Consider the following 225,696-nt stretch of genomic DNA (forward strand, 5'->3'; position numbering starts at 1 on the left):
GTCCGGGCGGTCGCGATCGGTCGCGTAGGACGCCAGACCGTCGCGCAGGAACTCCTGCCAGCGTCGCAGGGCCGCCGCCTCGCCCGCGGCGGGCAGGCGGACGTCGGTGGCCGCCGCGGGGAGACCGTCCGAGCGCAGGTGGGCCCACGGGCTGCCGGTAGGTCGGGGTGCCGGCGCAGCCCAGCCGTGGTCCAGCCACGCTCGGCGGAACGGTGTGAACACCTGGAACGGCGTTCCGCCTTGGGTCTGCACGAGCCCCGGGCCGACGGCATAGGGAGATCCGGTTCGGATCAGCGGGAGGCCCTCGTCGCGACGACGCCCGTACGGCTCGGTCGCGGCGGTGACGTGGACGGCGTCGGCCCCGACCTCGGCCATCACGGCGGGAACCACGTCCCGCGCGCGGCCGTTCCGCACCACGAGCCGCCCGCCCAGGGACTCGTCGAGCGCGCGCAAGGACTGCGCGAGGTAGGCCAGCCGGGGCGCGCCCGACGACGCCCACAGCGTGGGATCGACGACGAACAGCGGCACCACCGTGTCGTCGTCGACCCGCGCGGCCTCGACCGCGGCGAGCAGCGACGGGTTGTCCGCGAGGCGCAGGTCTCGGCGGAACCAGTGGATCGTCGGCACCCCGCGACGGTACCGGCGCTGTTTCTCGCCCGCGCGGTCTCGCGCTCGGTGCGGGTTCCTGCCACGGTAAAGCGATGAGCGGCATCGACGAGGTGGCTCCGAAGCGGGACACCCTGCCGCGCGACCGCGGGTTCTTCGGCCATCCGTTCGGGCTGTTCACGCTCTTCAACACCGAGCTGTGGGAGCGGTTCAGCTACTACGGCATGCGCGCCATCCTGCTGTACTACCTGACCGACCAGGTGGCCGACGGCGGGCTCGGCATCAAGGAGGCCTCGGGCGAGGCGCTCGTCGCCGTCTACGGGTCGTCCGTGTACCTGCTCTCAGTGCTTGGCGGCTGGCTCGCGGACCGCATGATCGGCGCCCGCCGCTCGGTCCTCTACGGCGGCATCGTCATCGCGGCGGGGCACGTCTTCCTGACGATCCCGGGTGCCGGGTTCTCGTTCGGCGGCGTCTGCCTGGTCGCCCTGGGCACCGGCCTGCTCAAGCCGAACGTGTCGAGCATGGTGGGCGAGCTCTACGACCGCGACGACCCGCGCCGCGACTCGGGCTTCTCGATCTTCTACATGGGCATCAACATCGGCTCGCTCGCCGCGCCGTTCCTGGTCGGCATCGCCCGCGAGTGGGGCGGCTACCACGCGGGCTTCGCCGTGGCAGCGGTCGGCATGGCCATCGCACTGGTGTTCTTCGTCGCGGGCCGCACGTACCTGGGCGGCGCGGGCGACGCCGTGCCGAATCCGCTCACCCCGGCCGACCGGCCCGGTCTGGTCCGGCTGGCGCTGCTCATCCTGGGCGGCATCGCGCTCGCGGTCGCGATCGCCGTGTGGGTGCGGGGTGGCTTCGGGCTCGCGACGATGGTCGACGCGATCTCCTACCTCGCGTTCGCGGCCCCCGTCGTGACCTTCTTCGTCATGTTCCGATCACCCAAGGTCACCTCGCACGAGCGCTCGCGCCTGACCGCCTACATCCCGCTGTTCGTCGCGGCGATGCTGTTCTGGATGATCTTCGAGCAGGCCGCCAACACGCTCGCCTCCTTCGCCAAGAACCGCACCGACCTGCACATCGTCGGGATCGCCATTCCGCCCGAGTTCTTCCAGTCGGTCAACCCGGCGGCGATCATCATCCTGGCGCCGGTCTTCGCGTGGCTCTGGATGCGGCTCGGCGACCGGCCACCCACGGCGGTGAAGTTCGCGCTGGGCCTGATGTTCGCCGCGCTGAGCTTCGTGTTCCTCTCGGTGGCGTCCGCCGTGGTGGGGGACGAGAAGGCGCCCGCGTGGGTGCTGATCGTGGTCTACGTGGTGCAGACGATCGGTGAGCTGTGCCTGTCGCCGGTCGGCCTCGCGGCCACCACCCTGCTCGCCCCGAAGGCGTTCCGAGGACAGGCGATGGCGCTGTGGTTCCTGGCGCCCGCCGCCGGCAACGCGATCACCGCGCAGCTGATCCAGAGCACCGAGGACGTGAGTGACACCTTGTACTTCGGCGTGATCGGGCTCGTCGCCCTCGCGTTCGCCGGCGGGATGTTCGCGCTGGCGCCGTGGGTGACGCGGCACATCGTGGCCGGCGCCGAGACACAGGGCGAGGCGGCCCGGCAGCACTGACGCGCGGTTGTCGGTGCCCGGTGGAAGGGTGGTGCGCATGGCTGAACGACTGAAGTGGTCCGTCGTGACCGACCGGGTGGACGAGCGCCACTGGCGCGTCATCGGGGGTCGGCTGCGGGCGACGTTCGGTGCCGACGACTTCGCCGCCGCCGCCGCGTTCGTCGCGCGCGTCGCCGAGGCCGCCGAGGCGGCCAACCACCACCCGGACGTGCTGCTGCGCTGGGGCGAGGTCGCGGTGACGACCGTGAGCCACGACGCGGGCGGCCTGACGCAGCGGGACGTCGACCTCGCAGCCGCGATCAGCGCCCTGGCCGACGAGCTGGGCCTGACGGGCAAGCCGCCCAAGAGCGAGGCGGTCGAGATCGCCATCGACGCGATCGACATCCCGGGCGTCCGACCGTTCTGGCAGGCCGTCCTCGCCTACGACGTGCGTCCGGTCGGCGACGACAGCGAGCTCGCGGACCCGGCCGGTGTCGGGCCCACGTTCTGGTTCCAGCAGATGGACGAGCCCCGTCCGCAGCGCAACCGGATCCACCTCGACGTGCTGGTGCCGCACGACGAGGCGCAGGCCCGGATCGAGGCGGCCATCGCGGCCGGCGGGCACATGGTCAACGACGGGTTCGCGCCACGGTTCTGGGTCCTGGCCGACAAGGAGGGCAACGAGGCCTGCGTCTGCACGTGGCAGGGGCGCTCCCACAGCTAGTGCGGGCTGCGCGGGTCCTGCTCCACGGTCCGGCACCGACGGAGGATCTCGTCCACCACGTCCTCGAGTGGCGCGGTGGCGTCGATGACGATGCCGTGCGCCGGAACGCCCTCCCTCGTCCCGTGCCATCGCTCGATGCGTGAGCGCGCCGTCGGCAGCCCGCCGCCCCACTCGTCGTCGGGACGCTCGTCCAGGCGGCGGTTCAGCGTGCCGAGATCGACCTCGAGGACGAAGACGGCGTCGAACAGGTCGATGAACTGCGGGTAGTTCCGGGAGCCCCCGCAGAAGAACGTCGCGTCGCTGTCGCGGTCGGCAACCAGTGCCCTGACCTTGCCGACGTCCCAGATGTGGTGCTCGTGCTGGACGCTCGCCGTCGGCTCGCCGGTCTCCGGGTCGCCCTGGTACGCCAGCTCCCGGTCGCCGTGGACGACGTGGTGGCCGCGCCGCTGCAGCTCCTCGGCGACCGAGGTCTTCCCGGTGCCGGACAGACCCTCGACCAGATAGTTCCTCCTGCCCATGCGCCGCAACCTAGCCAGCGCAGGGGCGGCGTTCGACCCTATTGATCGGCGGGGAGCGTGAACGACCAGCCCGCCTCGAGCCGTTCGGTGACCACGGCGGTGACCGCGGCGAGCGTGCCGTTGCGGTGGTCGCCGCCACCGTCGTGCGCGAGCACCAGCTCACCGGGACGGATCGCAGCGCGCAGGTTCTCGGTCAGCGCCCCCACGTCCTGCGTGGCCCAGTCGTCGATGGTGTTGAGCACGCCGAGCGGTCGCATGCCGAGCGACACGGCGACCTCGGCGGAGACGCCCCAGCTGCCGTACGGCGCGCGGTAGTAGGGCACCGGTGCGTCGGGTGCGGCCTCGTGGATGACCCGCAGGTTCTCGACGAGGTCGGCCCGGACGCGGTCGGCCGGCCACTGCCCGAGGTCGTCGTGGCGGGTCGTGTGGTTCCCGATCAGGTGCCCCTCGCGCACGATGCGCCGGAGCACCTCGGCGCCGCCGGGTGCGGTCACCTGCCGCCCGATCACGCAGAACACGGCGCGGATGTCGTGCGCGAGCAGGAAGTCCAGCAGCGCCTCCGTGGTCGCGCCGTTCGGGCCGTCGTCGAAGGTCAGCGCGGCGACCGGACCGGAGCCGGAGCCCGCGGCGCCGGTGACGTGCTCGGCGGTCACGCGCGGGGCGGGGCGCAGGACGCGCGCACGACGAGCTCGGTGGGCAGCCGCACGTGCGCGGGCCGCTCGCGTCCGTCGATGAGGTCGACCAGGAGTCGCAGCGCCTCGGCGCCCATCTGCTGCAGCGGCTGGTTGATCGTCGTCAGTGCGGGGGAGGCGAGCACCGACTCGGGGACGTTGTCGAAGCCGATCACGGACAGGTCGGCGGGGACGGACAGGCCGAGCTCCCGGGCGACGGCCAGCACCTGGATCGCGGACAGGTCGTTCGTCGCGAACAGGGCGGTCGGCGGGTCGGGACGGTCCAGGAGTGCCCGAGCCGGCTCGTCGGCACTCTCGCGCCGGTACCCGCCGACCCCGACGAGGGACTCGTCGACGGCGACCCCGGCCGCCGACATCGCCGAGCGGTACCCGGCCTCGCGCAGCCGGGAGGACTCGAGGTCGGGCCGGCCGCCCAGGAAGGCGATGCGCCGGTGCCCGAGGCCCAGCAGGTGCTCGGTGGCCAGGACCGCGCCGCCGAAGCTGTCGGAGTCGACCGTCGGCAGACCTGTCGGCCCGGTGTGCGGGTCGACGGCGACCACGGGGATCCCGGGGTTGGCCTCGACGACCGTCGGCGTGACGATGATCGCGCCGTCGATGAGCGTGCCCGACAGGCGCGACAGGTAGCGCCGCTCCCAGCCGACGTCCGCCCCGGGGGCGCCGCCGCCGGAGTACGCCAGGAGCTCGTAGCCCGTCGGGCCGACCGCCGAGGACGCGCCCTTGAGCAGCTCGGTGCTGAACGGCTCGAACTCCGCCACGAGGATGCCGATGACGTTCGTCCGGTGGCTGCGCAGGGAGCGCGCGCCGAGGCTCGCCTCGTACCCGAGCTCCTCGACGACCGCCTGGACCTTCGTCTGCGTGCTCTCGGCGACGCCGTACCGGCCGTTGACCACCTTGGACACGGTCGCGACCGACACTCCCGCCGCGCGGGCGACGTCTTCCATCTTCACGCGGTGCGTCGGGTACACGTGCGGATCTTATGGCATCCATCCGATAACGATTTCGACCCCGCGTGGCGCGTTGTCGAGGAAACCCGGACGGCCGCAGCCGGGCCCGTCGGCGGGCGTCCAGCATGTGGTTATCCGCAGGGTGACCCCCGCTCGGAGCAACAGGGCTGCGGTCATACACTCGCGAGCATGACCGTGACGTCGGACCGATCGAACTCAGCCCCCACCTCCAACGGCGTCGACATCAAGCCCCGCTCCCGGACCGTCACGGACGGTCTGGAGGCGACGGCCGCGCGCGGGATGCTCCGCGCGGTCGGGCTCGGTGACGACGACTTCGCCAAGCCGCAGATCGGCGTCGCGAGCTCGTGGAACGAGATCACGCCGTGCAACCTGTCGCTGCAGCGGCTCGCGCAGGCCGTCAAGAGCGGCGTGCACGCGGGCGGCGGCTACCCGCTGGAGTTCGGCACCATCTCGGTCTCCGACGGCATCTCGATGGGCCACGAGGGCATGCACTTCTCCCTGGTGAGCCGCGACATCATCGCCGACTCGGTGGAGACCGTCATGCAGGCCGAGCGCCTCGACGGCTCCGTCCTGCTGGCCGGCTGCGACAAGTCCCTGCCGGGGATGCTCATGGCCGCGGCCCGCCTGGACCTGGCGAGCGTCTTCCTCTACGCGGGGTCGATCGCGCCGGGCTGGGTCAAGCTCTCGGACGGCACCGAGAAGGACGTCACGATCATCGACGCCTTCGAGGCCGTCGGCGCCTGCGCCCGCGGGCTGATGAGCCGCGAGGACGTGGACCGCATCGAGCGCGCCATCTGTCCCGGCGAGGGCGCCTGCGGTGGCATGTACACCGCCAACACGATGGCCTCCGTGGCCGAGGCGATGGGCATGTCGCTGCCCGGGTCGGCCGCGCCGCCCAGCGCCGACCGTCGTCGCGACGCGTTCGCCCACAAGTCCGGCGAGGCCGTCGTCGAGCTGCTGCGCCGCGGGATCACCGCGCGCCAGATCATGACCAAGGAGGCGTTCGAGAACGCGATCGCCGTGGTCATGGCGTTCGGCGGCTCGACCAACGCGGTCCTGCACCTGCTCGCGATCGCGCACGAGGCCGAGGTCGACCTCACGCTCGCCGACTTCTCCCGCGTCGCCGCCAAGGTGCCGCACCTGGGCGACCTCAAGCCGTTCGGCCGCTACGTCATGAACGACATCGACCGCATCGGCGGCGTCCCCGTCGTCATGAAGGCGCTGCTCGACGCCGGCCTGCTGCACGGCGACTGCCTGACCGTCACCGGCAAGACCGTGGCGGAGAACCTGGCCGACGTGAATCCGCCGGACCCCGACGGCAAGATCCTGCGCGCGCTGTCCAACCCGATCCACAAGACCGGCGGAATCACGATCCTGCACGGGTCGCTGGCTCCCGAGGGTGCGGTCGTGAAGTCGGCCGGCTTCGACTCCGACGTGTTCGAGGGCACCGCCCGCGTGTTCGAGCGCGAGCGCCACGCGCTCGACGCCCTCGAGGACGGCACGATCGTCGCCGGCGACGTCGTGGTCATCCGCTACGAGGGCCCCAAGGGCGGCCCGGGCATGCGCGAGATGCTCGCGATCACGGGCGCGATCAAGGGCGCCGGCCTGGGCAAGGACGTGCTCCTGCTCACCGACGGGCGCTTCTCCGGTGGCACGACCGGCCTGTGCGTCGGCCACGTGGCCCCCGAGGCCGTCGACGGCGGCCCGATCGCGTTCATCAAGGACGGCGACCGGATCCGCCTCGACATGGCCAACGAGCTGCTCGAGGTGCTGGTCCCCGCCGAGGAGCTCGAGGCCCGCAAGGTCGGCTGGGAGCCGTTGCCCGCCAAGTACACGCGCGGCGTCCTGGCCAAGTACGCGAAGCTCGTGCAGTCCGCGTCGAAGGGCGCCGTGCTGATCTGATCGTCCGCCCCGAGACGCCCCGGACCCGCGAAGGTCGGGGCCGTCACGGGGTGGCGAGGCTCAGCTCGGGCTGGACGAACTGCTCGTCGGCGAACGTCAGCCACGGGCGGACGTCGCCCGAGCCGGGGTCGAGGAGGCAGAGCGTGCTCGCGCAGGGCGGGGATCCCTCTCCCCGGCGGACCAGCGCCAGGCCGTCGACGAAGCCGAGCCCGCTCAGCGTCGGGAGGCCCTCGACCGTGCCGTCGGTGAGGTCGGCCTCCAGCACGAACGGCTCGCCGCCCTGGGAGCCGAGCTCGTTGCCCAGCATGAGCCGGGTCCCGTCGCGCCACGCGTGCCCGCGCGAGACGAAGGTGTTCGGGTACTCGGCGGCGGGCGAGCCGTCGAGCGCGACCACGCGGGTGACGTAGCTGTAGGAGTCGATGAAGTCCGGCTCCTCGTAACGGATGAGGGAGTAGGCGATGTGCGCTCCGTCGGGCGCCCACGACACCGGCTCCGAGCTCTCGTCGTGGATCCCGAGCTCGTCGAGCAGGTTCGCGGAGCCCGTATTCGGGTCGACCGCGTACAGCCGGGTCCCGAGCTCCCAGCATCCCGAGGCGACCGCGAGCAGTGCGCTGTCCGGAGACCACGCGAGCTCGTGGGGTGTGCACTCGTCTGCCTGCCCGGGTGACGGCACGACCTGGACGGTGCCGGTAGCGAGGTCGACGACCTGGATCTGCGGCACGCCGCCGGGCTGGACGAAGACCTGGGCGATCCGCCGCCCATCCGGCGCCAGGGCGACCGACCAGGTGATCGGAGGGACCGTGGCGCGCACCCACTCCCGCGTCTCGGCGTCGAACGCCAGAAGGGCGAGCACCGGCGCGGTTGCCGACTCCGCCTGCGGGGGAGTCCACAGGGCGACCGCGAGCGCTCGCGGGACCGCGCGCTCCGGCAAGGCTGCCGGATCGATCGTCCCCGCGGGGATCTGTTCCGACAGGGGAGGGGTGTCGACGGGACCCGCGGACGCAGCAGCGGTCGGGAGCGCGAGGCCCGGCGCCTGATCGGCTCGACGGTCCGGGCCGACGACGAGCGCCACGACCGCAGCGAGCGCGCCGAGCACCACGAGCACGAGCATCGTGTGCGTGGCCAGGCGCGAGGTCATAGCGGAGCATCGGCGCCGGACGACGGACGACTTGAGCCGGTCAGCCGTGGTGCTCGCGGCGGACGCGTCAGACGGGGTACTCGATGAGCCGTCGCACCGCCGCCGTGAGCGCCGCGGAGTCCCGCACGACGACGAGGTAGGTGCGGCCGGTGGAGGTCTCGATCTCCGTCGCCGGACCGGCGCCGAAGAGCAGCGCGACGCGGTTGCCGGTGGCGAACCGCAGACCCGTCCCGCCGCCGACCATGCTGGGCGTCAGGCGCGGCTCGTCGCGGACGGACACGAGGTCGGGGACGGGGAGCCGCTTGCGGTAGACCGGCCAGAAGGCGACCAGCACGTCGGTCGCCCCGACCGTGACGGTGATCCGGCAGACCAGCAGCAGCCCCCCCGCGGCGATGCCGAGCAGCAGGGCCAGGACGGTCAGCACGGCCGCTACGGGCCCGGACGACGGCTCGGTGCTGAAGATGAGCACGGCGGCCGCCGCCATCGCCACGAGCAGCAGGATCCCGCCGACCCGCAGTAGCCGCGGTGCGGGCTCGTCGGCGACATAGGGCTGGAAGGTCGTCTCGTCGTCCATGGACGTCACGATAGGAGGCCCCGGAGGCGGGACTCGACCCGGGGCGCGACGATGGGCCCGTGAGCTGGAGCGTCGAGGATGCGCCGTGGTGGACCCGGGCCGTCGTCTACCAGGTGTACCCGCGGTCGTTCGCCGACTCCGACGGTGACGGGATCGGCGACCTGCGCGGGGTCCTGCAGCATCTCGACCACCTCGTCGAGCTCGGCGTCGACGTCGTCTGGCTCTCGCCGATCTACGCGTCCCCGCAGGACGACAACGGCTACGACATCAGCGACTACCAGGCCGTGGACCCGATGTTCGGCACGCTGCAGGACCTGGACGAGCTGATCGCGGCCCTGCACGAGCGCGGCATGAAGCTGCTGATGGACCTCGTCGTCAACCACACCTCCGACGAGCACCCGTGGTTCGTGGCGTCGCGGGACCCGACGAGCCCGAAGCGCGACTGGTACTGGTGGCGGCCGCCCCGTGCGGGCCTCGCCGCGGGGGCGCCGGGCGCCGAGCCGACCAACTGGGGCTCGTTCTTCTCGGGCCCGGTCTGGGAGCTCGACGCGGCGAGCGGCGAGTACTTCCTGCACCTCTTCAGCCGCAAGCAGCCGGACCTCAACTGGGAGAACGACGAGGTCCGCCACGCCGTCTACTCGATGATGCGCTGGTGGCTCGACCGCGGCGTCGACGGCTTCCGGATGGACGTCATCAACCTCATCTCCAAGGACACCGCGCTGCTCGACGGACCTGTGCACGGGGGCCTCTGGGCCGACGGCTCGGCGTCGTACGTCTGCGGCCCGCGGATCCACGAGTTCCTGGCGGAGATGCACCGGGAGGTGTTCGCGGGGCGTCCGGACCGGCTGCTGACGGTGGGGGAGATGCCCGGCGTCACCGTCGAGCAGGCCCGTGCCTTCACCGACCCGGCTCGCGCCGAGGTGGACATGGTGTTCCAGTTCGAGCACGTGGGCCTCGACCACGGCCCGGGCGGCAAGTTCGACGTGCGCCCGCTGCGGCTCACGGACCTCAAGGCGTCGTTCGGCCGCTGGCAGGCCGGCCTGTCCGACGTGGGCTGGAACAGCCTCTACTGGGACAACCACGACCAGCCGCGGGTGGTGTCGCGGTTCGGGGACGACGGCCACTTCCGACGAGAGTCCGCGACCATGCTCGCGACGGTCCTGCACCTGCACCGCGGCACGCCGTACGTCTACCAGGGCGAGGAGCTCGGGATGACGAACGCGCACTTCACGCGGCTCGACCAGTACCGGGACATCGAGACGTTGCGCCACGTGGAGGCGACTGGGTCGCTCGCGGGCGTCGCGCAGATGGGTCGCGACAACGCCCGCACACCGATGCAGTGGTCCTCCGAGCTGCACGGCGGGTTCACCACGGGCACCCCGTGGATCGGCGTGAACGAGAACTTCCGCATGATCAACGCTGCCGCGGAGCGCGCCGAGCCGGAGTCGGTGTTCCACCACTACCGCCGCCTGATCGCCCTGCGGCACGAGGACCCCGTGGTGGCGCTCGGGGACTTCACGATGCTGCTGCCCGACCACGAGCACGTCTACGCGTTCACGCGCTCCCTCGACGGCGTCACGCTGACCGTGCTCGGCAACTTCTCGGGGACGCTGCAGGAGGTGGGTCTCGACGAGGACCCGGGGGAGCTGATCCTCTCGAACTACTCGGCCCCGGCGACCGCGCTGCGCCCGTGGGAGGCCCGCGTCCACCGGCGGTCCGGGGGTCTGCCACCGTCGTAGGCCGTGGGGCGGCCCCAGAGACCCAACCGGGCGGCGAAACCTAGCGTCGAACCATGACGACGACCGCCGCCCCGCCGGCCCCGCAGGTCACCGCCGTCCGTCGCAGCCGGGTGGGCTGGCTCGCGGTCGTGCTCACGTCGCTCGGCATCGTCGCGTTCGCCGCGGTGCCGTACGCCACGGCGTCCCTGCAGGGCCTGGCCGCCAAGGACAGCGGACTCGCCTCCGCGTACGCCGGTCAGCCGGCGTTCGTGCAGGCCGCGCTGTACGTCCACATCACCGCCGCGGCGCTCGCGCTGCTGCTCGGCCCGTTCCAGTTCTCCGCCCGGCTGCGCCACCGTCACCGCCGCCTGCACCGCTCGGTCGGGCGCACCTACCTCCTGGCGGTCGCCGTCGGGGCCGTCGGGTCCCTGGTCATCGCCCCGTTCAACAGCGCCGGCATGGTCGGCTTCTTCGGTTTCGGCGCGCTCGGTGTGCTGTGGCTCTGGACCGGGTGGCGCGCCTACCGAGCGATCCGGTCGGGCGACGTGCCCGCCCACCAGTCGTGGATGATCCGCAGCTTCGCGCTGACGTACGCCGCGGTCACGCTGCGCCTGCTGACGATCACGCTCGTCGCGGTGCAGCTGGCGGCCGACCCCGACGCCTCCTTCGACGCCGCCTTCGACAACGCCTACAACGCGGTCCCCTTCCTGTGCTGGCTGGTCAACGTCGTCGTCGCGGAGTGGCTGATCCGCCGCCGCGGCCTGCCGTCGTTCCGCCTGGTGACCCTGTCCTGAATCGTGTGGACGCCCGGACGTAGGGTCGGAGGCAACCGAGAGGGGTGGCCGTGGGCAAGGTGCACGAGAAGATCGACGGTCGGCTGCGCGGGTTCATCGAGGCGCAGCCGATGTTCTTCGTCGCGACCGCCCCGAGCGGTCCGGACGGTCACGTGAACGTCTCGCCCAAGGGGATCGGCGGCACGTTCGTGGTGCTCGACGAGCACTCGGTGGCGTACCTGGACATCACGGCGAGCGGGTCGGAGACCATCGCGCACCTGCGCGAGAACGGCCGCATCACGATCATGTTCTGCGCGTTCGCCGGCCCGCCCAACATCGTCCGGCTGCACGGCCGCGGCCGCTTCGTCACGATCTACGACGACGGTTTCGACGAGCTGTCGGCGCTGTTCCCCCCGACGGCCGGTGCCCGTGCGGTCATCGTCGTGGACGTCGAGCGGGTCTCGGACTCGTGCGGCTACGGCGTCCCGCTGATGACCGTCGACGGCGAGCGTGACCTGCTCCCGCCGTACATGGAGCGCAAGGGTCCCGACGGGCAGGCCGAGTACCGGCGGCTGAAGAACCGCACGAGCATCGACGGGCTGCCCGCCTTCGACATGGACCCGGAGCCGGGCGCGCAGGGCGAGAGCATGTCCGCCCACTGATCACGTAAACCACGATGTGAGACGGCGTGACACATCGAAGACGTGGGCGTACTGTCGTCTCCGTGCAGATGATTCTCGTAGTACTTCCTGAGCGCGCCGGCTGAAGCCACCCGCACAGGCCTCGTCAGCGCGCTCGCCCCTCGTCCAGCCCGTTCCGTGGCTCGAGGGGCTTTTCTGTGTTCAGCACCAGTCCGGTTCGAGACGCACGACCCATGCAGCACCACCTCAGGGAGACATCGATGGTCCAGGGTCCACACCCGGCACCGCCGCGAACGCCCACGACCGCCCCGACGGCGGCCGCCCCCGTGAGCAGCCCCCGCGTTCCCGTCGCCACGACGAGCGCGATCGGTCCGGAGCACGTCACGGGTGCGAAGTCGATCGTCCGCTCCCTCGAGGAGGCCGGCGTCGAGGTCGTGTTCGGCATCCCCGGCGGTGCGATCCTGCCCACCTACGACCCGCTGATGGACTCGACGCGGCTCCGCCACATCCTCGTGCGCCACGAGCAGGGCGGCGGCCACGCGGCCGCCGGCTACGCCGCCGCGACCGGTCGGGTGGGCGTCTGCATGGCGACGTCGGGCCCGGGTGCGACGAACCTGGTGACCCCCATCGCCGACGCGCACATGGACTCGGTGCCGATGGTCGCGATCACTGGGCAGGTGGGTGCGTCGCTCATCGGCACGGACGCGTTCCAGGAGGCCGACATCGTCGGCATCACGCTGCCGGTGACCAAGCACAACTACCTGGTCACCAACCCGGACGACATCCCGCGCGTCATCGCCGAGGCGTTCCACATCGCGTCCACCGGTCGTCCCGGCCCGGTGCTCGTCGACATCGCGAAGTCGGCGATGCAGGCCAACACCACGTTCTCGTGGCCGCAGGACCTGGACCTGCCGGGCTACCACCCGGTGACCAAGCCCCACGCCAAGCAGATCCGCGAGGCGGCGCGCCTGATCGCGACGTCCCGCAAGCCGGTCTTCTACGTGGGCGGCGGCGTGATCCGCGCCCGGGCGTCGGCCGAGCTCAAGGCCCTGGCCGAGGCCGCGGGCGCTCCCGTCGTGACGACCCTGATGGCCCGGGGTGCGCTGCCCGACTCGCACCCGCAGCACCTGGGCATGCCCGGCATGCACGGGACCGTGGCCGCGGTCGCGGCTCTGCAGAAGGCCGACCTGGTCGTGGCGCTCGGCGCCCGGTTCGACGACCGGGTGACCGGCCTGCTGTCGAGCTTCGCGCCGAACGCGACGATCGTGCACGCGGACATCGACCCGGCCGAGATCGGCAAGAACCGCACGGCGGACGTGCCGATCGTCGGTGACCTCAAGGAGGTCATGGCCGACCTGCTGCCCGAGCTCGCCCGCGAGCACATCCAGCACGGCAAGCCGGACCTCGAGGCCTGGTGGCAGCAGCTGGACGAGTGGCGTGCGACGTTCCCGCTCGGGTACGACGAGCCCCTCGACGGGCACCTGTCGCCGCAGTACGTCATCTCGCGGATCGGCGAGCTGTCCGGGCCGGAGTCGATCTTCGCCGCGGGCGTCGGTCAGCACCAGATGTGGGCCGCGCAGTTCATCAAGTACCAGCGGCCCAACTCGTGGCTGAACTCCGGTGGCCTGGGCACCATGGGCTACGCGGTGCCGGCGGCGATGGGCGCCAAGGTGGGCGACCCGTCGCGCACCGTGTGGGCGATCGACGGCGACGGCTGCTTCCAGATGACCAACCAGGAGCTGGCCACCTGCGCGATCAACGACATCCCGATCAAGGTCGCGATCATCAACAACTCGTCGCTCGGCATGGTCCGCCAGTGGCAGACGCTGTTCTACGAGTCCCGCTACTCGAACACCGACCTGAACACGGGGCACGGCACCGTGCGCATCCCGGACTTCGTGAAGATGGCCGACGCCTACGGGTGCGCCGGCCTGCGCTGCGAGACGGCGGCCGACGTCGACGCCACCATCAAGCGCGCGCTCGAGATCAACGACCAGCCCGTGGTCATCGACTTCACCGTGTCGCGCGACGCGATGGTGTGGCCGATGGTCGCGGCAGGCGTCAGCAACGACGACATCCAGTACGCACGCGGGATCAGCCCCGCGTGGGACCGCGAGGAGTGACCATGTCCCGCCACACGCTGTCGGTCCTCGTCGAGAACAAGCCCGGCGTGCTCACGCGCGTCGCCGGCCTGTTCGCGCGCCGGTCCTTCAACATCCACTCGCTCGCGGTCGGTCCCACCGAGCACGACGAGATCTCGCGCATCACGGTGGTCGTCGACGTCGACGCCCTGCCGCTCGAGCAGGTGACCAAGCAGCTGAACAAGCTGATCAACGTCATCAAGATCGTCGAGCTCGAGGACACCGCCTCCGTGCAGCGCGAGCTGCTGCTGGTCAAGGTCAAGGCCGACACCGCGCAGCGCACCAGCGTGCTCGAGGTCGTCCAGCTCTTCCGCGCACACGTCGTCGACGTCGTGCCGGACACCGTCGTCATCGAGGCGACCGGTGGGCCGGGCAAGCTCGACGCCCTGCTCGCCGCGCTGGAGCCCTTCGGGATCCGCGAGATCGTGCAGTCCGGCACGGTGGCGATCGGGCGCGGCTCGCGCTCCATCACCGACCGCGCCCTGGAGCGGGTCAACCGCTCCGCCTGACGCTTTTCCCGTTAGAAGAGAACCCTTTACACCGAGGAGATTTCACCGTGGCCGAGCTGTTCTACGACGACGATGCCGACCTGTCGATCATCGCCAACAAGAAGGTCGCCGTCATCGGCTACGGCAGCCAGGGGCACGCGCACAGCCTCAACCTGCGCGACTCCGGCGTCGACGTGACCGTCGGCCTGCGCGAGGGCTCCGCGTCCCGCGCCAAGGCCGAGAACCAGGGCCTCAAGGTCGCCTCGATCGCCGATGCCGTCCGGGACGCCGACGTCGTCGTCATCCTGGCGCCCGACCAGTTCCAGCGCATCGTCTACCGCGAGGAGATCGAGCCCAACCTGAAGGACGGCGCCGCGCTGGTCTTCGGCCACGGCTTCAACATCCGGTTCGGCTACATCAAGCCGGCTGCCCAGCACGACGTGCTCATGGTCGCCCCCAAGGGCCCGGGTCACCTTGTCCGTCGCGAGTACGTCGACGGCCGCGGCGTCCCCGTGATCGTCGCCGTCGAGCAGGACGCGTCGGGCGAGGCGTGGCCGCTGGCGCTGTCCTACGCCAAGGCGATCGGTGGCCTGCGTGCCGCCGGCATCAAGACCACCTTCACGGAGGAGACCGAGACCGACCTGTTCGGCGAGCAGGCCGTCCTGTGCGGTGGCGTCTCGCAGCTCATCCAGTACGGCTTCGAGACCCTGACCGAGGCCGGCTACCAGCCCGAGGTCGCGTACTTCGAGGTCCTGCACGAGCTGAAGCTGATCGTCGACCTCATCTTCGAGGGCGGCATCACCAAGCAGCGCTGGTCCGTCTCCGACACCGCCGAGTACGGCGACTACGTCTCCGGCCCGCGCGTCATCACGCCGGACGTCAAGGCGAACATGCAGGCCGTCCTCGCCGACATCCAGTCCGGCGCGTTCGCCGAGCGGTTCATCAACGACCAGGACGCCGGCGCCCCCGAGTTCAAGGCGCTGCGCGAGAAGGGTCAGAACCACCCGATCGAGCCCGTCGGCCGCGAGCTGCGCAAGCTGTTCGCCTGGGTGAAGCCCTCGGACAGCGACTACGTCGAGGGCAGCGCGGCGCGCTGATCGCCCACCTCACCATGACGAACGGCACCGCATGGCGCGGTGCCGTTCGTCATTCGAGCGTCACCGAACGCTGTGTCGCGTCACCGAGCGCTGAGGCGTGGTGACAGCGCCGGGCGACGCGCGGGAGCGCTCGCGGACGAGCGGCCGCGCTCGCCGTGCTGGGTGGGTAGGGTCTGGCCCGTGGCGTGCGCGACGATGGGCGTACCGACGACGGAGGGACGACGATGACCGACGAGCAGGCACCGACGCAGGACGTGGCCGGGGAGGTCGAGGATCTGCGGATCACGGCGTTCTGGCAGGCAGCCCGCGGTCACGTCGGTCTCGGCAAGATGGACTCGGTCATGGGCGGCACCCCCGACGACGTCGTGCCGCCGCCCTCGTGGTCGTACGGCGAGGGGCCCGAGGCGGAGGACCTGCTCGGCCGCGTGCTCGACGGCTCGCGCACCGGCACGGCGACCGTGCTCGCGCAGCTGACGTCCGCGGGCCTCGACGTCCCGCGGGTCGGGGACCTGTCGATCGTCACCGACGCCGGCGGCGAGCCCAAGGCGGTCCTGCGGACCACCGAGGTCGAGGTCGTGACGTTCGACGAGGTGACGGCCGAGCACGCCGCCGCCGAGGGTGGCGCGGAAGCGACGCTCGAGTCGTGGGTCGCCGAGCACGAGGTGTCCTTCGGCGCGGTGCTGGGGGACGACTTCTCGCCGGCGTCCGAGGTCGTGCTCGAGCGGTTCGAGATCATCTACCCGACGACCGGCCCCACGCCCGCGGTCGACTGACCGTCCTTTGAGACACCCGTCCCGACCGGTGGGACGGGCGTTAGGCTCGGACCATGGTCGACACCACCGCTGCCCAGCACATCAACCTCGCCGTCGTGGCCGGGGACGGCATCGGCACGGAGGTCGTGGAGCAGGGCCTGCTGGCTCTCGACACGGCGCTGCACGGGGGACCGGTCACGGTGTCGACGACGGACTTCGACCTGGGCGCGCGCCGCTGGCACGCGACCGGCGAGACGCTGACGGACACCGACCTCGACGCGATCCGCACGCACGACGCGATCCTGCTGGGCGCCATCGGGGACCCGAGCGTGCCGTCAGGCGTCCTGGAGCGCGGGCTGCTGCTCAAGCTGCGCTTCGCGCTCGACCACTACGTCAACCTGCGCCCGAGCCGGCTCTACCCGGGTGTCGCCTCCCCGCTGGGCAACCCGGGCGAGATCGACTTCGTCGTGGTCCGCGAAGGCACCGAGGGTCCGTACGTGGGCAACGGCGGCGCGATCCGCGTCGGCACGCCGCACGAGGTGGCCAACGAGGTGAGCGTGAACACCGCGTTCGGCGTCGAGCGCGTGGTGCGCGACGCGTTCGCCCGCGCCGCGGCCCGCCCGCGCAAGAAGCTGACGCTCGTGCACAAGCACAACGTGCTGGTCCACGCCGGCCACCTGTGGCGCCGCACGGTCGAGGCCGTGAACGCCGAGTTCCCCGACGTCACCGTCGACTACCTGCACGTGGACGCCGCGACCATCTTCCTGGTGACCAACCCGTCGCGGTTCGACGTGATCGTCACCGACAACCTCTTCGGCGACATCCTCACCGACCTCGCCGCCGCGATCACCGGCGGCATCGGCCTGGCCGCGTCGGCGAACATCAACCCGGACCGCACGGCCCCGAGCATGTTCGAGCCGGTGCACGGTTCGGCCCCGGACATCGCGGGCCAGGGCAAGGCCGACCCGACCGCCACGGTGCTGTCGGTCGCGCTGCTGCTCGAGCACCTCGGCCTGACGGACGCCGCGGCCTCCGTCGAGAAGGCCGTCGCCGACGACATCGCGGAGCGCGGCACGAGCGAGCGAGTACGGTCGACGGCCGAGGTGGGCAAGGACCTCGCCGCGCGCATCGCCGGCTGACTCGTCCTGCTCCGCGGCGACGCGGTCCGTCGAACGGCACCGTCTCGCCTGTCCACCCGGCCGTCCTCACCGGTACCGTCGTTTCCGACTCTGGTGAAAGGCCCCCGAACATGAGCACCCTCGCACACCCCACGTCCACGGACCTCTTCGAGATCACGCGGACGGACACGCCCGTCCCCGACGCCCAGCGCGAGGCCGCCCTCGCCGCGCCGAAGTTCGGCACCGTGTTCACCGAGCACATGGCCCGCATCTCCTACTCGCAGGAGACGGGCTGGTCGAACCGGCGCGTCGAGAAGTACGGCCCGCTGCAGATGGACCCGGCGACGGCCGTCCTGCACTACGCGCAGGAGATCTTCGAGGGTCTCAAGGCGTACAGGCACCCCGACGGCTCGGTGTGGACGTTCCGGCCGCAGGCCAACGCCGCACGGTTCGCGCGCTCCGCGCACCGCCTCGCGCTGCCGCCGCTGTCGGAGGCCGACTTCCTGGGCGCCATCCAGGCCCTCGTCGCGACGGACCTGGCCTGGGTGCCCGGCGGCGAGGAGACGAGCCTGTACCTGCGGCCGTTCATGTACGCGTCGGAGACGTTCCTCGGGGTGCGCCCGTCGCTCGAGGCCGAGTTCCTCGTCATCGCGTCGCCCGTGGGTCCGTACTTCGCCGGCGGGGTGCGACCGGTGTCCATCTGGGTCGCCGAGGACTACCACCGCGCCGGCGCGGGCGGCACGGGCGACGCCAAGTGCGGCGGCAACTACGCCGCGAGCCTGCTGCCGCAGCAGGAGGCCTACGCCAAGGGCTTCGAGCAGGTCTGCTTCCTGGACGCGTCGACCAACACCTACCTCGAGGAGCTCGGCGGCATGAACGTCTGCGTCGTGTACTCCGACGGCAGCGTCGCGACCCCGCCCGTCTCGGGCTCGATCCTCGAGGGCGTCACGCGCTCGTCGATCCTGCGGCTCCTCACGGACGCGGGCCACGAGATCTCCGAGCGCCCGATCACGCTGGCCGAGCTCAAGAGCGGGCTGGCCGACGGATCCGTCAGCGAGGTCTTCGCGTGCGGGACGGCGGCCGTGATGACCCCGATCGGCCGGCTCGCGGGCGAGGGCTTCGACCTCACCGTCGGCGACGGCACGGCCGGTCCGATCACCACCCGGATCCGCGCCGAGCTCACCGACATCCAGTACGGCCGCGCCGCCGACCGGCACGGCTGGCTGCACCGGCTCGCGTAGCCCCGGACAGCCGAACGGCCGGTCACCCGAGAGCGGGGTGGCCGGCCGTTCGTCGTGGAGCGCGACTACTCGACGACGGTGCCGGGCCTCAGCGTCCGGGACAGCACGCCGGACAGCAGCGACCAGATCGCGATGCCGACGACGAGGTTGAGCGCTCCCGACGTGAGCGCCGACTTCGTGGAGTCGGTCCAGGTCAGCGGGATGAGCGCCGCGACGACGAGGGCCAGGAACATGATCCAGCCGAAGAAGGCGCGGGGGCGTGGCGTGGTCATCACGAGGAGCTGCAGCAGGGCGCCGGCGACGATCGCCGACAGGACGCCGCCCACCACGTAGGCCGCGCTGACCGAGTCCGTGCCGAACAGGTCCTTGACGACGAGGTCGATCTTGAGGATCTGGTCGATGATCAGCACGCCGACCAGCCCCACGAGGGCGGCGACGAGCGCGGTCGCGGCGACGCCGGCCCAGTACCGGCCGTTGTCCACGGACGGAGATGTGGAGCGCGGCGCGGCGGCAGCCACGGGGACCGCGGCGACGGCCGGGGCGACGGAAGGTGGCACGGCCACGGGTTGGGCGACCACGGGCTCTGCGGCCACCGGAGCGGCGACCGGAGGGAACGCGGTCGTCGGCGGCGCCGGCGCAGGCGGTGGGGCGGACGCGGCGTGCTGGCCGTGCGGCGGCTGCTCGTAGGCCGACTGTCGCTCGGGCGGCGGGTTGGGGATCGACATGCGGTCTCCTGGGTGCTCTTCCCACGTGTGGCCGGGCAGCCGCACAGGACCCACGCTAGCGAGGAGGGGACAAACCGTGCGTTCTGGCACGCGACGGGGATGGACGCGATGTCCAAGGGGTGGAACGCGTGACCGCGGGACGTGACGTGTGCCACGATGCGAGGGTGAACAGCAGCACCCTCATTATCGAGTAGCGCGTCGGCCCACCCGCTGACGCGCAGACCTCCCGTACCCCGGGGGGTCTTTTTGTTGGTCGAGGCACCACCTCCGCCCCGGCTACCGTCGACTGCACCGGCACACCCTCGCCGGCCGTACTGAGCACGAACCGACGTCGCAGCACGACGAAGAAGATCCCAGCACGACAGAGAGAGCACATCGTGTCCGTCCCCGCACTGAACTCGTTCCAGGTCTACGACACGACCCTGCGCGACGGCGCCCAGCAGGAGGGCATGAACCTCTCTGTCGCCGACAAGCTGCTGATCGCGCCGTTGCTCGACGAGCTGGGGGTCGGGTTCATCGAGGGCGGCTGGCCGGGCGCGGTGCCGAAGGACACGGAGTTCTTCAAGCGCGCGGCCAAGGAGCTGGACTTCCGCAACGCCGAGCTCGCGGCGTTCGGCAGCACCCGCAAGGCCGGGACGCGTGCGGTCGACGACGCCCAGGTGCGGGCGCTCGTCGACTCCGAGGCGCCGGTCGTGGCGATCGTCGCGAAGCACGACCTGCGGCACGCCGAGCGCGCGCTGCGCACGACGGGCGAGGAGAACATCGCGATGATCGCGGACACGGTCGCGTTCCTCGTGCGGGAGGGGCGCCGGGTCGTCGTCGACGCGGAGCACTTCTTCGACGGCTACCGGTTCGACCCGGCGTACTCGCGCGCGGCCGTGCTGGCCGGGTTCGAGGCGGGTGCCGAGGTCGTCGCCCTCTGCGACACCAACGGGGGCATGGTGCCGGCGTGGGTCGCCGAGATCGTGCACGAGATCCGCGGTGCCGTAGGGCCCGACGCGATCCTCGGGATGCACGCGCACAACGACTCCGGCTGCGCCGTCGCCAACACCCTGGCGGCGGTCGAGGCCGGCTGCTCGCACGTCCAGGGGACCGTCAACGGGTACGGGGAGCGCACCGGAAACGCCGACCTGCTGGCCGTCGTCGCCAACCTCGAGCTCAAGTACGACCTGCAGGTGCTGAAGACGACCGAGGGGCGCCCCGGCGGCCTGCGGGACCTGACGCGCATCGCGCACGCGATCAGCGACATCACCAACATCTCGCCGTTCGCGCGCTCGCCGTACGTGGGTGCCAGCGCGTTCGCGCACAAGGCCGGGCTGCACGCCTCGGCGATCCGCGTGGACCCGGACCTGTACCAGCACACCGACCCCGCCAACGTGGGCAACGACATGCGCATGCTCATCTCGGACATGGCCGGCCGTGCGTCGATCGAGCTGAAGGGCCGCGAGCTGGGCTTCGACCTCGCGGACCGCCCCGACGTGCTCGGCCGGGTGACCGACCGCGTCAAGGACGCCGAGGCCAACGGGTACACCTACGAGGCGGCGGACGCCTCGTTCGAGCTCCTGCTCCTCGAGGAGCTCAACGGGCAGCGGGCCCAGTACTTCACCGTCGAGTCGTGGCGCGCGATCGTCGAGCGGCGCGGACCGCGGGGGACCCCGGCGACCGCCGAGGCGACCGTCAAGCTGCACGCCGGCGGCGAGCGCATCGTGAGCACCGGCGAGGGCGTCGGCCCCGTCAACGCCCTCGACCACGCACTGCGCCAGGCGCTGCTCAAGGTGTACCCGGAGCTCGAGGAGTTCGAGCTCATCGACTTCAAGGTGCGCATCCTCGACTCGATGTACGGCACCGACGCGGTCACGCGCGTGCTCATCGAGATGAGCGACGGCCAGGACTCCTGGAGCACGGTCGGCGTCGGCCCGAACCTGCTGGAGGCCTCGTGGGAGGCGCTCACGGACTCCGCCATCTGGGGGCTCTACCACCACGGCATCGCGCCGCGCTGAGCTTTTCATCCCTGCGCCGGTCACCGGCGCGGCTAACCTCGGGATCTGACGGACGCGCGTGGCGGCCGATGCGGCGAGAGGGGGAGCGGTCGTGTCCGGCTCCGCCCCGCCCGCCTCCGATCCCGACGGTCCCGAGGGCGTGGAGACCGCCCCCCGGACCCCGACAGCGCGCGGTTGGTGGTGGCTCCTGGCGGCCCTCGGCGCGCTCGCCGTCCTGATCCTGCTCGTCGCCGAGCCGTGGTCGGTCGAGACCGAGCCGACGCCGACCCAGACGTACGTGCCCACGCCCACGCAGTCCGCCCCTTCGCCGTCGCCGTCCCCGTCGATCTCCGTCGCGCCGCCCGGCTCCGACGCGGTCTTCGACGCGACGACGAGCCTCGGCCTGTTCGTCACGGCCGCGGACCTCGTGGCCGACGTGCCCGCCGCCGACCCGGGCGTGGAGGAGCGGATCACCTCCGGGCAGAAGGGCTGGGGTCTGCCCGTCGGGACCGTGGTCGAGCCCGACTCCTGCGTGCTGGCGGTGACCGTCGTCGCCGCGCCGCCCGCGTTCTACGACGTCCGCAGCTGGGGCAACGAGGCGATGGACTTCCAGCAGGAGGTGACCGTCCTGACCGACCCTGCGGCGGCACGGGAGGCGTTCCGCGAGCTCGTCACGACGATCGACGCGTGCCCGACCTACCGCGAGGTGGACACCGGCGTCGAGGGGACGAGCTGGACCGCCCAGCCGGCCATCGAGGGCCAGGGCGTGTACCCGTCGATCGTGCTGGAGGTCGACCGGACCGTCGGGGGGACCACCATCCCCGCGTACGAGGGGCAGATGCTCGTCGGCAACACCATCGTGTCGTGGACGGCGCAGGCGCTGTCGGGGGGCACGTCCGAGACCGCTCTGGCGACGCTGGGTGACCCCGAGTCCCTGTCCGCGATGGTGCAGGGACGCGCCCAGCTGGCGGTCCGCGCGCTCGGATGACCGGGGAACGTGCATAGGCTCGTCGGGTGCACGGTGAGTACAAGGTCCCCGGAGGCAAGCTCGTCGCGGTCGACCTCGACGTGGTGGACGGGCTCCTGCGTGACGTGAGCGTGAGCGGCGACTTCTTCCTCGAGCCTGACGAGGCCCTCGACGTCCTGTCCGCGGCGCTCGATGGGCTCCCGCGGGACGCGAGCTCCGCCCAGCTCGCCGGTGCCGTGACGGACGCGCTCGAGCGGTACGTGCTCCCGGTGACGATGGTCGGCTTCGACGCCCGTGCCGTGGCGTCGGCGGTCCGTCGGGCGCTCGGCTACTCGACGACGTGGGCCGACCACACCTTCGAGCTGATCCATCCCGGACCGCTCCCGCCCGCGTTGCACGCTGCCCTGGACCAGGTGCTCACCGAGGAGCTCGCGTCCGGCCGTCGCGGGCCCACGCTGCGGTTCTGGGAGTGGGTCGAGCCGGCAGTGATCATCGGGTCGTTCCAGTCGCTGCGCAACGAGGTCGACCTGGCGGCCGCGGAGCACTACGGCATCACGGTCGTGCGACGGATCTCCGGCGGCGGCGCGATGTTCATGGAGGCGGGCAACTGCATCACGTTCTCGCTGGTGGTGCCCTCCTCGCTGGTCGACGGCATGACCTTCGAGGAGTCCTACGCGTTCCTCAACCAGTGGGTGCTCGGCGCGCTCGCGGACGTCGGGGTGCACGCCACGCTGACCGGGCTCAACGACATCTCGTCGCCCGCCGGGAAGCTCGCCGGCTCGGCGCAGAAGCGCGTGGTCGGCGGGGCCGTGCTGCACCACGTGACCATGTCCTACGACATCGACGCGGACAAGATGCTGCAGGTGCTGCGGATCGGGCGCGAGAAGCTGTCGGACAAGGGCACGGCCAGTGCCGCCAAGCGTGTCGACCCGGTGCGCTCCCAGACGCAGCTGCCCCGCGAGGCGGTCATCGACGCGTTCGTCGCCCACTTCCGGCGGCAGTACCCGACGGTCGACGGCGCGCTGCGGCCCGAGGAGCTGGCGCGGGCGGGCGAGCTGGTGGAGACCAAGTTCGGCGACCCGGTCTGGACGGCTCGAGTCCCCTAGGGGCCCTGGAGCAGGACGAAGGCGAGGGCGCCGACCCCGAGCAGCAGCAGCCCGCAGGAGCAGACGGCGACGAGGCGTCCGTCGATCTGGCTCCCGGAGCGGTTGCGCCGTCTCGAGCTGACCGCGAGGGCGGTGGCCACGATGGCACCGGCCGCGGCGATGCTCCACGCGGCGCCGCCGGCGAACGCCTGCAGGAAGTGCGCGGCGGCGACCCCGCCGGCGGTGAGGCCCAGCGCCGTGCGCCGCCAGGCCAGGTGCGTGCGCTCGGCGGCGAGGGTCGTCGGGGCCGGGTCGGTCACGCCGCGACCAGGCCGACGAGCACGAGCAGGCCGGCCACGAACACGCCGACGACGAGCAGCCCGAACGCCGACGGGGACGGCAGGCGGGTGCCGAGCCGGACGGCGCGCTCGGCCTGCGCCCAGCCGATCCAGGCGGTCACGGGCGCGACGAGCCCGACGACGACCAGGACGAGGGCCGCCGAGAACCGCAGGTGCTCCTCGATGGGCAGCTCGAGCGCCTCGAGCGCGACCCCGCCGGCGAGGAGTGCCAGCGAGGTGCGGATCCAGGCCAGGAACGTGCGCTCGTTGGCCAGGGAGAACCGGGCGTCGGGCTCGGTGCCGACCCCGTACACCCAGCGCGGGAACCTCTTGTCGTCGGCCACGTGTCCCATCTTCGCGTCACGTGCGGCGGCTGAGCACCACGAACGCGCCGACGAGCACGACGTAGACCACGAGCATGACGAGCTGGAGCACCAGCAGGGGGTCTGCGCCGAACGTCACGGCGACCGTCGCGACGCCGATCGCGAGGACGGCCGCGATGCCGGTCCACGCGAACGCGCCGGTCACGATCGCCCGGTCGCGCTCGTCGGGCTGGCCCGACAGGGTGCGGCCCGCGGTGCCGCTCGACCCGGGCCGGCGCCACGTGCGCCAGAGCGCGACGCCCGCCAGCACGAGGAAGGGCAGTCCGCCGACCACGGCGCCGGCCGCGGTGTCCGGCTCCCCGATCGCCAGGAAGTACGCCGAGATCGCCACGACGGCGACCCCGGCCGCCAGGAGGGGGATCGCTGCCCGCAGGGGGCTGCGGCGCTGGTCAGTCGTCGACATGGAAGATCTCCTCGATCGTGAGGTCGAAGTGGCGGGCGATGGCGAAGGCGAGCGGCAGGGACGGGTCGTAGCGGCCGGTCTCGAGGGAGTTCACGGTCTGCCGGGACACCGCGAGCGCCTCGGCGAGCGCCGCCTGGGACAGGCCCGACTCCTCGCGCAGCCGGCGGATCTCGTTCCTCATGCGGGCTCCGGCTCTGTGACGGGTGCGAGGCGGGCCAGGACGGCGAGATCGATCAGCACGTGCACGACCATCGGGATCAGCAGGGAGCCGGTGCCGAGGTAGAGGCTGACGAGGATGGCGCCGAGGATGCCCGTGCTCACCATCCCGAGGACGCCCTGGTACCAGTGCGCGAGCCCGAACGCGGCCGCGCCGACGACGACCACCACGGCCGGGTCCGTGCCCGGCAGCACCGTGGCGAGCGCCAGGACCACCAGACCGCGGAACGTGACCTCCTCCGTCACGCCGGMGCTGAGCGACAGCCAGGCCCAGCCTCGGCGGTCGGCGGCGGTCACCGGGTGCATCGGGTGCGGGGCCGGCCGCGGGTCGGCGGGGAGGCGGTGGCGCAGCAGGAACCCGGCGACGGCGACGATGCCGAGACCGATCAGCCCGCCGACGAGGACCGACGGCGCCCCATGGAGCCCCGACGGGTCCGGCAGGCGCAGGCCGAGATCGCCGGGTGCGACGCCGGGGAGCGCGAGCACCACCGCGACGACGGCCGTGCCGAGGAGCCAGCCCTGCCGCGTCCAGCGACGGTAGAAGCGGACCCGGGCGGCCGGATCGGTCTCCAGGCGCGTGAGGAAGGCACGGTACGAGCGGCGTCCTGCGACCGGGTCGAGCACGACCAGTGCGAGGGCGGCGCCGACGAGCACGACGGCGCTGACCGTCGGCAGGTCGAGCCCCTGCAGCGTGGCGAGCGTGGTGTCCATCGATCAGCCCCCGGGTCCGTAATGTGTCAAGCGACCTTGACGTGACAAGGGTGCTTGACATGGTCAGCGGGTGTCAAGGGACCTTGACGTATCAGGGTCCGGGTCGGCGGCTCCTCCTTGCGACGAAGGAGAACGAGATGACCACCGACACCGGCCTCGACCGCGAGATCCGCCGCATGAGCCTGCTGCACGCGCGCGAGCTGGCGAGCGCCCGACGGCGCGCGTCCGGTGCGCGGGCGAGCGCCACGCGCGTGGTGCTGCTGCGCGGCGGGGCGCGACCGACGGCCCGCCGCGGCGCCTAGGCCGGACGCGCCCCGAACAGGGCGCTGCCGACGCGCACGACCGTCGCGCCCTCCGCGATGGCGAGCTCGAGGTCGCCGCTCATCCCCATCGACAGCTCGTGCGCGTCCGCCGTGCCCGGTGCACCCGACGCGACGATCTCGTCGCGCAGCCCGCGCAGCAGTGCGTAGCCCGCGCGCACCACGTGGGCGTCGGGCGAGTTGGCGCCGACCGTCATGAAGCCGGTCAGGCGCAGGCCGTCCAGCGCACCGATCGCGCGCGCCAGGCCGGCCGCCTCCGACGGTGCCGCACCGTGCTTCGTCGGCTCGCCCGAGACGTTGACCTGCACGTACACCTCAAGCTGCGGCGCACGCTCCGCGAGGCGCTCGGCCAGGTCGAGCGACGCGACCGACTCGATGCACGACGCCCAGCGCAGCGCCGCGTTGACCTTGTTGGACTGAAGCGGGCCGATGAGGTGCGTCGTCACGCCCAGGTCCGCGAGCAGGGGGCCCTTGGCGACGAGCTCCTGCACCCGGTTCTCGCCAACGAGCAGCGGGTGCGGGCTCCCGGTGTCGGACTCGACCGCGGCCCGGATCATTGACGCGTCCTGGGTCTTGGTCGCCAGCAGCAGCCGCACGGACCCCGGGGGACGACCGGCCGCGATCTCGGCGGCGGCGATCCGGGCCCGCAGCGCGGCGAGCCGGTCGGCCACCGCGGCGGGGTCGACGGTCATGGGAGGCAGACTATCCGGCCGCCGTGGTGCACCCTGGACCAGTGAAGACGCTGCTCAACCTCATCTGGCTCGTGCTCGCCGGCTTCTGGCTGGCGCTGGGCTATGTGCTCGCGGGGATCATCTGCTGCATCCTCATCGTCACGATCCCGTTCGGCATCGCGTCGTTCCGGATGGCGAGCTACGCGCTGTGGCCGTTCGGGCGGACCGTCGTCGACAAGCAGACCGCGGGCGCGTGGTCGGTGATCGGCAACGTCATCTGGATCATCGTCGCCGGCTGGTGGCTCGCGCTCATGCACATCGTCACGGGCATCCTCGAGGCGATCACGATCATCGGGATCCCGCTGGCGCTCGCCAACTGGAAGATGGTGCCGATCTCCCTGGTGCCGCTGGGCAAGCAGATCGTCCCGTCGGACCGCGTGATGGCGGCCTACGGGCACTAGAGGCCGTGCGGATGCTCGGCGAGCCACTGGTCGGCGAGCGTCTTCGGCGCCGTCCTCAGCCACGCCTCCACGATCGCGTCCGACAGCTCCTCGACGTCGATGTCGTCGAGCCGGACGAGGACCGCGGGGTAGGCGTGGAAGTGCGGCGTGACGAAGTAGGCGTCGGGCCGCCGCGCGAGCATCTCGTCCTTGGTGACGAGGTCGCCGGTGTGCACCATGAGGACCGGCCCCTCGGGCACCGCGTCGCCCAGCGCCTTGAGGTCCGCCGGTCGCAGCCGTCGCTCCTTGACCACGACCTTGCCCCGCACCGACCAGACGAGCTCGTCCTGGGTCGTCTCGGGCAGCGCGAGAGCCACCGCGGCGACGTCCTCCCAGGTGGCCATCAGTCGCGCGCGATGTCCGCGACGGTCGCGGCGGTGAGCCGGACCAGGTCGTCGGGCGACAGCTCGACGTCGAGACCTCGTCGGCCCCCGGAGACGAACACCGTGTCGAAGAGCCACGCGGTCTCGTCGATCACCGTGGGGTGGGCCGCGCGCTGCCCGAGCGGGGAGATGCCGCCGACGACGTAGCCGGTGGCCCGCTCGGCGGCGTGCTTGTCCGCCATCGCGGCCTTCTTGCCGTCCACGGCGTGCGCGAGGGCCTTGAGGTCGAGCTGGCCGGTCACCGGGACGACGGCGACCGTGAGCGTGCCGTCCACGGTCGTCATGAGCGTCTTGAACACCTGCTCGGGCGGGACGCCGATCGCCGCGGCCGCCTCGAGGCCGTAGCCGAGGTCGGAGGCCGGGTCGTGCTCGTACGCGTGCGCGGTGTGCTCGACCCCGGCGGCGCTCAGGGCGACGAGCGCGGGGGTGCCGGTCGGTGCGTGCTTGGCCACAAGGGCCAGCCTGTCACAACGGTCCGACGGCCGTGATCCGCAGCTGGACCTCGCTCGTCTCGTCGGAACCCACCAGGTCCACCACCGCGTCGATGCGCCAGTCGTGGTCGCCCTCGGGGTCGTCGAGCAGCTGCCGGACGGTCCACGTGCCGCGTCCGGGCGTCACCTGGAAGAGCGCCGGACCGCGCGCGGGCGAGCCCGTGAGGATCTCGTCGTGGTCGTCGTAGAACGGGTCCAGGGCGTCGCGCCACCGGTCGACCGTCCACGGCTCCCCGTCGGCGTCCAGGTCCCCGAGCTGCGCGAGCCCGCCGTAGTACTCGCGGGCGGCCAGCTCGACGCGGCGGAACATCGCCCCGCGGACGAGGGCGCGGAACACCCGGGGATTAGCGGTGATCGGCTCCGGCACGTCCTCGTCCACACCGCCGGGGGCGTCAGCGCCGTGCTCGTCCAACGGGTTGGACAACCGCTCCCACTCGTCGAGAAGGCTGGAGTCGGTGCGGCGGACCAGGTCGCCCAGCCACTCGATGAGCTCCCAGAGCTCCTCGGTGCGTGCGTCCTCCGGCACGGTCTGACGCAGGGCGCGATAGGCGTCGGCGAGGTACCGCAGCAGCACGCCCTCGGTGCGGTCCAGCTGGTAGTAGGCGACGTACTCGGCGAAGCTCATGGCCCGCTCGTGCATGTCGCGGACCACGGACTTGGGGGACAGGGCGAGGTCGGCGACCCAGGGGTTGGTCTGCCGGTAGGTGACGAACATGGCCTCGAGCAGCTCGGCGAGCGGCTTGGGGTAGGAGACGTTCTCCAGCAGCGCCATGCGCTCGTCGTACTCGATGCCGTCGGCCTTCATGGCCGCGACCGCCTCGCCGCGCGCCTTGTTCTCCTGGGCGGAGAGCACCTGGCGCGGGTCGTCGAGCGTCGACTCGAGCACCGAGACCACGTCGTGCGCGTAGGCCGGGTCCTCCTGGTCGAGCAGGTCCAGGGCCGCGTACGCGAACGGCGACAGCGCCTGGTTGAGCGCGAAGTTGGGCGGCAGGTCGGTCGTGAGGTTCAGGCCCCGGTGGCGGTGCCCGTTGCCGTCGTCGATCCACGGGCGCTCGATCACCCCGGCGGCCTTGAGCGACCGGTAGACCGCGATGGCACGGCGGACGTGCCGGCCCTGAGCCCCCGGCGGCTCGTGGTTGTCGGTGAGCAGCCTGGTCATGGCGGCCACGGAGTCGACGCCGCGTGCCTGACGCGCCAGGACGTTCAGCACCATCGCGTGCGACACCGCGAAGCTGCTGGTCAGGGGCTCGGGCGGCGCATCGCGCAGGCGCTCGAACGTCTTGTCCGTCCAGTTGACGTGCCCCTCGGGCGCCTTCTTGCGGACGATCTTCTTGAGCTTCTTCGGGTCGTCGCCGGCGCGCTCGAGCAGCTTGCGGTTCTCGATCACGTGCTCCGGCGCCAGGATGATGACCTCGCCGACGGTGTCGAACCCGGCCCGGCCCGCACGCCCGGCGATCTGGTGGAACTCGCGGGCGGACAGGTGCCGCATCCGGACGCCGTCGTACTTCACCAGGCTGGTCAGCAGGACCGTGCGGATGGGCACGTTGATGCCGACGCCGAGCGTGTCCGTGCCGCAGACCACCGGCAGAAGCCCCTTCTGCGTCAGGCGCTCCACGACTCGCCGGTACTTGGGCAGCATCCCCGCGTGGTGCACGCCGACCCCGTGCCGCAGCAGCCGGTTCAGCGTCTTCCCGAAGCCCGGACCGAACCGGAAGCCCGCGATCTCGTCGCCGATGCGGTCGCGCTGCTCGCGGCTGGCCAGGGGGGTCGAGAGCAGGGACTGCGCGCGCTCGACGGCCTCCTTCTGCGTGAAGTGCACGACGTAGACGGGGGCCCGCCGGGTCTTGACCAGCTCGTCGAGGAGCTCGTGCAGCGGCTCGATCGCGTAGGTGAACGTCAGCGGCACCGGGCGCTCGGCGTTGGCGATGACGGCCACGGGCTGGTGCGTCCGCCGGGCCAGGTCCTCCGCGAAGAAGCCCACGTCGCCGAGCGTCGCGGACATGAGCACGAACTGGACCTTGCTCAGCTCCAGCAGCGGCACCTGCCACGCCCAGCCGCGCTGCGGGTCGGAGTAGAAGTGGAACTCGTCCATGATCACCTGGCCGACGTCGGCGTCGTCGCCGTCGCGCAGGGCGACGTTGGCCAGGATCTCCGCCGTGCAGCAGATGATCGGCGCCGTCGGGTTCACCGCCGAGTCGCCCGTCATCATGCCGACGTTCGCCGACCCGAACGCCTCGACGAGCGCGAAGAACTTCTCGCTGACCAGGGCCTTGAGCGGCGCGGTGTAGTAGGTGCGGCGGCCCTGCGCCAGCGCGACGAAGTGGGCGGCGACCGCGACGAGCGACTTCCCGGACCCCGTCGGCGTCGACAGGATCACGTGCGCACCGGTGACCAGCTCGAGCAGCGCCTCGTCCTGGTGCGGGTAGAGCGCGAGCCCCTGGTCCTCGGCCCAGCCGGTGAACGCCTCGTACAGAGCGTCGGGGTCGGTCGGGTCGGCGGGGATGCGTTCGGCGAGGCTGGCGGGCACGCCCGATCCTCGCACGCGAGGTCCTCGTCGCGACTCCGCCTGCCGCGCACACGACCCGGCCCGTGCGTACCTAGCCGCGCCAGGGACGGGAGTGCACGCGTGAGGCACCGGACGCGTCACCGTGGTGCGCACCCGTCGCAGGTGCGGCTAGGTGCACACGGTCGGGACCGCCGACGAGGGGCCGCCGGTGTCGCGCCGCCGCCGCATCGTCAGTCGACGGGCGTCGCGGTGCCCGGGGTGAGCCAGCGGACGTCTGCGCCCGTGTCGGCGAGGGCGGGCTCGAACACGTCGCGGTTCTCGCGGAAGTGGGACCAGCCCTCGTAGTGCACCGGGACGACGACGCGGGGCTTGAGCAGGTCCACCACCTCGACGGCCTCGGTCGTGTTGAACGTGAAGTGCACGGGACCCGTGACCCCGAACTTCACGGCGCCCAGGTGCAGCACGGCGATGTCGACGTCCATCCGGTCGATCGCCTCGCGCAGGGCGTCGAACATCACGGTGTCGCCCGACACCCACACGGCGACGTCGTCGGAACCCTCCACCCGGATGGCGAAGCCGACGGCGTCCCCGACGATCGGGTGGCTGAACCGCGGGCCGTGCCGCGCCGGGGTGGCCGTGATGGTGAGCGTCGGGCGTCCGGGTGCCTCCAGGACGTGGGTGTCCCCGGCCGTCAGCCCGACCGCGCCCGACCCGAGACGGCGCGCGCCCGAGACCGTCGTGAGCACGCGGCCCGCGGACGGCAGGAACGCGCGGCCGGCGTCGTCCAGGTTGTCGGCGTGGTGGTCGTGGGAGAGCAGGACCGCGTCGACCGTGCCGAGGTCCGACGGCTGCAGGGCGGGGCCCGCGACCTTGTGCGAGCGCGCACCCCAGCCGAACGAGTAGGTGCGACCGGGTGCCTCGAACGTCGGGTCGGTGAGCAGCCGCCAGCCCTCGATCTCGATGAGCAAGGTCGGTCCGCCGATGTGGGTCAACGTGGGCATGGCGGCATCGTCGCAGGTGAACCGGGCAAGAGGACAGGCCCGGTTCCGTTGGCCTCCGGTGACGCGGACCCGCTTCGCGTCGCGCCTCTGCCGCTGCGCCGGTGCGCGCGACGACGGTCGGCGACCTAGCATCGAGCGGTCGGACCGAGCCAGTGCTCCGACCCGGGCACGAGAGGCGGTGGGCCGATGCTGCAAGGCCTGTCGCGTCTGCGTGACCGCGCCGGGACCGAGCTCTTCCTGCGCGTCGCAGGTCCGGACGGCATCGCCCAGCGCGAGCGGATCCACCTCACGCCCGGCCCTCGCTGGTACCTGCCCGGCTCACCGATCCGCGCGGTGCACGGCGACGCCTCGATGTTCGTCGGCGGGATGCGCGCGCTGCTCCTGCAGTCCCTGCACCCGGCAGCCATGGCAGCCGTCGCGGCGCACTCCGGGTACAAGGGCGACCCCTGGGGCCGGCTCGCGCGGACCAGCACCTTCCTCGCGGTCACGACGTTCGGCACCGCCGACGACGCGCAGGCCGCCATCGACCGCGTCCGGGCCGTCCACGAGCGCATCAGCGGCACGACGCCCGAGGGCATCGCGTACGCGGCAGCCGACCCCACGCTGCTGCGCTGGGTCCACGTCGCCGAGGTGGACAGCTTCCTGCGGTCCTACCGGCTGTACGGCCAGCGGCACATCGACGCGGTCGACGCCGACCGGTACGTCGAGCAGGCCGCGCGGGTCGCGGTCGCCCTGGGGGCCGAGAACGTCCCGACCTCGGTGTCCGAGCTGGCGATCGCGCTGCGGGAGTTCCGGCCGGTCCTCGGCCCGTCCACCGCCGCCCGCGAGGCCGCCGACTTCCTGCTCCACGAGCCGCCGGTGCCGTGGACCCTGCGCCCCGCGTACGCCTCGCTCGCCCGTGCTGCCGTCGCGTCGCTGCCCCTGTGGGCCTGCGAGCAGCTCAGCGTCCGGCACCCCGGACCCGTGCGCCGCGCCGGTGCCCGGGTCGCGGGCGAGACCGTGACCCGCACGATCCGCTGGATGCTCGGTCCGGACGACGCCCGCCGCGTGTCCGGTACTCAGCGGTGAACGCCCCCGGACCGCTGGGAGTCAGCGGATCGTGCGACGCGGTGGGATGAGGCCCGATCTCACCCGCTCCCTCTGGTATCGCCGCAGACCGGTGCCGATACGGTCGATGTGCGGGGGTCGCGAGGGGCCGGGGCGTCCGCACACGTCGTGACGGACAGCCGGCTCCGGCGACGCAAGGAGGCGTCCTCGTGACGACCGATCCGAGCCTGCCCGAAGGTCAGCCCGTCCCGCCTGTACCCGCTCACGGAGCCCCTCCACAACCTCAGGCACAGCCTGTGGCTGCGCCGGCGGCCCCGCCCTACGCAGCTTCCACGGAGCCGCCGKCCGGTGTTCCGGCGGCGCCTCCGTACGGCCCACCGCCGCCGGTCCAGGGCGCGCCGGGCGGCTACCCGCCAACCGCGGCCTACCCGCCCGCCGCGTATGCGGCAGGGCCGTACCCGCCCGCCGGCTACGCGCAGCCACCCGGGGAGGTGTCCTCGAAGTCGTTCGTGCTGACGTGGCTGTTCGCTTGGTTTCTCGGCTTCTTCGGCGTCGACCGGTTCTACCTCGGCAAGGTGGGCACCGGCATCCTCAAGCTCATCACGCTCGGTGGGCTCGGGATCTGGGTCCTGGTCGACATCATCCTGGTGCTCGTCGGGGCGCAGCGTGACAAGCAGGGGCGTCGCCTGGCGGGATACGACGAGCACAAGAAGGTCGCCTGGATCGTGTCCGGTGTGCTCCTCGTCCTGGGATTGATCAGCTCGGCCATCACGGCGTCGAACGCCGGCAACGCGGCGCTCGACGACCTCGCCGACGTCCCGGTCGTCGAAGCGCCTGCCGAGGAGCCCGTCGAGGAGCCGGAGGCTGCCGCGCCCGACGAGGCCCCGGCGGACGAGGCGGTGACACCTCAGGCATGGGCCGACGAGACCTTCGGGACGTTCGCGCCACTGACCCAGTCGGGTACGGGCGACAGCCTCGTCCCGCTGCCCGCGGGCGCGCTGATCGGGATCGTGACGGCAACGCACGACGGGGCCAACAACTTCGCGATCTCCATGCTCGACGCCGCCAACGAGCCGACGGGTGACCTGCTGGTCAACACGATCGGCCCGTACTCCGGGTCGACGATCTACGGTCAGCTGGGGTTGGCAGATGCGGCCACCGTGCAGATCACGGCCGACGGGGCGTGGACCCTGACGGTCGCGCCGGTCTCGACTGCTCCGCCGCTCGCGCCCGCGGGCACGGGCGACGCGGTGTTCCTCTACGACGGACCCGCCGGGGCGCTCGCCGCCACCAACGCCGGCGAAGGCAACTTCGCCATCATCGAGGACACAGGCGACCCGTTCGAGTTCGGGCTGCTCGTCAACGAGATCGGTGCCTACCAGGGCACGGTCCCGCTGAGTGCCGGACCCTCGATCATCGCCGTCACGTCCGACGGAAGCTGGACGCTGACGGTCTCCTGACGCGAGGGAGCGCCGCGGCCCGAGTGTCGGCCGCGGCGATCCGCGCCGCCCGCGTTCCTAGTCCGTGCTGGGTAGCACGCCGTCGCAAACCGTGACCAGCCGGGCGCGCAGGACGTTCCCGCGCTCGGCGAAGCCCTTCTGCGCCGCGGCGTAGGCGGCTTTGCCCTCGGGCGTCTCGATGGCCACCGCCTCGAGGCCGTAGGAGGAGACGTCGTAGGGCGACGCCCGCATGTCGAGGGTGCGGATGTCGCGCGCGAGCTCGAAGCAGTCCAGGAGCAGGTCGCCGGGCACGACGGGGCCGAGCTTCGTCGCCCACTTGTAGACGTCCATGCACATCTATGTCGCAGGCAAGTCTCCTCGATTGTTGACCGTTGTAGGGAATCGGAAACGCCGCAATCTGCCACTTGACCTGCGCCAATGCGGTGCAGAGACCCGGCGCGGGCCCTCAGAACGACAAAAAGCGCCCCCATCCCAGGAGACCCCAGAATGAGGGCGTTCGTCGTGCAGGTCTGTCAGGCGGGCAGGTACGGGGAGCTGGCGCCCCGCGCGGCCTCGTACGCAGCGCCCCTGCGGGCGCCCTCGGCCTCGCGAGCTGCCGCCTCCTTCGCCTTCACCTCGGCGCGCTCGATGGCCCGCGCTCGCTCCTTCTGGTTCGCCTCGTGGTCGCGGTAGGACTGCTCGACCATCTGGCGTCGAACGTCAGAGTGGATGCTGTGTCGCAGCGACTCTCGCTCGGCATCGATGCGCGGACCGACGTCGCGGCGCTCATCGACCAGCCTGTCCAGGCGCGCCCGGATGCGCTCCGCGCGGTCCTTGGCCGCGACCAGCTCGACGCCGGTCACGTCTCCGCCCATGTCGTCGTACTGCTCGACCAGGCGCAGGTACGCGGCCTCGGCCAGCTCGTGCAGCTCCGTCACCGTGTCGGCCTCGCCGGGGAGCGCAGCGGCTCGCTCGTTCAGGGCGTCGATCTGGTGCACGCGCTCCAGGATCGGGAGCACCCAGAAGTCCCGCGCCCAGTGCTCGGGGACGGCAGGGGCGTTCAGCCTCAGGACCTCGACGAGCTCGGCAGGAACTCCGGCGTACAGGTCGGCGGCGTGGTCCGTGGTGGTCTTCTTGATGGCCACTGGGGCCCTCCTTCATGTTCGTGCGGCCGGTCGGCCGCGTCCGGCTCGGCGCCGGAAGCTTCTTGGTGGTGGATCGGGAGCAGGTGCTCAGCGGACCGTCTGGACTGCATCCCAAGCGGCATGACAGGACCGGCACATGGCCAGATACGCCCCGGGGTCAGTGCTGAAGCGGAGGAGTCGCGCGCCGTCGTTGTCCGGTGCCAGGTGCTCGTGCTCCGGTGAGGAGCCGATGAGGAGTCCCCACTCGTCGGCGGGCTCGGCACAGTCCGACCACCCGCAGGCCCGGTCGGCAGCGCGACCACGGCGGCGACGCACCTTCTTGTGCGCTTCGAAGTAGCTCCAGCGCCCAACCCCCAGACCATGGGCTGGCCTGCCTCCACTGCCGCACAGCCCACACGAGCTGCTGGCACCAGCGCGCAGGGCCCGTGCGCGCACGGCGCGCTCCGTCCCGCAGTCGCAGCGGCAGAGCCACGTGGCCTTGCCGCTCAGCGGCGGCGCGAGCTGGAGCACGGTCCAGCGCCCGTGCCGCTGGCCGGTCATGTCGATGAGCTTCACTAGGTTGTCTCCGCTTCTGCTCGGCCCGGTCGGCCGCGCTGGTCGTATGTTGGCTGACGTGTCGGAACCTTCAGATGCCCCGGAACCGTCTGACGCCGAAGAGGCCGTCCGAGATAGCACGATTGACCTCGCCCGACTCAGCGCTACGACTACCGCGAGCCTCGGCCGGATCCTTCGGCTGACACAGTCAGAAAGCCTCTTGGCGCCGAGCCTGACGGCCCTGCAAAGTCTGTTCGCATCTCAGACCGCCGCGCTTCGCCCGGGCCTGGCAGCCATCGCGGAACTGTCTCTCCCTTCCGAGCGAATGCGCGCCATGATCGCCACGGTCGCAGCGAGCTGGACCGCACCAAACCTGTCTTGGACCTGGCTGACGGATCTCGACCTAGGTCGCCGAATCCTCCCGCCGAACCTTGCTCGGCTGGACGTCGATCTGAAGCAGGTTGCAGTCCTCGCAGAGGAAGGGATTGGGCTGTACTGCGTTCCGAGCAGCCCTGTCGCTGATCGGCTCCTCCGCGCGCCCGATCGGGCATCGCGCCGGGCCTTGCTCGGTCGGTTCATGGAGCGCATCTGCCTCGATTGCGAAGCGATCCTCGATGAGTGCACCGCCCAGCGCACGCGCGAGTACGTCCCCTTCCTCCGGCAGGCCCTCAACGCGGCTAGCGATGGTCACGTCGCGGCGGCGCAGTCGCTCGCCAGTAACACTCTGGACTCGATGATGTACACCGCGTTCGATCAGCAGGAGCGGGCTTCGTACACGAGCCACAAGGCGACGAAACGTGAGGACGTCGACGGGTGGCCCTTGAGGACGTTCCTCGCGATGGCGCCGATCTGGCATGCGCACGAACGCTTCGAGCCGACTACGGCCCAGCTGATCCCGAGGTCGTATGTCCGCCACGCAACAACGCACGCGGTGTCTCGACGGCAGTACAGCCGACGAAATACGGCTCAGGCCTTGATCCTCTCGACGGGGCTCGCCGCCTACCTCAACGATCTATGACGGCACGGTTCGCACCAAACGCTGTCGCCCTTGCCGTTCGGCGGTCCAGGATGTCGACGTGAGCGAGCAACCGCAGACGTCGCCAGTCGAGATCGTGTGCGACGAGAGCGGAAGCGACGGCGAGAACCTCTTCGAGAGTGCGCACCGGGTATTCGCACACGGCAGCGTGGACCTCAGCACGCGAGAGGCCGGAGCCATCGTGGCCAACGTCCGTAGGCAGTTCCGGATCACCGGCCCCGAACTGAAGGCGAAACAGTTGCTGAAGGACTCAGCAATCGACGACGCGGCGGGCTTGTTCATGGCCGGCGGACCGCTTCACGGACGGGCACACGTGATGCTGATCGACAAGCTGTACTTTGCCGTCGGAAAGGTCATCGACCTCCTCGTCGAGGAAGAGATGTATGAGCAGGGTGTCCAACTCCATGTTGACGGATCAGCCCGGCAGATGGCGTCGGACCTGTTCAGGCATGGCCGCAAGGCGCTCGGAACTGTGAACTGGGATCGGCTGCTGGGTGCGTTCGTCTCGTTGATCCGGCGACGCCAGCGCACGGGCGAAAAGACGACACTCGACGAGTTCTTCGCGGTTATCGACGACCTCCGTCTCCGCAGTCATCGGAAGGACGTCGCTGACGTCCTGTCCCTGGTGTGGGCTGCGCGCGAGCAAGCGGCCCAATACGGCGATCCCGACCAGGCGATCTCCGAACAGCCCAATCTTGAACCCCTGGTCGCAGCGATTCACCCGACCGCGCTCTACTGGGCCGAGCAGTACGGGGGGCCCGTTCTCCTGATTCATGACCGCCAAACAATCCTGACCGACGAGCTCGTCCGCATCATCGTCGGCGTCGCAAACAACCCGCATCCGGACCTACCGGTATACGTGCCGATCGCCGGTATCGTGCAAGCCGACTCGAAGGCGGACCCACGTGTGCAGCTCGCCGACTTGGCAGCAGGTCTCGGCAGGCTCGCCGGTGAAAGAGCCCTCAGCCTCACGCTTACTCCGCGGCTTATCGACGCGACTCGACCGCTGATTGACGAGAACTGCATTTGGGACGATGAGCCCAGCTGGCGCATTCTCACGGGTCGAGCGGTAGGCAGCTGACGGTCCGCCGACATCGGTCCTTGCTGACTCGCCTTGTCCTTCGACCGATCTCGTCGACGTGTGCTGGTCGCGTCGAATTCGGACTCGTCCGAGACACGGCGACTAACGGTGACTAGTCCTGTGCCTGTTCGCCACCCGCAGGGGGCTCTACCGCCTCGACTCCTGCCGCGCCAGCTCTGAGCCGCATCCCAACATCTGCGGTCACGATCACGACTCGGGCGCCAGAGACATCAGCGATAGACCGGGCGGTGTCGATGATTTCGTAGTCGGCGTCCGACAGCCGCGGGCGATCAGGGTCGTCCAGCACGAGGACGACCTCGATTGCTGGCCATGTCTCAGGCAGGTTGTGCGAGAGCCCACCCTGGAACCAGGCATCAAGTACGCCGAGCGTCCGCCGCGCGCGCGTCCGCACCGGCTCCTTGCCACTCTCGATCTTGTCGGTCCGCCTCTTTGCCTTGTCGAGTTCGTCAATAACGAGTATCGGGATCGCAACGATGATCCGTCGCGCGCCTGCAGCGGCGACGGCGTCCCAACGCACCTGCTCGATCGAATCTGGATGGTGCAGCAGTACGTTCGTGTCGGGCACGATCACCAGATCAGCATGACTAAAGCGGTTGTTGTCGTCCGCGACCGCCTTCATCGCCTCGTCGAGTGCAGCGATCTTCTCCGAGATTTCCAGTTCCATCAGAGCATCAAGCACCGGACCCTTGCCTCCTGGGTCGACGCCATGAAGCATCCAATACCGCTGAGTTGTCATCACTCGATCGAGGTCCGCGGCCGGCAGTACCGACGCAAGCATCTTCACTTGCTCGCTCGACTTGCGAAGGTATTCGTTGTACAGCTCGATGCCGCTGTGGGATCCGCCCCGCAGGTTGACGAAGACGTTCGAGGCGCCCTGGAGGACCTCCTGAGCACGGATTCCCGTCACGCCCGGTAGTGGTCTGATCTTCACGTGCCGAGTATGTCGGTACCGAAGTCATTGGCCGAGTCGCTGGATGCGGTCGGCCGGCCTTCGTGCGGCGGGCCGAACAGCTGCCCCGTCCAATCGGGCCTAACGCCGATGCCAGCTCTGCCGCTCGTCGTGAAGGGCGACCCGCAGCATCGCGATGGTCTCTTCCGCGTCTCGCGTGAAGGCGTTCGGCGATGCTCGGAGTCTTGTGCCGAGCTCGGGCGCGTACGCGGAGGCGTGTGCGACCGCCACGCGGGCATCGGCAACGGACTTGACCCAGGCCTTCACGGATTCTCGTGCAACTTCGGTATTCAACGTGGCGCGCTCCGACGGACTCGCGCCGTCCCAGTCGACACCGCGGACGAATTCGGAGGTCGCGATCACCGCTGCGACGGCCCCGATAGCTTCTGCGAGGACGTCCTCGACCCTGCGATGCTCTCGATCCCGAACGTTGACGACATAGGTGATGGCGGCGCCGACGAAGAGCGAGAACATCGGAACCAGAAGAGATGACAGGGCGTCCACGGTGGGAGCGTAGGCGCACACTGCTCCTCCGTTCGAGGGCAATGAACGCGTCGACGTTCTGTCCGCCGGGGCATGCCGCCCTCGGCGAGGCCGGGTCCCCGGAGTTGCGGAGCGTATGGCGATCTCGTCCGCCGTACGGTGCTCTTGCTCATTCGGGGAGACCGTTGGCACGCAGGGCCGCGGTCAGCTCAAGTCCGAAGTCAGAAATCCCGGCTTGACGAGTTGGTTCGGAACTGGCATGGAATGTGGTCCGCGGCGGGACGGCCGTTCCAGTTCGGACTAGCGCAGCGCGAATCGGTTCTGGCGTCTCTTCCCAGACCTTGCTGATGCCGAAGCTGGGCTCGGCCGGGACCTGCGCAAGGAGTTCGTGCCATTCGTCTGCCATGCGAGCTAGCGCGAGGACATGAGGCACGTCGAGTTCGTTGAGTACATTCGCGAGTAAGAGGCTTTCATCTACTTTCGCGTCGTCGAGCACCGCTGCGCTCACTGCCAGCACCAACAGATGGCGCTTCGCATCGATGCTCGTCCGAAGGGCAGCGTCGATGGCCGATACAAAAACCGACTCGACGTAAGGGCTGTCGCGGAGCCTGTCCGCCAGCTGCTTTTCGCCAGTTGCTGCTATCAGCTCGGCCATGAGGGCATCTGCGCGAGCGGCACGCCGGGCGCGCACATCCGAGTAGACGATTTCCAGGGCTCCGCCGACGTAGGGCACGGACGCCAGCGCCGCACGAACGGCAGTTTCCGACCATGTTGGGGGCAGGTCATCAGGCATGTGCCAGAGAATGCCAGACTCGACGCCCGCGTAACAGGCTGCACGTGGATCGGTTCGCGCCTGGGTGCGGCGCGGACGGATTATCCGAGGAGCCCCGCCGCCTGCGCAGCGAGGATCGTGCCTAGCGCGTTGGCGCCGACGTCTGTCCCCAGCCGTGCGAACCATGCGACGGCTCGTCGTACTCGCCCCGGCTCATCGGAATCACGCAAGATTGCCAGGTTTGCCGTGTACTCGATCTCGTCATTCGCGCTGAGGCCGAGTACGTCGCGGGCCGCCGCCAGTGCCTCGACCAGTGCTGCGACGCCGTCCGCGTTGAGACCATTCGACGTGGCCGTCACAGTCGAGTTGTTGTTCCCCACCGCAACCGCGCCATGATTGCTGTGAATGGTCACTGTCTGCGGTGGGGTGGCTTGTGATCTGCGCCATGCCCGGACGTCCCCGTCGAAGTCGTCAATCACATCTCTCCCCGCCGGCAGGATGTAGACGTCCGCACGAACGACATCGCCACCCCAAGCTGTAGTGACATTTGCCTTGACCAAGCCCTCGCCGTGCAGCGCCACGACTGCCTCGGCGACTTGCTCGAACGACGGTGCGGTGCCGTCGAACCACGAGTACTCGCTGGCCAGGAACGACGTCACGTTCCCTCCGCCCGTGGCATCGGCCCAGCCGAGCACACGCGACAACGTCGTGCTCCGGATGTATGAAGGGCTGCCGCGCCGCTGCCGAGCGGACTCAACGAGGGTCTGACCTGTCTCTGTGAGCTGGTCTTCAGTGGCGAGACCGGACTCGAACTCGAAGCAGAGGTCCCTATCGCGGGCTCCGAGTAACCACCGCTGCGCATCTTCAATCTCGACACCGGCATCGAGGAGGATTGCCAGGCTCTGCACGGGCGCAGTCGCTGCGCCCGCGGCATAGAGCATTTCGAGTCGTTCGAGGTCGCGACGTTCAGATTCCGATGGGAGCCGCACGACACGCAGCGTATCGGCGCCCGCCGACACCCAGACAGGCGGAACCCAAGAGATAGCGAGCCGGAACCGACGGACATCTTCACGGCTCCGATACGACACGTCGCAACGTCGTCGCAACAGGGCTGAGTCGCGGTGTCGCACCCACCTGACGGATGGACGGCGGGGTAGCCGTCACTACTGAGCGGTGAGCAGGAGGTCGCATACCTCAATCAACCGGGTTCGAAGCGTGTTTGACCGCGTCGAGTAGTTTCGTTGAAGCCGCGTGTACTCGGCCTTCCCGTCGGGGGTCTCGATGGCGATCGACGAGAGGCCGTAGGACGACACGTCGTACGGCGAGGCCTGCATATCGGTGTACCGGATCTCCAGCGCGAGTTCGAAGCAGTCCAATAGCAGGTCTCCGGGGACGATGGGGCCGAGCTTGGTTGCCCACTTGTAGCAATCCATTGCAGCGTGAAGGCAGCCTGGTTGCTCATGGTCGATCTGGGTCGCGCGAGTGAGCGGAGGTGGGAGAGGCTTCGCGGCCGAATTGCATGTTGGACATGTCAGCACGTCCATGCCGGCGTGCAGGCAGCCCGGCTGCTCCAGGTCGACCTGGTTGGCGCGGGTGGGACGCAACGTGTTGCGCTCGACGGCGTCGGGCGTGAAGAACCGGTAGGCGTCGAAGTGGGTGCAGCGGATGCGGTGCGACTCCACGACGGCGTCGGTGCCGGCCGCGCCGAGCCGCAACGGCAGGGAGTGCCGGTGCTCGTCGTCGCCCTCGCGGTAGACCATCGCCCACTCGTGCAGGCCGAAGCAGCCGGTGAACGCGGGCCGGGAGAGGGTCGATCCGAGCAGGCCCGCGATGAACCGCAGCGTCTCCCCGCGCTCGGTCAGGTACGCCTCGACGTCGAGGCTGACGACACCGTCGCCGTCGGTCGCGTACCAGCGCCACTGGGCGTGCGGGACCGGCCCGGGGGCGAGCGCGACGCCCGCACCGGGGTGCCAGCGCCGCAGGGCGGCCGGCGAGACGGGGTAGTACTCGAACAGGAAGTCCTCGATCGCGTGCTTCTCGTGCCTCGACCGGCGCTCGCGTCGTCCCGCGGTGAAGTCGTCGGCGCGGGCCGCGTGCCGGTCGGAGATCGCCTGCCACGTGGCCCGGTCGAGGACGGATCCCCGGAGTGGCGTGGTGGTGGTCATCCGACAAGGGTAGGCAGACTGGCCCGATGCTCATCGCTACCGCAGTCTTCGCCGTGCTGGCCGCCGTTCTGCACGTCCTGTTCTTCGCGTACGAGTCGGTCATGTTCGAGCAGCCGGCGGTGCACGCACGGTTCCGGACGCGCACGCAGGACGTGCCCGCGGTGAAGCCGTGGGCGTACAACCAGGGCTTCTACAACCTGTTCCTGGCGATCGGGACGGTCGTCGGGGTCGTGCTGGCCCTCGTCGGCCCCGAGGACGTCGGCCTGGCCCTGGTCCTGTTCGGCTGCGGCACGATGCTCGCGGCGTCGCTGGTCCTGGTCGTGACCGACCGCCGCATGGCCCGGGCAGCCATGACCCAGGGACTGTTCCCCGCGCTGGCGGTGGTCGGGGCGATCGTCGTCCTGGCCTGAAGGTCCTACGGGCTCGGCTGTCGCACGGGCGGCTGCACGACGCTCGTCGAGACCTCGTGCATGACCCGTTCCAGGGGTCCGCGCCCCAGGAAGTGGGCCCAGGTCCAGCAGGCGGCGGTGGTGACGCCCAGGAACGCGAGCCAGCCGGCGACGGTCGGCTGCCAGACGACGGTGTCGCCGATGATCGCGATCACCACGATGTGCACGGTGTACGCCGTGAGGGCGAGGCTGCCGACGGCAGCGACGGGGGAGACCGCGCGCGGCCAGTGCTCGGCCGCGAGCAGCGAGGCGACGATGACGAAGAAGGCGACGCCGGTGTTGCCCATCAGCTCGAACGTCGACGAGGCGTGCGGCTCGCTGCTGGTCAGGTCGGTCGGCCACGAGGTGGCCCGCTCGACGACCCACGAGCCGCCGTGCCCGAGCAGGACCAGGCCGAGCCCGACGAGCAGACCGGCCTGCCGTAGCCGCGGGGAGCGCAGGTCGCTGCGCCCGACGGCGAGGCCCGTGAGCAGGTAGGACATCCAGATCAGGCCGGGATAGTGCTCGCCGACGAGCAGGCCGAGGGGCGTGTTCTGCTGGACCGGCTCGTCGACGATCCAGAGGGCGAGCGGCGGGCCGAGCACCGCGAACAGCGCGGACGCGACCAGGAGCGCGCGGCGCGACCAGCCCAGGACGAGGCTCCCCGCGACGAACAGGACGGCGTACGTCGGCAGGATCACCACGACGGGCGTGCCGAGCGCGACGAGAAAGACGCCGAGGACCAGGACCAGGAGCGCGCGGACGACGACGCGACCGCGCGCCTGCGACATCGCGCTGCCGGTCACCGGGGACGCTCCGCCGGAGAGCAGGGCGAGCGAGACGCCGGCGAGGACGACGAACAGGGCCGACGGACGCCCGTCCGCGAGCTGCGCGAACCCGCCGGGCGGCACCGGGCCGTGGTCGTCCGGTCCGACGTGCGCGGTCATCATCCCGAGCACGGCGATGCCCCGCGCCACGTCGATGCCCACGATCCGCCGCATCCGTGGATGGTAGGACAGCCAACCGGGCGACGAAATCTCGCATGTCGAAACGGTTCGTTCCGATTGTTGAAATCTGACCCGCTGGGATGATTACAGTTCGACGTGAACTCTCCGGCGCACCCCGACGTCTACACCCATGGACACCACGAGTCCGTGCTGCGTTCGCACCGTTGGCGCACCGCGGAGAACTCCGCCGCCTACCTGCTCCCGGCGCTCGTCCCGGGCGCGCGTCTGCTCGACGTGGGCTGCGGTCCGGGGTCGGTGACCATCGACCTCGCCACCCGCCTGAGCACCGGCGCGGTCGTCGGCTTGGACTCCTCGTCGGCCGTCATCGAGATCGCGCAGAAGGCCGCCGCGGACGCCGGGGTGTCGAACGCGACGTTCCAGGTGGCCGACGCGTACGAGCTGCCGTTCGAGGACGACTCGTTCGACGTCGTGCACGCCCACCAGGTCCTGCAGCACCTCACCGACCCGATCGCCGCACTGCGCGAGATGCGCCGGGTCGCCCGTCCCGGCGGGCTCGTCGCGGTGCGCGACGCGGACTACGCCGGCATGACCTGGTACCCGCAGTCCGCCGGTCTCGACGACTGGCTCGCGCTCTACCACGAGGTCACGCAGGCCAACGGCGCCGAGGCCAACGCCGGGCGCCGTCTGCTCGCCTGGGTTCGCGAGGCCGGGTTCGAGCCTGAGGGCATCGTGCCGAGCGCCGGCGTGTGGTGCTACGCCACGCCCGAGGACCGCACCTGGTGGGCCGGCCTGTGGGCCGATCGGTCGGTCGCGTCGAACTTCGCGGCGCAGGCCATCGCGCACGGGCTTGCCGACGAGGTCGGTCTGGAGCTGCTCGCCGACGCCTGGCGCGAGTGGGGCGAACAGCCCGAGGGCTGGTTCGCCGTGCTGCACGGCGAGGTGCTCGCCCGCGCCTGACCGGGGTCGGTCAGGCGTCGCGACGTCGGCGGGAGACCGCCACCAACGCCCCGCCGAGGAACAGCGCGCCGAGCCCGAGGATCCCGATCCGCAGGTCGCTGCCGGTCATGGCGAGCTCGGGGGTCGCCGCGGGGACCGTGGCCTGCGGTGCCGAGGGGACGATCACGCTGACGGGGGTGACCGGAGACGGCGTCGCGGGAGCCGAGGGTGGAGTCGGTGGTGTCACGCCCGGCGGAGCGGGAGCCGGCGGGGCCGGAGCCGGGGGCGCCGGGGCAGGCGCCACGGGGACGGTCGCCGCGCTCGGTGCCGTGTTGATGGTCGTACCGTCGACGTCCACGCCGCGCGCCAGGGCCGTGGTCGACACGCTTCCGACGGACACGTCCGATGCGGAGACGACCGTGACCAGCGACGGGTCCTGGCAGAGGTGCACCGCACCGGCGGGCAGGACGAACGTGCCGCACGCGACGACCGCGCCGGACGGCGTCTCGACCGTGACGTCGTGCAGGTCGACGACGGGGTCGCCGGTGACCTCGTAGCTCCAGTGCACCGTCTCGCCGACGTCGGCGAGCCCGTCGTTGTCCAGGTCGTCGAGCGTGGCGATCGAGCGGATCGTGCCGACCGGTGCCTTGAGCCGGACGGGCGCCGTGGACGGGGCGGACGTCAGTGGAGCACCCGCGGCCAGGCCGTGCGCCGTCGCGGGACGTGCGTAGACCAGCGGCTGGCCCGGCGCGGTGGCGGTGACGAGGTCCTGGAGGTCCTGCAGCGTCACCACGTGCCCGCCCGCGCAGACGGTGGAGCTGCCGGGATCCAGGTGGTCGGTCGGGCAGGTTGCCGGACCGTCGAGCGACGGGTCGGTGATGTCCAGGCCGGTCAGCGTGCGGTTCCCCGTGTTGTAGACGACGTACTGGTACGGCACGGACTCGCCGACGACGTAGCCGGCGACCCGAGCACCGGCGGCCGGCACCTGCTTGATGAGGGTGAGCTCGTCGAGCGGCGTGGTGGTGTCCACGTGCACGTTCCGGACCAGGTGCACGTCGGACGACCCGCCCGTCGACGCCGCGAAGCCGAACTTGTACGTCGGGGGCGCGGGCTCCGGCATGGTCGCGCTGAGCACCGTCTGGTAGCCGGCCCCGAAGTCGATCTCGACGACGACCTGCGGCCCGACCGTGGTGCTGGCGGGCTGCGGGGCGATCGACACCCGCACGTGCCGCTGCATGGCGGCCGTGGTGGTCGCGTCGGGGGCGAGCGTCGACGTGCTCCGCAGGGTCAGGCCGTTCAACGGGTTCGACGCCAGCAGGCAGTAGCCCTCGACCCAGTCCGCACGGGGGTAGGTCGAGGTCGCGGTCCACGCGGGCTGCACCCCGAGACGCCCAGGTCCGCGCAGGGCGACCGCGTCGATCGTCCGTCCGGTCGCGGTGGAGGGGGTCGCGCACCCCCGCCCGCGCGCCTCCTCGTCGTTCGTGTAGTTCCCGTACGCGTCCAGGCCGACGCCCAGGTAGCCGCCGGCGACGCCGGGCTCGATCCGGCCGGCAGCGGGGTTCGCGCCGGTGCCGCGCTGCGCGTACCCGAGAGAGCCGCCGAACGCACCGGTGTCGTCGAGGTCGTAGGTGCCGTCGGACAGGAAGAACGCGATGCCGTCGGCGCCCGTGCCGCCGTACTGGACCTGGTCGAACGTCACCACGAGCCCCGCGGACGCGGGCACCGGGACGTCGTACAGCAACGAGCCCGCGACGCCGCCCCAGCTGGGCCCGGTCGAGGCGTTCGTGAGCTGCAGCCAGCCCGGTGCGACGCCCTGCGCCGGCACGGGGCCGACCGTCTCGCCCGCAGGCGTCAGGCACTCGCGCGCCGTGGCAGGCCCCGCCGCGGTCAGGCAGGCCCGGCCGAGGAAGCTGTAGCCGGCCGGTGCCGTGGCCGTCGTGAACGACCAGTCGATGAGCGGCGTGCCGCCGGCCGCCACGGCGGGGCCCGCGAGGGCTGTGCCGACGACGAGGGCCACGACCGCGAGCGCGGCGGTGGCGAACGCCTTCGTCGCCGAGCCGCGGTGCGTGCGGGGTCGACGAGGCTGTCGGGGTCCTGCGGGCGTCATCATGACTGTTCCTGCCTGTTCGACCCGGCATCCGTTCCGGGCCTGACGAGCGTAGGTCCTAGCACCTAGACGGATGTCCAGGACTCACTCGATCGCGTCGGGTGAGATCTCCGGGCATCCGGGCGAATCTCGAACACTTCGGTCGCCCGACTACCCTGAGGCGTGCGCATCGCAAGGTTCACCACCGGGGGAGACCCCCGCTACGCCCTGGTCGACGGTCCCGCCGGATCCGAGGAGCTCGTGGTCATCACGGGCGACCCGCTCTACACGCCGGTGCAGCCCACCGGGGAGCAGATCCGGCTCGACGACGACAGCGTCCGGCTGCTCGCCCCGGTCATCCCGAGGTCCAAGATCGTCGGTGTCGGCCGCAACTACGCCGAGCACGCCGCCGAGATGGGCAACGAGGTACCGGCGGCGCCGCTCCTCTTCCTCAAGCCCAACACCTCCGTGATCGGTCCCGACGACCCGATCGTCCTGCCCGACTGGACCGAGCACGTCGAGCACGAGGCCGAGCTGGCCATCGTCATCGGCAAGGTCACCAAGGACGTGACCGCCGACCGCGCCCTGGACCACGTGTTCGGGTTCACGGTCGCCAACGACGTCACCGCCCGCGACGTGCAGCGCGCCGACAGCCAGTGGACCCGCGGCAAGGGCTTCGACGGCTCGTGCCCGATCGGTCCGTGGATCGTTCCCGGCCTCGACGTCGACGACCTGTACGTCCGCGCCCGCGTCAACGGCGACCTCAAGCAGGACGGCCGCACGTCGCAGATGATCTTCGACGCCGCCTACCTGGTGTCGTACGTCTCCGAGGTGTTCACGCTCCTGCCCGGCGACCTCATCCTCACCGGCACCCCGGCGGGCGTCAGCCCGATCGTGGACCGCGACATCGTCGAGGTCGAGGTGGAGGAGATCGGCGTCCTGAGGAACCCGGTCCTGCGCCGCCACTGATGGTCATCGACCACCACTCGCCGAGACCCCGATCCTGGCGAGGGTCTTCGTGCCGCGCGGAGTCGGCAACGGGTCGCTGACGACCGGCGGGTGGTGACGCACGTCGGGCGTTCGGCCGGCATGCGTCACGACGAGTCGCGGGCGGCTCGCGTTCCCGATGGGGTGAAGTGCGCGGCGCAGCGTGCCGATACGGGGTTGGGGGCGCCGACTCGGCGTACGGGCAGCGCACGTGGTCGGCTGCCTCGTCCTGCGTCGGAGATCACCTGAGCCAAGGATGAACGAATGAGCGTGCCGTACGGCCAGACCGAACCTTCCGTCGCTGCGGGCTGGTACCAGGACCCGCAGGGTGTGGCCGGGCACCGGTGGTGGGACGGGGCGCGCTGGACCGAGCACACGCAGCCGGCTGTGGCGCCTGCGCCCGAGCCGTGGACCGCCCCGATGGTCCCGGGCGGCTACGGGCACCCGGGCCACGCGAATCAGGTGTCGGCCTTCCCGGCGTCGGGGTACGGGTCTGCCCCGGCCTACCCGGGAGCCGTGACCGGATACCCGACCGCCGGCTGGTCCGGCCAGGCGGCGGGCCCGCTCACCAAGCCGAAGAACGGCCTCGCGACCGTGGCGCTGGTCCTCGGCATCCTCGTGCTCGGCGTCCTGCTCTTCCTGGGCTACGCGATCATCTCGGCCATCGCGATCCTCGTGGCGGTGCGCGCGATCAAGAACGCCCGTGGCATCAAGGCGGAGGGGTACCCGACGGCTGTCGGCATGGGTCGCGCCGTCACGGGGCTGGTCCTGTCGGGCATCGGAGCTCTTCTCTTCCTGCTGTCGTACCTGGGCTGATCGGTCCTGCGCCGCCACCGACCACCGAGGCAGCCCGACTAACCTGGAGCCTGTGACCTCCTCTGCTCCCGCGACTCCTGCCGTGCGCGTCCGCTTCTGCCCCTCGCCCACCGGTACGCCGCACGTCGGCCTGATCCGGACGGCCCTGTTCAACTGGGCGTACGCGCGCCACACGGGCGGCACGTTCGTGTTCCGCATCGAGGACACCGACGCGGCGCGCGACTCGCAGGAGTCGTACCTGCAGCTCCTCGACGCGCTGCGCTGGCTCGGCCTGGACTGGGACGAGGGCGTCGAGGTCGGCGGCCCGCACGAGCCGTACCGGCAGTCGCAGCGCTCGGACCTGTACGCCGACGTCGTGCGTCGGCTCGTCGAAGACGGGTACGCGTACGAGTCCTTCTCGACGCCCGAGGAGATCGAGGCCCGTCACCGGGCGGCCGGTCGCGACCCGAAGCTCGGCTACGACGGCGCGGACCGCGACCTGTCCGACGAGCAGAAGGCCGCCTACCGGGCGGAGGGCCGCGAGGCCACGCTGCGGCTGCGGATGCCCGACGACGACATCACGTTCACGGACCTGGTCCGAGGCGAGATCACGTTCCAGCCGGGCTCGGTGCCGGACTTCGTCATCGTGCGCGCCAACGGCCAGCCGCTGTACACGCTGGTCAACCCGGTCGACGACGCCCTCATGGGCATCACGCACGTGCTGCGCGGCGAGGACCTGCTCTCGTCGACCCCCCGCCAGATCGCGCTCTACCGCGCGCTGCTGGAGCTGGGTGTCGCCACCGTGATGCCCACGTTCGGTCACCTGCCGTCGGTGCTCGGCGAGGGCAACAAGAAGCTGTCCAAGCGCGACCCGCAGGCGGACCTGTTCCTGCACCGCGACCACGGCATGACGCCCGAGGGGCTGCTCAACTACCTCGCGCTGCTCGGCTGGTCGATCGGACCGGACCGCGACATCTTCACGATGGACGAGATGGTCGCCGCGTTCGACGTCGCGGACGTGAACCCGAACCCCGCGCGCTTCGACCAGAAGAAGGCCGAGGCCATCAACTCGGCGCACGTCCGCCTGCTCGCACCCGACGACTTCCGGGACCGCCTGGTGCCCTACCTGCACCGCGCGGGTCTCGTGCCGGCCGACTCGTACGCGGACCTGTCGCAGGAGCACCGGGCGCTCCTCGACGCGGGCGCCCCGCTGATCCAGGAGCGGATCACGCTGCTCGGCGAGGCCGTGGGCATGCTCGGCTTCCTGTTCGTGGCGGACGACGCGCTCGAGATCGCCGACGACGCCCGCGGGGCGCTGCGCGACGAGACCCCGGCCGTCCTGGACGCCTCGATCTCGGCGCTGGAGCAGGTCCCCGCCGCCGCGTTCACGACGGAGGCCACGCAGACCGCCCTGCAGGCCGCGCTGGTCGACGAGGGCGGCCTGGCGCTCAAGCCGCGGTTCGCGTTCACGCCGCTGCGCGTGGCGATCAGCGGCCGCCGCATCTCGCCGCCGCTGTTCGAGTCGATGGAGATCCTTGGCCGCGACGCGACCCTGGCCCGGCTCACCGCACTGCGCGCGACGGTCTGAGCAGCCCGTCGCCGTGAGCCTGCACCCCATCGACGGAATCCTGTTCGACATCGACGACACCCTGGTGGACACCCGGGGGGCGTTCGGCACGGCCCTGGCGACGATCGCCCGGCGCTACCTGCCCGACGTGACACCCGACCGGGACGCCGACCTGGTGACGTTCTGGCGGGCCGACGTGAACGACCACTTCGGTCGGTACACGCGCGGCGAGATCGGTCAGGTCGAGCAGCGGATGTCCCGCGCCAACGAGCTGCACGCCGAGTTCGGCGGGCCGGTCCTGGACGACGCCGCCTACGCCGCGTGGGACGACGTGTTCGACGCGAGCTTCCGCGACGCCTGGGCGGCCCACGAGGACGTGGACGGCGTCCTGGCGCGTCTGGTCGACGCGGGCCTGCACGTCGGCGCCCTGACCAACGCCGCGCTCGCGTACCAGACCGACAAGCTCGAGCGCACCGGCCTCGCCGACCGCGTCCCGCTCCTGGTCGGCGTCGACACCCTCGGGTTCGGCAAGCCCGACCCGCGCGTGTTCGAGGAGGCGTGCCGGCGGCTCGGCACCGAGCCCGCCCGGACGGCCTACGTGGGCGACGAGCTCGACGTCGACGCACGCGCGGCGCGGGCGGCCGGCCTCGTCGGGATCTGGCTGGACCGTCCGGGCGCGCGGCGGCTGCCGGTGCTGCCCCAGGACCTGGCCGCCGCCCAGGAGGCGGGCGTGCGCGTCATCGCGTCGCTCGACCAGCTGCCCGAGGTGCTGGCGCTCCAGGCGTAGTGCCGTCGTCCAGGGCCGATCGCCACGGCGCCGAGCGATGATGGCCTATCGCAGGCGGGACCGGTAGCACTCCGTGCGGTACGGCACGTCGATCACGTCGCGTCCGCGCAGGTCGGGGTGGGTCGCGACGAGGTCGTCGACCTCGTCGAGCAGCGCGTCGCGCTCGTCGTCGGGAAGCAGGAGAAGGTGGCTGCGGCTGTTGGCGAGCAGGCGCAGGTCGCCCGGGCGCAAGGGCTGCGTCCAGTGGAACGTCGCCCGCTCGACGTCGGTGAACGACGACCCGAAGACGGGGTCCCAGTACTTGAGCCCGGGTCCGAGGGTGTCGCCGCGGTGCACGATCTCCGTCCAGCGACCGACCCAGTCGACCGTGGTGTCGCGGATGTTCCAGATCGCGGCCACCTGCCCGCCGGGCCGCAGCACGCGGGCGATCTCGGCGGACGCCGCGGGCTCGTCGACCCAGTGCCAGGCCTGCGCGATCGTCACCGCATCGACGGACGAGTCGGGCAGGTCCATGGCCTCGGCGGTACCCGCGTGCGACTCGACGGACGGCAGGAGCGTCGTCAGCTCGGCACGCATCGCGTCCGACGGTTCGACGGCGACCACGTGGTACCCCAGCGCGACGAGGCGCTCGGTCAGCTTCCCAGTGCCCGCCGCCAGGTCGAGCACGTCGCGCGCGGACGCGGGCACGGACCAGCGGACCGCCTCGTCGGGGTACGACGGACGCGTCGCCCGGTACACGGCGGCCCCGGACTCGAAGGAGGACGCGCGGGCGCTGCGGTCGTCGGTGCTCACACGGTCAAGCCTGCGGCAGCGGGTCCAGCACGTCGAGCGCAGCCTGGTGCAGGCGGCCGTTGGACACGAGCGCGGACCCACCGAACGGGCCGGGCACGCCCCGGATCGAGGTGAACGTGCCGCCGGCCTCGGTGACGATGGGGACCAGCGCGGCCATGTCGTGCAGCGCGAGCTCCGGCTCGGCGGAGAGGTCCACGGCGCCCTCCGCGACCAGCACGTGCGACCAGAAGTCGCCGTACGCGCGGGTGCGCCAGGTGCGGCGCGTGAGGTCGAGGAACGGGTCGAGCAGACCCTGCTCCTCCCACCCCGACAGGCTCGAGTACGACAGGGAGGCGTCGGCGAGGCGGTCGACCTTCGACACCTGCAGCCGGCTCGCCGCAGCGAGCGACTTGCCGGTCCAGGCGCCCGACCCGACGGCGGCCCACCAGCGCCGGCCGAGCGCCGGCGCGCTGACCAGGCCCAGCACCACCTGGTCGCCGTCGAGCAGCCCGATGAGCGTGGCCCACACGGGCACCCCGCGGACGAAGTTCTTGGTGCCGTCGATGGGGTCGACCACCCACCGCCGCGGCCCGTGACCGGTGTCGCCCATCTCCTCGCCGTGCACCGCGTCGCGCGGGCGCGCCCGGGACAGCTGGCCGCGGATGACCTCCTCGGCCGTCTTGTCCGCGTCGGACACCGGCGTCAGGTCCGGCTTGGTCTCCACGTGCAGGTCGAGGGCCTTGAAGCGGGCCATCGTGATCGAGTCCACCTGGTCGGCGATGACGTGGGCGAGGCGCAGGTCGTCGTCGTACCCCGGGCGGATGCTCATGCCCGACACGGTATCGGCTGGCCCGTCGTCGCACGTCAGGGGCGCGCGGTCTCCCGCTGCTCGGGTTCGGCCGACCCCAGCCTGCTCGCCAGGAGCCGCCGGAACGACTCGAGGCGGGCTCCCCGCGCGGCCTTCGTGACCTCGTCCGGCGAGTCCTGCACCCACTCGTCGAGCGCGCAGTCGGGGGCGTCGTCCGCGTGCGTGCAGCCACGCGGGCACCCCTCGGCCACCGCGGCGAGGTCCGCGAACGCGCCCAGCAGGTGCTGCGGGTCCACGTGTGCCAGCCCGAACGAGCGCACGCCGGGGGTGTCGATGACCCACGTGGGCTCGCGTGTGCCGGGCACCCGCAGCGCGACCGCGGAGCTGGAGGTGTGCCGGCCGCGGCCGGTCACGTCGTTGACCACGCCGACCGCGCGCCCCGTGCCCGGGACCAGCGCGTTCACCAGCGTCGACTTGCCCACGCCGGAGTGTCCGACGAGCACGGACGTCCGCCCGTCCAGCGCGTCGCGGATCTCGTCCAGCCCCTCGATGACGCTCTCGTCCCCCCGGCTGCTCACGACGACCTGCACGCCGATCGGTGCGTACATGTCGACGAGCGTCGCGGGGTCGGCGAGGTCGGCCTTGGTCAGCGCGAGCAGGGCGTCCATGCGAGCGTCGTAGGCGGCGGCGACGCAGCGGTCGATCATGCGGGTGCGCGGCTCGGGGTCGGCCAGCGCGGTCACGATCACGAGCTGGTCGGCATTGGCGACGATGATCCGCTCGACCGGGTCGGTGTCGTCGGCGGTGCGGCGCAGCACGGTCCGGCGATCCTGGATGCGCACGATCCGCGACAGCGAGCCCTCGGCGCCGGACGTGTCGCCGACGATGTCGACGCGGTCGCCGGGGACCACGCGGTCGCGGCCCAGCTCGCGGGCCTTCATCGCGATGGCGACGCGCTCGTCGGGCCCGTCGGGGTCGACGAGGATCGCGTACCGGCCGCGGTCGACGGCGGTGACGAGGGCGACCTCGGCGTCGGCGTGCTCGGGGCGCTGCTTGGTGCGGGGGCGCGAGCCGCGACCGGGACGGATACGGACGTCCCGCTCGTCGTAGCGCCGTTGAGCCATCAGGCGGGCGTCCGGGTCCCCAGCAGCATGTCCGACCACAGGCCGACGAAGTCGGGCAGCGTCTTGGCCGTCGTCGCGACGTCCTCCACCTCGATGCCCGGCACCCGCAGGCCGATGAGCGCACCCGCGGTGGCCATCCGGTGGTCCTCGTACGTGCGCCACACGGCACCGGTCAGCGGCCGGGGCGTGATGACCAGGCCGTCCGACGTCTGCTCGGCCTGACCGCCGACGCGCGTGATCTCGGCCGCGAGGGCGGCGAGCCGGTCGGTCTCGTGCCCGCGCAGGTGCGCGATGCCGCGCAGCCGGGTGGGCGAGTCTGCCAGGGCGGCCAGCGCGGCGATGGTCGGGGCGATCTCGCCGGCGGCGTGCAGGTCCAGGTCCAGCCCGTGGATCGCGCCGGTCCCGCTGACGGTGAGCACGTCGCCGTCCAGGCTGGTCGTGGCGCCCATGCGCTCGAGGATCCCCGGGAGCAGCCCGCCGGGCTGCGTGGTGTGCGACGGCCAGCCCGGGACGCTCACGGACCCGCCGGAGACGAGCGCGGCGCACAGGAACGGCGCGGCGTTCGAGAGGTCGGGCTCGACGCGCACGTCGCGACCGGCGATGGGGCCCGGGGCGACCTGCCAGATGAAGGTCCGCGAGTCGTCCACCTCGACGCCGGCCTCGCGCAGCAGGGCGACGGTCATCTCGATGTGGGGCAGGCTCGGCAGCGTGCGCCCCGTGTGCCGCAGCGTGAGGCCGCGCTCGAACCTTGCCGCCGCGAGGAGCAGCCCGGAGACGAACTGGCTGGACTCCGACGCGTCGATGTCCACCTGGCCGCCGGTGAGCCGACCGCGCCCGTGCACCGTGAACGGCAGGTGCCCCGGCTCGCCGTGCTCCTCGACGCGGACGCCCAGGGCGCGCAGCGCGGTCAGCACCGGACCCATCGGGCGGGCCAGCGCGGCCGTGTCGCCGTCGAACCGCACCGGGCCGTCGGCCAGCGCCGCCACGGCGGGCAGGAACCGCATGACCGTGCCCGCCAGGCCGCACTGGATCGTCGCGCCGCCCGTCCGCGGCGCGGGCGTGACCACCCAGTCGCTGCCGTCCTCGTCGACACCCGTGCCGAGCGCGCCGAGCGCGGCCGCCATGAGGAGCGTGTCCCGCGACCGGAGCGCACCGCGCAGGCGTCCGGGACCGTCGCCGAGCGCGGCCAGCACCAGGTAGCGGTTGGTCAGGGACTTCGACCCGGGGACCTCGACGAGCGCGTCGAGAGGTCCGGCGGTGACCGGCGCCGACCAGAGGTCGACGGAGGGGGCGGATGTCATGGCACCCAGGTTAGTGGGCCTCCGACCGCTCCAGGCGCGCCCGCTGGACCCGCCAGGCGATGCCCGGTCGACCCTCGTAGTCGGCCGCCGCGAGCACGGCCCCGGCGGTGAAGGCCAGCGCCCGCACGAACCGCTCGCGCCGCGCCCTGCGCTCCAGCTTCGTCTCGGTGCCCTTCTTGCGGGGCAGGTTCACCAGGACCAGCGGTGCCGTCAGCGCGGCGAGTGCGAGGGCGGCGATCCGGGGCGCCTTGTTGAGCGAGAGCAGGATGCCCGCCCCCGCCAGCGCTGCGCCGTGCACCTGCACGACGGTCGTCAGCTGTCGGTCGGACAGCTCGTAGCCGATCACCTCGCCCGCGGGCCCCTGCCGCACCGAGGCCGGCAGGCGACCGAGCAGCGTGGTCAGGGCGCCCCGCGCCTCGTCGGCGTGGGCGGACGGATGGCGCACGACGTCCAGACCCTCCGAGACGAACCACGAGGCGAACAGCGGACGGGCCACACGGCGCAGCAGCACGGTCGTCTCCTTCTCAGAGGGCCCCGCCGGCGGCGGTCGGTGCGTCGGCGGACACGCCGCCGTCACCGATCTGCTCGCGGGCGACGTAGTTCTCGAGGTCGAACAGGTTGTCGCCGGCACGCGTGGCGACCGTCAGCAGGGTCGTCGCCGAGGCGACCTCCTCGACCTGCTCCTTGAGGAACCAGAGCAGGAACTGCTCGCCCAGCGCGTCGTTCTCGGCGCGGGCGGCGCGGAAGATCGCCTCGATCTGGGCGGTGACCTGCTTCTCCTGGGCGAGGGCCAGGGCGATCGGCTCGGTGACCTTGTCGAAGTCGTTGCGCACCGGGCTGCCGGCGGGGATCTCGACGGCGAGGTCCCGGTCGAGGAGGTAGCGCACGATCATGAGTGCGTGGTTGCGCTCCTCGAGAGCCTGCCGGTAGTAGTGCGACGCGAGCTGCGGCAGGTCCTGGCCGTCGAACCAGACGGCGATGGCGACGTACTGCTGGTGGGCGTCGAACTCGTGGCCGATCTGCTCGCGCAGCAGCCGCAGGTAGGTGGAGTCGTCCGAGATGGTCGTCATGCCCGCCACGCTAGTGCCGGTTCGACTCGTTGGCGACGCCGGGCCAGACACGGTTGCGCAGGTGGGACAGGGTGGGGAATGGGTCGCGTGCCAGCGCCGTTGTGCCTTCCGTGACCTGTTCCACCCTCGAGACCCGACCCACGACGCCCGCCCTGACCGGTTGGGCTCTCAGCGTCCCCACCGACAAGGCACAGGAGCCCGTTGTGGCGTGGCCCACGCCGGTCGGTGGCCCCTCGTTCGCGGGGCTAGGCTCGACCGCGATGAGCGAGGACACCAACCGCGCACCCGAGGCCGAGGACGACGCGGCCCGCACCGAGCGGTTCGAGGCAGAGGCGCTGGTCTACCTGGACCAGCTGTACGGCGCTGCCCTGCGCATGACGCGCAACCCGGCCGACGCCGAGGACCTGGTGCAGGAGACGTTCGCGAAGGCGTTCGCCGCCTTCCACCAGTACCGCCCGGGCACCAACCTCAAGGCGTGGCTGTACCGGATCCTCACCAACACGTACATCAACTCGTACCGCAAGAAGCAGCGTGAGCCTCAGCAGTCCCGCTCCGAGGAGATCGAGGACTGGCAGCTGGCGCGTGCGGAGTCGCACACGTCGGCCGGGCTCCGGTCCGCCGAGGCCGAGGCGCTGGACCACCTGCCGGACTCCGACGTGAAGGACGCCCTGCAGCGCATCCCCGAGGAGTTCCGCATCGCCGTGTACCTGGCCGACGTCGAGGGCTTTGCGTACAAGGAGATCGCCGAGATCATGGGAACACCGATCGGGACGGTCATGTCCCGGCTGCACCGCGGGCGAGCCCAGCTCCGCGAGATGCTGTCGGACTATGCGCGTGGGCGCGGACTCGTCGCCGCGGCCCCCACCACGCCGGAGGTTTCGTGATGAACGAGTGGGACGAGTCGGCCCCCGAGGACGCGTCGCCGACTTCCATGTACTCAGGCGCGTGCGGTAACAACTGCGCCGACGCGCTCGACCGGTTGTGGGAGTACCTGGACGCCGAGCTCGAGGCGCCCGACTCCGAGGTCATCCGCGCGCACCTGGCCGAGTGCCAGGGCTGCCTGGAGGAGTACGACGTCGAGGTCGTCGTGAAGAACCTGGTTCGTCGTGGCTGCCAGGAGGTGGCGCCGGACACGCTCCGCGTCCGCATCCACGAGCAGCTGACCGTCATGAGAGTGACGACGACGCTCGACTGAGTGCAACAAAGAAGGCCCGGTGCGGATGCACCGGGCCTTTCTCGTACCGTCAGGCGTTGGGACGGTTGCCGTGGTTCGCGGCGCTGCCCTTGCGGGAACGGCGCTTGCGGCCTCGCTTGCTCATGGGATCTCCTCGGTATCGACGCCAGCGCGCTGGCGCCGGACTCCACCCATGGTCCCACATCCCCAGGGTCCTCAAGTCATCGGGCCAGTTGTCCGATGACTACGGGGTGAGCCAGCCGACACAGTCAGTGATCCCGTTCCTGCACGCCCTCGCGAGCACGGGCGGCTCCGACCTGCACTGCAAGGTCGGCTCCGCGCCTCGCGTCCGCGTGGACGGCCGCCTGCGCAAGCTGCAGGTGCCGGACCTCAAGCCGGCCGACACCGAGCGCATGCTCGAGGAGGTCATCCCCGACGACCTCGTCGACCACTTCCGCACCAACCACGAGGCGGACTTCGCGTACTCGGTCCCCGGCGTGGGCCGGTTCCGTGTCAACGCGTACCAGGCCCGTGGCACCTACGGCCTGGTGTTCCGGCGGGTCGCCGTCGGCGCTCAGGCGCTCGGTGACCTGGCGCTGCCCGAGGTGATCGGCCAGCTGGCCCTCGAGCCTCGCGGTCTCGTCCTGGTCACGGGCCCGACCGGCTCCGGCAAGACGACGACGCTCGCGTCGATGGTCGACCTCATCAACACCTACAAAGAGGTCAACATCGTCACGATCGAGGACCCGATCGAGATCCTGCACCAGGACAAGAAGGCGATCGTCTCGCAGCGCGAGGTGCGCCAGGACACCGCCGACTTCACCGTGGCGCTGCGTGCCGCGATGCGGCAGGACCCCGACGTCATCCTCGTGGGTGAGATGCGTGACGTCGAGACCGTCCGTGCGGCCCTGTCTGCCGCCGAGACCGGCCACCTCGTGCTGTCGACGCTGCACACCATCGACGCGGCCGAGACGATCAACCGCGTCATCGACTTCTTCCCGCCGCACGAGCAGAAGCAGGTCCGCATCGCGCTTGCCCAGGCCCTGCGCGGGATCGTGTCGCAGCGCCTCGTCCGGCTGGCCGACGGCACCGGCCGGCGTCCCGCGATCGAGGTCATGATCAACACCGGCCGTACGCGTGACGCGATCCTCGAGCCGGCCGATGCGCCGCCGCTCATCGACCTCATCCGCGAGGGTGACTTCTACAAGATGCAGACGTTCGACCAGCACCTCTTCCAGCTGGTCCGCGACGACGTCATCACGTTCGACGAGGCGCTGTCGGCGTCCACCAGCCCGCACGACCTCACGGTCGAGCTGCGTCAGGCCGGCCTCGTCGGCTGACCCACCGAACGCTCCACCGGACGAGCCCGGACCCGCACAGGGTCCGGGCTCGTTCTGTCTCCCGGCACGGCTTGCCTTCCGACGAGACGCGATATAACGTGTTTGACGGAACGAGATATATCGCGAATGGAGAGCGTCATGGCAACCGAGTCGTGGGTCGTCGCCGGCCCGCAGATCATCGAGATCGAGGCGATCAGCACCCTGCAGGTCCAGCTGGCCGGGGGGCGTGTCGACGTCGTCGCGCACGACGGGCCGGGTGCCCGCATCGAGGTGCACGCGGTCGACGGGCGGCCCCTCGAGATCACGCTGTCGGGCGGTGAGCTGCGCGTCGGGTACCAGTTCACGCTGGGCGGCTGGGAGAGCTTCCTGGAGAAGTTCCGCAACTTCAGCGGCAAGGACCGCGCGGACGTGCACATCGCCGTGCCGCGCGAGGTGCGGGCCCGGGTCGGCACCGTGAGCGCCGACGGCCTGCTCGCCGGCGTCGTCGAGGACGCGTCGGTGTCCACCGTCTCGGGCACCCTCATCACCGACAGCACCCGCGGTCGGCTCGGCGCCAAAACGGTCTCCGGTGAGATCGTCGTGCGCGACCACCGCGGCGACCTGCGGCTCAACTCCGTGTCCGGCGAGCTGGCGGCGTCCGGAGAGCTGAGCCTCGTGCAGGCCAACTCGGTCTCCGGCTCGCTGACGCTCGACGTGCACTCCGGCACCTCCAGCGTCACCGCGTCGACGGTCTCGGGCGACGTCACCGTGCGCCTCCCGGCAGGCAAGGGTGTCCAGGTCAAGGCGAAGTCCGTCTCCGGGCGGCTCGTCGTGGACGGCGAGGAGTACAAGGGCTCGTCGCCCGGCCAGCGCAAGGTCGACCTGCGCTCCGGCGACGGCGCGTGCTTCGTCTCGGCCAGCACGGTGTCCGGTCACGTGACCGTGCTGCGGGGCTCCGGCGTTGCCGACGGGGTGGCCTGATGATGGCGCCGGTCTTCGCCCACGGACAGCTGCGGCTCTACCTGCTGTCCCTCCTGGAGTCCGGGCCCAAGCACGGCTATGAGCTGATCACGGACCTGTCGGACCGCTTCGGCGGCACCTACCGGCCGAGCCCCGGGACGGTCTACCCGCGCCTGGCCCGGCTCGAGGAGGAGGGCCTGGTCGTGCGGGTCGACGAGGAGCGCAAGAGCACGTATGCGCTCACCGACGCCGGTCGCGCGGAGCTCGAGGCTCGTCGCGGTGACCTCGCCTCGCTGGAGGAGGGGATCGCCGAGTCGGTCCGCGAGCGGGCCGCCCAGGTGCGCGACGACGTCCGCGGCTCGATGCGCGGGTTGCGTGCGGACCTCGCCGCGGCCGCGCAGAAGGCCCGCGCCGACGCCGTGCCGCACCACCCGGACGCCAGCGCGGCCGACGCTCGGACCACCTCGCACGTGCGGTGGGTCGACGCCGAGGTCATGCTGCAGCGGTTCCGCGACGAGATCCGGGCGGAGCTGCGCAAGGCCGACGCCCAGGGCAAGGTCGAGCAGCTCACGGTCGACACCCTGCGGACCGTCCTCGACACCGCGCTGACGGCCGTGCGGGGAACGTTGCGATGACCCTGTGGGACCGGTGGCGCTCAGGCGCCGCCGTCGTCCGGCAGACCCAGCCACGTGTGCCACCCGGTGTGCAGCACCAGCCACGCCATGAGGCCGTAGCCGGCCTGCCCGGGCAGGATCCCGTCGCCGGCCGCAAGGTCGCCGAGCCACTGCTCGTGCGAGGCGAGCGGGGTGAACGTGTCGACGAACGGCACGCGCCGCCGGGTGGCGACGTCCGCGAACGCCGCTGACAGGTCGCCGAGCTTCTCGGCATCGGCGGTGCTGCCGGGCGGGGGGCCGACGACGAACGCCGGGATCCGGCGCTGCTCGGCCACGTCGAGGATGTTGGCCAGGTTGAGCCGGCTGCGCGCGAGCGACAGGCCCGCGGCCACGTCGGCCCGCCCGAGCGCGACGACCAGACGGTTGTCGGCCTCGGGGGAGAAGCGGCGCGTGACCTCGTCGTCCCAGCGGGCGCCGAGGCCCGTGCTCGTCTCGCCGGGCACCGCGAGGGCCATGGCGATCAGCGGGTCAGCCGTCGGCGTGCGTGCGGCCACGCGGCCCAGCCAGCCCAGACCCTTCGGGTCGCCCGCGCCGGCCACGAGCTCGTCGCCGACCACCGCCAACCTCAGCGGCAGCTCGCCCACGTGTGTCACCTCTCGTCGCCCGTCCGGTCGCGCGACCGTCACCGACGACCGCACCCTCAGTGTCTCAGGGCTGCGCGAGGACGCCCGGTTCATCGCCGGGCCTGTCGCGCCCGACCGCCCGGCCGCGCACGCGTCGAGGGCGCCCGGGCCGTGCGACGGCGCCCCCTGCTACGGGCGCCGTCGCGGCGGCCGGGCGCCGTCGACGGTCGAGGCGACCGGGTCAGCCTGCGGTGCGGAACGGGTGGCTCGGGAGGTCCGTCGACCAGTCGGTGTGCGACGACGGCGGCGGGGTGGTGCCGAGGCCGTCGTGACGGAGGGCGACGACGAGGCGGGCGACCAGGACGGCCGCGACGGTGAGTGCGAGGACGATCCAGAAAGTGGTCATGGCAGAAAGTCTGCGCCCAGGCACATCGCGCCACGAGTGGCAGAAGTGCCGTAGACCGTTGACTTTCTGCCACGCGGCTCCGCATGCTGGGGACATGCTCCGATCCGTCGCCGCCATCGCCCTGCCCAACGTCGCACCGTTCGAGCTGGGCGTCGCCTGCGAGGTGTTCGGCATCGACCGTCGCGACACCGGCGGACCGGTCTTCGACTTCGTCGTCTGCGCCAACGAGCCCGGCATCATCCCCTCGAAGGGCAACGGCTACTCGATCGTCGTCGAGCACGGGCTGGAGGCCACGCAGGACGTCGACCTGGTCATCGTCCCGGCGTACGGCGACGTCGGACCGGTGCCGGAACCGGTGCTCGAGGCGCTGCGGGCGGCCCACGCGCGCGGCGCCTGGGTGCTGAGCATCTGCAGCGGCTCCTACGCGCTCGGCGAGGCCGGTCTGCTCGACGGGCGCCGCTGCACCACGCACTGGATGCACGCGAGCGGCCTGGCCCAGCGGTTTCCCGAGGCCCGCGTCGACCCGACCGTGCTCTACGTCGACGACGACCGCGTCATCACCAGCGCCGGCACGGCCGCCGGCATCGACGCGTGCCTGCACCTCGTGCGCCGCGAGCTCGGCGCCGCGATGGCCTCGGCGGTCGCCCGCCGGATGGTCGTCCCGCCGCACCGCGACGGCGGCCAGGCGCAGTTCGTCGACACCCCGCTGCCGTGCGACGCCGACACGCTCGCGCCGCTGCTGGCCTGGATGATGGACAACCTCGAGACCGACCTCACCGTGCCCGACCTGGCCGCCCGGGCGTTCGTCTCCGAGCGCACGTTCGCCCGCCGGTTCCGCGCGGAGACCGGTACGACGCCGGCCGCGTGGGTCACCCGGCAGCGCGTCGTGCGCGCGCAGGAGATGCTCGAGCGGTCCGACGCGAGCATCGAGGAGATCGCCCGGCTGTGCGGATTCGGCACCGCGGCCGTGCTGCGGCACCACTTCGCCCGCACCCTCGGCACGAGCCCGCAGGCCTACCGGCGCACGTTCGCGCTGAGCCCGGTCGGCTGAGGCCCGCACGACGAAGGCCGCACCCCGAGGGGCGCGGCCTTCGTCGCAGGGCGTCAGCGCTGGAAGGCGGTCTCCACCAGGGAGGCCTGCTGCGCCTGGTGCTTCTTGGCGGACCCGATGGCCGGCGACGCGGACTCGGGGCGCGAGACGACCCGCAGCGTGCGGCCGAGCAGCTGCGGCAGGTGCATGGACAGGAACGTCCACGGCCCCTGGTTGCGCGGCTCGTCCTGCACCCAGAGCAGCTCGGCGCCGTCGAACGGTGCGATCGCCGCACGGGCGGCGTCGCCGTCGAGCGGGTAGAGCTGCTCGACCCGGACGATCGCCGTGCGCTCGTCGCCGGACTTCACGCGCTCGGCGAGCAGGTCCCAGTAGACCTTGCCCGAGCAGAGCAGCACGCGGTCGACCTGCCCGGCCTTCGCGGCGGCGAGGTCGTCGCCGATGACCGTCCGGAACGTCCCCGTGGTGAAGTCCTCGATCGCCGACGACGCGGCCTTGAGGCGCAGCATCGACTTGGGGGTGAACACCACCAGCGGCTTGCGGGGGCGGTCGTAGGCCTGGCGGCGCAGCAGGTGGAAGTGCGACGCGGGCGTCGACGGCTGCGCGATCACCATGTTGTCCTCGGCCGCGAGCTGCAGGAACCGCTCGATGCGGGCCGACGAGTGGTCGGGTCCCTGGCCCTCGTAGCCGTGCGGCAGGAGCAGGACGACCGACGAGCTCTGGGCCCACTTCTGCTCGGCCGCCGAGATGAACTCGTCGATGATCGTCTGGGCGCCGTTGACGAAGTCGCCGAACTGGGCCTCCCAGAGGACCAGCGCGTCGGGACGCTCGACCGAGTAGCCGTACTCGAATCCGAGGCAGGCGTACTCGGACAGCGACGAGTCGTAGACCCAGAACTTGGCCTGGTCGGCCGAGAGGTAGAGCAGCGGCGTCCACTCGGCGCCCGTCTCGCGGTCGTGCATGACCGCGTGGCGCTGGACGAAGGTGCCGCGGCGCGAGTCCTGCCCGGCGAGCCGGACGGGCGTGCCCTCGACGAGGAGCGAGCCGAACGCGAGCAGCTCGCCGTAGCCCCAGTCGATGCCACCCTCGCGGGTCATCTGCTCGCGCTTGGCCAGCAGCTGCGCCAGCTTCGGGTGGACCGTGAAGCCCTCCGGCGGACGCACGTGCGCCCGGCCGATCTTCTCGAGCGTGCCGGCGTCGACGGCGGTCTTCCAGCCGACCATCACGCCAGCGTCCTCGAGCTGCGACTCCGGCCGCTCCAGACCCCTGACCGCCTCGGCGGGCGGGGCGTAGCCGTCGTCGCGGGTCTCGGCGAACACGCGCTCCAGCTGGTTCTGGTAGTCCTGCAGCGCCTGCTCGGCGTCGGAGATCGTGAGGTCCCCGCGTGCCACCAGCGTCTCGGTGTACAGCTTGCGCACCGAGCGCTTCGCCTCGATCAGGTTGTACATGAGCGGCTGCGTCATCGAGGGGTCGTCGCCCTCGTTGTGACCGCGGCGGCGGTAGCAGACCATGTCGATGATGACATCGCGGTCGAACTGCTCGCGGTACTCGAACGCGAGCTCGGCCACGCGCACGCACGCCTCGGGGTCGTCGCCGTTCACGTGGAAGATCGGCACCTGCAGGCCCTTGGCCACGTCGGTCGCGTACTGCGAGGAGCGCGACGACGACGGACCGGTGGTGAAGCCGACCTGGTTGTTGATGATCACGTGGATGGTGCCGCCGGTGCGGTAGCCGCGCAGCTGCGCCAGGTTGAGCGTCTCGAACACGACGCCCTGGCCCGCGAAGGCCGCGTCGCCGTGGATGAGGATCGGCAGCACGGAGAAGCCGTCGCCGCCCAGGTCGATGCGGTCCTGCTTGGCGCGGACGATGCCCTCGAGCACCGGGTTCACGGCCTCGAGGTGCGACGGGTTCGCGGCCAGGTAGACCGAGGTCGTCGCGCCGGACTCGGCGGTGAACGTGCCCTCCGTACCCAGGTGGTACTTCACGTCGCCCGAGCCCTGGACCGACTTGGGGTCCTGGTTGCCCTCGAACTCGCGGAAGATCTGGGCGTAGGACTTGCCGGCGATGTTGGCCAGCACGTTGAGCCGCCCGCGGTGGGCCATGCCGATGCCGACCTCGTCGAGACCGTTGTCGGCCGCCTTGGACAGGATCGCGTCGAGCAGCGCGATGACGGACTCGCCGCCCTCGAGCGAGAACCGCTTCTGGCCGACGTACTTGGTCTGCAGGAACGTCTCGAACGCCTCGGCGGCGTTGAGGCGGCGCAGGATCCGCAGCTGGTCCTCACGCGGGGTGCGCGTGTACCCGGACTCCAGGCGCTCCTGCAGCCAGCGGCGCTGCCGCGGGTCCTGCAGGTGCATGTACTCGCTGCCCACGGTCCGGCAGTAGGAGTCGCGCAGCAGGCCGAGCACCTCGCGGAGCTTGGCGCGGGGCTTGCCGCCGAAGCCTCCGACCGGGAACGTGCGGTCCAGGTCCCACAGGGTCAGGCCGTGCGTCTGCACGTCCAGGTCCGGGTGCTTGCGCTGGCGGTAGGCCAGCGGGTCGGTGTCGGCCATGAGGTGGCCGCGCGAGCGGTAGGAGTGGATCAGCTCGGCGATGCGGGCGGGCTTGATGGCCTCCGCGTCGGGGTCGGCCGACTCGCGGACCCAGCGCACCGGCTCGTACGGCACGCGCAGGGCGGCGAACACGCGGTCGTAGAACCCGTCCTCGCCGAGCAGCTTGCGGCCGATGATCCGCAGGAAGTCGCCCGACTGCGCGCCCTGGATGATCCGGTGGTCGTACGTCGAGGTGAGCGTCAGCACCTTCGAGACGCCCATCTTGTTCAGCGCCTCCTCGGAGGTGCCCGCGAACTCCGCCGGGTAGTCCATGGCGCCGACGCCGACGATCGTGCCCTGGCCCTGCATCAGGCGGGGGACCGAGTGGACGGTGCCGATGGTGCCGGGGTTGGTCAGCGAGATCGTCGTGCCCGCGAAGTCGTCGACCGTCAGCTTGTTGCCGCGCGCACGGCGCACGACGTCCTCGTACGCGGTCCAGAAACCGGCGAAGTCGAGGGTCTCGCACTTCTTGATCGACGGGACGAGCAGCTGGCGCGTGCCGTCCGGCTTGGCCAGGTCGATCGCGATGCCGACGTTGACGTGCGCCGGCGTCAGGATGCTCGGCTTCTCGTCGGCCAGGATGTAGGACGCGTTCATCGCCGGCATCTCGGCCAGCGCCTCGACCATCGCGAACCCGATGAGGTGCGTGAAGGAGATCTTGCCGCCGCGCCCGCGGGCGAGGTGGTTGTTGATGACGATGCGGTTGTCGACCATCAGCTTGGCCGGCACGGCCCGCACGGAGGTGGCCGTCGGGACCTCGAGGGAGGCCTCCATGTTGGTGACGACGCGAGCGGCCGGGCCGCGCAGCTTCTGGATGTCGTCGGTGGCCTCGTCGGCCGCGTCCTCGTGCGGGGCGCGCTGGGCGACCTGCGCGTACGGCGCGGTCGACGGCTGGGCGGTCGCGATCGGGGACGTCGTCGTGGGCGGCTCGACGAAGGTGGGTGCGGGGGCGACGTGCGCGCCCTGGGCCCGCACCGGCGGCGGGATCTGCGCGGGGGCGACGAGCGGCGTCGCCTTGGTGGTCGCGGGAGCCACGGCGGGGACAGCTGTGCCGTTGGTCGGAGGCGGTGCGCTCGTCGTGGTCGCCGCCGTGCCGTTCGAGCCGGACGAGGGGGTGGCCGCGCCGTTCGTGGTGGACTCCTCGGGCTTGTAGCCCTCGAAGAAGTCCCACCACGCGGGGTCCACCGCGTTCTTGTCCTTGAGGTACTGCTCGTACAGCTCGTCCACGAGCCACTCGTTCGCACCGAAGACGGCGCGCGCCGAGTCGGGATCGGCCTTCTGGGTCACGCTGGGATCGCCCACTTCCGCTGCGGTCCGAGACCGCGTCGCTGCTGGTTCTGTTGATGACAACACTACGGCCTGGACGCCTCCCGACCTGCCTCAGGACGCCTCATCGGACGGGATCCGCGCGTGTCTTCACCTTGCCGACACAGCCGGGTCAACGCGGGGCAACGGGGCAGTTCGGCGGACCTCAAGGCGAGGTTGTCGGCGGCCCTGCGAGGTCATGGTTGTGCACGATCGTGCGAAGGGGGTGAACCGGGCGATTCACCCCTGCTTGGCGGGCAGCGTGACGCGCATGATGCAGCCGACGTCGGAGTCCGCGACCTCGATGCGGCCGCCGTGCAGGTCGACCGCCCAGCGGACGATCGCGAGGCCCAGCCCGGTGCCCCCGGTAGACCCCTGGCCCGTCAGCGCGGGGCTGTTCCCGCGCACGAACCGCTCGAACACGTGCGCCCGCTGGTCGCGCGCGATGCCGGGCCCGTGGTCGACGACGTCGATCCGCACGTCACCGCCGACGACCGACGCCTCCAGGCGGACCTCGTCGTCGTCGGGGGAGTGCCGGACCGCGTTGTGCAGCAGGTTGGCGATCACCTGGTGCAGCCGGTCGGGGTCGGCCGGCACCGTGAGGTCCTCGGGCACGACGACCACCGGGAACCGGAGGCGCTTGGCGGCGCCCACGAGCATCGCGCCCTCGGCGGCCTCCTCCAGGAAGTCGCTCAGGCGCAGGTCGCTGATCTCGAGGTTGACGTCGCCGGCCTCGAGGCGCGAGAGGTCGAGCAGGTACGTCACGAGCCGGCCCAGCCGCTCGGTCTGCGCGAGCGCGGCCTGCATGGTCACGGGGTCGGGCTCGCTGACCCCGTCGACGATGTTCTCCAGCTGGGCCTGCAGCGCGGTCACCGGCGTGCGCAGCTCGTGCGAGACGTTCGCGACGAGCTCGCGGCGGAACGTGTCCGCCTGCTCGAGGTCGTCGGCCATCGTGTTGAAGGCGCTGGCCAGCTGGCCGACCTCGTCGAGGCTCGTGGCCTGGACCCGCTGGCTGTAGTCGCCGGACGCCATCCGCCGCGCGGCGGACGTCATCTCTCGCAGCGGGGAGGTCATGCCGCGGGCCAGGACCTGGGTCACGACGAGGGACCCGATGATCGCGATCGGCAGCGTGCGCGTGGGCCCGAGGTGGAAGTAGGTCAGACCGATCCAGGTGATGAACGCCGCGGCGACCACGGTGGCCGCCACCAGGATCCCGAGCTTGATCTTGATCGAGCGGAAGCGGTCGAGCGGTCGCACGTCCGGGATCCGCGGGCGGGCGAGCTCGCCACGGACGTGCCGGGGTGCGTTCACGCGCCCTGGGTCGCCGGGCCGTCGGAGACCGGGTCGCCGGATCCCTCCTCGATGGGCTCGAACGCGTAGCCCACGCCGTGCACCGTGCGGATCAGGTCGGGACCGAGCTTGCGACGCAGGGCCTTGATGTGGGAGTCGACCGTGCGGGTCCCGCTGGCGTCCACCCAGTCCCACACCTCGGCGAGGAGGCGCTCGCGCGTCAGGACGGTGCGCGGGGAGGCCGCCAGGGCGAGCAGGAGGTCGAACTCGGTCGGCGTCAGGTGGACCTCGGTGTCACCGCGCGTCACGCGGCGCTGCGCACGGTCCACGGTGACGTCCCCGAAGACCAGCGGCGGGTCGGGCTGCTCGGCGGCGGCCATCTCGACGGCGCGCGCGGCCCGCTCGGTGCGGCGCAGCAGAGCCTTGGTGCGCGCGACGAGCTCGCGCATGGAGAACGGCTTCGTCATGTAGTCGTCGGCGCCGACGCCCAGGCCGATCAGCATGTCGGTCTCGTCGTCGCGCGCCGTGAGCATGAGCACCGGGACGGGCCGCTCGGCCTGGATCCGCCGGCACACCTCGAGCCCGTCGATCCCGGGCAGCATCACGTCGAGCACCACCACGTCGGGGCGCAGCCGGCTCGCGGCCGCCACCCCCGCCAGCCCGTCGCCCGCAGACTCGACCGACCAGCCCTCCGCGGAGAGCCGGTGCACGATCGCCTGCGCGATCGCCGGCTCGTCCTCCACGACGAGGACGGTCGTGGAGCCGCCGGCTCCGGGTGCCGACGTCGGCCCACCGTTCACGTTCGCCATGCCGTCAGCGTGGCACACGGTGCGAGGAATGACGCTGCCACCTCGCCGTCAGACCCTGCGCCGCGGCCGCGGGCCCCCGTATGATGTGGCGCACCATGAGCAGCTCAAGTAGCTGCCGGCGTCCCCATCGGTTCAGACCCGACGGAGGCAGTGCCGGCCACATCCAGTTCCTTCTTTGTGTTCCCTCCCACGCCGACCTGCGGGTCGGCGTCGCTCTTCGACCGAAGGCGACCGAGTGATCGCCGAGTGGCTCCTCGTCGCGCTGGGCGTCGTGCTCACGCTCGGTACGGCTGTGTTCGTCGCCAGTGAGTTCTCCCTGGTCACGCTCGACCCGGGCGTCGTCGAGAAGCAGACGTCGCCCGACGACCGCCGCAGCCAGTCCGTCCTCAAGGCGCTACGCCGCCTGTCCACCGAGCTCTCGGGCGCCCAGGTCGGCATCACGCTGACCACCGTCCTGCTCGGCTACACCACCCAGCCCGCCGTCGTCCGGCTGCTGCGGATCCCCCTGGAGGACTCCGCGCTCGGACAGGTGGTGGGCGGCGTCGTCGCGGCGCTGATCGCGATCGTGCTGGTCAACGGCTTCTCGATGGTCGTCGGCGAGCTGATCCCCAAGAACCTCGCCATCAGCCGGCCGCTGGGCACCGCGCGCGCGGTCGCGCCGTTGCAGCGGGCGTTCACCACTGCGCTGCGGCCCCTGATCACCTTCTTCAACGGCAGCGCCAACGCCCTGCTGCGCCGCGTCGGCGTCGAGCCGCGTGAGGAGCTGTCCGGGGGCCGGTCGCCGCAGGAGCTCGCCGCCCTGGTCCGGCGCTCCGCGGAGGTCGGCACGCTCGACGAGTCGACCGCGACGCTGCTGACCAACTCCATCGACTTCACCGAGCTCACCGCGGTCGACGTGATGACCGACCGGCTGCGGCTGGTCGTCGTCGGTCGGGGCGACTCGGCCGCCGACGTGATCGCGCTGGCCCGCCAGACCGGCCACTCACGCTTCCCGGTGATCGGCGACGACAGTGACGACATCGTCGGCCTGGTCCACCTGCGACGCGCGATCGGCGTGCCGTACGAGCGTCGTGCCGACGTGCCCGCGGGCGCGCTCATGGTCGAGGCGCCGCAGGTCCCGGAGACGGTGCACCTCGGCCCGCTGCTGGTGGGGCTGCGCGAGCAGGGCCTGCAGATGGCCGTCGTCGTCGACGAGTACGGCGGCACCTCGGGGGTCGTGACGCTCGAGGACGTCATCGAGGAGCTGGTCGGGGAGGTGTCCGACGAGCACGACCGACGCCGCGCGCCGGCCGCCCGCACCGAGGACGGCTCCTGGCTGCTGCCGGGCGTCCTGCGTCCCGACGAGCTCGCGGAGACCACCGGGCTGGAGGTCCCCTCGGACGGGCCGTACGAGACGCTCGGCGGGCTGCTGATGTTCGAGCTCGGCCGGATCCCCGTCGAGGGTGACGAGATCACCGTCGACCGCGTCCGGCTCCGGGTCGACGCGATGGACGGGCGCCGCGTCGAGCGGGTCGCCGTGTCCGAGGTCGCCGTGCCCGACGAGGAGGCCGACCGATGAGCGCGGGTCTCGCCTTCTCGCTCGCGGTCCTGCTGCTGGCCGCCAACGCGTTCTTCGTCGGCGCCGAGTTCGCGATCATCTCCGCGCGACGCTCGTCGATCGAGCCGCTCGCCCGTGCGGGTGACCGCCGGGCTGCCACCGTGCTGTGGGCGATGGAGCACGTGTCGCTCATGCTCGCGTGCGCCCAGCTCGGCATCACGGTCTGCTCGACGAGCCTCGGCGTCGTCGCCGAGCCGGCGATCGCGCACCTCATCGCGGACCCGCTCGAGTCGTGGGGCGTGAGCGAGCAGATGACGCACGTCATCGCGTTCGTCGTCGCGCTCGCGATCGTCGTCTACCTGCACGTGGTGCTCGGCGAGATGGTGCCCAAGAACCTCGCGGTCGCCGGCCCGGACCGTGCCGTGCTCATGTTCGGCCCGCCGCTGGTGTGGGTCGCCCGCCTGGTCCGGCCCGTGATCTCGGTGCTCAACTGGATCGCCAACCACGCCCTGCGCGCGTTCGGCGTCGAGCCCAAGGACGAGGTCGCGTCCGCGTTCACCGCCCAGGAGGTGCACTCGATCGTCGAGCGGTCGCAGGCGGAGGGCCTTCTCGACGACGAGCAGGGTCTGCTCACGGGCGCGATCGAGTTCTCCGTCAAGACCGCCGCCGACGTGATGATCGCGCCCGACGAGCTGATCACCGTCGGCGCCGGGAGCACGCCCGAGGACATCGAGCGCCTCGTCGCCAAGACCGGGTTCAGTCGGTTCCCGGTGCTCGACGACGCCGGCGTGCCCACCGGCTACCTGCACCTCAAGGACGTCCTGTACGCCGAGGCGGCCGACCGGTCCGAGCCCGTACCCGGGTGGCGTGTACGGCGGCTGGCCGTGGTCGGTCCGGAGGATGAAGTCGAGGAGGCGCTGGCCGCGATGCAGCGCTCCGGATCGCACCTCGCCCGGGTCGACTCCGAGGGTTCGACGGTGGGTGTCGTGTTCCTGGAGGACATCCTTGAGGAGCTCGTCGGAGAGGTCCGCGACGCCATGCAGCGGGAGCAGATGTCCTGATCGCGGGCATTTTCTGGCGTGTCGCGCAGCGTGTTGTCCGGGATTGTCCCGATCTCTGGACTGGACACCCGTCCAGGGACTTGGATGCCTCGCTCTCACCCGTTATGGTTTCGTGACCGCGGTCGCACTCACATTCTCGCGACACGGACAGACAACGCACGGTGGACGGGAGGTGTCGTGGGATCGCACAGCGTGGAGCCTGAATCCGCTCCGCTGACGCGCCGCCGCCTCCGAGAGGTCGAGCGCACCACAGATCCCACGCCCGAGGTCTCCGCCGCCTCCGGCCCGCGGACCGACCCGCACTCTCCGGTCTCCGTGCGCAGCGGCCCGACGCCGGCCGTCGCTCCCCGTACGCCCGCCCCGACGTCCGCCCCGCGCAGCGTCGCGGCCGGTCCGGACTCGACCTCCGCCTCCGGTGCCCGCGGCGAGCAGAACCCGCCCGCGCAGGTCACGCGGTACGTCTCGCGTCCGTCGGCCGAGCCCGCCGTCGCGACGACGGTGCGCCCGATGCTCTCCCAGCCGTCGCCCGTCGTGCAGCCGTCTCCTGCCGCGTCGCCCGAGGCCGCCGCGGCGAACGGTCCGGCGACGCCGCCGACCGGACGGCGCGCAGCCCGCGCTGCTGCCGCACCCTCGACCGAGGCCGACGCCCTCGCTCCGGTCACCACGTCGGCCCCCGTGTCGACCGCCGGCTCCCGTCGTGCGGCACGCGCCAGCACCCCCGCCGACGACTCGTCGGCGCCGGTGCGTCGTGCGCGGCCCCGGGCCCAGTCCTCCGTCGCGATCCCGGTCCTGCCCGACCGCGTGACGCCGACGACCGTGAGCGCTCCCGCGCGACCGCAGAGCGTCCTGGTGACGCAGCCCGCGGACGTCACGCAGACCCTGCGGGCGACGCCGGCCGTGGACGCCACACAGACGATCGACGTCGTCCCCGCCGACCTCCTTCCGGCCCCGCACGCCCCGCTTCCGGCCCAGCACGTCTCGCTTCCATCCCCGCACGTCTCGCCGAACTCGGGCTCGGTGCCCGCCACGGACCCGGCTCCGGTCGCGGACCGGGCGCCCGCCACCGACTCGGCTCCCACCGCCGTCGTCGCGACGAAGCCCGAGGCGGCTGCGATCGTCGCGACGGACCCTGCGCCGCACCGGCCGAGCCGCGTGGTGCGGACCGTCAGCCCCGCCGAGGAGACGGCGATCGTCCCGGCGATCCTGGCGACCGAGCAGGAACCGTGGGAGCTCGCGGACACGGGCGAGGTCGCCACGACCCAGGCGCCCGAGGCGGCCCCTCACACGGTTACCCGCCGGTCGGGACGCTCGACCCGCGTGGCCGCGCGGCTGGGTGTGCTCAGCGTCCTCGCGGGCATCACGGTGATCATCCCCGTGAGCCAAGGCCTCGTTCCCGCACCCGTCGCCTTCGGGTCGGACGCGCTCGCGGACTCCACGCTGCCCAGCACGGTCACGGCGCTCGCCGGTTCACAGCTCTCCGACCTGCCGCCCGCGTCGCTGGTCTCGGCCGACGGGGCCCTCGCGAGCCGCGAGGTGACCGGTGCCAGCCGCAACGACATCCGCTCCAGCCTCCCGGGCTGCGAGGGCTCGGTGCGCGAGGCGGGTCAGAACGGCCTTCTCAAGGAGGCCGACCTCTGCACGCTCTGGGACAACCACACGCAGCTGCGCGCTGACGCCGCCGTCTCGCTCGCCGACTTCAACCAGGCGTTCGCGGCGCGGTTCGGCGCCGACCTGTGCCTCAGCTCCGGCTACCGCACGCTCGCCGAGCAGCGCGCGGTCAAGGCCCAGAAGGGCGGCCTCGCGGCGGCCCCGGGCAAGAGCAACCACGGCTGGGGCCTGGCCGTCGACCTCTGCCAGGACCAGACGTCCGGCGCCAAGTGGGCCTGGCTCAACGAGAACGGACCGGCCTACGGCTGGGCCAACCCCGAGTGGGCGCAGCCCGGTGGCAGCGGCCCGCACGAGCGCTGGCACTGGGAGTACGTCAAGGGCGTCCAGGCCGACGGCGAGTACTACGACGGCTGACGGCCCGCTGCGCTGCGGACCGCCGCGCCTCGTCGTCAGAGGAGCTGGAGACCCCAGGTGAGCTCGCGGCTCTCGCCGGGCGCCAGCTCGATGAGGTTGTCGCCCGTGCGGAACGCGTCCGCGATGCAGGTCATCGGCTCCACGGCCACCCCGCGACGCTTGATCGCCGCGACGAAGTCTCCCGTGCACACCTGCCACGCCTGGAAGCTCGCGTCGGCCCACATCGCCACGGTGCGCCCGTCGGAGCCGCCGAAGCGGACCCAGGTGAGCGCGTCCTCGTCGCGGATCGGCTCCAGCCACGCGTCGTCGAGCGCGATCCCGCGCAGGTTCGTCTCGGCGCGCAGGTCGAAGCGACCCGTGAGGGCCTCGGTGCCGGTGGGCAGGAGGCGCGTGTCGACCGTGACGTGCCGCGCGGCGTCGACCTGCAGCGTCGCCTCGTCGACCGTGCCCTCGCCGGGGGAGAGCCACGGGTGGAAGCCGAGCCCGAACGGGGCGGTCGACGAGCCGAGGTTGGTCACGTCGGTGCGCACGGTCAGGCCGGCATCGGTGAGGCTGAACGTCACGACGAGGCGCACGGGCCACGGGTAGCCGTGCGTCGGCACCACGACGTGCTCGAGCGTCACCGAGTCGACGCTCTCGTCGAGGGTCGTGAACGTCGTGTAGGAGACGAACCCGTGCAGAGCGGTCTGCCGGTCGTGCTCGTTGAGCGGCACGTCGTAGTTGACGCCCTCGAACCGGTACAGGCCGTCGCGCAGGCGGTTCGGCCACGGCGCGAGCACCGTTCCGGAGAACGCCGGCGCCATCGCGTCCTCGGGATACGGCAGGACGACATCTCGTCCGCCGACCGTGTACTCGCGCAGGCTGGCACCGACGGCGGCCACGACGGCTCGCTGGTCACCGAGCTCGAGGACGTGCTGGCGACCGGTCGGCAAGGGGGTGGTCAGGTTCGAAGTCACCGGTCCACGCTAGTCCGCCCGGGCCTCGAGCGTGGCAAGGTCCGCTCCCGGACGGGTGAACGGTTCTGGTCTGTGGACAACGGGCTGCGCGATGCGTGTCGCTTCCCCTATCGTTCCGCGGACATGCATTCGGACAATGACGATGAATCGGGCACCGTGACTGGGGTCGAGGGGGCGCACCGTGGACAGTGTGGCGATCCTTGAGACCGAGGTCCGGGAGCTGATCCGGCGCCGAGGGATGGACCCGGTCCGGGACCGGCCGGGGGTCGTGGCGCTGGTGGCGGACGTGATCGCCGACTACGACGAGCGGTCCGTGGTCGGCGCCGTGCCGCCACTGATCGACCCTGCCGCGGCGCACAAGGCGGTGCTCGACGCGGTAGCCGGCCTGGGTCCGCTGCAGCGCTACCTCGACGATCCCGAGGTCGAGGAGATCTGGATCAACAGCCCCACCGAGGTCTTCGTCGCGCGGCGCGGGGAGCCCGAGCTCACCACGACGATCCTCACGGACGGGCAGGTGCGGGACCTGGTCGAGCAGATGCTCAAGGTCAGCGGTCGCCGGCTCGACCTCAGCAGCCCGTTCGTGGATGCGTCGCTGCCCGGCGGTGAGCGCCTGCACGCGGTGATCCCGGACGTCACGCGGCGGCACTGGTCGGTGAACATCCGCAAGTACGTGGTGCGCGCGACGAACCTCGACGACCTCGTCGCGCTGGGGTCGGTCACGCCGCACGCGGCCGCGTTCCTGCACGCGGCGGTCCGGGCAGGCCTGAACGTGCTGGTCTCGGGGGCGACGCAGGCGGGCAAGACGACGATGCTCAACGCGCTGGCCGGGGCGATCCCCGCGCGCGAGCGGATCATCACGTGCGAGGAGGTGTTCGAGCTGCGGCTCGTCGCCCGCGACTGGGTCGCCATGCAGTGTCGCCAGCCGAGCCTCGAGGGCACGGGCGAGATCCCACTGCGTCGGCTGGTCAAGGAGGCGCTGCGCATGCGGCCCAGCCGGCTGCTGGTCGGCGAGGTGCGCGAGGCCGAGGCGCTCGACCTGCTGATCGCCCTGAACGCGGGCGTGCCGGCGATGGCCACGATCCACGCCAACTCCGCGCGCGAGGCGCTGACCAAGCTCTGCACCCTTCCGCTGCTGGCGGGCGAGAACATCTCCGACCGGTTCGTCGTCCCGACGGTCGCGTCGGCGGTCGACCTCGTCGTGCACCTCGACGTCGACGCGACCGGGCGGCGCGTGTTGCGCGAGGTCGTCGCGGTGCCCGGCCGGGTCGAGCAGGGGATCGTCGAGACGGCCGACATCTTCGCGACGCGCGACGGGCACCTGGTCCGCGGCGACGGGTTCCCGCCGCACGCCGAGCGGTTCGCCCGCACCGGCACCGACCTCGCGGCGCTGCTGCGCGGGCGCGGCTGATGGGCGTCGTCGTCGGGCTCCTGCTGGGTGCGGGCGTCGCGTGCGTCTGGTGGTCGCTCTGGGCGCAGCAGGCCGGTTCCGAGTCCGGACGCGGCCGCGACGGCTGGTACGCGCGGACCCAGGACATGCTCGTGCAGGCCGGCGTCACCGGTGCCACGCCCGGCGGGCTCGTCGCTGCGTGCGCGCTCGTCGGCCTGCTCGTCCTCGTCGCGGCGCTCGCACTCACGCGCACCCCGACGATCGCCGTCTGCTTCGCCGCGTTCGCGGCCGCCGGGCCGTGGGCACTGGTGGGCGGTCGCGCCCGGCGACGCCGCGCCCGTCTGCGACAGCTGTGGCCCGAGGTCGTCGATCACCTCGGCTCCGGCATCCGCGCCGGGCTCGCGCTGCCCGAGGCTGTCGCCCAGATCGGGGAGCGCGGCCCGGTCGAGCTGCGGCCGGCGTTCGCGGCCTTCGCGGAGGACTACCGCGCGACCGGGCGGTTCGGCGACTGCCTCGATGCCCTCAAGGCACGGCTCGCCGACCCCGTCGCGGACCGGATCATCGAGGCACTGCGGCTGACGCGGGACGTCGGCGGCACGGACCTGGGCAAGCTCCTGCGGACCCTGGCCAGCTTCCTGCGCGAGGACGTCCGCACCCGTGGCGAGCTGGAGGCGCGGCAGAGCTGGACCGTCAACGCCGCCCGGCTGGCCGTCGCCGCGCCGTGGATCGTGCTCGCGCTGCTGTCCACCCGCCCGGAGGCGGCCGCCGCCTACAACACGCCCGCCGGCTTCGCGGTCCTGCTCGGCGGTGCCGCGTGCACCGTCGTCGCCTATCTGCTCATGCTGCGGATCGCCCGGCTCCCCGACGACCCGCGGGTCCTGCGATGAGCCCGGTGCTGCAGGGCGCGCTGATCGGGCTCCTCGGCGGGCTCGGTCTGCTGCTCGTGCTCGTGCGGCTGCGCACGCGGCGCGTGAGCCTGGACGACCGGCTGGCGCCGTACCTGCGACCGCAGCGGACCTCGTCGGGGCTCCTGCGCTCGCCGACCGTCCGCGGGCCGTTCGCGACGATCGAGCGGCTCGTCTCGCCGCTGATGTCCGACGCCGTCCGGCTGGTGACCCGGCTCGGCTCGCCGACCGCCGAGCTGCGTCGACGACTCGTGCGCGCGGGCCGCTCCGAGTCCGTCGAGCAGTTTCGTGCCGGGCAGGTGGTCTGGGGTGTCCTGTCGCTCGCGGCCGGGCTGGCCCTGGCGCTCATGGTCGCGGCGACGCGCGGCGGAAGCCCGGTCGTGCTCGTCCTCCTGGTCGCGCTGTGCGGGCTGTCCGGCGTCCTGGTCCGCGACTGGTTGCTCTCGCGCGAGATCAGGGCGCGCGAGTCCCGGATGATGGCCGAGCTGCCGACGGTCGCGGAGCTGCTGGCGCTCGCCGTCGGCGCGGGCGAGGGCGCGACCGGGGCGCTGGAGCGGGTCGTGCGCACCACCCGCGGGGAGCTGACCGGCGAGCTGGCGCAGACGCTCGCCGACGCCCGCGCCGGGATGCCCCTCACGATCGCGCTCGACGGGCTCGCGGACCGCACCGGCCTGACCGCCCTCGCACGGTTCGCGGAGGGCGTCGCCGTGGCGGTGGAACGGGGTACGCCGCTGGCCGACGTCCTGCGGGCGCAGGCGCAGGACGTGCGCGAGGAGGGGCGCCGCGAGCTGATGGAGACGGGCGGCCGGAAGGAGGTCGCGATGATGATTCCGGTGGTGTTCCTGCTGTTGCCGATCACCGTCGTCTTCGCCGTCTTCCCGAGCATGGTGGTGCTGCGGGTCGGCCTGTGAGCCGCCCGCACCGAGACATCCGCACGGAAGTGCCGGCGCGGACAGGAACCGACGAGAGGAACGTGGATGAGGACCATCGCAGGGGGCTGGCGGCATCGCGTCGTGGGGACGCTGCTGCAGCGGGTCGGGGACGACGACCGCGAGCGTGGGGACGTGCCGGGCTGGGTGCTGGTGACGCTGATGACGGCCGGGCTGGTCACCGCGCTCTGGCTCGTCGCGGGGCCGGCGCTCTCCAACGTGTTCGAGACGGCGATCGACGGGGTCACCGGGCCCTGAGCCGAGTCTGGCGGCCCTGGAACACCCGCACGTCCGAGCACGGGTCGGCGATCGTCGACTTCGCGCTCGTCGGCGCGCTGGTCACCGTGCTGTTCGTCGGCGTGCTGCAGCTGACGATCGTGCTGCACGTGCGCAACACGCTCATCGACTCGGCCTCCGAGGGGGCGCGGTACGCCGCGCAGGCGGGACACGAGCCGGCCGACGGCGCGGCACGCACCCGCGAGCTCGTCGGGGAGTCGCTCGCGGACTCCTACGCGCAGGACGTCAATGCGACGACCACCCGCATCGACGGGCTGGACGAGATCGAGGTGGAGGTGGTCGCGCCGCTGCCGCTGGTCGGGCTGCTCGGTCCGGCGGGCTCGCTCACGGTCCACGGCCACGCCCTGGTGGAGACCCCGTGAGGTGGCACAGCGACGACTCCGGCAGCGCCATCGTCGAGTTCCTCGGCCTGGCGCTCGTGCTCCTGGTGCCACTGATCTACCTGGTGCTGGTGCTCGGGCGGCTCGAGGCGGCGTCGTTCGCCGCCGAGGGTGCCGCGCGCGAGGCGGCCCGGACGTACGTCGTCGCGGACACGGCCGACCAGGGGGCGGCGAGGGCGGTCGCCGCGACCGGGATCGCGCTGCGGGACCAGGGCTTCGACGACGACCCGGTCGACGCGCTGACCCTGAGCTGTTCGTCGACCCCCTGCCTGGAGCCCGGCAGCGACGTGGCCGCCCGCGTCGACCTGGTGGTGCCGCTGCCGTTCGTCCCGCAGTTCGTCCGCGACGTCGTCCCGCTGGAGGTCCCGGTCAGCGCGGAGCGGGTGGCGCCGGTCGACGCCTACCGGGAGCACGGATGAAGCGGGACGACGAGGACGGCCAGATCATGATCCTGACGCTCGGTTTCGTCGTGATCGCGCTGCTCCTGATCACCGTGGTCGCGTCGGCCGCCCACGTGCACCTGGAGCGCAAGCGACTGCTCGCGCTCGCGGACGTGCTGGCGCTGGAGGGGGCCGATGCCGTCGCGGGGGAGCGGTACTACGCGCCGGAGTCGGACCACGACCCGGGTCTGCCGCTGACCGACGGGGCCGTCCGGGACGAGGTCGAGCAGTACCTGCGGGACAACCCGGACGCCGCCGGGCAGTGGGACCAGTTCGTGGTCCTCGACGCGTCGACCCCGGACGGCACGTCCGCTCACGTGCACCTCGGCGCGGTGACGCACCCGGTCCTGCTCAGCTGGGTGCTCTCGCCGTGGCAGGACGGGATCACGCTGGAGGCGGAGTCGTCGGCGCGGGCGTCGTAGCCGCTCCGGTAGCCTGGACGGTTGTGGCGACCACCGACTTCAGCACCGCGATCCATGACTTGCGCACCACCCTCGGCACCATCCAGGCGGTGAGCGACCCCACCGCGCTCGAGGCGAAGGTCGCGACGCTCTCGGAGCAGGCCTCGGCGCCGGACCTCTGGGACGACCCGGACGCCGCGCAGAAGATCACGAGCGCGCTGTCGGCCACGCAGGCCGAGCTGGACCGCATGAGCAAGCTGAGCGGCCGGATCGACGACCTCGAGACGCTGGTCGAGATGGCGGCCGAGGAGAACGACGAGGACACGCTCGCCGAGGCCGAGGCCGACCTGCTGAAGATCACGAAGGACCTGGGCGAGCTCGAGGTCCGCACGCTGCTGTCGGGGGAGTACGACCAGCGCGAGGCGGTCGTGACCATCCGCTCGGGCGCCGGCGGCGTGGACGCGGCGGACTTCGCCGAGATGCTTTTGCGCATGTACCTGCGCTGGGCGGAGCGCCACGGCTACCCGACGACGGTGCTCGACACCTCCTACGCGGAGGAGGCCGGCCTGAAGTCGGCGACCTTCGAGGTGAAGGTGCCCTACGCGTTCGGCAACCTGTCGGTCGAGGCCGGCACCCACCGCCTGGTCCGCATCTCGCCGTTCGACAACCAGGGCCGGCGCCAGACGAGCTTCGCGGCCGTCGAGGTGATCCCGCTCATCGAGTCGAACGACTCGATCGACATCCCCGAGTCGGAGATCAAGGTCGACGTCTTCCGCTCGAGCGGCCCGGGCGGGCAGTCCGTCAACACGACCGACTCCGCGGTACGCATGACGCACATCCCGACCGGCATCGTCGTCTCGATGCAGAACGAGAAGTCCCAGATCCAGAACCGCGCCGCCGCGCTCCGCGTGCTGCAGTCGCGGCTGCTGCTGGTGAAGAAGGCCGAGCAGGACGCGAAGAAGAAGGAGCTCGCCGGCGACGTCAAGGCGAGCTGGGGCGACCAGATGCGCTCCTACGTCCTGCAGCCGTACCAGATGGTCAAGGACCTGCGGACCGAGCACGAGGTGGGAAACCCCGCCGCCGTGTTCGACGGTGACATCGACGACTTCATCGAGGCGGGCATCCGCTGGCGCCGCTCCGCGGAGAAGTCCGCGTCCTGACCTGCACTTCCGTCTTTGTTGCCCGGCCGAACATTCTCGGCGGACCGGTGCTTCGGGGAGGTCTCGGTCGGGTCACGTCTGGGTGACAACATCACGGTTTGACCACGAACTGCCCCCGTGACCTTGTGGTTCGTCGGGCGAGGGTCATATGTTGTCGCCCGCAACATAGTCCGAGCGCCCGTAAGCGCCGGGTGGAGACGAGCGCAACGAGGCGTCGTCACGAGAGGGAGCACAATGCGACGGAGCATGATTCTGGCGTCGGCGGCCGTGATGGCCACCGGACTCCTGTTGGCCGGTTGTGGCAGCAGCGACACGCCCAGCAGCGGTGACACGGCAAGCGGCGACTCCAGTGCAGCCGCGACCAAGGCGAAGGTCGGCGTGATCCTGCCCGACACGAAGTCCTCGGCGCGCTGGGAGACGGCGGACGCGAAGTACCTCGCGGAGGCCTTCGAGGCAGCCGGCGTGGACTACGACATCCAGAACGCGCAGGGCGACAAGAACCAGTTCCAGACGATCGCCGACGGCATGATCACGAGCGGCGTCAACGTCCTCATGATCGTCAACCTCGACTCGGGCTCCGGCAAGGCCGTGCTGCAGAAGGCACAGGCCCAGGGCATCGCGACGATCGACTACGACCGCCTGACGCTGGGCGGCGGGGCCGACTACTACGTCTCGTTCGACAACACCAAGGTCGGCCAGCTGCAGGGTGAGGGCCTCGAGAAGTGCCTCACCGACGCCGGCAAGACGTCGGCGAGCATCGCGTTCCTCAACGGCTCGCCGACGGACAACAACGCCACGCTGTTCAAGGCCGGTGCCGTCCAGGCGCTCAAGGCCAAGACGGACAGCGGCGACTACACCGTCGTCGCCGACCAGGCCGTTCCCGACTGGGACAACCAGCAGGCCGGCACGATCTTCGAGCAGATGTACACGGAGACCGGCGGCAAGATCGACGGTGTCCTGGCAGCCAACGACGGTCTCGGCAACGCCGCGATCGCCATCCTGAAGAAGAACGGCGTCAACGGCACCGTCCCGGTCACCGGCCAGGACGCGACCGACCAGGGCCTGCAGAACATCCTCGCGGGCGACCAGTGCATGACCGTCTACAAGGCCGTCAAGAAGGAGGCCGACGCCGCTGCGGCGCTGGCCATCGCGGCTGCGAACGGTGACGACACCTCGAGCCTCGCCACGGGCGAGGTCGAGGACTCCGAGACGCAGAAGAAGGTTGCGGCGGTCCTCCTGGACCCGCAGGCGATCTACTTCGACAACGTCAAGGACGTCATCGCGGACGGGTACACCACCAAGGAGAAGGTCTGCACCGCTGACTTCGCCGCCAAGTGCGCCGAGGCCGGCATCTCCTGATCACGACACCTGGGTGGCCGCGACGCCGCGGCCACCCAGGTATCAGGCGGGGCCGGTCCGCGGGAGCGGCCGGCCCCGGCCTGGTGCCTGAGCACCACAGCACGACCGCACAGACCCGCAACGCCGCGGGGTGAACCGAGTGACGACGAGGTGGACGATGACCCAAGCAGCGCATGCCGCACCCGACCTGGCCCCGCCCCCGACGCTCGAGGTGCGTGGAGGCCGCAAGAACTTCGGCGCGGTCCACGCGCTGCGTGGAGTCGACCTGGTGGCTCGAGCCGGTGAGGTCACGGCTCTCGTCGGCGACAACGGTGCCGGCAAGTCGACCATGATCAAGGGCATCGCGGGGATCTTCCCGTTCGACGCCGGCGAGGTCTACTTCGAGGGCGAGCTCACGCACATCGCGTCCCCCGGCGACTCCAACGCGCTCGGCATCGAGGTCGTGTACCAGGACCTCGCGCTGTGCGACAACCTCGACATCGTCCACAACATGTTCCTGGGCCGGGAGATCAAGAAGGGCTTCCGGCTGGACGAGTCGGCCATGGAGACGCGTGCGGCGGAGGTGCTCGCCTCACTCTCGGTACGCACCGTGCGCTCCATCCGCCAGCACGTCGCAAGCCTGTCGGGCGGGCAGCGACAGACCGTCGCGATCGCCCGGGCCGTGCTCTGGAACTCCAAGCTGGTCATCCTGGACGAGCCGACCGCCGCTCTCGGCGTCGCGCAGACCGAGCAGGTGCTGCAGCTGGTCCGCCGACTCGCGGATGCCGGCCTCGCGGTGATCCTCGTGTCCCACAACATGAACGAGGTCCTCGAGGTCGCGGACTCCGTCAACGTCCTGTATCTCGGCCAGACGGCCGCGCAGGTGCGCGCCAAGGACACGTCGCGCAGCGAGATCATCGAGCTGATCACGAGCGGCTCGGCCGCTCTCGCGCCGACTCCCGCGGGCGCCGCCTCGACCATCAACGACGCACCGAACGGGAGCACCCCCGCATGAGCACGCCCACCGTCTCCCGTCCCGACCGCAACGACGCGGCGCCCTCGCTCCTGGCCGGCTCGGTGGAGCAGCCGACGTTCGGCGAGTCCGTCACCAACTACTGGAGCAAGGTGCGCGGCGGCGACATGGGGTCGCTGCCGGCCATCCTGGCGCTCCTGGTGCTGCTGGCGATCTTCGTGATCATGAAGCCGAACACCTTCCCGTCGACCCTCAACATCGCCAACCTGTTCCAGCAGGGCGCCGTCGTGGCGACGATCGCGATGGGGCTCGTCTTCGTCCTCCTGCTCGGCGAGATCGACCTGTCGGCCGGCTTCACGTCCGGCTTCTGCGGGGCGATCCTGGCCACCGCGCTCACCAAGAACGGCCTGCCCTGGTACGCGGCCGTCGGAGGCGCAATCGTCGCCGGTCTGGTCGTCGGCCTGATCAACGGCACGCTGGTTGCTCGGCTCGGCATCCCGTCGTTCATCGTCACGCTGGCGATGTTCCTGGCCCTGCAGGGCGCCGTGCTGCTCATCATCGGCTCCGGCGGCAACATCTCGATCAGCGACCCGGTGATCACCGCGATCCAGAACAAGAACGTCCCGCCGCTGATCGGCTGGGCGATCGGGATCCTCTCCGTCGTCGCGTACGGGGTGTCGAGCCTGCGCACGTGGCAGCTGCGTCGCAAGCGTGGCCTGCTCGCCGCACCCGTGGGCATCATCGCGATCAAGATCGGCGCGATCGCCGTTCTCGTCCTGGGCATGGTCGCCGTCCTGAACCAGGAGCGGAGCCTGAACCCGTTGCGCACCTCGATCATCGGCGTGCCCATCGTGGTGCCGGTCATCGTGACGCTGGCACTCGTGCTCGGCTTCGTGCTCACCCGAACCGCGTTCGGCCGGCACATCTACGCGGTCGGTGGCAACGCGGAGGCGACGCGTCGTGCGGGCATCAAGGTCGCCAGCGTGCGCCTGGCGTGCTTCATGATCTGCTCCTCCATGGCTGCCGTGGCCGGCATCTTCGCCGCGTCGCGTGCCACGTCGGTGGACCCGAACGCCGGCGGCTCGAACGTGCTGCTGTACGCCGTCGGGGCGGCTGTCATCGGTGGCACGTCGCTCTTCGGTGGCAAGGGCCGGATCATCGATGCCCTCATCGGTGCCGCGGTCATCGCCGTGATCGACAATGGCATGGCCCTGCTCGGCTACTCCTCGGGCGTCAAGTACGTTGTCACCGGCGCCGTCCTGGCGGCGGCGGCAGCGGTGGACGCCATCTCCCGTCGACAGGCCCGGTCGACCGGCCGCGGCTAGCCTCGGAGAACGGAAGGGAGGCGCGCGTGCGGCTAGGTGCTGGTCCGCCCGTCCGGCGTGCGGACGCGTCGGCTCAGGACGACGTCCGGCGCGCCAACCTCTCGGCCGTCCTGCGGCTCCTGCACTTCAACGGCCCGGCCACACGATCCGACCTCGTGGCCAGCACCGGCTTCAACCGCTCGACCGTCGGGTCGCTCACCTCCGAGCTCGTCAAGCTCGGGCTGGTGCGTGAGCGACCCGGCGTCGTGCGTGGCAAGGGCCGGCCGTCGAACGTCGTCGAGCCGGTCAGCACCAGCGCCCACGTGCTCGCGTTCGACATCACGACGTCGAGCGTGGGCGCGGCGCGGGTCGGCCTCGGCGGCTACCTGCTCCAGGTGCGGCGCAGGCTGCACAGCACCTCGACGCACGACGTGCCTGCCGTGGTCGACCTGATCGCGACGCTGGCCACAGAGATGCAGGGGCGCGCGACGCCGGGCTCGCTGTGCCTCGGGCTCGTGGTGTCCGTGCCGGGCAGCGTGCGGCAGCCGGACGGCCTCGTCCGGCGCTCGCCCCCGCTGGGCTGGCACGAGGTGCACCTCGCGGACATGCTCCGCGAGAAGCTGGGCGACGACTACCCGATCACCATCGGCAACGACGGCGACCTGGGCGTCGTCGCCGAGTACCTGCGCGGCGCCGCTCGTGGCTCGCAGGACGTCCTCTACGTCCGCGGCGAGGTCGGCGTCGGCGGCGGCGTGGTGGTCGACGGCGAGCTGCTGAAGGGCTCCGGCGGATATGCCGGCGAGGTGGGGCACCTGCTGGTCAAGCCGGGCGGCCGGGTGTGCTCCTGCGGGTCGCGGGGCTGCTGGGAGGCCGAGATCGGCGACGCGGCGATCATCCGCGCGGTGGGCCGCGACCCCAGGGAGTCGGACATCGAGGACGTGGTGAACGACGTCGCCGTCGGCAACCGGCGCGCGATCGCCGGGGTGCGCAGGACGGGGGAATGGGTCGGACTCGGGCTGGCCAGCCTGGTCAACCTGTTCAACCCGCGCGTGGTGGTGCTGGGCGGCACGCTGGGCGCGCTGTACCCGACGCTGGAGCCGACGCTCGTGCAGGCGTACGCGCGCACGCTGGGGCCCAACCGGGAGCAGGCCCAGCTGATCCGCTCCGAGCTGGCGTCCGACGCGCAGCTCGTCGGGGCCGCCGAGGTCGCCTTCGCCGACGTCCTCGAGGACCCTGCGGGGACTCTCGACGCGCGGCGCGAGCAGCTCGAGACCGGTGGCGAGGACCTCGGCGAGGTGCACCGACTCCGGGTGCGCGGGGCCTGACGACCGGACACAACGGGCATACCACCCGCCGGCCCCGTTCTCACAGGCAACCGTCGGCGTGTCACCACCGGGTAGGGCAGTGCTCGCTGCCTACTCTCGACGAGGCCAGCGCTTGACCGCTTCAGTTCTCTCACCCCGTCCCCGAACACTGGCCACGAGCACAGTGATCAGATTCGAGAACGTCACCAAGGTCTACGCGCGAGGCGCCCGACCGGCCCTCGACCGTGTGTCCTTGGACGTCGAGCGCGGGGAGTTCGTCTTCCTCGTCGGCGCCTCCGGCTCCGGCAAGTCGACCTTCCTGCGCCTCGTGCTGCGCGAGGAGCGGGCCTCGGCCGGACGCGTGTTCGTCGCCGGCAAGGAGCTCGGCACGCTGTCGTCGTGGAAGGTCCCGCAGCTTCGTCGGCAGATCGGCGCGGTGTTCCAGGACTTCCGCCTGCTGCCCAACAAGACGGTGTTCGAGAACGTGGCGTTCGCGCTCCAGGTCATCGGCAAGCCGCGCCACCACATCCTGACCACGGTGCCGGACACGCTCGAGATGGTCGGCCTGGCCGGCAAGGAGAAGCGTCGCCCGCACGAGCTGTCCGGTGGTGAGCAGCAGCGCGTGGCCATCGCGCGCGCGTTCGTCAACCGGCCCAACATCCTGCTCTGCGACGAGCCGACGGGAAACCTCGACCCGACGACCTCCCTGGGGATCATGCGCCTGCTCGACCGCATCAACCGCACCGGCACCACCGTGGTCATGGCGACGCACGACGACGAGATCGTCGACCAGATGCGCAAGCGCGTGATCGAGCTGGCCACGGGTGAGCTCGTGCGCGACCAGTCCCGCGGCGTCTACGGCTCGGACCGCTGATGCGCCTGCAGTTCATCCTCTCGGAGATCGGCCTCGGTCTTCGTCGCAACCTGTCCATGACCATCTCGGTCATCCTCGTCACCTTCGTGTCGCTGACCTTCGTCGGCTCGGCCGCTCTGCTGCAGATCCAGATCGGCAAGATGAAGGACGACTGGTACGACAAGGTCGAGGTCTCGGTCTTCCTGTGCCCGCAGAACTCGTCGGTGCCGACGTGCGCGAGCGGCGAGGTGACCGACGACCAGCGCGCCGACATCGAGGCCGCGCTCGCGTCGCCGGAGATCAAGCCGTACATCGAGCACATCTACACGGAGACCAAGGAAGCGGCCTTCGCGTCGTTCCAGAAGCAGTTCAAGGACCAGGCCTGGACGGCGGCCGTGACGGTCGACGACATGAACTCGTCGTTCCGGATCAAGCTGACCGACCCGCAGAAGTACCAGCTCGTCGCGGACGTGGTGTCGGGCAGGGCGGGCGTCGAGGACGTCCAGGACCAGCAACGGCTGTTCGACAAGCTGTTCTCGGTGCTCAACCACGCGACCCTGCTGGCCGGTGGTCTGGCCGCGGTGATGCTGCTCGCGGCGGTCCTGCTGATCACGACGACGATCCGGCTCTCGGCACTGAGCAGGCGGCGCGAGACCGGGATCATGCGGCTCGTCGGCGCCTCGACCTTCTTCATCCAGCTGCCGTTCATGCTCGAGGGCGCGATCGCCGCGACCGTGGGCGCGCTGCTGGCCGTGGCCGGGCTCTGGCTCGGCGTGGAGTACCTGGTCAGCGACTGGCTCTCGGAGTCCGTCAACTGGATCCCGTACGTGGACACGGCCGACGTGCTCACCGTGGCGCCGATCCTCATCATCATCGCCATCGTGCTGGCCGCGATCTCGTCGCTGGTCACCCTCTCCCGCTACACCAAGGTGTGACATGAGGACGAAGCGGCTCGCGATCCTGACGATCCTCGCCCTGCTGATCGGCGCGCTCGTCTCGAGCCCCGCGTCGGCGGACAGCATCGACGACCGTCGCAAGGCCGCCGAGGCCCACAAGGCCGCCGTCGCCAAGGCGCGCGACGACCTCGAGGCCGCGATGGAGGGCGCCGACGCCAGCCTGCAGGCGCTCGCGCTGCAGCTCGCCGACACCCAGGCCAAGATCGTGCCCGCGCAGGCCGCGGTCGACGCCGCCCAGGCCGCGCTCGAGAAGGCGCAGCGCGAGGCGGCGATCATCGCGGCCCGCCTGGCCGACGCGAAGGACCAGCAGGCGACGATCACGACGACCATCGCGACGGACGCAGCGAACGCGGACGCGATGCGTGCGGCGATCGGGCAGATGGCTCGCGAGGCCTACAAGGGCGGCGGCGGGAGCGTCTCGGGCTTCGACGTGATCCTGGACTCGCAGAGCACCGACGACTTCGTCCAGCGGTACGGCCTGCTGTCCACGGCGCTGCGGACGCAGTCGCAGATCCTCGATGCCCTCAAGGCGACCGACGCGCTGAACAAGAACGCCGAGGCACGCCTGACCGCCGTCGGCGACAAGATCACCGAGCTGAAGGCCGACGCCGACCAGAAGGTGGTCGAGGCCGACCAGGCCAAGGCGGCCGCCACGGCCGCGAAGAAGTCCCTCGACGACCTCCTGGCCCAGCAGGTCGCCCAGCAGGCGCAGCTCGACGCGCAGAAGGCCTCCCTCGAGGCCCAGCTCGCCGCCGCGGACGCCGAGGCAGCGGCCGTGCAGAACGAGCTCGTCGCGGCGATCGAGGCGCAGAAGGCCCGGGACGCGGCCGCCGGCAACCCGCACGGGCCGGCCGGACCGATCGGCCGGGCGCTGTTCGCCAACCCGACGAGCGTCAACCCGATCTACGTGACCTCCGAGTACGGCATGCGCATGCACCCGACGCTGCACTACGTGCGGCTGCACGCCGGCATCGACCTGCGCACCTACTGCAACACGCCCATCTACGCCGGCCGCGCCGGCACGGTCACCTGGGCCAAGCAGCGCTTCGGGTTCGGCAACCAGGTCATGATCGACAGCGGCTTCGTCAACGGGAACGCCCTGTCGGCGTCGTACAACCACCTCACGAGCTTCGCGGTGAGCGCCGGCCAGCACGTCGAGCAGGGCCAGCTGATCGGACGCTCGGGCAACACCGGGACGTCGGCCGCGTGCCACCTGCACTTCGAGGTGTACGTCAACGGCGCGACGACGAACCCGCGGCCGCTGCTCGGCCTCTGACCGTTACCGTGGCCCGCGTGGCCACGCCGCGCGCCCGTCCCGCCGTGCTCGTCGAGCTGGTCGTCCTGCTGCTCGCCTTCGTGGTCTTCGTGCGCCTGCACGCCGCCGCCGGCCACGACGTTTCCGCCGCCGAGACGCACGCCCTGACGCTGCAGACGATCGAGCGCGCGCTCGGTCTGGACGTCGAGCTGTCGCTCAACGGCTGGCTGGCCGGGCAGCCGGTGCTGATCACGCTCGCGGTGCTCGTCTACCGCTCGTACTACCTGGCCGTCGTCGGGACGCTGGTGTGGGTGTACGTGCGGCACGCCGAGGTCTACCTCGTCGTTCGTCGGACCCTCGTCGCGATGCTCGTCCTCATCCTGCCCGTGTACTGGGCGATGCCCATGTCGCCGCCGCGGTTCGCGCAGCCGGGTGTGGTCGACATCGTCGCGGAGCACGACATCGTCGACGGCGCCGACCCGCACGGCTACACGGCGATGCCGAGCAACCACGTGGCGCTGTCCGCGTGGTGCGCGTACGCGGTCTGGCTCGCGCTGCGGCCTGCCCACCCGAGGCTGGCGCTGCTGGCGTGGCTGTTCCCGCTGGTGATGACCGCGGTCGTGCTCACCACGGGCAACCACTACGTGCTCGACGTCGTCGGCAGCGCGGTGCTCCTGGGGGCGTCGATCAGCGTCGCGACACTGGGGGGCCACCTCAAACCGTTGGCCACGCCCAGGTAGGCTCGGTCGGCGGCACACCAGGTGCGCGCGACCAAGGACAGGGAACGGGGTTCGACGACGGTGGCCAAGGAGTCCGGGCGCAAGCTGATCGCCTCGAACCGCAAGGCCCGCCACGACTACGTCATCGAGGACGTGTTCGAGGCCGGGCTGGTGCTCGCGGGCACCGAGGTCAAGGCGCTGCGCATGGGCCGCGCGTCCCTCGTCGACGGCTGGTGCGAGGTGACCAACCACGAGCTGTGGCTCGAGGGCGTGCACATCCCCGAGTACAGCCAGGGCACGTGGACCAACCACGCGCCTCGTCGCAAGCGGAAGCTCCTGCTGCACCGCGACGAGATCGACCGCCTGGAGTCCAAGACGCGCGAGAAGGGGCAGACGATCATCCCGCTGTCCCTGTACTTTCTCGATGGACGCGCCAAGGTGGAGATCGCCCTGGCGCGCGGCAAGCGCGAGTACGACAAGCGCCAGGCGCTGCGGGAGAGGCAGGACAACATGGAGGCGACGCGGGCCATCCGCGAGAAGCGCGACCTGTGAGGGCGCGTCTCGCCGGCATCCTGCTGGCCCTCGGCCTCCTGCTCTCCGTGGGGGCGCGGGCGTTCGCCGCCGTCGACCAGACCTCCGGCCGGGAGATCACGCGGTACGACGTCACGACGGTCCTCGGGGCCGACGGCGTCGCGCGCGTGGACATCGACTTCGACTTCGACTTCGGTGACGACCCCGGGCACGGCCCGTACCTGACCTACCCGACGCGCGTCTACTACGACGACCAGCACGACCGGGAGTTCCGCTACTCCGACATCTCGGCGTCGAGCTCGACGGGTGCGCCGGCGCAGGTCAACCAGGAGAACACCGACACGGCGCTGATCCTGCGCATCGGTGACCCGGGCATCGACAACGTCTCCGGCGTGCAGACCTACCACGTGTCGTACACCGTGGACGGCTGGCTCAACCCGGCGAACGCCCAGCACTCCGGTGACGAGCTCTACTGGAACGTCATCGGCGTCGGCTTCGAGGTGCCGGTCGGTGCCATCTCCGCCGAGGTCACCGGCCCCGCCGCGGTCCAGGGCGCGGTCTGCTTCGCGGGCCCCGAGGGCTCCACGACGTCGTGCACGTCCGCGGCCGCCACGGGTGACACCGCGTCCTACACGCAGGACCTCCTGTCGCCGGGCGACCCGCTCACCACCGTCACCGGCTGGCCGGGCGGGACGTTCCCCGGGGTGGAGCCGATCCTCGTCGCGAAGCCCGACCCGCTCGCGCCGGTCCAGCCCGTCTCGCCGCTGGGTATCGCGGCCCTCGTCGTGCTCGTGGCCGGCACGTTCCTGGCGGTCCGACGAGTCCGCCGGTCGGGCCGGGACATCGCGTACCTCGGCCTGACGCCCGGCCTGCGCCCCGCCGACGGGCAGCCCGGCAACACCGGCTTCCGCGACAAGCGCGGGCCGGTGTCGGTGCAGTTCCAGCCGCCCACCGGGATGGTGCCCGGCGAGATGGGCACGCTCATCGACGAGAAGGCCGACCCCGTCGACGTCACCGCGACGCTCGTCGACCTGGCCGTGCGGGGGTGGCTGCGCATCGAGGAGGTGCCGCGGTCCAACCCGAACAAGAAGGCCAAGGACTGGACCCTGGTGCAGCTCAAGAACCGCGACGGCACGCTGCTGCCGTTCGAGGACACGCTGCTCATGGAGATCTTCTCCGGCCGCACGTCGGTGCAGCTGTCGGACCTGCGCACCACGTTCGCCGCGTCGATGGCCAAGGTGCAGACCGGGCTCTACGACGAGGTCACGTCGCGCGGCTGGTTCCGCGCCAACCCGAAGTCGGTGCGGTCCGCCTGGAAGGCGGCGGGCATCGGCCTGATCGTCGTCGCCGGCATCCTGGGCTTCATCGCGTTCAACGTGCTCTCCGACGTCCGCGGCAGCCTGCTGATCCCCATCGCGATCGGGATCGTCGGCATCGCGGTGTTCACGATGTCCAACGCCGCCCCCGCGCGCACCGCCGACGGCACCGCCGCCCTCGCGCAGTCGATGGGCTTCCGCCGGTACCTGGCCACCGCCGAGGCCAACCAGCTGAAGTTCGAGGAGGGCGAGGACATCTTCAGCCGGTACCTCCCGTACGCGATCGTCTTCGGCCTCGCCGACCGCTGGGCCCGCGTGTTCAGCGAGCTCGCCGCGCAGGGTCGCGCCGTCTCGCAGCCGGGCTGGTACGTCGGCGGCTACTACCCGGGCGCCAACATCTACTGGGCCTCGGCCTTCGCCTCGTCGCTCGACCGCTTCTCCAGCATCGCCACCGAGTCCATCTCCGCTCCCACGCCCGGCTCGTCCGGCGGCTCCGGGTTCAGCGGCGGGTTCTCCGGGGGCGGCGTCGGCGGCGGTGGGGGTGGGGGCTGGTAAGACTTGGTGTCATGACGCTTCCGGTGATGCCGCCCGTGGATCCCATGCTCGCCAAGTCCGTCCCGACGATCCCCGCGGGGAAGCTCTACGAGCCCAAGTGGGACGGGTTCCGGGCGATCGTGTTCCGCGACGGGGACTCCGTGGAGATCGGGTCGCGGAACACCAAGCCGATGCAGCGGTATTTCCCGGAGGTCGTCGCGGCGGTCCTGGAGCACCTGCCATCGCGATGCGTGGTCGATGGCGAGATCATCGTGCCGTCGTCGTCGCACACCGGGCTGGACTTCGAGGCGCTGCTGCAGCGGGTGCACCCGGCCGAGTCGCGGGTGCGGCTGCTGTCGGTCCAGACGCCGGCTCGGTTGGTGCTCTTCGACCTTCTGGCCCTCGACGACGAGGACCTGACGGGCCTGCCGTTCTCGGAGCGCAGGGCGCGGTTGGAGACGATCGTCCGGGGCTCTGGTCCGGTGTCTGTGACCGCCCAGACGGCCGATCTCGAGGTGGCCACGCGGTGGTTCTCGCAGTTCGAGGGCGCGGGGCTGGACGGGATCGTCGCGAAGGATCCTGCGGGCCGGTACGAGCCCGGCAAGCGGACCATGCAGAAGATCAAGCACGAGCGGACCGCCGACTGCGTCGTCGCCGGCTACCGGCCGCACGCGTCCGGGCCGGACGCGGTGGGGTCGCTGCTGCTGGGGCTGTACACGTCCGAGGGTGTGCTGGCGTCGGTGGGGGTGGCGGCGTCGTTCCCGATGGCCCGTCGCAAGGAGCTGGTGACGGAGCTGGCGCCGCTGGTCACGTCGCTGGACGGCCACCCGTGGAACTACGCCTCGGAGGGGCGGACGCCGCGCGAGGCCGAGGGCAGCCGCTGGTCGCGCGGCAAGGACCTGTCGTTCGTGCCGCTGGAGCCGTCCCTGGTGGTCGAGGTCGCGTACGACCACATGGAGGGGGAGCGGTTCCGCCACACCGCCCAGTTCCGTCGCTGGCGCCCGGACCGCGACCCGTCGTCGTGCACCTACGCGCAGCTCGAGGAGCCGGTCAGCTACGACCTGGCCGACGTGCTCTCGGCGGGCTGACGCGGGACCCAGCGCGCGCCGAGCTCCTCAGGTGTCGGGGGCTGCTCCGGGAGCCTGTCGTGGCTGGGCCGTAGCCCCTGCAGCTGGAGCTCGACGTAGCGACGACGAAGCGCGGCCGTGCGCTCGGCGTCCCCGAGCCGGATGGCGGTCAGCTGCTCCCAGATCATCGGGAGGTCCTCCGGCTCGAGGTCGTCGCGGACGACGCGCTCGTTCTGGGCCGTCGTCAGGATCTCGACGGCTCGTCGGCCCGACTCCGCGGCCAGCCGGCGGTGCTCGTCGGACGGGACGAAGCTGCCCGCGAGGTGCACGGTCAGCCCGTGCACGTCGGCGGCGACGATGCCGCGGACGAAGGTGGCGAACGCGTCCCAGGGATCGGGCCGTTGCTGGGCCTCGTCGGCGATCGCGAGGTACTCGCGCAACCCGTCGAGGCACAGCTGCGCGAGCAGCGCCTCCTTGCTGGGGTAGCGGCGGTAGAGCGCGCTGATGCCGACGCCGGCGGCCTGCGCCACCGCGGAGACCGGCGCGGTGGGGTCGGCCGTCAGGACGGCGCGGGCCGCGTCGAGGATCGTGACGTCGTTGCGGGCCGCCTGCCCTCGTCGTCCGCTGAGTGCCTCCACGTTCTCGAGGCTAGCACTTGAACGGAACGGATCATTCCGCTACCGTTCAGCTAGAACGGAATGAAGTATTCCGTTCCCGATCTGGAGGTCTCCCATGAGCACCGGCTTCGACGTCCTCGACCGCGCCCACGCCGCCCTGCGCACCGTCGCATCGGTGGTCTCCGTCTCCGACCTGACGCGCACCACCCCGTGCGAGCAGTGGACCGTGGCGCAGGTGCTCCAGCACGCAGCGGGGGACCAGCGCGCGTACGCGTACTTCCTCACGGGCGCCGACGGCCCGGTGGGGGACCCGTTCGCTCCTGACGGGGTCCTCGACGTCTCGCCTCTCGAGCTCGTCGGCCCGGCCCTGGAGGCCAGCGGTCGTGCCTACGCCGACGTGAACCCGGACGGCGAGGCCCCGACGCCGCTGCCGCAGGGCGTCCTGCCGGCGCGGACCGCCGCCGGCGCCGCCGCTCTGGACGCCGCCGTGCACGCGTGGGACATCGCGATGGCGACCGGTCAGGAGTCGCCGCTCGACGACGACCTCGCCGCGCTGATCCTGCCGACGGCGCACGCCCTCGTCGAGCCGCTGCGCCAGTGGGGCGCCTACGCCGCCATCGTGCCCGGGTCTGCCGGCGGCGCCGCCGACGAGCTCCTGCGCTACCTCGGCCGCGACCCGCACTGGCCCCGCTGAGGTCCACAGGTTGCTCACGGGTGGAGTCCAGGGCCCTCCCCGCTTTGCCCGGTTTCCTGTTCTCAGTAGCCACCACCGAGGTGGCGTTCGGGAGGGCCAGGACCATGGACGAGATCACGACCGCCGCCGCAGGGGCTCCTGCCGCCACCACGTCGACCGGCCTTCGTCGCCACCGCCTGCTCCTGGGCCTCGCGGGCGGCACCCTCGTGCTCGGCCTCGCCGCCGGCGCGGGCACGGCCTACGCCCTGGACGGGCGCGGTTCCAGCGCGACCCCCGCCGCCGCAGGCGCCTCGTATGAGGGGACATCGTTCTACCCGCCGGGCTACGACCCGCGCTCCTCTGGCTCGACTGCCACGGCTCAGGATCCCGCGGTCGCGGCGACGGCAGACCAGCAGGTCGGCATCGTCACGATCACCACGGTCCTGGGCTACCAGGGCGCACAGGCCGCCGGCACCGGCATGATCCTCACGTCGGACGGCCTGATCCTCACCAACAACCACGTGGTCGAGGGCTCGACGTCCATCCAGGTCACCGACGAGTCGACGGGCCAGACGTACGTCGCGAAGGTCGTCGGGACCGACGCCACCCACGACGTCGCCGTCCTGCAGCTCGTCGACGCCAGTGGCCTGACGCCCGTCGCGCTGGACGACGACAACGGCGTTGTCTCTGGGGACGCGGTGACCGCGATCGGCAACGCACAGGGCACCGGCACGCTGGTGGCCGCCGCGGGCTCGGTCCTGGCCACCGACCGGACGATGACCGCCTCCGACTCGTCCGGCTCCGACCCCGAGACGCTCACCGGTCTCATCCAGTTCTCCGCGGCCGTCGTCGGCGGGGACTCTGGGGGAGCCCTGGTGGACGACGAGGGCGAGGTGGTCGGCATGACCACGGCGGCGTCGTCCGGCTCGTCGAGCGTCGTGGCCTACGCGATCAGCATCGAGGACGCCCTGGCCGTCGCCATCCAGATCGAGCAGGGCGTGGACAACGCCGACATCGTCCTGGACTACCCGCCGTTCCTGGGCGTGTCCCTCTCACAGGACGGCTCCTCGACCCTGGCCGGCGTGGTCGACGGCACCCCCGCCGCCTCCGCGGGCCTGACCGCCGGCGACACCATCACGTCGGTCGACGGCACGGCTCTGTCGACGTCCTCTGCGTTGTCCGCCGCGATCGCCGCCCACAACCCGGGCGACGACCTCGCACTGACCTGGACGTCTGTGGATGGAACGTCCCACTCCGCCACGGTCACCCTGATCGAGGGCCCGGCCGCCTGAGCGGGTATGTGCGCGACCTCCGGCCTCCTGGGGCAGTAGGCTGGGGGTTGTCGCCCTAGGGCGGCGCTTGATAACTGAACATGGGGGTGATCGGTTTCGACGGTGATCGTCGAACCAGGAGAAGCGGGTCGAGGACGCACGGTTATCTCGTCAACGCTCCGTGCAAAACCATAGGTGCCAATACAAACCGCACCGACTTCGCCCTCGCCGCCTGAGCGAGCCCCGAAGTCCGTTGGCCTGAGTACGCTCTCGACTCAGTAACCAGCGTCATCTAGAGAGCCACTGCTGGAAATCCTCGTCGGTGGGATTTCCGGGACTTTTAGCCGACTGGGCCCGTCCACGTACATGCCTGTGTGAGCGTGGGGGCCGAGAAAATCACAGCAGGCTGCACCCGGAGAATCCCTGGTACTGCGTCACCGGACGCGGGTTCGATTCCCGCCACCTCCACCATCGGTATGCCTCTGACCTGCCCTGACGTGCGGGGCGAGCGCACATTTGGTTGACGCCGTCAACGAGCGGAGCGACTGCGGGTCTTGGCAAGAGAGCACCTCGAGTCGCCCGACCGGAGCTAGCTTCTTGCTGGTGTGGCGTGCAAGCTCGCGTGTATGGCCGGACGTCACGCTCGCTTCGTGCGCAGCGTCTTGTCCGATGCTGAGTTGAAAGAGTTGTCGGTCGTCGACGAGATGGCCGACCGGCTCGTCGGACACCTTGTTGCACAGCGCCCCGAGATTGATCGCGTGCACGTGCATCGCGCATCAAGCAGCGCTGTCCAGCAAGTCGTCGGTGAACTGTTGCGCGAGATCGGCTTCGGCGAGGAGGTCGTGCTGACGCCGCAGGAAGGGTTCGTGACGCGCGCGAGGCCCGACTTCGTGTATCCCTTGGCTGACGGGCGCGGCATCATTGCCGAGGTCGAGCGCGGCGGGACCACGACGAACAATCACGACCTGAAGGACTTCTGGAAGGTCCACATCGCGCAGGACGCGCAGCATCTCTTTCTCGTGGTTCCTGCCGCGAACTGGAACGAGGCCGGACTCGCGCGGGAACGGCCTTTCACACGTGTGGCGAATCGGCTCGCCGCGTTCTTCGGCGACCCGAGACGCGAAGTGGACGTGCTCAGTGCCCATGTCTTCGCTTACGGCAGCGACGTTCCCGTGATCCCCGAGTGACGTCAGAGCTGGCCGTAGGCATGCTCGACGTCGGCTCTGGCCGAGCGCACCGCGACAGCGGCACAAAGGCAAGCCGATCGGGGGCTGAGCAGACTGGCCGAGCACGAGGACACTCCTACCGCCCGAGCACCGCCGGGAAGCCTTAAAGCGTCGGTTGCGAGCCTCCACCGAATCCGGGGCGAGACAGGTGTCCGCGCTACTGTCGCTCGCGTGACTACCGAACATGAACGCAAAGTGCCCGATGGCGCGATACGTACGGCGGCCGAGGATCTGCTGTCTCGGCTCTACCTCTTGCAAACCGACACGTCGGTTGTTCACATGTGGCGCGGGCAGGCGAACGCCGACTGGGATCTGCTTCCGACGCTTTATCGGCGCCTCCTGAATAGGTTCTCGCCGGAGGATGTCACCGAGGAACTGGTTCAGCGCTACGAGATGGACCTGTTTTGTGAGGCCAACGGGCTCGGGTACTACCAAGGAAGTCGCCTCGCGACCATGGTCTCATTGCAGCATCACGGGGGCGCGACTCGGTTTCTCGACGTAACCCGAAACGTCCTTGTCGCGCTTTGGTTTGCGACGGACGTCCTGCCGGAGGAAGCGGACGGAGTCGTCTACCACCTCGGAGTACCGCGTGATCGGGTGCACCGGTACGACCGGCTGGACAACTGGGACCAGATCATGGAAGAGCGACATGCGGGCCACCCGTTTCTCTTCTTCCCGCGTCCTGACGACGAGCGCATCAAGTCCCAGCAATCTGGGTTCCTCGCCACGGTCCTCGCGAAGCCGCTCTCCGAGGGCCGACCGTTCGAGCCCGACTCGGGCGGCCTTGCGATGGAATCCGTCGTGGTCCCTCACAATCTGAAGACATTCCTTCGGCGCTACCTTGAGCGGTCGGCGGGTCTGGACACCGTCGGGATCTACCCAGACTTTGCTGGCTACGCGATGGCGAACAGCAGTCGTGCTCCGTTCGCGCGGGAACCCGGTGAGTTGAACGACGGGTCAAACGGAATCTTTCCCAACCGAATTTGATGCACCTTTCACCGTTCATCTCCACCACCACCGTTTTCGAACTCAGCGGGTACCAAGAAGTAGCAAGGAGGTTCCCGCCGGGCGTCTGACGCGCTTGCCGCCGCGTGGGTTCGCGCCGCGCCTACTTGGCGCCGGCCAAGCAGGATGGTCTCGGCCGGGTCTGTCGCGGGTCCCCGCTGGGAAGGATGAAGATCATGGCAGCAGCAAGGACGTATCCCTGGGAGCCTTGGAGCGGGTGATCGCGTTGGCCCGGGTCGCCGAGCAGCTCGGGGTCAACCCCGTGAGCTTGCGCAAACGGGTTATGCGGGCCGATGTCGAGATGGGCGCCCGGGCGGGCACGAGCGCCAAGCGGCCCGGATCGCGAGCACGAGCGAGAACCGCGACCTGCGATGCAGCAACGAGGTCCTGCGCACCGCGTCGGCGTCTTCCGCCGCCTCGGAACTCGACCGCTAACTGAGGCGATCGTCGACTACGTCGACGAACACGAGCGCGTCTCGGGTCGAGCCGATCTGCCGCACGTTGCCCATCGTCCCGAGTGCGGCTCCTCCGCCAGGACGGGCCCACCATCGGCCAGGTGGCGCACGGACGTGGCGACGACGCGACTATTGCGAAGGTTCACAAGAACGACTTTGGGGTCTCCCGGGGCGCGCGGAGTCCACGTCGAAACGCGCCGGATGAACGCGGTCCTGCCCATCGAATGGTCCCGTTGACCACGTCAACGAAACGGCTCGAGATGTGGCCTTGACGTGAGGTGGGTGTCGGCAGAACTGCAGATCAGACGTCCACGAAGCCTCGTCAACATGAGCCGAATCGCCTTCGATTCCCGCGGTCGTGCCGATGACCTTCGTCGTGCGACCGCACGCAAGACCTAGATCACCTTGGCTCGGCACCTGGCCGCGCTAAGCCCGCGAGCTTTGAACAGCCTCGAGGACGCACTGCGGCATGCCCTGAGGTCGCTGGCCAAGCGATGGCGGCACCTGGACACCGAGGCCAAGGAACTGACCGCGATGATCGCGAGCTCGTCCAAGCGCAGCACCGCAGCTGCTCGAGCCCCTCGGGATCGGCGTCGACACCGCCGCCGAGATCTTGCTCACCGTCGGAGACAACCCCGAACGAATCCATTCCGAGACGGCCCTGGCCAAACTCGCCGGGATCAGCCCCGTGCCCACCGGATCAGGGATGACCAGCGGCCGGCACCGGATCAACGACGGCGGACACCGCCAGCTCAACGCTGCGATCTACCGCACGGTCATCGTCCGCATACGCTTCCACCAGCCCACCATCGACTACGTCACTCGCCGCACCGCCGAGGGCAAGACCAAACGCGAAATCATCCGCTGCCTCAAGCGCTACGTGATCCGGGAGGTCTGCCACCTGCTCCTGCCAGCCCCTCGCGGAGCCCTGCCGGCCAATTGACATCTACGGGGCGGTACGTGCCGACGCGCGCGGACAACGTTGACAATCCTCCCGCCGCATCTCGCGGCTGGAGTACGCAATGAGCTCGGCTATCGGGAAGAGCCGGGCCAGGTCCTACCCTTCTTCGATCCCGGCGGCCTGAACTGCGGCCGCGACCTCCTTGAAGCGGTCCAGATTCTTGGCCACGATCATCGCCGGGATCGCCTCCACATTTCCCGTTACGAGTACCTGCGCGAAGAGATCGCGAAACGTGGCGCCGGAAACCACCGTGCCTTCAAGATTCCCGACGACTGCGTCAGTCGCCGTTGCCATCAGAATTCCCACTGCGTCCCACGTGCTGGACCGTTTGAGTGTTATCGCAGCGGTCAGGCCGCTCGCGACGACGTGAACTGTCATCGGGTTGCCCCCGAGGGTCAAGAGCGACCACTGCGGCAGATGCTTCATTAGGGCGAGAATCGCAGGCCGAGCCTCCGGCTTCCAGGCCACCGATGCGATTGACGGTGGCATGTGCTCGCTTTCGGGTGCCGCTGACGACAATGAAACGTCATCAGCGGGGTCACCCCGAGTCACCCCATGCCTCAGATCACCGTCTACGAGGGAGAAGATATCGGTATTCGTTGCCAGCACAGCAGCCTCGACCTGCAACCGCTGAGTAGGGTCGCTTCGGAGTAGCAGTGCTGCGACACAGTATCCCTGCCTCACCATGGCCCAGGGCTTTGAACCATCGAGCGGGTCAACGACCATCACGCAGGCCCCCGCGGGAAGTGTCGGTACAGCCAGGATCCGCTCCTCGCCAACCACTCCCCAGAGCTCGAGCGAAGCCGTTTCAGGGTCAGCGCTGACAGCATCTTCGAAGGCGCGTTGCGCTGAGCCGTCCACGCGGATCGGGTCGTCCCCGTGGTGGAAGACGCCCTCCTGGCGCATCGCCGTCTGCACCTCATGCGACCCGGCTAGGTGACGAAGGGTCGCTTCGGCCGCCCGTCGAAGGACCCTCGACGAAACTTCCGGGTCACTTGTCCTGGACATGGCAAGCCCTTCGCACGTGGGTTGACTTGCTCCTGTTGCCGGCAGCCTACATCGCAGATGTAGAGATGTCGAAGTGCCCGGCTGCCTTGACATCAGAGATGTCGGCAAGTAACTTCGAACCTTGGATCATCGCTACTCCCTGGAGACAAACATGGCTGAACTGCTCACCAGCGTGCGCTTCGACAAGGCCACCCTGGACGCCCTACGTGCAGTGGCTGACGTACACGACAGCAATGTCGCAGCCGAAGTTCGAGCGGCCGTGGAGCTGTATCTGCGGACTGTCCGAGCGGATCCCGATTTCCGCGCAGAGGCGGCGGCGTCAGTCGAGGCGCGCCGAGAGAGAGTGGACGCACTCCTGAGCGCTGACTGAGAGCGGGTGACTGCAACGCGCTGCACGTTTAGGTGACAGCGGTTCTTAGGCGGAGCGGTCGTGTTGACCACGTCAACGGATTGGCCCGACTCGAGTCTGGGCCGACCGATCGGCTATCGCGGAGGTGCAGATCAGACGTTCGCGATCGGCCGCCGGGGCTCGCCGAATCGCTTTAGATTCCCGCCACCTGCGCGATACGTATCCGTTGACCTGCGTAGATGCGAGCAATGGGGGCGTAGATGGTTGAGCCGCCGTCGGAAGATCCGCACCGCAGGCCGACGAGTTGCGCTGCGCGCGACGGCCGTCCGATCGCTTGCCGATTGGCGACACGACCGCGACAGCCGCGGGACGGCTTCGATCAGTCAGGCGGTGGCGCCGGAACGAGCCCATGCTCCAGGGCGTACAGGCTGGCCCCGATGCGGTTGTTCACACCGAGCTTGGCGTAGATCCGCTCCACGTGGTTACGCACGGTCTTCTCCGAGAGCGTGAACCGCTGTGCGATCCGCCGGTTCGACTCGCCCTGCGAGACGCGTACGAGGATCTCGACCTCGCGCGGCGTGAGCCGGTCCTCGCGCGGTGCGCGCTTCGCGCGAGGATGCCCCGCCGCAGCGAGCACCGCGCCTACCGCGGCGTCGTCCAGCGCACCGGCGGAGGCCCGGCTTCGCAGTCGCTCCGCGGCCTGGGCGGTCGACTGCGCCGCGCGGTACGGGCGCGGCTCCAGCGCCGACTCGTAGGCCACCGCCGCGGCGAGGACGCGGTCGGGCACCGGTAGTGACGCGGCGGCCAGTGCGCGCGGGTAGCCACCACCGTCTGGCTGTTCGTGATGGTTCGCCGCGATTCGTGCGACATTGCCGAGACCGCTGACCCTGTCGAGGATCCTCGCGGTCAGGTACGGGTGCAGGCGGACGCGTTCCCTCTGCTCCGCCGAGAGGTTCGCCGCGCTCTCCCATATGCGGTTGGAGACCCCGATCCGGCCGATGTCGTGCACGTGGCCCGCCCGGCGCAGAGCGAGCTGGTCGGCGGCGTCCAGTCCGAGTAGCCCGCCGGCGCGCGCGGAGAGATCGGCGACGGCTCGTGAGTGGCCGAGAGTGAACGGGCACTTGAGATCGACGAAGTCGCCGAGCGCGATCAGGATCCGGTCCAGCTCGACAGCCGTCAGCGCGGATTTGTCAGGGGCCTCCGCGAGGGCGGCGTCCCAATAGCTGCCGTGGTCCGGCGCGGCCAGCAGCGTTGTCGGATCGGAGAGGAACGCATCAGCGACCGCGGGATCGAACTGGCCGCCGCGTCGAGATCGCACCATGTGCTCGGCGCCGCCGGGTCCGTAGGTGCGGACGTGCACCTCGACGAGATCGGCCAGCTGCGCCACCCGCATCTCGATCGGCAGGTGGTCGCCCGCCAGGGCGTGCGGGGCACCCGTCCCGTCGTACCGCTCGAACGTCGCGGCCAGCACGGCCTGGACGCGCGGCGACAGCCCGATCTCGGCGGCAAGCAGCGACGCAGAGGCGCAGTGCGAATGCACCAGCTCACCCAGCTGTCCTCTGGGGCCGCGCATCAGCTGCCCGATCACCTTGATTCGTTGCGGCAGCGGCGCGCCGCGGGCGACGTTGCCCATCAGGAACCGCATGTAAGGCAGGCCCGCCCAGTCGACCAGGTACGCCGCTTGTTTGACGGCGATGTCGTCACCGAACCATCGGACGTACTCGTGCGAGTCGGCGTGGCAGCCGATCCACATGACGAGCGTGGTGTGGAACGTCGTGTCCCGTTGTGTGCGAGTCAGCCCGAGCCGGTCGGCGAGCCTGGTAGCGATGACCGCCGACCGAAGCACGTGCTCAGCCGGCTGTCCCAGCCCCAGGTCGATCGCGATCGACAGTGCGGCGAGCAGCTCGGTCAGGCGGGTCGCGCCCGCGCCCTCGGGACCAGACACGCTCTCATCGTCCACCCTGGCCGAGCGCTCACGCGGCCGAGTCGAGCAGTTCGCGCTGGCGTTCGGCCGCCGAGACGTGTCGTGCAGGGTCGAAGGCGTCGAACTGACCGAAGCCGTACATGAAGATGCCGTGCTGAGGCAGCCAGAAGCCGCCGATGCGCGCCTGCGCGCGCAGGGGGAGCGGAGTGCCGAGGTCTTGACCGGCGAACGTTGCCCGGCTATCCCGGATCGCCCAGATGCGCACCGGTGCCGCCGTGAAGCGCTGCCGGTTCGGCATCTCGCCGGCGAGGCGCACCCTGCCGACGCCGAGCATCAGGCCTGCCATCGGGCCCAGGAGCGCGAGAACGGCCGAGCTGGTCCACATCGCCAACGGCATCGCGCGGCCCATCGTCGTCATCATCCGGGTGACGACGCTGCGTCCGAGGGCCACCGTCCACTCCAGGGTGTCGCCGACGCGCACGTGGAACGTCACGTCGTCGAGCCACTCCACGGCGATGTCGGCGCGCACCGACGGATGGCTGCATGCCGCGCCGATGTAGCGCTCGCAGCTGTGCTCGGGATCGGCTGTCGAGTACACGGTCCAGTCGCCCTCGGGACTCCGGTGCCACAACGCGCGATAGCCCGCGCCGAAGCTGGCGGCCGTCATGCAGCGCAGCACCAGGTAGTCACCCGAGGCGAAGGACAGACCCATCACGCCGTAGCCGCTGATCCACTCGCCGTCGCCCGCCGGGAGCCACGGGGCCGCCTCCGCGTCCTCGGCGACGGCCCGCGGCGTGCTGGCGGACATCACTGCCCCTCCACCACGGGGAACAGCCGGTCAGCGACCAACCCGTGGGCCTCCCGGTGAACAGCCGCCGCAGACTCGGCATCCGGCGCCTCGACGAGGCACCAGGCCCTGCCGTTGGCTTCGTCAACCCAGTAGCTGCGGTAGGTCACGGCGTACTTCGCCTGGACCAGCAGGTCTTGCGCGTGCGCGCCGGCCACGTCCGCGGCCGTGGTGCCCTCCGGGAGGGTCTCGTGTACGTCCATGTAGAGAGTCATCAGTGCCTCCATCGCCGGTTCGGGGCACTAGATTCCCGCCGGCGTCGCACAACGTCATGGGGCATCTGCCTCAACCGGAGGGACGAATCAGCCGGTCGTGAGACCGACGCGAGGTGGACGTGCTCAGTGCCCATGTCTTTGGTTACGGCAGCGACACTCCCGTGCTCCGCGACTGAAGGCTGGGAGGACCGCAGACCCGTGCCCGACGCAGCTGCGTCACCTTGTGGCCGCGTACAGCAGCATGTCTCGGCGGCTGTCCCCGATCAGCTGGTGCGACCGGAGCAGGCCTTCCTTCAGGAAACCGGCCGATTCGGCGACGTGGCCAGAGGCCAGGTTCCACGGCTCGATGTAGAGCTCGATCCGGTGCAGATCGGAAATCGTCCACGCGAACTCCGTGAGCGCGATGAGGGCGTTCTTGGCGACGCCGATGCCGCGGTGCGCAGGCGAGACCGCATAGCCCATCGTCGCCCGGCCGGAGGCGAGGTCCTGCAACCACAGCCCGATGGCACCGAGTGCGACATCCGTCTGAGCGTCGGCAATAGCGAAGGACAGTCCCTTGCCCTCGGCGAGCCGACCGCGCTGTCGGGTGATCCAGTCCAGGGCCTCGCGAGCATCGGGGTGCGAGGGCACGCTGCCGATCAACGGGATGTAGGGGTCCTGACCAAGTTCGACGGCCAGGTGCGCGTCCCCGTCCCTGAACTCGCGCAGCAGCACGCCGCCGTGCGCGGGTGGTCGGGCCGGCCAGGGCGGAAGTGTTGAGGTCACGGGTCGATTGTCGCGAGTCGCGTGCGCCAAAGCCTGTCGAGCCCTCGACGGTCACCCAGTACTTGCTTCGCGGGCTCACCAGCGGCGGCTCGTCCACAGGGCCGGGCCGTCTGCGCTAACTGCGCCCCCCGTTGACCACGACGCAGCTGCTCGGCGCTGCGGTCCTTGCCCTCGCGGCGGTCACCGCCGTCGTGCTGCTCGGGCCGCGCGAGCGCTGATGCGGCCCGGCTACGCGGCAGGCGCTTCGCGTGAGTGCCGGCCGAGGAACGGTCAAGCCTTGCCCCGCCTTCGAGCGGGTGCCACGGTGGGGGACATGCCCGACGTCCCGGTCGTCTCGGTGATGCTGGCCGTCCCTGACGCGGGCGCCGCCGCCCGCTGGTATGCCGAGGCGCTGGGCGCGACGGAGCTGTGGAACCTCGGGGGCGTGGTCGGGCTCAGCCTCGCTGGCGCTGCGTTCTTCCTGGGCGAGCCGGCGTCGAACGGCTGGCAGACCCCGCATGCCGCGGGCACCAGGACCGTGCGAGTCGAGCTGTTCGTCGACGACCCGGACGCCGTCGTCGAGCGGGCCGTCGCCGCGGGGGCGGACGGCAACGGCAGGGAGATGCAGGACTACGACACCCCCTGGGGCGTGCATCGACAGGGGGGCTTCATCGACCCGTTCGGGCACCTGTGGCTCGTCGGCGATCGCTCGCCGCTCTCGCCGCACCCTGCCGTCGACTGACGCCCGAACGTCCGCCGGCAGGATCGAATCCGTCGGCGACGGACGAAACCTGGATGGCCGGCGCGTCCCCGGGGGACTTCCCGACCGAGCTATCGCAAGGACGAGCGAGCGCCGTCCGGTGCGGCGCCTGGGCCCGGCAGGGTTGCGACGTCATCGGCCGGGACGACCCGATCCGACGCGGTCACGAAGGCGAGCCGGACCGGCTCGCCCGTCGCGTCGTCCACGTACGTCGCCGCGGGGCCGAACTCCGTCGGCCGGTACTCGTCGCCCCACTGGACGAACGCTGCCAGGACGGGGCGCAGCGCGTGACCGGCGGGGGTGAGCAGGTACTCCTCCCGTTCGCGCGCACCGTCGTCGCGGTAGGTGCTGCGCGTCAGGACGCCGGCCTCGACCAGGCGCGCGAGCCGGTCGGTCAGCACGTCGGGTGCGACTCCGAGCTGCTCGCGGAACTGCGAGAAGCGGGTGCGGCCCCACATCGCCTCACGGACGATCAGCAGCGACCACTTCTGTCCGAGCACGTCGAGGCTGTTGGCGATCGAGCATCGAGACGTCGGAGGTGCAATCACGACGTCAGCCTACCGTCCTGAGTTGGAAAGTCCAAGTGAGCGTGCTAACTTGGCGTCTCCTACACAGCTTCGGGAGGTGGCCGCCGTGCCCCAGCTCGCCCGCCGCGGGTCGTTCGCCGCAGCGGCCACCGTCGCCGGCATCGCCCTGTGGGCCAGCGCCGCACCGACGATGGTCTACCCGCAGTACGCCGACGCGTGGGGACTGTCGACGGCGACGACCTCGGCCCTGTTCGCCGTCTATCCGTTGGCCCTCGTCCCGACGCTCGTGATCTTCGGGAACCTGTCCGACTCGATCGGGCGCCGCGCCACGATCCTGGTCGGCCTGGCGGCACTCGTGGCCGGTTCGGTCGCGTTCGGGCTCGCCCAGGACGTCAGCGGGGCATTCGTCGGGCGCGCCCTGATGGGCATCGGCGTCGGCTTCGCGTTCAGCCCGGCCACCGCCGCGATGGTCGAGAACGCCCGGCGCCCGGAGCGCGCAGGCTCCGCGACCACGGCGGCGACCGCCGGCGGGCTCGTCGTCGCCACCCTGGTCGGCGGCGCGCTCGTCCAGTACGCACCCGATGCCCTCCACCTCACCTTCTGGGTGCTTGCCGTGGCCACGGCGGCAGCGTTCGCGCTGTCCTGGTTCCTGCCACGCCACCAGCGCAACCTTGACCAGCCACCGTGGAGGCCCCGGCGGCCGATGATCCCCGCCGCTGCCCGCACGCGGTTCACGGCCGGCGCGCTCGGCATCGCGGCCGCCTACTCCATGGGCGCGATCTACCTGGCGCTCGGCGCCCAGATCGCCCGCGACCTGCTGCACTCGGGCAACACGCTCGTCGACGGCGCGCTGATCGCACTGTCAGCGATCGCCATCGGGGCCGTGGCCATCGCCGCGCGCCGCCTTCCGGCACGGACGGCGCTCCTCGCAGGACCGATCCTGGCGACCGTGGGCCTCGGTGCGTTGATCGCCGCCGGGTCGCAGCAGTCGATGGCGCTGTTCGTGCTGTCGTCCGTGGTCGGCGGCGCCGGCTACGCCCTGCTGTTCTCCGGCGGCCTCGGCGCGGTCAACCAGAGCGCGGCGCCCGACCACCGCGCCATGGTCCTGTCCGCGGCCTACGTCGTCGGCTACGTGCTGCAGGCCGGCACCGCTCTGGGCCTCGGCGAGCTGACCCGGCGTGCCGACCTGGAGTCCGCACTCGTGGTCGGCGTCCCCGTCGTCCTGGCGATCGGCTACGCCGCCGCCCTACTCGTCCGGCACCCGTCCGCGGTCGCCGGCGCTGTCACCACGCACCACCCGGTTCTCGAAGGGAACACCCCATGACCACCCTGCACAACGCCGTCGTCCTCGTCACCGGCGCGAACGGCGGCCTCGGCCGCGAGTTCGTCGACCAGGCGCTCGCCCGGGGGGCCGCGAAGGTCTACGCCAGTGCCCGCAGCCCGCAGACCTGGACCGATCCCCGAGTCGTCCCGCTGACCCTCGACATCACCGACGCGGACTCGATCGCGGCCGCCGCTGCCGCCGCCGGCGACACCACCGTGCTGATCAACAATGCGGGGATCACGGGTCCCGGCGCCGTCCTGACCTCGAGCCTGCAGGACCTGCGGGCGCTGTTCGAGACGAACGTCTTCGGGCAGGTCGCGCTCGTCCAGGCTCTCGCCCCGGCGCTCGCCGCGAACGGGGGCGGCGCCATCGTCGACGTGCACTCGGCGCTCAGCTGGCTGGCCGTCGGTGGGACCTACTCGGCGTCGAAGGCCGCCTTCTGGTCGCTCACCAACAGCCTGCGCCTCGAGCTGCAGGGACAAGGCACGCAGGTGGTCGGCGCCCACCTCGGGTACACGGACACGCCGATGACCGTGAACGTCACCGCGCCCAAGGGCGACCCTGCCGACGTCGTCGCGGCCATCTACGACGGCCTGGAGTCGGGAGCCCACGAGGTCCTGGCCGACGAGACGTCCCGGCAGGTCCGCGGGGCCCTGTCCGCGCCGCTGGAGGCGCTCTACCCCAGCCTCGCCTAGCGTCGCCTGACCACGCGTGGTGACGAGAAGACACGCCGGCCGGCCCGTCAGACGGGCCGGCCGGCGCTCTTCACCTGCTGTGTCTCGCGACGAGGGTGTTGCCCCTCGTCACGGGTAGCTGAGCATGTAGGCGTTGTTCGTGCCGCTGTTCACCCCCGGGCCGGTCCCGTTGATGACGTGGGACATGCTGCCGACGCCTCCGAGGGACACGATGGCCATGTTCTGGAAGCGCACGTTCGCGTTCACGGGCGCCTCGAAGGTGTTGAACAGGTTGACCGACGGGTCCGCCTGGAAGAACACGTAGCTGCCGAGGCCCTGGCCCAGGAACGAGGTCACGGTGTTCGCGACCTTGATCGAGGGGTAGCCCTGGGTCGAGCCGTTCATCCACGCGGCCTGGTTCGGCGGGTCGTACGGCTTCTCGTTCTGGAAGAAGATGATCCGCCCGCCCTGTCCGTTCCAGATGACCTCGTTCTTCTGGTAGTGCTCGACGAATAGGCCGGTCGCGAGCACGTTGTTGCCGTTCACGACGAGACCCGTGTCGGCCGTGTTGATCGTCCAGCCGACGGTGCCGCCGTTGCCATGGTCGGCACGCCACATCCACGTGTGGTCGACGATCGTGTTGCTGCTGTTGACGACCAGGGAGTTGGTCGCCTTGCCGGCCACGCGTCCGCCGATGCGGAAGAAGACGTCCTGCACGGTGACGGGGTTGGCGGCCCGGCTCGTGCCGATTCCCGCCGTGGTGCCGATCGTGAACAGCGAGGTGCTGTTGGTGGTGCCGGCGTCGATGAACAGGCCCTTGACGCGGACGCCGTCGACATCGCCGACCGAGATGGCCGTGACACCGCCCTGGGGGACCAGCGTGGCGTAGCCCATGCCCAGGAGGACCGTGTCGGGCCGGTTCACGACGATCGGAGCGTCGAGGTTGTAGATGCCCGGCGTGAACACGACGTGGCAGCCACCGGCGATGCGCTGGTTGATCGTTGCGGCGCTGTCCGACGGGCGTGCCACGAACACCTGGCTGAAGCTGACGGACGTGCCGGGGGTCGGCGCGCCGACGGCCCAGCTGGGACCGGTCGCGTTCGTGCGCAGGCTCGGCAGGAACAGGCGGTACTCGTTGTTGGCGAAGTAGATGTACGGGACGTCACGCGAGGCCGGCGTGGCGCCGACGTTCGTGTGGTGCACGCCGCTCGGCGCGGTGGAGAAGTTCGTCGCCGGTGCGCCGTTCACCCCGGAGAAGACCATGTTCCAGTTGGAACCGCTCCAGCTGCCGAACGTGCTGTCCTTGCTGTACCACTGCTGCTGCGACGCCGACTCGACGGAGCCTGTGACGCGGGTGTCGGAGATGTAGCCACCCGAGGACCAGCCGTACGACGCCGGGAACAGGTCGAGACCACCGTTGACGTTCATCCGGCGGAAGGGTGCGGCCTGGGACACGCCCCAGCGGTTGCGCCCACCGTTCGTGTTGATCGTCATGTTCTCGGCGCTGCGCCAGAAGTTCTGCGTCGCGTTGCCGGCGTCGCTCGCGTTGAACGCGTCGACCGTGACCGCACCGTTGATGGTCACGCCGTCGGGGTTCTGCGCGAGCCCCTGGATCGACGTGTTGAAGCCGATGTTCGCGTACACGTTGTAGGAGCCGGGCTTGAACAGGAGCGCGTCACGCCGGTCGTGGAACTGGTCGGTCTGCGTGTCCTTCTGGGCCTCGAACACCTCGTTCAGCGACGTCTGGATCGTGGCGTCCGGAGTGCTGTCCTCGAAGATGCGGACGTTCGGGCCGAAGTCGGGGACCGTCGGCTGGGCGGCGCAGGTGGTGGGAGGCTGGGTGCCGCCGATGTTGACCGTGAAGTCCCACAGCGAGTAGCCGTAGCCCGTGGCGCGGACGGTGCCGGTCATGCGGACGTAGCGCCCGCTGCCGTTGACGGTCAGGGTGTCGATGCCGCCGTCACCGGTCGTCGTCGTGAAGAGGTTCGTCCACGGTCCCGTGGGCGAGTCGCTCGACTGGACCTGGTAGGAGCGGCCGTACGCCGCCTCCCAGCTGAGCACCACGCGGCAGATGCTCTGCGTGCTGCCGAGGTCGACCTGGACCCACTGCGGGTCGGAGGCGGCACTGGACCAGCGGGTGGTGGTGCTGGCGTCGAAGGCGCTGGCGGCGGGGGTGCCGCCGTTCTCCGTCGACGACGCGGACGAGGGCTTGTTCAGCGCCGCGTTCACGGAGGTGTTGCAGGTGGTGGGCGGCGGGTCGCCGGCGCCGAAGACCTGGAACTCCCACAGCGAGTAGCCGTATCCCGTCGCGCGCTGCGTGCCGTTCATGCGGACGTAGCGGCCCGAGCCGGCCACGGTGAGCGTGTCGACGCCGCCGTCACCCGTCGTCGTCGAGTAGACGTTGGTCCACGGTCCGGTCGCCGAGGTGGAGACCTGGATCTGGTAGGCGCGTGCGTACGCGGCCTCCCAGTTGAGGACCACCTGGTCGATGGCGACCGTCGCGCCCAGGTCGATCTGGATCCACTGCGGATCGGAGGCGGCGCTCGACCAGCGGGTGCCGGTGTTGCCGTCGACCGCGTTCGCCGCGGCGGTTCCTCCGTTCTCGACCGAGGACGCCGTCACGGGCTTCCCCTGCGAGATCAGTGGGCCCGCGGCGTGCGCGGTCGAGACGAGCGGCGAGACGGTCGCGTACGACAGGAGCATCGCCACCGCGGTCAAGAAGACGATGAGGAGACGTCGTGTCAGCGGCTTGGCCGCTATGAGAGTGGCGGGTCCAGCAGATCGGGTCATGGTGATGCTCCTTGGGAGCTCGCAGAAGGCAGGCGGATGCAGCGTCGCGCCAGCGACGGGGAGGGGAACGCGGGCAGGGGTCAACCTGCGCGCGAGGGACGATCACGACCTTGTGAGTCCGGTTCCATGCATCAGGCGAGAGGCTCCGCTGCCTCGTCCTGGTTGACTTACTAACAGGACAGTAAGTGTTTTCACCCGCCCGCGCCAGAGGCGAGACGGTCCTTCCCTGTCCACGAGGAGCCAGTCGTCGCCGACAGCGCACGTCTGGCGAGAGACGACCAGCTACAGCTGCGCGCCTTCGACCTGGCCCGCCGGCTCCTCGGCCGCGCCATCGTCGACGAGCGACGTCAGCACCTCGGCTACGAGCGCGTCCGCCCTCGCCGCGATGCGGGGGAGCTGCGACTTCCGCACCGCACGAGGCTGGTGCTGCAGGATCTGGAGCGCCTGGTCGACCTGGTCGGCGCGCTGCTTCCAGCCCACGGCCTGGGCGGACTCGGCGGACTCGGCGGACTCGGCGGTGCTCGTCCCCGCAGCCAGGACGACGTCGGCCTGCTCGCGGACCGCGGTCATGGCCCGCGTGATCTTGGCCTCCGGCGTGCGCGCGCGTCGGACGTCGGCGATCTTCGCACCCCAGCCCTCGAGACGCTTCTGGATGTCGGGGTTGTTCGCGACGAACACGCTGAGCTGGGTTGCCGCCTTCTTGGCCAGGGGCCACGCGACCGCCAGGGCGACGGCCTGCTTCTTCTTCGCCATCTCGCTCCCGCCATGGTCCGGACCTGCTCTGACCCGACCATGCCCCGGCGACCGAGGGTCGGCAACTGTTCGCCGCCGGAGAACGCCGGGTGCGTCCGGCGAACCCGGACGTACGCTCGACTCGATGACACGCCCAGCTGCAGCAACGGTCGGCGAGCTCCGCGCCTCCGGCCACGTCCACACGTCGGTGCGGGTCGAGATCCGCACCAACCTCCTCGCGGCCCTGAAAGACGGGCGAGACCCCTGGCCCGGCATCCACGGGTTCGACGAGACGGTCGTCCCGCAGCTCGAGCGGGCGCTGATCGCCGGGCACGACATCGTGCTGCTGGGCGAGCGCGGGCAGGGCAAGACGCGGATCCTGCGCACCCTGGTCGGGCTGCTCGACGAGTGGTCGCCGGTGATCGAGGGTTCGGAGCTCGGGGAGCACCCGTACGAGCCGATCACGGCCGCCAGCCAGAGGCGAGCGGCCCAAGAAGGCGACGACCTTCCGATCGTGTGGCGGCACCGGGACGAGCGGTACGTCGAGAAGCTCGCGACGCCGGACACGAGCGTCGCGGACCTCATCGGCGACGTGGACCCGATGAAGGTCGCCGAGGGGCGGGCTCTCGGGGACCCGGAGACGATCCACTTCGGGCTCGTGCCGCGGGGGCATCGGGGGATCGTCGCCATCAACGAGCTGCCCGACCTCGCCGAGCGCATCCAGGTCGCGATGCTCAACGTGATGGAGGAGCGGGACATCCAGATCCGCGGCTACGTGCTGCGGCTGCCGCTCGACGTGCTCGTCGTGGCCACCGCGAACCCCGAGGACTACACGAACCGTGGGCGGATCATCACGCCGCTCAAGGACCGGTTCGGGGCGGAGATCCGGACGCACTACCCGGCCGAGCTGGACGACGAGATCGCGGTCATCCGGCAGGAGTCGACCCTCCAGGCCGAGGTGCCCGACCACATCATCGAGATCCTGGCCCGGTTCACGCGGGCACTGCGGGAGTCGAGCGCGGTCGACCAGCGCAGCGGCGTGAGCGCGCGGTTCGCGATCGCGGGCGCGGAGACCGTTGCTGCCTCGGCGTTGCACCGGGCGGCGCGGCAGGGCGAGGAGCAGGCGGTCGCGCGGCCGGTCGACCTCGAGACCGCGGTCGACGTGCTCGCGGGCAAGATCGAGTTCGAGTCCGGCGAGGAGGGGCGCGAGGACGAGATCCTCGACCACCTGCTGCGGACGGCGACGGCGGAGACCGTTCGCGCGCACCTGCGAGGCATCGACTTCGGCGTCCTTGTGGAGGCCATCGCGGGCGGCGCGATCATCACGACGGGGGAGCAGGTCACCGCGCGCGACGTGCTGACGGGTCTGCCCGCGATCGGGGAGTCGGAGCTCTACGACGAGATCTGCGCGCGGCTCGGAGCGACGAACGACGGCGAGCGGGCCGCCGCTATCGAGCTCGCGCTCGAGGGGCTGTATCTGTCTCGTCGGATCAGCAAGGAGTCTGGGGGCGGCGAGACGATCTATGGCTAGGGCCAACCGCCGCCTCTCGAGGCGATCCCGGTACACCCCGTACGTCGACGGACCCGACCCGCTCGCGCCGCCGGTCGACCTCACCGAGGCGCTGGACGCGATCGGCGAGGACGTGATGGCCGGCTACTCGCCCGAGCGGGCGATGCGCGAGTTCCTGCGGCGCGGGGGGCGGGACCAGGCAGGGCTGGACGAGCTGGCGCGGCGCGTCGCCGAGAGGCGCAGGGAGCTGACCCAGAAGAACAACCTCGACGGCACCCTGCAGGAGGTCAAGGAGCTCCTCGACAGGGCGGTCCTGGCCGAGCGCAAGCAGCTGGCGCGCGACGTCGACATGGACGAGGGCGACCGTGCCCTGGCGCAGATGCAGCTCGACAACCTCCCGTCCTCTCCGGCGGCCGCGGTCGACGAGCTCAACGGGTACGACTGGCGCAGTGCCGAGGCGCGGCAGGAGTTCGAGAAGATCAAGGACCTGCTGGGCCGGGAGATCCTCGACCAGCGGTTCGCCGGCATGAAGCAGGCGCTGGAGAACGCGAGCGACGAGGACCGGGCCGCGCTGAACGAGATGCTGGCCGACCTCAACGGGCTGCTCAATGCGCGCAAGCAGGGCGCCGATACCCAGGAGCAGTTCGACGATTTCATGGCCAAGCACGGCGAGTACTTCCCCGAGCAGCCGCAGAACCTCGACGAGCTCCTCGACGCCCTGGCCCAGCGGGCGGCCGCCGCGCAGCGCATGCGCAACTCCATGACGCAGGAGCAGCGCGACGAGCTGGACGCGCTCGCCCAGCAGGCGTTCGGCTCGTCGGAGCTCCTGGACGCCCTGAGCGAGATGGACCAGTCGCTGCGAGCCCTGCGGCCCGGCGAGGACTGGGGGAGCTCGGAGCGGATGGACGGGGAGAACGGGCTCGGGCTCGGCGACGGGACCGGCGTCTTCCAGGACCTCGCCGACCTCGACGCGCTGGCCGACCAGCTCGCGCAGTCCTACCAGGGCTCCCAGCTGGACGACATCGACCTCGACAAGCTGGCCCGCCAGCTCGGGTCCGACGCGGCGGTGGACGCCCGCACCCTGCAGCGGCTGGAGCAGGCGCTGCGGGACAACGGCACGATCCGACGAGGCTCCGACGGGCAGCTCGCGCTGACGCCGAAGGCGATGCGGCAGCTCGGCAAGTCCGTGCTGCGCGCCGTCGCGGACACGATGTCCGGCCGCACCGGCGGGCACGAGGTTCGTCGCTCCGGTGCCGCGGGCGAGCCGTCCGGGTCGACCCGCGCGTGGGCGTTCGGCGACACCGAGCCGTGGGACGTGACGCGGACGATCACCAACGCGCTCACCCGTCGACCGGCCGACGACGGCCGCGTCACCCTCCAGATCGACGACGTCGAGATCCAGGAGACCGAGGCGCGGACGCAGGCGTGCGTCGCGTTGCTCGTCGACACCTCGTTCTCGATGGCGATGGACGGCCGCTGGGTGCCGATGAAGCGCACCGCGCTGGCGCTCCACACCCTGGTCACCAGCCGGTTCCGCGGCGATGACCTGCAGCTGATCGGCTTCGGGCGTGCGGCCAAGGTCCTGCAGGTCGAGGAGCTCGTCGGGCTCGAGGAGAAGTGGGAGAAGGGCACGAACCTGCACCACGCGCTCCTGCTCGCCAACCGGCACTTCCGCAAGCACCCCAACGCCCAGCCCGTGCTCCTCATCGTCACCGACGGTGAGCCGACCTCCCACCTGGAGTCCAGCGGTGAGGTCTTCTTCGACTACCCGCCGAACCCGCTGACGATCGCGCTCGCGGTGCGCGAGCTCGACACCTCGACGCGGCTCGGCGCGCGCACCACGATCTTCCGGCTCGGCGACGACCCGGGCCTCGCACGTTTCGTCGACGCCATCGCGAAGCGAGCCGGCGGCACCGTCGTCACGCCCGAGTCCGACGACCTGGGCGCCGCGGTCATCGGCTCCTACCTCAGCTCACGCCGCAACGGCGCCTTCGGCGGCTGGGGTCGCGACGAGGAGTGGTGACCGGCTCGCGCCGATATCGTTATCGAAGCACTCGGCGCCGTGCCGGCTGCGGCGAAGGAGATGACGATGTCCCCTGACCAGCTCACGTTCGACAACCCCGTCGAGCGCCACTCGCACATCCGGCCGCACGCCTCGTGGCAGCCGGTTCCCGGCCTCGACGCCGAGCTGGACCCGAAGGCCGACCATGGCGAGACCAGCTACCGCGGCACGGGCCGCCTTCCCGGCCGCAAGGCACTCATCACCGGCGGTGACTCGGGCATCGGCGCAGCCGTGGCCATCGCGTTCGCACGCGAGGGGGCCGACGTGGCCCTCAGTTACCTCCCAGAGGAGCAGGTCGACGCCGAGGCCATCGCCGGTCACGTGCGCGCGGCTGGCCGCCAGGCGATCCTGCTTCCCGGCGACATCCGGGACCGCGAGTTCTGCCGCACGCTGGTGGCCGACGCGGTCGCGGGCCTGGGCGGGCTGGACATCCTGGTCAACAACGCGGCTCACCAGGTGTACCACCAGTCGTTCGACGAGCTGGACGAGGCGGACCTGGACCGCACGATCCAGACGAACCTGTACGCGATGTTCTGGATCACCCGGGACGCTCTGCCGCACCTCGGGCCCGGCTCGACCATCATCAACAGCACGTCGATCCAGGGGTACAACCCCTCGCCGATGATCATCAACTACGCGTCGACGAAGTTCGGGATCATCGGGTTCACCAAGGCGCTCGCCGCCGACCTCGCGCCGCGGGGCGTCCGCGTGAACGCCGTCGCACCCGGGCCGGTGTGGACGCCGCTGCAGGTGTCTGACGGGCAACCGCCGGAGAAGCTCGAGGGCTTCGGGGACTCGTGCTGGCTGGGCCGGACCAGCCAGCCGGTCGAGCAGGCTCCGGCCTACGTGTTCCTCGCCTCGCCGGAGTCCAGCTTCGTGGTGGGGGAGGTCATCAACGTCAACGGCGGGGCGAACGTGCCCTGACCTGCGACGGGACGCTCAGAAGAACGGCCACGGGAACGCGGGCATGTCGCCCTCGGGGCCGGGGAACCTGTTCTCCAGGAGCAGCCGGTCGCAGCGGGCGCCCAGGGCCCACAGCTCTTCGTCGGTGAGGAGCTCGGACAGGCGTTGACCGAGATCGCCGTCCAGGGCCGCGCGCACGCGTTCGACACCGGCCGCTTCGTCGGGCTGCAGCGACTCGCCCCGCCAGCCCCACAGGACCGTCCGCAGCTTCGGCTCGACATGGAAGCTGACGCCGTGGTCGACGCCGAACCGATGACCCTCGAGCGTCGGCAGGATGTGGCCGCCCTTGCGGTCGGCGTTGTTGACGACCACGTCGAACACGGCCATGCGACGCAGCGCGGGGGAGTCCTCGTGGATGAGGATCAGCGGCCGGTCCTCGTCGTCGATGCCCTGGAAGACCGCGCGCCACCCCTGTGCCGGAACCGCTCTCTTCGCGACGACGTCGACGGGGTCCTGCGCGGGGTCGGGCTCCTGCCAGCGCTGGACCATGCCCGGCCCGAGCGGACCGTCGCGCAGGAAGGTGAGGGGCACGATCTGCCACCCGAACGCCTCCGAGACCAGGTGGGCGGCCACCTCGCGATTCGCCAGCGTCCCGTCCGGGAAGTCCCACAGCGGCTTCTCGCCGGCGACGGGCTTGTAGACGACCTGGATGCCGCCGATCGTCGCGAGGAACGTGGCGTTCGAGGCGACCGTGATGCGCCCGACGAGCTCGAGCTCACCGGCGGCGAGGTCGACCTCGTCGCCGATCACAGCTGCGTCGCGCCGCACACGTGGCTGTCGTCGTCCATCGGCTGGCCGCAGAGCGGGCACAGCGGCCGGCCCGACCGGACGACCTGCCGGGTGCGCTGGACGAACGCCCGCGCGGTCCCCACCGGCATGCGGACCAGGAGCATCTCGCTGGGTTCCGGCTCGGCCTCGTCGTCGTCGGACTCGCCGGTCTCGTCGAGCGGGAACGCCTCGACGACCACCTGCGCAGTGGAGGGATCCCAGCCCAGGCGCATGAGCCCCGCACGGAACTGCTCCTCGACGGGCTGGTCGAGCGGATCGTTGTCGACGAGCTCGGCGGGCGTGTCAGCGGGGACGCTGAACCGATTCCCCTCGTCGGTCATGAGCGCGTCCAGGATCTCGTCGATCTTCTCGGCGAGCACGGCCGACTGCTCCTTCTCCAGCCCGACGCTCGTGCTGCGGGCGCCGTCGCGCACCTGGAGGTAGAAGGATCGAGAACCCGGGCTTCCGACGGTGCCGACGACGACTCGGTCGGGCCAGTCGAACTGGTGGACAAGGGGCACGTCGTCCATTTTACGAGGTGGTCTGCGGGCCCGCTCCGCCACCGACCTGCGCGTCGCCGACCGGGGCCGCGGCGCGCAACCAGGAGAGGTCGCCCGAGTCGGTGTTCGTCGCCACGACCTCCGTGCGCGTGGTCCCGTACCGGATGATCGAGACCGATCCCGGGTTGACGGTGATGCGCTGGAAGAGGTCGAGGTGCATGCCCAGCGCGTCCGCGAGGACGGACTTGATGACGTCGCCGTGGCTCACGGCCACCCACACCGCGCCGGCGCCGTGCTCCTGTTCGAGTGCCGCATCGTGCCGCCGGATCGCCGCCACCGACCGTTCCTGCATCCCCGCCATCGACTCACCGCCGGGGAACACCGCCTCCGACGGCTTCGTCTGCACGACGGACCACAACGGCTCCTTCGCGAGCTCCTGGAGCGGTCGCCCCTGCCACCCGCCGTAGTCGCACTCGACGATGCCGTGCTCGAGCTCGGTCGGCAGGTCGTGAGGCTTCGCGATGATCCGCGCGGTCTGCCGGCATCGCGCCAGCGGGCTCGAGACCACGGCGACCAGCGGCACCGCGGCGAGTCGTTCGGCCGTGCGCGCAGCCTGGTTGCGGCCGACCGCATCGAGATCGACGCCCGACGCCCGCCCGGTCAAGATCCCCGCGACGTTCGCCGTGCTCCGGCCGTGCCGGACGAGGATGACGGTGGCCATGCGAGGAGCCTAAGTGGCCGAGTCGCTATCGACCTGCTGCCTCTGACCGCCTAGTGCTCGTGCTTGATCACGAAGTACGAGCCGCGGATCGTGCCGGCGAGCTTGGACTTCTGACGGGCGAACTTGAAGGTCGCCGCGAGCTCCTCCGGGACGTCCATGCCGTCGGACAGCTTGAAGCCGACCGCGCGCTTCCCGTCGTCGGCGAGCGTGTACATGACGTTGATCGACAGGCCCGACTCGTAGAACACGTAGGCGATCTTGATGCCCTCGACCTCGAACGACGTCGCCTCGAGCGGGCGGGACGCGATCACGAGGTCGCGCTCGTCCTTGAGGATCCCGTGCACCCAGTCGACCACCTCGGAGGCGTCGCTGGCAGGAGAGACCGTGAACACGTGGTCGTACTTGTTCTTGAAGTAGCGCGCCTCGTTGGCGCGCAGGCCGGCGAGCGCGGGAGCGACCGGGGAGGACTCCAGCCCGACGGTGGACACATCGGTGAAGTCGACGACGTACGACACGAGAACCCTCCAAGGTGCGGACCGGACACTGCGGAGACTATCTAGACGCGTCGCGCCAGCTCCACAGCGGCGCCGCGGATCGCGCGGACGAAGGCGGCGGGGTCCTGGCCCTGGGCGGACGTCACGGCGAGGCCGGCGAGCGGGTGGCCGGTGTGGTCGCGAACGGCGACGGCGACCGACGCGAAGCCGGGGGTCACGTCGCCGTCCTCGGAGGCCCAGCCGATTCGCCGGACCTCGGTGAGAACCGTCCGAAGCTCGGAGAGCCGGCGCGGGCCGACGCCGGTGCGGTCGACGAACGCGTCGCGGCTCGGGAAGAGTGCGCGGACCTGCGCGGGCGGGAGATCGGCCAGGATCGCGCGACCGCTCGCGGTGAGGTGGGCGGGCAGGCGCACGCCGACGTCGGTGACCAGGATCGGGCGGCCGGCGGCGCGCTCCTCGACCACGTAGAGGACGTCCCGGCCGTGCAGCACGGCGAGGTGGGCGCTCTCGCCGACCTGGTCGACGAGCCGCGCGAGGACGGGTCGGGCTGCGCGGGCCAACGGCGCCTGGCGCGAGTAGGCGGAGCCGAGCTCGAAAGCGGCGAGACCGAGCCCGTAGCGGCGCTCCTCGGGCAGGTGGACGACGAACCCGTGATCGGTGAGGACCGTGAGCAGGTGATAGGTCGTCGAACGGGGGAGCTCGAGCGCCGCGGCGAGCGAGGCTGCGGGCAGCGGGCCGGTGCGCGACAGGTGCTGCAGCAGCCGGAGGGTGGCATCGGCTGCGGGGACGCTGCTCATGATCGCCTCGAAGTGTCTGGGGTACCAGACACTATCCGCTCGCCGGATCTGTGGCAGGGCACCGGCGCGCGGTGTCATGAACCCATGAGCACTGACACTGCCCTCGACATCGTCGTCGTCGGCACCGGGCCGGTCACCATCGACCAGGTGGTCGCGGTCGCGCGGCACGGCGCGGGGGTACGGCTTTCCGACGAGGCGCTCGACGCGATCGCGCGCGGCCGCGCGGTGGTCGACCGGCTGGCCGCCGACACGCACCCGCACTACGGCATCTCGACGGGCTTCGGCGCGCTGGCCACCATGTCCATCCCGCAGGAGCGGCGACGCGACCTCCAGCGCAGCCTGGTCCGCTCGCACGCCGCGAGCACCGGACCGGAGGTCGAGCGCGAGGTGGTCCGCGCACTCATGCTGCTGCGGCTCTCGACGCTCGCGACGGGGAGGACGGGCGTGCGGCCCGAGGTCGCGACGGCGTACGCCGCGATGATCGACGCTTGCGTCACGCCGGTGGTCCGCGAGTACGGCTCGCTCGGGTGCTCGGGCGACCTGGCCCCGCTCGCGCACTGCGCGCTCGCACTCATGGGCGAGGGGGAGGTGCGCGACGCCGCGGGGACGCCGATGCCGGCCGCGCAGGCCGGGCTGACGCCGGTGACCCTCACCGAGAAGGAGGGGCTCGCGCTCATCAACGGGACCGACGGCATGCTCGGCATGCTGGTGCTCGCGCTGCACGACCTCGACATGCTCCTGACCAGCGCCGACGTCGCTGCCGCGATGTCCGTCGAGTCGCTGCTGGGCACGGACGCGGTCTTCGCGGACGACCTCCAGGGGCTGCGGCCGCACCCCGGCCAGGCGGTCTCGGCCGCGAACATCCGGGCCGTGCTGCACGGCTCCGGGATCATGGCGAGCCACAAGACGCCGGACTGCACGCGCGTGCAGGACGCCTACTCGCTGCGCTGCGCTCCGCAGGTCCACGGCGCCGCCCGCGACACCCTCGCGCATGCGCGGGCCGTCGCCGAGCGCGAGCTCGACGCCGCCGTCGACAACCCCGTCATCACGCCCGACGGCCGCGTCGAGTCCAACGGGAACTTCCACGGCGCACCCGTCGCGTACGTGCTCGACTTCCTCGCGATCGCCGTCGCCGACGTCGCCAGCATGTCCGAGCGCCGCACCGACCGGTTCCTCGACGTCAGCCGCAACCACGGCCTGCCGCCGTTCCTCGCGCACGACCCGGGCGTCGACTCCGGTCTGATGATCGCGCAGTACACCGCGGCCGGCCTCGTCTCCGAGCTGAAGCGGCTCGCCGTTCCCGCGAGCGTCGACTCGATCCCGTCGTCGGCCATGCAGGAGGACCACGTGTCGATGGGCTGGCACGCGGCCCGCAAGCTGCGCCGGTCGATCGACGCCCTGACCCGCGTGATCGGCATCGAGGTCCTCACGGCCGCCCGCGCGATCGACCTGCGGGCTCCGCTGACGCCGTCACCGGCCACCGGCGCGGTCAGGGACCTGCTCCGAGGGCTCGGCATCCCCGGACCCGGACCCGACACCCACCTCTCCCCAGACCTCGAGACGGCGGCCGCCGCGGTCCGTGACGGAGCCGTCGAGAAGGCCGCCATGGAAGGAGCTCGCGCATGACCGCCGGCGCCCGACCCGTCCGCGCACCTCGCGGCACCACGCTCACCGCCCGCAGCTGGCAGACCGAGGCCCCGCTGCGCATGCTCATGAACAACCTCGACGCCGAGGTGGCCGAGCGCCCCGACGACCTCGTCGTCTACGGCGGGACGGGCAAGGCGGCGCGGTCCTGGGAGGCGTACGACGCGATCGTCCGCACGCTCACCACGCTCGGCGACGACGAGACGCTGCTGGTCCAGTCCGGCAAGCCGGTCGGCGTCCTCACCACGCACGAGTGGGCGCCGCGAGTGCTCATCGCGAACTCGAACCTCGTCGGCGACTGGGCGAACTGGCCCGAGTTCCGCCGGCTCGAACAGCTCGGGCTGACGATGTACGGGCAGATGACGGCCGGCTCGTGGATCTACATCGGCACGCAGGGCATCCTCCAGGGCACGTACGAGACCCTGGCGGCGGTCGCGGCGAGCAAGTTCGGCGGGACGCTCGCCGGCACGCTGACCGTGACCGGCGGCTGCGGCGGGATGGGCGGCGCGCAGCCGCTCGCGGTGACGCTGAACGGCGGCGTCTGTCTCATCGTCGACGTCGACGGCGAGCGCCTGCACCGGCGGGTCCGCGAGCGCTACCTCGATGTCGTCGCGACGAGCCTGGACGAGGCGATCGCGCAGGTCACGGCCGCCAAGAAGGCGAAGCGGGCGCTCTCCGTGGGTGTCGTCGGGAACTCCGCCGAGGTGCTGCCCGAGCTGCTGCGCCGCGGCGTCGACGTCGACGTCGTGACCGACCAGACGTCCGCCCACGACCCGCTGTCCTACCTGCCGGTCGGGATCGAGGTGGCCGACTGGGCCGACTACGCCGCGGCCAAGCCCGAGGAGTTCACCGACCGCGCGCGCGAGTCGATGGCCCGGCACGTCGAGGCGATGGTCGGCTTCCAGGACGCCGGAGCCGAGGTCTTCGACTACGGCAACTCGATCCGCGACGAGGCCCGCCAGGGCGGCTACGACCGCGCCTTCGACTTCCCCGGCTTCGTGCCGGCCTACATCCGGCCGCTGTTCGCCGAGGGCAAGGGCCCGTTCCGGTGGGCGGCGCTCTCGGGCGACCCGCGGGACATCGCCACCACCGACCAGGCCGTGCTCGACCTCTTTCCCGACGACGACCACCTGCACCGCTGGATCCGCGCGGCCCAGGAGCGCGTCGCGTTCCAGGGGCTGCCGGCACGCATCTGCTGGCTGGGGCACGGCGAGCGCGACAGGGCGGGGCTGCGGTTCAACGAGCTCGTCGCGGACGGTTCGGTGACCGCCCCGCTCGTCATCGGCCGCGACCACCTCGACGCCGGCTCCGTGGCGTCGCCGTACCGCGAGACCGAGGGCATGGCCGACGGGTCCGACGCGATCGCCGACTGGCCGCTGCTCAACGCCCTCGTCGCCGCCTCGTCGGGCGCCACCTGGGTGTCCATCCACCACGGCGGCGGTGTCGGCATGGGCCGCTCGATCCACGCCGGGCAGGTCTCGGTGGCCGACGGCACCGAGCTCGCCGCCCGCAAGCTCGCGCGGGTGCTGTCCAACGACCCCGGCATGGGCGTCCTGCGGCACGTCGACGCCGGGTACCCGCGGGCCGACGAGGTCGCGACGGCCCACGGCCTGCGCGTGCCGATGCGGGAGCGTGACGCGTGACTTTCGCCCGGATGTGGTCGGACCTGTCGCCCGTCGGCCGGGCCGACGACGGTGGCTACCGCCGGTTCGCGTGGACGGCGCAGGACCATGTGCTGCGCGAGTGGTTCGCGGGGGAGGCGGCGATTCGCGGCCTGGACCTGGTGACCGACCGCGCCGGCAACCAGTGGGCGTGGTGGGGCGACCCGGACGCGACGCCCGGCGTCGTCACCGGCAGCCATCTCGACTCGGTGCCCGGCGGTGGCGCGTTCGACGGGCCGCTCGGCGTGGTCAGCGCGTTCGCAGCGCTCGACATCCTCCGGGACCAGGGCTTCTCGCCTTCACGGCCCCTGGGCATCGCGAACTTCGTCGACGAGGAGGGCGCCAGGTTCGGCGTCGCCTGCGCCGGGTCCCGCCTGATCACCGGGGTGCTCGACGCCGACAAGGCCCGCAGCCTGCGCGACGCCGACGGGGTCACGATGGCCGACGCCCTGACCAAGGCCGGCCGCGACCCCGGCACGCTCGGTCGCGACGACGAGGCCCTCGGGCGGATCGCGTCGTTCGTCGAGCTGCACGTCGAGCAGGGCCGTGGGCTCGTGCACAGCGGCGACGCCGTCGGTGTCGGCCGGATGATCTGGCCGCACGGCCGCTGGCGGGTCGAGGTGCGCGGCGAGGCCAACCACGCGGGCACCACGCCGCTGGCCGACCGGCGCGACCCGATGCTCGACCTCGCGGCGCTCATCGCGCACGTCCGGTCGGCCGCGCTCGACAACGGCGCGCTCGCGACCGTCGGCAAGCTGCGCGTCGACCCGAACGGCGTCAACGCGATCCCGTCGCAGGTCACGGCCTGGCTCGACGTCCGGGCGGAGTCCGAGGACGCCGTCACCGCGGTCCTCGCCGACCTGTCCCGGTACGCCCCGGCGCAGGAGTCCTGGACCCCGGTCACCGTGCTCGACGCCGATCTCGCGGACACCGTCGTCGACGCGCTCGGCGGCTCCCCGCGGCTGAGCACGGGCGCGGGCCACGACGCCGGCATCCTCGCCGCGGCCGGGATCCCGACGGCGATGCTCTTCGTGCGCAACCCGTCGGGGATCTCGCACGCACCCGCGGAGGACGCCGACGAGGCCGACTGCCTCGCGGGCATCGACGCGCTGACGACGACGCTGGAACGGTTGCTCGCGTGACGAGCTACTGGGCTGCGCAGGCCTGGCTCCCGGGCGGCCTGGCCGCCGACGTCCGCCTCACGGAGGCGGACGGACGATTCACGACGGTCACCGCCGGCACCCCCCCGGACCCGACCGACCATCGCCTGCCCGGAGTCGTCCTGCCCGGGTTCGCCAACACCCACTCGCACGCGTTCCACCGGGCGCTGCGCGGCCGGACACATGACCGCGGTGGCACGTTCTGGACCTGGCGCGAGCAGATGTACGCGCTCGCGGCGAACCTCACACCGGACGCCTACCTCGACCTCGCGCGCGCGACGTACGCCGAGATGGTGCTCGCCGGGGTCACGGCGGTGGGGGAGTTCCACTACCTGCACCACGGCCCCGGTGGCGTGCCCTACGACGACCCGAACGTCATGGCCGAGGCGCTGCGCACGGCCGCGCGCGAGGCGGGACTGCGGATCACCCTGCTCGACACCGCCTACCTGACCGGCGGGATCGACGCACCGCTCGAGGGCGCCCAGCTGCGGTACGGGGACCACGACGCCGACGCGTGGGCCGCCCGCGTGGCGGCGATCCGGCCCGACGACACCCTCACGGTCGGCGCCGCGATCCACTCCGTCCGCGCCGTCCCGCTCGACGATCTCCCGACGATCGCCGCGCACGCGACGGGCCGCCCGCTGCACGTCCACCTCTCCGAGCAGCGCCTGGAGAACGAGCAGGCCCTGGGCACGTTCGGCGCGACCCCGACCCGCGTCCTGGCCGACGCCGGCGCCCTCGGTCCGGCCACGACCGCGGTCCACGCAGTCCACCTGACCGCGCAGGACGTCGCCACGCTCGGCTCGACGCGCACCGGGGTGTGCCTGTGCCCGTCGACCGAGCAGGACCTCGGCGACGGGATCGCCCCGGGGGCCGCGCTGCACGCCGCCGGCGCACGGCTCTCGGTCGGGAGCGACCAGCACGTCCGCACGGACCTGCTCGCCGAGGCCCGGTCGGTCGAGCTCCACGAGCGCCTCGCCGCCGAGACGCGGGGCGTGCTCACCCCGGCCGACCTCATGAGGGTCCTGACGACCGGTGGCCACACGAGCCTGGGCGACCCGACGGGCGGGCGGCTCGCAGCGGGTTCTGTCGCCGACCTCGTCGCCGTCCGCACCGATACCCCGCGGACCGCCGGCGCCGACCCGGCACAGCTCGTCCTCGTCGCCGGCAGCGCCGACGTCGACACGGTCGTGGTGGGCGGCGTCGTGCGTGTCGAGGCAGGGCGGCACGTACTGGGCGACGTCGGCGCGATGCTGGGCACGGCGATCCGTGCCGCGTGGGAGGAGACCCGATGACGTCGCACCTGGTCACGGGCATCGGCGAGCTGGTCACCCACGACCCGCGGTTCGACGGTCCGCTGCTGGAGGCCGCGCTCGTCGCGCACGACGGTCGCGTCGCCTGGGTGGGACGGGCCGCCGACGCCCCAGCCGCCGACCGTCGCACCGATGTGCAGGGCGCGGCCGTGGTCCCCGGTTTCGTCGACTCCCACACGCACCTCGTCTTCGCGGGCGACCGGGCCGCGGAGTTCGAGGCCCGCATGGCGGGGATCCCGTACACCGGCGGCGGGATCGCGACGACGGTCGCGGCGACCCGGGCGGCGTCCGACGACGAGCTGCGCGGGCGCCTCCGAAGGCTCGTCGACGAGGCCGGCGCCCAGGGCACGACGACGATCGAGATCAAGAGCGGCTACGGCCTCGACGTCGCGACCGAGGAGCGCCTGCTCCGGCTGGCCCGCGAGGTCACCGACGAGACCACGTACCTCGGCGCGCACATCGTCCCGCCCGGGATCGACCGGGCCGACTACGTCGCGCTGGTCACGGGACCGATGCTCGCCGCTTGCGCGCCGCACGCCCGGTGGGCCGACGTCTTCTGCGAGCCCGCGAGCCCCGTCGCCTTCGACGGCCACGAGGCCCGCGCGGTGCTGCTCGCCGCGGCGGCGGCCGGCCTCGGGCTGCGCGTGCACGGCAACCAGCTGGGTCACGGCCCGGGCGTCAGGCTCGCCGTGGAGCTCAAGGCGGCGAGCGTCGACCACTGCACGTTCCTGTCGGCAGCCGACGTCGCGGACCTGGCCGACGGCGACACGGTCGCGACCCTGCTGCCGGGCGTCGAGTTCTCGACCCGGTCCCCGTACCCCGACGCGCGTCGGCTGCTCGACGCGGGCGTCGAGGTCGCGCTGGCCAGCGACTGCAACCCCGGGACGTGCTTCTCGACGTCGATGCCGCTGATGATCGCGCTCGCCGTCCGCGAGATGCGGATGACGATCGAGGAGGCCCTGCGAGCGGCGACCCTCGGGGGCGCGCACGCCCTGCGCCGGGACGACGTCGGGCACCTCGCCATGGGTGCCCGCGCCGACCTGGCCGTGCTCGACGCCCCGAGCTACCGGCACCTCGCCTACCGGCCGGGCGTCCCCATCGCGCGAGGTCTGACGCTGTAGGTCCGGTCGCGAGAAAGTGTCCCGGTGAGCGGGCTCGGGCGCGGTGCAGCGACGGTGGTACTGGCCGCCGGGCTGCTGGTCGGGTGCGGTCCGGGGGACGGTGGGCAGCGGCCGAGCGCACCCGCGGTCATGAGCGTGCCGCCGGACATCAAGCCCTCCAAGGCCACTGCGCCCAGCCCGGCCCCGCCGACGCCGGAGGCCCCGGCGTTCGCGTCCTCCATCAGCCCGATCACGCCCGAGCTCGCCGCCCGGATGTCGTCGTCGTGGCGCCCGGGGTGTCCCGTCGACCTGGCCGACCTGCGGTACGTGACGGTCACCCACCACGGCTTCGCGACGGACGAGATCGCCCAGGGTGAGCTCGTCGTGCACGCCGACGTGGCGGACGGCGTGGTGGCCGTGTTCCGCACCCTGTTCGAGGAGGGGTACCCGATCCGGTCCATGAGGCTGGTCGACGACTTCGGCGCCGACGACGACGCGTCGATGGCAGCGGACAACACCTCCGCGTTCAACTGCCGCGCGATCACGGGCGGCACCGAGTGGTCGCAGCACGCGTACGGCCGGGCGATCGACCTGAACCCGATCGAGAACCCCTACGTGCTGGGCGGGTCGGTGTATCCCCGCGACGGTCGCGCGTACGCGGACCGGTCGGTCGGCGGTCCCGGGGTGGTCCAGCCAGGGGACGCCGTGGTGCAGGCGTTCGAGGCGATCGGCTGGTCCTGGGGCGGCGCGTGGTCGGGCCCCATCGACTACCAGCACTTCTCGTTGACAGGGGGCTGAGGACGAAACGGACTCTTGACGCGGATCGGACGTCGGGTCATAGGGTGGGGGTACTGCCATTAGGTAGGAGTGCTTACAAACTCTGACTTCCCCCAGTGTCGAGGAGAGCCTCATGCGCCGGTCCCGTCGGTTGTCCGTCTCCATTGCCGTGGCCGTCGGCGTGAGCGCCGCACTCGTCGCGACCCCCGCCGCCGCGAAGGCCCCCTCGCCCGACGCGCCGAGCAAGGTCGTCACGGCCTACTTCGCCGACTGGGACGTCTACGGCCGCGGGTACTTCGTCAAGGACATCCCGGCCACCCAGCTCAACGTCATCCAGTACGCGTTCGGCGTGCCGGGGTACGACCCCGCGACGGGCGCGGCAAGCTGCAACGTCCTCGACCCGTGGGCCGACTACCAGCAGGTCTACTGGACGGGCGACAACACGGTCGACGGTTCCGCGGACGACCCGAGCAACCCGGACCAGCACCTGTTCGGCAACTTCAACCAGCTGCAGAAGCTCAAGGCCGCCAACCCGAACCTCAAGGTCGAGATCTCGCTCGGCGGCTGGACGAAGTCGACGTGGTTCTCCACGCTCGCCTCCACCCCTGAGCTGCGGCAGACGTTCGTGGCGTCCTGCATCGACACCTTCATCAAGGGCAACCTCCCCGGCGGCGGCTGGCCCGAGGGCGCCGGTGGCGCCGGCGCGGCGGCCGGCCTGTTCGACGGCATCGACATCGACTGGGAGTACCCGACGCAGGTGGCCGGCGGGAATGTGAACGTCGGCCCGGCCGACCGCCACAACGCCACGCTGCTGGCGGCCGAGTTCCGCAAGCAGCTCGACGCGTACGGCGCCACGACCGGCAAGCACTACCTGCTCACGGCGGCGCTGCCGGCGGCGAAGAGCTCGACGAAGTACTACGAGCTGAGGGAGATCACGAAGTACCTCGACTGGGACAACGTGATGACGTACGACTTCAACGTGCCGAGCGGGCCGAAGGCGTCGCCGAACACCTTGTTCACCCCGGACCCGCGCGACCCCAACGCCAAGGACCTCACCTGGAACACGAGCGGCACCGTCGCCTGGTACCTGCTCAACGGGGTGCCGGCCAGCAAGATCGTCGTCGGGGTGCCGTTCTACGCCCAGCAGTACCTGCGCACCGGGACCGCGAACCATGGCCTCTACACGGCGTTCGACAACACCGGCACGGACTCGAACTCGCTGACGGTCGACGTCACGCCGCAGCCGAGCTACCACGCGCTCGTCGACGAGGGCGGCTATGTGGATGCCGCCGGAGTCACGGGCGGCGCCGGCTACACCGCGTACTGGAACCCGCTGGCAGGGGAGCCGTACCTCGTCAACCCCGCAGCGGCCCACCCGAACCTCACCACCGGCCCGGCGACGGTCCCGACGGTGATCGTCTACTCCAGCCCCAGGTCCGTCGGTGAGCGGACGAAGCTCATCAAGGCGCTGCACCTGCGTGGCGCGATGGCGTGGGAGCTCAGCCAGGACTCGGACAGCCACGCCCTGATCGCCGCGCTCGGGCCCGTGCTGCAGTAGCCGGGACGCTGTCGCCCGTTCGGCGCAGTCGAGTCACCCGAACGCCGCGACCGGCCGGGCGGGCGCGAGCATGGTCGCGAGCCGAGCGGAACGCCCTTTTGTGCCTTTCGCGCAGCGGCCCGTTGCTGTGACCTGCGTCATGTGATGCGCGATTTGTCCTTGCATTTCCTGCCGCGTTGTCCGGTTCTTCCGACGACGCATTACCTAAGTCCTGCATGGGCTCACGGAGGTGGCCGCACACTGAGCCGAAATCAAAAGATCACTCATTTGGAGTCAATGTGAGAAAGACCATCGTCGGCGGCATCGCCGCCATCGCCCTCGCGGGCGCGGCGCTCGTCGGCCTGTCCTCTGCGGCCGGCGCCGCGGACATCGTCACCGTCCCGGTCCCGGCCAACCCGCTCGTCGGTAGCTGCATCGACCCGGCCACCCTGGCCCTGCCTTCGGTGACCGGTGTCACGTGGGGTGCCTTCGTGGACCACAAGGACCTCAACGGCAAGGTCGGCATCTCGGCGACGGCCGCTGACGGGTACCAGTTCGCGAACGGTGCGACCAGCAAGGCGTACGCCGCCGTGCAGTCGTGCCCGGTCACCCTGCCGCAGTTCGACACCACCAACGTGTGCCAGGTCCCGCTGGCCAACGTCACCGTCCCGTACACGCCGCACGTCAAGACCTACCTGTACGGCGTGACCGGGTACGACCAGAACGTCGCGATCACCGGCCCGGTCAACGTGACCCGAGCCATGGCGGGCCAGTTCTGGGTCTCGTACACGACCAACCCGGGCTTCGTCGCGGCGAACGCCGGGCAGTGGCACATCGACTTCGGCTTCGCGTGCGACTTCGCCGCTCCCGACGTGCTCGGTGTGGGCGCCAAGGCCACGCCGCAGTACGGAGACTTCCACAACGGCACGTGGAAGGTCTCCTCGGTCACCACGCTCGCCGACGGCACCGGCTTCACCACCCACGGCGGCACGCCGCTGACCGGCCCGGTCGTGCGCTACCGCCTGGTGTTCACCCCGAACACCGGCTACGTGCTCCCGGCCACGCTGCCTGGCGACGGTTTCAAGGTCGGCACCGCGGCCGTGTTCCTGGTCTACGTCCCGGCCGTCTGACAGACGTTTCGCCCAGGGGGCGAGCCGCAACCGCGGCTCACCCCCTGGGCAGCGCCGGACGCCACCGAGAAATCTCCGCAGAATGCCCCCGGTCGTGTCCGATTTCCCTCGGTGGAATTGTCCGCCGAATTGTCCGCTCTGCGCGCGGCAGCCCGGTCCCGAGTCGGTTCGTCCCGACGATCGGGCAGGCCGCGAAGCGTGATTCCCCACGCGTACCCGACCTTCACGGTCGGCGCGAGCGCGTCATGCCGCGCGACGCGTCGTCGCTGCCCACCCCGGGCGCTGTCTCTCGATCATTTCTCTCGCCCGACCACGGCCCGACCTGGTCCGGGCGGGTGACCACCGTGCGCCAACGCACCCCTGATGAAGGAAACTCCGTGAACTCGATACAACGACGCCTGGCGTCGTTCGCGGCCATCGCCGCCCTCGGCACCGCCATGCTGGCGATCGCCGGCCCCGCCAGCGCCAGCACCGCCGACGCCACCGCCGCGGTCACCACGACGGCACCGACGTGCTCCACGGGAGCCCACGTCTCGCTCGGCGACATCGCCAACGCGACCTGGGGCACCCCGGTCGAGACCAAGACCACCTACTCGGTCGTCGCGACCGCCGCCGCCGGGTTCACCTTCGCCGGCGGGAAGGCCACGCAGACGTTCACCGGCGCACTGGGCCCCAAGCTCTCCGCGGACTCCTGCCGGACCGTCGTCACGATCGCCTGGCCGCAGGCCACGGCCGCGACGTGCACCAGCCCGGGAGGGATCTCGCCGGACTTCACCACGTGGTCGCCGGCGGAGAACCCGAACGGGTACGAGGGCCCCGGATACCACCTGTACGTCTCGCCCGCCTACGCCGGGCCGGGCACCTACACGCTGACGGCGTTGCGCATCGGTGACGCGGGTACGGGCGACTACCCGTTCGGCACCTGGTTCGACGGCTCCGGCTCCCCGACGAAGACCGCCCAGACGCGCACGGTGACCGTGGCTCCGCAGATGTCGGGCTCGTCGTGCCTCACCACCGTCACCCCGCCCGCCCCGGTCTGGGTCGACGCGTGCGGGATCGACGGCAACGGCGCGTGGCAGTTCACGAGCACCGCCCGATACACGTACGCGGTGACGACGTCCGCGACGGGTGAGGCCACGGTCGTCGCGACCCCGGGGTCCGGCTACCAGTTCCCCGCCTCCGACCCGGCGCCGCAGTGGACGCACGTGCAGGACGACTCCCGCTGCCCCGTCGCGCCGCCGGTGCTGACGGTCACGAACCAGACCTGCACTCCGGCCGGTGACGGTGCGACCTTCACGCCCGGGGCGGTCGCCGTCGCCTCCGGCGCCGGCGTCTCGACCGTCTACGTCTACCTGAACGGCACCAAGGTCGCGAACAAGGGCTCCCTGGCGCCCGGCACGTACTCGGTCATCGCCAACGCGACGGCGGGATACGAGTTCGCCCCGCCGCTCGCCGGCTGGGCCTGGTCCGTAGGCCCCGCCGGCAAGGCCAAGGTCAGCACGTCGTTCACGGTCACGTCCGCCGCCGACTGCACCGTCGCCCCGACGACCCCCGTCGCCCCGACGACCCCGGCAGCCCCGACCGCTCCGGTGACCCCGACGGTGCCCGCGGTTCCGGCCGAGGACGACCTGACGCCCGAGACCCAGGGCAACATCACCGTGACCGACGGTGCGACGCCCGGCGGCCAGATCGGCGTGACGGTCGACGGGTTCGCCGGTCAGCAGGTCGACCTGGTGCTGTTCTCCGCCCCGACGTCGCTGGGTCGGGTCACCCTCTCGTCGGCAGGTTTCGCCATCGTGACGATCCCGGCCGACGCGACGCCCGGTGCGCACCGGATGGCCGCCTACGACACGTCCGGCACCCTCATCGGCTGGGTCCCGTTCACCCTGACCCAGCCGTTCACGGCCGCGTTGAGCTCGAAGGGTGCCGCGCCGTCGACGGCGAGCACCGTCACGGCGGACGAGCCCGTGCTGGCGGCGACGGGCTCGTCGTCCGCGCTGGTGGCCGGCCTCGCCACGCTGATCCTGGCGGGCGGGCTCGTGCTGGTCTGGCTGCGCAGGCGCGCTCGCGCCTGACCGGAGCACCATCGGCGGGACGCGGGGCCGACAGCCGGCACCGCGTCCCGTCGGTCGTTGCGGCGACGGACTGCCCACCAGGACCAGCGACTCGAGCGGGGTCGGCCGGTGCACGTCAGTGCTGGCTGCGCAGCTTCATCCACCCTGGCCGTCCGTCGGGGTCGACGATCGCGTGGTAGGCCGGTGTCGCCAGCAGCCGCTCCCAGAGCGGCAGGTGCACCTGCGGGTGCGTCCGCAGCCGGCCGGGCGGACGTGGGCCCGTCCGCCCGCCGTCGTGCCAACGGTCGACGGCGGCCGCGCTCGAGCGCACGGCCTCGATGGCGTCGTCGAGGTCGATCAGCCCCTCGTCGTCGTCGCGGTCGAGGTGCTCACGCAGGAGCTCGAGCCGCAGCTCGCGCGCGAAGCGTCGCGCGCCGTCGCCCAGGCCCGCGGGGTCGCGCGGCTCGCGACCGTCCTGCTGCCGGTCCAGGATCGCCGCGGTGAGCTCGGAGTCGTGGGTCCAGGAGCGACGGTTGAGGTTGTCGCTGCCGACCGTGGCCCATACGTCGTCGATCACGCAGACCTTGGCGTGGACGTAGACGGGGCAGCTGTCGCGGTTCTCGACGTCGAAGACCTGGACGCGGTCGCCGCCCGCGGCGCGCACGATCTGCAAGGCCCGGGCGTGGCCGAGCCGCACGGGCGGCAGGCCCAGGCGGCCGTCCTGGTCCGGGTAGCGAGGGACGACAGCGACCAGGTGCAGACGAGGCTCGCGGCGCAGAGCGGCGGCGAAGACCTGCGCCACGTCGGCCGACCACAGGTACTGGTCCTCGACGTAGACGAGGCGCCGGGCGCGGCGCAGGGCCTTGGCGTACCCCCGCGCGGCGCTGCGCTCCCCGTCGGGCGCGAACGGGTAGCCGGGGCGGCGCTTCGGGTAGGTGCGCAGGAGCTGGACCGCACAGGTCCCGGCGTCGGGCGGGTCCGGCGCCGCCGGCGGAAGGCGGCTGGGGTCTCTGTCCTCCCGCCGCACGAGGTCGGGCACCGCCTGCCAGGGCAACCGGGACAGCGCGGCGGGATCCTCCCAGCGCTCCCGGAACACGTCCTCGACGTCCCGGACGGCCGGGCCGCGGATCTCGACCTGGACGTCGTGCCACGGCGGGCGCGGCCCGTACTGGTGCGCGAACGGCTGGCCCTGCGGATCGCCCTGGTGGTCGGTGTCGTCGCGGCGCCCGTGCGCCAGGTCGATGCCGCCGAGCAGGGCGACGTCGTCCCCCGGGCGGTCCGGGTGGCGGATGACGACGAACTTCTGGTGGTGGCTGCCGACCGAGCGCACCCGCTGGTCGAGCAGCGCCTCGCCGCCGCCGTCGTTGACAGCCTCGGCGAGGTTGCGGTTCTCCTCGCTCGAGAACCGCAGCCGGTCCAGGTGCGAGCGCCAGATCAGGCCCTTCACCAGCGCGCCGCGCGACACGGCTGCCTCGAGCGCCTCGGCGACGGTCGGTCCGTCGTCGGTCAGCCGTTCGTCGGGATCTCCGCGCCAGTCGCTGAAGAGCACGAGGTCGCCGTCGCCCGCGTCGGCCAGCGCTGCGGCGAGGGCGGCGAAGTACGTGGCGCCGTGCACGAGCGGGCGCACCGCGTTGCCCTCGGTCCACGGCCGGATCCGGGTCGCGTCGTTGCCGCGCTGGTCGCCGGTGAGCAGCCACCCGAGCTCGGTGCGGCCCGCCGCGACCGCCGGCAGCCGAACTCCGGCCGACCTGGGACGAATTGGCTGGAGCGCGTGGCGGTGCACCTGCCCAACCTCGCACAGGTGGCCGGTCCGGGCCACGCGCGAGATCGCGGAGCCCCGCGTAGCCGCCCTGTCGCCCCGAGGGGCCCGGGCTCGACGAGCACCGGGCCCCTCGGTACGCCGCGCGTGATGTCGGAGGTTCCGACAGACTTTCCTGACCATCTGGGCGACGTCGGGGGACCAGGTCATGAGCGTGTTGCGCATCAAGTCCGTCGAGCAGTCGATCGCGGACTCCGAGGAGCCGGAGTACCAGCTCAAGCGCTCGCTGAGCGCGCTCGACCTCATCGTGTTCGGCGTCGGCGTGGTGATCGGCGCGGGCATCTTCACGCTCACCGGGCGGGCGGCGCACGACGTCGCCGGGCCGGGGATCGTCCTGTCGTTCGTGTTCGCGGGTATCTGCTGCGCGCTCGCGGCGATGTGCTACGCCGAGTTCGCCTCGACCGTCCCGGTGTCGGGGTCGGCGTACACGTTCAGCTACTCGAGCCTCGGCGAGATCTTCGCGTGGATCATCGGCTGGGACCTGATCCTCGAGATGTTCCTGGGCGCCAGCGTCGTCGCGCAGGGCTGGAGCGCGTACCTGGGCGTGCTGTGCGAGAACCTCGGCTTCTCGATCCCCGAGTCGATCGGCTACGGCGGCGTCGCCGACGTCCCGGCGATCCTGCTCGTCGTGGTGCTCGGGGTGCTCATCACGATCGGGATCAAGGAGTCGTTGCGGGTCAACCTCGTGCTCGTCGCGCTCAAGCTGTTCGTGGTCCTGTTCGTCATCATCGCCGGCATCCAGTTCATCTCCACCGACAACTGGAGCCCGTTCATCCCGCCCGCCCAGGCCACCGAGAAGACGACCGGGCTGACCCAGCCGCTGCTGCAGGCGCTGGCGGGGGTCGAGCCGTCGACGTTCGGCTGGGGCGGCGTCGTCGCGGGCGCCGCGCTCGTGTTCTTCGCGTTCATCGGTTTCGACGTCGTCGCGACGACCGCCGAGGAGACCCGCAACCCGAGGCGCGACCTGCCCATCGGGATCATCGGCTCGCTGATCATCTGCACGGTGCTGTACTGCGCCGTCTCGATCGTCGTGACGGGGATGGTGAGCTACGACAAGCTCGATCCCGAGGCCGCGCTGGCCAACGCGTTCACGGCGCACGGCGAGGACTGGATGGCGACGGTCATCTCGGCGGGCGCGGTCGCGGGCCTGACGACGGTCGTGCTGACCCTGATGATCGGCGGCAGCCGCGTCATCTTCGCGATGAGCCGCGACCACCTCCTGCCCGTCGGTCTGGCCAAGGTGCACCCGACGTTCCGCACGCCGTGGGTGATCACCGCCGTCGTGACGGTCATCGTGGCGCTCGTCGCCGGCCTGACGCCCGTCGGGGTGCTCGAGGAGATGGTCAACATCGGCACCCTGAGCGCGTTCGTCATGGTCAGCCTCGGTGTGCTGGTGCTGCGTCGCAAGCGTCCCGACCTGCCGCGTTCCTTCGAGGTGCCGTGGGTGCCGGTCCTGCCCCTGCTGTCGGCCGCGATCTGCCTGTACCTGGCGCTGAACCTCTCGGTCGAGACGTGGCTGCGGTTCGTCATCTGGCTGGTGCTGGGGTTCATCGTGTACTTCGGATACTCCATGCGGCGCTCGCGGCTGGCGGGGGAGGTACCCCAGCGGGCGTAGCGCTACTTGCCGCCCTTGCCCTTCCCGGGTCCCTTGCCCTTGTCCTTGCCCTTCGGGGTCGTCGCGGGCGTGTCGACGACGGCCGGGGCCGGCGTGACAGCGGCGGGCACCGGCTCAGGCACGGCCGCCGCCGCGGCTGCCGCGGCGGCCAGCTGGCTCTCGACCTCGTCGAGGGCCGTGTCGATCTGGCGGTACCGCGCGGTGGACACCTCACCGAGGTCCGCGCCCGCGTCGAGGTCCGCCCGCGTCGTCGCGAGGAGCGCCTGCGCGTCCGTCCAGCGCCCCTCGGCCGCCGCCTGCGTGACGCCGAGCACCGACTGCTGGAGGGTGTGCGCCCGGTCGGCATCGAGCTCGGGCGTGCTGCCGCAACCCGCCACGGCGAGCGCCAGCCCCAGCACGAGCCCGGCGCAGCCGACCCGCCGCCTCACGGTTCCACGCTCCGCTGGAGCTGGTCGAGCGAAACCCCGAGCGTCCCCTGGACCGTCGGGTAGGCGGGCGCGTCGGGCGGCGGATCCGTTGCCGACACGCGCTGGCCGATCAGCAGGGCACCCGTAGCCAGCAGCGCGATCGCGCCCGCGGCGAGCAGCGCACGGGAGGTGCGAAGGCGGTGCCACCGGCTTTCCGTGACTGCTGCGACGGGTTCGGGCGTGTACGCCAGGGCCAGGGTCCGGTCGGACGCGACGAGGGCCGCGAACCCCGCGGCGACCTCCGCCGCGGCGGGCCGGTCCTCCGGCGCCATCCGGGTCATCCGTTCCAGCAGCCCGCTCAGCTCCGGGCCGAGCTCGGCCGGCACGTCCGGTGGCGCCGCCAGCCGAGCCAGCGCCACCTCGGCCGTCGTTCCGGAGAACGCCGGGCGTCCGGTGACGCACTCGAGCAGGACGAGACCGAGGGCATAGATGTCGCTCGGCGGGCCCAGCGCGACGCCGGTGGCCTGCTCCGGGCTCAGGTAGCGCACCGTGCCGAGCGTGATCCCGGTCATCGTGAGCCTCGTGGAGTCGGCCAGGCGCGCGATGCCGAAGTCGGCGAGCTTGACGGTCGGTCCACCGTCCCGGCCGGGGACGTCGAGGGCGTGCGGGCTCGTCAGCAGGATGTTCGCCGGCTTGATGTCGCGGTGGATGATGTCGCGCTCGTGGACCTGCGCGAGCGCCTCGGCGATCTCGCGGCCGACGCGGGCCGTCTGCTCGGCGTCGAGCTGCTCGCCGCGCAGACGCTCCGCGAGCGTCGGCCCGTCCACCAGCTCCATGACGAGGTACACCTGCTGGGAGCCGTCGGGATGCTCGACGGAGCCCGCGTCGTAGAGCGTGACCAGGCCGGGGTGGTGCAGGCTCGCGAGGGCCTTGATCTCGGCGCGGTTGCGCATCAGGTCGTCGGTGTCCTCATGGACCGCCGGGAAGACCTTGACGGCCACGTCCCGCCCCAGCAGGACGTCGCGAGCGCGGTGCACCGAGGCCATCGCGCCGCGACCCAGCATGCTGTCCAGGAGGTAGCGACCGTCGAGGAGCGTGGGCTCCGGGGCGCCGTCGTCCGACGGTGCCTCCGGGCGCGACCCATCGACATGTCCCAGCATGTCGGCAGACGCTAGGCCGTTCGGATGGGGGACGCACGTCGGGACCGGGTGAGAAGGGTTCGCCCGTGTCGAGGCTCGCGTCGGGAGGTGCGCGGACTTACATTGGCAGGACATCAGGCAATGGGGCCTAGCTTCACAAGAGCGACGGTTCCGCCACCCAGACGGAGCGAAACATGTTGCGTGCAGATGTGTCCCTCAGCCGTGCGCTGCGCAGGAACCCGACCACGGGCCAGAGCCAGTCAGTCGAGCTCGTCCAGCTCGTGACGCCCGAGGGCGTCCGTCGCGAAGACCCCGTGTACGACCCGGTGGTCGCCGACGTCGACGACGAGCTGCTGACCCGCCTCTACGAGGACCTGGTCGTCGTCCGCCGCTTCGACACCGAAGCCGTCGCGCTCCAGCGCCAGGGGCAGCTCGGTCTGTGGCCACCGCTGCTGGGCCAGGAGGCCGCGCAGATCGGCTCCGCGCGAGCGCTCCGCGAGGACGACTTCGCCTTCACGAGCTACCGCGAGAACGGCGTCGCGTACTGCCGCGGCGCGCAGCCGGCGGACCTCGTGCGCGTGTGGCGCGGGACCGCGCTGGCCGGCTGGGACCCCAAGGGCATCGGCATGGCGACGCCGCAGGTGATGATCGGCTCGCAGACCCTGCACGCCACCGGGTACGCGCTCGGCTGCGTGAAGGACGGGGTCGACTCGGCGGTCGTCGCCTACTTCGGCGACGGAGCCACGAGCAAGGGCGACGTGCACGAGGCGATGGTGTTCGCCGCGAGCTTCCAGGCGCCGGTGGTCTTCTTCTGCCAGAACAACCAGTGGGCCATCTCCGAGCCGGTGGGCCTGCAGGCGCAGCGCCCGATCGCGGAGCGCGCCGCCGGGTACGGCATCCCCGGCATCCGGGTCGACGGCAACGACGTCCTCGCGGTCCTGGCCGCCACCCGCGTCGCGCTGGAGCGGGCACGGCGAGGCGAGGGCCCCACGTTCATCGAGGCCGTCACGTACCGGATGGGCCCGCACACGACGTCGGACGACCCGACGCGCTACGTCGACCCGTCGGACAAGGCCGAGTGGGCCGCGAAGGACCCGATCGCGCGGCTCGAGCGCTTCCTGACGATCCCCGACGACCGCGCCGCGGCGATCAAGACGAAGGCGGACGCGTTCGCGACGGCCATGCGGGAGGCCTGCTACGGCCTGCCCGACCCCGCGCCGCTGAGCGTCTTCGACCATGTCCTGGTCGAACCGACACCGTCGTTGCAGCGGCAGCGCAGCCAGTACGCCGCGTACCTGGCGATGTTCGGTGAGGACGACTGATGGCCACGATGACCATGGCGGCCGCCCTGAACGACGGCCTGCGGCACGCGCTCGACGACGACCCCACCGTGGTGCTGCTCGGCGAGGACATCGGGCGGCTCGGGGGAGTGTTCCGGGTGACCGACGGGCTGCAGCGCGACTTCGGCGCCGACCGCGTCATGGACGCCCCGCTCGCCGAGGCCGGGATGATGGGCGTCGCCGTCGGCCTCGCCTACCGGGGGTACCGGCCCGTCGTGGAGATCCAGTTCGACGGCTTCGTGTACCCGGCGATCGACCAGCTGGTCACCCAGGTGGCGCGCATCCACTACCGGACCGGCGGTGCGGTGCGCATGCCCATCACCGTCCGCATCCCGTACGGCGGCGGCATCGGCGCGGTCGAGCACCACTCGGAGTCGCCCGAGGCGTACTTCGCCCACACGCCCGGCCTGCGGGTGGTGACCTGCGCGAACCCGCAGGACGCGCACACGATGATCCGGCAGGCGATCGCGTCCGACGACCCCGTGGTCTTCTTCGAGCCGAAGCGCCGGTACTGGGTCAAGGGCGAGGTCACCGACGACCTCGCGGGCGCCCTGCCGCTCGACCGGGCGCGCGTGGTGGTCGAGGGATCCGACGTCACGCTGGCCGCCTACGGCCCCCTCGTCGTGACCGCCCGGGACGCCGCGCTGGCCGCGCTGGACGATGGGCTGTCCGTCGAGGTCGTCGACCTGCGCTCCCTGTCGCCGCTGGACCTCGACACGCTCGAGGTGTCCGTGCGCAAGACCGGTCGGTTGGTGATCACGCACGAGGCGCAGCAGAACGGCGGGCTCGGTGCGGAGATCGCGGCGAGCATCACCGACCGGTGCTTCGACGTGCTCAAGGCGGCGCCCGTGCGCGTCACCGGGTTCGACACCCCGTACCCCGCGGCGAAGGTCGAGGACCACTTCCTGCCCGACCTGGACCGGCTGCTCGATGCCGTCGACCGCGTGATGGGCAGAGCGCACTCGCTGACCGGCTGGAGGGCGTCATGATCCGCACCATCACCCTGCCCGACCTCGGTGAGGGCCTGACCGAGTCCGACCTGGTCGAGTGGACGGTGGCGGTGGGCGACACCGTCGAGCTCAACCAGGTGGTCGCCGAGGTGGAGACCGCCAAGGCGCTGGTCCAGCTGCCGTCGCCGTACGCCGGGGTGGTCGCCGAGCTGCTCGTCGAGGCGGGCGCGACCGTGCCGGTCGGGACACCGCTCCTGACGATCACGGTCGACGAGCCCGCCGTGGTCGAGACGGTCTCCGAGCCGCCGGTCGACGCGCAGGACGCGGCCGCCGACGAGACCCCGGAGATCGTCGCGCCGGCGCGGACCTCGGTGCTCGTCGGGTACGGGCCGCTCGCCGAGACCTCAGCCCGGCCGCTTCGGCGGTCGCGGTCGGAGGCCTGGGTTGCGGCGCACGCGATCGCCGACGACGCCGCGGCCGTGGTGCTCGCGGCCCGTCGCGTCGGTCCGAAGGTGCTGCCGCCCGTGCGCAAGCTCGCGCACGATCTCGGCGTCGACCTCAACAAGGTGGAGGGCACCGGCAAGGACGGCTTGATCACGCGCGAGGACGTCCTGCACGTGGTCTCGGGCGCGGCGTCCGCACCCGCGGTCGACCGGTCCCGTCCGTCGGCACCGAGCCGGCCGGTCCGCACGCGGGTCGCAGCGAGCCCGTCGCCGAGCCCGGCCCAGTCGGTCGCGTCGGGCGGCCCGGCGCGCGAGGTGCGGACCCCGGTCACGGGCGTCCGCAAGCAGACCGCCGCGGCGATGGTGGCGAGCGCGTTCACCGCCCCGCACGCGTCGACGTCGTTGACGATCGACGTCACGCCGACGCTCGAGCTGCTCGAGCAGTTCCGCGACGACCGCGCGCTGGCGGGTCACCGCATCTCGATCCTGACCCTCGTCGCCAAGGCCGTGACGATCGCGCTGCGCCGCAACCCGACGCTCAACGCGCACTGGGACGACGCCGCGGGGGAGATCGTCGAGTACGGGTACGTGAACCTCGGCATCGCGGCGGCGACGCCCCGCGGGCTGCTGGTGCCGTGCGTCAAGGACGCCGACGGGCTGCGGCTCCCCGACCTGGCCGACGCGATCGGCGCCCTCACCGAGGCCGCCCGGGCGGGCACCACGACGCCTGCGGACCTGGCTGGCGGGACGATCACGATCACGAACATCGGCGTGCTCGGCGTCGACACCGGCACGCCGATCCTGGTGCCCGGTCAGGCGGCGATCCTGGCCATGGGCGCGGTTCGTCGGCAGCCCTGGGAGTTCCAGGACGCGATCGCGCTGCGGCACGTCATGACGCTGAGCGTCTCGTTCGACCACCGCCTCGTCGACGGCGCCGAGGCGGCCCACTTCCTCACGGACGTCGGCGCGATCCTCGCCCGGCCCGGATCGGTGCTGAGCATGGTCTGAGCGCGGCTACCCGAGCGCGGCCAGCGCCATCTCCTGCAGGAGCGTCCGGGTCCTGGTCGCGCTCACCGATCGCACGCTGTGCGGTGTCGAGTTGAGCAGCCCGAACGTGGCCTGCGCGCGCAGCCGGAGCTCGGCGCGCTCGGTCGACGGGCTGAGCCGGCTGAGCACGTCGACCCAGAGGTCGATGTAGCGACGCTGCAGGTCCCGGACCGACTCGCGGTCCTGCGGGGCGAGCGCGGCCAGGTCGCGGTCCTGCACGCGGATGACGTCGGGCTCGCGCAGGGCGAAGTCGACGTGGAACCGGACGAGGTCGCGCAGGGCCGACGCGTCGTCGTCGGCAGCCTCGACCACGGACCGCCCGCCGACGAGCAGACCCTCGCTGACGCCGACGAGGAGGGCGGCGAGCACGGCCTGCTTGCTGGCGAAGTGCCGGTACACCGCGGGGCCGCTGATCCCGACCGACGATCCGAGGTCCTCGAGGGAGACGCCGTCGAAGCCGCGGGTCGCGAACAGGTGCGCGGCCGACGAGAGGAGGGCGGTGCGGCGCTCGGCCTTGGCGCGACCGCGGGCGGTCGGGACGTCCAGCGTCATGACCCTCCTTCGTGGACAACGGCGTGCGAGAACTGTAGCCTGATTTCAGTTAGTGACCCCTAACTGAGTTGTTCTCCAGCCACCCCTTGGAGATTGCGTCGATGGAGATGCTCAGCACGACGGCCGACCCGAGCTCGGACGGCTACCGGACGAACGACGCGTCCCAGCGCGCCCTCGTCGCGGAGCTGCACGACCGGCTCCGGACTGCCGCCCTCGGCGGCCCCGAACGCTCGCGCGAGCGGCACGTCGCTCGCGGCAAGCTGCTGCCGCGGGAGCGCATCGACGTGCTTCTCGACGAGGGCAGCCCGTTCCTCGAGGTCGCGCCGCTGGCCGCCGACGGTCTCTACGACGGCGAGGCGCCGGGCGCCGGAGTCATCGCCGGCATCGGCCTGGTGCACGGCCGGCACGTCATGGTCCTGTCCAACGACGCGACCGTGAAGGGCGGGACCTACTACCCGCTCACGGTGAAGAAGCACCTGCGGGCGCAGGAGATCGCGCTCGAGAACCGGTTGCCCTGCATCTACCTCGTCGACTCGGGCGGCGCGTTCCTGCCCCGGCAGGACGAGGTGTTCCCCGACCGCGATCACTTCGGCCGCATCTTCTTCAACCAGGCGCGGATGTCCGCCGACGGGATCCCGCAGGTCGCGTGCGTGATGGGCTCCTGCACGGCCGGCGGTGCGTACGTGCCGGCGATGAGCGACGAGACGGTCATCGTGCGTGACCAGGGCACGATCTTCCTGGGTGGTCCGCCGCTGGTGAAGGCGGCGACCGGCGAGGTGGTCACCGCGGAGGACCTCGGCGGCGGCGAGCTGCACGCACGCAGGTCGGGGGTCACGGACCACCTGGCGGAGAACGACGCGCACGCGCTGCAGATCGTCCGGGACATCGTCGCGACCCTGCCCGCGCCCCGGAGCACCGCGTGGGAGATCGAGCCGAGCCGCCCCCCCAAGGTCGACGAGGGCCAGCTGTACGGCGTGGTCCCGACCGACCTGCAGACGCCCTACGACGTGCGCGAGGTCATCGCGCGGCTCGTCGACGGCAGCGAGCTGCACGAGTTCAAGCGCGAGTACGGGACCACCCTGGTGACCGGGTTCGCGCGCCTGCACGGGCACCCCGTGGGCATCGTCGCGAACAACGGGATCCTGTTCAGCGAGTCCGCGCTCAAGGGCGCGCACTTCATCGAGCTGTGCGACCAGCGGGGCATCCCGCTGGTGTTCCTGCAGAACGTGAACGGCTTCATGGTCGGCCGGGACTACGAGGCCGGTGGCATCGCGAAGCACGGCGCCAAGATGGTGACCGCCGTCGCGACCACCCGCGTGCCCAAGCTGACCGTGGTGATCGGCGGCTCGTTCGGGGCGGGCAACTACTCGATGTGCGGGCGGGCCTACTCGCCGCGGTTCCTCTGGATGTGGCCGGCGAGCCGGATCTCGGTCATGGGCGGCCCGCAGGCGGCGTCGGTGCTCGCGACGGTCCGCCGCGACCAGCTCGGCGAGTCCTGGTCGGCCGACGACGAGGAGGCCTTCAAGGCTCCGCTGCGCGAGCAGTACGAGACGCAGGGCAGCCCGTACTACGCGACCGCGCGCCTGTGGGACGACGGGATCATCGACCCGGCCGACACCCGCAGGCTCCTCGGCATGGCCCTCGACGTCTGCGCAGGCGTCCCGCTGGCCGAGCCCCGCCTCGGACTGTTCCGGATGTGACCGCCATGTTCCGGACCGTGCTCGTGGCCAACCGCGGGGAGATCGCCTGCCGGGTCATCGCGACCCTGCACCGGCTCGGGATCCGCGCCGTCGCCGTGTTCACCGCAGCGGACCACGGTGCGCTGCACGTCGCTCGGGCCGACGGCGCCGTGCGGATCGAGAGCTACCTGTCCATCGACGCCGTGGTGCAGGCGGCGCTCCGGACGGGTGCCGAGGCCGTCCACCCCGGGTACGGCTTCCTCTCGGAGAACGCGGACCTGGCGCGCGCGTGCGAGTCGGCCGGGCTCGTCTTCGTCGGGCCCGGGGTCAAGGCCCTGGAGGTCATGGGCGACAAGATCCGCGCCAAGGAGCACGTCGCGGCCGCGGGGGTCCCCGTGATCCCGGGTGTGGCGCTCACAGGCGTTGCCGACGAGGACGCCGCGGAGCGGGTCGGGTACCCGTTGCTGGTGAAGCCGTCGGCCGGCGGGGGCGGCAAGGGCATGTCCGTCGTCTCGGACGCGACCGGGCTGGCCGCGGGGCTGGCGAGCTCCCGGCGCGTGGCCGCCGCGGCGTTCGGCGACGACACCCTGCTGCTCGAGCGCCTGGTGCGGACCCCGCGGCACATCGAGGTCCAGCTCCTCGCCGACGACTTCGAGCACGTCATCCACCTCGGCGAGCGCGAGTGCTCCCTGCAGCGTCGGCACCAGAAGGTGATCGAGGAGGCGCCGTCGCCCCTGCTCGACGCGTCGACGAGAGCGCGCATCGGTGCGGCGGCGTGCGAGGTCGCCCGCAGCATCGGCTACGTGGGCGCCGGGACCGTCGAGTTCCTGGTGTCCGACGAGGCGCCGACGGAGTTCTTCTTCATGGAGATGAACACGCGGCTGCAGGTGGAGCACCCCGTCACCGAGCTGGTCACGGGTCTCGACCTGGTCGAGTGGCAGCTGCGGATCGCGGCCGGGGAGCGGCTTGGTCTGGACCAGGACGACGTGGTCCTGACGGGGCACGCGGTCGAGGCGCGCGTCTACGCGGAGGACCCTGCGCACGAGTTCCTGCCGTCCGCCGGGACCGTGCTCCTGCTCGACGAGCCCACGGGCGAGGGCGTCCGGGTCGACAGCTCCCTGGTCGAGGGGCTCGTGATCGGGTCCGCGTACGACCCGATGCTGGCCAAGGTGATCGCCTGGGCGCCGTCGCGCGACGAGGCGATCGCACGGCTCGACGGGGCGCTCTCGCGGACCACCGTGCTGGGCGTCCGCACGAACATCGCGTTCCTGCGCGCCGTCCTGGCCGACGACGACGTGCGTGCCGGTCGGCTCGACACCGGTCTGCTCGGGCGGCTGATCCCCGGGCTGGAACCACCGACGCCCTCGGTGGCCGCCTACGCCGCGGCCGTGTCGTCGCGACGGGGCGCGAGCCCGGACGCGTGGCGCTCCGACGGCTGGCGCCTGAGCGATCCGCGCCCGGTCCGGTACGACGTCGGCGGCGTCGAGGTGTCCGTGCTCGGCGACGCGGTCACCGTCGGCGACGAGCCGCCGGCCGTCCTCGTCGGAACCGGGGCGGTCGAGATCGACGGCGTCGTGCAGCGCGTGCGCCTCGCGTCCGACGGACCCGTGACCTGGGTGGGCGAGGGCGGCTCGGCGTTCGAGCTCCGCGTCCGGAGCCGTCTCGAGCGGCTCGCCGACGACCTCGCCGCGCGCACCCGAGGTCCGCGGACGGTGGACCCGGAGGTCCGTTCCCCGATGCCCGGAACCGTCGTCTCGATCGACGTGGCGACCGGCGACGACGTGGTCGCCGGCCAGGTCCTGCTGACGATCGAGGCCATGAAGATGGAGCACCGGATCATCGCGCCGTGCGACGGCGTCGTCACGCTCTCGGTCCGACCGACCGAGCAGGTGGCCCTCGACAGAGTGGTCGCCACCATCACGGCAGTGCCCGACAACGACCCCCACGAAGGGACCGGGAATGAGCTACGGACTGACTCCTGAGCAGCAGCGACTGAGCGACGAGGTGCGCGACTTCGCCGACACGGTCGTCGCGCCCGCGGCCTACAAGTACGACACGCTCCGGGAGCTGCCCTACGACATCATCGGCCAGATGGGCGAGATGGGTCTGTTCGGCCTGCCCTTCCCCAAGGAGTACGGCGGCCAGGGCCGGGACTACGTCGACCTCTGCCTGGCGGTCGAACAGCTCGCGCGCGTCGACCAGTCCATCGCGGTGACGCTCGAGGCGGGTGTCGGGCTCGGGGCGATGCCCGTGTTCCGCAGCGGGACCGAGGCGCAGAAGCAGGAGTGGCTGCCGATGCTCGCGCAGGGCACGGCGCTCGCGGCCTTCGGGCTGACGGAGGCCGACGCCGGCTCGGACGCGGCGGGGACGAAGACGACGGCCGTCCTCGACGGCGACGAGTGGGTCATCAACGGCACGAAGCAGTTCATCACCAACTCCGGCACCAAGATCACGCGGCTGGTGACGATCACGGCGGTGACGGGGGAGAGCATCCGTCCGGACGGCTCGGTGAAGAAGGAGCTCACGGCGATCCTCGTCCCCAGCGGTACGCCCGGCTTCACCGTCCTGCCCGCCTACGACAAGGTCGGCTGGCACACGTCCGACACGCACCCGCTGCGCTTCGAGGACGTCCGCGTGCCGGCGGCGAACCTGCTGGGCGAGCGCGGCCGCGGCTTCGCGTCGTTCATCCAGACCCTCGACGAGGGCCGCGTCGCGTTCGCCGCGCTGTGCACGGGCGCCGCGCAGGGCTGTCTCGACGAGGCGATGCGCTACGCCAAGAGCCGCAACGTGTTCGGCCACGCCATCGGCGAGAACCAGCACATCGCGTTCACGATCGCCCGGATGGAGGCCCGAGTGCACGCCGCGCGCCTGGCCTGGTACGACGCCGCGAACCGGCTCGTCGCGGGCCGGTCGTTCAAGCTCGAGGCGAGCCTGGCCAAGATGATCGGCAGCGAGGCCGCGATGGACAACGCCCGCGACGCGACCCAGATCTTCGGCGGCAACGGCGTCATGAACGAGAACCCCGTGGCCCGGCACTACCGCGACTCGAAGATCCTCGAGATAGGCGAGGGGACGACGGAGGTCCAGCTCATGGTGATCGCGCGCGAGCTGGGGTTCGCCGGGGCGGGCTCGTCGCGATGATCCGGGACGTCGAGCAGCGCGGGCTCTACTACGAGGAGCTCGAGGTGGACACCCGGTACGTGCACCGGCCCGGGCGCACCATGACCGAGGCCGACAACGTCCTGTTCAGCACGCTGACGATGAACGGCCAGGCGCTGCACCTCGACGCCCACTGGGCCGCCGGCCAACCCTTCGGGCAGCGGCTCGTCAACTCGATGATGACGTTGGCCGTCCTCGTCGGCAGCTCGGTCGACCAGCTCACGCAGGGCACGATCGTCGCGAACCTCGGCTTCACCGACGTGCGCTTCCCGCACCCGCTGTTCCACGGGGACACGCTGTACTCGTCGACGGTGGTCCTGGACAAGCGGCTCTCGTCGTCCAGGCCGGGGCAGGGCGTGGTGACCCTGGAGCACACCGGCCGCAACCAGGACGACGTCGTCGTCGCGACCGCCACCCGCACGGTGCTGTTCTGGTGCCACCCGTGACCGGCTTCGCGATGGGTCCGGCCCTCCTCTTCTGCCCGGCCGACCGGCCCGAACGCTACGAGAAGGCCGCCGCCCGGGCCGACGCCGTGATCCTCGACCTCGAGGACGCGGTGTCGCCCGACGCCAAGGCGTCGGCCCGGCTCAGCCTCGCCGACGTGCCCCTGGACCCGGCCCGCACGATCGTGCGGCTCAACCCCGGCGACGACGACCTCGCCGAGGACCTCCGCGCGCTGGCGGTGACCCCGTACCGGACGGTCATGCTGGCCAAGACCTCGACGGCGTCCGACGTGCTGCCGCTGGCCCGCTACGACGTGATCGCCCTGATCGAGACGGCGGCCGGCGTGGTCAACGTCGCGTCGATCGCCGCCTGGCCGAACGTCGTCGGCCTGATGTGGGGCGCGGAGGACCTTGTCGCGTCCCTGGGGGGCACGTCGAGCCGGGGTCCGTCCGGGTCGTACCGCGACGTCGCCGTGCATGCCCGGTCCGCCGTCCTGCTGGCCGCGGGCGCGTTCGGCAAGGCCGCGATCGACGCGGTCCACCTGGACATCGGCGACGTCGACGGCCTCGCCGCCGAGGCCGCCGACGCCGCAGCCAGTGGGTTCGTCGCGACCGCCTGCATCCACCCGACGCAGGTGCCCGTGGTCCGCGCGGCCTACCGCCCGTCCGACGACGAGGTCCGCTGGGCGCACGACGTGCTCGCGGCCGCGGTCGGGCAGCACGGCGCCTTCCGGTGGGACGGCAAGCTCGTCGACGGCCCGATCCTCAAGCACGCGGAGCACGTGCTGACGCGGGCCGCGAGCGTCGACAGGCCGCGCTGACCCGCGCGGAGCGACGGGCACCCGCCCGCTGCCTTGACGGCTCCAGGTCGGCCTCCTAGGGTTTCGCGCACCAGCGAGCTGGTCAGTTGTTCAACTCGCGGCCCGAACCTCCCCAGGAGCGCAATGATGCGTGCCTCATGACGGCGATCCCCGAGAGCCCGGTCCTCGACGGGGCGACGACGCCGACCACCCGCGTCCGCGCGCGCTGGATCGTGGCGTTCTCCCTGGCCGTCGTGGGAGTCGCCGCCGGATGGTTCGGCCCGATCCAGATCCTGCTCCCGGCCCAGGCGGCCCGGCTCGAGGATCTCGGCCTCGGCAGCAAGGAGGCGGTCCTGGCGGTCGTGACCGCGAGCGGCGCGATCGCGTCGATGATCGCGAACCCGCTGTGGGGTGGGATCTCCGACCGCACCCGCTCACGCTGGGGACGCCGGCGGCCGACGATCGTCGTCGGCACGGCCATCGGCGTCGTCGGACTGGTGATCCTCGGCACGGGCGACACGCTCCCGGTGATGATCGGGGGCTGGGTCGCGATCCAGATCGGGCTCAACGGACCGTTCGCCGCGCTCGCCGCGACCATCGCCGACCGGGTTCCGCCGGACCAGCGAGGTCTCGTCGGCGCGCTGTTCGGCATCGGCCAGACCGTCGGTGTCGTGCTCGGCACCGCGATCGCCGTCGTCGCCGGGGAGGGCAGCCTCGGCTACTACGCGGTCGCGGTCGCGGTCCCGGCACTCGTCGTCGCCTTCCTCCTCGTCCACCGCGAACCGTCGACGCGCACGAGCGACGCACCCACGGCGCAGCCCGAGGCCCAGACCTTCTGGCGTGGCCTGCGCCCCACAGGGGTGTTCGTCTGGGCGTGGACGATCCGGTTCCTGCTCAACTTCGCGAACGCCCTCGTGCTCCTGTACGTGTACTTCTACATCTCGGACGAGGTCGGCGAGAGCGACCCCGGCAGCTGGGTGCTCGTCATCACGCTCGTGGTCGTGCTGGTCGCCGCAGTCACCGCCGGCGTCGGCGGCACGGTCTCGGACCGCTGGGGCCGGCGGGTGCCGTTCATCGTCGCCTCCACCGTCGTCGTCGCCGTCGGTTCGGTGCTGATGGCCTTCTTCCCGACGCTTCCGGTGGTGCTGGGGGCGGCCGCGCTCGTCGGGCTCGGCTGGGGCCTCTACATCAGCGTCGACCTGGCGGTGCTCACCGCGGGCATGCCGAGCGGCGAGACCCATGGCGCGATGCTCGGTATCGGCAACATCGCGAGCGCCCTGCCGCAGGCGCTCGCACCGGTGGTCGCCGCCCCCGTCGTGCTGCACCTCGGTGGCTACACCGGTCTGTACCTCGTCGCCTCGGTGGTGTGCGTCGCCGCACTGCTGTGCGTGCCGGGGCTCCGCGGCATCCGATGACCCTCGACGACAGGACCCGCATGACCCGCCACCCGATCCTGCCTGCCGGCTTCCGCTTCGGGGTCGCCACCGCCGCGACCCAGATCGAGGGGGCTGCCGACGAGGACGGCAAGGGCCCCAGCATCTGGGACACCTTCGCCGCCCGACCCGGGACGATCGTCGACGGCGACACCCCGGCGGTGGCGACCGACCACTACCACCGCTACATCGAGGACGTCGGGCACGTCGCCGACCTCGGAGTCCACGACTACCGGTTCTCGATCGCCTGGCCGCGCATCGTTCCCGGCGGCACCGGGGCGCCCAACGCGAAGGGCCTCGACTTCTACGACCGGCTCGTCGACGTCCTCCTCGCGCGCGGCGTGCGGCCTGTGCCCACGTTGTTCCACTGGGACCTGCCGCAGCCGTTGCAGGACGAGGGCGGCTGGATGTCTCGGAGCACCGCCCACGCCTTCGCGGACTACGTGGACGTCGTCGTCGCCCGGCTCGGCGATCGGGTGGCGGACTGGTTCACGCTCAACGAGATGAGCGTGCACACGCTGTACGGGCACGGGCTCACCGACCACGCGCCGGGTCTCGGCCTCGGCCTCGGCGCGCTCCCGGCCGCCCACCATCAGCTGCTCGGTCACGGGCTCGCGGTGCAGCACCTGCGGGCGGCGGGAGCGCAGCACGTCGGGGTGGTGAACCAGCACTTCCCGGTCCTGCCCGCGTCCGCCGACCCCGCCGACCTGGCGGCCGCCGAGGCGTTCTCGGTCCTCACCAGCTGGACGTTCGCGGATCCCATCCTGCGCGGGCAGTACCCCGCCGACGAGATCATGGGCGGGATCCTGCTCGGCACCGGCATGTCCGAGCAGCAGCTCGGGGAGGACCTGGCGGTGATCTCGGCGCCGCTGGACGTGTACGGCGTCAACTACTACGAGCCCACCATGATCGAGGCCCCGCGCGCGGGGCGGGACTACGCGGGCGTGCTCGAGGTCGACATCCCCGAGGGTCTGCCGTTCGCGCCCGTGCCGATCCCGGACGTCGAACGGACCGACTTCGGCTGGTCGATCGTGCCGTCAGGGCTCACCGACATCCTCCGCACGCTGCACGAGCGCTACCCCGACCTGCCGCCCGTGATCGTCACCGAGTCGGGTGCGTCGTTCCACGACGTCCGGACCGGTGACGGCGCGGTGCACGACGAGCGCCGGATCGCCTTCCTCGACGCCCACCTGCGCGCCGTCGGCGACGCGATCGCCGCCGGCGTGGACGTGCGCGGATACTACGTGTGGTCGGCGCTCGACAACTTCGAGTGGGCGGCGGGCTACCGGGAGCGCTTCGGCCTCGTGCACGTCGACTTCGACACGCTCGAGCGGACCCGCAAGGACTCGTGGCACTGGTACCGCGGCGTGATCGCGGCGCAGACGGAGCGGGGATGACCCGCCGCTGACGACGTGCGCGGCATGGCGTCGCGACCGCTGGTGCGGGATCCTCGACACGGCAGGAACGCCGCCGGGAGGGGACCGCGATGGAGACGCAGGAAGAGCACGCGGGGAACGACGGGACGCTGCGCGTGCCGACCGTCTACCGCTTCGGGAGCGTCCAGGACCTCGTCGACGGGTGGCAGACGCACGTCGCGGTGCAGTGGCGGATCCACGAGGAGTCGGCGCGCAGCCTGCAGACGTTGCACTACTGGATCGGCGGGACGGCGGCGGTGTTCGCTTCTCTGGCAGGCAGCTCGGCCCTCGTCGCCTGGCAGAGCGACGCGACGAACGTCGGCCTGACGATCGCCACGGCGTTCATCGCCGCCGCTGCGGCCGTGCTGACCGGCATCGCGACGTTCCTCGACCTCGGCGGTCGCGCGGAGCGGCACCGGGCGGCGGCCGCCGAGTACAAGGGCATGCTGCGCCAGCTCGAGGCCGCTCCCGTGCTGCCGGGCGGGCTCTACAGCACGACGAGCACGGAGGTCGAGAGCGCGGTGGTCGAGCTGGAGCAGCGGCTGTCCCGGGTCGACTCCGAGGCGCCGATCCCGCCGTGGGGCCGGGCGAGGTCGGTGCTGAGGCGCGGCAAGGCCAGGCGCACGCAGGTCGAGTTCGGCGGGGTCGACGAGCTCGACGCGCGCCTGCACCCGTGAGACGTCAGCCCAGGTGCCCGGCCCGGAACCTGAAGCCGGTGAGCCGTGACACGACGGTCAGCCTCCGACGACGACCGTGTAGCCGCCGACGAGAGTCCCCTCCCGGTCGAGGAGTGCGAACCGGAGCGTGTGCAGCGCGACGGCTGGCCCGCCGAGCCGCTTGGCCATCCCGGCGCCCGTCAGCTCGCCCAGGTCGAGCGCCTTTGCGACGCCTTGGGGGAGCGCCTCGTCCATCGGGGCGTCGGTGACGACCCCGAGCTGCTCCCAGCTGTCGCGGCCCAGTCGGTCGAGGAGCCTGCGCGTGGCGCCGGGCCGCTCGAACGGGTGGGTCTCCTTGCCCTCGGGGGAGATCCCCGCCGCCCTCGCCAGCCGCTCGGACGACACGACCACCGACCGCCCCTCCTCGGAGAAGGCGGTCAGCAGGTGCACGGCGGTGCTCATCGGGACGCCCTCGCGGATCTCGTCGAGCTCGGGCACCACGAGCTTGCGGGGTCGCCGGTCGCCCTTGACCGTGTGCCCGGCGCCGACGGCCTCGAGCATCCCTCGGGCGTTCGGACCCGCGTGCGTCAGCTCCAGCACGAACCCGTCGGGGACCTGCCGGCCGAGCAGCGCGAACATCGGCGCGATCGGAGCCGCTCCGGCGAGCACCTCCAGGTTGCGCTGCCCGACGTGCCGGTCGAGGTTCGAGAGCAGCAGCCCGCCCGCAGGGTCGAGCGGGCAGGAGACCTCCGCGAGCAGGCAGTGGTGGCCGATGTCCGCCGGGTCCGGCTTCCAGTGCTGGTCCAGCTCGACGACGGCGACGCAGCCGGGCCGTGTCCGGTCGGCCAGCTCTGTCCAGGCGCCTCCGATGATGTTCTGCTGGTAGTACGGGTCGTCCTGGTTGCCCGTCCCGAAGAACCCGGGGTTGATCGCCCAGGCCTTCACGTGGACGCCGACCGCCGGCACCAGCCCGAGGTTCCACAGCCGGACGAAGACCCGGTAGGCGCGGCCGGCCGTCGGCGACGCGACGAGGCGCGACGGGTCGAACGGGCCCGACCAGCTCGCGTCGATGAGCAGGATGTCGGGGGACTCCCAGCAGGGCACCGGCGGCCAGGTCGGCCGCTTGGCGCGGTCGCCCGAGGCGAGGGCCCGGATCAGCAGGTAGGGGTAGACGTCCTCGCGGTGCGGACGCTTCTCCTTGCCCAGCTCGCCGATGAGCCCGCGCAGGACGTGGATGCGGTCCGGGTCGGGCTGCCACCTCGGGTCGGGGTCGGGCAGCGGCGGCCGCCTGGGGTCGGTGCCGACGGGGTCGGGCGGGTCCGTGCCGCGCTGGACGCGGTCCTCCTCCGGCGTGATCGGCGGGTGCTCCGGGTCGGGACCCAGCTCGTCGTCCATCAGTGGTCACCGTGCTGTTCGTAGAGCAGGCGCTTCCAGTCGGTCCCGAAGACGAGATCGTGCCCCTGGGGTCGCGTGGCGTCGCACGCGCCGTCACCGAACGGGTCGGGCGGGGGGACGGGCCCGGTCAGGTAGTGCGCGCGCAGGTCGACGCGCGGGTCGTACCGGCGCACACCGAGGTGGTTGCCCGCCGCGTCCACGGGATCCGGGTTGTCGCCGACGGAGAAGAACTGCGGCGGCGTGCAGGGCTGCGCGTAGCGGAAGTTGGTGCCGAAGCCGGGCAGGAACGGAGGCACGCACTCCCAGGTGCCGCGGACGCCCGGGGTCGCGGGGTTCCGGCCGAGGTTGTGCCGGTCCCAGTCCCAGCAGTGCCAGGCGTAGCCGCGGTCGCTGTCGAGGTTGAAGTCGGGCACGCGGAGCTCGGCCAGCGCACGGTCGCGCGACATCCGCCCCACCAGGTACAGCGAGTAGTCCACGGGCCCGCCGAGGTGCTGGTCGGCGGGCAGGTGCAGGTCCAGCGCCGCCGACGTCTCGTCCGGGGTGGAGGCCTTCTCGAGGGCAGCGCGAGCGGTGTCGTCACCGGCGGGCCCGGGCAGCAGGACCGTGGACTGGTCGCCGACGACGTACGGGCCGACGTGCACCGCCGCGCCCTCCTGCGGCACCCCGTCGCCCGCGAGGTTCTTCAACGGGTACCGCCACGGGGCCACCCACTCGCTCGGCTTGAGCTCGTCGGGGCCGTCGCCCTCGTAGACCAGGTCGTGGGTCAGGCCGAGCGCGGAGACGAGGTCGGGCGTGGAGATGGCCGACGGGAGGTCGCGGACGATGTTGCGCGGGTAGGCGGGGTCGAGCGCGTGCTGCGACGTGTTCGTCAGGCGCCCGGACGGCTCGTCGACGACGAGGGCCGTCGCCCCGATCCCCATCGGGTTGTCCAGAAGGTTGGAGATGGAGAACATCCCGGAGGTGCCGAGCGTGGTGAGGCCGAGGTCGACCTCCTCCGGCTTCGGCATCAGGAAGCCCGACATGACCAGCGCCCTGCGGGAGAGCATGTAGAGGTTCCAGGCCGGCACGACGACGGTCCAGTAGATGACCTCACGCGCGGGGAACGTGGTGATGTCCACGATGAGCCCCGGCAGCACCGTGACCAGCCAGACCACGACCTCCGCCAGGTAGACCGCCCATGCGAACAGCGCGAGGAGCAGGTCGAGGAGCGTGAAGGAGTCGTCGTCGTCGACGTCCGCGCCGCGCGCCGGGTCGTCGTCGATGCCGCTCCCGCCGCCGCCGGGCGGGGTCGGGAACGAGTGGTCGGTGAACACCGTCGGCGGCTGCGGCTTGCGCGGGGACAGGCCCTCGCGGCCGGTCATCTTCAGGTACGCGTAGACGATCGACCACATCTCGTCCATCGCGTCGGTGTTCGGCCGGCCGTCGGGATCGCCGGCCCCGTCCGTCGCCGACCAGGCCGGGTCCTGCGTGAGGATCTTCGGCCCGTCGGGGTGCACTGCGGCCATCGCGTCGAGCAGCGCGTCGGTCAGGTGCTCGGGCAGGCCGCCGGAGTCGAGGTCGAAGAAGTGCGCGCGATCGGCCGCCGGTGTCGGACCGTCGGAGTCGTCGTAGGCGGGGAAGCCCGTGAAGTAGTCGTAGGCGGGTGCGTCGTCGCGACCGTTGTAGGGCGCGTCGTCGCGGTGCCGGAAGGCGATCCGGAAGTGCAGCGCACTGGTCCCGTACTCGGCATACAGAGGCCCCGGGTTCCGAGCGTCGTAGTTCTGCGCGTCCATGTGGTTCTCGACCAGGTGGTGGCGCTGCCAGTGGTCGCGGTACGGGCCGCCGGCCTTGGCGTTGGTGAACGGGTGGCCGGTGACGTCGGTGGCGCAGTGGCTCATCCAGCCGACCGCGAAGGCGACGCGCGCCTCGGCGTCCTGTCGCTCGTCGTCGGTGGTCGCGGCGTCGAGCGCGGCCGTGGCCTGCTGGAACAGGACGAACGGGAACTGGTAGGTGCGGCGGTAGTGGAAGACGTCCGACCAGTAGAAGGCGTCGTTGCCGAACCCCTGCGGGACGCCGGAGGTGAGGACCCCGAACCAGTCGCCCATCTCGGCGAGCAGACCCTTGAAGGCGTTCACGATCGCGCCGGTGAGCTCGTCGAGGATCTGCGCGAGCTGGGTGGACAGCCCGCCGGTGAGCTGCGACGCGAGCTGCGAGGAGTTGGTGCTGATCGGGCCGATCCACTTCTCCCAGCGGCTGACGAACGTCGCGTCGATCTCCTCCCAGACGTCCAGCGCCCAGCGGACGACCTGTCGGATCACCACCCCGATGCCGTTCTTGAAGTCGGGTAGGAGGTAGAAGAGGTCGGGGCCGAGGGCGCCCACGGCGAGGTAGTTGCGCCAGGTGTGGCAGATCTCGCCCACCTGCGTGGCCTGCGCCGCCGTCATGCCCGAGCCCGACGGGACGGTCCCCGCCCGCAGCTGCTTGGCGGTCTCGGCGGCGGACTCCATGTGCACGTACCAGCCCGGCATGACAGTCCGTTCTGTCGGCGAGGTCCCGCTGGGTGGCGCGGCGCGTGTGCGCGGCCGGGCGAAGGGTCGGCTGCACGCGAGCGCGGGGCCGACCGGGACGAGTGGCGGTGTTCGCATCCTCGTCGCACCCGCGTCGTGTCCACAAGGGGCCGACGACCCCTGCGACCGCTCAGCGCGGTTCGCGCAGCCCGCTGGCCCGGCGGACCGGGCGGTCGACGGCGGCGCGGATCGCGGACTCGGTGCCGACGACACGGACGTGCTCGCGCGCGCGGGTGACCGCCGTGTACAGCAGCTCGCGGGTGAGCAGCGGCGACGACTCCGGGGGCAGCAGGAGCGTGACGCGGGCGAACTGGCTGCCCTGGCCGCGGTGGACGGTCATCGCGTGGACGGGCCGGACCGTCGGCAGCTGGTGCGGGCGGACCAGGCGCGGGTTGTCGGGGTCGCCGAACGCCACCGCGACGCCGGAACCGTCGGCGACGATGACACCCGTGTCGCCGTTGTAGAGGCCGACCGACCGGTTGTTCTCGGTGACCAGGAGCGGGCGGCCCAGCGGCCACGCGCCGGTGCTGGGGACGCCGGTCGCGGCTGCGACCCAGGCCTCGGCGGTCTCGGCCCAGTGCGCGACGCCGAACGGCCCCTCGCGGTGCGCCAGCAGGAGGCGGTGGGCGCCGAGCGCGCGCAGGGCGGTTGCTGCGTCCCCGGCGCGGGCCGCGTCGGTCAGGGCCACGCCGGTCGTCTCGATGTCGGCGCGCAGGGCTGCGACGTCCGCAGGCGAGAGCCGCTCGTCGGCCGGCTCCACGAGCGAGCGGTGCTCGTCGCCGGACCGCAGCAGGGCGAGCGTCTCGTCGGCGTCGCCCGTGCGGATCGCCTCGGCGAGATCGGCCAGGGCGGTGCCGTACCGGTGGGCGTGCGTCAGCCGGACGACGCCGCGGGGGAGGGCGGCGACGAGGTCGCCCAGGACCGCGCCGGCCTCGACGCTCGCCAGCTGGTCGGGGTCGCCGACGAGGACGAGCCGCGCGGACGGACGCAGGGCGTCGGTCAGCCGCGCCATCAGGGGCAGCGAGACCATCGACGACTCGTCGACGATCACGACGTCGTGCGGCAGGCGGTGCTGCTGGTCGTGCAGGAAGCGGGTGGTCGAGTCCCGGCGGCGGCCGAGCAGGCGGTGGATCGTCATCGCCTGCAGGTCGCCGACGGCTGCGCGGTCCGTCGCCTCGAGGCGGGCGACCTCGGCGTGGACCGACTCCTGCAGGCGGGCGGCGGCCTTGCCCGTGGGGGCCGCGAGGGCGACGCGCAGCCCGGGTCCGGCGGCGGACTGGAGCGCCGCGACCAGGCGGGCGACGGTCGTGGTCTTGCCCGTGCCCGGGCCGCCGGTCAGGACGGTGAGGCGCGAGGTAGCCGCCGTCTCCAGGGCCGCGCGCTGGGCGGCGTCGGCAGGCAGCGGGAAGAGGCGCGCGACGGCGCCCGCCAGGGCCGCGGCGTCGGCCGGGGCCGGGCCGGCATCAGCGACGGCTCGGCGGACCGTCTGCTCGTCGCGCCAGTAGCGGTCGAGGTAGACGCGGCCGTCGACCCAGCGCAGCGGGCGGTCCGCCGGTCCGTCCGGTCCGTCGGCGACCAGAGGGCTGCGCCGCAGCGCCGCGTTCCACTCGTCGAGCGAGACCTGGGCGACGTCCGAGAGGACCACGCAGACCGAGCCGGCCCGCAGCGCGGCGACTGCGAGCGCAGCGGCGAGCAGGACGCGCTCGTCGGTCTCGCCGCCGATCGCGCCGAGCCGCCGTGCCACGTGCACGTCGGCCGACTCCAGCGTCCCGGCCGCCACGTAGGGGGCGAACGTCGCGGGCGCGCGCCACGGGACGGTCGGCGCGACGGTGTCGTCGGACCTCACGGTCACGGTCATGAGCGACCACCGGCGAGGAGGTCCGAGAGGGCCACGACGAGCGCAGCGGGTGGCCGCCAGGACACGACGCCGAACGGCACGCCGTCGGGGGCGACCGGGGTGGTCGGGCCGGCCATGCCGCGCAGGAAGAGGTACAGGCCGCCGCCGAGGTGGACGGCCGGGTCGTAGGACGGAACGCGCCAGCGCAGGTAGCGGTGCAGGGCCGCGGAGTAGAGCAGGAGCTGCAGCGGGTAGTGGGCGTCCATCATCGCGGCGAGGGTTGCCTCGGGGCGGTAGTGCCACAGGGACAGGGGCTCGTCGAACGCGCCCAGGCGGTTGGTCTTGTAGTCGACGACGAGGTAGCGATGGCCTCCCGACTCCGACGGCACCCGCAGGACCGCGTCGATCGAGCCCGTGAGGTACCCGCGCAGGGGCGCCGCGGCGAGCGACTCGTCGAACCGGTCGGCGTACGCGGCGAACGGGTCGTCCGCCGGCAGGTGCGCCCGCAGCAGGCCCGCGACGTCGCGGATCGTGCGTGCCGACGAGGGGCCGCGGACGTCCCCGCCGGCCAGCGGCAGCTCGAAGTCGAGCTCGGCGAGACGGTCGCGAGGGTGCAGGTCGGCGAGGGCGAGGTTCCCGGCCAGCGGGCCCAACGGGGTGCGCAGCGCGGGAAGGAGCGCCTCGGCGAGGTCCGTGGCCCCGTCCGCGCGCAGGGTCAGCTCCGCGGCGAGGTCCGGGGCGGAGGTGTCGACGAGCTCGAGCACCCGGTGCGTGAGCGTGCCGAAGAGCGTTCCGGCCGGGAGGTCGGCCATCGGGGACGCGATCGCGCGCAGCCCCGCCTCGACCGACGGGTCGTACGCCGCGTCGGGGGTCGCGACGACGACGTCCGGCTCGTCCTCGACGCCAGGCACCTCGGGCTCCGACCCCACCCGCTTCGCCTCGTGCGCGGCGGCGGTGAGCGCGGAGTAGGAGGTGCGGCGCCACACCACGTCGGGGCGCCGCCCGAGCACGGCCGCGTGCAGCTCGTCGGCCGAGGAGGCCGGGGGCGACCACGGCACCAGCGCGGTCGCCGAGGTGACCACGTCGAGCGTGAACGCGGTACCGGCCCGGGCGCGCAGGACCGCGGTCGTCTTGTCGTCGGTGGTCGTCTTCACGAGCTCGTCGGGGTTGCCGTCGGCGTCGCGACCGCCCAGCAGGAGCCGGCTGAGCGGGGCGCGGACCGAGTTCCGCGAGGGCGCCCACCACGCGACGACCTGGCTCGTGGCGCGGGTCAGGGCGACGTACGCGAGGCGCAGGCCCTCGCCGGCGTCGGCCGCGGCACCGGCCCGCGCGGCCTCGTCGTACCCCGGGCTGCCCTTGCCGCCCACGTGCAGGAAGCGGTGGTCGTCGCGGTCGTAGCCGATCGTCGCCGGCGTCTCGGGCACCCACTGGTCCCACAGGTAGGGCACGAGGACGACCGGGAACTGCAGGCCCTTGCTCGCGTGGATGGTGATGACCTGGACCGCCGCGGCGTCGGTCTCGAGCCGTCGGCTGCGCTCCTCGGTGTAGTCGGTGCCCGCCTCGTCGACCCGGCCGCGCAGCCACTCGAGGAGCGCGGCGGGCCCGAGCCCGTCCTGGGTGGCGGCGACGTGCAGGGCCTCCCCGACGTGGCGGACGTCGGTGAGCCGGCGCTCGCCGTCGGGCACCTGCACGAGCCGCTCCCGCAGGCCCGCGGCCGCGGTCGCCTCGAGCAGCGAGGCGACCCCGTGGTCGTCGAGCACGCGCGACCACGACCGCAGCCGGGCGCTGAGCTGGTTGCGTTCCTCGTCGGACGCCGAGGCGAGCTGCGTCGCGGTCCAGCCGACGAAGGGCGTCAGTGCCGCCGCGGACACGAACCCGGGGACGCCGGGGCGGGCGAGCGCCGAGAGCAGGATCAGCCAGTCGCGGGCGGACGGGGTGTCGAAGACGCTGGACAGCATCGAGATGACGGCGGGAACGCCCACGGCCGTGAGCGCGCGCTGCACCGCGACGGCGTGGGCGTTGACGCGGGTGAGCACGGCGATGTCGCCCGGCCGGACGGGGCGCCAGCCGTCCCCGTCGGCCAGCTGTTCGTCGCGCAGGGTGCTCAGGACCTGCGCGGCGACGTCGGCGTGCACGAAGTCGCGGACGCGCGCGACCGGCGGGGTCTTCGCGTCGTCGGGTGCCTTGAGGGCTTCGCGGGTCACCTGCCGGATGCGGACGGCCGGCCCACCGCTCAGTCGCCGGCCCGTGCGGGCGGGCTCGATCGGCCGCACCGTGATCCGCGGGTCGCCGAGCGCGGTGCCCGACAGGATCGGGGCGAGCCCGTCCAGCACCGCGGGGTCGGCGCGCCAGTTGCGGTGCAGCGTCTGGGTGGACGCGTCCGCGCGGGCGCGCAGGTAGGTGGCCACGTCGGCGCCCCGGAACCGGTAGATCGCCTGCTTCGGGTCGCCGATCAGGACGAGCGTGCGGTGCTTGTGGAACGCCGTCCGCAGGATGTCCCACTGCACGGGGTCGGTGTCCTGGAACTCGTCGACCATGACGACGCGGTACCGGGACCGGACCCGTGCGGCGGCGACCGGGCTGTCCGTCACCGCGTCCCTCAGCAGGACCAGCAGGTCGTCGTAGTCGAGCACGTGCTGTGCGCGCTTGCGGCGCAGGAGCTCGGTGCGGGCGGCGGTGGCCAGGCCGAAGGCATCCCGCGCCCGCGACCCGGCGGGGGCGTCGACCGGTTCCAGCACGGCGGCCGAGTCGCTGATCGCCTCGTGGGCGATCTGCCGGGCGTCCGCGACGGTCAGCGTCGGCTCGGCCGTGTCCTTGTACTTGCGCAGGTAGAGATCGTCGACGACCTCGGCCTCCAGGTCGGCGATGTCCGGGACCAGCCGCGCGTCAGGCTCGACGTCGCCGATCGTGCCCAACGACGCGAGCATCTGCTGGCAGAAGCCGTGCGTGGTGGTGATCGTCGCGGCGTCGAACTCGGCCAGCGCGACGGTGAGGCGGGCGGCGCGTTCCTCACGCTCGGACTCGGCGAGCAGCGCGACGACCGGGTCGCCCGCCGGCAGCTCGCCCGTGCGCAGGGCCCGCTCGACCTCGACGAGCCGGTCGCGCACGCGCTCACGCAGCTCCGAGGTGGCCATCCGGCTGAACGTCACCAGGAGCAGCTCCGGCAGCCGGGCCGCACCCTCCGCGACGTACCGCGCCGCGAGCGAGGCGATCGTCGTCGTCTTGCCCGTGCCGGCGCTGGCCTCCAGCACGACGGTGCCCTGCGGGAGCGGGCCGCAGACGTCGAAGGGGTCGAGCTCGCTCATGCGAACGCCACCTCCTCGTGCCCGATGAGGTCCGACCAGAGCGCCACGGAGAGCGCGCCGAGCTCGCTCGCCGGGAGCCGGTCGAAGGTGAAGGGGTCGCCGAACGCGAGCAGGAGGTAGGGGTCCACGGACTCGAACCCGCCGCGCCCGGCGGCCGCGTCCGCGGCGACCCCGAGCTCGGTGCGCGCCGCCTCGAGCGCGTCGGCTTCGTCGCCCCCGCCCACCCGGTGGTGCGCGTAGGCGTAGCTGGTGCCCAGCGGCAGCGGCAGCGGCGCGCACAGGGCCCGGTCGCGCAGGTCGACGAGCCCGGCGAGCATCGCGAGGGCGGCGTCGGGCGCGGGCGCAGCGAGCATCGCGACCCGCGACCGCAGGCCGACGCCCCGGCCGATCGTCGCGGCCGTGAACGTGCGGTCCGGGAACGCCGCGGTCAGCGCGAGCAGCTGGACCCACGCCCGCAGCCGGTGCTTGGGCGCCAGGCGCGAGAACACCGTGCGGACCAGCACGTCGCCGCGCAGCCCGTTGACCGTGCCCGTGACCACCCGGCCGTCCGGCAGGGGGACCGTGACGTCGACGCTGGTCGCGGCCTCGACCAGGTACCGCTGCGAGGCCGCGAGCAGAGGCTCGACCTGCGCCTGGATCGCCTGCAACGCCGAGCCGCCGAGGGTGGCGGGGGGCATGTGCCCGCGACGACGCTCCGCGGCGGCGGCGGCCGCCAGCGGCACCCCGGCGAGCACGGCCTGAAGCAGCCGGTCGCCGATCGGCCAGCGCTCCAGTCCGCCGAGCTCGAGGGGGAGGCGGTCGTCGAGCTGGGAGTCGTCGCCCGGCAGGCTGGCGCCGAGCCGGCCCCGGACGAAGGCGCGGACCGGGTGCTCGAGCGTCGAGGCGAGGGTGTCGAGGTCGATCACGTCGTCGGCCGGCGGCGCGAGCGGCGTCGGGACGAAGGGCTGCACCGAGGCGTGGGTCTCGCGGTGCGCGCGGGCGGCGGCGAGATCGAGCACGTCGAAGCTGAACGCGTCGGGCCGACCGAGCGCCCCGGTGACGAAGTTGCGCTCGTCGACCGTCTGCAGCGGGTGCCGGACGATCCGTGCCCGGGCGTCGCCGTCGACTGCGGCATCGAGGGCGTCCAGCAGCTCGCCGACGGGGACGGCCGGGGGTCGCGGCGTGCCCGTGCGCTCGTCGGCACCCGAGTACACGACGACCAGGTGCTCCTGGGCGCTGGTGACGGCGTCGAGGAAGAGCTGGCGGTCCTCCTGCCGGACGTCGCGCTCACCGATCAAGGGATCGCGCGCCAGGATGTCGTCGCCGTCGCGACCCGACCCGCGGGGGAACGCGCCGTCGTCCATGCCGAGCAGCGCGACCACGCGGTGCGGCACGGCCCGCATCGGGGCCAGCGAGCAGACCGTGAGCGCGCCGGTGCGGAAGCCGGACCGGGTCGGCCGACCGACGAGTTGCGGCTCGAGCAGGGCGACGACATCGGGCAGCCGGAGCACGGACTCGCCCGCGACGGCACGCGCCTGCGCGAGCGCCCGGGCGGCTTCCGCCTGCTGCCAGCGGTCGGTCGGTGCGACGTCGGTGAGCAGGGTGACCGCGTCGTCGAGCGCGTCGAACCAGTGCCCCGCCGGGTGGGCACCTGCCAGGAGCGCCAGTGTCCCGGTGAGCCGGTCGAGCAGCTCGGCGAGGCGTCCGACGAGGTCCACGTCGGTCGAGCCGACGTCGTCGACGGGCAGGACCGTGCCGACGAACCGCTGGTCCTCCTCGGCCATCGCGACCCCGAGCAGGAGCCGGTCCAGGGCGGTGGACCACGTGCCCTGCGGGAGCGAGCCGAGCTGGTAGCGCTCGCGGCGGGCGAGGTCCTCTCCCCAGCGGACGCCCGACTCGACGGCCCAGGTGCGGATGCGGTCGAGCGCCTCGTCGTCGAAACCGAACCGGCGGCGCACGGGTGCCTGGCCCGCGAGGTCGACCACCGCCGAGGCGCCGACCCGCGAGTCCGCGAGCTCGAGCAGGGTGGCCACGACCGCGAGCACCGGGTTCGCACGCGCGGGCGCACGGTCGGCGATCCGGACGCGCAGGGTGCGGCCGGGGTGCTCGGGGGACTCGTCGTCGGTGCCTGCGGCCGGCCCGAACGCCGCCTCGACGAGCGGGGCGAACGACTCGACGTCGGGGCACATGACGATGACGTCGCGCGGCTCGAGCGTCGGGTCGTCTGAGAGCAGGCCGACGACGATCTCGCGGAGCACCTCGACCTGGCGCGACCGGCCGTGGCAGGCGTGCACCTGGACCGAGGCGTCCGCCGAGACCCGTGGCCCGTCCGTCCTGTCGTCGGCGATCCGCCGCTGCAGCGCACCCAGGGCTGTGCCCGGCTTCGGGGCGGACGGGAGCACCGTGACCTGGGGCCGCAGGGCCGACACGCGCGTCGCGAGCTCGACGGCGTCGCCGGCCATCGACGCGAGCATCGGGTGGTGCGCGGGCGTCCGCAGCGACGACCGGCGCGGACCCGCGGGACCCAGCCGGTCCCAGAGCGCGAGCGACGGCTGCGGCAGCCAGAGGTGGACCTCGCGGTGCACGGCGAGAGCGTCCAGCACGCGCAGATGGCCGTCAGGCAGCGCGGTGGCGCCGAACACCGACAACCGCGCCGGTAGGTCGACGCTCGACGCGTCGTCGCGCAGCCGCTCCACCACCTCGTCGAGGCGCTCGGCGGGAGCCGGGACGCCGACGGCGTCCCGCACGAGTCGCCAGACCTGGGCCTGCCAGGTCAGGTCGTCGGGCAGCGCCTCGCCGAGGCCGTCCTCGTCGCGACCCAGGGCCCAGGCGCGCAGCATGGCCGGGCGCTGCGCGTCGTACGAGCCGAACAGCCGGGCGAGCCGGTGCGCGAGCCGGAACCGGCGGCTGCGCCGGACCTCGTCGGAGCTGTCGCCGAGATAGCGCCGGACGGTCGCCAGCCAGGGCTCGTCGAGGTGCGCGTCGAGCGTGCCGAGGACGAGCCACGGCAACCGCTCGGGACCCCACGGGTCGGCTTCCGGCGCGCCGGACAGGGTCTGTGCGACCAGCCGCGTCGGCGACGGGAAGAGCACGTTTGCGCAGATGCCGTCGCCCGACCCGGTGCCGAGCCGGTGCGAGAGCCGCTGCGCGACCCACCGCTCGACACCCCGCGTCGGCACCGCGATGACGTCCGGGACGAACGGGTCGGCCGGTGCGTCGGCGAGGATCCCGGCGAGGGCGTCGACCAGCACGTCCGTGCGCTCGGCCACGTGCACCCGCAGACCCGTCACGTCCGGCACTCTAGCCACGCCGTCCGACACGCGAACGGCTCTCTCCCCAGGTCAGGACGAGATGCGCTCGCGGACGAGCGTGACCAGCTTGCCGATGTTCACCGTCCAGCCGACGCCGAACACGCGCGGGTTGATGAACCCCGCGTCCGGGTTCCACATCCGCTGCTTGACGCGCTCGAGCGTCGGGAAGCGGAGGTCGTACGGCACGAACCCGACGATGGTCCCGTTCCACGTCCGCTCCTCGGGCGGGGTGCGCAGCTCCTTGACCACGGCGGTCACCGTCAGCGCGAACGCCACCAGCTTCCAGAAGCGGCGGAAGTTCTGGCTCCGACGGGCGCGCTCTTCGGGCGTGGTCATCTCGACTCCTTGGTCCGCGGTGGCTCTGGTCCTCCCGACACCCTGCCTCAGTTCCGTCGACGAGGGAACCGCCTGCCTCAGGACCGGATGAACTCCAGCAGGTCGGCGTTGATCGTGGCGGCCTGCGTGGTCGGCATCCCGTGCGGGAAGCCCGCGTACGTCTTGAGCGTCCCGTTCTGCAGGAGGGCCGCGGACAGCGGGCCGGAGTCCTCGTAGGGCACGATCTGGTCGTCGTCGCCGTGCATGACGAGCGTCGGCACCGTGATCCTCTTCAGGTCCTCGGTGAAGTCCGTCTGCGAGAAGGCGACGATGCCGTCGTAGTGCGCCTTGGCGCCGCCCATCATCCCCTGGCGCCACCAGTTCGCGATGATCGCCTCGACCGGCTCGACGCCGTCGCGGTTGAAGCCGTAGAACGGCCCGGACGGCAGGTCGCGGTAGAAGGCCGAGCGGTTCGTGGCCACCTGCTCCTGGAGCCCGTCGAAGACCTCCTTGGGCAGGCCGCCGGGGTTCGACTCGGTCTTGACCATGATCGGCGGGACGGCGCTGATGAGCGCGGCCTTGGCGACGCGGCTCTCCCCGTGGCGGGCGATGTAGTGCACCACCTCACCGCCGCCGGTCGAGTGGCCGACGTGCACGGCGTCGTGCAGGTCGAGGTGCTCGGTGACGGCGGCCAGGTCGTCGGCGTAGTGGTCCATGTCGTGGCCGTCGGCGGACTGGGTGGACCGGCCGTGGCCGCGCCGGTCGTGGGCGACGACGCGGTAGCCGTTGGCGAGGAAGAACATGAGCTGGGCGTCCCAGTCGTCGCTCGACAGCGGCCAGCCGTGGCTGAACACGATCGGCTGCCCCGAGCCCCAGTCCTTGTAGAAGATCTCGATGCCGTCGGTGGTGGTGATGGTTCCCATGACTGTGCTCCCAACAGGTCGGTCCCTCGACACTATGGTCGGACCGGACGCCTCGCGACCTATCCTGGCGACCGGTCGGTGAACGCTGGACGAAGGGACGACGAGTGACCGCGCAGCCCGTGCTCACGCCGCTGACCAGCAACGCGATCTTCCTCGTGCTCAGCGTGCTGCCCGGCGGCGAGGCCCAGGTCCGTGACGCGCTGACCGAGGTCACCGGGTTGCAGCGGTCGGTCGGTTTCCGCGACCCCGCCGCGGGGCTCGCGGTCGTCACCGGAATCGGCTCCAAGGCGTGGGACCGGCTCTTCGCCGGCAGTCCACGGCCCGCGGGCCTGCATCCCTTCCAGGAGGTCCACGGCGACAAGCACCGTGCCGTGGCGAGCCCGGGTGACCTCATGTTCCATATCCGGGCCACGCGCATGGACTTCTGCTTCGAGCTCGCGACACACCTGGTCGACCGGCTGCGCGGTGCCGCCGTCGTCGTCGACGAGGTCCACGGCTTCAAGTACTTCGACGAGCGCGACCTGCTCGGGTTCGTCGACGGGACCGAGAACCCCGTGGGTGCTGCGGCGCTGGCGGCCGTCACGGTCGGTTCCGAGGACCCAGGGTTCGAGGACTCCAGCTACGTCATCGTCCAGAAGTACGTGCACGATCTCGACACGTGGAACGCCTTGCCGGTCGAGGTGCAGGAGCACGTGATCGGGAGGACCAAGCTCGCGGACATCGAGCTTCCCGACGACATCAAGCCGACCAACTCGCACGTCGCCCTCACGGTGATCGAGGAGCCCGACGGCACCGAGCGCAAGATCGTGCGCGACAACATGCCGTTCGGCCGGGTGGGCGAGGGGGAGTTCGGCACCTACTTCATCGGGTACGCGAACCACCCCGACGTGATCGAGCTGATGCTCACCAACATGTTCGTCGGCAAGCCGCCGGGCAACTACGACCGCATCCTCGACTTCTCGACCGCGGTCACCGGAAATCTGTTCTTCGTCCCCACGGTTGAGTTCCTCGACGACGGTCCGTCCTCGACGTCCGAGGTCGCCGCGGACGAAGCAGCACCACCCACCGACTCCTCGCTGGGGATCGGCAGCCTGAGAAGGAGCGAGTCCTGATGAACAACCTGCACCGCGAGCTGGCGCCGATCTCGGACGCGGCCTGGGAGGACCTCGAGGCCGAGGCTCGTCGCACGTTCACGCGGCACGTGGCCGGCCGACGCGTCGTCGATGTCGTCGGACCCACGGGGGAGTCGCTCGCCGCGGTCGGCACGGGCAAGGTCTCACCGGTGGCGCCGCCCGCCGACGGCGTCCGCGCGCAGGTGCGCCTGGCGCAGCCGCTCGTCGAGCTGCGCGTGCCCTTCACGGTCGACCGCCAGTCCGTCGACGACGTGGAGCGAGGCCGCAAGGACCCCGACTGGCAGCCCGTCAAGGACGCGGCCAAGCAGATCGCCTTCGCCGAGGACCGCGCGATCTTCGAGGGCTTCGCCGCCGCGGGCATCGAGGGCGTGCGCGCGGGCATCTCGAACGAGTCGGTCGCTCTGCCCACCGAGATCCGCGACTACCCGACCGCCGTCACCCAGGCGCTGACCGAGCTCCGGCTCGCCGGCGTCGACGGACCGATCGCCCTGCTGCTGTCCGCCGACCTGTACACGGCCGTCACCGAGACCTCCGACCACGGCTACCCGATCCGCGAGCACCTCGCCCGCGTCGTCGACGACATCATCTGGGCGCCCGCGATCGACGGCGCGTTCCTGCTGTCCACCCGCGGCGGCGACTACGAGCTGCACCTCGGGCAGGACCTGTCGATCGGCTATCTGTCGCACGACGCGGCGAGCGTCCAGCTCTACTTCCAGGAGTCGCTGACGTTCATCGTGCAGACGAGCGAGGCGGGCGTCGCCCTGACGCACGCCTGATTTGCCGTCCGCCTCCTCGGGCAGCCGTAGACCGACGCAATTGCGAGAGCCACCCGATCGAGCGACATTGCGCCTCCACGGTGGCCGAGGAACATTTGGTGCGTGAATGGCTCGCCAACTACGCAGGCTCAATGACGGGGATCGCGAACTGTCCGAGGAAGCCGACCTGGCTGACCTCCTGGGACACGTCGAACATGGTGTCGCCGGAGATGGGAGTCGGCGTGAGCACATCCAGCACGGCACCCGTCGGTGGTGTCTCCACGATATGCAACGTCAGGATCGCCGGGTTCGGGTTGATACCTGGGTTCCCATACTCGAGCGTCAACGTGAAACCGCTCGTCGGGCTGGTCCCAAACCCGTTCACGTAGATGTGCCGGCTCTCGCCGGTGTATATCGCACGCGCGGTGAAATCTTCAGCCTGAAACGTGGTCGCGTATGTCATTTTCCGACGATAGACCTGCGAATCCGTCCGTGAACAGCGCATCAATTGCATTGCTCCAGGCATCCGTGTGCGGAACCCGGAGCGGCAGGTCGCCTAGTCGTTGTCCGACGGCCCCAGGGCCAGCGGCAGGATCACCGAGTCGATCATGCGGACGATGAAGTCGTCGTCGACCTTCAGCCCGGCGACCATCTTGCGGTAGGAGATCATCGCGGGTGCGACCGCGGACACGATGTCGAGGTCGATGTCGTCGCGCAGCTCGCCGCGCTCCTGGGCCCGGTCGAGGAGCGCGCGCATGAGGGCGACGCGGGTCCTGACGAACTGCTCGTGGAAGACGCTCGCGACCTCGGGGTTCTCGCGGACCGCCGACATCAGGCCGGACATGAGCTCGGTGGTGTCGTCGCTCGGGCGACCGAAGCGGACGGCCATGAGGTCGCCGCGCAGCGTGCCGGTGTCGGGGATGTCGTCGATCGTCACCATGAAGCCGCGTGCGCAGACGACGGCCTCGACCGTGAGCTGCACCTTGGACGGCCAGCGGCGGTAGACCGTGGCCTTGCCGGTGCCCGCGCGCTCGGCGACGGCGTCCATCGTCATGCCGTCGAACCCCTCCTCGGCGAGGAGCTGGCGCGCGGCCTCGAGGATCGCGTCGTCCTTGGACTCGTCGCGTCGTCGGCCCGGCTTGCGCGCCACCGTCGTCGTCTCCACCAGGCCCCTTCCGTCGAGCGCTGCGCCCAAGAACTACATGACAGATGTAACGATACCCGGGGGTTCCGGAACTGGCGAGTTCTGTAATAGAGTCGGTTGCACCGACCACGACGTCTTCCAGGAGCAGAGCCATGTCCACCCCACTCGTAGAGACCAAGCACCGCTGGTGGGTCCTTGCCACCGTGGCGCTCGCACAGCTCATGGTCGTGCTCGACGCGACCATCGTGAACATCGCGATGCCCTCCGCCCAGGCGGACCTCGGGTTCAGCGACAACGACCGCCAGTGGGTGGTCACGGCGTACGCCCTCGCGTTCGGCAGCCTGCTGCTGCTCGGCGGGCGGCTCGCGGACATGTTCGGCCGTCGCCGCATGTTCCTCATCGGCCTCGTCGGCTTCGCGGTCGCGTCGGCCCTCGGCGGTGCGGCGCAGAGCTTCGAGATGCTTGTCGGGGCCCGCGCCCTGCAGGGTGCGTTCGCAGCGGTCCTCGCGCCGGCCGCCCTCTCCGTCCTGACGACGACGTTCACCGAGGCCAAGGAGCGCGCCCGCGCGTTCGGCGTCTTCGGCGCGATCGCCGGCATGGGCGGCGCCATCGGCCTGATGCTCGGCGGGTTCCTCACCGAGAACTTCAACTGGCGCTGGAACCTCTACGTCAACGTGATCATCGCCGTGATCGCGTTCGTCGCCGGCAGCGTGCTGCTGTCCAAGACCGTCGTGCGGCACCACAACCAGCTCGACCTGTCGAGCATCCTGCTGGCATCCAGCGGTCTGTTCCTGCTGGTCTTCGGCTTCTCGCAGGCCGAGCCCAAGGGCTGGTCCTCGCCCGAGGTCTGGGGCTCACTGGCGGCCAGCGTCGTCCTGCTGGTCGGCTTCGTGATCCGCCAGCGCACGTCCGAGTTCCCACTCCTGCCGCTCTCGATCGTGCAGGACCGCGACCGCGGGGCGTCGTTCCTCGCGATCCTCGTCGCCGGTTCGGGCATGTTCGGCGTGTTCCTGTTCCTGACGTACTACCTGCAGCTCACGCTCGGGTACTCGCCGGTCCAGACCGGCACGGCGTTCCTGCCGATGATCGTGTTCATCGTCATCACGGCGCAGGTCCAGAACAACATCCTCGTGCCGCGGTTCGGGCCGAAGGTCGTCGTGCCGGTCGGCATGGCGCTCGGCGCGGGCGCGATGCTCGTGTTCACCACGCTCGAGGCGGGCAGCCCCTACTGGCACGTGCTGGTCGGCCTGATCCTCATGGGCATCGGGATGGGCTCGATCATGCCGCCGTCGTTCCAGGCCGCCACCCTCGGCGTCCCGCGGTCGTCCGCCGGTGCCGCCTCGGCCATGGTCTCGACGAGCCAGCAGGTCGGTGGTGCCATCGGCACGGCCGTCCTGAACACGATCGCCGCGACCGCCGCGGCGGCCTACATCGCCGACAACCAGCCGGCCGGCCCCGAGGTCGTCGCGGCCGGTGCGATCCACTCGTTCTCGGTGGCGTACACCTGGTCCGCGGGGATCTTCCTGTTCGGGGCGATCCTGACCGCGAGCCTGTTCCGCACCCGGGGCGACCGGGCGGCCCGCCTCGCTGCCTCGGAAGCAGCCGCGGCACCGGCCGCACCCGCCGCACCTGCCGACGAGGCGCCTGTGCTCGCGCACTGAGCCCGTCACCACAGAGCGCCCTCGACCGGCTGGACCGGTCGGGGGCGCCCTGTCGTGCATCCGGGTGGGGCCAGACCGGGCTCCCGCACCTGCTGCGACGCGTCGTGGCCGCGGACCAGCGCGACTTGCTGCACGCTCGCTCGCGGCCGCGTCATGCCATCGCTCACGCCGGGGCGAGCAGCTCGACGAGGCGGGCGAGGACGGGTGGCCACGTGTCGTCGGCGCCGTCGTCGCCCTCGAGCTCGTCGATCTCCAGGCGCACGGTGCACCCCTCGTCGCCCGGTGTGACGATCCAGGTGAGGTAGACCGGCGGGTCGTCGGCGGCGCCCTGGAGCACGTACGACAGCCGTTGCCCGGGGCGGCAGCAGAGCACCTGGCCGCGCAGCGCGTGACCGAGCGGGTGGGCGGCGTGGATGGTGGCCTGCTCGGTCCACGACGAGACCAGCGTCAGCCCGTAGAGGTACTGCGGCGTCTGCTCCGGGTCGGTCAGGGCCAACCAGACCCGCGCCGCGCCGGCAGGCGTGCAGCACTCGTACGCGCGGCTGACGAGCTCGTCCATCCCGGCGCCTCTCTTCGGTGAGCGACCTGCCCAGGATCTCCCACGGCGCATGCAACCGGCGGGGTGAACTTCCGTGGCGGACCAGCAAGGACCTTGTGCCCTGGTCGCGCCCAGTCCCCACCGAGCACCCTCGAGACGTGCGTCCTGCGGGTCACGAGCGTTCGACGGTCACGGTGGCGGATCGGTTTCCACTGCCGGGCCGATGGGCGCTCGGGCTCGCCGGGCTCACGACCGTCGGCGCGCTCGCCGGGGTCCAAGGGTTCCTGTCGGGCCAGTTCGACCCCCTCGTCGACCAGCTGGCGGAACCTCTCGAGCTCGTGGACGGGCCGCAGTGGCCCGCCCTCGCGCTCGGGGTCTGCGTCGGCCTTCCCCAGGCCGTGGCGCTGATCCTGGGACTTCGACGGCACCCTCGTGCCGGCCCGGTGAGTCTCGGCGCGGGAGTCGTGCTCACCGGGTGGGTGCTCGTGCAGCTGCCGTTGATCGGGTGGACGTCCCCGGTGCAGTGGGCATTCTTCGCGATCGGGCTCGGAGAGGTCGCCACGTCGATCCTCTGGCTGCGCAGCGCACGAGCGCGCTGACGACCCGCGTGTGCGGCGCCGTCCGAGCGGGCGGCGCCGCACCGCGCAGACGAGCGTCAGTACCGGAGCTCGACGTCGTCGTCCTCGAGCTCGGAGATGTCGTCCGAGGTCGCGCGCAGGAGGCGGTCGGCCAGCTCGCGCAACGCTCGCGCGGCCGCGAGCTCCTCGCCGATCTCGGGGACGTTCCGGTCGTGGGGCGAGCGACGTGCGCGCCCGTAGCCGTCGAGCGTCGTTCCGCTCGAGGTGTTCAGGACCGCGTGCGCCTTGGTGACGAAGCCGTCGCGCCGGACGTCGTCGGCCTCGAAGAGGTGGATCGTTGCCGTCCACGTGTGGGTCATGGCCGTCCTCCCTCGCGTCGTCGCGGGGTTCGTCGGGCTGGGATGGCTCGCATCCGCCCCGTAGACCCACGGTGCGTCGCCGCGACGACCGGGGGTAGAGCACAAGGTCCCGCCGGTCGTCGCGGGGGAGCGGACCTAGGCGGCCAGGCCCTGGTCGGCGCGACGTGCGCGCCGTCTGCCGGGCACCACGGCGCCGTCGTCGACGATCGTGTCCTCCTCGATCCGCGCCCCGACCTCGACCAGGACGCCGGCGCCGAGCCGTGCCCGGCTGCCGATGCGGGCGTGCTCACCCACGCGCGAGCCGCGACCCACGTGCACGTGCGTCCCGACGACCACGTCCGGGCCCACGGAGACGTCGCGGTCGATCCAGCTCCAGGCGCCGATCCGCGTGCCGGCGCCGACGGTCGCGCCGGCCTCCACGTAGGCGGTCCGGGCGATCTCGGCCTCCGCGCTCGCTCGCGCGTCCGGCGAGACCAGCCCGCCTCCGTTCGCGTGCCGGTCGTACCGCACCATCCGGCCGTTGTCGTCCTCGAACTCGACTCGGCCCTTCCTCGTCGACATTGCCACCTCTTCTTCGGAATCGTTCTCGCATGACATAACATCCGCGAGGCTGTGCCGATTCCTTCGGGCAATCAGTCCGGGAGCTGCGGGGCGGCGAAGCCCTCCCCGGTGCGCAGGAGGCTGGCGCGCCGCAGCGCCGACGTGCCGAAGCGCGCCGAGACGGTGTCGAGGGCGGCGTCCAGGCCGCTGTGGTCGGGGCCGTCCAGCGGCAGGACCATCTGGTAGAACTCGTCGGACTCGAGGCCGGTGAGCGCGATGCCGACCAGCGTGATCCCACGGGTGCGGATGAGCGCTGCGGCCGCGTCGAGCAGCAGGAGGGCGGTCGTGGCGATGTCCTCGCCCGACGCCGTGGCCTGCGGCATGGACCGCGACCGCGTGGCCTTGGTGTAGTCCTCGAAGCGCAGCCGCAGGACGACGGTGCGGGCGGTGCGGTGGCCCGTACGCATGCGGCGGCAGACCCGGTCCACCAGGCCGAGCAGCGCGGCGCGGACGAACGCGTCCTGGTGGGGACCGTGGCCGATGGCGCGCTGCGCACCGATCGACCCGCGCGGCCGGCCGGCGATCACGGTGGCCGGCGTGTGCCCGTGCACGACGGCGTACAGGTGGCGCCCGGCGGCGGGTCCGAGCGTGCCGGTGAGCACGGACTGGGGGAGCGCGGCGACGTCTCCCGCGGTGCGCAGGCCGTACGTGTGCAGCTTGGCCGCGGTGATCTCCCCGACACCCCAGAGCTGTTCGAGCGGCAGCGGGTACAGGAACGCCTCCTCCCCGTCGGGCGGCACCAGCAGCAGGCCGTCCGGCTTGGCCACCCGGCTGGCGACCTTGGCGAGGAACGGCGTGCGCGCGACGCCGACGGTGATCGGCAGGCCGACCTCGTCGCGGACCCAGTCCCGCAGCCGGGCGCCGATCTGGAGCGGTGCGACGTCGATCCGGTGCAGCCCCGAGACGTCGAGGAACGCCTCGTCGATCGACACGCCCTGGACCTGCGGCGTGGTGCGGCGGAACAGCTCGAACACGGCCTTGCTCGCCTCGACGTACGCGTCGAACCGCGGCCGGACGATGATCAGGTTGGGGCACAGCGCGCGCGCCTGCCGACCGCCCATCGCGGTGCGCACGCCCCGGCGCTTGGCCTCGTAGGACGCCGCGAGCACGACGCCGCCGCCCACGGCGACCGGCCGTCCGCGCAGGCGGGGGTCGTCGCGCTGCTCGACCGACGCGTAGAACGCGTCGAGGTCGGCGTGCAGGATGGTGGATCGGGGTTCGGGCACGAACATATGTTCGACCCAAGGTCTGACATCGGGCTACGCGACACCCCCGACGACCGCGAGCTCACCCACCGCTCCGTCCGCGACCGCCACGATGAGCGACCCGCAGGGACCCCGCCAGGTGCTGCTCATAGGGCGCGGCGAGCGGCGCCCGGCACGTCCAGCGGTCGCCGGTGTGCGTCGCCGGCACGGCGACCCCGTCTACCAAGACTCGACGCTGCTCGTGCACAGCATGCCCGCTGTGAACAGCTGATGACGTTCCTGCCGAACTCGTTGCTCAGGACGACCGTTCGTGCCAGGTTGAGAAAGTCCGTCTCAAGCCTCGACCAAGGGAACGCCTCATGACCGACAAGCCGACCATCGTCCTGATCCACGGATCGTTCGCCGACGCCTCCGGCTGGGGCGGCGTCATCACCCGGCTCCTCGCCCAGGGGTACTCCGTCTACGCGCCGACGAACGAGCTGCGCGGGCTCGCGTCGGACGCCGACTACGTCCGGGCGTTCCTCGCGACGATCGAGGGCCCGGTCGTCCTTGTCGGCCACTCGTACGGCGGCGCGGTGATCACGAACGCCGCGGTCGGGGCGCCGAACGTCCGGGCGCTCGTCTACGTCGCCGCGTTCGCGCTCGACGAGGGCGAGCCGGTGGCCGGCGCGCTCGCCCTGGCCGGTGACGCCGTCGACCTCACGTCGATCGTGGACATCCGCCCGTACGCCGGCGCCCCCGAGGGCGATGCGGACGCGTACCTCAAGCTCGATATCTTCCCGCAGGCCTTCTGCCAGGACCTGCCCGCCGAGCTCGCCGCGATCATGGCCGTGACGCAGCGCCCCGGCACGCTGTCGTCGCTGACCACGCCGTCCGGTCCGCCCGCATGGAAGACGCTCCCCAGCTGGTACCTCGTCGCGTCGTCGGACCGGGTCATCCCGCCGGCCGCCGAGCGGATCATGGCCGAGCGCGCGGGTGCCACGACGGTCGAGGTCGACAGCTCGCACGTCGCGATGATCAGCCACCCCGACGAGGTGACGGACCTGATCCTGGCGGCCGTCGCAGGCTCGTAGTGCCCTAGAGGATCGAGCGCCTGGTCAGCACGCGGAACGCGGCGAAGCCGGGCACGATCGGCAGCCAGAAGGTGCACACGCGGTAGAGCAGGACGGCAGCGAGCGCTGGCCCGGACGGCACGCCGATCCCGGTCAGCGAGGCGAGGAGGACGGCCTCGACGACGCCCACACCACCGGGCGTCGGCGCGGCCGTCGCCACCGCGCCCGCGGTCAGCGAGACGAGCGCGACGGCGACGAAGGTCGTCGAGTCGACCCCCATCGCCCGTACCGAGAAGTAGAGCGCGAACGCGTAGCCCAGCGGCAGCAGCGAGACGCCGAGCAGCAGCGTGACGAGCTTGACCGGGCTGGACACGACGATGCGCATCGCGTCGACGGACGAGCGGACCGCGGGCACGAGCCACGACCGCAGCAGACGGCGGACGCGAGGGACGGCCAGCGCGATGCCCGCCAGGACCAGGACGCCGGCGACGACCGCGAGGACGACCTCGAGGGGTGGGAGCTTGTGCAGCTCGTCGGTCAGGGCGCCCGTCGAGCCCGCGATCACCGCGAACGTCGAGAGCAGGACCAGGTGGACCACGAGGACCGCGGTCTCCTTGGCGGCGCTCGACGACACGGCGACGGGGGTGGCGAACCCGCGCTTCTGCAGGTACCGGATGTTCAGGCCCACCTGCCCGACGCCCGGCGGGGAGAAGGTCGCGACGAACGACGACGCGAGCGCGACGCTCGCGGCCTCACCCACGGGTACGCGGCCCGGGGTGCCGCCGGCAAGGCCGAGCGCTGCGCCGACGTACGTTGCGGCGCTCGCCAGCAGGACGGCGCCCGCCCACCACGGGTCGGCGCCGCCGAGCGCCTCGACCGAGCGCGGGATGTCGGCGAACTGGGGTGCCAGGAAGTAGACGGCGATCGCGAGGAACGCGGCCGCGACCAGCGTCCTGGGCTTGAACCGGGCGACGGCCTGGAAGTCCGGCTCCTCGGCACCCGTGACGCGTCGGACCTCGTCGACGAGCGGAGCGATGCCGCCTGCCGCCTTGACCGCGGCGCGCGTCCGGTTGGACAGGCTCCCGGGTGCGAGCCGGGGCAGCGCGCGCACGAGTGCGTCGTCGCCGAGCGTGCGGCTCGCGGCGGCGACGGCCCGCTCGGCGCCCACGACCGCGAAGGTCGCGGCGAGCAGCGCGGACACGTCCCACGCGAGCAGCGCCGAGGTCGCCGCGGGCTGGCCGTGGTCCAGGTCCACCACCCAGACGTCTCCGGCGTCGTCGATGGCGAGCCGCGTGAGGTCGAGCTCGCGGTGCGCGATCCCCGCGTCGTGCAGCCGGGCCACCTGCGACCATGCCCCGTCGAGCACGTCGTCGGAGAGGTCGTCGAGGTCGCTGAGCAGCACCGCGTCGACGGCGTCCACCGCGAGCAGCGACTCGCCGCGGGGAGCGGTCGCGACGGCCCGCACGGTCGGCACACGGACGTCGCGCGAGGCCGCGAGCAGCAGGGTCATCGCCTCGGTGGTCACCAGCCGCAGCGGGTCGGGGTCGACCGTCGCCTCGCCGACGTCGCGCCACCGCAGCCGCCGGTAGGCCTGGTCGAGTCGGGCGGTGCCCCATCCGTGCTCCTCGAGCACCCGGATGTCGACCGGTCCGTCGTCGGCGCGACCGCGGAACGTCCAGCGGACCTCGTCGCGCTGCTCGGGCACGTCGGCGAGGGTGAGGCCGGACTCGGCGAGCGTCGCGCGTGCACCGTGCGGCGTGAGCTGCCCGGCCGTCCGGCCGAGCGCGATCATGATGGCGGAGCCGACGACGCCGCCGACCCCGATCGCCAGGACCACGTCGATCGGCGCGGACGCGCTGGTCACCACGCGCAGCACGATGAGCAGCCCGAGCAGGAACCAGACCGCCCGCCGCCAGGGTCGTCGCAGGCTCGCCGTCGTGGTCACGGCCAGCGCCGTGCAGCCGGCCAGCACGCCGGTGGGCGGCCAGGACACCTTGGTCAGGTCGACGGCGTCCTCGACGTCGACCGCCGACGACGGCACCTGCGGGAGGAGCTGGACCAGCCAGAACGCCAGCGGAGCGAGGGACAGGGCCAGCGCTCCCCGCGCCAGCAGCGCGAACCGCCGCATGATCAGCAGGACGATCGGGGTGACGACGAGCACGGAGATGTAGGTGACCTGGACGAGCACCAGGACCACCTCGAACACCGACCGGGGCAGCCTGCCGATGCCGTGCTGCACGTCGTCGGCGATCCCGCCCGCCGTCGATCCGGCGATCGTCGCGAAGAGAAGGCCCGCGACGAAGACGATGAGCCAGCCGAAGCCCGCGCGCGCGTCGCGGAAGCTGCGCCGGTGCCGCACGTCGACGTAGAGCGGCGGCGCCACGGGGGCGTCGGCCTTCGTCGTGAGCGTCACGCGGGTCACGGTATCCGGACGGGTTGTCCGCGGCGCGCGGTCAGGGCCGGGGTGCCGGGACCTCCGCCACCTCAGGCGGTCAGCTCGCGCGGGTACACGATCACGTCGACCAGCGCGCCGTTGCGCCAGACGGTGATCTCGATCCGCCGGTCGATCGCGTCCTCGACCATGAGCTTCTGCACCGCCGTCGTCGTGACCACGCGGTTCCCGTCCAGCTCGACCACCATGTCGCCGCGGTGCAGCCCGGCCAGCGCCGCCGGGGAGCCGGCCGAGACGCCGGCGACCATCAGACCCTGCGGGGAGCCCAGGCGTTCGGCGAGGTGCGGCGGCAGGGGTGCCTGGGTCCCCGCGATGCCGAGCCACGCCCGCCGGACGCGGCCGCGCGTCATGAGCGTCGTGATGATCTCGCGGGTCGTCGCGTTGATCGGCACGGCCAGCCCGACGCCGATCCCCGCGACGGCGGTGTTGACCCCGACCATCCGGCCCGCGCTGTCGGCCAGCACGCCGCCGCTGTTGCCGGGGTTCAGCGCGGCGTCGGTCTGGACGACCTCGTCGATGACGCGCCCCGTCCCTGTCGGCAGCGAGCGTCCGAGCGCGGAGACGATGCCCGCGGTGACGCTCCCCGCCAGGCCGAGCGGGTTCCCGAGCGCGATGACGAGCTGCCCGACGCGCAGGTGTGCGGCGTCCCCGAACGGCACCGGTGGGGGTGTGTCTCCGCGGGCGTGCAGCACGGCGAGGTCGGAGAGCGGGTCGCGGCCGACGACGTCCGCCGTGACCGTGGTCCCGTCGGCGAACGACGCGTCGGCCTTGTCGGCGCCGGCCACGACGTGCGCGCTGGTGAGCAGGTAGCCGTCGGTCGTGATCACGCTCGCGCTGCCGGCACCACCGCCGCGCGCGGTGCGCACGCTCAGGCTCGCGACGCTCGGCAGCACCTTCTCCGCCACCGAGACGACCGCTCGGGAGTACGCGTCGAGCGCCTCGTCGTCCGTCATGGTTGCTACAGCCCGACGGGGTCCGCGGATATGCCGGTGTTCGCCTTGGGCGTCACTCCTGGGCAGGCGAGCCGGCCCACATCGACGGTCGCAGCTCTGCCGGGCTGCCGGGACCGGCGAACTGGGCAGCGATCTCGACCGCGCGCTCGTGGCTCGCCACGTCGATGTGGAAGAAGCCCGCGAGCTGCTCGGTGGTCTCGACGAACGGCCCCTCCGTCACGGCGGTCCGCCAGCGGAAGATCGTCGAGGTGGTGGGCGCGGCCAGCGCCTCGGCGCCGAGCAGCTCGCCCCGCTCGTGCATGTCGGTGAGCAGGGATTCGAACCGGCGGTCCATGTCGGCGTGCTCCTCGCCGGTCAGCGACCTGCCCTCCGCGGTGAAGTGCGAGGTCGGGTGGTCCCACGGCTCGGGGTTGGCGTGGATGAGGATGACGTACTTCACGGCGGTCTCCTTCGGTCGGTCCGGTGCCCCCATGACGTGCGGGCGAGCCGTCGCTCGACATCCTTCGCCGCATGTCGGAAACGGCGGCGTCATACGGGGCATGCACGATGGCGGACATGCGGCTCCTCGTGCACAACGCGCTCATCATCCCGGTGTCCGACGCCGGCCCGTCGTGGTTCGCGGGCTGGTTCCTCGTCGGCGACGACGGCCGGGTCGCGGCCATCGGTCCCGGCGAGCCCGATGCCTCCCTGCTGGCGCAGAAGGACGGCGGCGGGCTGCGGCTGCTCGACGTCGGCGGTGCTCTCGTGGCGCCCGGGTTCGTGTCCGCGCACAGCCACCTGTTCACCTCGGGCATGCGCGGGATCTCGCCCGGCTCGACCCTCTACCCGTGGGTCATGTCGATGGTCGAGGTGCTCGACAAGTGCGAGCCGGACGACGTCTACTGGTCGACCCTGCACGGCGCCCTGGACTTCCTGGCCAACGGCGTGACGAGCGCCTACAACTTCATGCACCCGCGCGTGACCTGGCGCTACGACCCCGTGACGGCGTCCCCGGTGCTCGGCCGGATCGCGCCCGTGGAGTTCGCGACGAGGCAGATGGACGGCGCCGCCGACGCGGGGCTGCGCGTGATGAACGCGATCCGGCTGAACGACGAGGCCGGCCCCGAGGACGAGGTCGTCGGGGTGTTCGGGGACATGGTGGCGGAGTCCGGTCTGAGGACGCCTGCCGACCAGCACCTCGGTGCGTCCGTCATGGGGGCCGTGCAGTGGGCGTCGGCGCCGCGGTCAGCCGAGCTCGAGGTCGCGATGATGCGCACGCACGGGATCAGCAACCAGGCGCACTTCGTCGAGACCGCCGAAGGCATCGACACGCAGCGCGAGAAGTTCGCCTGGTACGACGACGCCGGCGCGTTCGGGCCCGACTTCCTGTTCGGGCACTTCGTGCACCCGACCGACGAGATGGTCTCCCGGGTCGCCTCGACGGGGTGCGGGGTCGTGTGGCAGGCGACGTCGAACGGGCGGCTCGGGTCCGGGTTCGCCGACGTGGTGCGGTTCCAGAAGGCCGGGATCCCGGTCGGGATGGGTCTCGACGACCAGTCGTGCACCGACATCTCGGACCCCTGGGGCAACATGCGGATCGGCCTCTACACGACCCGCGCGATGTACACCGACGCCTCCGTGATGATGCCCGCCGACATCCTGCGGCTGCACACGCTCGGGTCCGCCGAGGTGCTCGGGGTCGCCGACCGGATCGGGTCGCTCGAGGTGGGCAAGATGGCGGACTTCGTCGTCGTCGACCACCGCGCGCCCGACACCGGACCGGTCTGGGACATCCTCGCCACCTACGTCCTGGCGTGCGGGCTGCGGAACCTCAAGCAGGTGTACGTGGGCGGGGTGCTGGTCAGCGAGGAGGGACGCTCCACGTCGCCGCTGGCCGCGAGGGCGTCCGGCGAGCTGCGGTCGCGGATGACCGCCGCCGCGTTCCGCTGGGGTCGCGAGCTGCCACTCACGGCCCTCGAGGCGCGCCTCCAGTGACAGGTGTGTCAGGCGTCCTCGTCGCGACCGTGGTGCAGGTCGCCGCACTCGACCTCGGTGACACCGTGCGTCCTCAGGTACGGGCGCGCACCGCGGTCGCCGGCCAGGGTCTCGCTCAGGGCCTTCCAGTGGGCTCTTCCCACGAGGACGGGGTGGCCGGGGCGGCCCTCGTAGGTCGCCTGGCGGAGGGAGTCCTCGAGGCTCTCGCTCGGGATCAGGCGGCTGACGACGGATCCCGGGGTCCCCGGCAGATCCACGAGCGTGATCAGGACGGCGTCGCCGGTCGCGTGCGCCAGGCCCTCCCTCAGCGACGCGCCCATGCCCTCGGACCAGTCCGTCGCCACGCGGACCTCGACGCGCGCGTCGCTCGGCACCAGGTTCCGGGCCTCGTCGGCACCCGCACCGAGGACGACCACCACGCGCGCACAGCCCGCGTCGAGGAGCAGACGCGTCGCACCGTCCAGCCAGTCGGGTACCAGCGCCTTCGGTCCGCCGTGGCGGGTGCCCGCGCCCGCGGCGAGCACGATCCCGCTCATGACTGGCATGGTGCGTACCGTGCCACGAAGGTGGGGTCATGATCCAGGACGGTCCTGAGACGCGCTCCCGGCTCGAGACCGCGCTCCACGTCTCGCGCTGGGTGTCCGAGGTCGCCTCGGGGTGTCCCTACGACTCGCTCCCGGACCTGCTCGGTGTGGCCGACCTGGCCGCGCGGTCGCTGTCCGCCGCGGAGATCGAGGAGGCGCTCGCGTCCCACCCGCGGATCGGGTCTCAGGGGTCGGGGGCCTCCGCCGCGCTCAGCCGGTCGGAGCAGGCCGCCTCAGCCACCGAGGACCCCGTCCTGGTCGGTGCGATGGCGGCCGGCAACGCCGCCTACGAGGAGCGGTTCGGCCGCATCTTCCTCATCCGCGCCGCCGGACGCTCGCGCCCCGAGATCCTTGCCGAGCTGCAGCGGCGGTTGACCCTGTCGCCCGCCGACGAGGAGCGCGTCGTTGCCGACCAGCTCCGCCAGATCGCACTGCTGCGGCTGGAGACCTTGTTCGCCCCGGAGGAGTCCTGATGAGCCAGCTGACCACGCACGTCCTCGACATCGCTCTCGGCCGGCCCGCCGTCGGCGTGCCCGTCGTCCTGTCGGCGCTCGTCTCGGGGGAGTGGACCCTCGTGGGCACCGGAACCACCGACGACGACGGTCGGGCGAAGGGCCTCTCGGCCGACTCGGTGCCGGTCGGCACCTACCGGTTCGTGTTCGACACGGCCGCCTACTTCGCCGCGACCGAGCGCGCGTCGTTCCTGCCGGAGGTGGTGGTCGTGTTCGACGTCGTGGACGACACCCACTACCACGTGCCCCTGCTGCTGAGCCCGTTCGCGTACTCGACCTACCGGGGGAGCTGAGGCGGCCCTAGTACTCGACCTTGGTGGGCCGGGCCAGCCAGGCGTCCATGGGTTCGCTGGTGGTCGGGACACGGTTGCCGATGACCGGCATGGGCCACGTGGCGCGGTCGGCGGCGAACAGGTCGTAGAAGACGCTGTCGTCGAAGCCGGCACGGGTGGCGTCGTCGCGGTCGGCGGCGTAGACGACCCGGTCGGCACGCGACCAGAGGCAGGCGGCGAGGCACAGGGGGCACGGCTCGCAGGAGGTGTAGACGGTGGCGCCGGCCAGCGAGAAGTCGCCGATCGCCCTGCATGCTGCGCGGATGGCCTGGACCTCGGCGTGGGCGGTGGGGTCGTTGTCGCGCGTGACGCGGTTCTGCCCGGTGCCGATCACGACGCCGTCGCGGACCACGACCGCGCCGAACGGCCCGCCGCCGTCGGCGACGTTCGCGGTCGCCAGGGCGACCGCCTCGGTGAGCCAGCGCTCGTCGTCCGGGGTTGTCATCGGGCACCGACCGAACGCAGGGTGGCGAGCTCGGGCGTGGTCACGGGGCGCCGATCGAGCGCGTCCAGGCGGCCTCGGCGGGGGCGGCGCCCTCGCGGATGATGGCCGCTTCGATCAGGCCGTAGGGGCGGTCGGCGGCCCAGAAGACCTCGCCGGGGTTCTCGAGGCCGAACGGGCGCAGGTCCGACAGGAAGTGGTGCTTGTTGGGCGCGGCGAACCGGACCTCGACCACCTCGGGGACCTGCTCGATGACCTGCGTGCCCATGTGCCACAGCGTCTGCTGGAGGGCGAGCGAGTGCAAGGTCGCGAAGGCGGAGAGCATGATCGCGCGGACTTCTGCGTAGGTGGCGTCGAAGTCGAGGTCGGTGCCGGCGTAGCGCCACTGGGCGATCAGGGACGTGGCGAGGATTCTGTCGCTCGTCTCCTGCAGGGTCGTGTACTCGTCCTTGAGGAACCCGGTGAACTCCGAGCCGGTCGACTTCAGGACCGTCAGGTCCTTGAGGCCGGCGATGACCGTCGTGGTGCCGTCGTCGACCGTGACCGACGCGGTCCGGACCTCCTGGCCGCTGCGGACCCAGGTGTGGTCGTGCTCGGCGCCGTCGACGATCGCCCGGACCCACGCGTACTCCTGGACGTCGACCCTGGCCCCGGTGACCGGCGCGATGTCGTGGACGAAGTGCTCGGCGAGCAGGATGCCGAAGCGCTCGGGCGACTCGACCCCGTGCTCCTTGGCGTACGCGAACGCCATGTTCTTCTGCGTGTCGGTCGGCAGGACCGCGGACTGGTCGCCGGTGAGGTACGCGGCCTCGAAGTCGCCGCGCAGCGCGGATGAGACGTTGAGGTCGCGGATCTCGTGCCGAGGCGTGTCGCGAACGATCCGGACGACGCGCGTCTCGGCCTTGCCGTACTGGTGGGACTGCAGTCGGGCCGTCATGTCGGCAGTCTGCTCCGATCAGATGACGGTCGCGTTTCCGCAGGACAACGGGCGTGCGCGCTCACCCGGGCAGCTCGCTGCGCGACCAGACCGAGGCCGTGAGCCGGTACTCGCGACGATGGCTCACCGACTCCGGGTCGCCGGTCCAGAACGTGAGGCTCGTCGGGCGGACCAGGAATCCGACCCAGGTCGGCGGGGGATCGAGCACCGGGTGGATGGTCCCGAAGTCGGCCCACTCGGCACGCCGCTCGTCGGGCGGGAGCTGCGCGACGGCCGCCGTGTTCACCCACGCGAGCCGCTGCAGGTACGGCGACCGGTCGGCGTACGCACGGTCGGTCTCCGCACGGTCGGCCCGCTCGGCGACGCCGCGGACCACGAGCTGGCGCATCGCCTCGGGCCAGCGCAGGACGAGGGCCGCGCCCGGGCGGGAGTCGAGCTGGGCGACCTTGCGCGACGCCGAGTCGGTGTGGAGGTAGAGGCCGTCGCGGTCGTACTCGCTGAGCAGGAGCGAGCGGGCGTCGGGTGCACCGGACTCGTCGACCGTCGCGAGCGTCATCACCGGCCGGTCGGGGTCGTCGTTGTCGGGCAGCCAGTCCTGGAGCAGCTGCCAGGCCTCGTCGGGGACCCGCGGGATCACACGGTCACCGCGCACGTCGGGGTCATGCTCGCGGAAGGTGCGTGAACGACGCGATCTCGGTGAGCACGTCGACGGCGCGACGGACCGAGGCGTCGAAGAGGACCTCGCCGGCCGCGGCCGAGGCGCCGGTCGGGTCGCCGATGACGCCGTCGGGGCCGAAGTCGTTGCTCAGCCAGCCGAACTGCGCGGTCGTGCCGTTGAAGCCGAGGTGGGTCATCCCCGCGATGTGGGTCGGGACCTTGCGGCGCGCCCGGCTCATGTCGACGAGGTCGGGGCGCAGGTGCAGGACGAGCGACGTCTCGCCGTAGCCGGCGTGGATGCCCAGGCCGTGCTCGTCGGGCTCGTCACCACCGCCGGCGCCGGCGATCTGCATGCCGGCGGGCATCGAGAACGTCAGCAGGCCGTGGAGCCGGCGGATCTCGCGGAGCGCGACCCCGAGCAGCGCCGTGTTGCCGCCGTGACCGTTGAGGAACACGAGCCGGCGGGCGGGGGTGGCGGCGACCGAGCGGCCGATGTCGACGAGCGTGGACATCAGGGTGCTCGCGCTGACCCACATGGTCCCCGACGCCCACGAGTGCTCGTCGGACTTGGTGTAGGTGAGCGTGGGCAGCTGCCAGACGTCGAGACCGGACCCGGCGGCCTGTGCGATCGCGGCCGTGGCGACGCTCTCGGCGATCAGGGAGTCGGTGATCAGGGGCAGGTGGGGGCCGTGGTGCTCCATGGCGCCGGTGGGGACGACGACGACCGAGTCGGGGCCCAGGACGCGCGCGGTGGCGGGACCGGACAGCTCGGCGAGGAGGCGGCTCATCGGATCGCGCCCTTGCGCGGGCCGGCGTAGGAGGGGTTGAGCTTGCCGGGGTTGAGCAGGCCCGCCGGGTCGGTGACGGCGGCGAGGGCGACGGTGCGCTCGACCTCGAAGTCGACGTTCCACTGGTGCGGGTTGTGGACCCCGACGCCGAGCTCTCCGAGCGCGGCGATCACGGTCGCGAGGCGCTCGGGACCCTCGTAGACGCCCGCGAGCATGCCGATCGGGACGGTGTGCCCGGCCTCGAGGTGCAGGAGCCCGCCGGGGATCGTGGCCTGGACCTCGTCGAGCCGGTCGACCAGCGCGTCGCCGGCGACCTCGAGGTGCACGTAGGTGCCGGGGTCGGACTTCTGCAGCCACTCGATGGGGTGGTTGTAGGAGAGCACGGAGAGCTTGAGCGACGCCTGGGGTCCGTCGCGAAGGTCCTCGACGACGCCGCCGGCCTCGGTCACCAGAGCCGTGGCGGCGTCGATGGATGCGGGGTCGAGGATGGCGCGCAGGCTCGCCCGACCGGGCGGCAGGGCGTCGTCGGGCGGGAGCGCCTCGGCGATCGACGGGTGGTCGGCCGAGACCAGGCGCGGCGCGGGGGAGAGCCGGCCGATCTCGCGCAGGACCTGGAACGCGGTGTGCTGGTCGTCGAAGGACGCGTAGAACCCGCGCCAGTCCTGCAGCGGCTCGAGCCGGACGGTGACGCGGGCGAGGATGCCGGCGGTGCCGTAGTTGTGGACGTAGGCCTGGGCGTCAGGACCCTCGACGTGGACGAGCGACGCACCGCCGGAGGGGTGCACCACGTCCAGCGCGACGACGAATCCCTCGTGGTTGGCGCCGTGCACGATGGTGCCGGTGCCGCCCGATCCGCCGGACAGGAACCCACCGATCGTCGATTGCGCGGTGGACGGGTACATCCACAGCTCCTGGCCGCTCTCGCGGACGGCGGCCTCGATGGCGACCATCGTCGCGCCGGCCTCGGCGGTGACCCAGCCGTCGCCGATCTCCACGATCGCGCGGGCGCGGGTGAGGTCGAGGACGAGCCCGCCGGGCATGGGGATCGCCTGGCCGTAGTTGCCGGTGCCCTTGCCGCGTGGTGTGACCGGCACGCCGTGCGACACGGCGGCCGCGACGCACGAGGCGATCTGGGCCGCGCTCGTCGGGAAGGCCACGACGTCGGCGAGGCCGAGCGGCAGGAGCTCGAGGATGACGGGGGACATCTTGGCGCCGTCGACGCTCGCGCGTTCGCGGACGCGCAGGTCGGTGGTGACGCCGTCGTCGCCGAGGATGCTGCGCAGGTCGGCGGTCAGGGCCTCGAGCGCGGTGGTGGTCTGCACAGGTGGTGCCTCCGAGCGGTGGGAAGAGCGAGACGGCGGCGGGCACGGCTGGAGCCGGTGCCGGTCCAGGAACTTGTTGGTGAACAGGTCCGCGGGGGCGAGCCCGGACTTCGGGGGTGCACCGGCCTCGGTGTAGATGGGGCTGAGGATGTCGATGACCGACTGGATGCGGGCCTCGTCGATGTCGCCGACGTAGGCGTTGTCGCCGTTGGACGCGATCTCGAGCTTCTTCATCTGCTCGACGGCGAAGTCGGCGACGCCCTGGGAGTAGACCCAGCCGTTGTTGTACTGGTCGACGAGGTCGAGGATCAGCGCGTTCGTCGTGGACGGGTCGTTGATGTAGTCGACGTCGGCCTGCTGCATGACGGGCACCAGCTTCTCGAGGCAGGGCGTCAGGCTCTCGAGGTCGCCGGAGCGGACCGACATGGCCTCCGGGTAGATCGGGAAGCCGGTGTCGTGGATGGTCTCCAGCGTCACGGGCTTGCCCCAGGCCGGGACCTCGTTCTCGTAGATGTACGGCTCGGCGGTGGCGAAGCCCTGCTGGGCGTCCTTGCCGCCGGCGGCGACGAAGTTGGCCGGGGTGCCGTCGTAGCTGCCGTCCGTGACGGACTCGTCGAGGATCCCCGAGCCGATCAGGTAGCTCATGTACGCGGCGCCGTTGAAGTACCGGATCACGCCGCCGGACTCCTTGAGCGCGGCACCCAGGCTCTTGATGTCGGTGACGTCGGGGTAGGTCTCCGGGTCCCACATGACCATCATCGGAGACTTGTCGTTCTCGGCGAACACCGCCGTCGTGGGGAACTTGTCGGAGAGCTGGACGGCCTCGTCGGTGGAGACGTAGCCGAGGGTGATGTCCTTGTCGGTGTACATCTGGGCCGAGGCCTGCGTGAAGCCGATCGCCGGGCCGCCCGCGCGAACCTCGATCTTGACGCCGGTGGGCTTGCCGCCCGCGACGAGGTCGCCGGTCACGGTCTTCTGGTTGGCGTCGACCGTGTAGCCGGGCCCGACGAGCTCGTAGAGGTGACCGTGGTCGGCCTCCGGGTTCCAGTCGGTCTGCACGACGACGGTGGCCGGACAGACGTCGGACAGGTCGATCCCGCCGGCGGCCGCGGTGGCCGCCGTGGTTGCGTCGCTGTCCCCGGAACCGTCTGCGCACGCGGCGAGCCCGAAGGTGGTCAGCAGGATCCCAGCGGTTGCGGCGACGACGGTGCGGTTCGGTGTGCGCATGGTGCTCTCTTTCGGTTGTCGGTCATGCCAACGGCCGCGGGGGTGGCCGAGACGCGGTTGTACAGAAGGGTCAGGAGAAGTCGTACCAACGGCCGACGACGGCCCTGCCGAGCAGGCCGAAGACGACGAACACCGTCACGCCGAGCAGGGAGGCGACGATGATCGCGGCGTAGAGGTCGGGGCCCTGGAGGCGATTGGCGTAGAGCTGGATGAGGACGCCGAGGCCCGGGTTGCCGCGCTGGAAGAACTGGTCGCCGACGACGGCGCCGACCACCGCGAGCCCGGCGGAGGTACGCAGGCCGACGAAGATCGAGGGCAGCGCCGCGGGGAACTGGAGCTTCATGAGCATCGTCGCGCGGCTCACGCCCTGGAGCTGGAACAGCTCGCGCTGCTGCTTGGCCACCGACTGCAGGCCGAACAGGGTCATCGCGACGAGCGGGAAGAGCGCGATCAGGACCGTGACGATGACGCGGGCCTGGAAGTTGTAGCCGAACAGGATCCCGATCAGGGGGACGAGGGCGAGGATCGGGATGCACTGCAGGACCACCGCGTAAGGGAAGAGCGACCGTTCGATCCAGGTGGCCTGCGACATGAGGACGGCCCACGCGACGCCGATGACGATGGCGATCGCCAGGCCGGTCATCGCGACCTCGGTGCTGTGCAGCAGTGCCGTCATGAGCACCTGGAACTCGCCCGGCGCGAACATCGCCTGGACGACCTGGTGCGGGTACGGCACGAAGTAGGGCAGGCCGCGCTGGGCGTAGTAGTACGCGAGGGCGTACCAGAGTCCGATCATCAGGATGAAGACGACGACCGGTCCCAGCCAGGAGATGGTCGAGCGCTTGCGGCGGCGGGGCGCGACCGGCGTGACCGCACGGGCTCCGGAGGCGACCTCGCTGTCGATCGTGGTGGCAGCCATCAGCTGTGCGCCTCCTTCAGGGCGTGGGAGACCTCGCCGACGACCTCGATGAACTCGGGGGAGTAGCGGATGTCGGGGTCGCGGGGCATGGGGAACGGGATGTCGAACGACTTCACGAGGCGCCCGGGGCGGCCCGACATGACGACGACCTTGGTGGAGAGGTAGACGGCCTCGGCCACCGAGTGCGTGATGAACAGACCCGCGAAGTGCTGCTCGCTGAACAGCTTGAGCAGCTCGTCCTGAAGGCGGCCGCGCGTGATCTCGTCGAGCGCGCCGAAGGGCTCGTCGAACAGGAACAGCTCGGGGTCGAGCGTGAACGAGCGGGCCAGCGACGCGCGCATCTTCATGCCGCCGGACAGCTGCTTGGGCAGGTGGCTCTCGAAGCCGTCGAGCCCGACGAGGTGGATCGCCTCGCGCGCCTTCTCCCGACGGATCTTGGGCCCGCGGCCCTTCAGCTCGGCGAGCAGCTCGACGTTGCCGAGCACGTTGCGCCAGGGCAGGAGCGTCGCGTCCTGGAAGACGTAGGCGATGTGGTCGGTGGCGAGCGTGACCTTGCCGGCGCTGGCCGTCTCCAGGCCGGAGGCGATCCGCAGCAGCGTGGACTTGCCGCAGCCCGAGGGGCCGACGACGGAGACGAACTCGCCGCGGCCGACCGTGAGGTCCACCCCCGAGAGTGCGACCGTGCCGCCGGGGAACGTCATCGCGACGTCCTCGAACCCGAGGAGGGGCAGCACCTCCGTGGGCGGCGTGTCCAGGGTGGTGGTGGGTGTCGTCGTGGACACGGTCACCTCGCTTCGGGGTAGGTGGGCAGGAGCGCCGGGGCGGCGACCTGGGTGTGCGTCTCGCTGGCGGCGACGAGCCGTCCGTCGTGGATGACGTAGCGGTCGAGGTTCGCGGTGGCCACGACCCCGACGAGGTCGGTGCCGCGGACGGCGAGCAGCTCGGCGCGGGCGCCCGGCTCGACGGCCGCGACGGGCAGGCCCATGACGTCGCGCGCGCCGGTGCTGACCGCGGCGTACGCCTCGTCGACCGACAGGTGCCCGGCGACGACCAGGAGCATCGCGGTCTCGAGCGCGTCGCTGCGGCCGAGCGGGTTGAACGGGTCGCGCACGTTGTCGGCGCCGGCCGCGAACCGCACCCCCGCGTCGACCAGGGCGCGCACGGCGGTCAGCCCGCGCGGTGGTGCGACGTCGTCGTCCCAGCCCTGCAGGTAGAGGTTGGTGATCGGGTTGGCGATGATCCCGACGTCCGCGGCGAGCACGTCGGCGATGACCTCGTCGCGACGCGGCCCGTCCAGCGTGCCGAGTCGGACGCAGTGCCCGGCGCTGACCGGCGAGTCCCAGCCGACGACCGCACGTGCGAGCACGTCGAGCGTGACCTCGCAGTCGAGGCTCTCGTCGGTGTGGATGTCGACGCCGACCCCCGCCAGGCGGGCGATCTCGAGCAGCCGCGCCAGCTCGGTGAGCGCGTCCGGCGCGAGGTGCGGTGCCCCGCCGACGAGGTCGACGCCCGCGGCGAGCGCGGCCTCGTGGTCCTGCGTGGGGGTCAGGTAGCCGCCGAGCGTCACGAGCTCCAGGTCGAGCAGCCCGCTCAGCTCCTCGCGGACCCGCAGCAGGGCGTGGACGCCGCGCAGCGGGTCGGGGCCGGGCAGGAGGTCGACGTGGCTGCGGATCGCGGTGGTGCCGTGCGCGAGCATCGTGAGCGCCTGGGATCGGGCCCGGCCGGCGATCTCGTCGACCGTCATCTGCTCCGAGTGCGCGTGCCACGAGTCGATCGCGAGCCGGAGGTCGCCCATCGGCGGCCGGATCGCGTCCCACGAGAGCGCCTTGTCGAGGTGCGCGTGCGGGTCTGCGGGCGCCGGGAGCAGCAGGAAGCCGTCGAGCTCGAGGGTCGAGTCCGGGTCGCCGGGGCCGAGCGTGCCTCCCGGGACGACCGCCTCGACGACGGCGCCGTCGAGCCGGACGTCCACCACCGAGCCGTCGGCGAGGCGTGCGTGGAGCAGCCTCTCGATGGGGCGGGGCAGGACGGTGATCGCGGGCCTCCAGTCGGGGAGCGCGTGGCTCACCCGGGCGGGTGCGCCGTCGCGGGGGTCTATATCTACTGCTGGGTACGCACGCTAGGTACCTGCCGTTTCTCGTGTGTAACGAGAGTGGTCCTTCCACGTCACGGTGTTTGCGCTGCTGTTAACACGAGCCTCGTACGGTGACTCGAACGAGATCTGTCGGGTGTGCAGGAGGACCTACGTGAGCGTGTTCAGCGACATCCAGCGGCCGGTGGTGGTGCGTGCCCGGACCGTGCTCGCCGACGGTGTGCTGGCGCTCGACCTGGAGCCGACGAACGGCCGGCCGCTGCCGCCGTGGACGCCCGGCTCGCACATCGACCTGCTGCTGCCCGGGGGTGTGGAGCGGCAGTACTCGCTGTGCGGCGACCCCGCGGACCGGTCGTCCTACCGCGTGGCGGTGCTGCGTGAGGCCGACGGTCGCGGCGGGTCGGCGTACGTGCACGACGAGCTCGCGGTCGGGGACACGCTGCGGCTGCGCGGCCCGCGCAACCACTTCACGTTCGACCCGGTCGCCGACGAGCCGACGGTGTTCGTCGCGGGCGGGATCGGGATCACCCCGCTGCTGTCGATGATCGCGGCCGCCGACGCGGTCGGGGCGGACTGGTCCCTGCACTACGCCGGGCGCTCGCGGGCGACCATGGCATTCCTCGACGACCTCGTCGGGAGCCCGCGGGTGCAGGTGTACCCGGGCGACGAGGGGTCCCGGCTGGCGATCGACGCGCTGGCGACCGGACCGGCCGGGCGGGTGTTCTGCTGCGGGCCGCGGCGGCTGCTCGATGCCGTCGACGCGGTGTCGACGGACGGCTGGACCGTGCACGCCGAACGGTTCGAGGCCCGTGAGTTCGGGCCGCCCGTGTGGTCCGACCCGTTCGAGATCGAGCTGGCGATCAGCGGGTCGACGCTCACCGTGGAGCCGGGGCAGAGCATCCTCGACGTCGTCGAGGACAGCGGCGCGGTCGTCGTGTCCTCGTGTCGTGTGGGCACGTGCGGCAGCTGCGAGACGCCGGTGCTGGAGGGGGCGGTCGAGCACCGCGACTCCGTGATCGGACCCGGGGGGCCGAGCCAGACCATGATGATCTGCGTCTCGCGCGCCGCCGGGCCGAGCCTGGTGCTCGAGCTGTGAGGCCTGGTTCAGCGTCCGACGCGGCGCCGCACGTCGGCCACGACCGTCGCCTCGTCGGCGGTCTGCAGCTCGTAGTCGCGGACGACCACACGGCCGCCGACGACGACGTGCCGCGGCCGCCGTCCCGGCGCGGCCCAGAGCAGCCCCTCGACGGGATCGGCGACGCCCGCGTCGGCCACCCCGGACACGTCCCACACGCACAGGTCCGCGGCCGCGCCGTCGCGCAGGTGACCGAGCTCGGGGCGCCCGAGCCCCGCGGCGGACCCGGCGGTGGCCATGCCGAGCACCTCGCGCGCGGTCAGCGGCCTGCCGACGAGCGGGGCCACCTGCATCGCCAGGCGAGCGTCGGCCAGCAGGTGGCCGGCGTCGTTGCTGCCGCCCCCGCTGGTGCCCAGGCCGACCGCGACGCCCGCGTCCCGCAGGGCGGCGACCGGCGCGATGCCCCAGCCCATCGGCAGGTCGCAGCCCGGGGCGTGGGTGGCCGTCGCGCCGGATGCGGCGATGCGGTCGAGCTCGTCGTCGGTGATCCCGCACAGGTGCGCCAGCGTCACGTCCGGCGCGAGCCAGCCCCACTCGTCGAGCAGGTCCAGGGGGCGCCGGCCGTAGCGCTCCAGCGCGATCGCGACGTCGACCTGCTCGTTCGCCTGGGTCCGCCGGCGCAGGCCGTACCGCTGCGCGACCTCGCCCAGCAGCCGGAACGTCTCGGGGGAGTCGCTGTGCACCCCGGCCGGCCCGACGGCGAGCTGGAGCAGGTCGGTCTGCGCGACGCGCTCCGCGATGAGCGACGCCGAGATCGCCGCCGCCTCCGGGTCGTCGCGGGCGCTGCCCCGCACGAAGACGAGCCGCGCCCCGAGTCGCTGCGCCGCCTGCACGGTGCCGAGCGCGATCTCGAGCGACCTCTCGGGGTCCGCCGGCCACGTGAGGTGGTGGTCGGCCACGGTGGTCACGCCGCTCAGCAGGGCCTCGGCCAGCCCCGCCGCCGCCGCGACGGTGCTCAGCTCGCCGTCGACGCCGGCCTCGGCGTAGGCCGCGGCCATCGTCGGCAGCCATTGCGCCATGGGGACGCCGCGGGTGCCGGGCAGGGTGCGGAACGCCGTCTGGAGCAGGTGGTGGTGCGCGTTCACGAGGCCGGGGGTGACGACGCAGCCGTCGACGTCGAGGCGTTCGCCGGGTCCGGGGCTCGCGCTCACGACGCCGTCGAGGACGTGCAGGTCGCCGCTCGTCTCGGTGGACTCGTCGATCACGATCGCGCGGGCGCCGGTCAGTGTCAGCATGGAGGCCTTGCTAGCACCTGCACGTGTCGGGGAGGTGACCTGGATGCTCGAGATCGCTGACCGGCTGCTGGCCCGCCTCAACGACGGCCACCGCGTCGCCGTCGCGACCGTCATCTCCATGACCGGCAGCGGACCGACCGTCGTCGGCACGTCCATGGCCGTCGACGACACCGGCGCGGCCATCGGGAGCGTCGCCGGCGGGTGCGTCGAGGGTGCCCTGTACGAGCTGTGCGCGTCCGTCCTCGCGGGTTCTGCGCCGGGCGTCCAGGAGTACGGCGTCACCGACGAGGACGCGTTCGCGGTGGGTCTGACCTGCGGCGGCGTGCTCCGGGTGCACGCGCGCGAGCTCGGCCCGGCGGACGTGCCCGCGCTCGCGGCTGCCGCGCGCGGGTCGGCTGCGCGCGTGGTGACACCGCTCGTCGGAGAGCTGCCGACGGACCGCGAGCTGCCCGACCGCACCGGCATCGTGCGGTTCGCGGGACCGGAGGGCGGTGTCGAGGTGTTCGTCGAGGTCGCGTCCGCGCCCGACCGGATGGTGATCTACGGCGCGCTGGAGTTCTCGGCCGCACTCGCCTCCGCCGCGCGGGCCGTCGGGTACCGCGTGACCGTCTGCGACGCGCGCGCGGTGCTCGCGACCTCTCGTCGGCACCCGGCGGCCGACGAGGTCGTCGTCGACTGGCCCGTCCGGCACCTGGCCTCGCTGATGCTGGGACCACGGGACGTCGTGGCGGTCATGTCCCACGACGACCGCTACGACGCGGAGCTCGTCCTCGCCGCCCTGCGCGGCGGCGCGGGCTACGTGGGCGCGATGGGCTCGCGGCGCACCCAGGACCGGCGGACCGTGGCGCTGGTCGAGCTCGGCGCGACGACCGACGACCTCGCCCGCCTGCACGCCCCGATCGGCCTCGACATCGGCGCCTCGACCCCCGCGGAGACGGCGGTCTCGGTGCTCGCGGAGGTCCTGGCGTCCCGCGCGGGCGCGTCCGGCACCCCGCTGAGCCGCACGGTCGGCCCGATCCACCGCCCGGCCGACTCCCACGCCCCGGAACGGGCACCGGCCGAGTAGCCCACCTGCAGCGTCCGCGCTTGCGGTCGCCATGGCGCTCGCTTACGCGGACGTTGCGGGTGTTGAAGGTGCAGCGTCCGCGCTCGTGGTCGCTATAGCGCTCGCTTGCTCGGACGTTGCGGGGACAGCTAGCGCTGCTGGGCGAGGCGCCAGAGGCGGTCGGCGGACATGGGCAGCTCGGTGGGGCGGATGCCGAGGGCGTCGCGGACGGCGTTGGCCAGGGCCGGGGCGACCGGGTTGTAGGGCGCCTCGCTCATGGACTTGGCGCCGAGGGGGCCCAGGTCGTCGGTGGTCTGCGCGAACAGCACCTCGGTGGGCGGAAGGTCGATCATCTGCGGCACGTGGTAGGCGCGGAACGAGGCGGTGGTCACGCGGCCCTCGTCGTCGAGCCGGACCTCCTCGAACAGCGCGGTACCGATGGCCTGGCCGACGCCGCCCTCGACCTGGCCGCGCAGCTGTTCGGGGTGCAGGACGGTGCCCGCGTCGACGGCCTGGACGGAGCGCAGGATGGTCACCGAGCCCGACTCCGGGTCGACGGCCACCCGGAACGCGTGCACGTTGAACGCGACCGACCGCGGGGACCCGTCGTGGTTCCCGCTGCCGGTGAGGCCGGGTACCGCGGCGGCGATCTCGGTCAGCGGCACGCCCTCGGCGGAGTCGACGTCGAGTGCCGACGACCAGCTCCGCGGCTCGTCGGAGGGGTGCTCGCGCAGGGCAGCGGCCGCAGCGAGGACCTTGCCGCGCAGCTGCAGGGCGGCGCGGTGCAGGGCGAGGCCGGCGACGACCGTCCCGGCGGAGGCGAACGCACCGGTGTCGTACCCGGAGACGTCGGTGTCGGACTGCCTGATGACGACGCGGTCGACGGTCGTGCCCAGGGCCGTCGCGACGAGCTGCCCGTGCACCGTCGTCGTCCCGTTGCCGAACTCCGTGGTGCCGACGCGCGCCTCGTAGCGGCCGTCGTCCAGGAGCCGGACCGAGGCCTCGGCGTAGTGGCCGCGCGGAGCGATCGTCGCGATCATCGCGATGGCCATCCCCTCGCCGACCACGGACCCGGGCGGGGCGGGCGGGTCGCCGGACCGGTCGGCGAGCGCGGCCTGCGCGAGATCGAGGCACTGGTCGAGCCCGTACGAGTGCATGTCGAGGTCGTCGACCTCGTCGGCGTCGGTCACCAGCAGGTGGTCGCCGGGCACGACGACGTTGCGCCGCCGCAGCTCGAAGGGGTCGAGACCGACCTCGCGCGCGAGCTCGTCCATCGCTGACTCGATCGCGAACTGGACCTGCCCGAGCCCGTACCCGCGGAACGCTCCGGCCGGCATGGTGTGCGTGTAGACCGACTCCGCGTCGACGCGCTTGTTCGCGCAGCGGTACACCGACACCGACTCGCTGACCCCGTGGAACATGACGCCCGGACCGTGGTTGCCGTACGCGCCGGTGTTCGCGAGCACGTCGACCTGGAGGGCGGTCAGGACGCCGGAGTCGTCGCAGCCCACGTCCACGGTGACGCGGAACGGGTGCCGGCTGGGCACGACCGTGAACTCGTCGGAACGCGTCATCTCGTACTGCACGGGCCGCCCGGTCCGCAGCACCGCGAGCGCGACGAGGTCCTCGGTGAGCAGCTCCTGCTTGCCGCCGAACCCGCCGCCGACGCGTCCGGTCAGCACCCGGACCTGCGAGAGGTCGAGGTCGAAGAGGTGCGCGATCTCCTTGCGGGTCAGGTAGGGCACCTGGGTGCTGGTCCGCAGGACGAGCCGGCCCTCCTCGTCGAGCCAGCCGCGCGTCGCGTGGGTCTCGAGCGACGCGTGCGCGACCCGGCCCGTCCGCCAGGTCCCGTGCACGCGGTGCGCGGCCGCGGCCAGGCCGTCGGCGACGGAGCCCATCTCGTCGTGCTTCTGCGCGACGACGTTGCGCCCGGGCTCGGAGATGCGCGCCTCGGGTCCCTTGTCCCCGTGCACGAGCGGAGCGCCGGGCAGGCGCGCCTCCGAGGGGTCGAAGACCGCGGGAAGCACCTCGTACTCGACCTCGATCAGCGCGCGGGCGCGCTCGGCCTCGCGCAGGGTGTCCGCGACGACGACGGCCACCCGCTGTCCGCGGAAGCGGACCACGCGGTCGAGGACGAGGGTGTCGTCGGGGTCGTCGAGCCGGCTCTCGTGCCGCGCCGTCGAGAAGCGGTGCGTCGGGGAGTCCTCGTAGGTGAGCACGGCGAGCACGCCGGGTGCCCGCCGGGCCTCGTCGGCCGAGACGGCCACGATCCGCGCGTGCGCGTGCGGGCTGCCCAGCACGGCGAGGTGGGCGAGGTCGACGGCCGGCACGTCGAGCGTGTACGCCTCGTTCCCGGTGACGATCCGACGCGCCGCGGGTGCCCGCACCGACCGGCCCGCGTCCTGCCCGGCGAGTGGGTCGACCGTGTTCGACACCCCGCGGACCGCGTCGCAGATCGACCGGTACCCCGTGCACCGGCAGAGGTTCCCCTTGAGCGCACGGGCGGTCTCCTCGGTGACCTCGCCCGACAGCCCCAGGCCAGCGACCGTCGTCACGTAGCCGGCCGTGCAGAACCCGCACTGGAACGCGGCGGCGTCGACGAACGCCTGCTGCACCGCGTGCGGCTCGTCGACCGTCCCCAGCCCCGAGGCCGTGGTGACGGACCGGCCCGCGGCGCGGACCGCGGGCACCAGGCAGGAGTGCGTCGGTCGGCCGTCGAGCAGGACGGTGCACGCGCCGCAGTCGCCCGCGTCGCAGCCCTTCTTGACCTCGCTGTGCCCGTGCTCGCGCAGAAGCGTCCGCAGCACCTGCCCGGGTGCGGGGTCGACGTCGAGCGGCTCGCCGTTCACCTCGAGCCTCATGCGAGGTCCTCCCGCACCTGCGCGGCGAGGCGCAACGTCTGTGCCCGGCGCCAGTCCGGGGCGCCGTGCGGGTCGTCGTACCAGTCGTCGATCGTGTCGATCGCCTCGGCCAGCTCGCCGGGAGACGGGTACGACGAGAAGGCGAACCGCCGCGGTCGGGGCACGCCACCGGTGATCGTCGCGACGAGGCCGTCGCCGGACCGTCGCCCGACGACGATCGCTCCGGTCCGCCCGTGCCGCGTGAGGGCGGCGCGGGCGAACGACGCGGGAGAGGTGAGGACGTCGGGGACGATCGAGATCGAGCGCAGGACCTCACCGGGTGCCAACGACGTCGACCGCACGCCGGTCACCAGGTCGAGCACGGCGACCTCGGAGGTGCCCGTCGCCGTCCACACCGATGCCGTCGCGTCGAGCGCGACGGCCAACGTGGTCAGGGAGCCGGCGGGCAGCGCGAGGCAGATGTTGCCGCCCACCGTCGCCAGGTCCCAGATCTTCTCCGACATGACGAGCGACAGGAGGCAGTCCTGCACCAGGTGCTGCGAGCGCCAACCCGGCACCGGCGGCAGGTCCGCCAGCTGCCGCAGGGTGCACGTCGCGGCGATCGTGAGCCCGTCGCCCACCTCGAACGGCGGCCACCCCAGCGTCGTCAGGTCCACGAGCTCGCGCAGGTCGGGCTGCGGCTCCGAGAACAGCCAGGTGCCCCCGGCCAACGGCGCGCTGCCGGGGCCGAGCACCAGGTCAGCGCGGGTGCGCGGCGAGCGGATGTGGTCCAGCGACGTCAGGTCCATGTGGCTCCCGAGTGTGGCCTACCTCGATGACACGGACGTTACGCGCGGTAACCCCTCGGTGCGTCGACCCTCAGAAGGTGGCCGCTATGGCGTCGGCGAGCTCGGTCGGAAAGCTCAACGCCGCGAGGTGACCACCGGGGACGACGACCGGCTCGCGGCCCACGCGCTCTCGCGCGACGCGCTGCTGCAGCTCGAGCGGGAAGAGCCGGTCGTCGCGCCCGCTGATGACGGTGACCCGCTCGGGCCAGGACGTGAACCTGCACGCGTCGCCGAAGATCGTCTGCGTCTCGGGGGACGGGTGCTCGTTCATGTACGCGACGAGGTCGGCGGGGACGTCATGGTTGAAGTACACGTCGTCGTCGAACTCCGTGGTGTAGCCGCGCTCCTCGGCCGCCTTCACGAGGGCCTCGTGCGAGCCCACGTCGTCCCACCAGTCACCCGCCGTCTCGCCCGGCAGCGGGATCATCGCGTTGACGAACACGACGCCGCGGGTGGGCACGCGCTGCCAGACCAGCGGGGCGGTGAAKCCACCCATGGACTGCGCGACGAGCGTGACGTCGGTCCGGTCGCCGATCGCCGCGACGACGGTGTCGGCGTACGCCGGCAGGCCGCTGTCCTCGTCGGCAGCGGGCAGGTCGATCGCGAAGGCGTCGAACCCTCGGGCGCGCAGGTCGGACTCGACGAGGTGCCAGAGCCAGCCCTGGCCGCCTGCGCCGGGGATCAGGGCGATCGCGTCGTTCACGCCGTCCACGGTAGGCGAGGGCCTACCACGGTGCGACCCCCAGGTTCTCGTCCCACTGCCCGCCCGGTCCACAGCCGCCGGTGTACCCCTCGGGCATCTGGGGGTAGACCTCGACCCAGTACCGACGGGCGAGGACCTGCGCCTGCGCGGGGGTAGCGCCGAGGGCCTGCGCCATCCGGGCGTCCCGCTGCATGGCGGCGCACTCGGCCTGCGCCTCGTTGGTGATCCCGATCATGTGCATCGTCTCGTGGGTGAGCACGTGCACGGCGACGACCTGGTCCGGGCGTGGGTTCTTCTTGTCCGACGAGAGCCAGGACCGCAGGTCGGCGCAGACGCCGTACTTGATCAGGGTCGTGCGCTCGGGGACGCCGCCCGKCCCCCACTTCACGTAGCCGAGCTCGGTGCCCAGGTCGGTCCACGTCTCGCCGGAGGTCTGGCAGTGCACGCCGACCGGTCCGCCGGCGACCTGCGACGCGGCGCCCTCGAGCGTGCTCTCGAGCCGTGCGTGCAGCACGAGCGGCACCGCGCACCCGATCGCGACGGCGACGCAGAGACCCACGCTGATCTTCGGGAACGGCGCGATGCGGCCCAGCGCATCCACCCGGGTCAGCACCCAGCGCACGGACACCCCGGCCGCGAGGACGAGGAACCCGATCAGCACCGCGGTGAGGAACACACCTGGTGCATCGGCGCGTCAGGGCCGAACCTTCAGAGGTCGAGCACGGTCAGCCGGACGTGCAGCACGTCGCCGACGTCGGCCTCGTTGGCGGTGCGGACGGCCTTCTTCACCGGGAGCGCGTACCCGGAGTCGCCGGGGAAGATCGACGTGCGCCAGACGGTGGGCCCGATCTCCGCCTCGACGCGCAGCGAGCCGAACCCGCGGGTGGCCGGACCGGCGACGTCAAGGATCTCGTCGGAGATCTCCGCTGGGACGCTGACGAACGTCCACGTCTGCGTGCGGGCGGACCACTGCCACAGCGGGGCGTCGAACTCAAAGGTCACGCGCTCAGCCTAGGGACGGGCACCGACGGCGGCCGCAAGCTCCGTGCGAGAGCGCACCCCGAGCTTCAGGTAGACGTTGCGCAGGTGGTACTCGATCGTCTTCGGGCTGAGGAACAGGGCGGCGGCGGCCTCGCGCGTCGTCCGTCCGCCGCCGAGCATCCGGGCGACCTGCAGCTCTTGCGGGGTGAGGTGGTCGAGGCCCGTGGTGCTGCGTCGCTGGGCGGTCTCGCCAGTCGCGCGCAGCTCGAGGGCGGCCCGGTCGGCCCACGGCGCCGCACCCAGCGCCTCGAACGTGGTGAACGCCGCGCGCAGGGGGGCCCGGGCGTCGACCCGCCGCTTGAGCCGCCTCAGACGGGCGCCGTAGGCCAGCTGCGTCCGCGCCGTCTCGAAGGTGTCCGGCGTGTGCTGGTGGTAGGCGAGCGCGACCGCGAAGCACACGTCGACGTCGTCGTCGGGGCAGGTCAGCCCCGCGGCTCGTGCCGCCCGCGCGAGCGACCACGGCTGTCCCTTGACCTCGGCGTGTCGGGTCAGGTCGGCCGCGATGGCGGAGGCCTCGTCGACCTGGCCGAGCTGCACGAGCGCCTCCACCATCTCCGGCGCGGGGGACAGGTCGACGTCGTGCAGGCCCAGCTCGGCCAGGTGCGCGTCGAGCTCACGCAACCGCTCCAGGGCGCTCTCGGTGCGGCCCAGCCCGAGGTCGAGCTCCGCGAGCGCGGTCATGGCCCAGGCCTGGAAGAAGCCGAGGTGGTGCGCGCGCGTGATCTGGAGGGCCTCGGTCGCGTGCGCGACGCACGCGTCGGCGGCTCCCTGCCGGGCCTCGAGCCAGGCGAGCCCCGCGAGGCAGGCCGCGAGGTCGGTGGCGTGCCCCGCCTCGCGCGCCAGCCCGACCCCCTCGGTGTAGCCGGCGACGGCGTCGTCCCAGCGGTCGTCGGTGGTGGCCTGGTCGCGCGAGACATAGAACAGCAGGAGCGGCAGGCCCCCGATGTCCGCGCGGCTGCGGGTGTGGGCGACGACCGCGGGGATGACGTCGCGGCCGACCGCGCTCTCGCGCAGGAACAGGGGACCGAAGACGAGCCACGGTGCGAGCTGCGGGTCCTCGAGGAAGGCGTCGGCCTCGGCCATGGCCGCACGCAGCAGGTCGGGCCCGCCGCGACCCGCGAGGACCCCGGCGACGGCGACCGCCATCGTGCCCACCCAGCGGGCGCGTCCGGTGCGYGGCTCGAGCCGTTCGATCAGGGCGGCGGCGCGCGCGCCCGTGGCGGTGTCCCCGGCGAACAAGCTGGCTTCCACCCCGTCCGCCAGCAGCAGGACGGCCGCGTCCGGGTCCTCGTCGGCGACCTGCGATCCGGCGGCGACGAGCACGTCCCGCGCGCGCTCGACCGACCCCGTCCGCAGCGCGACGGCGCCGTCGAGCGCGGCGGCCCGGATCCGCAGGTCGGACGTCTGCGGCAGATCGGCGGCCCGGCCCAGCAGGTCGGTCGCCGAGTCGGGCGCGCCCGCGCGCCAGGCGCTCTCCGCGGCAGACACCAGCCGCCCGACGCGCTCGGCCGGGTCGGGTGTCAGGCCGGCGGCGCGCTCGAACCCCGCAGCCGCGACCGCGTGGGCTCCCCGCGCCCGCGCACGGGTCGCGGCCTGGTCGAGCACCGCGGCGACCGAGGCGTCGGGGCTGGCGGTCGCCTCCCCCAGGTGCCACGCCCGCCGGTCCACGTCGTCGTACGGGACCGCCTGCGCGAGCGCCGCGTGGACCGCGCGCCGGGTCGCGGGCGACGCCTCGGCGTAGATGCCCGAACGGACGAGGTCGTGCCGGAACGTCACGTGGGACGGGCCGACGGTGAGCAGCTGCGCCCGCTCGGCCTCGTCGAGGTCGGCGACACTGACGGCGAGCAGCGCGCACGCCCGCTCGACGACGGCGAGGTCGCCGCCGGCCGCCGCGGCGACGATCACCGCCGTCCGCGACGTCGCGGAGAGCGCGTCCGCGCGGCGCGCGAACGTCCGGGCGAGCGAGGCGGGCACCGGCACCGGGGCGCCGGGGGGCAGGGCGTCGACGCCGTCGTCTGAGAGCTCGAGCAGCGCGAGCGGGTTGCCGCCCGTCGACGCGAGCAGCCGCACCCGGGCGTCGTCGGACAGCCTGCTGCCCAGCGACCCCGCGAGCTGTGCGGCGTCCGCCGCATCGAGACCCGCCACGGGGAGCATCGGCAGCCCGGCAGAGCCGACCACCGACGGGGCCTCGTCGCGGACGGCCAGGAGGATCACCACGGGGTCGGCGGTGAGCCGGCGGGCGGCGAAGCACAGGGCCTGCGCCGACGGCGGGTCCAGCAGGTGCGCGTCGTCGACGAGCACCGCCACGGGCCTGTCCTCGGCCGCCCGGCTCAGCAGGCTGAGCACCGCGGCGCCCACCGCGAACCGCTCGCCGCCGGAGCCGGGCGTCAGGGCGAGGGCCGAGCCGAGCGCCTCGGCCTGGGGTGCGGGGATGGCGTCGAGGTGCTGGAGGACGGGCCGCAGAAGCTGCAGGAGGCCGCCGAACGGCACCTCGCGCTCGGCGTCGATCCCGTCGGCGCGCAGCACGCGCATCCCGGCGTCGGCGACCGCGGTCGCGGCGTCCTCGAGCAGCGCGCTCTTGCCGATCCCGGCCTCGCCGGTGAGCACGAGCGTGCCGCTCTCGCCCACGCGCGCGGCAGCCACCAGGGTCGCGATGACCTGGCGCTCGCGCTCGCGGCCGACCAGCACCTTCCGAGTCTAGGGAGCGGACCAGGGGGGTCCCCTGATTCGACGGAGGCACCGGCTCCGCGAGTGTCGAACACGACAAACCCGACACACCGAGGAGCTGCATCACCATGACCGAGACACCCGTCCAGGCCCTGCCCCAGCGGACCATCGACCCCGACAAGCTCATGTCGTTCGTGTTCCGCGCGGTCGACGAGGTCGGCGCGACCCTGAACACGGCGCTCGTCGTGATGGGCGACAAGCTGGGCTACTACACGGCGATGGCGGACGGCCGGCCGATCACGCCGGCGGAGCTGGCGGAGCAGACCGGCACCTACGAGCCGTACGCCCGCGAGTGGCTGAACAACCAGGCGGCCGGCGGCTACGTCGACTACGACGCCGAGGCCCGCCGCTACACACTGCCCGCCGAGCACGCCGTCGCGCTGGCCGACCCGACCAGTCCCGCCTACCTGGCGGGTTTCTTCCAGCTCGCGCTCGGCACCGTCCGGGACGCTCCCGACATCTACTCGGCCGCTCGTGACGGTGACGGGCTCGGGTGGCACGCGCACAACGGCGACGTGCACCACGGGTGCGAGCGGTTCTTCCGGACGATGTACAACGGCCACCTGCTCACCGAGTGGATCCCGGCGCTCGAGGGCGTCTCGGCCAAGCTCGAGGCGGGCGGCAAGGTGGCCGACGTCGGCTGCGGGCACGGCGCGTCGACGATCCTGCTGGCCAAGGCGTTCCCGAACGCCACGTTCGTCGGGTCCGACTACCACGCCGGGTCGATCGAGGTGGCGCGCGAGCGTGCCAAGGCGGCGGGCGTCGAGGACCGCGTGACGTTCGAGGTCGCCTCGGCCACCGCCTTCACGGGCACGGGCTACGACCTGATCGCGATGTTCGACTGCCTGCACGACATGGGTGACCCCGTCGGTGCCGCGCGGCACGTGCGCAGCGCGATCGCCGACGACGGCACGTGGATGGTCGTCGAGCCGATGGCGGGCGACCACGTCGAGGACAACCTCAACACCGTCGGCCGCGCGTACTACGGCTTCTCGACGCTGCTGTGCACGCCCGCGTCGCTGAGCCAGGACGTCGGCCTCGCGCTGGGCACACAGGCAGGCCCGGCCAAGATCCGCGACGTCTCGACCGCCGCCGGTTTCCGCGCGTTCCGGACCGCGGCGACCACCCCGTTCAACAACGTGTTCGAGGTCCGACCGTGACGACGGACGTCCATGAGGCGGACACTGCTCGGGTGAGCGATCACCCGAGCAGGTCCGCTGTCCCCGACGCGGCGGGACTGGCGCTGCGCGACGGGGTCGAGCTGGCCTACGAGGTGTACGAGAACCCGGGCAGGCCGACCGTGATGCTCGTCCCGACGTGGTCGATCGTCCCGTCGCGGTTCTGGAAAGCGCAGATCGGCTTTCTGGCCCGGCACTATCGCGTGATCACCTTCGACGGCCGCGGCAGCGGTGCCTCCAGCCGTCCGGCCGGCGCGGCCGCCTACACGGACGGCGAGTACGCCGACGACGTCGTCGCGGTGCTCGACGCCACCGGCACCGAGTCCGCGGTGATGGTCACCGAGTCGTGCGGGGCGTCCTACGTGGTGCACGTCGCCGCGAAGCACCCGTCGCGGGTCGAAGGCATGTTCGCGATCGGGCCCTCGTGCGGCCTCGACGTCGCGACCCCGGGCCGCGACCACGTCCCGTTCGACGAGCCGGTCGACAGCACCGAGGGCTGGGCGAAGTACAACAAGCACTACTGGCTCGGCGACGGCTACGACGACTTCGTCGACTTCTTCTTCGCGAAGATGTTCTCCGAGCCGCACTCGACCAAGCAGATCGAGGACTGCATCGGCTGGGCGCACGAGATCAGCCCGCAGACGCTCGTCGACACGACCGCCGGCCGGATCGGCTGCGAGGGCGCGGTGTGCGAGCCGATCGCCCCGCTCGCGCGGCGGGTGCGGTGCCCGGTCGTCGTGCTGCACGGCACCGAGGACCGCATCCGGCCGCAGGCGTTCGGCGAGATGCTGGCCGAGCTGACCGGCGGCGACCTGGTGCTGCTCGAGCACGCCGGTCACGGCCCGTCCGCGCGCGACCCGGTGAAGGTCAACCACCTGATCGCGCAGTTCGTCGACACGATCCACCCCCGTCCGACGAAGCCGCGGTGGACCCGCGCGTCGACGCGGTCGAAGCGGGCGCTCTACCTCTCGTCGCCCATCGGCCTGGGCCATGCCCAGCGCGACGTCGCGATCGCGGCCGAGCTGCGCCTGCAGCAACCCGACCTGCAGATCGACTGGCTCGCGCAGCACCCGGTGACGCGCGTGCTCGGCCAGCACGGCGAGCGGGTGCACCCCGCGTCCGCGTGGCTGCGCAACGAGTCCGGGCACATCGAGCACGAGTCCGGCGAGCACGACCTGCACGCGTTCCAGACGATCCGCCGGATGGACGAGATCCTCGTGCACAACTTCATGGTGTTCGACGAGGTCGTCGCGGACGGCGACTACGACCTGGTGATCGGCGACGAGGCCTGGGACGTCGACTACTTCCTGCACGAGAACCCCGAGCTCAAGCGTTTCTCGTTCGCGTGGATGACGGACTTCGTCGGCTGGCTCCCGATGCCCGACGGCGGACCCCGGGAGGCGGCGCTGACCGCCGACTACAACGCGGAGATGATCGAGCAGCGGGCGCGGTTCGCGCGCGTGCGGGACCGGTCGGTGTTCGTCGGCGACCCCGACGACATCGTCGAGGACGACTTCGGCCCGGGGCTGCCCAACATCCGCACCTGGACCGAGGAGAACTTCGACTTCGCCGGCTACGTCACCGGCTTCGACCCGGCCGCGCTGCAGGACACGCAGCGCGTGCGCGAGTCGCTGGGCGTCGCGCCGGGGGAGAAGCTCTGCCTGGTCACGGTCGGAGGCTCCGGCGTCGGGACGTCGCTCCTGCGGCGGGTCATGGACGTCGTCCCGCTGGTCCGTCGGCTCGCGCCGGAGGTGCGGTTCGCGTTCGTCACGGGCCCGCGGATCGACCCGGCGTCGTTGCCGGCGTACGAGGGCTCCACCGTGCTCGGCTACGTCCCGGACCTGTTCCGGCACCTGGCGGCGTGCGACGTGGCCGTGGTGCAGGGCGGTCTGACGACCACGATGGAGCTGACCGCTCTGAACAAGCCGTTCGTGTACGTCCCGCTGCGGCACCACTTCGAGCAGAACCTCCACGTGCGGGCGCGCCTCGACCGCTACGAGGCGGGTCGGCACCTGCCCTACGAGGAGGCGCTGGACCAAGACGCGCTCGCGGAGGCGATCGTCAAGGAGGTCGGCCGCGACGTTCGCTACCGCCCGGTCGCGACGGACGGCGCGGCCCGCGCGGCCGCGATGCTGGCGGATCTGCTCTAGGCCGCGCGCAGCCAGGACCTGTCGGTCCCTGCTCGCGCGGCGACGGCCGCTTGCCCCTACGGTCGTGAGCGCGGCGAGGGGCGCCGCGGGAGGGCAGGGGCCGCATGGATGTCACCGAGCTGCTGGTCGAGTCGCACGGACGGGTCGGCGGCGTGCTGCACCGCGCCGTGGGCGGGCTGGACGTGGTCCAGCTGACGTGGCGGGCCGGCCCGCAGGCGAACACGATCGCGTGGCTGGCCTGGCACGCTGCCCGCGGGGAGGACGCGCAGATCGCCGACGTCACGGGGACCGACCAGGTGTGGTCGCAGTGGGCCGACCGGTTCGCGCTCCCGTTCGGCGACGAGGAGACGGGGTACGGGCAGAGCAGCACCGAGGTCGGCCAGGTCGAGGCGAGCGCGGAGCTGCTGCTCGGCTACTACGACGCGACCGCGGCGCGCACGGCCGCGTACCTGCGGACCCTGTCCGACGCCGCGCTCGACCGGGTGGTGGACGTCCGGTGGGATCCGCCCGTGACGCTCGGGGTCCGGCTCGTGAGCATCATCGGCGACAGCCTCCAGCACGCGGGGCAGGCGTCCTTCGTGCGGGGGCTGTTGGAGCGCGCGACGTAGGCTCGCCCGTATGCGCTGCGCCTACTTCGATGCCGAGGTCTGCCGCTCGTGCACGTGGATGGGCCGGCCGTACGACGACCAGCTGGCGGCGAAGCAGGAGCACGTCGAGTCCCTGCTGGGCACCGACCTGCAGTGGCTGTCTCCGTTCCCGAGCGCCGAGTCCGGGTACCGGAACAAGGCGAAGATGGTGGTCACCGGGACTGCCGACGAGCCCACGCTCGGCATCCTCGACGCGGCCGGCCACGGCGTGGACCTGCAGTCGTGCGGGCTCTACCCCGACTCGCTGCAGGCCGTGTTCCCGGTGCTCGCGGCGTTCGTCGCGCACGCGAACCTCACGCCGTACGACATCGCGGCACGCACCGGCGAGCTGAAGAACCTGCTGGTCACGCAGTCGCCGGACGGCGAGCTCATGGTCCGGTTCGTGCTGCGCTCGCAGGAGCCCGTGGCGCGGATCCGCAAGCACCTGCCCGCGCTCCTCGACGCCCTGCCGGCGCTACGGGTCGCGTCGGTGAACCTGCTGCCCGACCACAAGGCGGTGCTCGAGGGGGAGCGGGAGATCCTGCTGACGCCGCACGAGACCCTGCGGATGCGCGTCAACGACATCGACCTGCACCTGCGCCCGCAGAGCTTCTTCCAGACGAACACCGACGTCGCCGCGGCCCTGTACCGGCAGGCGACGTCCTGGATCGGCTCCGTGGGGCCGACCTCCGTCTGGGACCTGTACTGCGGGGTCGGCGGGTTCGCGCTGCACGTGGCCGGCGGCGACCGGGACGTCGTCGGGATCGAGACGAGCGTCGAGGCCGTCGCGAGCGCCCGCCTCTCGGCGGCGGACCTCCGACTGGACCGGGTGCGGTTCGAGGCCGATGACGCCACCGCGTTCGCCGTCACGCACGAGGCGCCCGAGCTGGTGGTCGTGAACCCGCCGCGCCGCGGCATCGGGGCGCAGCTCGCGGCCTACCTCGAGGCGTCGTCGGCGTCCCACGTCGTCTACTCCAGCTGTAACGCGGAGTCGCTGGCCCGGGACCTGGCGGCGATGCCGTCGCTGCTGCCGGTGCGCGGGCAGCTGCTCGACATGTTCCCGCAGACCACGCACTACGAGGTCCTGACCCTGCTGGAACGGGTCTAGCGGGCGCCGAGCAGCGCGAGGACCTCGGCGGTCGTCCCGGTCTCGCCGAGGCGCGGGAAGATCCGGCCGACGCTGTTGTCGTGCGCGTCCGCGTTCATGTCCGTCATGGCGTCGACGGCGAGCGTGACGTTGTAGCCCCGCTCGTGGGCACCGCGAGCGGTCGACTCGACGCCGATGCTCGTCGAGATGCCGGCGAGGACGACCTGGGTGACGCCGAGGTCGCGCAGGCCCCCGTCCAGGGAGGTCCCGTGGAACGCGCCCCACGTGCGCTTGGTGACCGTGAGGTCGGACGGCTGCAGGCCCAGCTCGGGCACGAGGTCGGCCCAGTCGGCGGGTCGGTCGCCGCCGCGGGGAGGGGCCTGGGTGCGACCCGGTGCGCCGCCCGTGACGTTGACGAGCGCGACCGGGAGGCCGCGCCGGCGGAACGCGTCGGCGAGGGCGGCGGCGTTCCGGACGACGTCGGCCGACGGGTGTGCCGTCGGCTGGCCGACGATCCCCTTCTGCAGGTCGATGACGACCAGGGCGGTGACGGGGTCGAGCGCGGTGAGGCTCATGCGGTCTCCAGGGTGGTGCGTGACAGGGAACGGTCGAGCACGGTGACGACGAGCAGGACGAGGGCGCAGCCGACCATCACCCAGGTCAGGTGGTGCAGGCCGGCGGTGGTGGCGCCGTGGCTGAACGAGGCGGCCAGGACGGCGGACGCCGCCATCGCGCCGAGGTAGGTGAACGTGCGCAGCAGCCCCGCCGACGAGCCCATGCGGGCGGGCTCGGCCTGCCGGTAGAGCGCGTTCTGGTTGGCCAGCCCGTTCAGGCCCTGCGAGACGCCGATGAGCATCGCGACGCCGACGAGCACCCACAGCGCGGTGCTGGCGTGCACCTCGAGCAGCGCGACCGTCCCGGCGACCAGCGCGATCCCGCCGACGACGAGCTTCCCGCGCAGCTGCGGGCGTCGTCCGGAGATCGCCGACGCGCACAGCGCCGCGGCCGACATCGGCAGGAGCAGCAGTCCGGCCGACGAGGCGCTCAGCCCACGCCCGGCCTCGAGCCACTGCACGTACCCGTACATGAACGCGTACGTGACGGTCGACTGCAGGATCTGGCGCAGGTAGGTGGCCAGCAGCGGCACGTTCCCGCCCAGGATCCGCAGGTCGAGGAAGGGTGCCCGCTGTCCCAGCTCGCGCACGACGAGCGCGATCGCGGCGACGACGGCGACGACCGGGAGGTACCACTCGTCCGCGGCCGGCTCCGTCAGGAAGAGCATGAGCGTGGTGAGCATCGTCGCGAACAGGACCATGCCCGGGACGTCGAGGCCGCGGGTCTCGGTGGTGGGCACGGTGCGCGGCAGGCGACGCGAGCCCAGGACCAGGCAGGCGATCGCGAGGGGGATGTTGACCGTGAAGATCGTCCGCCAGCCGCCGACTCCGATGAGCAGGCCGCCCAGGGTGGGCCCGATGATCGCGACGGTCTGGTTGGCGACGGCCAGCGCGGTCAGGACGAACGCCGGGCTCTTCACGCCCGTGCGCTCCTGCTCGCTGCGCAGCAGATACATCGCGGCGGGGTAGGCGGCGCAGGTGCCGAAGCCCAGCAGGACCCGCGCGCCGACGAGGAGACCGAGGCTCGGGGCGATCGCGCCGAGCACGCCCGCGACGCCGACCAGCCCCGTGCCCAGAAGGTAGAGCCGGCGCGGTCCGAACAGCTCCACGAGCCGGCCGACCACCGGCTGACCGACCGCGGTGGCCAGGTACAGCGCGCTGACCAGCCAGATCGTCTGGGCCGGGGGAGCGCCGAACGCGATCCCGATGGGGATCAACGAGACGGCGATCATCGAGGAGTTGATCGGGTTGAGCACAGACCCGAGGACGAGCGGTGCGGTCAGGCGGCGGTCGAACCCGACGGCCTGGGTGCGTTCGACGGTCGCGGTCACGGTTCCGCGAGCCGGTCGAGCAGGGCGAGCGCGGCCATGAGCGTGTGCCGCTCGTCGTCGGAGAACCGATCCTCGATGGCACGGGCGAGCCACTCCTGACGGGCCTGCCGGTCGCCGGACAGCCGTTCCACGCCCGCGTCGCTCAACATGATCAGATGGCGGCGGCCGTCGTTCGGGTCGGGGTGCCGCTCGATCAGCCCGAGCTCGTCGAGCGCGGCCAGCTGGGCGGCCACCGACTGGGGCCGGACGCGTTCGGCCGCGGCGAGGTCGCTGGCGGACGCCGCGCCGTCGCGGTCGAGGCGGCTCAGTAGCGACGTCTGCGACGGGGTCAGGTCGCCGGTCGCGCTCACCTCGCGCAGCTGCCGACGCAGCCGGCCGACGACGACCCGCAGCTCGTGTGCCGCGCGGACGGAGTCGTCGCTCATGCCTCCGACGGTAACTCCGGCAGTGCAAACTGTCCAGTTGAAACTGTCGATCTCGCGCCGCGCAGCCGATCGCGCCTGCCGTGCGGTAGGAATGCGCATGGCCGTCGACCCTGTCCTCGTCGTCGGTGGTGGCCCCGCGGGGCTGGCCGCCGCCGCCGCGCTGCACCGCCGTGGCATCCCCGCCCTCGTGCTCGAGAGGTCCGACGCCGTCGGCGCCTCCTGGCGGCGGCACTACGAGCGTCTCCACCTGCACACCACGCGGAACCTGTCGCACCTGGGTGGGTTGCGGATCCCGCGGCGGTTCGGCCGGTGGGTGGCGCGCGACGACGTGGTCGCCTACCTCGAGCAGTACGTCGAGCACCACCACCTGCGCGTGCAGACGGGGGTCGAGGTCACGCGCATCTCGCAGGGCGACGACGGTCGGTGGCTGCTCGAGACGAGCCACGGGGTGATGAGCGGCCGCGAGGTGGTCGTCGCGACGGGGATCAACCACACCCCGGTCCCGCCGCGCTGGCCGGGCACGTTCGACGGCGAGGTCGTCTACGCCGCGGAGTACCGGAACGCGGCGCCGTACGTCGGCCGGGACGTGCTCGTCGTGGGCGTCGGGAACACGGGCGCCGAGATCGCCGTCGACCTCACCGAGGGCGGCGCGTCGCGCGTCCGGCTCGCCGTGCGGACCCCGCCGCACATCGTCCGGCGCTCCAACTTCGGCTGGCCCGCGCAGGGCACCGGGATCGTCGTGCGCCGGATGCCGGTGCGGATGGTCGACGCCGTCGCCGCGCTGATCGCGCGCGTCGAGGTGCCCGACCTGTCGTCGTACGGTCTGCCCCGGCCGACCACCGGCCTGTACACGCGCGTGATCGAGGGGGCGCTGCCGCTGCAGGACGTCGGGCTCATCGCGGCCGTGCAGGCGGGGACCGTCGAGCCGGTGCCGACCGTGACGGCGTTCGACGGCCCGGCCGTCGTGCTCGCCGACGGGAGCCGTATCGAGCCGGAGATCGTGCTCCTGGCCACCGGGTACCGCCCGGGCCTGGACGCGGTGGTCGGTGACCTGGGCGTGCTCGACGACCACGGCGTGCCGGCGCGGACCCTGCCCGGGCTCTACTTCGCGGGGTTCACGCACCCGATCAGCGGCATGCTCCGCGAGCTGCGCCTGGACGCCCGCCGGATCGCCCGCGCCGTCTCGCGGCGGCGCTCGGGCTGAGGACCTCACGGACGACGCGCGACCCGGAACGTCACGTGCGTGGCCGCATCCGTCGCGACGACGCCCGTGCGCACGAGCTCGGTCTGCTCGTCGCCGGTGTCGTCCAGGAGCCGCACACCGCGGTGCAGCAGGACCGGGACCACGTTGAGCTCCAGCTCGTCGACCAGCCCCGCGGCCAGGTACTGCTGCTGGACGCTCGCGCCGCCCATGACCAGCACGTCCCGGTCTCCGGCGGCCGCACGCGCCTGGTCGAGTGCGCTGCCGATGCCGTCGGTGACGAACGTGAAGACGTCGCTGCGCATGGGTCGCGGCTCGTGCGGGCGGCTCGTCACGACGAACGTCGGCACGGGGAACGGCACGTCACCCCAGAGGTCCACGCCGATGTCGTAGGTGAGACGGCCCACGATCACGGCGCCGGTGCGAGCGAACTGCGTCGCCGCGACCTCGGCGTCATGCCCCGTCGGCGTCGCCCCGTCGGCCGGGACGTCACGGTCGGCATCCGGCTCGGGGAACAGCCAGCGGTGCAGGCGCTCGCCGCCGACGCCCAGGGGGTGCTCGGTGGAGGTGTCCGGCCCGGCGCTGAAGCCGTCGAGCGACACCGACGCGCTCACTCTCACGATTCCCATGCCTCACCGTAGGACGCGGCTGGACCCCCGGTAAGGACCACGTCTGTGCCCGTCGAGTGGTCCAGCTCGCCTGGATCTCGGCTCGGGAACGTGCGCACGTCGGTCCTCCCGGATGCGATCGCGCAGGTGGCGGGGCCTACTCGGGTGAGCGCAACGACCGGCGAAGGGCGACCACGACCACCAGCGGCCACAACGCCTGCGCCCCGGCGAGCGCGCGCTCGGTGAGCCCGATCGCATCGCCGCCGCGCGCCAGCTCGGCACCGAACGTGGCCAGCAGACCGACCAGCGCGGCCGACGCGGTAATCGAGACGGCCGGTCGTAGGACGCCCGGTCCGCGTCGGGCCGCCAGGGCAGGCCACAGGGCGAGCGCGCCGAAGCCGACCGTCGCGGCGATCCCGTGCGCCCGGGGTGCGACGTCGGACGGCAGGAGCGCCACGGCGAGCGTCGCTGCTCCGCCGAGGGCGAGCAGCGCGCGGCCCGCGCGGGGGACCGGTCCCAGCCCGGCCGCCGTGACCAGGTGCGCGACGCCGGTCAGGGCCAGCCCGGCGGTCATCACCCAGGCGTCGGTGGCGGTCGTCGCGGCCAGCGCGCTGATCGTCTCGGTGGTCGGGTCGAAAGACGGCTGACGGGCGGCGGCCAGCGTCCAGCCGCCGATCATCCCGACGGGGGCGGCGATCGCGGACGCGAGCGCCCAGCCGGGGACGGTGCGCATGGGTCTCATCTCGTGCTGGTGCGGGACATCCGGACGACACTGGGTTCGTGGCCGACGGTACGCACGGATGGGTCGTCGACGACTTCGACGCACCCGACCTCGACCGCGGGCTGTGGTTCCCGCACTACCTGCCCGCGTGGAGCTCCCGTGCGCAGACGGCCGCCACGTACGCGATCCGGGACTCGTGCCTGCACCTGTCGATCCCGCCGTCGCAGGGCCCGTGGTGCGCCGAGGACCACCGACCGCCCACCCGCGTCTCGGGTCTGCAGACGGGCAACCGCTCCGGTCCGGTGGGCAGCACCGACGGTCAGCAGCCGTACCGTCCCGGGCTCGTCGTGCGTGAGCAGCAGGAGCCGTTCGACGGCTGGACGCCGTCGGGCGGCCGCGTCGAGATGCGGGCGCGGGCCATGATCACGCCGCGATCGATGGTCGCGCTGTGGATGGTCGGCCTCGAGGACCGCCCCGAGCGGTGCGCGGAGATCTGCGTGATGGAGGTGTTCGGCGACGCGGTCGTCGCGGGGTCGTCGGCGGCCGTGGGGATGGGTCTGCACGCGTTCCGCGACCCCGACGTGTCCGAGGACTTCGCCGCACCGCGGGTACCCGTCGACGTCGCGGACTTCCACACGTACGCGGTCGAGTGGTCGGCCGACGAGGCGTCGTTCTTCGTCGACGAGACGCTCGTGCGGTCGTGTCCGCGGCCGCCGACGTACCCGGTGCAGCTGATGCTCGCGGTGTTCGACTTCCCCGACCGCTCGGTCGGGGGTGACGACGACGCGGTCCCGGAGCTCGTCGTGGACCGGATCGCCGCAGGTCCGCGTCGACCCAGACTTGTTTGAAATCGGGCTCGGATACTTGAAGTACGGCCAGTCAAGCTCTGAACGTGGCTACGGACGACGCGTGCTTGGTGCGGTCTCGGTAGTGGTCGCTGCCCAGCTGGCCAGCATTCGGATGGCGTCTTCGTCGGGCGAGCCCGCCGGGCTGGTGAAGGTGATGAGAGTCAATCCGGGGTCGGCGGGCAGGTCGAGGACCTCGAAATCGAGGTGGAGCTCGCCGACGACGGGGTGGCGGACGTGCTTGCGTCCGACGCGGTGTAGGCGGACATCGTGCGCGGCCCAGCGGGTGCGGAACGGTGGGCTCTGGGTGCTGAGCTCGCCGACCAGGTCAGTCAGCGCCCGGTCGTAGGGGTCCCGCCCGGCTTCGGTGCGCAGCTGGGAGACAGAGTCGTCGGCGGCGCGTTCCCAGTCGATCCAGAAGTCGCGGGCGCGGTCGTCAAGGAAGGTGAACCGGGCGTGGTTAGCGGGGCTGCCGACCGGGTGGGGTGTGGCGTACACCGGTGAGAACAGGGAGCGGCCGAGGGTGTTGGCGGCGACCAGGTCGAGGCGGCGGTTGTTCACGATGACCGGGACGGCGTCGCCGATGAGGTCGAGCAGGCGCTGCACCCCGGGGCGGATCTGACCGGGCGCCGGCTTGCGGCGCTGCCGGGTCGCCGGACCAGCGGCGCGGGCGAGGTCGGCCAGGTGGGTGCGTTCGGCTTCGTCGAGCTGCAGGGCGCGTCCCAGGGAGTCCAGGACGCTGTCGGAGACCCCGGCCAGGTTGCCGCGTTCGATCTGGGCGTAGTACTCGACGCTGACCCCGGCCAGGTCGGCGACCTCGCCGCGCTTGAGACCGGGCACCCGCCGGTTGCTGGCGAACGCGCTCAGGCCGGCTTCCTCTGGGGTGAGCCGGGCTCGACGGGTGCGCAGGAAGTCCTTGATCTCGTCGCGGTTGTCCACTTCGTCACCGTACGACCGGCCGGTCGGCCCTGGGGTGGGCTGTCGGTACACCTTCCAGCAGTGACTTCTTCGCCTCTCTCGTGGCGGGTTGCATGGCTCGTACCGCTCGGCCTGAACCTCACGACTTGGAGTCACCTTCATGAAGACCGCACACCTGGCAGGCCTCGAGGTCTCCCGCATTGGGCTGGGCGCCATGACGATGGCCGGCACGTACACCAGCGAAGGCGCCCTGGACGACACCGAGTCGATCCGCACGATCCACCGCGCGCTGGACCTGGGCGTCACCCACATCGACACCGCCGAGATCTACGGACCGTTCCACAGCGAAGAGGTCGTCGGGACGGCTGTCCGGGGCCGACGCGACGAGGTCGTCATCGCGACCAAGTTCGGGCTCGTCCAGCACACGAGCGGCGAGCCGGTCCCCGGCGTGACCGACAGCAGTCCTGCCAACGTGCGGGCCGCCGTCGAGGGCTCCCTGCGCCGGTTGGGCACCGACCACATCGACCTGTACTACCAGCACCGCGTCGACCCGGCCACGCCCATCGAAGACACCGTCTCGGCGCTGGCCGAGCTCGTCACCGAGGGCAAGATCCGATACATCGGCCTGTCCGAGGCAGGTGCGGACACCATCCGCCGCGCGCACGCCGTGCACCCGCTCACCGCTCTGCAGACCGAGTACTCGCTGTGGACACGGGACGTCGAGGCGGAGATCCTGCCGCTGTTGCGTGAGCTCGGCATCGGGTTCGTGCCCTACTCCCCGCTTGGCCACGGCCTGCTCACCGGGCAGATCCGCACCGTGGCCGACTTCGCCGACGACGACTGGCGCAAGACCAACCCCCGCTTCACCGGCGAGAACTTCGCGCGCAACCTCGCGATCGTCGACGAGGTGCGGGCCATCGGCGCCGAGAACGGCGCCACGCCCGCACAGACCGCGCTGGCCTGGCTGCTGAGCCGCGGCGAGGACATCGCCCCGATCCCCGGCAGCCGCCGCGTGTCCCGCGTTGAAGAGAACACCGCCGCCGACGCCATCGAGCTGACCCCGGCACAGCTGCACCGCCTCGACAACCTCGAGCCCGCCGCCGGTGAGCGGCACGACGAGGCCAACATGGCCTCGATCGATCACTGACCTCGAACACCACAGGAGGGCACCGTGACGCACTGGACCGCCGATCAGCTCGCCGTCATCGAGCAGAACCAGGACCTGTTCGTCTCCCCGTTCCGCCCCGACGGCCACACCCACGGCACCCCCACCCAGACCTGGGCTCTCGTCGTGGACGGCGACGTCTACGTCCGCGCCGCGAACGGTCCGCAATCACGCTGGTATCGGGCCGCGATCGCCCAGCGGGCCGGTCGGGTGCGCGTCGGCGGCCAGGACTTCGACGTCACGTTCGAGTCGGCGACCGAGGCCGACCAAGCCGCAATCGATTCCGCCTACGAGGCCAAGTACCCGGGCAGCTCCGCCGTGCCGATCATGCAGGGATCCGGACCCAGGTCGGCGACCGTGCGAATCTCGCCACGCTGATCGCGTGCACGGCCGAGGTTGCCGCCAAGACGCGGTACCAGCCGCGGCGTACCTTGCCCGCGAGACGAGAAGAACCGCCAGCCAGTCAAAGTACGACGCTCAGCGGCGGTCAACCTGTGTGCATCTCGACACCAGCGCGTCCTGACGCGGGTGCGGGGCAGGCACCGCTGACCGGGGGCGGGATGTGGCCGCCCCCGGTCGTCGGTCCTACAGGCCCGGGTTCGCGTTGTGGACGAGCTCGAGCGCCATCTCCGGGAACCAGTCACCCGCTGCCGGGTCGGCGTAGCCGCGGACGGGGTCGATCCCGCCGTCCGGTGCCCACCGGGTGCACTGGCCGTCGGACTCGCCCGGGATCTTGACCCACAGGTAGGCGTCCACGTACGGGTTGCCGGTGCTCAGGGTGGGCTTCAGGCCGAGCCCACGGCCCGGCGGGTTGCACCAGACCTGCGGGTCACCGGCGGGGCTGCCGGCCGGCGCGGTCCACGGGCCCTGGCCGTTGCGGCTGGTGTCGATCACCGCGTGCGCCAGGACGTCCGGCCCGGCCGGCGGGTTGGCGGCGTTGGTCACGTTGTCGAGGTACCACTGGTCGGTGAGGCCCCACGTGCTGAAGTCGCTCGACGTGGCGGGGTAGTACTGGCTCCCGCAGTAGTCGAAGTGGCCGACGCGCCAGCCGCCCTCAGCGGTGTTGGTGCCGTACCAGAGGCACTGCGAGATCCAGGACGCGTACTTCGCCTGACGCTCGCTCGTCTCGTAGTTGGACACGTTCAGGAAGAACCCGTCGGCCTTCTCGACGCCGGCCTTGTGCAGGCGGTCGGCGATGTCGCCGGTGCCCAGCCAGCCGCTGTGGGTGCCGTCGAGGTAGAGGGACGTGTTCGGCAGCGCTGTGATCCGGTCGACCGCGCCGTTGACCTGGGCGAACCGGTCGGAGGCCGCCGTCGCCGGGTCGAGCTCGGCGGGCTGGCACCACTCGTGGTCCCCGTTGATCGTCGTGTACCAGGGGATGATGCCCAGGCCGTCGGGCTCGAGCAGGACGATCGCCTGTCCGGTGCCGATGCCCGCCGCGAACGCGTCGATCCACGCCAGGTAGCTCGCCGTGTCGGCCGCCCCACCCGCCGAGTACTGCGCGCAGTCGCGGAACGGCAGGTTGTAGGCGACGAGTACCGGGATCGTGTGCGTCAGCTTCGCCTGGAGCATCGTCTTCTGGACCGATTTCTTGACCTCGGCCGGCGTGCCCTTGGTGAACCAGACGGCCTGCGGAGTCGTCGCCATCTTGGTGAGCGCCAGGGCGTCGGACCACTGGTGCGTCTTGGCCAGTTGGGCGATCTGCTGGACCGCGCCCTTGTCCGGCGGCGGGGTGAACAGGCGGGTCGCGGGCGCGGGGTGGTGGTTGTCGTGGGCGGCCGCCGGGGCGGCGACGCCGAGTGAGAGCGCTACCACGGCGACGGCCGTCAGCACTCTCGAGCGCGTGGGAACCAGGGGATGGGGCACGGAAGTCTCCTACGTCGTTGTCGGATGACCGTTCTCGTGACGGGCAGGGGAGCGCTCCCACTGCCACCTCCAGAGCATGCCGTCACTCACCCGCCGCCGCAAGGTGTACCGGTAAGGAAAGAACGGCCGCACGCGGCGTCGCGTGCGACTCGCCCGCAACGCTTCCTCGGTCGTCGGCTCAGGAAGGGCCGCATGCGGCCTCGCGTGCGGCTCGCCACCGACGCGTCCTCGGCGCTCGTCGGCTCAAGAAAGGCCGCACGCAGCGTCGCGTGCGGCCTTTCCAGCCCGGTTCGTCGGCCCCGTGCCGGCCTCAGAACACCCGGTTGGCGATCTCCGCGGGCGCGAGCAGCAGCTGCTTGATCTCGTCGTCGAGCTGGACCAGGGTCAGCGACGCACCGGCCATGTCGAGCGACGTGCAGTACTCGCCCACGTAGCTGCGACCGACCGTGATGCCCTGGGCGGCGAGCTTCTCGTGCGCGGCGCCGTAGAGCAGGTAGAGCTCGCTGATGGGCGTCCCACCGAGGCCGTTGATCATGAGCGCGACCTCGTCGCCGCTGTTGTACGGCAGGTCCGGCACGACCGCGCCGAGCAGCTCGTCGACGATCTCGTCGGCACTCACGAGCTTGGCGCGACGACGACCGGGCTCGCCGTGGATCCCGACGCCGATCTCCATCTCGTCGTCGCCGAGCTCGAACAACGGGGAGCCCTTGGCGGGCGGCGTGCACGCGGTCAGGGCGATGCCCATGGTTCGCGTCACGGAGTTGACCTTCTCGCCGATGCGCACCAGCTCGTCGAGCGACGCCCCGGCCTCGGCCGCCGCACCGACGGCCTTCATGACGAAGAAGTTGCCGGCCACACCGCGGCGGCCCACGGTCCAGGTGGAGTCCTTGACGGCCACGTCGTCGTTGATGAACAGCGTCTTGACGTTCAGGCCCTCGGCCTCGGCCAGCTCGGCCGCCATCTCGAACGCCATCTTGTCGCCCGTGTAGTTGTTCACCAGCAGCAGGACGCCCTTGTCGGACGCGAGCAGCTTGGCGGTCTCGAGCACGTACTCCATGGGCGGCGCCGCGAACACGTCACCGGGACAGGCGCCGTCGAGCATCCCCTTGCCCACGACCATGACGTGCGCGGGCTCGTGGCCGGAGCCCGATCCCTGGATGATCGAGACCTTGTCGTGGCTGGGGGCGTCGGCCCGCATGATCAGGTTGTACTCGGGGACGTAGCGCAGGGTGTCGGGGTTGGCCAGTGCGATCCCCTTGAGCATCTCCGGGACGAAGTTCTTGGGGTCGTTCACGAACTTCTTCATCAGTACTGCCTCCACACATCGTCGTGTCGGACTGTCTCTTGTCGCCGCGTCGCCCCCGGAGCGCGGACGTCTGTGTCACCAGGTCGCGGCAACCTTCTCCGCGAGAACGGCCACAGCGATCGCGCCCGGGTCCACCGAGCCGATGCTGCGTTCGCCGGTGTAGGAGGCACGGCCGCGACGGGCCTGCATGGTCACGGTCGCCTCGGCGGCCTCGCGGGCGGTCTCGGCAGCGCGCTTCGCGATGTCCTCCGGGTCCGCGCCGAGGTTCGCCTCGATCGTGTCGGTCATGGGTGCGAGCGCGTCGAGCAGCGTCTTCTCGCCGAGGTCCGCACCCCCGCGCGCCTTGATGCCCTCGATGGCGGCACGCAGCATCGCGACGACGTCCTCGCCGGAGGCGTCGGGCTTGCCCTTGACCACGGCGGCCGCGCGCAGGAACGCCGTCCCCCAGATGGGGCCGGACGTGCCGCCGATCCGCCCGGTCATGACGATGGCGACCTTCTGCAGGAACGTGCCGACGTCGGTGCGGTCGAACGAGTCCCACTGGGCGATCACGTTCTCGAACCCGCGGGCCAGCGAGAACCCGAAGTCGCCGTCGCCCACCACCGAGTCCAGGTCCCCGAAGTATTTCTCGTTCTCGACGCAGGTGTCGGCGATCGTGCGGACGACGAGCTCGACGCGGGGGACGTCAGGGGACACGGGACTGCTCGCTCTCGTTGAGGAGTTGCTCGAGGTGGCTGAGGTGGACCTCGCCGACGGGTCGCAGGTCGCGGGGGTCGGACAGGACGGTCGCGGGGTCGTCGGGCAGGTCGCCCAGCGATGTGACCACGAGGGACGCACCCGTGAAGTCCTCGTCGGCGGTGTAGCTGCTCACCGTGACGACCGTGTGCAGGCCCGCGCCGAGTGCCGCCTGCAGGCCGTTCGCGCTGTCCTCGACGACGACCGCGTCCTGCGGACCGAGCCCCAGCTCGCGCATGGCCAGCAGGTAGATGTCAGGCGCGGGCTTCTTGGCGGGCACCACGTCTCCGGCGAACACCGCGAAGTCCCGCGCACGCTCCACCCCGACCGCGTGCTCGAGGACCGCGCGCACGGACGCCTCGGCACTCGTCGACGCGACCGCCAGCCGCCAGCCGCGCGCCGCGGCCTCCTCGACGATCCGCGCGATCCCCGGGCGGGCGGGCATGACACCGGCCGCGACCATCGCCGTGTAGTGCGCGGTCTTGGTCTTGTGCCAGGCGGCGACGAGCTCCTTCTGCTCCTGCGGGTCGGTGGGCAGCCCCGCGGTCTCGACGAACACCGGCGTGAACACCGTCGCGAGCCGCTCCTTGCCGCCGCCGATCGCCAGCAGGTGCCCGTACTCCTCCTGCGACCAGTGGATCGGCACGCCGGCGTCCGCGAACGTCAGGTTGAACGCCGGCAGGTGTCCGTCACGCTCCGTGTCGGCCAGCACGCCGTCGCAGTCGAAGATCAGGGCCGGCGTCATGCGCGTCCCGCCGAGCCGAACTCGTCGATGCACTCGGCGATGGCCGAGGTCACCGCGTCGGAGATGTCGCGGAACATGCTCGGCGGGTCCCACTTGCTCTTCTCGCGCGCGCCGGCGAGGTGCGTCTCGGCGGAGCGCATGTAGGCGACCTTCACGGCGGTCGAGATGTTGATCTTGGAGACGCCGGCGTCGATGAACGTCTGGAAGTCCTCCCGCGACAGGCCGGTCCCGCCGTGCAGGACGATCGGCCGGTCGGTCAGGGACGCCAGCTCCCGGACCCGGTCGGGCCGCAGGACGGGCTTGGCCTTGTACTCGCCGTGGGCTGTGCCGAGCTGCGGCGCGAGCAGGTCGACGCCCGTCCGGCCCGCGACGGCGGCCAGCGTCCCGATGTCGTAGGCGTGCAGCGCGACGTCGGAGCCCACGCCGTCCTCGACGCCGACGATGTTCTCGATCTCGGACTCCACGTCGACGCCGTTCGCGTGCGCCTCCGCCACGACCTCGGCGGTCTCCCGCTCGGCGTCCTCCAGCGAGCGGTCCGACGCGTCGAAGAGCACCGACGACCAGCCGGCCCGCACGACGTCGCTGATCACCGCGCGGTCGGGGCAGTGGTCCAKGTGCAGCGCGATCGGGACGTCGGTGTTGCTCGCAGCCGACCGGAACATCGTCGTCATGAGGTCCGTGCCGATGGAGCGGACGGTCTTCACGGACACCTGGACGATCAGGGGGGACCGTGCGGCCACCGCCGCCGCGACCACGGCGCGCAGGCTCAGGTCGTCGAGGACGTTGACCGCCGGTACCGCGTAGCCGCGCGCTCGGGCGTCGAGTGTCATCGTCAGCGTCGACGCGATCATGCCCAGCCTCCGACCGATGTGTCCGATCCTTCGGCAGTCTAGACAGGTCTACTCATGCACGACCAGCGGAGGGTGATCCGTGAAAGTCTGTGCCTCATGACCAACGTGCTGGAGCGCGACTCCGCCACCCCGCTGTACGTCCAGCTCGAGCAGATCCTGCACGAGCGGATCGTCAGCGGTCAGTGGGCGCCGGGGCAGCGGATCCCGTCGGAGAACGAGCTCAACAAGATGTTCGGGCTCAGCCGGATGACGGTGCGCGGCGTCCTGACCAAGCTGGTCGGCGACGGGCTCCTGGTGCGCGTCCCCGGCAAGGGCACGTACGTGGCGACGCCCAAGATCAGCACCGTGTCACCGGCCTACCGCGGCGTGCGCGAGCAGCTGGAGTCGCAGGGCTACGAGACTTCGACCCGGCTCATCTCGCTCACCCTCGAGACCCCGTCGTCGGGTGTCCGGGAGCGGCTCGCTCTCGCCGACGACGAGGAGACGTACGTCGTGGTCCGCGTGCGGTCGGTCGGCGGCGAGCCCATCTCCCTGCACCGCTCCTACGTCCCGGCCCGCCTCGCGCCCGGGCTCGACGGCCACGACGTCGTCGCCAACCAGCTCTGCGTCGTGCTCGAGGAGCACTACGGACTGCCCATGAGGCGTGTGCACGAGGACCTCGAGGCTGTCGCCGTCACGATCGCCGAGGCCCGTCACCTGGGCATGCGTCGCGGGGAGCCCGCCCTGCAGCTGCAGGACGTGATCTTCGACGCCCTCTCGCGTCCGTTCGAGTACAGCTCGATCGTGTTCCGCGGCGACCGCATGCGGCTGCGCTTCGACTACGACCGCTGACCGGGCTGCGGTCCTCGGCTACTTGAGCAGCCCGCCACCCACCCACTCCCGGATCGCGGCGACGTCGCCGTTGCTCAGCTCCATGCGCGCGCCGCGGCACAGTCCCACCACGTTGTCCGCCCACGCGCCGGCAAGGTCGGCGGCGGTGGTCTTGGACGTCAGCTCCTGGCCCCCGTAGAGGGTGCCGGAGATGACGAAGTTGACGGTCGACCTCCCGACGGCCGCGCCGGCCTCCTGGCACGCCTTGCGCACCCGCCGTGACGTCTCGGCGCGGTCGAACGGGTGCGACGCCAGGTCGGCGGCGAGCGCGGTCAGCAGCACCCGGTAGTTCGACCGGCTCAGGCCGGGGGTGTCGGTGACGGCGGTGACCTGGCGCTGCAGGGCGCTCGGGTCGGTGTCGGGCTCGGCGACCGCGCCCGGCAGGTCGGCCTCGCCGAACCGCTTCGGGTCCCAGACGTAGCCCGGAGGACGCGGCGACGAGGCGACCTCGGGCACGTTGCGGGCGAGCCACTGCAGGAACCCGCCGGCGCCTCCCCAGCTGGACCCGCTCAGGGTGGGGTCGGCCTTCTGGGCGGCGCCCGCGACGGCCCCGAGCGTGACGGGTCGGTCCGCGGTCCGGACCCGCTGCAGGATCGCCCTGCGGGCGGCCTCGCTCGCGACCGCCTCCGTCGCGATCGCCTCGGCACCGACGGCCGGCGCAGCGGCGGCCGGCTCCTTCTCGGCCTGCTCGACCTTGCCCGTCTGCTTCGCGCGGCCTCTCGTCGGTGCCGGGGTCCGCGGTGCCTCCACGTTGAGCGTCGACGCCGTGCTGGTGACGAGCTCGGCGAGGTCGTCGGCGGTGATGACGTGGTCGGCGACCGCGCGGTACGCGGCGGCGGCGGGGCTCGCGGTCATGATCGTGACGCGGCGGTCGGCGGCCCGGCAGCGCAGCGCCAGGGGAGTGAAGTCGGCGTCGGCGGAGACGATGACGAACTCCTCGTAGCGCGTGGGGGCGGCGAGCGCGTCCACGGCGTCCAGGACCAGGTTGATGTCGGCGCTGCTCTTGCCCTGCTGGGTCAGCGACGGGCAGTCGACCACCTGGAACCCGGCGCGCGTGAAGTTGGGCCGGAACTGCGCGAAGCGCGACGGGTTGAGGTAGCAGGCGCGGATGAGGAACTTGCGCGTGAAGTCGCCCTCCGAGTCGGTCCCGTTCTCCAGCTCGCTGAGCCAGTGCGCCGGGTCCGTCGCGAACGCCTCGGCGGCGACCGGGTCCAGCCGCTGCAGGCCGATGTAGACGTTGTCGAAGTCGACGAACAGGGCGGTCCGGAAGCGGCGGCCGGTCTCGGGGCGGTCGGCGGAGGTCACGCTCGATGTGCTCACCCGTCGCATCATCCTCGGTCGAGGCCCCGGACGGCGCCTCGACCCACAGCCACCCCGCGTGACATGCCCCTCGTTCGTCGTCGCGACGAGGCCCGTCCTGACCCGCGCGACGAGTCGTTGGCCGCCCGTTCGCCGTGCTGAGTACCGCTCGCCACTCGTCGAGCCCGTTCGTCCCCCGACGAGCCGTTCGCCACCCGTCGGAGCGCACGATCGCCCGCTCCGGCGTCCGTGACCGCGCCGATCTGGCGGCGTGAGTGACGGAAGTGACGCGTGGGACTGGTGAGGTACCTCAGGCGCCCCACCGGTCCCACGCGTCCCAAGCGGCGCCAGGTCCGCACTGGGGGGCCAGCGAGCGCCGAAGGCCCCATTGGGCTGCGGGTCGGCCCGCGGGGGGCCGGTGCTGGCGAGCAGCGGGCGGGCAGCGCTCAGGCGTCAGCCGGCGGCCGGGACGCGACGAACTCGTCGACCCCCGCCTTGGTGACGCCCAGCGACGAGAGCGGACCGTCCCCGTTCTCCACCTCGAGCAGCGCCAGCAGCACGTGCTCGGTGCCCACGTGCTCGGCGCCGAGCCGGACCGCCTCGCGGAAGGTCAGCTCGAGCGCCTTCTTGGCGGTCGCGTCGTAGGGGATCAGTGCCGGCACCTCGGCGACGGCGGGCGGCAGCGTGACGGCCGCACGGACGGCCTGCGGGGTCACGGCCGCGGCGTCCAGCGCGCCGGCGCCGAGGTCGGTGGGCTCGGCGAGCAGCCCCAGCACCAGGTGCGCCGCGGTCGTCTGGTCGTTGCCGGCGGCACGCGCCTCCTCCTGCGCCGCGACGACGACGTTCCCGGCGGCCGCGGTGAACCGCGCGAACCCCTGCTGGGCGTCGAGGTCGGGCTCCTTGGCGACGAACCGCTTCTGGGCGGCCTGCTTGGTGACGCCCATGCTGGAGCCGATCTCGGTCCAGGACGCCCCGGACCGGCGGGCCTGGTCGACGAAATGGCCGATGAGGTGGTCGGCGATCCCGTCGAGGTGCTGCGCGGTCAGCACGGCGGTCTGCAGCCGCGCGAGGACGTCGTCCTCGTGGGTGGTGATCGCGTCGATCAGGTCGTCGAGACGGACGGTGCTGGGAAGGCGTGTGGTCGTCATGCGTCAACCGTAGGTTGACGATCCAGAGTCGTCAACCCCGAGTTGACGCCTACCCCGACGTGCGCTGGGTGCCGCCGACCGCGTGGCTGGCGGCACCCGATCTCGACCGACGGCTCATCACACGAGTGCTGCGTCGCCGACGCAGACCGCCCGCCGGATCGCCGCGCAGAGCTCGTGACCGTCGGGAGCCGTCGACCACTGCGCGACGGGATGTCCGTCGGGCCGCACGAGGACCGCGCCGGACGTCCCGAGGTGCAACGCCTCGGCGGCCGCCGGGTCGAGCTGGTGCTGACGTACCTGCACGCCGCCGGAGCCGTCGGGCCAGGGCTCGCCGGCGGCCGCCGTCAGGAGCGTGAGCCCGTCGCCGAGCAGATCGAGGGTCGAGGTGCACCCGTCCGCCAGCCAGTGGTGCCGGATCCGGTGTACGACGTCGTCCAGGTAGTCCTGGGAGACGTCCCGGTGCGCCGACTCGACGGCGGAGCGGTACATGTTGCGCAGCCCGACCGGCCGCCGCTCGTCCTCATAGGTGTCGAGCAGCGCCTCGTCGGCCCATCCCCGCAGGGTCCAGGCGAGCTTCCAGCCGAGGTCGTAGCCGTCCTGGATCGCGGTGTTCATGCCCGTCGCGCCGCGCGGGGTGGTGCGGTGCGCCGCATCACCGACAACGAAGACGCGACCCGCGCGGTAGTGGTCGACGATCTGCGCCGTGAACGTGAAGTCGCCGCTCCAGATGATCTCGGGGTCGAGGTCAGGGGCGCCGGCGCCCGCGCGGATCAGCTCGACGAGCCGCTCGCGGGGGTAGTCGGTGAGCGATTCCCGGGTGGGGTCCCACGTCATGGAGAACACCCAGCGGTCCCGGTTGTCGGTCGGCAGGAACACCCACGGCGGACCCTGCCGCTCGATCATGTAGAGCCCGTGCCGACGCTCGCCGACGACGTCGGCGACCGGCCCGCGGAACAGGACCGCGAGGTAGGCGCCCAGGGTGCCGGGACCGGTCATGGTGAGCCCGACGCACTGGCGGACGCCGCTGTGCGCCCCATCGGCGCCGATGACGTACTGCGACCGCACGGTGGTCGTGGTGCCGTCCTCTCGTAGCGCCACGGTCACGCCGCCGTCGTCCTGGGTGAGGCCGACGAGCTCCGTGCCGAGCCGAACCTCGACGCCTTCGAGCGTGCACAGATGGCGCAGGAGCACGGGTTCGAGGTGGTCCTGCGGGGCGATGACGGGCGTCGTCGGGCTGATCGCGGCTGCGAGCTCGGGCGACGGGAACCCCATGGACGTGGCCGTCCCGTCGGGCGATGCCAGGGTCCGACCGATCCAGCCGGTCGTGCTCACGTCGATCGCGCCCTCGCGGACGGCGTCCTCGAGGCCCCAGGCCCGCAGGAGCTCCATCGTGCGGAGGTTGATCCCGGTGGCGCGCGGGAAGTCGGACAGCTCCGTGCGGCGCTCGACGACGAGCGTGCGGACGCCGTGCCGGGCGAGCGTAATGGCGGCGGTCAGGCCCGCGGGGCCCGCCCCGACGACGATCACGGTGGGGGAGGTGCTGGTGGTCATGGTGGTTCGCTTCCTGGTTCGAGTTTCATCGGACATACTGTCTTTCACGAGACAGAGTGTCTTTTGTCGGACTCCGTGTCAAGTGAAAGTAGGATGTCGGTCGTGACGACGCGGAAGTACACCCAGCAGGCACGCGCAGCGGCCGCCGACGAGACCCGTCGGCGGATCCTCGATGCGACGCGCGACCGCCTGCGCGCCGCACCCACCGAGCCGCTGAGCATCGACAGGGTCGCCCAGGCGGCCGGCGTCGCCCGTTCGACCGTCTACCTCGTCTTCGGGGACAAGGCGGGTCTCTTCGAGGCACTCGGCCAGGACATGCTCGTGCGGACCGGGTTCCAGCGGATCGTGGACGCGGTCGCGCTCCCGGACGCGCGCGAGGCGGTCCTCGAGGCCCTGCGGGCGGCGGCGTCGGTGTACGCGTCGGAACGGGACGTGTCCCGCACGATCTACTCGATGTGGTCGCTCGACCCCGAGTCCGTGCGGCGCGCGTTCGAGGTGGTCGAGCGCGGCCGCGCCGAGGGCCAGCGCCGGCTCGCGGAGCGCCTCGCCGAGGAGGGGTACCTGGCGCCGGGGGTCTCGGTCGAGGAAGCGGCCGACGTGCTGTGGGTGCTCGGCGGTTTCGAGGCGTTCGACCAGCTCTTCACCGGCCGCGGGCTCACTGAGGCGGAGACGGCTCGGCGCCTCGGGCTGATGGCCGAACGGAGCCTCTGGGCCCGATAGGACGGACCACGGCACAGATGCCGCACAGCCCGGGCATCCCGCGCGGACAGACCCGCTCCGTAGACACGGGTGCATGAAGAAGCGCACCTCCGCATCGCCGGGGGTCCTCAGGATCTCGCTGACGTGCGTGGCTACCCGGCCGGTCTGCTCGACTGGCTGCAGAGCGTGCCAGGCGACCGGTTCGAGTACGAGCTGGACCTCCTGCTGCGGGCGTCGCAGGACGGGGACGGAGTCGAGGAGGTCCCCATCGAGACCGTCTATCTCGAGGGGAACGCGTCTTCGCACTTTCGCACGGTCAACTTCGCGGTCAACCGCTGCCTGGTCTCCGCGCGGGGGCGGGAGAAGCCGCTACGCGCAGCTGCCGCTCAGTGCTGGACCTGGGCAGCCACAAGCCTCGCCGCCAGCCACGGCCTTCTCGCCGCGATGACCGGCCTCGGGGCCTCGCTCCTGCCCGCCAAGGTCCTCACCGAGCTCGCCATGTTCGCCGCCGGCCACCAGCTCCAGCGCACGGTCGTCTTCGCGAAGCCGGTAGAGCATCGACTCCCGCACGACGATCGCGCTCAGGCCGACACGGTGGCGGCGATGACGCTCACCTCGATGAGAGCACCCGGCACGCCGAGGCCCGCCACGAGCGCGGCGGTGACGAGCGGAGGCGCGCCGGGCCCGGCGAGCAGCGGCGCGATCGCGCCGTAGGCCGCGCGCAGGTCGGCGTCCTCGTGGATGAGGACGGTCCACTGCACGACGTCGGCCAGCGAGGCGCCGACCGCCTCGAGCGCGGTCCGCACGTTCTCGACGGCGCGGACCGACTGCTCGGCGGCGTCTGCCGAGACGACGGCTCCGGTGTCGTCGACGCCGTTCTGGCCGCCGACGTAGATGGTCGTCGCGCCCGCGGGCACGACGGCGACGTGGCTGAACGCCGGGCTCACGACGAGACCGGCCGGTTGCAGACGGGTGATCTCCATGAATCCACCGTCCCACCGACCACTGACACGCACCCCCCGCGAGCGCGGCGTGCTCGGACCGGCAGGGTCAGCGCGCGTGGGCCATGTCGCCGACGGCCAGCCGACGCAGGACCTCCAGGACGACGGCGGCCGAGCGGTCGGCGGCGTCGTCGACGTGGGTCAGGAAGTCCTCGCCCGCGACGGGGCCGCACAGGTCGGAGATGCCGCGCACCGACAGGAACGGCACGCCGTACAGGTGCGACGTGTGGGCGAGGGCCGCGGACTCCATGTCGATCGCGACGGCGGTCGGGAACGCGGCCCGGATCCGCTCGACGCGGCTCGCGTCGATGAACGCGTCGCCCGAGAGCACGGTGCCGGTGCGCACCCGCAGGTCGACGGCCGCGCCGATGGCCGCGTCGTGCAGCACCTGCTCGGCCTCGTACACCTCGGGCATGCCCGGCACCTGGCCGAGCTCGTACCCGAAGGCGCGGGCGTCGGCGCCGGAGTAGACGTACTCGGAGCCGACGACGACGTCGCCGACCCGCACGTCGAGCCCGACCCCGCCCGCGCTGCCGGCGCTGATCACGGCCCGCGGGTGGGTGCCCTGGATGGCGACGGCCGCGGCGGTCGCCGAGTTGACCAGGCCGATCCCGCACTGCACGAGGAGCACCTGGCGACCGCCGACGGTCAGCAGCCGGTGCTCGGCGTGCCCCATCTGGGTCGGGTCGCCGACGACGTCCGCGCGCGCCATGAACGGCGCGGACTCGTCGGCCATGGCGGTCACGACGACCGCGTCGACGGCGATCATGCGGTGACGGTCGCCCACTCGTCGCGGGCCGCGAGGAACGTCCGCGCGGCGTCCTGGGCGCCCTCGAGCGTGTGGTTGGCGCCCCAGCCGCACTGCACCTCGTTCGCGGCGGGCACCTCGGTCGCGGTGAGGATGTCCTCGAGCGTCGACTGCACCAGGTCCAGCACCTCGTCGTACGTCCACACGCCCTGCAGGATCAGGTAGAACCCGGTCTGGCAGCCCATCGGCGAGAAGTCGACGACGCGCTCGGAGTGGTTGCGCGAGTGCTCGGCGAAGAGGTGCTCGAGCGAGTGGACGGTCGGCATCTCCAGGTGGGCGACGTTCGGCTGGGTGAACCGGATGTCGTACTTGGTCAGCTCGTCGCCGGCCGGCAGGCGCTTCGTGTCCGCGAGCCGGACGTAGGGCGCGACGACGGTGCGGTGGTCGAGGTTGAACGACTCGACGTTCATGCGGGGCTGGTTCACGGCTGATGTCCTTCGGTGAGCTCGGGAACGACCATTGTCTCGCGATTCGCCAGGTCGACGAACTTCGTAGGATCGGCGGATGGCCATCCCCTCCTTCGTCGTCGACCTGCGCGCCGCCGTCGGTCACCACCCGCTCTGGCTGTCCGGCGTCACCGCCGTCGTGCTGCGGGAGGTCGGGGGCGTCGAGGAGGTCCTGCTGGTGCGGCGCGCCGACACCGGCGCATGGACACCCGTCACGGGAATCATCGACCCGGGCGAGCAGCCGGCCGTCGCGGCCGCGCGCGAGGTGCTCGAGGAGGCGTCCGTCGTCGCCGTGCCGGAGCGTCTGGCGTGGGTCAACACGCTCGCGCCGATGCGGTACGACAACGGCGACCAGGCGCAGTACCTGGACCTCACGTTCCGGTTCCGCTGGGTCTCCGGCGAGCCGACGCCGGGCGACGAGGAGAACACCGAGGCCGCGTTCTTCGCGCTCGACGCGCTGCCGTCGGTGTCGTCGCAGATGCGCGCCCGGATCGAGAGCGCGCTACGGCCCGACGGGCCGGCCGACTTCGAGTTCTGACGGCGTCATCTGCTGCGTGCCGAGCACCCGTAGCAGCGCGAGCGCCTCCGCCTCCGGCGACCCGGGCTCGGCCGAGTAGACGATGACCTTCTGGTCGCAGTCCAGGACGTGCAGCGAGTCGCAGTCGAGCGTGATCGGCCCGAGGCTCGGGTGCTCGATCGTCTTGCGGGCCATCCGCCAGGTGCCCGTCGCGCCCGCGCGCCACAGCTCGTCGAACGCCGGGCTGTCCCGGCGCAGCTCGCTGACCAGCGAGCGGACGCTCGGGTCGTCGGGGTAGCGGGCAGCGGTCGCGCGCAGGCTGGCCACCGACTGGGCGGCGGTCTCGGCGTGCTCCTCCGGCGACATGGCCACGCGGCTCATCCGTGGGTCGGGCGTGCCGAGGAACCGCTGCCAGATGATGTTGCGCTGCCGACGAGGCACGGCCGACCAGTCACCGAGCAGCGCGGCCGCCATCGCGTTCCACGCCACGATGTCGCCGCGGGCGCTGAGCACCATCGTCGGCAGGTCGGCGAGGCGGTCGAGCAACCGCTGGACGCTGGGTCGCACGTGCTCGTCCACGCGCCCGGGCAGCGGCGGCGGGCTGCCGGCCAGGTGGAACAGCTCGTCGCGCGCGTCGTCGTCGAGACGCAGCGCCCGGGCCAGCGCCGTGAGCACCTGCGTGGACGGCTGCGGGCCGCGGCCCTGCTCCAGCCGCACCACGTAGTCGACGCTGACCCCGGCCAGCTGGGCGACCTCCTCGCGACGCAGGCCGGCGACCCGACGACGGTTGCCGGCGGGCAGCCCCACGTCCTGCGGCGTCAGCGCGGTGCGTGCTCGGACGAGCACGCGGGCCAGCTCGGGTCGGTCCATCGCACCAGGATGCCTCGTCGCGGGCCGCGCAGCCTGGGACTGCCGGTCCTACGGTCCGCTCGTCCTGGATCCGGCGCTGCGGGACCCGCACGGTGGAGCCA

The 225,696-nt window shown here is 71.8% G+C and carries 216 protein-coding genes, 1 other RNA gene and 1 pseudogene (2 of these 218 running past the window's edge); 111 read left to right on the forward strand and 107 right to left on the reverse strand.

Translation table 11 applies throughout. From position 1 onward, the window contains the following. Positions 1-627, reverse strand: the 5' portion of a protein-coding gene (locus tag AC1DZC_RS11655) for a cryptochrome/photolyase family protein (RefSeq protein ID WP_477043376.1). It extends 696 nt beyond the left edge of the window; the window shows 627 of its 1,323 coding nt (coding positions 1-627); it begins with the start codon at positions 625-627; its stop codon lies beyond the left edge, outside the window. A 74-nt stretch (positions 628-701) separates the two neighbouring features. On the opposite strand from AC1DZC_RS11655, the gene AC1DZC_RS11660 reads away from it, so the two are divergent. After that, a complete protein-coding gene (locus AC1DZC_RS11660) occupies positions 702-2,222 on the forward strand; it encodes a peptide MFS transporter (protein ID WP_477043377.1) in 1,521 nt (506 codons plus the stop codon). A gap of 37 nt (positions 2,223-2,259) precedes the next feature. Continuing rightward, positions 2,260-2,925: a 4a-hydroxytetrahydrobiopterin dehydratase gene (locus tag AC1DZC_RS11665; protein ID WP_477043378.1), complete on the forward strand. Its 666-nt coding sequence runs from the start codon at positions 2,260-2,262 to the stop codon at positions 2,923-2,925. Here AC1DZC_RS11665 and AC1DZC_RS11670 read toward each other — a convergent pair. From AC1DZC_RS11670 to AC1DZC_RS11680, 3 genes are read right to left on the reverse strand one after another with little or no spacing between them, the layout of a single operon-like run. Further along, on the reverse strand, positions 2,922-3,443 hold the full coding sequence (locus AC1DZC_RS11670; RefSeq protein ID WP_477043379.1) for an AAA family ATPase: 522 nt from the start codon (positions 3,441-3,443) through the stop codon (positions 2,922-2,924). The genes AC1DZC_RS11665 and AC1DZC_RS11670 overlap by 4 nt on opposite strands. A 38-nt stretch (positions 3,444-3,481) precedes the next feature. Further along, complete coding sequence (locus tag AC1DZC_RS11675) at positions 3,482-4,096, reverse strand: polysaccharide deacetylase family protein (RefSeq protein ID WP_477043380.1); 615 nt, start codon at positions 4,094-4,096, stop codon at positions 3,482-3,484. Next, entirely contained in the window at positions 4,093-5,076 is a 984-nt protein-coding gene (locus AC1DZC_RS11680) for a LacI family DNA-binding transcriptional regulator (RefSeq protein ID WP_477038826.1), read from the reverse strand. Before AC1DZC_RS11680 ends, AC1DZC_RS11675 begins: the two co-directional genes overlap by 4 nt. Before the next feature lie 192 nt (positions 5,077-5,268). Between AC1DZC_RS11680 and ilvD the strand changes: the two genes are divergently transcribed. Beyond that, on the forward strand, positions 5,269-7,002 hold the full coding sequence (gene ilvD / locus AC1DZC_RS11685) for a dihydroxy-acid dehydratase (protein WP_477038594.1): 1,734 nt from the start codon (positions 5,269-5,271) through the stop codon (positions 7,000-7,002). Positions 7,003-7,045: 43 nt separating this feature from the next. On the opposite strand, the gene AC1DZC_RS11690 is transcribed toward ilvD, so the two are convergent. Together AC1DZC_RS11690 and AC1DZC_RS11695 are read right to left on the reverse strand one after the other, a co-directional pair. After that, positions 7,046-8,140: a TolB family protein gene (locus tag AC1DZC_RS11690; RefSeq protein ID WP_477043381.1), complete on the reverse strand. Its 1,095-nt coding sequence runs from the start codon at positions 8,138-8,140 to the stop codon at positions 7,046-7,048. Positions 8,141-8,207: 67 nt separating this feature from the next. Beyond that, positions 8,208-8,714: a hypothetical protein gene (locus AC1DZC_RS11695; protein ID WP_477043382.1), complete on the reverse strand. Its 507-nt coding sequence runs from the start codon at positions 8,712-8,714 to the stop codon at positions 8,208-8,210. Positions 8,715-8,773: 59 nt separating this feature from the next. Here AC1DZC_RS11695 and AC1DZC_RS11700 point away from each other — a divergent pair, with 59 nt between their 5' ends. The 9 genes from AC1DZC_RS11700 (at position 8,774) to AC1DZC_RS11740 (ending at position 18,683) form a co-directional block, all read left to right on the forward strand. Next, complete coding sequence (locus tag AC1DZC_RS11700; RefSeq protein ID WP_477043383.1) at positions 8,774-10,453, forward strand: glycoside hydrolase family 13 protein; 1,680 nt, start codon at positions 8,774-8,776, stop codon at positions 10,451-10,453. Between the two features lie 53 nt (positions 10,454-10,506). After that, positions 10,507-11,226 carry a DUF2306 domain-containing protein gene (locus AC1DZC_RS11705; RefSeq protein ID WP_477043384.1) on the forward strand — a complete coding sequence of 240 codons (720 nt, stop codon included), beginning with the start codon at positions 10,507-10,509 and terminating at the stop codon, positions 11,224-11,226. A gap of 50 nt (positions 11,227-11,276) precedes the next feature. Continuing rightward, the gene (locus AC1DZC_RS11710) at positions 11,277-11,867 is read left to right on the forward strand and encodes a pyridoxamine 5'-phosphate oxidase family protein (RefSeq protein WP_477043385.1); all 591 of its coding nucleotides are present in this window, start codon (positions 11,277-11,279) and stop codon (positions 11,865-11,867) included. 239 nt (positions 11,868-12,106) lie between these two features. Then, a complete protein-coding gene (locus tag AC1DZC_RS11715; protein WP_477043386.1) occupies positions 12,107-13,969 on the forward strand; it encodes an acetolactate synthase large subunit in 1,863 nt (620 codons plus the stop codon). Positions 13,970-13,971: 2 nt separating this feature from the next. Next, positions 13,972-14,496, forward strand: a complete 525-nt coding sequence (gene ilvN, locus AC1DZC_RS11720) for an acetolactate synthase small subunit (protein ID WP_477038601.1) — start codon at positions 13,972-13,974, stop codon at positions 14,494-14,496. A 47-nt stretch (positions 14,497-14,543) separates the two neighbouring features. Next, positions 14,544-15,572 carry a ketol-acid reductoisomerase gene (ilvC, locus tag AC1DZC_RS11725; RefSeq protein WP_477038602.1) on the forward strand — a complete coding sequence of 343 codons (1,029 nt, stop codon included), beginning with the start codon at positions 14,544-14,546 and terminating at the stop codon, positions 15,570-15,572. Positions 15,573-15,796: 224 nt separating this feature from the next. Continuing rightward, positions 15,797-16,345: an ASCH domain-containing protein gene (locus AC1DZC_RS11730; RefSeq protein ID WP_477043387.1), complete on the forward strand. Its 549-nt coding sequence runs from the start codon at positions 15,797-15,799 to the stop codon at positions 16,343-16,345. A gap of 53 nt (positions 16,346-16,398) precedes the next feature. Beyond that, complete coding sequence (locus AC1DZC_RS11735; RefSeq protein WP_477043388.1) at positions 16,399-17,463, forward strand: 3-isopropylmalate dehydrogenase; 1,065 nt, start codon at positions 16,399-16,401, stop codon at positions 17,461-17,463. A gap of 110 nt (positions 17,464-17,573) precedes the next feature. Further along, positions 17,574-18,683, forward strand: a complete 1,110-nt coding sequence (locus tag AC1DZC_RS11740; RefSeq protein WP_477038605.1) for a branched-chain amino acid aminotransferase — start codon at positions 17,574-17,576, stop codon at positions 18,681-18,683. 65 nt (positions 18,684-18,748) lie between these two features. On the opposite strand, the gene AC1DZC_RS11745 is transcribed toward AC1DZC_RS11740, so the two are convergent. After that, positions 18,749-19,408: a DUF6069 family protein gene (locus AC1DZC_RS11745; RefSeq protein WP_477038606.1), complete on the reverse strand. Its 660-nt coding sequence runs from the start codon at positions 19,406-19,408 to the stop codon at positions 18,749-18,751. A 374-nt stretch (positions 19,409-19,782) separates the two neighbouring features. Between AC1DZC_RS11745 and cimA the strand changes: the two genes are divergently transcribed. The 3 genes from cimA to AC1DZC_RS11760 all read left to right on the forward strand — a co-directional run bounded on the left by cimA (position 19,783) and on the right by AC1DZC_RS11760 (position 23,460). After that, positions 19,783-21,408, forward strand: a complete 1,626-nt coding sequence (gene cimA, locus AC1DZC_RS11750; protein ID WP_477038827.1) for a citramalate synthase — start codon at positions 19,783-19,785, stop codon at positions 21,406-21,408. 91 nt (positions 21,409-21,499) lie between these two features. Next, on the forward strand, positions 21,500-22,375 hold the full coding sequence (locus AC1DZC_RS11755) for a hypothetical protein (protein ID WP_477043389.1): 876 nt from the start codon (positions 21,500-21,502) through the stop codon (positions 22,373-22,375). A 26-nt stretch (positions 22,376-22,401) separates the two neighbouring features. Continuing rightward, positions 22,402-23,460, forward strand: coding sequence for a lipoyl protein ligase domain-containing protein (locus AC1DZC_RS11760; protein WP_477043390.1), 1,059 nt, complete (start codon positions 22,402-22,404; stop codon positions 23,458-23,460). Here the strand turns inward: AC1DZC_RS11760 and AC1DZC_RS11765 are convergent. Genes AC1DZC_RS11765 through AC1DZC_RS11785 form a run of 5 tightly spaced genes read right to left on the reverse strand, consistent with a single transcriptional unit; the run spans position 23,457 to position 25,490 of the window. Next, the gene (locus tag AC1DZC_RS11765) at positions 23,457-23,759 is read right to left on the reverse strand and encodes a DUF202 domain-containing protein (protein WP_477038609.1); all 303 of its coding nucleotides are present in this window, start codon (positions 23,757-23,759) and stop codon (positions 23,457-23,459) included. The genes AC1DZC_RS11760 and AC1DZC_RS11765 overlap by 4 nt on opposite strands. After that, entirely contained in the window at positions 23,756-24,130 is a 375-nt protein-coding gene (locus AC1DZC_RS11770) for a YidH family protein (protein WP_477043391.1), read from the reverse strand. Before AC1DZC_RS11770 ends, AC1DZC_RS11765 begins: the two co-directional genes overlap by 4 nt. 7 nt (positions 24,131-24,137) lie before the next feature. Next, positions 24,138-24,563: a hypothetical protein gene (locus AC1DZC_RS11775; RefSeq protein WP_477043392.1), complete on the reverse strand. Its 426-nt coding sequence runs from the start codon at positions 24,561-24,563 to the stop codon at positions 24,138-24,140. Then, positions 24,550-24,744 carry a helix-turn-helix transcriptional regulator gene (locus tag AC1DZC_RS11780; RefSeq protein WP_477038612.1) on the reverse strand — a complete coding sequence of 65 codons (195 nt, stop codon included), beginning with the start codon at positions 24,742-24,744 and terminating at the stop codon, positions 24,550-24,552. Before AC1DZC_RS11780 ends, AC1DZC_RS11775 begins: the two co-directional genes overlap by 14 nt. Continuing rightward, positions 24,741-25,490 carry a CPBP family intramembrane glutamic endopeptidase gene (locus AC1DZC_RS11785; protein WP_477043393.1) on the reverse strand — a complete coding sequence of 250 codons (750 nt, stop codon included), beginning with the start codon at positions 25,488-25,490 and terminating at the stop codon, positions 24,741-24,743. Before AC1DZC_RS11785 ends, AC1DZC_RS11780 begins: the two co-directional genes overlap by 4 nt. A 137-nt stretch (positions 25,491-25,627) precedes the next feature. Here AC1DZC_RS11785 and AC1DZC_RS11790 point away from each other — a divergent pair, with 137 nt between their 5' ends. Then, positions 25,628-25,792, forward strand: coding sequence for a hypothetical protein (locus AC1DZC_RS11790; RefSeq protein ID WP_477038614.1), 165 nt, complete (start codon positions 25,628-25,630; stop codon positions 25,790-25,792). On the opposite strand, the gene AC1DZC_RS11795 is transcribed toward AC1DZC_RS11790, so the two are convergent. Continuing rightward, the gene (locus tag AC1DZC_RS11795) at positions 25,789-26,502 is read right to left on the reverse strand and encodes a YggS family pyridoxal phosphate-dependent enzyme (RefSeq protein ID WP_477043394.1); all 714 of its coding nucleotides are present in this window, start codon (positions 26,500-26,502) and stop codon (positions 25,789-25,791) included. The two genes, AC1DZC_RS11790 and AC1DZC_RS11795, sit on opposite strands and share 4 nt — an antisense overlap. A 41-nt stretch (positions 26,503-26,543) precedes the next feature. On the opposite strand from AC1DZC_RS11795, the gene AC1DZC_RS11800 reads away from it, so the two are divergent. Next, positions 26,544-26,942, forward strand: coding sequence for a YccF domain-containing protein (locus AC1DZC_RS11800; RefSeq protein WP_477043395.1), 399 nt, complete (start codon positions 26,544-26,546; stop codon positions 26,940-26,942). Here AC1DZC_RS11800 and AC1DZC_RS11805 read toward each other — a convergent pair. From AC1DZC_RS11805 to AC1DZC_RS11820, 4 genes are all read right to left on the reverse strand, one after another. Next, complete coding sequence (locus AC1DZC_RS11805) at positions 26,939-27,325, reverse strand: MmcQ/YjbR family DNA-binding protein (RefSeq protein WP_477043396.1); 387 nt, start codon at positions 27,323-27,325, stop codon at positions 26,939-26,941. The two genes, AC1DZC_RS11800 and AC1DZC_RS11805, sit on opposite strands and share 4 nt — an antisense overlap. Beyond that, complete coding sequence (ybaK, locus tag AC1DZC_RS11810) at positions 27,325-27,825, reverse strand: Cys-tRNA(Pro) deacylase (protein WP_477038828.1); 501 nt, start codon at positions 27,823-27,825, stop codon at positions 27,325-27,327. Before ybaK ends, AC1DZC_RS11805 begins: the two co-directional genes overlap by 1 nt. Positions 27,826-27,829: 4 nt before the next feature. Next, the gene (locus tag AC1DZC_RS11815) at positions 27,830-30,382 is read right to left on the reverse strand and encodes a DEAD/DEAH box helicase (RefSeq protein WP_477043397.1); all 2,553 of its coding nucleotides are present in this window, start codon (positions 30,380-30,382) and stop codon (positions 27,830-27,832) included. Between the two features lie 209 nt (positions 30,383-30,591). Continuing rightward, entirely contained in the window at positions 30,592-31,362 is a 771-nt protein-coding gene (locus AC1DZC_RS11820) for an MBL fold metallo-hydrolase (RefSeq protein ID WP_477043398.1), read from the reverse strand. 186 nt (positions 31,363-31,548) lie between these two features. Between AC1DZC_RS11820 and AC1DZC_RS11825 the strand changes: the two genes are divergently transcribed. Continuing rightward, positions 31,549-32,430: an oxygenase MpaB family protein gene (locus AC1DZC_RS11825; RefSeq protein WP_477043399.1), complete on the forward strand. Its 882-nt coding sequence runs from the start codon at positions 31,549-31,551 to the stop codon at positions 32,428-32,430. Between the two features lie 470 nt (positions 32,431-32,900). After that, positions 32,901-33,869 carry a TM2 domain-containing protein gene (locus AC1DZC_RS11830; protein WP_477043400.1) on the forward strand — a complete coding sequence of 323 codons (969 nt, stop codon included), beginning with the start codon at positions 32,901-32,903 and terminating at the stop codon, positions 33,867-33,869. Positions 33,870-33,926: 57 nt separating this feature from the next. Here the strand turns inward: AC1DZC_RS11830 and AC1DZC_RS11835 are convergent. Together AC1DZC_RS11835 and AC1DZC_RS11840 are read right to left on the reverse strand one after the other, a co-directional pair. After that, positions 33,927-34,199: pseudogene (locus AC1DZC_RS11835) on the reverse strand (3-methyladenine DNA glycosylase); the annotation flags it as partial. 182 nt (positions 34,200-34,381) lie between these two features. Next, on the reverse strand, positions 34,382-34,993 hold the full coding sequence (locus tag AC1DZC_RS11840; protein WP_477043401.1) for a hypothetical protein: 612 nt from the start codon (positions 34,991-34,993) through the stop codon (positions 34,382-34,384). A 472-nt stretch (positions 34,994-35,465) separates the two neighbouring features. On the opposite strand from AC1DZC_RS11840, the gene AC1DZC_RS11845 reads away from it, so the two are divergent. Both AC1DZC_RS11845 and AC1DZC_RS11850 read left to right on the forward strand, forming a co-directional pair. Continuing rightward, the gene (locus tag AC1DZC_RS11845) at positions 35,466-36,545 is read left to right on the forward strand and encodes a hypothetical protein (RefSeq protein ID WP_477043402.1); all 1,080 of its coding nucleotides are present in this window, start codon (positions 35,466-35,468) and stop codon (positions 36,543-36,545) included. Positions 36,546-36,603: 58 nt separating this feature from the next. Then, positions 36,604-37,644, forward strand: a complete 1,041-nt coding sequence (locus tag AC1DZC_RS11850; RefSeq protein WP_477043403.1) for a hypothetical protein — start codon at positions 36,604-36,606, stop codon at positions 37,642-37,644. 112 nt (positions 37,645-37,756) lie between these two features. Here AC1DZC_RS11850 and AC1DZC_RS11855 read toward each other — a convergent pair whose 3' ends face one another. The 5 genes from AC1DZC_RS11855 to AC1DZC_RS11875 all read right to left on the reverse strand — a co-directional run bounded on the left by AC1DZC_RS11855 (position 37,757) and on the right by AC1DZC_RS11875 (position 42,034). After that, positions 37,757-38,596, reverse strand: coding sequence for a PIN domain-containing protein (locus tag AC1DZC_RS11855; RefSeq protein WP_477043404.1), 840 nt, complete (start codon positions 38,594-38,596; stop codon positions 37,757-37,759). Positions 38,597-38,695: 99 nt separating this feature from the next. Then, entirely contained in the window at positions 38,696-39,118 is a 423-nt protein-coding gene (locus AC1DZC_RS11860; RefSeq protein ID WP_477043405.1) for a hypothetical protein, read from the reverse strand. Positions 39,119-39,266: 148 nt separating this feature from the next. Continuing rightward, complete coding sequence (locus tag AC1DZC_RS11865; RefSeq protein WP_477043406.1) at positions 39,267-39,890, reverse strand: hypothetical protein; 624 nt, start codon at positions 39,888-39,890, stop codon at positions 39,267-39,269. 80 nt (positions 39,891-39,970) lie between these two features. After that, the gene (locus tag AC1DZC_RS11870; protein ID WP_477043407.1) at positions 39,971-40,858 is read right to left on the reverse strand and encodes a hypothetical protein; all 888 of its coding nucleotides are present in this window, start codon (positions 40,856-40,858) and stop codon (positions 39,971-39,973) included. A gap of 174 nt (positions 40,859-41,032) precedes the next feature. Then, positions 41,033-42,034 carry a 3-methyladenine DNA glycosylase gene (locus AC1DZC_RS11875; RefSeq protein WP_477043408.1) on the reverse strand — a complete coding sequence of 334 codons (1,002 nt, stop codon included), beginning with the start codon at positions 42,032-42,034 and terminating at the stop codon, positions 41,033-41,035. 26 nt (positions 42,035-42,060) lie between these two features. Between AC1DZC_RS11875 and AC1DZC_RS11880 the strand changes: the two genes are divergently transcribed. Further along, positions 42,061-42,444, forward strand: a complete 384-nt coding sequence (locus tag AC1DZC_RS11880; protein ID WP_477043409.1) for a DUF1304 domain-containing protein — start codon at positions 42,061-42,063, stop codon at positions 42,442-42,444. A 5-nt stretch (positions 42,445-42,449) separates the two neighbouring features. Here the strand turns inward: AC1DZC_RS11880 and AC1DZC_RS11885 are convergent, their stop codons facing one another. Then, on the reverse strand, positions 42,450-43,463 hold the full coding sequence (locus AC1DZC_RS11885; RefSeq protein WP_477043410.1) for a heparan-alpha-glucosaminide N-acetyltransferase domain-containing protein: 1,014 nt from the start codon (positions 43,461-43,463) through the stop codon (positions 42,450-42,452). A gap of 102 nt (positions 43,464-43,565) precedes the next feature. Between AC1DZC_RS11885 and AC1DZC_RS11890 the strand changes: the two genes are divergently transcribed. Next, the gene (locus tag AC1DZC_RS11890) at positions 43,566-44,387 is read left to right on the forward strand and encodes a methyltransferase domain-containing protein (RefSeq protein ID WP_477043411.1); all 822 of its coding nucleotides are present in this window, start codon (positions 43,566-43,568) and stop codon (positions 44,385-44,387) included. A 10-nt stretch (positions 44,388-44,397) separates the two neighbouring features. Here the strand turns inward: AC1DZC_RS11890 and AC1DZC_RS11895 are convergent, their stop codons facing one another. After that, positions 44,398-46,476, reverse strand: coding sequence for a DUF7507 domain-containing protein (locus AC1DZC_RS11895; RefSeq protein WP_477043412.1), 2,079 nt, complete (start codon positions 46,474-46,476; stop codon positions 44,398-44,400). Positions 46,477-46,635: 159 nt separating this feature from the next. On the opposite strand from AC1DZC_RS11895, the gene AC1DZC_RS11900 reads away from it, so the two are divergent. From AC1DZC_RS11900 to AC1DZC_RS11915, 4 genes are all read left to right on the forward strand, one after another. Further along, the gene (locus AC1DZC_RS11900; RefSeq protein WP_477038634.1) at positions 46,636-47,421 is read left to right on the forward strand and encodes a fumarylacetoacetate hydrolase family protein; all 786 of its coding nucleotides are present in this window, start codon (positions 46,636-46,638) and stop codon (positions 47,419-47,421) included. 282 nt (positions 47,422-47,703) lie between these two features. Then, a complete protein-coding gene (locus AC1DZC_RS11905) occupies positions 47,704-48,255 on the forward strand; it encodes a DUF2510 domain-containing protein (RefSeq protein ID WP_477038635.1) in 552 nt (183 codons plus the stop codon). A gap of 52 nt (positions 48,256-48,307) precedes the next feature. Next, positions 48,308-49,822 (forward strand): glutamate--tRNA ligase, encoded by a 1,515-nt coding sequence (gene gltX, locus AC1DZC_RS11910; protein WP_477043413.1) that lies wholly within the window; start codon positions 48,308-48,310, stop codon positions 49,820-49,822. Positions 49,823-49,835: 13 nt separating this feature from the next. Continuing rightward, positions 49,836-50,588, forward strand: coding sequence for an HAD family hydrolase (locus AC1DZC_RS11915; protein WP_477043414.1), 753 nt, complete (start codon positions 49,836-49,838; stop codon positions 50,586-50,588). Positions 50,589-50,633: 45 nt separating this feature from the next. Here the strand turns inward: AC1DZC_RS11915 and AC1DZC_RS11920 are convergent, their stop codons facing one another. Genes AC1DZC_RS11920 through AC1DZC_RS11945 form a run of 6 tightly spaced genes read right to left on the reverse strand, consistent with a single transcriptional unit; the run spans position 50,634 to position 55,662 of the window. Continuing rightward, positions 50,634-51,380, reverse strand: coding sequence for a class I SAM-dependent methyltransferase (locus tag AC1DZC_RS11920; RefSeq protein WP_477043415.1), 747 nt, complete (start codon positions 51,378-51,380; stop codon positions 50,634-50,636). A gap of 4 nt (positions 51,381-51,384) precedes the next feature. Then, complete coding sequence (hisN, locus tag AC1DZC_RS11925) at positions 51,385-52,188, reverse strand: histidinol-phosphatase (protein ID WP_477038639.1); 804 nt, start codon at positions 52,186-52,188, stop codon at positions 51,385-51,387. A 35-nt stretch (positions 52,189-52,223) separates the two neighbouring features. Further along, positions 52,224-53,291: a ribosome small subunit-dependent GTPase A gene (rsgA, locus tag AC1DZC_RS11930; RefSeq protein ID WP_477038640.1), complete on the reverse strand. Its 1,068-nt coding sequence runs from the start codon at positions 53,289-53,291 to the stop codon at positions 52,224-52,226. After that, a complete protein-coding gene (aroA, locus tag AC1DZC_RS11935; protein WP_477043416.1) occupies positions 53,291-54,592 on the reverse strand; it encodes a 3-phosphoshikimate 1-carboxyvinyltransferase in 1,302 nt (433 codons plus the stop codon). Before aroA ends, rsgA begins: the two co-directional genes overlap by 1 nt. A gap of 10 nt (positions 54,593-54,602) precedes the next feature. Further along, a complete protein-coding gene (locus AC1DZC_RS11940; RefSeq protein ID WP_477038642.1) occupies positions 54,603-55,103 on the reverse strand; it encodes a DoxX family protein in 501 nt (166 codons plus the stop codon). A gap of 13 nt (positions 55,104-55,116) precedes the next feature. Then, on the reverse strand, positions 55,117-55,662 hold the full coding sequence (locus tag AC1DZC_RS11945; protein WP_477038643.1) for a ferritin: 546 nt from the start codon (positions 55,660-55,662) through the stop codon (positions 55,117-55,119). 152 nt (positions 55,663-55,814) lie between these two features. Between AC1DZC_RS11945 and AC1DZC_RS11950 the strand changes: the two genes are divergently transcribed. Both AC1DZC_RS11950 and rsrA read left to right on the forward strand, forming a co-directional pair. After that, complete coding sequence (locus tag AC1DZC_RS11950; protein ID WP_477038829.1) at positions 55,815-56,546, forward strand: sigma-70 family RNA polymerase sigma factor; 732 nt, start codon at positions 55,815-55,817, stop codon at positions 56,544-56,546. Further along, positions 56,546-56,857 carry a mycothiol system anti-sigma-R factor gene (rsrA, locus tag AC1DZC_RS11955; protein WP_477043417.1) on the forward strand — a complete coding sequence of 104 codons (312 nt, stop codon included), beginning with the start codon at positions 56,546-56,548 and terminating at the stop codon, positions 56,855-56,857. The genes AC1DZC_RS11950 and rsrA overlap by 1 nt, the downstream gene beginning before the upstream one ends. A 49-nt stretch (positions 56,858-56,906) precedes the next feature. On the opposite strand, the gene AC1DZC_RS11960 is transcribed toward rsrA, so the two are convergent. Further along, positions 56,907-56,981, reverse strand: coding sequence for a 50S ribosomal protein bL37 (locus tag AC1DZC_RS11960; protein WP_155859599.1), 75 nt, complete (start codon positions 56,979-56,981; stop codon positions 56,907-56,909). Between the two features lie 106 nt (positions 56,982-57,087). On the opposite strand from AC1DZC_RS11960, the gene AC1DZC_RS11965 reads away from it, so the two are divergent. The 3 genes from AC1DZC_RS11965 to AC1DZC_RS11975 all read left to right on the forward strand — a co-directional run bounded on the left by AC1DZC_RS11965 (position 57,088) and on the right by AC1DZC_RS11975 (position 59,750). Then, positions 57,088-58,176, forward strand: coding sequence for a type IV pilus twitching motility protein PilT (locus AC1DZC_RS11965; protein WP_477038645.1), 1,089 nt, complete (start codon positions 57,088-57,090; stop codon positions 58,174-58,176). A 138-nt stretch (positions 58,177-58,314) separates the two neighbouring features. Continuing rightward, complete coding sequence (locus tag AC1DZC_RS11970; protein WP_477043418.1) at positions 58,315-59,136, forward strand: DUF4097 family beta strand repeat-containing protein; 822 nt, start codon at positions 58,315-58,317, stop codon at positions 59,134-59,136. After that, positions 59,136-59,750 (forward strand): PadR family transcriptional regulator, encoded by a 615-nt coding sequence (locus tag AC1DZC_RS11975; protein WP_477038647.1) that lies wholly within the window; start codon positions 59,136-59,138, stop codon positions 59,748-59,750. Before AC1DZC_RS11970 ends, AC1DZC_RS11975 begins: the two co-directional genes overlap by 1 nt. Before the next feature lie 20 nt (positions 59,751-59,770). Here AC1DZC_RS11975 and AC1DZC_RS11980 read toward each other — a convergent pair whose 3' ends face one another. Together AC1DZC_RS11980 and AC1DZC_RS11985 are read right to left on the reverse strand one after the other, a co-directional pair. Beyond that, on the reverse strand, positions 59,771-60,373 hold the full coding sequence (locus AC1DZC_RS11980; RefSeq protein WP_477038648.1) for a GDSL-type esterase/lipase family protein: 603 nt from the start codon (positions 60,371-60,373) through the stop codon (positions 59,771-59,773). A 220-nt stretch (positions 60,374-60,593) separates the two neighbouring features. Further along, entirely contained in the window at positions 60,594-60,758 is a 165-nt protein-coding gene (locus AC1DZC_RS11985) for a hypothetical protein (protein ID WP_477038649.1), read from the reverse strand. Positions 60,759-60,852: 94 nt separating this feature from the next. On the opposite strand from AC1DZC_RS11985, the gene AC1DZC_RS11990 reads away from it, so the two are divergent. Further along, entirely contained in the window at positions 60,853-61,809 is a 957-nt protein-coding gene (locus AC1DZC_RS11990) for a GlxA family transcriptional regulator (protein ID WP_477038650.1), read from the forward strand. A gap of 53 nt (positions 61,810-61,862) precedes the next feature. Here AC1DZC_RS11990 and AC1DZC_RS11995 read toward each other — a convergent pair whose 3' ends face one another. The 3 genes from AC1DZC_RS11995 to AC1DZC_RS12005 form a co-directional block, all read right to left on the reverse strand. Continuing rightward, positions 61,863-65,684 carry a multifunctional oxoglutarate decarboxylase/oxoglutarate dehydrogenase thiamine pyrophosphate-binding subunit/dihydrolipoyllysine-residue succinyltransferase subunit gene (locus AC1DZC_RS11995; protein WP_477043419.1) on the reverse strand — a complete coding sequence of 1,274 codons (3,822 nt, stop codon included), beginning with the start codon at positions 65,682-65,684 and terminating at the stop codon, positions 61,863-61,865. A 258-nt stretch (positions 65,685-65,942) separates the two neighbouring features. Then, a complete protein-coding gene (locus AC1DZC_RS12000; protein ID WP_477038652.1) occupies positions 65,943-67,013 on the reverse strand; it encodes a HAMP domain-containing sensor histidine kinase in 1,071 nt (356 codons plus the stop codon). Then, positions 67,010-67,801 carry a response regulator transcription factor gene (locus tag AC1DZC_RS12005; protein ID WP_477043420.1) on the reverse strand — a complete coding sequence of 264 codons (792 nt, stop codon included), beginning with the start codon at positions 67,799-67,801 and terminating at the stop codon, positions 67,010-67,012. The genes AC1DZC_RS12000 and AC1DZC_RS12005 overlap by 4 nt, the downstream gene beginning before the upstream one ends. Before the next feature lie 235 nt (positions 67,802-68,036). Between AC1DZC_RS12005 and AC1DZC_RS12010 the strand changes: the two genes are divergently transcribed. From AC1DZC_RS12010 to AC1DZC_RS12020, 3 genes are all read left to right on the forward strand, one after another. Beyond that, positions 68,037-69,359 (forward strand): hemolysin family protein, encoded by a 1,323-nt coding sequence (locus AC1DZC_RS12010; RefSeq protein ID WP_477038654.1) that lies wholly within the window; start codon positions 68,037-68,039, stop codon positions 69,357-69,359. Beyond that, positions 69,356-70,399 carry a hemolysin family protein gene (locus AC1DZC_RS12015; RefSeq protein ID WP_477043421.1) on the forward strand — a complete coding sequence of 348 codons (1,044 nt, stop codon included), beginning with the start codon at positions 69,356-69,358 and terminating at the stop codon, positions 70,397-70,399. The genes AC1DZC_RS12010 and AC1DZC_RS12015 overlap by 4 nt, the downstream gene beginning before the upstream one ends. A 192-nt stretch (positions 70,400-70,591) precedes the next feature. After that, positions 70,592-72,421 carry a M15 family metallopeptidase gene (locus tag AC1DZC_RS12020; protein ID WP_477043422.1) on the forward strand — a complete coding sequence of 610 codons (1,830 nt, stop codon included), beginning with the start codon at positions 70,592-70,594 and terminating at the stop codon, positions 72,419-72,421. A gap of 35 nt (positions 72,422-72,456) precedes the next feature. On the opposite strand, the gene AC1DZC_RS12025 is transcribed toward AC1DZC_RS12020, so the two are convergent. Continuing rightward, on the reverse strand, positions 72,457-73,377 hold the full coding sequence (locus tag AC1DZC_RS12025; protein ID WP_477043423.1) for an aldose 1-epimerase family protein: 921 nt from the start codon (positions 73,375-73,377) through the stop codon (positions 72,457-72,459). 181 nt (positions 73,378-73,558) lie between these two features. Here AC1DZC_RS12025 and AC1DZC_RS12030 point away from each other — a divergent pair, with 181 nt between their 5' ends. The 19 genes from AC1DZC_RS12030 to AC1DZC_RS12120 all read left to right on the forward strand — a co-directional run bounded on the left by AC1DZC_RS12030 (position 73,559) and on the right by AC1DZC_RS12120 (position 91,447). Continuing rightward, on the forward strand, positions 73,559-74,785 hold the full coding sequence (locus AC1DZC_RS12030; RefSeq protein WP_477043424.1) for a CpaF family protein: 1,227 nt from the start codon (positions 73,559-73,561) through the stop codon (positions 74,783-74,785). Beyond that, the gene (locus AC1DZC_RS12035) at positions 74,785-75,651 is read left to right on the forward strand and encodes a type II secretion system F family protein (protein ID WP_477043425.1); all 867 of its coding nucleotides are present in this window, start codon (positions 74,785-74,787) and stop codon (positions 75,649-75,651) included. The genes AC1DZC_RS12030 and AC1DZC_RS12035 overlap by 1 nt, the downstream gene beginning before the upstream one ends. After that, positions 75,648-76,580 (forward strand): type II secretion system F family protein, encoded by a 933-nt coding sequence (locus tag AC1DZC_RS12040; RefSeq protein WP_477043426.1) that lies wholly within the window; start codon positions 75,648-75,650, stop codon positions 76,578-76,580. The genes AC1DZC_RS12035 and AC1DZC_RS12040 overlap by 4 nt, the downstream gene beginning before the upstream one ends. Positions 76,581-76,646: 66 nt before the next feature. After that, positions 76,647-76,856 (forward strand): hypothetical protein, encoded by a 210-nt coding sequence (locus tag AC1DZC_RS12045; RefSeq protein WP_477043600.1) that lies wholly within the window; start codon positions 76,647-76,649, stop codon positions 76,854-76,856. A 50-nt stretch (positions 76,857-76,906) separates the two neighbouring features. After that, the gene (locus AC1DZC_RS12050) at positions 76,907-77,257 is read left to right on the forward strand and encodes a TadE family protein (RefSeq protein WP_477043601.1); all 351 of its coding nucleotides are present in this window, start codon (positions 76,907-76,909) and stop codon (positions 77,255-77,257) included. Further along, positions 77,254-77,694: a pilus assembly protein gene (locus AC1DZC_RS12055; protein ID WP_477043427.1), complete on the forward strand. Its 441-nt coding sequence runs from the start codon at positions 77,254-77,256 to the stop codon at positions 77,692-77,694. Before AC1DZC_RS12050 ends, AC1DZC_RS12055 begins: the two co-directional genes overlap by 4 nt. After that, positions 77,691-78,137 (forward strand): pilus assembly protein TadG-related protein, encoded by a 447-nt coding sequence (locus AC1DZC_RS12060; protein WP_477043428.1) that lies wholly within the window; start codon positions 77,691-77,693, stop codon positions 78,135-78,137. The genes AC1DZC_RS12055 and AC1DZC_RS12060 overlap by 4 nt, the downstream gene beginning before the upstream one ends. Before the next feature lie 23 nt (positions 78,138-78,160). Continuing rightward, on the forward strand, positions 78,161-79,276 hold the full coding sequence (gene prfB / locus AC1DZC_RS12065) for a peptide chain release factor 2 (RefSeq protein ID WP_477038675.1): 1,116 nt from the start codon (positions 78,161-78,163) through the stop codon (positions 79,274-79,276). A 246-nt stretch (positions 79,277-79,522) separates the two neighbouring features. Beyond that, entirely contained in the window at positions 79,523-80,635 is a 1,113-nt protein-coding gene (locus tag AC1DZC_RS12070) for a sugar ABC transporter substrate-binding protein (RefSeq protein WP_477038676.1), read from the forward strand. 157 nt (positions 80,636-80,792) lie between these two features. Beyond that, on the forward strand, positions 80,793-81,629 hold the full coding sequence (locus AC1DZC_RS12075) for an ATP-binding cassette domain-containing protein (protein ID WP_477038677.1): 837 nt from the start codon (positions 80,793-80,795) through the stop codon (positions 81,627-81,629). Next, entirely contained in the window at positions 81,626-82,912 is a 1,287-nt protein-coding gene (locus tag AC1DZC_RS12080) for a sugar ABC transporter permease (protein ID WP_477038678.1), read from the forward strand. Before AC1DZC_RS12075 ends, AC1DZC_RS12080 begins: the two co-directional genes overlap by 4 nt. 26 nt (positions 82,913-82,938) lie before the next feature. After that, entirely contained in the window at positions 82,939-84,216 is a 1,278-nt protein-coding gene (locus tag AC1DZC_RS12085; protein WP_477043429.1) for an ROK family protein, read from the forward strand. Positions 84,217-84,379: 163 nt separating this feature from the next. Beyond that, a complete protein-coding gene (gene ftsE / locus AC1DZC_RS12090; protein WP_477038680.1) occupies positions 84,380-85,069 on the forward strand; it encodes a cell division ATP-binding protein FtsE in 690 nt (229 codons plus the stop codon). Continuing rightward, the gene (gene ftsX / locus AC1DZC_RS12095) at positions 85,069-85,983 is read left to right on the forward strand and encodes a permease-like cell division protein FtsX (RefSeq protein WP_477038681.1); all 915 of its coding nucleotides are present in this window, start codon (positions 85,069-85,071) and stop codon (positions 85,981-85,983) included. The genes ftsE and ftsX overlap by 1 nt, the downstream gene beginning before the upstream one ends. Position 85,984: 1 nt before the next feature. Further along, entirely contained in the window at positions 85,985-87,280 is a 1,296-nt protein-coding gene (locus AC1DZC_RS12100; protein WP_477038682.1) for a peptidoglycan DD-metalloendopeptidase family protein, read from the forward strand. A 17-nt stretch (positions 87,281-87,297) separates the two neighbouring features. After that, positions 87,298-87,999 (forward strand): phosphatase PAP2 family protein, encoded by a 702-nt coding sequence (locus tag AC1DZC_RS12105; protein WP_477043430.1) that lies wholly within the window; start codon positions 87,298-87,300, stop codon positions 87,997-87,999. Between the two features lie 60 nt (positions 88,000-88,059). After that, complete coding sequence (gene smpB, locus AC1DZC_RS12110; protein WP_028047638.1) at positions 88,060-88,530, forward strand: SsrA-binding protein SmpB; 471 nt, start codon at positions 88,060-88,062, stop codon at positions 88,528-88,530. Next, positions 88,527-90,380: a DUF2207 domain-containing protein gene (locus tag AC1DZC_RS12115; RefSeq protein ID WP_477043431.1), complete on the forward strand. Its 1,854-nt coding sequence runs from the start codon at positions 88,527-88,529 to the stop codon at positions 90,378-90,380. The genes smpB and AC1DZC_RS12115 overlap by 4 nt, the downstream gene beginning before the upstream one ends. Before the next feature lie 11 nt (positions 90,381-90,391). Next, positions 90,392-91,447 carry an ATP-dependent DNA ligase gene (locus AC1DZC_RS12120; RefSeq protein ID WP_477043432.1) on the forward strand — a complete coding sequence of 352 codons (1,056 nt, stop codon included), beginning with the start codon at positions 90,392-90,394 and terminating at the stop codon, positions 91,445-91,447. Here AC1DZC_RS12120 and AC1DZC_RS12125 read toward each other — a convergent pair. Then, positions 91,414-92,064 (reverse strand): TetR/AcrR family transcriptional regulator, encoded by a 651-nt coding sequence (locus tag AC1DZC_RS12125; protein WP_477043433.1) that lies wholly within the window; start codon positions 92,062-92,064, stop codon positions 91,414-91,416. The genes AC1DZC_RS12120 and AC1DZC_RS12125 overlap by 34 nt on opposite strands. Before the next feature lie 94 nt (positions 92,065-92,158). Between AC1DZC_RS12125 and AC1DZC_RS12130 the strand changes: the two genes are divergently transcribed. The 6 genes from AC1DZC_RS12130 (at position 92,159) to AC1DZC_RS12155 (ending at position 97,616) form a co-directional block, all read left to right on the forward strand. Further along, positions 92,159-92,737, forward strand: a complete 579-nt coding sequence (locus AC1DZC_RS12130) for a TIGR03086 family metal-binding protein (protein WP_477043434.1) — start codon at positions 92,159-92,161, stop codon at positions 92,735-92,737. Positions 92,738-92,841: 104 nt separating this feature from the next. Then, positions 92,842-94,008: a S1C family serine protease gene (locus AC1DZC_RS12135; RefSeq protein WP_477043435.1), complete on the forward strand. Its 1,167-nt coding sequence runs from the start codon at positions 92,842-92,844 to the stop codon at positions 94,006-94,008. 82 nt (positions 94,009-94,090) lie between these two features. After that, positions 94,091-94,458: a transfer-messenger RNA gene (gene ssrA / locus AC1DZC_RS12140) on the forward strand. A gap of 179 nt (positions 94,459-94,637) precedes the next feature. Then, positions 94,638-95,174, forward strand: a complete 537-nt coding sequence (locus AC1DZC_RS12145) for a hypothetical protein (RefSeq protein WP_477043436.1) — start codon at positions 94,638-94,640, stop codon at positions 95,172-95,174. 210 nt (positions 95,175-95,384) lie between these two features. Continuing rightward, positions 95,385-96,200: an FRG domain-containing protein gene (locus tag AC1DZC_RS12150; RefSeq protein ID WP_477043437.1), complete on the forward strand. Its 816-nt coding sequence runs from the start codon at positions 95,385-95,387 to the stop codon at positions 96,198-96,200. Between the two features lie 1,059 nt (positions 96,201-97,259). Beyond that, positions 97,260-97,616 carry a transposase gene (locus AC1DZC_RS12155; RefSeq protein WP_477043602.1) on the forward strand — a complete coding sequence of 119 codons (357 nt, stop codon included), beginning with the start codon at positions 97,260-97,262 and terminating at the stop codon, positions 97,614-97,616. Between the two features lie 114 nt (positions 97,617-97,730). Here AC1DZC_RS12155 and AC1DZC_RS12160 read toward each other — a convergent pair whose 3' ends face one another. Next, a complete protein-coding gene (locus AC1DZC_RS12160) occupies positions 97,731-98,540 on the reverse strand; it encodes a hypothetical protein (protein WP_477043438.1) in 810 nt (269 codons plus the stop codon). A 253-nt stretch (positions 98,541-98,793) separates the two neighbouring features. Here AC1DZC_RS12160 and AC1DZC_RS12165 point away from each other — a divergent pair, with 253 nt between their 5' ends. Further along, a complete protein-coding gene (locus AC1DZC_RS12165; RefSeq protein ID WP_477043439.1) occupies positions 98,794-99,012 on the forward strand; it encodes a hypothetical protein in 219 nt (72 codons plus the stop codon). Between the two features lie 358 nt (positions 99,013-99,370). On the opposite strand, the gene AC1DZC_RS12170 is transcribed toward AC1DZC_RS12165, so the two are convergent. The 4 genes from AC1DZC_RS12170 to AC1DZC_RS12185 all read right to left on the reverse strand — a co-directional run bounded on the left by AC1DZC_RS12170 (position 99,371) and on the right by AC1DZC_RS12185 (position 102,742). Continuing rightward, entirely contained in the window at positions 99,371-100,624 is a 1,254-nt protein-coding gene (locus AC1DZC_RS12170; RefSeq protein WP_477043440.1) for an HD domain-containing phosphohydrolase, read from the reverse strand. Between the two features lie 340 nt (positions 100,625-100,964). Then, positions 100,965-101,723 carry a hypothetical protein gene (locus AC1DZC_RS12175; RefSeq protein WP_477043441.1) on the reverse strand — a complete coding sequence of 253 codons (759 nt, stop codon included), beginning with the start codon at positions 101,721-101,723 and terminating at the stop codon, positions 100,965-100,967. Continuing rightward, positions 101,723-101,977, reverse strand: coding sequence for a DUF4242 domain-containing protein (locus AC1DZC_RS12180; RefSeq protein ID WP_477043442.1), 255 nt, complete (start codon positions 101,975-101,977; stop codon positions 101,723-101,725). The genes AC1DZC_RS12175 and AC1DZC_RS12180 overlap by 1 nt, the downstream gene beginning before the upstream one ends. 216 nt (positions 101,978-102,193) lie before the next feature. Next, entirely contained in the window at positions 102,194-102,742 is a 549-nt protein-coding gene (locus tag AC1DZC_RS12185) for a GNAT family N-acetyltransferase (RefSeq protein ID WP_477043443.1), read from the reverse strand. A gap of 313 nt (positions 102,743-103,055) precedes the next feature. Here AC1DZC_RS12185 and AC1DZC_RS12190 point away from each other — a divergent pair, with 313 nt between their 5' ends. Beyond that, positions 103,056-103,463 carry a VOC family protein gene (locus AC1DZC_RS12190; protein ID WP_477043444.1) on the forward strand — a complete coding sequence of 136 codons (408 nt, stop codon included), beginning with the start codon at positions 103,056-103,058 and terminating at the stop codon, positions 103,461-103,463. Positions 103,464-103,552: 89 nt separating this feature from the next. On the opposite strand, the gene AC1DZC_RS12195 is transcribed toward AC1DZC_RS12190, so the two are convergent. Then, positions 103,553-104,029, reverse strand: coding sequence for a winged helix-turn-helix transcriptional regulator (locus AC1DZC_RS12195; RefSeq protein ID WP_477043445.1), 477 nt, complete (start codon positions 104,027-104,029; stop codon positions 103,553-103,555). Between the two features lie 85 nt (positions 104,030-104,114). Here AC1DZC_RS12195 and AC1DZC_RS12200 point away from each other — a divergent pair, with 85 nt between their 5' ends. Both AC1DZC_RS12200 and AC1DZC_RS12205 read left to right on the forward strand, forming a co-directional pair. After that, positions 104,115-105,332 carry an MFS transporter gene (locus AC1DZC_RS12200; protein WP_477043446.1) on the forward strand — a complete coding sequence of 406 codons (1,218 nt, stop codon included), beginning with the start codon at positions 104,115-104,117 and terminating at the stop codon, positions 105,330-105,332. Beyond that, entirely contained in the window at positions 105,329-106,027 is a 699-nt protein-coding gene (locus AC1DZC_RS12205; RefSeq protein WP_477043447.1) for an SDR family oxidoreductase, read from the forward strand. The genes AC1DZC_RS12200 and AC1DZC_RS12205 overlap by 4 nt, the downstream gene beginning before the upstream one ends. A 108-nt stretch (positions 106,028-106,135) precedes the next feature. Here the strand turns inward: AC1DZC_RS12205 and AC1DZC_RS12210 are convergent, their stop codons facing one another. Together AC1DZC_RS12210 and AC1DZC_RS12215 are read right to left on the reverse strand one after the other, a co-directional pair. After that, positions 106,136-108,796 carry a galactose-binding domain-containing protein gene (locus AC1DZC_RS12210; protein WP_477043448.1) on the reverse strand — a complete coding sequence of 887 codons (2,661 nt, stop codon included), beginning with the start codon at positions 108,794-108,796 and terminating at the stop codon, positions 106,136-106,138. A gap of 282 nt (positions 108,797-109,078) precedes the next feature. Continuing rightward, positions 109,079-109,549 (reverse strand): hypothetical protein, encoded by a 471-nt coding sequence (locus AC1DZC_RS12215; RefSeq protein WP_477043449.1) that lies wholly within the window; start codon positions 109,547-109,549, stop codon positions 109,079-109,081. A 124-nt stretch (positions 109,550-109,673) separates the two neighbouring features. Here AC1DZC_RS12215 and AC1DZC_RS12220 point away from each other — a divergent pair, with 124 nt between their 5' ends. From AC1DZC_RS12220 to AC1DZC_RS12230, 3 genes are all read left to right on the forward strand, one after another. After that, a complete protein-coding gene (locus AC1DZC_RS12220; protein ID WP_477043450.1) occupies positions 109,674-111,059 on the forward strand; it encodes a MoxR family ATPase in 1,386 nt (461 codons plus the stop codon). Continuing rightward, complete coding sequence (locus AC1DZC_RS12225; protein ID WP_477043451.1) at positions 111,052-113,061, forward strand: vWA domain-containing protein; 2,010 nt, start codon at positions 111,052-111,054, stop codon at positions 113,059-113,061. The genes AC1DZC_RS12220 and AC1DZC_RS12225 overlap by 8 nt, the downstream gene beginning before the upstream one ends. Positions 113,062-113,127: 66 nt before the next feature. Next, complete coding sequence (locus AC1DZC_RS12230) at positions 113,128-114,024, forward strand: SDR family oxidoreductase (RefSeq protein WP_477043452.1); 897 nt, start codon at positions 113,128-113,130, stop codon at positions 114,022-114,024. Between the two features lie 15 nt (positions 114,025-114,039). On the opposite strand, the gene AC1DZC_RS12235 is transcribed toward AC1DZC_RS12230, so the two are convergent. From AC1DZC_RS12235 to AC1DZC_RS12255, 5 genes are read right to left on the reverse strand one after another with little or no spacing between them, the layout of a single operon-like run. Next, positions 114,040-114,831, reverse strand: a complete 792-nt coding sequence (locus AC1DZC_RS12235; protein WP_477043453.1) for an SCO1664 family protein — start codon at positions 114,829-114,831, stop codon at positions 114,040-114,042. Next, entirely contained in the window at positions 114,810-115,352 is a 543-nt protein-coding gene (locus tag AC1DZC_RS12240) for a DUF3090 domain-containing protein (RefSeq protein ID WP_477043454.1), read from the reverse strand. The genes AC1DZC_RS12235 and AC1DZC_RS12240 overlap by 22 nt, the downstream gene beginning before the upstream one ends. Positions 115,353-115,362: 10 nt before the next feature. Further along, positions 115,363-116,052, reverse strand: a complete 690-nt coding sequence (locus AC1DZC_RS12245) for a histidine phosphatase family protein (protein WP_477043455.1) — start codon at positions 116,050-116,052, stop codon at positions 115,363-115,365. A 50-nt stretch (positions 116,053-116,102) separates the two neighbouring features. Next, on the reverse strand, positions 116,103-116,567 hold the full coding sequence (locus tag AC1DZC_RS12250) for a phage tail protein (protein WP_477043456.1): 465 nt from the start codon (positions 116,565-116,567) through the stop codon (positions 116,103-116,105). Between the two features lie 41 nt (positions 116,568-116,608). After that, positions 116,609-117,343 (reverse strand): IclR family transcriptional regulator, encoded by a 735-nt coding sequence (locus AC1DZC_RS12255; RefSeq protein WP_477043457.1) that lies wholly within the window; start codon positions 117,341-117,343, stop codon positions 116,609-116,611. A gap of 84 nt (positions 117,344-117,427) precedes the next feature. Here AC1DZC_RS12255 and hutH point away from each other — a divergent pair, with 84 nt between their 5' ends. The 9 genes from hutH (at position 117,428) to AC1DZC_RS12300 (ending at position 129,740) form a co-directional block, all read left to right on the forward strand. Further along, on the forward strand, positions 117,428-118,969 hold the full coding sequence (gene hutH, locus AC1DZC_RS12260) for a histidine ammonia-lyase (RefSeq protein WP_477043458.1): 1,542 nt from the start codon (positions 117,428-117,430) through the stop codon (positions 118,967-118,969). Further along, complete coding sequence (hutU, locus tag AC1DZC_RS12265) at positions 118,966-120,630, forward strand: urocanate hydratase (protein WP_477043459.1); 1,665 nt, start codon at positions 118,966-118,968, stop codon at positions 120,628-120,630. Before hutH ends, hutU begins: the two co-directional genes overlap by 4 nt. 11 nt (positions 120,631-120,641) lie before the next feature. Further along, positions 120,642-121,790: an allantoate amidohydrolase gene (locus AC1DZC_RS12270; protein WP_477043603.1), complete on the forward strand. Its 1,149-nt coding sequence runs from the start codon at positions 120,642-120,644 to the stop codon at positions 121,788-121,790. Next, positions 121,787-123,103 carry a formimidoylglutamate deiminase gene (locus AC1DZC_RS12275; RefSeq protein ID WP_477043460.1) on the forward strand — a complete coding sequence of 439 codons (1,317 nt, stop codon included), beginning with the start codon at positions 121,787-121,789 and terminating at the stop codon, positions 123,101-123,103. Before AC1DZC_RS12270 ends, AC1DZC_RS12275 begins: the two co-directional genes overlap by 4 nt. Next, positions 123,100-124,242 (forward strand): imidazolonepropionase, encoded by a 1,143-nt coding sequence (hutI, locus tag AC1DZC_RS12280; protein WP_477043461.1) that lies wholly within the window; start codon positions 123,100-123,102, stop codon positions 124,240-124,242. The genes AC1DZC_RS12275 and hutI overlap by 4 nt, the downstream gene beginning before the upstream one ends. Positions 124,243-124,266: 24 nt before the next feature. Continuing rightward, the gene (locus AC1DZC_RS12285; protein ID WP_477043462.1) at positions 124,267-125,019 is read left to right on the forward strand and encodes a M15 family metallopeptidase; all 753 of its coding nucleotides are present in this window, start codon (positions 124,267-124,269) and stop codon (positions 125,017-125,019) included. A gap of 112 nt (positions 125,020-125,131) precedes the next feature. Beyond that, a complete protein-coding gene (locus AC1DZC_RS12290) occupies positions 125,132-126,556 on the forward strand; it encodes a glycoside hydrolase family 18 protein (protein ID WP_477043463.1) in 1,425 nt (474 codons plus the stop codon). A 278-nt stretch (positions 126,557-126,834) separates the two neighbouring features. Beyond that, positions 126,835-127,665: a hypothetical protein gene (locus AC1DZC_RS12295; protein ID WP_477038741.1), complete on the forward strand. Its 831-nt coding sequence runs from the start codon at positions 126,835-126,837 to the stop codon at positions 127,663-127,665. A 377-nt stretch (positions 127,666-128,042) separates the two neighbouring features. Then, positions 128,043-129,740 carry a hypothetical protein gene (locus AC1DZC_RS12300; protein WP_477043464.1) on the forward strand — a complete coding sequence of 566 codons (1,698 nt, stop codon included), beginning with the start codon at positions 128,043-128,045 and terminating at the stop codon, positions 129,738-129,740. 115 nt (positions 129,741-129,855) lie between these two features. On the opposite strand, the gene AC1DZC_RS12305 is transcribed toward AC1DZC_RS12300, so the two are convergent. Beyond that, a complete protein-coding gene (locus AC1DZC_RS12305; RefSeq protein WP_477043465.1) occupies positions 129,856-131,502 on the reverse strand; it encodes a phospholipase D family protein in 1,647 nt (548 codons plus the stop codon). A gap of 184 nt (positions 131,503-131,686) precedes the next feature. Here AC1DZC_RS12305 and AC1DZC_RS12310 point away from each other — a divergent pair, with 184 nt between their 5' ends. Further along, positions 131,687-133,153: an amino acid permease gene (locus AC1DZC_RS12310; RefSeq protein WP_477043466.1), complete on the forward strand. Its 1,467-nt coding sequence runs from the start codon at positions 131,687-131,689 to the stop codon at positions 133,151-133,153. A gap of 2 nt (positions 133,154-133,155) precedes the next feature. On the opposite strand, the gene AC1DZC_RS12315 is transcribed toward AC1DZC_RS12310, so the two are convergent. Further along, the gene (locus tag AC1DZC_RS12315; RefSeq protein ID WP_477043467.1) at positions 133,156-133,581 is read right to left on the reverse strand and encodes a hypothetical protein; all 426 of its coding nucleotides are present in this window, start codon (positions 133,579-133,581) and stop codon (positions 133,156-133,158) included. Then, a complete protein-coding gene (locus tag AC1DZC_RS12320) occupies positions 133,578-134,720 on the reverse strand; it encodes a serine/threonine-protein kinase (RefSeq protein ID WP_477043468.1) in 1,143 nt (380 codons plus the stop codon). Before AC1DZC_RS12320 ends, AC1DZC_RS12315 begins: the two co-directional genes overlap by 4 nt. A gap of 173 nt (positions 134,721-134,893) precedes the next feature. On the opposite strand from AC1DZC_RS12320, the gene pdhA reads away from it, so the two are divergent. From pdhA to AC1DZC_RS12335, 3 genes are read left to right on the forward strand one after another with little or no spacing between them, the layout of a single operon-like run. Beyond that, positions 134,894-136,021, forward strand: a complete 1,128-nt coding sequence (gene pdhA / locus AC1DZC_RS12325) for a pyruvate dehydrogenase (acetyl-transferring) E1 component subunit alpha (RefSeq protein ID WP_477043469.1) — start codon at positions 134,894-134,896, stop codon at positions 136,019-136,021. Next, positions 136,021-137,028 (forward strand): alpha-ketoacid dehydrogenase subunit beta, encoded by a 1,008-nt coding sequence (locus AC1DZC_RS12330; RefSeq protein WP_477038749.1) that lies wholly within the window; start codon positions 136,021-136,023, stop codon positions 137,026-137,028. The genes pdhA and AC1DZC_RS12330 overlap by 1 nt, the downstream gene beginning before the upstream one ends. Beyond that, positions 137,025-138,440, forward strand: coding sequence for a dihydrolipoamide acetyltransferase family protein (locus AC1DZC_RS12335; RefSeq protein ID WP_477043470.1), 1,416 nt, complete (start codon positions 137,025-137,027; stop codon positions 138,438-138,440). Before AC1DZC_RS12330 ends, AC1DZC_RS12335 begins: the two co-directional genes overlap by 4 nt. A gap of 6 nt (positions 138,441-138,446) precedes the next feature. Here AC1DZC_RS12335 and AC1DZC_RS12340 read toward each other — a convergent pair whose 3' ends face one another. Next, positions 138,447-139,031 carry an SACE_7040 family transcriptional regulator gene (locus AC1DZC_RS12340; protein ID WP_477038751.1) on the reverse strand — a complete coding sequence of 195 codons (585 nt, stop codon included), beginning with the start codon at positions 139,029-139,031 and terminating at the stop codon, positions 138,447-138,449. A 101-nt stretch (positions 139,032-139,132) separates the two neighbouring features. On the opposite strand from AC1DZC_RS12340, the gene AC1DZC_RS12345 reads away from it, so the two are divergent. From AC1DZC_RS12345 to AC1DZC_RS12380, 8 genes are all read left to right on the forward strand, one after another. Next, the gene (locus AC1DZC_RS12345; protein ID WP_477043471.1) at positions 139,133-140,731 is read left to right on the forward strand and encodes a carboxyl transferase domain-containing protein; all 1,599 of its coding nucleotides are present in this window, start codon (positions 139,133-139,135) and stop codon (positions 140,729-140,731) included. A gap of 5 nt (positions 140,732-140,736) precedes the next feature. Beyond that, a complete protein-coding gene (locus AC1DZC_RS12350; protein ID WP_477043604.1) occupies positions 140,737-142,692 on the forward strand; it encodes an acetyl/propionyl/methylcrotonyl-CoA carboxylase subunit alpha in 1,956 nt (651 codons plus the stop codon). After that, complete coding sequence (locus AC1DZC_RS12355; protein ID WP_477043472.1) at positions 142,670-143,851, forward strand: acyl-CoA dehydrogenase family protein; 1,182 nt, start codon at positions 142,670-142,672, stop codon at positions 143,849-143,851. The genes AC1DZC_RS12350 and AC1DZC_RS12355 overlap by 23 nt, the downstream gene beginning before the upstream one ends. Beyond that, positions 143,848-144,315 (forward strand): MaoC family dehydratase, encoded by a 468-nt coding sequence (locus AC1DZC_RS12360; protein ID WP_477043473.1) that lies wholly within the window; start codon positions 143,848-143,850, stop codon positions 144,313-144,315. Before AC1DZC_RS12355 ends, AC1DZC_RS12360 begins: the two co-directional genes overlap by 4 nt. A gap of 11 nt (positions 144,316-144,326) precedes the next feature. After that, complete coding sequence (locus AC1DZC_RS12365) at positions 144,327-145,133, forward strand: HpcH/HpaI aldolase/citrate lyase family protein (protein ID WP_477043605.1); 807 nt, start codon at positions 144,327-144,329, stop codon at positions 145,131-145,133. A gap of 137 nt (positions 145,134-145,270) precedes the next feature. Next, positions 145,271-146,527, forward strand: a complete 1,257-nt coding sequence (locus AC1DZC_RS12370) for an MFS transporter (protein ID WP_477043474.1) — start codon at positions 145,271-145,273, stop codon at positions 146,525-146,527. 20 nt (positions 146,528-146,547) lie between these two features. Beyond that, positions 146,548-147,942 carry a GH1 family beta-glucosidase gene (locus tag AC1DZC_RS12375; protein WP_477043475.1) on the forward strand — a complete coding sequence of 465 codons (1,395 nt, stop codon included), beginning with the start codon at positions 146,548-146,550 and terminating at the stop codon, positions 147,940-147,942. An 89-nt stretch (positions 147,943-148,031) separates the two neighbouring features. After that, positions 148,032-148,637: an SLATT domain-containing protein gene (locus AC1DZC_RS12380; RefSeq protein WP_477043476.1), complete on the forward strand. Its 606-nt coding sequence runs from the start codon at positions 148,032-148,034 to the stop codon at positions 148,635-148,637. A 57-nt stretch (positions 148,638-148,694) separates the two neighbouring features. On the opposite strand, the gene AC1DZC_RS12385 is transcribed toward AC1DZC_RS12380, so the two are convergent. The 7 genes from AC1DZC_RS12385 to AC1DZC_RS12415 form a co-directional block, all read right to left on the reverse strand. Further along, the gene (locus AC1DZC_RS12385) at positions 148,695-150,011 is read right to left on the reverse strand and encodes a hypothetical protein (RefSeq protein WP_477043477.1); all 1,317 of its coding nucleotides are present in this window, start codon (positions 150,009-150,011) and stop codon (positions 148,695-148,697) included. Further along, positions 150,011-152,518: a zinc dependent phospholipase C family protein gene (locus AC1DZC_RS12390; RefSeq protein ID WP_477043478.1), complete on the reverse strand. Its 2,508-nt coding sequence runs from the start codon at positions 152,516-152,518 to the stop codon at positions 150,011-150,013. Before AC1DZC_RS12390 ends, AC1DZC_RS12385 begins: the two co-directional genes overlap by 1 nt. A gap of 169 nt (positions 152,519-152,687) precedes the next feature. Next, positions 152,688-154,415 carry an exodeoxyribonuclease V subunit alpha gene (gene recD, locus AC1DZC_RS12395; RefSeq protein ID WP_477043479.1) on the reverse strand — a complete coding sequence of 576 codons (1,728 nt, stop codon included), beginning with the start codon at positions 154,413-154,415 and terminating at the stop codon, positions 152,688-152,690. Further along, positions 154,412-157,699 (reverse strand): UvrD-helicase domain-containing protein, encoded by a 3,288-nt coding sequence (locus AC1DZC_RS12400; RefSeq protein ID WP_477043480.1) that lies wholly within the window; start codon positions 157,697-157,699, stop codon positions 154,412-154,414. Before AC1DZC_RS12400 ends, recD begins: the two co-directional genes overlap by 4 nt. Continuing rightward, on the reverse strand, positions 157,696-160,968 hold the full coding sequence (gene recC / locus AC1DZC_RS12405; protein WP_477043481.1) for an exodeoxyribonuclease V subunit gamma: 3,273 nt from the start codon (positions 160,966-160,968) through the stop codon (positions 157,696-157,698). The genes AC1DZC_RS12400 and recC overlap by 4 nt, the downstream gene beginning before the upstream one ends. A gap of 51 nt (positions 160,969-161,019) precedes the next feature. Then, complete coding sequence (locus AC1DZC_RS12410; RefSeq protein ID WP_477043482.1) at positions 161,020-161,325, reverse strand: DUF5808 domain-containing protein; 306 nt, start codon at positions 161,323-161,325, stop codon at positions 161,020-161,022. Between the two features lie 77 nt (positions 161,326-161,402). Next, complete coding sequence (locus AC1DZC_RS12415; protein WP_477043483.1) at positions 161,403-162,227, reverse strand: alpha/beta fold hydrolase; 825 nt, start codon at positions 162,225-162,227, stop codon at positions 161,403-161,405. A gap of 104 nt (positions 162,228-162,331) precedes the next feature. On the opposite strand from AC1DZC_RS12415, the gene AC1DZC_RS12420 reads away from it, so the two are divergent. Next, entirely contained in the window at positions 162,332-163,339 is a 1,008-nt protein-coding gene (locus AC1DZC_RS12420) for a Dyp-type peroxidase (protein WP_477043484.1), read from the forward strand. Further along, positions 163,339-164,136 carry a family 1 encapsulin nanocompartment shell protein gene (locus tag AC1DZC_RS12425; RefSeq protein ID WP_477043485.1) on the forward strand — a complete coding sequence of 266 codons (798 nt, stop codon included), beginning with the start codon at positions 163,339-163,341 and terminating at the stop codon, positions 164,134-164,136. The genes AC1DZC_RS12420 and AC1DZC_RS12425 overlap by 1 nt, the downstream gene beginning before the upstream one ends. 118 nt (positions 164,137-164,254) lie before the next feature. On the opposite strand, the gene AC1DZC_RS12430 is transcribed toward AC1DZC_RS12425, so the two are convergent. Then, a complete protein-coding gene (locus AC1DZC_RS12430; protein ID WP_477043486.1) occupies positions 164,255-164,578 on the reverse strand; it encodes a hypothetical protein in 324 nt (107 codons plus the stop codon). Between the two features lie 93 nt (positions 164,579-164,671). Next, on the reverse strand, positions 164,672-165,280 hold the full coding sequence (locus tag AC1DZC_RS12435) for a TetR/AcrR family transcriptional regulator (RefSeq protein ID WP_477043487.1): 609 nt from the start codon (positions 165,278-165,280) through the stop codon (positions 164,672-164,674). Between the two features lie 131 nt (positions 165,281-165,411). On the opposite strand from AC1DZC_RS12435, the gene AC1DZC_RS12440 reads away from it, so the two are divergent. After that, on the forward strand, positions 165,412-166,920 hold the full coding sequence (locus AC1DZC_RS12440; RefSeq protein ID WP_477043488.1) for an MFS transporter: 1,509 nt from the start codon (positions 165,412-165,414) through the stop codon (positions 166,918-166,920). Positions 166,921-167,083: 163 nt separating this feature from the next. Here AC1DZC_RS12440 and AC1DZC_RS12445 read toward each other — a convergent pair whose 3' ends face one another. Further along, positions 167,084-167,479 (reverse strand): SRPBCC domain-containing protein, encoded by a 396-nt coding sequence (locus tag AC1DZC_RS12445; RefSeq protein ID WP_477038770.1) that lies wholly within the window; start codon positions 167,477-167,479, stop codon positions 167,084-167,086. A gap of 137 nt (positions 167,480-167,616) precedes the next feature. Here AC1DZC_RS12445 and AC1DZC_RS12450 point away from each other — a divergent pair, with 137 nt between their 5' ends. Continuing rightward, positions 167,617-168,057: a hypothetical protein gene (locus AC1DZC_RS12450; protein ID WP_477043489.1), complete on the forward strand. Its 441-nt coding sequence runs from the start codon at positions 167,617-167,619 to the stop codon at positions 168,055-168,057. 56 nt (positions 168,058-168,113) lie between these two features. Here AC1DZC_RS12450 and AC1DZC_RS12455 read toward each other — a convergent pair whose 3' ends face one another. From AC1DZC_RS12455 to dinB, 3 genes are all read right to left on the reverse strand, one after another. Then, entirely contained in the window at positions 168,114-168,395 is a 282-nt protein-coding gene (locus AC1DZC_RS12455) for a dsRBD fold-containing protein (RefSeq protein WP_477043490.1), read from the reverse strand. A gap of 135 nt (positions 168,396-168,530) precedes the next feature. Further along, positions 168,531-168,956, reverse strand: a complete 426-nt coding sequence (locus AC1DZC_RS12460) for a transferase (protein ID WP_477038772.1) — start codon at positions 168,954-168,956, stop codon at positions 168,531-168,533. 71 nt (positions 168,957-169,027) lie between these two features. Further along, positions 169,028-170,227: a DNA polymerase IV gene (gene dinB, locus AC1DZC_RS12465; protein WP_477043491.1), complete on the reverse strand. Its 1,200-nt coding sequence runs from the start codon at positions 170,225-170,227 to the stop codon at positions 169,028-169,030. A 332-nt stretch (positions 170,228-170,559) separates the two neighbouring features. Here dinB and AC1DZC_RS12470 point away from each other — a divergent pair, with 332 nt between their 5' ends. Continuing rightward, on the forward strand, positions 170,560-171,273 hold the full coding sequence (locus AC1DZC_RS12470; protein WP_477043492.1) for an alpha/beta fold hydrolase: 714 nt from the start codon (positions 170,560-170,562) through the stop codon (positions 171,271-171,273). A 4-nt stretch (positions 171,274-171,277) separates the two neighbouring features. Here AC1DZC_RS12470 and AC1DZC_RS12475 read toward each other — a convergent pair whose 3' ends face one another. The 3 genes from AC1DZC_RS12475 to AC1DZC_RS12485 all read right to left on the reverse strand — a co-directional run bounded on the left by AC1DZC_RS12475 (position 171,278) and on the right by AC1DZC_RS12485 (position 175,096). Continuing rightward, the gene (locus AC1DZC_RS12475; RefSeq protein WP_477043493.1) at positions 171,278-173,665 is read right to left on the reverse strand and encodes a lysylphosphatidylglycerol synthase domain-containing protein; all 2,388 of its coding nucleotides are present in this window, start codon (positions 173,663-173,665) and stop codon (positions 171,278-171,280) included. Positions 173,666-173,736: 71 nt separating this feature from the next. Beyond that, positions 173,737-174,657: a S1C family serine protease gene (locus AC1DZC_RS12480; protein ID WP_477038777.1), complete on the reverse strand. Its 921-nt coding sequence runs from the start codon at positions 174,655-174,657 to the stop codon at positions 173,737-173,739. Positions 174,658-174,709: 52 nt separating this feature from the next. Beyond that, positions 174,710-175,096 (reverse strand): YciI family protein, encoded by a 387-nt coding sequence (locus tag AC1DZC_RS12485; protein WP_477038778.1) that lies wholly within the window; start codon positions 175,094-175,096, stop codon positions 174,710-174,712. Between the two features lie 116 nt (positions 175,097-175,212). On the opposite strand from AC1DZC_RS12485, the gene AC1DZC_RS12490 reads away from it, so the two are divergent. Continuing rightward, positions 175,213-176,631 (forward strand): amidohydrolase family protein, encoded by a 1,419-nt coding sequence (locus tag AC1DZC_RS12490; protein WP_477043494.1) that lies wholly within the window; start codon positions 175,213-175,215, stop codon positions 176,629-176,631. Between the two features lie 8 nt (positions 176,632-176,639). Here the strand turns inward: AC1DZC_RS12490 and AC1DZC_RS12495 are convergent, their stop codons facing one another. Further along, positions 176,640-177,167 (reverse strand): nucleotidyltransferase family protein, encoded by a 528-nt coding sequence (locus AC1DZC_RS12495; protein ID WP_477043495.1) that lies wholly within the window; start codon positions 177,165-177,167, stop codon positions 176,640-176,642. Between the two features lie 38 nt (positions 177,168-177,205). On the opposite strand from AC1DZC_RS12495, the gene uraD reads away from it, so the two are divergent. Together uraD and uraH are read left to right on the forward strand one after the other, a co-directional pair. Then, positions 177,206-177,688 (forward strand): 2-oxo-4-hydroxy-4-carboxy-5-ureidoimidazoline decarboxylase, encoded by a 483-nt coding sequence (gene uraD / locus AC1DZC_RS12500; protein WP_477043496.1) that lies wholly within the window; start codon positions 177,206-177,208, stop codon positions 177,686-177,688. Continuing rightward, complete coding sequence (gene uraH, locus AC1DZC_RS12505; protein WP_477038782.1) at positions 177,688-178,020, forward strand: hydroxyisourate hydrolase; 333 nt, start codon at positions 177,688-177,690, stop codon at positions 178,018-178,020. Before uraD ends, uraH begins: the two co-directional genes overlap by 1 nt. 7 nt (positions 178,021-178,027) lie before the next feature. Here uraH and AC1DZC_RS12510 read toward each other — a convergent pair whose 3' ends face one another. The 8 genes from AC1DZC_RS12510 to AC1DZC_RS12545 form a co-directional block, all read right to left on the reverse strand. Continuing rightward, a complete protein-coding gene (locus AC1DZC_RS12510) occupies positions 178,028-178,504 on the reverse strand; it encodes a nucleoside deaminase (RefSeq protein ID WP_477043497.1) in 477 nt (158 codons plus the stop codon). 40 nt (positions 178,505-178,544) lie between these two features. Then, positions 178,545-179,438 (reverse strand): factor-independent urate hydroxylase, encoded by an 894-nt coding sequence (gene pucL / locus AC1DZC_RS12515; protein ID WP_477043498.1) that lies wholly within the window; start codon positions 179,436-179,438, stop codon positions 178,545-178,547. Positions 179,439-179,499: 61 nt separating this feature from the next. Beyond that, positions 179,500-180,090, reverse strand: a complete 591-nt coding sequence (locus AC1DZC_RS12520) for a pyridoxine/pyridoxamine 5'-phosphate oxidase (protein ID WP_477043499.1) — start codon at positions 180,088-180,090, stop codon at positions 179,500-179,502. A 7-nt stretch (positions 180,091-180,097) separates the two neighbouring features. After that, the gene (locus AC1DZC_RS12525) at positions 180,098-180,883 is read right to left on the reverse strand and encodes a creatininase family protein (protein WP_477043500.1); all 786 of its coding nucleotides are present in this window, start codon (positions 180,881-180,883) and stop codon (positions 180,098-180,100) included. Further along, positions 180,880-183,432, reverse strand: a complete 2,553-nt coding sequence (locus AC1DZC_RS12530) for an FAD-binding oxidoreductase (RefSeq protein ID WP_477043501.1) — start codon at positions 183,430-183,432, stop codon at positions 180,880-180,882. The genes AC1DZC_RS12525 and AC1DZC_RS12530 overlap by 4 nt, the downstream gene beginning before the upstream one ends. 70 nt (positions 183,433-183,502) lie before the next feature. Beyond that, on the reverse strand, positions 183,503-184,351 hold the full coding sequence (locus tag AC1DZC_RS12535; protein WP_477038788.1) for an ABC transporter permease: 849 nt from the start codon (positions 184,349-184,351) through the stop codon (positions 183,503-183,505). Beyond that, on the reverse strand, positions 184,351-185,133 hold the full coding sequence (locus tag AC1DZC_RS12540; RefSeq protein WP_477038789.1) for an ABC transporter ATP-binding protein: 783 nt from the start codon (positions 185,131-185,133) through the stop codon (positions 184,351-184,353). Before AC1DZC_RS12540 ends, AC1DZC_RS12535 begins: the two co-directional genes overlap by 1 nt. 2 nt (positions 185,134-185,135) lie before the next feature. Next, complete coding sequence (locus AC1DZC_RS12545) at positions 185,136-186,416, reverse strand: amidohydrolase family protein (protein ID WP_477043502.1); 1,281 nt, start codon at positions 186,414-186,416, stop codon at positions 185,136-185,138. 178 nt (positions 186,417-186,594) lie between these two features. Between AC1DZC_RS12545 and AC1DZC_RS12550 the strand changes: the two genes are divergently transcribed. Then, positions 186,595-187,536, forward strand: a complete 942-nt coding sequence (locus AC1DZC_RS12550) for a PDR/VanB family oxidoreductase (protein ID WP_477043503.1) — start codon at positions 186,595-186,597, stop codon at positions 187,534-187,536. Positions 187,537-187,544: 8 nt separating this feature from the next. Here AC1DZC_RS12550 and AC1DZC_RS12555 read toward each other — a convergent pair whose 3' ends face one another. Continuing rightward, the gene (locus tag AC1DZC_RS12555) at positions 187,545-188,810 is read right to left on the reverse strand and encodes an amidohydrolase family protein (protein WP_477043504.1); all 1,266 of its coding nucleotides are present in this window, start codon (positions 188,808-188,810) and stop codon (positions 187,545-187,547) included. A gap of 43 nt (positions 188,811-188,853) precedes the next feature. Here AC1DZC_RS12555 and AC1DZC_RS12560 point away from each other — a divergent pair, with 43 nt between their 5' ends. Then, the gene (locus AC1DZC_RS12560) at positions 188,854-189,876 is read left to right on the forward strand and encodes an XdhC family protein (protein ID WP_477043505.1); all 1,023 of its coding nucleotides are present in this window, start codon (positions 188,854-188,856) and stop codon (positions 189,874-189,876) included. A gap of 128 nt (positions 189,877-190,004) precedes the next feature. Here AC1DZC_RS12560 and AC1DZC_RS12565 read toward each other — a convergent pair whose 3' ends face one another. From AC1DZC_RS12565 to AC1DZC_RS12590, 6 genes are all read right to left on the reverse strand, one after another. Beyond that, on the reverse strand, positions 190,005-192,716 hold the full coding sequence (locus AC1DZC_RS12565) for a molybdopterin-dependent oxidoreductase (RefSeq protein ID WP_477043506.1): 2,712 nt from the start codon (positions 192,714-192,716) through the stop codon (positions 190,005-190,007). Continuing rightward, positions 192,713-193,504 carry an FAD binding domain-containing protein gene (locus tag AC1DZC_RS12570; RefSeq protein ID WP_477043507.1) on the reverse strand — a complete coding sequence of 264 codons (792 nt, stop codon included), beginning with the start codon at positions 193,502-193,504 and terminating at the stop codon, positions 192,713-192,715. The genes AC1DZC_RS12565 and AC1DZC_RS12570 overlap by 4 nt, the downstream gene beginning before the upstream one ends. A gap of 70 nt (positions 193,505-193,574) precedes the next feature. Next, positions 193,575-194,246, reverse strand: a complete 672-nt coding sequence (locus AC1DZC_RS12575) for an alpha/beta fold hydrolase (RefSeq protein ID WP_477043508.1) — start codon at positions 194,244-194,246, stop codon at positions 193,575-193,577. A 22-nt stretch (positions 194,247-194,268) separates the two neighbouring features. Then, positions 194,269-194,922: a hypothetical protein gene (locus AC1DZC_RS12580; RefSeq protein WP_477043509.1), complete on the reverse strand. Its 654-nt coding sequence runs from the start codon at positions 194,920-194,922 to the stop codon at positions 194,269-194,271. Positions 194,923-194,954: 32 nt separating this feature from the next. After that, complete coding sequence (locus AC1DZC_RS12585; RefSeq protein WP_477038798.1) at positions 194,955-195,248, reverse strand: DUF1905 domain-containing protein; 294 nt, start codon at positions 195,246-195,248, stop codon at positions 194,955-194,957. A 9-nt stretch (positions 195,249-195,257) separates the two neighbouring features. Further along, on the reverse strand, positions 195,258-197,975 hold the full coding sequence (locus AC1DZC_RS12590; protein ID WP_477043510.1) for an ATP-binding protein: 2,718 nt from the start codon (positions 197,973-197,975) through the stop codon (positions 195,258-195,260). A gap of 107 nt (positions 197,976-198,082) precedes the next feature. Between AC1DZC_RS12590 and AC1DZC_RS12595 the strand changes: the two genes are divergently transcribed. The 4 genes from AC1DZC_RS12595 (at position 198,083) to rlmC (ending at position 203,076) form a co-directional block, all read left to right on the forward strand. Then, on the forward strand, positions 198,083-199,174 hold the full coding sequence (locus AC1DZC_RS12595) for a class I SAM-dependent methyltransferase (protein WP_477043511.1): 1,092 nt from the start codon (positions 198,083-198,085) through the stop codon (positions 199,172-199,174). Between the two features lie 32 nt (positions 199,175-199,206). Beyond that, complete coding sequence (locus AC1DZC_RS12600) at positions 199,207-201,342, forward strand: alpha/beta fold hydrolase (RefSeq protein ID WP_477043512.1); 2,136 nt, start codon at positions 199,207-199,209, stop codon at positions 201,340-201,342. Positions 201,343-201,446: 104 nt separating this feature from the next. Next, complete coding sequence (locus AC1DZC_RS12605) at positions 201,447-201,950, forward strand: mycothiol transferase (RefSeq protein ID WP_477038802.1); 504 nt, start codon at positions 201,447-201,449, stop codon at positions 201,948-201,950. A gap of 10 nt (positions 201,951-201,960) precedes the next feature. Beyond that, entirely contained in the window at positions 201,961-203,076 is a 1,116-nt protein-coding gene (gene rlmC, locus AC1DZC_RS12610) for a 23S rRNA (uracil(747)-C(5))-methyltransferase RlmC (RefSeq protein WP_477043513.1), read from the forward strand. Here rlmC and AC1DZC_RS12615 read toward each other — a convergent pair. Genes AC1DZC_RS12615 through AC1DZC_RS12625 form a run of 3 tightly spaced genes read right to left on the reverse strand, consistent with a single transcriptional unit; the run spans position 203,073 to position 205,425 of the window. Continuing rightward, positions 203,073-203,630, reverse strand: coding sequence for an isochorismatase family protein (locus AC1DZC_RS12615; RefSeq protein ID WP_477043514.1), 558 nt, complete (start codon positions 203,628-203,630; stop codon positions 203,073-203,075). The two genes, rlmC and AC1DZC_RS12615, sit on opposite strands and share 4 nt — an antisense overlap. Beyond that, positions 203,627-205,000, reverse strand: coding sequence for an MFS transporter (locus AC1DZC_RS12620; RefSeq protein WP_477043515.1), 1,374 nt, complete (start codon positions 204,998-205,000; stop codon positions 203,627-203,629). Before AC1DZC_RS12620 ends, AC1DZC_RS12615 begins: the two co-directional genes overlap by 4 nt. After that, entirely contained in the window at positions 204,997-205,425 is a 429-nt protein-coding gene (locus tag AC1DZC_RS12625; protein ID WP_477043516.1) for a MarR family winged helix-turn-helix transcriptional regulator, read from the reverse strand. The genes AC1DZC_RS12620 and AC1DZC_RS12625 overlap by 4 nt, the downstream gene beginning before the upstream one ends. Before the next feature lie 97 nt (positions 205,426-205,522). Here AC1DZC_RS12625 and AC1DZC_RS12630 point away from each other — a divergent pair, with 97 nt between their 5' ends. Next, positions 205,523-206,629, forward strand: coding sequence for a flavin-containing monooxygenase (locus AC1DZC_RS12630; protein ID WP_477043517.1), 1,107 nt, complete (start codon positions 205,523-205,525; stop codon positions 206,627-206,629). Between the two features lie 5 nt (positions 206,630-206,634). Here AC1DZC_RS12630 and AC1DZC_RS12635 read toward each other — a convergent pair whose 3' ends face one another. Together AC1DZC_RS12635 and AC1DZC_RS12640 are read right to left on the reverse strand one after the other, a co-directional pair. Then, a complete protein-coding gene (locus AC1DZC_RS12635) occupies positions 206,635-207,255 on the reverse strand; it encodes a dihydrofolate reductase family protein (protein WP_477043518.1) in 621 nt (206 codons plus the stop codon). A gap of 136 nt (positions 207,256-207,391) precedes the next feature. After that, positions 207,392-207,967 (reverse strand): DUF998 domain-containing protein, encoded by a 576-nt coding sequence (locus AC1DZC_RS12640; RefSeq protein WP_477038809.1) that lies wholly within the window; start codon positions 207,965-207,967, stop codon positions 207,392-207,394. 47 nt (positions 207,968-208,014) lie between these two features. On the opposite strand from AC1DZC_RS12640, the gene AC1DZC_RS12645 reads away from it, so the two are divergent. Then, a complete protein-coding gene (locus AC1DZC_RS12645) occupies positions 208,015-208,803 on the forward strand; it encodes a glycoside hydrolase family 16 protein (RefSeq protein WP_477043519.1) in 789 nt (262 codons plus the stop codon). A 48-nt stretch (positions 208,804-208,851) separates the two neighbouring features. Here AC1DZC_RS12645 and AC1DZC_RS12650 read toward each other — a convergent pair whose 3' ends face one another. Next, positions 208,852-209,739: a helix-turn-helix transcriptional regulator gene (locus AC1DZC_RS12650; RefSeq protein WP_477043520.1), complete on the reverse strand. Its 888-nt coding sequence runs from the start codon at positions 209,737-209,739 to the stop codon at positions 208,852-208,854. A gap of 139 nt (positions 209,740-209,878) precedes the next feature. Between AC1DZC_RS12650 and AC1DZC_RS12655 the strand changes: the two genes are divergently transcribed. Together AC1DZC_RS12655 and AC1DZC_RS12660 are read left to right on the forward strand one after the other, a co-directional pair. Next, positions 209,879-210,865: an aldo/keto reductase gene (locus AC1DZC_RS12655; protein WP_477043521.1), complete on the forward strand. Its 987-nt coding sequence runs from the start codon at positions 209,879-209,881 to the stop codon at positions 210,863-210,865. Positions 210,866-210,889: 24 nt separating this feature from the next. Then, positions 210,890-211,261 carry a DUF2255 family protein gene (locus tag AC1DZC_RS12660; protein WP_477043522.1) on the forward strand — a complete coding sequence of 124 codons (372 nt, stop codon included), beginning with the start codon at positions 210,890-210,892 and terminating at the stop codon, positions 211,259-211,261. Between the two features lie 207 nt (positions 211,262-211,468). On the opposite strand, the gene AC1DZC_RS12665 is transcribed toward AC1DZC_RS12660, so the two are convergent. From AC1DZC_RS12665 to AC1DZC_RS12685, 5 genes are all read right to left on the reverse strand, one after another. Continuing rightward, positions 211,469-212,749, reverse strand: a complete 1,281-nt coding sequence (locus tag AC1DZC_RS12665; protein WP_477043523.1) for a glycoside hydrolase family 6 protein — start codon at positions 212,747-212,749, stop codon at positions 211,469-211,471. A gap of 310 nt (positions 212,750-213,059) precedes the next feature. Then, positions 213,060-214,055, reverse strand: coding sequence for a dihydroxyacetone kinase subunit DhaK (dhaK, locus tag AC1DZC_RS12670; protein WP_477038812.1), 996 nt, complete (start codon positions 214,053-214,055; stop codon positions 213,060-213,062). A gap of 75 nt (positions 214,056-214,130) precedes the next feature. Beyond that, positions 214,131-214,751 (reverse strand): dihydroxyacetone kinase subunit DhaL, encoded by a 621-nt coding sequence (dhaL, locus tag AC1DZC_RS12675; RefSeq protein ID WP_477043524.1) that lies wholly within the window; start codon positions 214,749-214,751, stop codon positions 214,131-214,133. Next, positions 214,741-215,535, reverse strand: coding sequence for an HAD-IA family hydrolase (locus AC1DZC_RS12680; protein WP_477043525.1), 795 nt, complete (start codon positions 215,533-215,535; stop codon positions 214,741-214,743). Before AC1DZC_RS12680 ends, dhaL begins: the two co-directional genes overlap by 11 nt. After that, positions 215,532-216,386 (reverse strand): class II fructose-bisphosphate aldolase, encoded by an 855-nt coding sequence (locus tag AC1DZC_RS12685; protein ID WP_477043526.1) that lies wholly within the window; start codon positions 216,384-216,386, stop codon positions 215,532-215,534. The genes AC1DZC_RS12680 and AC1DZC_RS12685 overlap by 4 nt, the downstream gene beginning before the upstream one ends. A 96-nt stretch (positions 216,387-216,482) precedes the next feature. Here AC1DZC_RS12685 and AC1DZC_RS12690 point away from each other — a divergent pair, with 96 nt between their 5' ends. After that, positions 216,483-217,217: a GntR family transcriptional regulator gene (locus tag AC1DZC_RS12690; protein WP_477043527.1), complete on the forward strand. Its 735-nt coding sequence runs from the start codon at positions 216,483-216,485 to the stop codon at positions 217,215-217,217. Between the two features lie 18 nt (positions 217,218-217,235). On the opposite strand, the gene AC1DZC_RS12695 is transcribed toward AC1DZC_RS12690, so the two are convergent. The 3 genes from AC1DZC_RS12695 to AC1DZC_RS12705 form a co-directional block, all read right to left on the reverse strand. After that, entirely contained in the window at positions 217,236-218,576 is a 1,341-nt protein-coding gene (locus AC1DZC_RS12695) for an NYN domain-containing protein (RefSeq protein WP_477038817.1), read from the reverse strand. Positions 218,577-219,001: 425 nt separating this feature from the next. After that, complete coding sequence (locus AC1DZC_RS12700; protein WP_477043528.1) at positions 219,002-219,703, reverse strand: Clp protease N-terminal domain-containing protein; 702 nt, start codon at positions 219,701-219,703, stop codon at positions 219,002-219,004. Positions 219,704-219,820: 117 nt separating this feature from the next. Further along, the gene (locus AC1DZC_RS12705; protein ID WP_477043529.1) at positions 219,821-221,254 is read right to left on the reverse strand and encodes an FAD-dependent monooxygenase; all 1,434 of its coding nucleotides are present in this window, start codon (positions 221,252-221,254) and stop codon (positions 219,821-219,823) included. Positions 221,255-221,356: 102 nt separating this feature from the next. On the opposite strand from AC1DZC_RS12705, the gene AC1DZC_RS12710 reads away from it, so the two are divergent. After that, the gene (locus AC1DZC_RS12710; protein WP_477043530.1) at positions 221,357-221,974 is read left to right on the forward strand and encodes a TetR/AcrR family transcriptional regulator; all 618 of its coding nucleotides are present in this window, start codon (positions 221,357-221,359) and stop codon (positions 221,972-221,974) included. Between the two features lie 560 nt (positions 221,975-222,534). Here AC1DZC_RS12710 and AC1DZC_RS12715 read toward each other — a convergent pair. The 3 genes from AC1DZC_RS12715 to AC1DZC_RS12725 all read right to left on the reverse strand — a co-directional run bounded on the left by AC1DZC_RS12715 (position 222,535) and on the right by AC1DZC_RS12725 (position 224,172). Then, entirely contained in the window at positions 222,535-222,936 is a 402-nt protein-coding gene (locus tag AC1DZC_RS12715) for a RidA family protein (RefSeq protein WP_477043531.1), read from the reverse strand. A gap of 67 nt (positions 222,937-223,003) precedes the next feature. After that, positions 223,004-223,723: a 5'-methylthioadenosine/adenosylhomocysteine nucleosidase gene (locus AC1DZC_RS12720; RefSeq protein ID WP_477043532.1), complete on the reverse strand. Its 720-nt coding sequence runs from the start codon at positions 223,721-223,723 to the stop codon at positions 223,004-223,006. Next, positions 223,720-224,172, reverse strand: a complete 453-nt coding sequence (locus AC1DZC_RS12725; RefSeq protein ID WP_477038833.1) for an S-ribosylhomocysteine lyase — start codon at positions 224,170-224,172, stop codon at positions 223,720-223,722. The genes AC1DZC_RS12720 and AC1DZC_RS12725 overlap by 4 nt, the downstream gene beginning before the upstream one ends. Before the next feature lie 94 nt (positions 224,173-224,266). Here AC1DZC_RS12725 and AC1DZC_RS12730 point away from each other — a divergent pair, with 94 nt between their 5' ends. Next, positions 224,267-224,746, forward strand: a complete 480-nt coding sequence (locus AC1DZC_RS12730; protein WP_477043533.1) for an NUDIX hydrolase — start codon at positions 224,267-224,269, stop codon at positions 224,744-224,746. Here the strand turns inward: AC1DZC_RS12730 and AC1DZC_RS12735 are convergent. Then, positions 224,711-225,595, reverse strand: a complete 885-nt coding sequence (locus tag AC1DZC_RS12735) for a helix-turn-helix transcriptional regulator (RefSeq protein WP_477043534.1) — start codon at positions 225,593-225,595, stop codon at positions 224,711-224,713. The two genes, AC1DZC_RS12730 and AC1DZC_RS12735, sit on opposite strands and share 36 nt — an antisense overlap. A 100-nt stretch (positions 225,596-225,695) precedes the next feature. Here AC1DZC_RS12735 and AC1DZC_RS12740 point away from each other — a divergent pair, with 100 nt between their 5' ends. Then, position 225,696: a 1-nt sliver of an SDR family NAD(P)-dependent oxidoreductase gene (locus tag AC1DZC_RS12740; protein ID WP_477043535.1), read on the forward strand. It continues 716 nt past the right edge of the window; only 1 of the gene's 717 nt is visible here; the start codon is cut by the window's right edge — 1 of its three bases falls inside, at position 225,696; its stop codon lies beyond the right edge, outside the window.

The organism is Cellulomonas sp. P2_B4, from assembly GCF_056404795.1.

Coding starts and splice junctions, on each gene's coding strand:
- rsrA (WP_477043417.1), top strand. CDS start 56,546: ATGAACGAGTGGGACGAGTCGGCCCCCGAGGACGCGTCGCCGACTTCC.
- AC1DZC_RS12480 (WP_477038777.1), bottom strand. CDS start 174,657: ATGACGGACGACGAGGCGCTCGACGCGTACTCCCGAGCGGTCGTCTCG.
- AC1DZC_RS11820 (WP_477043398.1), bottom strand. CDS start 31,362: ATGCCCACGTTGACCCACATCGGCGGACCGACCTTGCTCATCGAGATC.
- rsgA (WP_477038640.1), bottom strand. CDS start 53,291: ATGGCTCAACGGCGCTACGACGAGCGGGACGTCCGTATCCGTCCCGGT.
- AC1DZC_RS12230 (WP_477043452.1), top strand. CDS start 113,128: ATGTCCCCTGACCAGCTCACGTTCGACAACCCCGTCGAGCGCCACTCG.
- AC1DZC_RS11875 (WP_477043408.1), bottom strand. CDS start 42,034: ATGACCACCACCACGCCACTCCGGGGATCCGTCCTCGACCGGGCCACG.
- hutH (WP_477043458.1), top strand. CDS start 117,428: ATGAGCACTGACACTGCCCTCGACATCGTCGTCGTCGGCACCGGGCCG.
- AC1DZC_RS12525 (WP_477043500.1), bottom strand. CDS start 180,883: ATGAGCCGCCTCCTCGCCGAGCTGTCCGGTCCCGCCACCGCGCGCGTC.
- AC1DZC_RS12655 (WP_477043521.1), top strand. CDS start 209,879: ATGAAGACCGCACACCTGGCAGGCCTCGAGGTCTCCCGCATTGGGCTG.
- uraH (WP_477038782.1), top strand. CDS start 177,688: ATGAGCCAGCTGACCACGCACGTCCTCGACATCGCTCTCGGCCGGCCC.
- AC1DZC_RS12175 (WP_477043441.1), bottom strand. CDS start 101,723: ATGTCCGCCAGCACGCCGCGGGCCGTCGCCGAGGACGCGGAGGCGGCC.
- AC1DZC_RS12425 (WP_477043485.1), top strand. CDS start 163,339: ATGAACAACCTGCACCGCGAGCTGGCGCCGATCTCGGACGCGGCCTGG.
- AC1DZC_RS12190 (WP_477043444.1), top strand. CDS start 103,056: ATGCCCGACGTCCCGGTCGTCTCGGTGATGCTGGCCGTCCCTGACGCG.
- AC1DZC_RS12730 (WP_477043533.1), top strand. CDS start 224,267: ATGGCCATCCCCTCCTTCGTCGTCGACCTGCGCGCCGCCGTCGGTCAC.
- dinB (WP_477043491.1), bottom strand. CDS start 170,227: ATGTTCGTGCCCGAACCCCGATCCACCATCCTGCACGCCGACCTCGAC.
- AC1DZC_RS12355 (WP_477043472.1), top strand. CDS start 142,670: ATGAGCTACGGACTGACTCCTGAGCAGCAGCGACTGAGCGACGAGGTG.
- AC1DZC_RS12335 (WP_477043470.1), top strand. CDS start 137,025: ATGATCCGCACCATCACCCTGCCCGACCTCGGTGAGGGCCTGACCGAG.
- AC1DZC_RS11990 (WP_477038650.1), top strand. CDS start 60,853: ATGCTCCGATCCGTCGCCGCCATCGCCCTGCCCAACGTCGCACCGTTC.
- hutI (WP_477043461.1), top strand. CDS start 123,100: ATGACGTCGCACCTGGTCACGGGCATCGGCGAGCTGGTCACCCACGAC.
- AC1DZC_RS12615 (WP_477043514.1), bottom strand. CDS start 203,630: ATGAGCCTCACCGCGCTCGACCCCGTCACCGCCCTGGTCGTCATCGAC.
- AC1DZC_RS12690 (WP_477043527.1), top strand. CDS start 216,483: ATGACCAACGTGCTGGAGCGCGACTCCGCCACCCCGCTGTACGTCCAG.
- recD (WP_477043479.1), bottom strand. CDS start 154,415: ATGACCGTGACCGTGAGGTCCGACGACACCGTCGCGCCGACCGTCCCG.
- AC1DZC_RS12165 (WP_477043439.1), top strand. CDS start 98,794: ATGGCTGAACTGCTCACCAGCGTGCGCTTCGACAAGGCCACCCTGGAC.
- AC1DZC_RS12715 (WP_477043531.1), bottom strand. CDS start 222,936: ATGGAGATCACCCGTCTGCAACCGGCCGGTCTCGTCGTGAGCCCGGCG.
- AC1DZC_RS12720 (WP_477043532.1), bottom strand. CDS start 223,723: ATGATCGCCGTCGACGCGGTCGTCGTGACCGCCATGGCCGACGAGTCC.
- AC1DZC_RS12170 (WP_477043440.1), bottom strand. CDS start 100,624: ATGGGCAACGTCGCCCGCGGCGCGCCGCTGCCGCAACGAATCAAGGTG.
- AC1DZC_RS12270 (WP_477043603.1), top strand. CDS start 120,642: ATGTGGTCGGACCTGTCGCCCGTCGGCCGGGCCGACGACGGTGGCTAC.
- AC1DZC_RS11670 (WP_477043379.1), bottom strand. CDS start 3,443: ATGGGCAGGAGGAACTATCTGGTCGAGGGTCTGTCCGGCACCGGGAAG.
- AC1DZC_RS12005 (WP_477043420.1), bottom strand. CDS start 67,801: ATGGCGAACGTGAACGGTGGGCCGACGTCGGCACCCGGAGCCGGCGGC.
- AC1DZC_RS11735 (WP_477043388.1), top strand. CDS start 16,399: ATGGTCGACACCACCGCTGCCCAGCACATCAACCTCGCCGTCGTGGCC.
- AC1DZC_RS12430 (WP_477043486.1), bottom strand. CDS start 164,578: ATGACATACGCGACCACGTTTCAGGCTGAAGATTTCACCGCGCGTGCG.
- uraD (WP_477043496.1), top strand. CDS start 177,206: ATGATCCAGGACGGTCCTGAGACGCGCTCCCGGCTCGAGACCGCGCTC.
- AC1DZC_RS12060 (WP_477043428.1), top strand. CDS start 77,691: ATGAAGCGGGACGACGAGGACGGCCAGATCATGATCCTGACGCTCGGT.
- AC1DZC_RS11880 (WP_477043409.1), top strand. CDS start 42,061: ATGCTCATCGCTACCGCAGTCTTCGCCGTGCTGGCCGCCGTTCTGCAC.
- AC1DZC_RS12080 (WP_477038678.1), top strand. CDS start 81,626: ATGAGCACGCCCACCGTCTCCCGTCCCGACCGCAACGACGCGGCGCCC.
- AC1DZC_RS11695 (WP_477043382.1), bottom strand. CDS start 8,714: ATGGACGACGAGACGACCTTCCAGCCCTATGTCGCCGACGAGCCCGCA.
- AC1DZC_RS12360 (WP_477043473.1), top strand. CDS start 143,848: ATGATCCGGGACGTCGAGCAGCGCGGGCTCTACTACGAGGAGCTCGAG.
- hutU (WP_477043459.1), top strand. CDS start 118,966: ATGACCGCCGGCGCCCGACCCGTCCGCGCACCTCGCGGCACCACGCTC.
- AC1DZC_RS12320 (WP_477043468.1), bottom strand. CDS start 134,720: ATGCTGGGACATGTCGATGGGTCGCGCCCGGAGGCACCGTCGGACGAC.
- pucL (WP_477043498.1), bottom strand. CDS start 179,438: ATGACGGCCCGACTGCAGTCCCACCAGTACGGCAAGGCCGAGACGCGC.
- AC1DZC_RS11825 (WP_477043399.1), top strand. CDS start 31,549: ATGCTGCAAGGCCTGTCGCGTCTGCGTGACCGCGCCGGGACCGAGCTC.
- ilvN (WP_477038601.1), top strand. CDS start 13,972: ATGTCCCGCCACACGCTGTCGGTCCTCGTCGAGAACAAGCCCGGCGTG.
- AC1DZC_RS12345 (WP_477043471.1), top strand. CDS start 139,133: ATGGAGATGCTCAGCACGACGGCCGACCCGAGCTCGGACGGCTACCGG.
- ilvD (WP_477038594.1), top strand. CDS start 5,269: ATGACCGTGACGTCGGACCGATCGAACTCAGCCCCCACCTCCAACGGC.
- dhaK (WP_477038812.1), bottom strand. CDS start 214,055: ATGAAGAAGTTCGTGAACGACCCCAAGAACTTCGTCCCGGAGATGCTC.
- AC1DZC_RS12040 (WP_477043426.1), top strand. CDS start 75,648: ATGAGCCCGGTGCTGCAGGGCGCGCTGATCGGGCTCCTCGGCGGGCTC.
- AC1DZC_RS12120 (WP_477043432.1), top strand. CDS start 90,392: ATGACGCTTCCGGTGATGCCGCCCGTGGATCCCATGCTCGCCAAGTCC.
- AC1DZC_RS12245 (WP_477043455.1), bottom strand. CDS start 116,052: ATGGCCACCGTCATCCTCGTCCGGCACGGCCGGAGCACGGCGAACGTC.
- AC1DZC_RS12330 (WP_477038749.1), top strand. CDS start 136,021: ATGGCCACGATGACCATGGCGGCCGCCCTGAACGACGGCCTGCGGCAC.
- AC1DZC_RS11905 (WP_477038635.1), top strand. CDS start 47,704: ATGAGCGTGCCGTACGGCCAGACCGAACCTTCCGTCGCTGCGGGCTGG.
- AC1DZC_RS12625 (WP_477043516.1), bottom strand. CDS start 205,425: ATGAGCGACGACTCCGTCCGCGCGGCACACGAGCTGCGGGTCGTCGTC.
- AC1DZC_RS12635 (WP_477043518.1), bottom strand. CDS start 207,255: ATGGGAATCGTGAGAGTGAGCGCGTCGGTGTCGCTCGACGGCTTCAGC.
- AC1DZC_RS12510 (WP_477043497.1), bottom strand. CDS start 178,504: ATGACAACCCCGGACGACGAGCGCTGGCTCACCGAGGCGGTCGCCCTG.
- AC1DZC_RS12560 (WP_477043505.1), top strand. CDS start 188,854: ATGCTCGAGATCGCTGACCGGCTGCTGGCCCGCCTCAACGACGGCCAC.
- AC1DZC_RS12365 (WP_477043605.1), top strand. CDS start 144,327: ATGGGTCCGGCCCTCCTCTTCTGCCCGGCCGACCGGCCCGAACGCTAC.
- AC1DZC_RS11865 (WP_477043406.1), bottom strand. CDS start 39,890: ATGCCTGATGACCTGCCCCCAACATGGTCGGAAACTGCCGTTCGTGCG.
- AC1DZC_RS12705 (WP_477043529.1), bottom strand. CDS start 221,254: ATGACCACCAGCACCTCCCCCACCGTGATCGTCGTCGGGGCGGGCCCC.
- AC1DZC_RS12630 (WP_477043517.1), top strand. CDS start 205,523: ATGGCCGTCGACCCTGTCCTCGTCGTCGGTGGTGGCCCCGCGGGGCTG.
- AC1DZC_RS12490 (WP_477043494.1), top strand. CDS start 175,213: ATGCGGCTCCTCGTGCACAACGCGCTCATCATCCCGGTGTCCGACGCC.
- AC1DZC_RS12225 (WP_477043451.1), top strand. CDS start 111,052: ATGGCTAGGGCCAACCGCCGCCTCTCGAGGCGATCCCGGTACACCCCG.
- AC1DZC_RS12725 (WP_477038833.1), bottom strand. CDS start 224,172: ATGAACGTCGAGTCGTTCAACCTCGACCACCGCACCGTCGTCGCGCCC.
- AC1DZC_RS12530 (WP_477043501.1), bottom strand. CDS start 183,432: ATGCGCACACCGAACCGCACCGTCGTCGCCGCAACCGCTGGGATCCTG.
- AC1DZC_RS12100 (WP_477038682.1), top strand. CDS start 85,985: ATGAGGACGAAGCGGCTCGCGATCCTGACGATCCTCGCCCTGCTGATC.
- AC1DZC_RS11975 (WP_477038647.1), top strand. CDS start 59,136: ATGATGGCGCCGGTCTTCGCCCACGGACAGCTGCGGCTCTACCTGCTG.
- AC1DZC_RS11895 (WP_477043412.1), bottom strand. CDS start 46,476: ATGATGACGCCCGCAGGACCCCGACAGCCTCGTCGACCCCGCACGCAC.
- AC1DZC_RS11740 (WP_477038605.1), top strand. CDS start 17,574: ATGAGCACCCTCGCACACCCCACGTCCACGGACCTCTTCGAGATCACG.
- AC1DZC_RS11775 (WP_477043392.1), bottom strand. CDS start 24,563: ATGTCGACGACTGACCAGCGCCGCAGCCCCCTGCGGGCAGCGATCCCC.
- AC1DZC_RS12640 (WP_477038809.1), bottom strand. CDS start 207,967: ATGCGCACCGTCCCCGGCTGGGCGCTCGCGTCCGCGATCGCCGCCCCC.
- AC1DZC_RS12455 (WP_477043490.1), bottom strand. CDS start 168,395: ATGACCCACACGTGGACGGCAACGATCCACCTCTTCGAGGCCGACGAC.
- AC1DZC_RS12385 (WP_477043477.1), bottom strand. CDS start 150,011: ATGGACGACGAGCTGGGTCCCGACCCGGAGCACCCGCCGATCACGCCG.
- AC1DZC_RS12290 (WP_477043463.1), top strand. CDS start 125,132: ATGCGCCGGTCCCGTCGGTTGTCCGTCTCCATTGCCGTGGCCGTCGGC.
- AC1DZC_RS12445 (WP_477038770.1), bottom strand. CDS start 167,479: ATGGACGAGCTCGTCAGCCGCGCGTACGAGTGCTGCACGCCTGCCGGC.
- AC1DZC_RS12135 (WP_477043435.1), top strand. CDS start 92,842: ATGGACGAGATCACGACCGCCGCCGCAGGGGCTCCTGCCGCCACCACG.
- AC1DZC_RS12380 (WP_477043476.1), top strand. CDS start 148,032: ATGGAGACGCAGGAAGAGCACGCGGGGAACGACGGGACGCTGCGCGTG.
- AC1DZC_RS11790 (WP_477038614.1), top strand. CDS start 25,628: ATGACCACCGACACCGGCCTCGACCGCGAGATCCGCCGCATGAGCCTG.
- AC1DZC_RS12735 (WP_477043534.1), bottom strand. CDS start 225,595: ATGGACCGACCCGAGCTGGCCCGCGTGCTCGTCCGAGCACGCACCGCG.
- AC1DZC_RS11730 (WP_477043387.1), top strand. CDS start 15,797: ATGACCGACGAGCAGGCACCGACGCAGGACGTGGCCGGGGAGGTCGAG.
- AC1DZC_RS12210 (WP_477043448.1), bottom strand. CDS start 108,796: ATGACCCGATCTGCTGGACCCGCCACTCTCATAGCGGCCAAGCCGCTG.
- AC1DZC_RS11660 (WP_477043377.1), top strand. CDS start 702: ATGAGCGGCATCGACGAGGTGGCTCCGAAGCGGGACACCCTGCCGCGC.
- AC1DZC_RS11885 (WP_477043410.1), bottom strand. CDS start 43,463: ATGCGGCGGATCGTGGGCATCGACGTGGCGCGGGGCATCGCCGTGCTC.
- AC1DZC_RS12605 (WP_477038802.1), top strand. CDS start 201,447: ATGGATGTCACCGAGCTGCTGGTCGAGTCGCACGGACGGGTCGGCGGC.
- AC1DZC_RS11770 (WP_477043391.1), bottom strand. CDS start 24,130: ATGGGACACGTGGCCGACGACAAGAGGTTCCCGCGCTGGGTGTACGGG.
- AC1DZC_RS12470 (WP_477043492.1), top strand. CDS start 170,560: ATGACCGACAAGCCGACCATCGTCCTGATCCACGGATCGTTCGCCGAC.
- AC1DZC_RS12400 (WP_477043480.1), bottom strand. CDS start 157,699: ATGAGCGAGCTCGACCCCTTCGACGTCTGCGGCCCGCTCCCGCAGGGC.
- AC1DZC_RS11805 (WP_477043396.1), bottom strand. CDS start 27,325: ATGGCCACCTGGGAGGACGTCGCCGCGGTGGCTCTCGCGCTGCCCGAG.
- AC1DZC_RS12075 (WP_477038677.1), top strand. CDS start 80,793: ATGACCCAAGCAGCGCATGCCGCACCCGACCTGGCCCCGCCCCCGACG.
- hisN (WP_477038639.1), bottom strand. CDS start 52,188: ATGAGCATCCGCCCGGGGTACGACGACGACCTGCGCCTCGCCCACGTC.
- AC1DZC_RS12045 (WP_477043600.1), top strand. CDS start 76,647: ATGAGGACCATCGCAGGGGGCTGGCGGCATCGCGTCGTGGGGACGCTG.
- AC1DZC_RS11985 (WP_477038649.1), bottom strand. CDS start 60,758: ATGACCACTTTCTGGATCGTCCTCGCACTCACCGTCGCGGCCGTCCTG.
- AC1DZC_RS12220 (WP_477043450.1), top strand. CDS start 109,674: ATGACACGCCCAGCTGCAGCAACGGTCGGCGAGCTCCGCGCCTCCGGC.
- AC1DZC_RS12495 (WP_477043495.1), bottom strand. CDS start 177,167: ATGAGCGGGATCGTGCTCGCCGCGGGCGCGGGCACCCGCCACGGCGGA.
- ftsX (WP_477038681.1), top strand. CDS start 85,069: ATGCGCCTGCAGTTCATCCTCTCGGAGATCGGCCTCGGTCTTCGTCGC.
- AC1DZC_RS11970 (WP_477043418.1), top strand. CDS start 58,315: ATGGCAACCGAGTCGTGGGTCGTCGCCGGCCCGCAGATCATCGAGATC.
- AC1DZC_RS12255 (WP_477043457.1), bottom strand. CDS start 117,343: ATGAGCAGCGTCCCCGCAGCCGATGCCACCCTCCGGCTGCTGCAGCAC.
- AC1DZC_RS11705 (WP_477043384.1), top strand. CDS start 10,507: ATGACGACGACCGCCGCCCCGCCGGCCCCGCAGGTCACCGCCGTCCGT.
- AC1DZC_RS12205 (WP_477043447.1), top strand. CDS start 105,329: ATGACCACCCTGCACAACGCCGTCGTCCTCGTCACCGGCGCGAACGGC.
- AC1DZC_RS11945 (WP_477038643.1), bottom strand. CDS start 55,662: ATGACGACCATCTCGGACGACTCCACCTACCTGCGGCTGCTGCGCGAG.
- AC1DZC_RS11745 (WP_477038606.1), bottom strand. CDS start 19,408: ATGTCGATCCCCAACCCGCCGCCCGAGCGACAGTCGGCCTACGAGCAG.
- pdhA (WP_477043469.1), top strand. CDS start 134,894: ATGTTGCGTGCAGATGTGTCCCTCAGCCGTGCGCTGCGCAGGAACCCG.
- AC1DZC_RS12310 (WP_477043466.1), top strand. CDS start 131,687: ATGAGCGTGTTGCGCATCAAGTCCGTCGAGCAGTCGATCGCGGACTCC.
- AC1DZC_RS11665 (WP_477043378.1), top strand. CDS start 2,260: ATGGCTGAACGACTGAAGTGGTCCGTCGTGACCGACCGGGTGGACGAG.
- rlmC (WP_477043513.1), top strand. CDS start 201,961: ATGCGCTGCGCCTACTTCGATGCCGAGGTCTGCCGCTCGTGCACGTGG.
- AC1DZC_RS12130 (WP_477043434.1), top strand. CDS start 92,159: ATGAGCACCGGCTTCGACGTCCTCGACCGCGCCCACGCCGCCCTGCGC.
- AC1DZC_RS12215 (WP_477043449.1), bottom strand. CDS start 109,549: ATGGCGAAGAAGAAGCAGGCCGTCGCCCTGGCGGTCGCGTGGCCCCTG.
- AC1DZC_RS12035 (WP_477043425.1), top strand. CDS start 74,785: ATGGGCGTCGTCGTCGGGCTCCTGCTGGGTGCGGGCGTCGCGTGCGTC.
- AC1DZC_RS12440 (WP_477043488.1), top strand. CDS start 165,412: ATGTCCACCCCACTCGTAGAGACCAAGCACCGCTGGTGGGTCCTTGCC.
- AC1DZC_RS11715 (WP_477043386.1), top strand. CDS start 12,107: ATGGTCCAGGGTCCACACCCGGCACCGCCGCGAACGCCCACGACCGCC.
- AC1DZC_RS12070 (WP_477038676.1), top strand. CDS start 79,523: ATGATTCTGGCGTCGGCGGCCGTGATGGCCACCGGACTCCTGTTGGCC.
- AC1DZC_RS11795 (WP_477043394.1), bottom strand. CDS start 26,502: ATGACCGTCGACCCCGCCGCGGTGGCCGACCGGCTCGCCGCGCTGCGG.
- aroA (WP_477043416.1), bottom strand. CDS start 54,592: ATGACATCCGCCCCCTCCGTCGACCTCTGGTCGGCGCCGGTCACCGCC.
- AC1DZC_RS12700 (WP_477043528.1), bottom strand. CDS start 219,703: ATGACGACCACACGCCTTCCCAGCACCGTCCGTCTCGACGACCTGATC.
- AC1DZC_RS12570 (WP_477043507.1), bottom strand. CDS start 193,504: ATGGACCTGACGTCGCTGGACCACATCCGCTCGCCGCGCACCCGCGCT.
- AC1DZC_RS12595 (WP_477043511.1), top strand. CDS start 198,083: ATGACCGAGACACCCGTCCAGGCCCTGCCCCAGCGGACCATCGACCCC.
- AC1DZC_RS12160 (WP_477043438.1), bottom strand. CDS start 98,540: ATGCGCCAGGAGGGCGTCTTCCACCACGGGGACGACCCGATCCGCGTG.
- AC1DZC_RS12565 (WP_477043506.1), bottom strand. CDS start 192,716: ATGAGGCTCGAGGTGAACGGCGAGCCGCTCGACGTCGACCCCGCACCC.
- AC1DZC_RS12535 (WP_477038788.1), bottom strand. CDS start 184,351: ATGGCTGCCACCACGATCGACAGCGAGGTCGCCTCCGGAGCCCGTGCG.
- AC1DZC_RS12350 (WP_477043604.1), top strand. CDS start 140,737: ATGTTCCGGACCGTGCTCGTGGCCAACCGCGGGGAGATCGCCTGCCGG.
- AC1DZC_RS12415 (WP_477043483.1), bottom strand. CDS start 162,227: ATGGGAACCATCACCACCACCGACGGCATCGAGATCTTCTACAAGGAC.
- AC1DZC_RS12015 (WP_477043421.1), top strand. CDS start 69,356: ATGAGCGCGGGTCTCGCCTTCTCGCTCGCGGTCCTGCTGCTGGCCGCC.
- AC1DZC_RS11680 (WP_477038826.1), bottom strand. CDS start 5,076: ATGGAAGACGTCGCCCGCGCGGCGGGAGTGTCGGTCGCGACCGTGTCC.
- AC1DZC_RS12460 (WP_477038772.1), bottom strand. CDS start 168,956: ATGTCGACGAGGAAGGGCCGAGTCGAGTTCGAGGACGACAACGGCCGG.
- AC1DZC_RS12410 (WP_477043482.1), bottom strand. CDS start 161,325: ATGACCACGCCCGAAGAGCGCGCCCGTCGGAGCCAGAACTTCCGCCGC.
- AC1DZC_RS11780 (WP_477038612.1), bottom strand. CDS start 24,744: ATGAGGAACGAGATCCGCCGGCTGCGCGAGGAGTCGGGCCTGTCCCAG.
- AC1DZC_RS12340 (WP_477038751.1), bottom strand. CDS start 139,031: ATGACGCTGGACGTCCCGACCGCCCGCGGTCGCGCCAAGGCCGAGCGC.
- AC1DZC_RS12375 (WP_477043475.1), top strand. CDS start 146,548: ATGACCCGCCACCCGATCCTGCCTGCCGGCTTCCGCTTCGGGGTCGCC.
- AC1DZC_RS11690 (WP_477043381.1), bottom strand. CDS start 8,140: ATGACCTCGCGCCTGGCCACGCACACGATGCTCGTGCTCGTGGTGCTC.
- AC1DZC_RS12555 (WP_477043504.1), bottom strand. CDS start 188,810: ATGCTGACACTGACCGGCGCCCGCGCGATCGTGATCGACGAGTCCACC.
- AC1DZC_RS12370 (WP_477043474.1), top strand. CDS start 145,271: ATGACGGCGATCCCCGAGAGCCCGGTCCTCGACGGGGCGACGACGCCG.
- AC1DZC_RS12680 (WP_477043525.1), bottom strand. CDS start 215,535: ATGACGCCGGCCCTGATCTTCGACTGCGACGGCGTGCTGGCCGACACG.
- AC1DZC_RS12390 (WP_477043478.1), bottom strand. CDS start 152,518: ATGCCGGGCTGGTACGTGCACATGGAGTCCGCCGCCGAGACCGCCAAG.
- AC1DZC_RS12180 (WP_477043442.1), bottom strand. CDS start 101,977: ATGACTCTCTACATGGACGTACACGAGACCCTCCCGGAGGGCACCACG.